Source organism: Nitrosococcus watsonii C-113 (assembly GCF_000143085.1).
Taxonomy (GTDB): domain Bacteria; phylum Pseudomonadota; class Gammaproteobacteria; order Nitrosococcales; family Nitrosococcaceae; genus Nitrosococcus; species Nitrosococcus watsonii.
In genome coordinates, this window is the sequence record NC_014315.1 from 631,803 (window position 1) to 800,000 (window position 168,198).

The following is a 168,198-nucleotide window of genomic DNA, read 5'->3' on the forward strand; positions in this document are numbered from 1 at the left end:
GACTCCTCGGTCCACTGTTATTCACTTAAAACAAATTACTGCTGAGCCTGATCTGCGGCAGGCAGAAACTATGCTCCGCCGTTTAGCTGAATATCTGGGGGCATTGTATGCACAGGATCTCGCCCGGGCCGAGCAGAACAGCCGGCGGACTACTGCCAGCCCTAGCCGTATCCATATGCTGGATGGGGGCACGGCTATGGAGATGGCTGAAGACTTCTCGCGCGCTTGGCGCCAGGTGGGGTTGGTGCTTGATCAAAAAGGGTTCTCCGTAGAAGACCGAAATCGCTCCCGAGGCGTTTACTATATTCGCTATAAAGATCCTTTTACGCAGCCGCAAGAAGCGGATTCAGGCTGGTTTTCCAAGCTGGCCTTTTGGGAGGATGATGAAGAAGATGAAGATGAGCAAAGTCGTTACCAGATAAAGTTAATCTCGGACGGTGCGGCAACTCGGGTAGTTATCCTTGATACTGAGGGGCGGCGCGATGAGTCAGCTACCGCGAAACGCTTATTATCCTTGCTAGGTGAGCAATTGACTGAGTAGAGAGAAGGAAGTATATGTCGATAAAAAAACAATCTGAGCTTTATTCTGGTAAAGCCAAGACCGTTTACACAACGGATGATCCTACCCTGCTAATTCTGCATTTCCGTGACGATACTTCTGCCTTTGATGGGAAGAAAATTGAGCAGCTCAGTCGTAAGGGAGAAATCAATAATAAATTTAACGCCTTCATTATGGAAAAACTGGCGGCAGCAGGTATTCCAACTCATTTCGAGCGACTGCTGAGTGGACAAGAATCTCTCGTTAAGCGCTTGGAGATGTTTCCCATCGAGTGTGTGGTGCGTAATATTGCGACTGGTAGCTTGTGCCGGCGATTAGGCGTGCAAGATGGCCTTGATTTAGTCCCTCCCGTGTTTGAGTTCTTCCTTAAGGATGATGCCCGCCATGATCCCATGATTAACGAGTACCATATCCGCACTTTTGGTTGGGCAAATTTGGAACAAGTTGAGCGAATGAAGGAATATACTTTTAAGATTAATGATATCTTAAAAGTATTATTCTTGGAGGCAGAGTTGTTGCTAGTGGATTATAAGCTAGAATTCGGTGATGCTCGAGGCCAGGTTTTGTTAGGCGATGAATTCACCCCTGATGGTTGCCGTCTTTGGGATGTGGAAACCCGTGAAAAATTGGATAAGGATCGGTTCCGTCATGGGCTAGGGGGGGTTACGGAAGCCTATGAGGAGGTAGCTCGGCGCTTAGGTATGTCGTTATAGGCATGCTTTTCAGGTATTTGTAGCACAACGGCATGGTTATCTACTCAGCAAGGCGCCAGGCAACCATTGTTCCCCCACGCAGGGGTATTAACGTATCATCCCCATAAGGCAAGCTATCCGGTACTTGCCATGGAATTTTGGTGAGCGTCACCGTGTCTTGGTTGCGGGGCAAACCATAAAAACCAGGCCCATGAAAGCTGGCGAATCCCTCTAGCTTTTCCAGAGCACCTGCTTCTTCGAAAGCCTCGGCATAAAGTTCCAAGGCGGCATGGCTGTTGTAGATTCCGGCGCAGCCGCAGGCTGTTTCCTTAGCGGTTTTGGCATGGGGTGCGCTATCTGTTCCCAGAAAAAATTTGGGGTTGCCGCTAGTAGCCGCAGCTACCAGGGCTTGGCGATGGGTTTCCCGTTTGAGTACCGGTAGGCAGTAATAATGGGGTTGAATGCCACCTGCTAGCAGGGCATTACGGTTAAGCAACAGGTGGTGCGGGGTGATGGTGGCGGCAATATTGTGTGCTCCTGCCTTGATAAATTCTACTGCCTCTTGGGTGGTGATATGCTCTAGCACTACCCGTAAGGCTGGGAAATCATGGAGCAGCGGGCTGAGGTGGCGGTCAATAAAAACCCGTTCTCGATCAAAGATATCGACCGTAGGATCGGTTACTTCGCCATGGACTAACAATGGCAATTGCTGCTGTTGCAAGGCTTCTAGTACGGGATAAAGTTTGCCCAAGTGGTTAACGCCGAAATCGGCGTTGGTGGTTGCCCCTGCGGGATATAATTTAACCGCATAGATATGCCCGCTGTTCCGAGCGCGAGTGATTTCTTCGGGTATGGTATTATCAGTAAGATAGAGGGTCATTAAGGGTTCAAAGCCTAAATTTTTAGGCTGGGCCGCAAGAATACGTTTCCGGTAAGCCAGTGCTTGCGCGGTAGTGGTAATAGGTGGCCGCAGATTAGGCATAATGATGGCTCGGGCGAAACGGCGGCCTGTGGCCGGAACAATGTCTGTGAGTATTTTTCCGTCCCGTAAGTGCAGGTGCCAATCGTCAGGGCGAGTCAGTTGTAGCGTTGTTACCATAGTTTGTAATCTACCATGGAAGTGCGTGATTGATAGTAGTAGTTTGAGGGAAGTTTTTATCTAGAATGCTAGGGGGGCTATCGGGGTGCGCTCAATATTTTTTTGATAACCTTTACTTTTAGTACCCCTGCAATAAGGACTTAGAGATAGGGATTCTATCTTGACCCAAAGTTAGGATCTAGTTAGTGTGTTTGAGTAACTATTTAAATATTACCAGCAGGTTCTGTTTGTGGGCGAATTAACTTTGATAAATTTAGAGAGGTTTCTGCCGTGGATCTCTTGAATGGTGCTGAGATCCTCGTCCGGTGTCTGCAAGACGAAGGTGTAGAATATATCTTTGGCTATCCGGGCGGTGCCGTATTGCATATTTACGATGCGCTCTATCAGCAGGAAGCAGTTAAGCATATCTTAGTACGCCATGAGCAGGGGGCGGCCCATGGTGCTGATGGCTATGCCCGTGCTACGGGTAAGCCTGGCGTGGTGCTGGTCACTTCCGGCCCTGGCGCTACCAATGCGGTTACCGGGATTGCCACAGCTTACATGGATTCCATTCCTATGGTGGTGATTACTGGCCAAGTGCCACGAGCGGCTATTGGGAGTGATGCTTTCCAAGAAGTGGATTCCGTAGGGATTACCCGCCCTTGCGTTAAGCATAATTTCTTGGTTAAAGACCTTAATGATCTGGCTTTAACGATTAGAAAAGCCTTTTACATTGCTACTACTGGCCGTCCAGGTCCTGTGGTGGTGGATATTCCCAAGGACGTCACCGCTCCTAATGTCAAGATCCCCTACCATTACCCTGAACAGCTTACCTTGCGCTCTTATCATCATCCGGTGACCGTGGAAACTCCCGAGCAAGTAAAAAGGGCCGTCGAGCTCATCTTGTCTGCCCGCCGCCCTATGATTTATACGGGTGGAGGGATAGTTCTCGGCAATGCGGCTCAGCCGTTAACTGAATTCGTTCGATGGCTTGGTTATCCTGTCACCAATACTTTAATGGGGCTGGGAGGGTATCCTGGCACTGATCCCCAGTTTGTAGGTATGCTAGGAATGCACGGGACCTATGAAGCCAATATGGGAATGCACGAGTGTGATGTGCTGATTGCTATTGGCGCCCGCTTTGATGATCGCGTGACGGGTAATTTAGAGCAGTTTTGCCCTTATGCCAAAATTATTCATGTGGATATTGACCCTTCCAGTATTTCTAAAAATGTACAAGTCGACGTCCCTATCGTGGGGGATGTGGGTTTGGTGCTGAAGGAGATGATCACGGCCTTAAAAAGCGCGGACAAGAAGCCTGATGGGGAGGCATTGAACAAGTGGTGGTCTCAAATTGAGGAATGGCGGGGGCGTCGTTGTTTGCGTTACCAGCAAGATGGCGAGCTTATTAAGCCGCAGTATATTATCGAAAGGCTTTATGCGATCACGAAGGGAGAGGCTTATATTACTTCCGATGTCGGGCAGCACCAGATGTGGACAGCCCAGTTCTATAAGTTTGACAAGCCGAGACGGTGGATCAATTCGGGGGGGCTGGGAACCATGGGATTTGGCTTGCCAGCGGCGATGGGTGTGCAATTGGCTTATCTTGACGCACCGGTGGTTTGTGTGACCGGCGAGGCCAGTATCCAGATGTGTATCCAGGAGCTATCCACCTGTATGCAGTACTCTTTGCCCATCAAAATCGTGAATCTTAATAACCGCTATATGGGAATGGTGCGCCAATGGCAGGAATTTTTCTATGACCGGCGCTACTCTCATTCCTACATGGATGCTTTACCTGATTTTGTGAAGCTGGCTGAGGCTTATGGTCATGTAGGCATGCAGATAGAAAAGCCGGGAGATGTAGACGCCGCCTTGAAAGAGGCTTTCGCGCTCAAGGACCGGCTGGTATTTTTAGATTTTATTACTGATCAGGCGGAGAATGTGTATCCGATGATTGCTCAAGGTAAGGGGCATCATGAGATGCACTTGGCCCCTGAATGTAAGGTGCCCCAATCCCTGGAAAGAGAATGGGCCTGACATGCGTCATATCATTTCTTTACTCATGGAAAATGAATCCGGGGCTTTATCTCGGGTTGCAGGTTTGTTTTCCGCGCGAGGCTATAATATTGAGTCCCTGACCGTAGCACCTACGGAAGATCCCTCCTTGTCCCGTATGACTTTGGTGACCACTGGTTCGGATGAGATCATCGAGCAAATCTTGAAGCAGCTCAACAAACTGGTTGATGTGGTTAAGTTGGAGGATCTTACCGAGGGAGCGCATATTGAGCGGGAGTTAATGCTGATCAAAGTGGCGGCTACCTCGGCGGCTGAAAGGGATGAGGTTAAACGTTTAAGCGATATTTTCCGTGGCCGCATCATTGATGTTGCCGATAATACTTATACTATAGAACTTACGGGTAGTGGTAATAAACAGGACGCTTTTATTCAGGTGCTTAAGGAATTCCAAATTTTGGAAACTGTCCGCTCTGGAGCGATGGGAATTGCCCGTGGTGTAAAAGGGTTGCAACTCTAGGTGAATTGTAGTCAGAGATTAGTTGTGGCGCCAAAAGATAAATGGCCGCTGTTTTTTTACGGTTTTCTCCTTGCCTTTGCTTCTGAAGCTACGATAAAGATTTCGATCCCTGCCTAGTTACAAAGGCCGAAAGGAGTTCGCTAAAAGCAAGCATTAACCGCTATTTGATGGGGCGGTTTTGTCGTTTTAATTGTTATCCAGCGATCTCGAACTTTATACACTTTTAAAAATTAACGTTGCGATGAGGAAGCAATGAATATCTATTATGATAAAGATTGTGATCTATCCTTGATCCAAGGTATGCGGGTTGCCATTATCGGTTATGGTTCCCAAGGGCATGCTCACGCGAATAATCTTAAGGACTCGGGTGTGGAGGTGGTGGTCGGTTTGCGCTCCGGTTCGGCTTCTGTGGCCAAAGCCGAGAATGCGGGTTTGACCGTTTTGCCTATTGAGGCAGCGATTAAGGAAGCGGATCTGGCGATGATCTTAGCGCCGGATGAACATCAGTCAAAGCTTTATCAGGAAGATATCGAACCTCACCTAAAGCAAAATGCTACCTTAGCATTTGCCCACGGTTTTAATATTCATTTTAAGCAAATTGAGCCGCGCGCTGATCTCGATGTCATTATGGTGGCTCCCAAGGGGCCTGGGCATTTGGTGCGATCCACTTATACCCAAGGAGGGGGGGTGCCCTCTTTGATCGCTGTGCATCAAGATTTTTCTACTAAGGCGAAAGAGGTCGCTTTATCTTACGCTGCGGCAAATGGAGGCGGACGAGCGGGGATCATCGAGACGGCTTTTAGAGAAGAGACAGAAACGGACCTGTTTGGGGAGCAGGTTGTTCTTTGTGGGGGGGTGACAGCGCTGGTACAGGCGGGCTTCGAAACACTGGTGGAAGCAGGATATGCGCCCGAAATGGCCTATTTTGAATGTTTGCACGAGCTTAAGCTCATTGTCGATCTCATGTACGAAGGTGGTATCGCTAATATGCGTTATTCCATCTCTAATACCGCTGAATATGGTGATTTTACTCGTGGCCCACGCATTATCGATGATAAAACTAAAATGGAGATGCGCCGTATTCTTAGCGAGATCCAAAGTGGTGAGTTTGCCCGCGAGTTTATTCTGGAAAACCAAGCAGGAGCCCCTACTCTTAAGGCAAAACGTCGCTTAGGACAAGAGCATCTAATTGAACAAGTTGGGGAAAGATTGCGATCAATGATGCCGTGGATTGGGAAAAGTCGTATTGTGGATAAAAGTAAAAACTAGTGACGGTAAATTTGGATAAGAAGCGTCCAATTGCTGAGCGGGGGGGTAATGGTCGGCGCCGCAGAGGAATCTACCTTCTTCCCAACCTGCTGACCACGGCAGGCCTGTTTGCGGGTTTTTATGCCATTGTAGCAGCCATGAATGGCCATTTTGACGCAGCGGCCGAGGCTATCTTTATAGCGATGTTAATGGATGGAGTGGATGGGAGAATTGCTCGTTTGACCAATACTCAAAGTGCTTTTGGCGCGGAGTATGATAGTTTGGCGGATATGGCCTCTTTCGGGCTAGTACCGGCACTGGTCATTTATGAATGGACGCTCTATGGGTTGGGAAAATTGGGCTGGTTAGCCGCTTTCCTCTACGCGGCTTGCGCTGCTCTAAGGTTGGCCCGTTTTAACACGCAGGTAGGAATCGCCGATAAACGTTATTTCCAGGGTTTGGCAAGTCCTTCCGCAGCTGCTTGTTTAGCAGGATTGGTGTGGTTTGCCACGGATGCCGGTATAGCTGGGGATAATCTCATGATTCCGGCTTTCATCCTTACCGTTGCAACAGCCGTTTTTATGGTCAGCAATATTCGTTACTATAGTTTTAGAGGTTTAGGGAATGGGGATAAGGTCCCTTTTGTGACTATTTTGGCGGTCGTATTGGTGTTTGTCTTAATATCAGCCGATCCGCCCAAGGTATTATTCATCGCTTTTCTGCTTTATGCTTTATCAGGGCCAGTAGTGACCTTGGTGCGGCTGCACCAACATCGAGCACAATCTCGAGTGCAGCGCCGGGCTGCCAAACTACCGGACGGCAATGAGAAATAGAGGCATTGGCATTTACCAATAACCGCGATATAGTAGTTGTTATGTCTGGATTAATACCCTTTATTTACCCTTTCAATGGCTCTATTCTAGAGCTTTGTGGCCTTTATGTGGCTGCCCTACTCTTGCTGCTGCCCTGCTAAGGGGCAAAAAATAATCAATCCAATTATTCAATCAGCAGTTGCGCCAGCAAGTCCACAAGACTTGGCGGTGCATTAATTTCGTTGTACATCTAACGGTGTATAAAGAGTAGGTTAGCCAATAATGAAAGATAATTTAATTGTTTTCGATACGACTTTACGGGATGGTGAACAAAGTCCTGGTGCTTCCATGACTCGGGAAGAGAAAGTGCGGATTGCCAAAGCCTTGGAACGTATGAGAGTCGATGTTATTGAGGCGGGTTTTCCAGTAGCTAGCCAAGGTGATTTTGAAGCGGTGCAAGCGGTGGCTAGGAGTGTGCGGGAGAGCACGGTGTGTGGTTTAGCCCGGGCGCTCGGGGCGGATATTGATCGTGCTGGCGAAGCTTTGGCGGAGGCCAAGTCTGCGCGCATTCATACTTTTATTGCGACTTCGCCTATTCATATGAAAAGGAAGCTCCGGATGGAGCCGGATCAAGTCTTAGAACATGCCGTTAAAGCCGTGAAGCGGGCGAGAGAATATACTGATGATGTGGAATTTTCCCCGGAAGATGCAGGCCGTTCAGAGATCGAGTTTCTATGCCGTATTCTGGAAGCCGTTATTGCTGCCGGTGCTCGGACTGTTAATATTCCTGACACTGTGGGCTACAATCTCCCGGACCAGTTCGCTCAACTTATCCGTACGCTGCGTGAGCGGGTGCCGAACTCGGATAAAGCCGTTTTCTCAGTCCATTGCCACAATGATTTAGGCATGGCGGTAGCCAATTCTTTGGCTGCCGTAATGAGTGGCGCTCGCCAGGTAGAATGTACCATTAATGGCTTGGGGGAGCGGGCTGGCAATGCTGCCCTTGAGGAGGTAGTCATGGCGGTCCGGACTCGCCAAGATTTCTTTCCTTGCGACACTAATATCGATATTAGTCAAATCGTTCCTACTTCTCGTTTAGTCTCGGGAATTACCGGTTTTCCTGTACAGCCGAATAAAGCCATCGTGGGCGCCAATGCCTTTGCCCATGCATCAGGCATTCATCAGGATGGTGTGCTCAAGGAACGCCAAACCTATGAGATTATGAATGCAGAAGATGTGGGCTGGCATGCTAGCCGGATGATCCTTGGCAAGCATTCGGGGCGCAACGCGTTCCGGGCCCGTTTAAGGGAATTGGGTATTGAGCTCGAGACCGAGGAAGAGTTAAATACTACTTTTCAGCGTTTCAAGGAGCTAGCGGACAAAAAACACGAAATATATGATGAAGATCTTCAGGCGCTGGTAACCGATGCTAATTTGGCCGCTGAAAATGAGCGCTTCAAACTCTCATGGCTTAAGGTGGTTTCAGAAACGGGAGAAACCGCAATAGCGTCTGTCACCCTAAATGTGGATAGTATAGAGCGGCAGGCATCCGCTCCTGGAGGCGGGCCGGTGGACGCTGCTTATAAGGCTATTGATTCTATTCTTCAGAGTAACACGGAGTTATTGCTTTATTCGGTCAATAGTATTACCAGTGGTACGGATGCTCAGGGAGAGGTAACGGTTCGGCTGAAGAAAAATGGGCGTATTGTAAACGGCCAGGGCGCGGATACCGATATCGTGATGGCCTCGGCCAAGGCTTACGTCAACGCTCTAAACAAGATTTTATACCCAGTAGAGCGTGCCTACCCTCAGGTTTGAGGTAAATGTATGGATTCCCGCCAGCGATACTATTTAGAGAAGATGGGAATCCAGGTTTGGCAACAGCGCCAGCCTACAAGCACTGGGAAAACGCCGCTGGTGGAAACGGGCGAAGAACCTATTCCAGTAGCCCCATCTGCCGGGGTGATGTCGGAATGGGAGGAGCTTGCTGTCCAGGTGGCCGGTTGCAAGGCTTGCTCGTTGCATCGTAGCCGTACGCAAACCGTATTTGGGGTAGGAGATCAAGCGGCAAAATGGCTGATTGTTGGGGAGGCGCCGGGGGCTGAGGAAGATCGCCAAGGCGAGCCCTTTGTGGGCCGGGCAGGACAGCTGCTCAATGCAATGCTAGAGGCAGTAGGATTGCAGCGAGGACAGGTCTATATTGCGAATATCCTCAAATGCCGCCCCCCCAACAATCGGGATCCACTACCTGAAGAGGTGGCCCATTGTGAATCTTACCTTCGCCGTCAAATTGCCTTGCTGCGGCCTCGCATTATCCTAGCGGTAGGGCGGGTAGCAGGGCAAAATCTTCTCAAGTCCTCGCTCCCCTTGGGGCGCTTGCGCGGCAGCGTACATCAATACCCAGAGACGGCTATTCCTTTAGTCGTAACCTATCATCCAGCCTACCTATTGCGTGCACCGCGGGAGAAACGTCGAGCATGGCAGGATTTGCGGTTAGCACTCAAGGTATATCGGGAATTTTGAGAATGCCTGCGGTATTATCAAAAGTGTTGTCCTGAGTGCTTAAGAATATATTTTCTGGCAAAGATAGCAAACTGTTCCGTTGGTAGGAAAGGGTGACGAAATTGTTTCCAAAGTTACTGCGCAGGCTGCGGCTTTTTTCTCCCCGGCCTATGAGAGAGGCCGACTTGAAAGTGGTCGGAGCGATTGAGCGGGCAGCCTGCGCTTTTCCCTGGACTGAGGGTACCTTTGCTGATTGCTTACAGGCTGGCTATGATGCCTGGGTCTATGAGCGAGGAGGCAAGATTTATGGCTACGGGATGGTAGCGGTAAAGGCCGGCGAAGCTCATGTACTTAATATTTGTGTTCACCCGGACTACCATCACCAAGGCTGTGGAGGATATATCGTCCGCCATCTTTTAAAGATTTCTGGTAAGCGAGGCGCCAATACTGTTTTTCTTGAGGTACGTCCTTCTAATAGCCCGGCGATTCGTCTCTACCATAAATTTGGTTTTAATGAAATTGGAACCCGTAAAGGTTATTACCCGGCCCACAAAGGCCGTGAAGATGCTTTGTTGCTAGCCTTACACTTAGCCGATTAATTTATAATTGCCTGTAATCCTTGGGAAGTAAGCTTATGGCGCTCCTTGAACAACTGGGGCTAGCGCTTGTGCTAGGGTTGCTAGTGGGTTTGGAACGGGGGTGGCAAGAACGCGATGCGGAAGAAGGTGCCCGTATCGCTGGCTTGCGTACCTTTGGGTTGATTAGCCTGTTGGGGGGGTTGTGGGCCCTGTTGTCCAAGCAGTTTGGAGCGGTTCTCCTGGGGTTTGCTTTTTTAACTTTTGTTTTATTGGTGCTGATTTCTCATTTTGATAGCGTAAGACGGAGCGGAGCCCGCGGATTGACCACGGTAGTTGCTACTTTGGTGACTTTTACCTTGGGCGCGTTGGCTGTTGTGGGTTACGAGGCAGTCGCTTCGGCAGCGGCGGTTGTGGTGACCGTCTTATTGGGCCTTAAACCTGTTTTGCATGCCTGGGTGGCGCGGCTGCGCCAGGAAGAACTCTACGCTGTTTACAAACTTCTGCTTATTTCTGTAGTGTTGTTGCCTGTGTTGCCTAACCAAGGTTTTGGCCCGTGGCAAATTCTCAACCCCTATGAGATTTGGTGGATGGTGGTCTTGATTGCAGGGGTGTCTTTCATGGGCTATTTTGCAGTCCGTATTGTGGGGGCGGGACGGGGAATATTGTTGACCGCACTGTCCGCCGGGCTGGTTTCTTCGACGGCTTTGACCCTGCATTTTTCTCGCATTGCCCATGCCAATCCTCAGGGCCAGCGTTTACTTAGCGCGGGAATCGCATTTGCTGCCGCTACCATGTTTGTGCGGCTCTTATTGGTGGTGGGCATTATCTATCCTTCCCTGGCGCTTTATTTGCTTTTCCCCGCTGGTTTGATGAGTATTAGCATCTATGGAGGAGGGTACTGGCTCTGGTGGGGCGCTAAACGCCAATCTACCCCCCATCTGGTGCTGGATAATCCTTGTGATCTGGGGATGGCGGTAAAATTTGGTGGCTTGCTGGCACTAGTGCTCTTAACTTCGCATGCGCTAAAAGAGTGGTTTGGAGAGATTGGGTTGTATGTGGTTGCGGGAATTTCGGGTATCAGCGATATCAATGCAATCTCCCTCGTCTTAGCCCGTATGGCCCAGGAGGATAGTCAAGTTTTGACGGTTGCCGCTATGGGGATTTTCCTGGCCGCCATGGTCAATACGTTGGTTAAAGGGGGATTAGCCTGGGGGATAGGTGGAACCCGTTTTGGGTTACCTCTTCTGGGAGTTTTTTTATTTTCGATTGTGATGGGAGGGGGCAGTTTATTGATGAGGAAGGGTAATTTCCTCGGCCTGGGGTTGGCCTAAGATAGCTGCAGCTCGGAATAGGATAACTAACGTTTTAGCATCCTTGATTTTTCCGTTATAAGCCCATTCAAAGGCTTTGGTAAGGGGAAACCAATAGCTTTCCAGATATTCCTCAGGCTGAGGAGCGCGAGAGGTAGAAGTTAAATTTCGAGCGAGATAAAGGTGCAAAATTTCATCGCAAAAACCCGGGGTGCTATAAATAGCGCCCAGTTCGGTCCAATGGCTGGCGCAAACACCGGCTTCTTCCGCAAGTTCTCGCTGAGCGGTGGCAAGTGGAGACTCGCCAGGGTCCAATTTACCTGCGGGGACTTCCCAGATAAAACCGCCAGCCGCATGCCGGTATTGATGAAGTAGGCAAATTTGCTGTTTATCATCGACAGCCGCGATTACCGCACCACCCGGGTGGCGGACAATCTCCAAATTTATCTGTTGGCCATTGGGCAATGAAGTCTGTTCGAGACCAAGATCGATGATTTGGCCACGATAGAGTAGTATACGTTGGTTTGGCATGGGATTAAATTCTCCAAGGCCAAGATAGACTAAATATTAACCTGATTATCCATTAACCGACAAATGGCTGACGTGATAGCTTATCTGGCTTTGGGAGCCCTTGTTGGCACTTTGGCTGGTTTGCTTGGAATCGGGGGAGGGCTCGTGATTGTCGCGGTCCTAGTGCATTTGTTCTCAGCCCAGGGGATCGGCAATGGACTGACTATGCACATGGCGATCGGTACCTCCCAGGCTACTATTGTCATGACGTCTATAGCCGCTATTTGGGCGCATCACCGACAAAGAGGGGTGTTATGGCCAATTATGGCTGCAATGGCATCAGGAATTGTACTTGGTGCATTGCTAGGAGCGGTCATTGCCGAGGCTCTTTCCGGACAGGTCCTCAAAGGATTATTTGGCAGTTTTGCTTTACTGATTGCATGGCGGATGGGGGTCGATATTCATCCGGCAGCAGTCCATTCTCTCCCGCGGCGTTGGATATTGGCACTAATGGGTGCCCTGATCGGGACGGTTTCCGCGCTCTTTGGAATCGGAGGAGGAAGCCTTACCGTACCTTATCTTGTTTGGCATAGTATTCCCATGCGGAATGCGGTAGGGACAGCAAGCGCCTGTGGTTTTCCACTTGCGGTCAGCGGCACCTGTGGGTTTGTTTGGATGGGTTGGGATAAGCTGGGATTACCTGCCTGGAGTAGTGGTTATGTATATTGGCCCGCCGCTGTGAGTATTGTAGCCACCAGTATGCTATTTGCCCCGCTAGGGGCAAGACTCGCCCATAGGTTGGCTTCAATAACTTTAAAGAGGATATTTGCTATTTTCCTTGGTGGCTTAGGGTTGGAGATGTTACTGGAGCTGACGGGAGCCGCTTCTTTTTTATTTAGTGGAAGATAAAGCGAGATGTCCTGTCTTATCTGGATTGTCCCGTATTTGCTTACGATGGGTATCCGTGCAGAAATATTTACTGGTTAGAAATATAAATTTTGCTCCTAAATTTAGTGGGGTGCTATACGGCCCGAAGCAGTTAATTTTGGTGGATTTTCTTGCGATTACCTCTGATGAGAGGACTTTCTCCCCCTTACTAAAGAGATCTCCTTGGCTCTAAAATTATGGTTTGGTAGATTATATTGATGAGGGTATCGAGTGTTCTTTTTGGTTTAAAGCGTATTTAAGCAGGATCTTACAAGAGATAAACTCAACTAACGATGTCCTGTGCAGATGATTACAGGCAGCATTCGTTGCAGAATCAGGTTTATGAGTATCTTATGAGCGTAAATGATACAGATAAGTGCATGGGACTGTCGTTACTTTTGATTAGTCGGGTGCAATATGCGTGCTAGCGCCTTTTAGGCAACGCACGATTATTTTCCTTCTCCTCTTTAGATTTTTTAGGGGCTATACTGAAGGTACGGACTCCCGTGTTTGGGCAGGCCTATTCTGTGCGGCTGCCAATGTTTTGAAAATTAATTTGGGGCAATGGCCGTGTCTCATAAGTTCAAAAAACTTCTTAAATTTATTGGGTTATTTAGCATTTTTTATAAGCAAAGGGTTGGAACTCCAAAGGGGTCTGTTGTGTCTTTACTGTAGCGGGTGTTGTAGCGTCCTAATTGGTATTTTCGGTGAGGAGGTGGAGTGTGGCTGATACAAGAAATGGATTTACTGAAATTATTCAAAAGGACCGGGCGAGGCGAGAGCGCCAAGAATGGCGGGGAACGTTCATTGATTACTTGGAAAAAGTCAAAAAGGAGCCCCTAGTTGCTAAATTAGCCCATTCCCGAGTTTACGATATGGTTATGCGAAAAGGGGCCGAAGACATCAATGCCGCAGATGATCCTCATGTCAAGCGTCTCTACGGGGATGAGCTGCTTAAAGTATATCCTTTTTTTAAGGATGAATTCTTTGGTATTGAGCGGACTCTGGCTCAATTGGTGCGTTATTTTCATTCCGCATCCCTGCATGGGGAGGAAAGTCGACAAGTTCTCTACCTGATGGGGCCCGTGGGGGCCGGTAAGAGTTCTCTTATCGAACATTTGCATCGGGGTTTGGAGAATGTTGAGCCTATTTATGCCATTGAAGGCTGCCCCATGCGCGAAGAACCCTTGCATCTTCTACCGCGCCACTTACGTAGGGAGTTTGAAAAGATGTTGGATGTGCATATTGAGGGTGATCTGTGCCCGGTATGCCGTTTTCGTCTCAAAGAAGAGTTTGATGGCCGTTATGAAGATGTGCCTGTTATCACGGTAGATTTTTCCAAGCGGGATCGCCGGGGTATTGGTGTTGTACCGCCGGTAGACCCTAATAACCAGGATACCTCAGTATTAATTGGATCAGAGGATATCTCCAAATTAGACCTGTATTCCGAAGGGGATCCCCGGGTTTTGGATCTAAATGGCGCTTTCAACGTGGGCAATCGGGGCGTGGTGGAATTTATTGAGGTCTTTAAGAACGAGACAGAATATCTCCATTCCATGATTACCGCAACCCAGGAGAAATTTGTCCCCGCTCCCGGCCGCCACGGTACTGTCTATGTGGATACCTGTATCGTCGCCCATTCTAATGAAGCTGAATGGCAGAAATTTAAAGCTGACCATACCAACGAGGCTATTCTCGATCGGATTGTCGTGGTTAAAGTGCCCTACAATTTACGTTTATCAGAGGAAATCAAGATCTACGGGAAGCTTTTACATCACTCTGATTTTCGGGCGCATATTGCGCCTCACACTCTTGAAATGGCTTCTATGTTTGCGATTCTGTCCCGCTTAGAGCCTACCCCTAAATGCGACTTAATAACCAAACTACGGCTTTATAATGGCGAGGAAGTGGTAGAGAAAGGGTCGACGCTCAAGATTAATGCCAAAGAGCTCCAGGAGACGGCTTCACGGGAAGGGATGTTTGGCATTTCGACCCGCTTTATTATGAAGGCCCTAGACAATGCCTTGGCGGATAGCGAAGAGGGGATTAATCCTATCAATGTCCGCGAAGCCTTGATTGTGATGGTCAAACAATCGGAGCTAGCGGACGATACCCGGAAGCACTATTTGGAGTTGCTCCAAGATACCTTGCACAAGGTCTATCTTGAGATTCTAGAAAAAGAAATTACCAAAGCTTTTGTCTATTCCTATGAACAACAGGCGGAAACCTTATTTCAAAATTATCTAGATCATGCTGAAGCTTATGTGAACAAGAGTCGGGTTAAAGATTGGGATACGCGGGAGGAATTACAGCCTGATGAGAATTTTCTGAAGTCAGTCGAAGAGCAAATCGCTATTGTCGGCAGTGCTGCTGATGGTTTCCGGCAGGAAGTGATCGCCTTTCTTTGGGCAGCTACCCGCCGTGGCGAGAAGGTAAGCTATCAATCCTATGAACCTCTAAAGGAAGCGATAGAGAAAAAATTGACCAGTTCGGTCCGGGATTTAAGCCGTATTATTACTAAATCGCGTACCCGGGACGAGGAGCAGGCCAAGAAGTACGATGATTTGGTTAAAAATCTCCTTGAGCGGGGCTATAACGAGCACTCGGCGGAGGTGGTATTGAAATATGCTGCCAATAATCTTTGGAAGGATTAGGGATAATGGGGAAGGCACCTTGCCTGCACCGGGCTTGGAGCAGAAGTGTCCTCGAAAGATAAAAAAGCTATGACGACAGTATTTCGTGCTTATTCTCAATCCGATGCTTTGCGCTCTGATCGCAGCGCGAGGGATCGGTTGCGGCATCGACAGAAGGTTCGCAAAGCCATCCGTGATAATGTAGCTGACATTGTTGCTGAGGAGTCGATTATTGGCCGAAGCCGTGATCGTATTGTTAAAGTTCCCATTCGAGGTATTCGGGAATATCGTTTTGTTTATGGACAGAATACGCCAGGGGTAGGCACAGGCCAAGGGGATTCGGAGCCAGGCCAAACCGTTGGCCAGGCCCCTCAAGGAGATGGCGGCCCGGGTCATGCGGGTGGTCGTCCCGGCATGGATTATTATGAGACGGAAATCACCCTGGAAGAGCTGATCGAGATCATGCTCGAAGACCTGGAGCTGCCAGATATGGAACGTAAACGTTTCCGTGAAGTGTTATCGGAGCGTACCAGTAAACGAAAGGGTTTTCGCCGGGTTGGCGTGCGAGTCCATATGGATAAGCGACGCACGGCTAAATCTCGTATTCGACGGCGCTTAGCAAGCGATAAAGCCACGGGAGATAATGAGGCGAAGCACCGTTTCCCCTTCCATCGGGACGATATGCGCTATCATCGGCTGCGGGAGGATCTGCGTCCTCAGTCGAATGCGGTAGTGTTTTGTATTATGGATACTTCTGGCTCTATGGATACGTTAAAGAAGTACCTAGCGCGGAGCTTTTTCTTTTTGCTCTACCAGTTTGTCCGTTCCCGTTACGCTAATGTAGATGTGGTTTTTATTGCCCATCATACTAAAGCCCGGGAGGTGACGGAGGAAGAGTTTTTTCATAAAGGCGAATCGGGAGGCACCTTTATTTCTTCAGGTTATAGCAAGGCTTTAGAAGTCATTCAAAATCGTTACCACCCCTCATTGTGGAATATTTACGCTTTTCACTGCTCCGATGGTGACAACTTTGATAGCGATAATGCTGCTACCTTAAAAGCTGCCGAGGAATTATGCCAAGTCTGTAATTTATTTGGTTATGGCGAAATTAAACCGCGGCCCTCGGGCTTCTATGAAGGGACCATGCTAGATTTGTTCCGTAATGTACGAGTGGATAATTTTCAATCGGTGTTAATCCAACGTAAGGAAGATATCTGGCCTAGTTTTAGGCAGCTGCTGTCCAGAGAGTCGGAGAGCAGCCAATATGATAAGTGAATTTGGTTGAAGTGAAAGGCTGGGATAAAAGGTATGGCCAGTCATTGGACAATTGAGGATCTTAAATATTGGGATGACAAGATTCGTGAAAAAGCCGATGAATTTGGCCTTTCTTGTTTTCCCCAGGAGTTTGAGATTTGCGACCATACCCAAATGCTAGGCTATATGGCCTACTCGGGTATGCCAGCCCATTATCCTCACTGGTCTTATGGTAAAGCCTACGAGAAGCTCCAAACTCTTTACGAGCATGGGATGAGCGGGCTGCCCTATGAAATGGTGATTAATTCAAATCCTGCTTTGGCCTATTTAGTGCGGGAGAATTCTTTGTGTTTACAAATTCTGACTATTGCTCATGTCTATGGGCATAATGATTTTTTCAAAAATAATTTTACCTTTCGCGATACTCAACCTGAATTAACGCTTTCTAACTTTAAACTTCGCGCTGATCGAGTACGGGACTATATTGAAGATCCCTCTATCGGACTTCATAAAACAGAAAGGCTGCTTGATGCGGCCCATGCTTTATCTTTGCAGTGCTGCAGGAATCAAGCAATACGTAAACTGAGTGCTGACGAACAGAAAGAGCAGGTTGTGGCCGCCGCTCATCCTGCTCACGATCCCTACCAAGGATTGCATAAGCAGCGTGAGTATGTAGAGCCTGATTTGAATCGTTTTCCTTTGTTTCCTGAAGAGGATATTCTGCTGTTTATACGGGATAATAACCTTTATCTTGCCGATTGGGAGCGGGATTTGCTCACCATTGTGCATGAACAGGCACGCTATTTTATTCCTCAGATTGAAACCAAGATTATGAACGAGGGTTGGGCCAGCTATTGGCATCATAAGATCATGAATAGCATAGATTTACCTCAGGATCTCTATCTTGAATTTCTCGTTCATCACAACCAGGTGGTACGCCCCCACCCTGGCGATATTAATCCATACTATTTAGGTTTTAAACTTTGGCATGATATCTCCCGTCGTTACCAGGAGATCTTTTCAGAAAAGGAGGGCGGCAGTAAGCTACAGAGGGAGGGACATGAAAAAATTTTCCAGGTTCGCGAGGTTGATCGGGATACTTCTTTTTTGCGCCGTTTTCTGACCGAAGAACTGATGCGCGAGATGGATATGTTTGAGTATCAGCCTAAAGGAGAAGACTTGGTTATTAGCAAGGTCTCTGATGAAGAACATTGGCATGAGATCAAAACAACCTTGCTAAAAAATGTAGGCATGGGGGGTATCCCTGTCATCCGGATTGAAGATGCTGATTATGGGCGCAATCGGCAGCTCTACCTTAAGCATGATCATGATGGTCGAGATCTCCAGACGGAATACGCCGAGAAAACCCTTACCTACCTTTACCAGCTTTGGGGCAGAAGTGTATGGCTAGAAACCCGGATTAATGACAGAAGAGTGTGCCTAGGTTATGGGGAAGATGGATTTGTGCAAAAAACGCTAGGCCGTTTTCGTTGACCATAAATGATGGGCTTGTCAGGAAGTATGATCGTTACTATACTACGGCACTTTAGTCGCTATCTGGGCTAAATTGTCTCAATATAAAATCATCAAAATGTAAGGAGATTATAGAATGGGAGCAATCCTCGAATTAGTCGATAAAATGTTCACCCCCATTGGATTTGTCGTGACTATAGGAATAATCGCCGGCATTTACTATTTTGTCCGTTGGCTTATGAAGGATTAGGATAAAAAGCCAGCATGCATAAGAGGGGGATAGAAAATAGCCGTTTTTTGCCGAATTCTGACTATGTTCCCATTGAAATGCATATTGTTTAGAGTGGGATTGAATTCTAGGAGTGGAGTCTCCTTAGCAAGTTAAGAAAGTAAGCATCCCACATCTAATCTATTGTAAGAAGACGCAGGGGCACAAAAGCGTTGATGGAGATTTAGGTTAATTCAGCGTGTCTCTGCGCCTTCTAACCATTCACTCAAAGCAGAAACCTTCCCATGCTTTTTTAGCTATTATGGTTTCCGCTTATCCTGCGTTTTCCTCTTTACTAACAGCAGACTTGAAATAGAAAATTCTTTAAATTTGCCATCAAGGAACTAAGCAGCGGTAAAGAGAACTAACATTACTAATTTTTAGCTAAAAAGCAAGTCTGGATAGGGAGTTCGGGCTGCCGCTAAATACCTAGTTGAATTCTTGATAAGGTTGTATGTGTATGCAAATGATGAATATACGTCAAGCCTTCTTTGCCGTTGTGATAGGGTTAGGGAGTCTTGTTCTCCTGTTCCCTTCCATAGTGCGGTCGGCTCCCTACCAAAAGCCCCCAGCAGCTGAGAGCTTCAATCTTGCTGAGCTGGAGATCGAGCCGATGTGCCCCGATGTGGATCCAGTTTGGCGAGAACGTCAGGTGATTGAGGGAATAACGGTGGAGGCATCGCCTCTTTGCGATCCGGATAATCCAGCAGATATCGCCACCTTCGTCAAAGGCGCGAATAATGTTTCCCATGACACCATCATGGAGACCCAGCTTGCGATGGATGTGGTCACCAAAGGCGAGGATCGGGATGGGGATGGGGATCCAGATGTCATCCATGTTCGATTAGAAGTGGCCGAGTTGAACGGATTCTCGCCAGATACTCCGGAGCCCATTCCTGCTTATTCGATTGCTCCGGGTGTTCAGCCTGGGTTCTGGGTTTTCGCCCCCAAGACTCAAGGCATGTCCACTCTTAACTTCGAGAGTTTACAAGCTAATGCTTATCTGCGAGCGCCTTCCCCCGTGATCCGCGTTGAGCAGGGAGATACCATAAAGATTACTCTCGAGAACACCCATTATCTTCCCCATACGATCCATTTCCATGGAGTTGACCACCCTTTTGTGACTGCAGCGGGCGAAGGGAACGACGGGGTTCCCCAAACCAGCGAGCTGCCCTTGATGCCGGGAGAGAGCCGTACTTACGAGATGACTCCCCGGCATGCGGGGACCATGCTTTACCACTGTCATGTTCAGCCCCATGCCCATATTGGAATGGGGTTGGTAGGGTTGATGGTGGTGGAAGAAAATCGTCCCAATAACTGGGTCCAGACCCTGAATGTAGGGGGAGGGCATGTACGTTATCCCTCAGTAGCGGTGAAAGAGACCTATGATCGAGAATATGACCTTCTTTATCAGAGCGTTGACAAGACCTTGGCGGATAAAATTAAGATAGCCAATGATGCGCGGTTAATCGCTAAAGGAATTAACCGTGATTATAATATTACCGAGAATCCATCTAATTATTTTTTGCTTAATGGTCGTTCTTTTCCCTATACCCTACGGGAATCGCTGATAGTGGTAAAACCCAACGAGTTAGTAAAGATTCGGATGGGGAACGCGGGTCAAGATCCTGCCTACATCCACAGTCATGGCCATAAGATGACGATTACCGCCTATGATGGAGCTCCTCATAACCCAGAAGCTTGGATCACGCGGGATGTTTATGAGCTGGGTCCCGCCCAGCGTATTGATCTTGCTTTGAATACCACTATTGACGGTTTGCATAGTTATGGAGAAGGAATCTGGCTTTTTCATGACCATACGGAGCGGGCTGTTACCACTGATGGGATGAATCCTGGCGGAGACGTGAGCAGCATTGTTTATGAGTCATTTCTTGGCGAAGAGGGTATGCCCCTCGGTAGGGGGGTTGATTTAAAACCCTATTTTAGTAAGGAGTTTTACCAAAAGGAAGTGCCGGTATGGGCAAATTTTGATCAAGAAAATCTGTTTGGCGAGATTAGCAAAGTACCAGCTCAACTTTCCATTCAGCCTGCTTTGCTGGCTTTTGGTGTGGGATTATTGCTTGGGGGTATCGTTATTGGGATTCGCTCAATCATGATCTTGAAGCGGCGCTCCAAGGAGGTATAAATAGAACATGACGGGTTATCAATTATTCATAGTCAGCGCGGCGCTTATGTTGTCGTTAAGCGCCGCCGCCGTGGAATCAGCTGACGGCTCAAAGCAGAATAAGTCGCCGTCGGAGGCTGCCGCGCCGGAGCATCACCATGAGCATCCTAATGGCTCGGAATCTCAGAAAAAGTCACAGCTTGAGGCTGCGCCGGAAGAAAAAACTTCTACCCAGGTTCCGGCAACAGATGCCTCGACCGGAAGAGAAACAGTGGGAACTGAAGGGGAACCGGAGCATCACCACCATCATGAACATGGTGCAAAGACAACAGATGTTAAGGTGACTTCCCCTCCTCAGAAAGAAGAGGGCCATATTCATCATGAATTTAAGCATGAGCACCATATGATGGATATGGATGCTGAGGGTATGGTCATGAATGAGAACACGGATAATTTGCCCCGCGATTGCCCCAAACTTGCAGGTGATGTGGCAATTACGGTGCGAGCGGGAACTAAGTATGCTAAAGATTTTCCGGGAACGGTATTTGGCTATGATCAGCATGAGTGGAAGGTCAAGCCTTGTACCCGAATCACGGTCACTTTTATCAATGAGGATGATATTCGCCACCAGTGGATGGTTCACATGCTGCCCGCGTATCTTTATCCTCAGGGAATGTTCCACCTTGAACTAGCTGGCCCTGGCCGCCGCACGGGAACTTTTATCGTACCGAGCGTGGAGAAAACTTATTTTGTCCATTGCGATATCGCTCAGCATACGGAAAAAGGAATGAAGGCTCAATTGAAAGTAGGCGGTGGGGATCAGGATTTTCCTAGCATTCCTGGGTTAACCGCGCCGAATTATCCGGACTCGTATCAACAAGGAATAAGTTGGAGCGCCATAGGTTCTTTTTTGGGCGCAGGGATAGCGGGTCTAGTTCTGGCGATGGTTGGCCTTGGTCGGCTTAGCAAAAAGGGTAAGGAATCACGGGAGCAAGTGCAGCAGGATCTCGAGTCAGAAACCAAACAGCGCAAACGGTGGTTCCTGTAATCAAATAGCCGACTATTATTACTGGGGAGTCATTAGGGTAAGGTCGCCCAAGATAAATAACAGAACAGTTAAGTAGCAAAATGCTTACCTGTGTTTGCGGACAGGGGACGTAAGTAAATACAGGTAAGCGCGAAAGACCGTCACAAGGAAGCCCTCATATTCAACCCCACGGCGCATTCTACTGCTTAAACGCCAAGTTTATTTATTTCGTGCCGTATCTCTAATTTGCAAAATTTTGGCTGAAGGATTGTTAAATCCTTACTTGCAGCACCAGGGTAGGGGTATAAGAAGGCATTATTCCAGGATAGCTGTGCTCATAGATAAAAATGGCAAAACTCCATCTAGGCCGCTATGATTAAGAGTTATGCGGGCTGCTGCCTGTACTTTTGGTTTAGCATGGTAAGCTATGCTAAGTCCCGCAACCTTCAACATCTCCAAATCATTAGCCCCATCACCGATAGCGATTGTTTGCCAGGGTTTGATGGCTAATTTTTCGCATAGCATAAGTAAAAATTTGGCCTTAGCACTGGCTCCTACAATCTGGCCTGCAAGGGCACCGGTAAGCTGATTATTCCTAACTTCCAGCTGATTGGCCAACGTATAATCCAAATTGTATTCTTGCTTCAAACGCTCGGTAAAATAGGTAAAACCGCCAGAAACCAAGGCGATCTTAATATCGCGTTGTTTGAGTGCGGCGAGCAAGGCTTTCCCGCCCGGATTGAGGGTTAGATTCTTCTCATAGATTTCGGCGAGGGCATGGGCAGAAACACCTGCCAATAGCTTGACTCGTTGGATGAGCGAAGTTTCAAAATTGATTTCACCCTGCATAGCGGTGGTGGTGATTGCGCTGACCCGTGCTTCTTTGCCGGTAAAGGCGGCAATTTCATTAATACATTCAATGTTAATAAAAGTGGAATCCATGTCGGTGATAAAAAGGCGTATTTGCTCAGGGTAGTAGTCCTCGGGAAAAAGGTTAATATCAAGATTGTTATGGGTTGAGTGTAGTATCGCTAAGGTTTGGGGGGAGAATGGCTGTTTGCTATAAAGCCGATAATAAGATTCGTGTGAGCGAATCTCGGCATTCGTTTGTTGGGCAATCTTATTTGCGAGATCCCGAGTTAATTGGGACCCTTGAAGAATAAGCGTAGGCATAAATAAGAATTTTCGCTGAAATTCATAGAGAACCTAAATTGTAACATTTCAAGAAAAGCATTGAATTGAGAATATAGAGGCACCAAAGGAAGTAAAAAGACAAGCTATATCTTTAAATTAGCCAACGGATTAATGGTGCTCCAAGCTCGTGAGTGTTATTAGCTATCATAGTACCTCTATACTGTACGAGTTATTGAGTTCTTCCGAAAGTAAATACTAAAAAAGTATTAAAAATTCGTATTTATTATGGCTTGACAGGCTTTACATGAGTGCTACACTTAGTTGCTAAAGGACTTACATAGTTTGAGAAAGGATTTAGTTATCCCTCAAAGTAATAAGCTTAAAACGAGGGAAGCATATAGGAAGTGAGGGCCTTAAGGGCTGGCAGTTTCATGGCTGGCCAAGTGCCATCACTATTACAATGGTTTCAGTCAAATAGGAGGCTATCAATATGGCTGCAACTAGTAGAGCTGTAGCGCAAGGAGTAGCCGAGAAAGAAACTGCTGATCTCTTTGCCTGGCGTGGCATGTGGTTAGCGGTCGCGGCCTTTTTCTTGTTTTACATTGGTGTGCGTTGGTATGAAGGTGTTTACGGCTGGAAGTATGGTTTAGACGCCTTTTCACCAGAATTCCAAACATACTGGATGAATCTGCTGTATATTGAACTCGTTGTTGAGGCGCTGGCAACGGCGGCCCTGGTTTCTTACCTGATTAAGACCCGGGATCGCAATATGGAAGCCATGACTCCCCGCGAGGAGTTGCGCCGTTACTGTACCCTTTACATGTGGTGGGTTGTTTATGGCGTTGGGTTATTCTGGGGCGCAAGTTTCTTTACCGAGCAGGATGGTGCCTGGCATCAGACTGTGGTTCGCGACACCGATTTCACCCCAAGCCATATTATTGAGTTCTACATGAGCTACCCAATCTACGTAATGGTGGGTTTAGGTTCGTTCACGTATGCTAAGACCCGTATTCCTTATTTTGCAAAGGGCTGGTCTGTACCCTACCTCATGTTGGTGTTTGGACCCTTTATGATCTTCCCGAATGTGGGGCTGAATGAATGGGGTCACACCTTCTGGTTTATGGAAGAGCTATTTGTAGCACCTCTGCATTGGGGTTTTGTGTTCTTTGCCTGGTTTATCCTTGCGGTATTCGGCGTATTCTTGCAGGTGCAAGGTCGCATGAAGGAATTGCTCGGCAGGGAGCTTCAGCAGAGTGAAGATTATGCCCGTAGCTGAGATATTTAAATTTAATTTCCAGCTGATTTAAAGGGTTGAGTAAAAGGGCGGTCGCAATCTCCAGAATAGTTAATGAGATGGCGACCGCCTCTTTGTATAAATAGATTTATTATTAAGGATACGCTTACCTGTTCAGGTTGAAAGGAATGGAAGCAAGCAAGCTAATAAGTAAATAGGTAGCAGGAAGCATGCCTTTAGAATTCATGGATCTTTTGAGATCCCATGAATAAATAATCATAAATTAGTTTAAATAGAACCCTTAATATTTTTTAGGAGGGCAGGTTTAATGAGTGCACTTACGTCTGCGGTTCGTACACCGGAGGAAGCTGCTAAAGTCTCTAGAACGCTAGATTTTTTAGCCTTAGGGGCTTTCTTTGGTATTTTATTGGCTTCCCATCATGTTCATGTCATGCTTTTAATGGGTGACTGGGATTTCTGGGTTGATTGGAAAGACCGGCGCTTTTGGGTCACCGTGGTTCCCATCGTATCGGTAGCTTATCCTGCTGCCGCACAGGCGTTTTTCTGGGAGAAGTTCCGCCTTCCCTTTGGCGCTACCCTGGTAACGCTAGGAGTGTTAGCGGGTGAGTGGGCTAACCGCTACTTTAATTTCGTAGGGTTCACCTATTTCCCCATTAACTTCGTATGGCCAACCATCCTGCTGCCCATGGCGTTGTTCTTGGATGCCATGCTTGCGATCTCCAAGAGCTACGGCTTGACAGCGGTAGTGGGTGGGCTGATGTACGGCTTGTTGATGTACCCTGCTAACTGGCCGCTGCTTTCAGCATTCCATGTGCCGGCTGAGTACAATGGAGTAGTCATGTCCTTGGCCGATGTCGCGGGGTATCAATACGTCCGGACCGGCACCCCCGAGTATATTCGGATGGTTGAGAAGGGTACCTTGAGAACGTTTGGTAAAGACGTGGTCCCGGTGTCAGCCTTTTTTGCGGGTTTTGTTGCTATGGTCATGTATTTCGTGTGGCACTTTGTCGGCCGCTGGTTCTCCAAGGATTACAGTGTCGACCAAGTGTAGATATCGTGTGCGATAAGAGGATAACAACTCTAAAAATTCTAAAACATAATAGAGAGATGGAGAACATGAAAGGTACCCATATAACAAATCGAGCCAAAAAATGGCTAGCCATTGGGTTTACTGCGGTGATAGCCTCAAGCGTTTTCTATATTCCGACAGTGGCCGCCCATGGTGAGAAGGCGCAGGCAGCCTTCCTGCGCATGCGGACAATTCATTGGTATGACATGGTATGGTCCAAGGATACCATTGCGGTTAATGAGACCTATACCATAAGCGGCAAGTTCCGGGTTTTTGAGGATTGGCCGGAAGCAGTCGAAGTACCCCATGTGTCCTTTTTAAATGCGGGTCAACCCGGACCAGTCACAACCCGGCTCACTTCTTATATCAATGGTATGTTCGTCCCTCGGTCGATAGGCCTTGAATTAGGCGGCGATTACGAGTTTGAGATGACGATGCAAGGGCGCCGTCCTGGCACCTGGCATGTGCATACTCTGCTAAATGTCCAAGGTGGGGGACCGCTCATCGGTCCAGGTAAATACATCACCATTACTGGAGATATGGCAGACTTTGAGAACAAAGTCACAGATCTAACCGGTAATACGGTCAACCTGGAAACCATGGCCACGGGTACGGTTATTGGCTGGCATCTATTCTGGTACGTACTTGGTATCGCCTGGATCGTGTGGTGGGCCCGTCGCCCCATGTTCTTGCCCCGCTACATGAGAGTAGAGGCGGGAGAGGCTAATGATCTAGTGACCGCCCAAGACAAAAAAGTGACTATCGGTGTTCTTGTGGGCGTCCTGCTCATTGTTTTGTTCGGCTATAAGAGTGCTGAGGAAAAATTCCCAGTCACTATTCCTTTGCAAGCTGGGCTGCTGGGCACTATTGAGCCGTTGCCGGTAGATTATAATTCGATGGTAAGCGCTAAAGTGCTTAAGGCTAACTATCGGGTGCCGGGGCGGACTATCACCATGACGGTTGAGCTCACTAATCATACTGATCAGGTGCTTTCTATCGGTGAGTTCAATACGGGAGGCATCCGCTTCATGAATGCCAATGTGCGGAGCGATGATACAGGTTATCCTGAGGAGTTGCTGGCGCCGGAAGGGCTGGAAATGAGCCAGCAGGATATCGCTCCGGGTGAAACTGTGGTTGTTGATATTTCCGCCACCGATGCTGCTTGGGAAGTGCAGCGTATGGCTGACGTTATTTACGATCCAGACAGCCGCTTTGCGGGATTGATATTCTTTATTGATCCAGAGGGGAATGAGATTCCGATACCTGTCGGTGGTCCATTAGTTCCTACGTTTGTCTAGGGGCAGTATTTTAAACTATCCTATATTGTGTGTGGTGTGTATGTGCTGCATAGATATAAGTAGGTTGAATTGCTCGCATTGACTTAAAAAGGCTGGCCCTTCGTCCTATCGCTGGACGAAGGGCCGGTTGTTTGTTGGTCGTCCTTTCCATTTCTTTTTTTACCTTGTGGCTCAGTCTTTTCAGGCTCTGGAGCTGCGTTTTAATCAACTCCTCAGGGCAAAAAGGTATTGGCTTATGAAAAAAATACTACTTAGCTGCCTTCTATCGTTAGGATTGCTGTTGCTAAATACCTCCGCCATGGCTCATGGGGGAGGAGGAATTGAAGTAGATACGTGTGTTGTTAATATCGGTAGTTACCGGATGCATTTTTCTGCTTACCAACCAGAAACCTCTGGTGGTGAAGAGTTGTGCTGGGATTTGCCGATGACGGGAAGCACTATTTTAGTGTTTGATTTAGTGGATAGAATATTGCGTGATCGGCCGGTTGAAGTTCGGATTGTTGAAGAACGGAAAACGGCTGCTGGTCCAGCGAATTATAAAACTATAGTAGAGCGGCCCGCTCAAAAATATCCAAAGGGAACCATTGAGCTTGATACCGAGTTTACTAAGGCAGGAGCGTATACTGCGGTAGTTATTGTTGGTGGTGAGCAGGCGTTGGTCTTCAAAACCCCTATCCGAGTGGGGCTTGGGGGAGGTCAAGATTTGCAATGGATTGCCTCGATCGCTGGTGGTGCCCTTATTCTGGGGCTTGCTTTTTGGTATAGCCGCCGCCGCGGAAAGGAAGCAAAAGCAACCTAGTTTCAAGCTAATTGGAATTAGATACTTTAAAAAATTCACGGCATTCAATTATTGAAATAATTGAATGCCGGTGAGTTCCAGTTGTCTGCTACCCTACGTAGCATGCTAAATTGGATAATCTATGCAGAAGTTGATAATCTAATGCTTGTTATGTTGGTATAACCGAATACCTTGGGTAATAAAAATTCATGCTAGCGGCCTGTTTGTCCTAATGGGCTATCTCATTACTAGTCGATAGAATAAGGAGCTTAGATGAAACGGTTTCTCTTGATGTTATGTGCAGCTATTCTTGCTTTAGGGTTGGCGGCTTGCCAATCAGGTGGTCCAAGCGTGGAGGATTTTGGGCTCGCGGGAACCTGGATGACAAAGTTTGAACCTGAGCAGGAAAATGGTGGAACCTTGGAAACTAAAGGAGAAATTAACTTCTCCGGCAATACTTACAAATACTCTTGGTTTAAAAAACTTATCGCTGAAGATGGTTCTATAGTTTATGATTGGTCGGAGACTGCAAGAGAAACTGGAAGCGTTTCTGTATCCTCTGACTATATGGAGTGGACGGCTAATTCTTACGGTACCGCAGAATATAATAAAGGGACCAAAAGTTGGAGTCCAGTTAACATGAAGTCTACTACTAATGATTATGCCATCTACTATACCCTTGAGGGTGATAAGCTTACCATAAAGGAGGATTACAACCTAGATGGTGATTTTGATGACGTAATTGGAGGCCTACCTGAAACTGCTGTTTATACTAAAGAGAAATAATTTCCTATGGAGAGGCATAGGTATGCCTCTCCTAAGCCAAACGTTTAATTTTTGGCTTTTAAGGTATTTTTTATAATGAATGAAACCCGAACTCGTCTAGAGCAGCGTCATCCCATAACGATTTTTCTATCTATTTTTCTTGCCATTGCCTCTGGTATCGCCTTAATAGGCTATCTTTTTACCATTACAGGAGCTAAAAGGCTTTCTCTTGAGCAACAATTGATGATCGACACTCTGGCGTGGCCGGAGATAGGATTAACCTTATTAATTAATGCCACAATTTTTATTGCGGCACTAGCTCTTTATCTTCACCGTCGGTTTGCCCTTTATTTTTTTGCTGCTGCTATAGTAGCTGATCTTGGGAAGCTTTTATTTATAGCTTTTAAAAAGGGTTCCTTGGCTGCGGTTTTTTCAGCGGGGGTAGGTGGAGAGGGATTACTCTTAGTGTTGGGAATATTGCTTGCTACTTGTGCCTATACTTGGCGCCTTTACCGCATTGGAATGCTAGATTAGAAAGGATAAGCTCTTCCTTGAGTATCACCTTCGTACTTCAGAGCAATGCCGTAAGTTTAGCTATGGGATCTTCCGCTTTCATGAAGGCTTCTCCGATAAGAAAGGCGTTAACCCCATTTTTTTTCATCTTTCTTACATCTGCGGGACTATGAATCCCACTTTCTGTGACTACTAAACGCTCAGGAGGTATCTGGGGGAGTAAGTCAAAAGTAGTTTCTAGCCTTGTTTCAAAGCTTCTTAAATCACGGTTATTAATGCCGATAAGTGGTGTGTCGAGAACTAGCGCCCGCTCTAGCTCTTCGGAATTATGCACTTCTATAAGTACATCCATATTTAAGTGCTCGGCGAGTTGAGCCAGCTCGAGCATAAGGGCATCACCCAAGGCTGCTACAATAAGTAGAATGCAGTCGGCGCCTATTACCCGTGATTCATAGACCTGATAGGGATCGATAATAAAGTCTTTTCGCAAAACAGGCAGATTACAGGAGCTGCGGGCCTTCTGTAGATCCCCCTCACTACCTCTAAAAAAATCCTGGTCGGTGAGTACGGAAAGGCAAGCTGCCCCTCCTTTTTCGTAGCTTTGGGCAATCGCTTCCGGATGGAAGGATTTACATAAAAGCCCCTTGCTAGGGGAAGCTTTTTTAATTTCAGCGATGACAGCAGATTGCTGCTCGCTTATCTTTTTGGTCAGGGCTTTAAAAAATCCGCGTACTGGGGGCGATTCTTCCACTTGTTGGCTAAGTTCTTGGATTGAAAGTTTCTGGGCACGTTCGCTGATTTCCTCGGCTTTCCGCTGCAGAATCTTCTTCAACAGATTGGGTATCTCGCTCATATCACGGGTACCTTCCATACTATTATTAGTTGGCTAACAGCCCTGAGTAAATGTAATTAAAGCGGTTAATTTCTCTTGGGCTTTGCCTTCGGAGAGAACTTTTAATGCTTTATTTACGCCTCTTTCTAGCGTTGGGGTTAGATTGGCTGCATAGATAGCTGCCCCTGCATTCAAAGCGACGATATCACGGGCTGGGCCAGGCTGGTTTGCCAGAACAGAGCGTAAAACATCGAGGCTTTCTTGCGTGCTGTTAACAGCCAGAGATTTCACGGGGGCCCGCTTGATGCCAAATTGCTCGGGTGTGATGAAATAGCTTGTAACAGTCCCATCTCTTAATTCAGCAATCTGAGTTTCTGCTCCAATACTAATTTCATCCAAGCCGTCTTTAGCATGGACAACAAGCACATGCTGGCAGTCTAAACGGTGCAGAACCCAAGCAAACGGCTCCAGCCATTCTTCACTAAAGACCCCTGCTACTTGATTAGGAATATGGGCTGGGTTGGTTAGAGGCCCTAAGAGGTTAAATAAAGTGCGAATTCCCATTTCCCGTCGTGGAGCTATCGTGAATTTTATGGCGCCATGATGGCAAGGGGCGAACAGGAATCCCACGCCAAGTTCCTCAATACAGTAGGCAATCTGTTCGGGGGTAAGTTCGAGTTTAATACCAGCCGCTTCAAGTACATCAGCACTGCCGCACTGGCTGGAGACAGAACGGTTGCCATGCTTGGCGACTCTGCCTCCTGCCGCGGCAACAACAAAAGCGCTGGCCGTCGAAATATTGAAAGTATTAGCGCCGTCCCCACCAGTACCACAGGTATCGACAAGGTGGGGGCCCGTTACCGTCACCTTAGTCGCTAGCTCCCGCATCACCTTGGCAGCAGCGGCGATTTCCTCCACCGTTTCTCCTTTCATCCGAAGCCCAATGAGCAAGCCGCCAATCTGCGCGGGGGTTGCTTGGCCACTCATGATGAGGTGCATGACCGATGTCATTTCCTCGCTGGTGAGGTTGCGCCCCGTGGTAACGGCACGAAGGGCGGTCTGAATATCCATCGCGTTTATGTAAAATCTTTAGAAATAATGCTCAGGTTCGTTTAAGAAAATTGAGAAGTAAACGGTGTCCTTGCTGGGTAAGAATTGACTCAGGATGAAATTGCACGCCTTCGATTGCTAGCTCTTTATGGTAAATGCCCATGATCTCATCTAGCTCCCCCGTATCGGTTTTAGTCCAAGCGGTGATTTCTAAACATGGCGGAAGGCTCGCCTGATCAATAACTAAAGAATGGTAACGAGCTGCCTCAAAGGGATCATCAAGACCTTGAAATATGCCTTGGTGATTGTGATGCACTTGTGAGGTTTTACCATGCATAATTGCCTTGGCATGCACTATTCGGCCACCAAAAGCTTGGCCAATACACTGGTGGCCAAGGCATACTCCCAATAGAGGGATCTTACCGGCAAAATGGCGAATAATGTCAAGAGAAATACCGGCTTCGTTGGGAGTGCAAGGGCCTGGGGAAATAACTAGACCTTTTGGACGCAGCCTCTCTATTTCTGCCGTATTGATTTGATCATTGCGAAAGACGCAAACTTCTTCGCCCAACTCACCTAAATACTGGACAAGGTTGTAGGTAAATGAATCATAATTGTCGAGCATAAGCAACATATTCAGCTCCCTTAGCGGAAGGAACCAGTTAGGCCGGCCTCGGCCAAGGCTACTGCTCGAAAGATGGCTCGCCCCTTATTCAAGGTTTCTTCCCACTCGCTCTGAGGTACCGAGTCATAGACGATTCCCGCGCCTGCTTGAATATGAAGAATCTGATCTTTAATGATTGCGGTACGAATAGCAATTGCTGTATCCACGTTGCCTGACCAAGCAAGATAGCCCACGGCGCCGGCATAGATTCCCCGCTGAATAGGTTCTAATTCATCAATGATTTCCATCGCTCGTATTTTGGGAGCGCCAGAGACCGTACCTGCAGGAAAAGTTGCGCGTAAGACATCCATGGCTGAGAACTCCGGTTTAAGTTGGCCGGTTACATTAGAGACGATATGCATAACATGAGAATAGCGTTCGATAAGCATTTTTTCGGTTACGCTGACACTGCCAATGGTGGCTATCCGGCCAACATCATTTCGGCCAAGATCAATGAGCATCCGGTGTTCTGCCAGTTCCTTAGGGTCAGCGAGCAACTCTTGTTCCAGCGCTCGATCTTCTTCTTCGCTCCTACCACGACGCCGGGTGCCAGCGATGGGGCGTACGGTAACCGCACTATCCTCTAGGCGTACTAGGATCTCAGGAGATGAGCCCACCACATGGAAGTCTTCTAGGTTCAAATAGAACATGTAGGGAGAAGGGTTGAGGCAACGTAGTGCCCGGTATAGGTTTAAGGGAGAGGCGGAAAAAGGCACCGAGAGTCGTTGGGAGAGCACTACTTGCATCACATCACCGTTAGTAATGTATTGACGCGCCTTATCGACTGCCGCCTTAAAGGCTTGCTCTGTAAACTCAGAGATAAAATCATCTTCTAGGACTATGCGGGAGGGAGCCATAGTATGGCGGGTAGGGACGCTTGCCCGTAGACGATTTTCTAGGATATCCAAGCGTTGTTGGCCTTTTGTGTAGTCTTCGGGGCCACAGTGAATAATAAGGTAGAGCTTACCACTCAGATTGTCAAAAACAACAATTTCGTTAGAAACAAGTAGCAGTATATCTGGCGTTTCCAAGGAGTCGGACTTTTTCCAATGGGCAAGCTTAGGCTCGATATAGCGGATCGTATCATAGCCAAAATACCCTACGAGGCCGCCTGTAAAGCGAGGCAAAGAGTCAATGGCCGGGATTTTAAAGCGTTGCTTAAAAGTTTCTACCCAGGCCAGTGGATCATGGGTATGATAAGTTTCTTCAATGCGGTGATCGGTTTCAACAACTATTTCATATTTCTGCACCTTAACTACCGTGCGGCACGGCAGGCCGATAAATGAATACCGGCCCCATTTTTCGCCGCCATGGACGGATTCTAGTAAATAGGAGTAAGGGCCATCAGCCAGTTTGAGATAAGTGCTAAGCGGGGTATCTAGATCAGCTAAAACCTCCCGTACAAGGGGAATATGATTATAACCTTGAGCAGCAAGCTGTTTGAATTGTTCGACTTTCATGGTTGTGGCTTCCAGCGTTCAGCGTTAAAAAATAACTTTGGCAGATTTAGTAGGAGATTAGTCCCACCATCGTTTTATTTTCCGCCATAAACTGTTCGTCTGGAAGTCAATAACCATGTTATGTTTCTAAGCCGCTTGGCTCAATAAGTTTTTGATCTCAGCTAAAGAATCGATGACACTATCCGGCTGGCTATCGCGGATATCCACGCCATGATTATAGCCATAACTGAGGCAGACAATCTGGAAATTAGCCGCCCTTGCTGCTTTTACATCACTAATGGAATCCCCAATCATCAGCGCCTTCTCAGGGGCGATACCGAAGTGGTTAGCCGCATGGAGCAAGGGGGCAGGATGAGGTTTTTTCTCCGGCAATGTATCGCCGCTAATGACTATCTCAAAATAGTCAATTATTCCTAGCTCTGTAAGTAGAGGATAGGTAAACTGGGACGCCTTATTAGTAACACAGCCTACACGATACCCTTGGGATTTTAACCAGGCTAATCCCTCGTTCACCCCCGGATAGAGATGACTACGCTTGCTTGTGTTATCTGCGTAGAGAGCCAGAAAAATGGTTTCAGCCTTTTGATACAAATCTTCTTCCGGTTCTCCCTCCATATTATCGACCAAGGCCCGCTTAATGAGCCGTTCTACGCCGTTACCTACCCATTGTCGGACTTTATTTTCTCCCCGCGGGGGCAGACCTAACTGCTCCATCATGGTATCGGTACAAAAGGTTAGATCCGGTACGCTGTCTACCAAAGTACCGTCCACGTCAATAAGAATCATTTCAGGTTGTTTCAGCATTTTCGCTATTTATTTTGTCTTCTGAAAATTTATATATTGTTCGTTTATTATCCTACCTTGGCCAGCTCAGCGCGCATCTCGCCAATGGTGGTCTTATAATTCTCACTTTGGAAAATTGCGGAACCCGCTACAAAGGTATCGGCGCCTGCCATTGCAACTTGCTGGATATTATCTATCTTGATACCGCCATCAATTTCAAGGCGAATAGGGTAGCCGCTGGCATCAATAATCCGCCGTGCCTCGCGCAATTTGTCGAGTGCCGTGGGGATGAATTTTTGCCCACCAAAACCTGGATTCACCGACATGATAAGTACCATATCCACTTTATCTATGACATATTTGAGATAATCGAGGGAAGTGGCTGGATTAAATACCAAGCCGGATTTGCAACCCTCGTCTCGAATTAGCTGCAGAGTCCGGTCAATATGTTCGGAAGCTTCCGGATGAAAAGTAATATAATTTGCCCCTGCTTTGGCAAAATCAGGGGCGATTCGATCCACGGGCTTTACCATGAGATGAACGTCGATGTCAGCGGTGATGCCGTGTTTGCGTAGGGCTTCGCAGACGAGAGGACCGATAGTTAGATTGGGGACATAATGGTTATCCATAACGTCAAAATGCACGATATCGGCACCCGCTTCTAATACTGCGGTCACTTCTTCCCCCAAGCGGGCGAAATCGGCTGATAGGATAGAGGGGGCAATTTTATAATCGGCCATATTTACTATACCTCTTTACAGAATATATTGGCTTTTGGAGTTGGGTAGTTTTCGGCTCAGTAAATTTGCGCACTTTACCCTATTATCGGTCATTTTTCAGCTTTACTCTGAAAAAAGCGGAAATTTACCCAGCAAAATTGAAAATCTTAAATTGACGCTTATCAGGAAATACTTTACTAAATTGCTTGGTTTTGAACTTAATTAGGACTATAATAGTCCTACATTAGGACCGGAGGCTCCTATGCTCCGCATGAGTAAAATGACCGATTACGCTATTGTGTTGATGACACGTTTGGCGATGGATCCGAAGGGCCAGCATGCCGCAACGGATTTATCCGCTCAAGTAGAAATGCCCTTGCCGACAGTGAGCAAAATCCTTAAACAATTGGCTCGGGCAGGATTATTAGTGTCGTCCCGGGGTGCCCAAGGCGGTTACAGTTTAGGAAAGTCGCCCGAGGCAATCTCAGTAGCCGAAATTATTACGATCCTAGAGGGACCTATTGGTTTAACGGAGTGCGTCAGCACACCGGGAGAGTGTGGACAGGAAGCCCATTGTGCCACCCGTGCTCACTGGGAACAGATTAACCAAGCGGTCTACGGAGCATTAAATGAGATTAAATTGTCTGATATGGTTCAACCGATGGGAGCATATCCTATCCGATTTCGCCAGCTTACCAGACATTCAAGACCGTTACCTACAGATAATACGACGAGATAACTGCGGGAGTAGGCTATGACTAATTCGACCCTTAAGGTTGAAAATCTTGTTCAAAAAGAATATCGAGCTGGTTTTATCACCGATATTGAGGCGGATTCTATTCCACCAGGACTCAACGAGAACGTTATTCGTCTCATCTCTAGCAAGAAGAATGAGCCAGAATTTATGTTGGAATGGCGCCTCAAAGCCTACCGTCATTGGTTGGAGATGAAAACGCCGGAGTGGGCGCATGTGCATTATCCACCCGTTGATTATCAATCCATTATTTATTATTCCGCGCCCAAGTCCAAAAAAGATGGTCCTAAAAGTTTGGATGAAGTTGATCCAAAACTACTTGAAACCTATGAGAAACTGGGGGTGCCGCTGCATGAACGGGCGCGGCTTGCGGGAGTTGCCGTGGACGCGGTCTTTGATAGTGTTTCGGTAGCAACGACTTTCAAGGAGAAGCTATCTGAAGCAGGCGTAATTTTTTGCCCCTTTTCCGAGGCGGTACGGGACCATCCCGAGCTGGTGGAAAAATATCTTGGCACAGTGGTACCCTGCCGGGATAATTTTTATGCTGCTTTAAATTCAGCCGTTTTTAGCGATGGCTCTTTCGTTTATGTGCCTAAGGGGGTTCGCTGTCCTTTAGAGCTGTCCACCTATTTCCGCATCAACGCTGCCCAAACGGGTCAATTTGAGCGCACGCTTATCATTGCCGATGAAGGCGCTCATGTTAGTTATCTCGAAGGTTGTACCGCTCCGATGCGTGATGAGAACCAGCTTCACGCCGCAGTGGTAGAGCTTGTAGCCTTAGGCAATGCCGAGATTAAATACTCCACGGTACAAAATTGGTATCCCGGCGATGAAGAAGGCCGGGGTGGAATTTACAATTTTGTGACTAAACGAGGGGCGTGCCGGGGAGCAAATGCTAAGATTTCCTGGACTCAGGTAGAAACCGGCTCAGCCATCACCTGGAAATACCCGAGCGTTATTCTGCAAGGAGATAACTCGGTGGGGGAATTCTATTCGGTTGCCCTTACCAATAATTTTCAGCAAGCAGATACCGGCACCAAAATGATTCATATGGGACGCAATACCCGTAGCACTATTATTTCTAAAGGAATTTCCGCTGGGCGAGGACAAAATGCTTATCGGGGATTGGTGCGGGTAACCCCCACTGCCGTGGGCGCGCGTAATTATACTCAGTGCGATTCTTTGCTTTTAGGAGATCGGTGCGGCGCCCATACCTTCCCCTACATTGAGGTGAAACATCCTTCGGCGCAGGTGGAGCATGAAGCATCGACCTCTAAGATTAGCGAGGATCAGCTATTTTACTGTAAGCAGCGGGGAATCTCCGCCGAGGATGCCATTTCCATGATTGTGAATGGCTTTTGTAAAGAAGTGTTCAAGGAATTGCCCATGGAGTTTGCGGTAGAAGCCCGAAACCTATTGAGCGTGAGTCTGGAAGGAGCAGTAGGCTAATAGTAAGAGTAAGAGGTTTTCTTAAATGCTAACTATCAGAAACTTACATACCCAGGTGGATGATAAACCCATCTTGCGGGGTATTGATTTGCAAGTGAATCCCGGTGAGGTGCATGCCATTATGGGACCCAATGGCTCGGGCAAGAGTACCTTGGCCAATGTCCTGGCGGGGCGTGAGGGTTACGAAGTAACCGCGGGGGAGGTGCTTTATCAAGGTCAGAGCTTATTGGACTTGGCCCCGGAAGAGCGCGCTTGCGCGGGAATTTTCCTGGCATTCCAATATCCCGTGGAAATTCCTGGCGTAAGCAATGTCTATTTATTGAAAACAGCTTTGAATGCTGTGCGCAAGCATCGCGGACTCCCTGAGCTTGATGCCATAGATTTTCTGGCTCTAGTGCGAGAAAAAATGAAGCTGGTGAAAATGGATGAAAGTTTCCTGCAGCGAGCGGTTAATGAAGGCTTCTCGGGAGGTGAAAAAAAACGTAACGAAATTCTGCAGATGGCGATTTTGGAGCCCGCATTGGCGATTTTGGATGAGACTGATTCCGGGTTGGATATCGACGCCCTCAAGATTGTTGCCGATGGAGTCAATGCCCTGCGGAGCCCGGAGCGGGGGCTTATCCTTGTGACTCATTACCAGCGCCTCCTAGATTACATTGTGCCAGATTATGTCCATGTACTTTCCCAGGGCCGTATCGTGAAATCCGGAGATAAAACGTTAGCTTTGGAACTGGAGAAGGAAGGTTACGGTTGGATTGAGCAAGGTGAAGGTGCCACTACGGCGGGGGCTACCGTATTATGAAAGGGATCAGTGAGGCTTGGCAGCCCTATGTGGATTCCTATGCCCGCCTGGAACCGGATCTAGCGGGGTCAAATCTACCCTGGCTGCGAGAATTACGCCAGCAGGCATTAGCGCGTTTTATCTCCCTCGGTTTTCCTGGTCCCAAGCATGAGGACTGGAAATATACGCGAGTCCGTACGCTGGCCGAGACTGCCTTTACCTCGGCGGTTTCTTCATCGATAGCGGTCAGTCTAGAACAATGTCAGCGGTATTTTTTAGCAGAGACGCCCTGTTTCCGGTTGGTATTTGTTGATGGTGGCTTTGCCCCCGGGTTATCGGAGGTTGCAGATCTCCCGGCTGGCGCAGTGGTGGGCAATTTAGCCAGCTGTTTCAAACAGCAGGCGGAAAGCCTGCGTGGGGTATTGGCCAGTTATGCGGACTATCAAAATCAGCCTTTCACCGCGCTTAATACCGCCTTCATGGCCGATGGCGCTTATCTTTATTTACCCCCCAGAACCGTGTTGACCAAGCCGGTACATCTGATATTTCTGACCACGGGTCGTAGTAAGGCCGTTGTGACTCACCCCCGTAATTTGATAGTTCTTGAACCAGAGAGTGAACTGACGGTTATTGAGCACCATGCTGGGTTAAATGATGCCGTGTATTTCACAAATACGGTCACCGAAATAGTCGTGGGAAAGGGTGCTAGCGTTGAGCATATCAAACTGCAAGAAGAATCAGCTAAAAGCTTTCATATTGCTACGGTACAGGTCCAGCAGGAACAAGATGCGCAGTTTCTTTCCCGTAATCTGGCCTTGGGGGGCCGGCTAGCTCGTAACGATATCAATAGCGTATTGGCGGGAGAGGGCGCCGGGTGCATTTTAGAGGGACTCTATGCTTTAGATGGTGTACGTCATGTGGATAACCATACGAGAGTTGACCATCAACAGCCCCATACCACTAGCCAGGAATTCTACAAAGGAATTTTAGAGGGTAAATCGCGAGCGGTCTTTAATGGCAAAGTAATTGTTCATCCTCATGCGCAAAAAGCGGATGCCTGCCAGGCCAACCGCAATTTGCTGCTGTCGGAAGGGGCTGAAGTCGATACCAAACCAGAACTGGAAATCTACGCTGACGATGTTAAGTGTGCTCATGGGGCCACGGTCGGGCAATTGGATAAAGATCAAATTTTCTATCTTCGCTCCCGCGGGATGAAAGAGGACGCGGCGCGTCAGCTCTTGACCTATGCTTTTGTCGAAGAGATTGCTAGGCGTATCAAACTACGCCCTATTCGCACCCGTATCGAACATAGATTAAGCGCGCAATTTTCTGAACAACAGCGCAAGGAGGTGGGTTGATGACAATTGCTAACATGGCGGCTGAAGCACCTATAGTCAGCGTCCCTTTTGAGATTGAGCGAGTCCGCGCCGATTTCCCTGTTTTGCGGCAGGAAGTACATGGGAAGCCTCTAGTTTACCTAGATAATGCGGCGACGATGCAAAAACCTAGGCAAGTTACTGAGGCGATTGATCACTATTACCGTTGGGATAATGCTAATATCCACCGTGCTGTGCATCAGCTTAGCGAACGGGCGACCCAGGCATACGAGGCAGCGAGGAATAAAGTGCAGCACTTTATTAACGCTGCTCAGCGGGAAGAAATCGTGTTTGTGCGGGGTACTACCGAGGCCATCAATTTAGTTGCCCAAAGTTTCGGCCGGAGCAGGCTGCAGGCAGGTGATGAAATTCTTCTCTCCCATATGGAGCATCACTCTAACATTGTGCCGTGGCAGCTCCTATGCGAGCAGACGGGGGCAGTACTTAAAGTCGTTCCTATTGATGATAGCGGGGAGCTGCTTTTAGATGAGTACGAGAGATATTTGTCACCCCGCACTCGGTTGGTAGCCATGGTACATGCCTCTAATGTTTTGGGAACTATCAACCCAGCACAAAAAATCATTGAGTTAGCCCATGCTCGAGGGATTCCTGTGTTACTAGACGGAGCCCAGACCGTTCCCCATATGCCCGTGGATGTCCAGGAGCTGGGCTGTGATTTTTATGTTTTTTCAGCCCATAAAATGGTAGGACCCACAGGTATCGGTGCGCTCTATGGCAGGCGCGAATGGCTAGAAGCCATGCCTCCTTATCAGGGCGGCGGAGACATGATCCTCTCGGTGAGCTTTGATAAAACGCTTTATAGCGATCTCCCCTATAAGTTCGAGGCGGGAACCCCCCATATCGCTGGAGCCATTGGTTTGGGTGCGGCGGTAGACTACCTAGAGGCTTTAGGAATGGGAAACGTTGCGGCCTATGAGCAGGAATTGCTTAACTATGGGATAGAGATCCTAGCCCAGATTCCCGGATTGCGCTTTATTGGCACGGCCCAAGAAAAAGTAGGGGTATTATCTTTTGTCTTGGAGGGGGTGCATCCCCATGATATCGGCACCATTCTTGATCATGAAGGTATTGCCATTCGCACAGGGCATCATTGTGCCCAACCGGTTATGGAACGTTTTAATATTCCCGCAACGGCAAGAGCCTCCTTGGCATTCTACAATACTAAGGCTGAAATAGATGTTTTGGCGGCTGGCATTAAGCGGGTAGGAGAGTTATTGGGATAATGAGCGAACTACTAGATTTATATCAAGAGGTCATCCTGGATCATAGAAAGAGGCCGCGGAATTTTCGCTCCATGGAAAATGCGGATTTTCAGGCTGATGGCCATAATCCCTTATGCGGAGATCGGGTAACTGTCTTTCTGAAAGTGCATAATGGAATTATTGAGGATGTGAGTTTTCAGGGTGAGGGCTGCGCCATTTCTATAGCTTCGGCATCGCTCATGACTGAATCTCTTAAAGGCAAGAGTTCCCAGGAAGCCGAAGGCTTGTTTGGTAAATTTCACGACTTGGTGACGGATGAGTCAACTCATGGAGAAGAAGGACTCTCCTTGGGAAAACTAGGGGTACTCGCTGGTGTTAAAGCGTTTCCCATGCGCGTGAAGTGTGCAACGCTTGCATGGCATACTTTGCATGCCGCCCTGGCACATGAAAATAAGATGGCGACGACGGAGTAGTCCTCTTCAAGGGAGTAATCGATATGTATAATCGTGAGCCTATTGTCCTGAACCGTGATTGCGAGGCCGTACTGGTACCGATGGCTGATAAGGTCATTATCCCTAAAGATACGGAGGTGGTGATTGCCCAGGATTTGGGAGGAAGCTATACCGTTTATGTGAGTGGAAATTTGGCCCGGATAGAAGGTAAAGATGCTGATGCCTTGGGCTTGGAACCGGTTGCGCCTCCCGAATTACCAGAGAATGCCTCTGAGGAAGATCTTGAAAAGCTAGCCTGGGAGCAGATGAAAACTTGTTTTGATCCTGAGATTCCCATTAATATCGTAGATCTAGGCTTGGTTTATGAGTGCTCTATTTCTTCCTTGCCCGAGGGGCAAAAGGAAGTAGATATCAAGATGACTTTAACTGCTCCCGGCTGTGGAATGGGTGAGGTTCTAGTACAGGATGTAAAGGAAAAAGTCGAGGCTATTCCCGCTGTTAAGGTGGCTAATGTGGAATTGGTTTTCGATCCGCCGTGGAATTACGGCATGATGTCTGAGGCTGCTAAGATCCAGACCGGTATGTATTAGTCAGGGTTCCAAGCGTTTCAGCCAATTTTCGTTTACTTCGGTTTTAATTTGCTTACCCATAATTTCCAGCAGAATATGAGCTCGTTCTTTTCCGTTGGAAGTAAGCCAGATGCCTTCATGTCCTGCGAGTAACCCTTCTTCAACTAAGACTTGTTGTCCTTTCTGAAACCCGGGTCTTGCTAAATTCTGAATGCCATCGGGGGCATCATGGGCTTGCAATTCGCTGATTAGCGTATCTGGCACTTGGGCTGGTTGGGCGCCAAATCGGACTAGAGAGATGACTCCAATCGTAGAACGTATTGAGCCCCAATCGTCCTTTTCAGCATCTAGGTGAACGAATAAGTAACGGGGAAAAAGGGGCTCAACCGTTGCTATACGCCGGTATGCACGGCGCCGCATCTGTCGTACAAGGGGAAGATAGGTTTCAAAGCTTTGGCGCTCGAGATTTTCCTGAGCCAAACGTTCTTGCCGCGGCTTACAATAAATGAGATACCAAAATTTTTTAGAAGAAGGTGAAGATTCCATTTCTGAATTATTCGCTTAATTAGTGCGGCCTATAATCTATGGATATCGTCCCCGAGAGTGATTTTAAAAGGGCTCTTTAGTGTCGGTGCATTACCTATGGAGTCCGTGTGCTGCGTTTTTCAAACCTGTTTTTTTAAAAGCGCTTACCTGAAGGTGTATTACCCGACTCGGCCATAATGGTCTTCGAAACGCACAATATCGTCTTCTCCTAAATAACTCCCTGACTGGACTTCGATAATTTCTAAAGGCAGCTTGCCAGGGTTTTCCAGACGATGTTTGACGCCTAGCGGGATATAGGTCGATTGGTTTTCAGAAAGCAGGGTAATCTCATCATCCCGAATAATTCGTGCCGTTCCCTTGACGACGATCCAATGTTCGGCCCGATGGTGATGCATTTGTAAAGAAAGGGAAGCGCCAGGATTTACCGTGATCCGCTTAACCTGGAACCGGGTACCGTAATCGATACTTTCATAGCAGCCCCACGGACGATACACTTTTCGGTGCTTAATGTGTTCCTCTCGCCCTGCCTTTTTAAGCTGAGATACTACATTTTTGACGCACTGGGCATGTTCCTTATGAACGATGAGCACCGCATCCGAGGTCTCGATAACCATGAGATCTTTAAGGCCAATACCGGCAACCATACGATGTTCCGCCAGAAGCAAGGTATTTTGAGTATTTTCGAGATAAACGTCACCCCGGACCATATTACCGTCTTGGTCTCGCGGGCTAGCTTCTAGCAGACTAGGCCATGCTCCTACATCAGACCAGCCGGCATCCAAGGAAACCACAACAGAAGGGTGATTTTCCTTCTCTGTGGTAAGTTTCTCCATCACCGCATAATCAATGGAATTGCTGGGGCAAGCGTCAAAAGCAGCATGTTTAATTCGGAAAAAGTCGCCATCTTGGCTTCCCTCTGCTATAGCCTGATGACAAGCTTGTTCGATCTCGGAGGCATGGGTTGCAATTTTTTCTATCCAGATGGAGGCCCGTAGCATGAACATGCCGCTATTCCACAAATGGTTAGCCGATTGGAAGTAGCTCTGTGCGGTTTCCTGATCCGGTTTCTCCACAAAAGCCTTTATCCTAAAGGCTTTTGGTATAGATGCTGAGTCAATCGCCATGATTGGCAGTGGTTGACCCATTTCAATATAACCATACCCTGTCTCAGCACGAGTGGGAACAATGCCAAAGGTTACTACATGATCATTTTGGGCTAACTGATATCCTGCTTGAACGGCGGCTTGAAATGCTGGAATGTCAGCGATAATGTGATCTGCTGGCATTACCAATAAAACACAATCCTCATCCGCTTCCAAAGCGGAAAACGCAGCCAAGGTAAGGGCGGGCGCAGTATTGCGGCCAAAGGGTTCTAGGATAAGCTGGCGGGGAATCACCCCGATTTGCCGCATTTGTTCAGCAACCAAGAAACGATGTTCTTCATTACACACGACCAGCGGAGAGAGCAATGGAAACTTGAAGGAACTATCGTTAAGCCGAGTGACAGTGTTTTGGAGCATAGTACGGCTTCCCACTAAGGGCAAGAGCTGTTTAGGAAAGTGCTCCCTGGAGAGCGGCCAAAGACGTGTTCCAGAACCGCCCGAAAGTACCACGGGTTGCAGACGCATAATATTATCCTTAAATTGCATCAATCAAGTTACCGTCATATTATCGCATCATGGCTTATAAATTTGGATTTTAATGTCTATTATGGGGCAAACCTTCTTGATTTACCGGCAGATATTATCGTATCTCCTTCTGACTTGAAAGTTTAATGCTTCCAGCTTTAAAAGTATTAATAAATGGGTTGACAATACCAAGGTTGGTTAATACTGTTCCTGCCATCTACCTTCATAGGGAAGGGATATTCGATCATAAATTTTACGGAAGAGAAAATCATGCCTTCGAGTAATACAGTATGGCATAAGCCTATTGTTAGGCGCACAGATCGAGAACGGCTAAATGCTCACAAGAGTGCGATTTTATGGTTTACCGGCCTCTCTGGTGCGGGTAAATCTACGCTAGCGCATGCGGTTGAGGCACGGCTTTTCCAAATGGGGTGCCAGACTTTTGTCTTCGATGGTGATAACGTGCGTCATGGGCTATGTACCGACTTGGGTTTTTCTGAAGAGGATCGGGCCGAGAATATCCGCCGTATCGGAGCAATGTGCAAGCTTTTTGTGGATGCAGGGGTTATTGCTCTGACAGCATTTATTTCTCCATTCCGGCGAGATCGCCAGGGGGTACGGGACTTAGTAGCCGAAGGCGATTTTTTGGAAGTTTACTGTCGGGCTCCTCTTGCCATCTGCGAGCAGCGGGATGTGAAGGGTCTTTATCGGCGAGCCCGTGCCGGAGAAATTTCTGAATTTACCGGAATTTCCTCCCCCTATGAAGAGCCGGAAAGGCCAGAGCTAGTGGTTGATACAGGTTCCCAAGCCGTGGAAGAAAATGTAGAGATGGTTATCCATTTGCTAAAATGCCGAGGTATCATCCCTGAGGGAGCGATTAGGCCTATAGTTTAACCGTGCATAGAGCCTAGCCCAAGCATCATAGAACCGTTGCAGAGGTGTGAGGGGCTCCCGCCATGAACTTTCTTTATTTATTGATTTTTATCGCCCGGTGCCCATCGCCTATGGCTTTTCCAAGGGGTTAAGACTTTATCTGAAAGAGATTCTAATGAAGCTTTAGGGGTTGTCATTAGTGTCATGATTTATTAGCCTCTCAAGTGTAAGCAGAATAGCTTGAAGCGGCTTATTTTAGCGTATCTTATCTAGGCCAGAGCCACTTGAAGTTAGGGGGTGAGTTTCTCCTATGCTGCTACGACATAGCGCCTTATACACCCTTGCCCGTGGCTTGCCTGGGCTGATTAATTTTGCTGCGCTAGCAGTGTACACACGCTTGCTTGCTCCTGATGAATATGGTCGTTATGCCCTTGTCATTGCCGCAGTAGGTCTTGCCAATGCAGTCCTGTTTCAATGGTTAAACTTAGGGCTTTTGCGATATTTAGCGAGATATCGAGATTGTAAACCGCAATTTCTCTCCACTTTAGCGGCCGGTTATTTAGTGGTTGTATTGCTCAGCGCAATAGTAGGATTAGTTTTGTGGGGTATTTGGCCAGAGCCCAAGATGCGATCGCTGATTGGTTTAGGGATCCTTTTTTTGTGGGCCCAGGCTCTTTTTGACGCTAATCTACAGATGACTGCCTCCCAGTTGACTCCCCAGCGTTATGGATTGCTGGCTATCACTAAAGCGCTGACTTCGCTTACCTTAGGCGGCATGCTTGCTTGGTGGGGATTGGGTGCGGCCGGTGTTCTCTGGGGACTTACCGGGGGACTTATCTTTGCCGTCGTGCTCTGGGCGCGACAGGAGTGGCGCCATCTTAGCCCTTATTATGTTGATAAAAAATTAATGAGGCAGCTGCTTTCTTATGGCCTCCCCCTCACTGCCACTTTGGCCCTGACTTTTGTCGTGAGCAGCTCAGACCGTTTGCTATTGGGATGGTTGCAGGGATCTCATTCGGCAGGGCTATATGCAGTGGGGTATGACCTGCCTCATCAGATCCTGGGAGTATTGATGATGGTCGTTCATTTGGCCGCTTATCCCCTTGCCGTTCATGCACTAGAACAGGAAGGCTGGGGGACTGCGCAAGTACAGCTGAAAAAAAATGCTATTGGCCTTTTGTGTATCGCTTTACCTGCTACCGTTGGCTTGATCCTTCTGGCGCCTAATATTGCTCAGGTGGTGCTTGGCATTGAATTCAGGAAAGCTGCGGTAGCGCTTAGCTTCTGGATTACGATGGCCTCATTTCTGGCCGGTATCAAGGCTTATTATTTCGATTTAGCTTTCCAGCTTGGTCAACGTACCTTGGTGCAGGTTTGGATTGCATTGGTAGCGGCTACCATCAACTTAATCTTAAATTTTTGGCTGATTCCTAAGCTTGGCATCATGGGAGCTGCTTATGGCACGGTTTGCGCCTATTTGTCGGCATTAGTGCTGAGTATGATCTTGGGAAAACGCTATTTTAAATTGCCTATTCCAGGATACGAGAGCCTGAAAATTTTTGCTGCCACGCTTGTCATGGGGCTCGCCCTTTGGCCGTTACTCTCTCTCAAAGGATTTATGGGGCTTGGCGTTCAGGTTTTTGTCGGTATGGTTAGTTATGGGCTTTTTGTGTTGGTATTTAATATTGCCGGTGGCCGCACGTTGCTGTTCAATCGCTTCTTTCTTGAGCGGCGCATTATATGAAAAAAAACAAGCGCCTCGCTTTATTTCTGCCTTCCCTCCATGGCGGTGGCGCGGAGCGGATAATGTTGACTTTGGCAGGAGGATTTACCGAGCGTGGTTTGCGTGTGGATTTAATCCTGGCCAACGCAGAGGGGCCTTATCTTAGCCAGGTTCCTGAAGCAGTTCGCGTAGTAAACTTGGAGGCCTCACGCGTGATAAAAAGCTTGTCGGGTTTGATGCGCTATTTACGGCGGGAGCGGCCCCATGCCTTGCTGTCAGCTTTAGACCACGCCAATCTTATCGCTTTATTGGCCAAGTGGCTGGCATCCTCCAAGGCCAGTTGCGTAGTCAGTGTGCATAGTACGCTTTCCATCGAACAACGCCATGCCAGAGCCTGGCGCGCCCGCCTTATTCCTTGGCTCATCAGTCGTTGCTATCCAAGGACTAATAAGGTTGTAGCTGTCTCCCGGGGGGTAGCTGAAGACTTGCTCCACATGACAGGTTTGGCCCCGGAGAAAGTTCAAGTTATTCATAATCCCGTGGTGACTCCTGATTTGTTAGTCCAGGCTCAAGCTCCTATCCCACATGTCTGGTTGGGAGCTGAGCAGCCGCCGGTGATACTCGGGGTAGGGCGGTTGACCGGGGCGAAGGACTTTCCGACCCTGATCCGGGCTTTTGCTCAGGTTCGGGAGCAGCGTCTGGCGCGGCTGATTATCCTGGGGGAAGGGGAAGAACGTCCAAAATTAGAGGCCCTGATCAGGACGTTGAATCTCCAGGATGAGGTGGCCTTACCTGGTTTTGTCCAAAACCCTTACGCTTACATGAGCCGGGCGGCGGTGTTTGTGTTGTCCTCGGCCTGGGAAGGCTTTGGAAACGTGTTGGTTGAAGCCATGGCAGTGGGCACACCGGTGATTGCCACCAATTGCCCCAGTGGACCCAATGAGATTCTTTGTGGTGAAACCTATGGACCCCTGGCTCAAGTGGGAGATGATGCTTCCATGGCAGAGGCAATTGCGCATATTTTAGCGGGGCGAAGGCTTCCAGCCTCGGTATTAAAGGCGCGGGCCGCCGATTTCGGCCTAGAGCGGGCCTTAATTGCCTATCTTGAAGCTCTCAATCTTTAAAAATGTTTCCCTTCTGGAATAAGTGGTATTACATGATAAACGTGGTTCATGTCATCACTGGATTAAATGTGGGAGGGGCGGAGAGAGCCTTACTTAGATTGTTAGCTAATCGAACCGCATCGCACTTTAATCCTAGTGTGATTTCCCTCCTGGATAAAGGAATTATAGGCCCCCAGATCCAATCCCTGGGGGTACCAGTATATCCCCTGGGGATGACGCGAGGTGTTCCAGGACCTAGGGCTTTAATCGATTTGCGCCGCCTTCTCAAAAAACTCGACCCTGATGTAATTCAAGGTTGGATGTACCATGGTAATCTAGCAGCGACTATAGCGGCTCCATTCCTGGGGCGGCGAGTTTCGGTGTTGTGGAATGTCCGGCAGTCCCTCTATGGGTTGGCAAAAGAACGATGGCTTACCCGGCAGGTAATTTGTGGGAGTGCATGGCTTTCCAGATCGCCGAAAATTATTCTTTACAATAGTAAAATCAGCGCTTTGCAGCATGAGGCGATGGGATTTAAGGTAGAGAAAACCCGGGTTATCCCCAATGGCTTTGATTGTCATGAATATTATCCTGATAAGGGAGCGAGAGAGCAGGTAAGAAAAGAGTTCAACATTCCACCCAATACCGTCTTGGTTGGGCTGCTTGCCCGCTATCATCCCATGAAGGATCACGCCAATTTTCTGCAGGCAGCCGCCAGGCTTATGAAGGAGGAGGCGGGAATAAATGTTGCTTTTTTGCTAGCCGGGCGGGGTATCGACCCATCCAATGGGCTCTTGATCGGGCTTATTTGCCGGCTAGGTTTAAGCTCAAAGGTCATTTTACTGGGGGAACGACAGGATGTACCTAGCCTTATAACGGCCTTGGATATTGCCACGGTGTCATCAGCGTGGGGAGAGGGTTTTCCTAACGTGTTAGGGGAGGCAATGGCCTGTGGCATACCCTGCGTCGCTACGGATGTAGGAGATTCAGCCTATCTCATTGCGGATACAGGCAAAATTGTGTCACCTAGAGATCCTCAGGCCCTAGCCGCTGCCTGGCAAGTGTTAATCGGGGCAGGAGTCAAGGGTCGTAAACGATTAGGCGAGAAAGCGCGCAGGCGTATTGCCGAGCATTTTAATCTCCCGGAAATCGTGCGTCAGTATGAGCAATTGTACCTGGAAGTGACCTCTTAATGTGCGGCTTTGCAGGGTTTTATGATTCTTCGTTACCGACGGATCAGGCGGAAAAAATTCTCACTAAAATGGCTTCGCGCCTGGTTCATCGAGGACCAGACGATCGAGGGATTTGGCTAGAACGGGAGACGGGCGTTCATCTCGCTCATAGGCGCTTAGCGGTGGTGGATCTTTCCGCCAGCGGTCATCAGCCCATGCTGTCTGCTAGTGGCCGTTACGTGATTGTCTTTAATGGGGAAATTTATAATTATAAAGCTCTGAGGACAGAGCTAGAAGGAAGAGAAACCCCGTGGTATGGCCATTCGGATACCGAGGTTTTGTTGGCGGGGATTGAGGTGTGGGGACTAAGCGAAACTCTGCGGCGTTGTGTGGGTATGTTTGCCCTGGCCCTCTGGGATAGAAAGGCGCGGGTGCTTTATCTTGCTCGAGACCGGCTGGGAGAAAAACCCTTATATTACGGCTGGATGAAGGGAGCTTTTTTGTTTGGTTCCGAACTCAAGGCGTTCCACATCCATCCAGCTTGGCAGGGGGAAATAGATCGGAAAGCGGTGACGCTTCTGATGCGCCATAATTATATTCCTAGCCCTTTTTCTATTTACCAAGGAATCTATAAACTTCCGCCGGGATGTTTTTTAGCGTTAAGTTGGGAAAGTTTAAGGGCAAATAAGGCACTTGTCCCCTTTCCACACGAGGGAGACCGGAGCGCGCCGCAACCTTATTGGTCCGCCTGGAAGGCGGTGGAAAACGGGGCGGCAGTCCCTTTTAGGGGCAGTGATGAAGAGGCCATCGCTGAACTGGAGAGGCGGCTACGGGTAACCGTAGCCGGTAAGATGGCCGCTGATGTCCCTCTCGGCGCCTTTCTCTCCGGGGGGATCGACTCCTCTATGGTGGTTGCCCTGATGCAAGCCCAAAGCAGCCAGCCCATTCGAACTTTCTCTATTGGTTTCCACGAGGAGGGCTATAATGAAGCGGTTCATGCTGCTCAAGTGGCCCATCATTTAGGCACCGATCATACTGAACTCTATGTCAGTCCGGAGGAAGCCATGGCCGTGATCCCCCGGCTTCCCAGCATTTACGATGAACCTTTTGCTGATTCTTCTCAAATTCCCACTTTTCTGGTGTCCCAACTGGCACGGCGGTATGTTACCGTGGCCCTGTCTGGAGATGGAGGCGATGAGCTGCTAGGGGGCTATAATCGCTATTTCTGGTGCCAGCAGATTTGGGGTAAGCTAGGCAAATTTCCTCGCCTCGGGCGTCAGTTGGCTGCCCAAATGCCGCGGATCCTTCCCCCTTTAGTTTGGGATAAGATTTTTGCAGGTCTGGACCCCCTCTTGCCAACCCGATTCCGGCAAGCCCATCCGGGTGATAAACTGCATAAGCTAGCGGCCATTTTGGCGTCGGACTCTCCAGCGGTTATTTATGAGCAGCTCATTTCCCAGTGGCAGAATCCTGACAGCATTGTTATCAATGGTTTCGAGCCTTCGGGTTTGGCTAATAAGGTTTGGTCCTATCCCGTACTGACTAATCTTACCGAACGGATGATGTTTTTGGATCTGATGACCTATCTTCCCGATGATATCCTGACTAAGGTGGATCGGGCGAGTATGGCGGTAAGTTTGGAGACCCGTGTTCCGCTGCTTGATCATCGCTTGGTGGAGTTTGTCTGGCGCTTGCCGCTTGGGTTGAAGGTCCGGGGGGGGACAGGCAAGTGGATATTGCGTCAGGTTTTATATCGTTATGTTCCTGAGACGTTGGTAGAACGCCCAAAGATGGGTTTTGGGGTTCCTATTGACCTGTGGTTACGTGGTCCGCTGCGCCACTGGGCGGAAGATTTACTTGATGTCAGCAAACTTAGGAGAGAAGGATATTTCTACCCTGAGCCTATCCGTAGAAAGTGGGAGGAGCATCTCAGCGGGCGGCGTAACTGGCAATATCCCCTGTGGTGCGTTTTGATGTTTCAAGCTTGGTTAGACGCTCAGTAATTCTGTGTATCGACTTCTTTTTGTCGTTAATGAAGCCGCCTTTTTTCTTTCTCATCGCTTGCCCCTTGCCCAGGCGGCAAGACAAAAGGGGTACGAGATCCATGTTGCCACCCCAAAGTCAACCGCAGTGAAGAGAATTCGGCAGGAGGGCTTTTCTTACCATTCTATTCCTCTGAACCGGCAAGGCCGCAATCCATGGAAGGAGATTGAAGGGATGATGGCTCTTTATTTTCTTTATCGCCGGTTAAGGCCGGATTTAGTCCACCACGTTACCCTTAAACCGGTGCTCTATGGGGGGATAGCGGCACGTTTGGCCTGCGTGCCCGCAGTGGTTAATGCGCTTACCGGCTTAGGCTTTGTCTTTACCGCCCAGGGGATGGGCGCGGAGACGCTGCGTTATTTTCTTAATAAGATATTCCGACTGGCGATGGGGCATTGTAATAGCTACGTTCTTTTTCAGAATCCGGATGATAGATTGCTCTTTATTGAGGCTGGTACGGTGCCCAAAGAAAAAACTATCTTAATAAAGGGTTCTGGAGTAGATATACAGACCTATTCACCTCAGCCAGAGCCAGTAGTAGATGTGCCTGTGGTAGTCCTGGCTTCACGTATGTTATGGGATAAAGGCGTTGGTGAATTTGTTGAGGCAGCACGGATACTCCAGACAGCAGGGGTGAAAGCGCGTTTTGTGCTAGTAGGGGATACTGATCCAGGGAATCCTGCTGCGGTGCCCCAAAGCATGCTCAAAGAATGGCGAGATCAGGGAACTGTCGAGTGGTGGGGATATTGTGACAATATGCCAGCAATTCTGGCAGGGGCAAATATAATTTGTTTGCCTTCTTACCGTGAAGGTTTGCCTAAAGTCTTAATTGAAGCAGCAGCCTGTGGGCGGCCCATTGTGACTACCGATATGCCAGGTTGCCGTGAGATCGTTCGCCATGGCAAAAATGGTTTGCTAGTTTCTGTGAGAGATAGCAAGGAATTAGCCCAGGCATTGCGGACCTTGATTAAGGACTCCGAGATGCGCCAGCGTATGGGCCAGGAGGGAAGAGCATTGGTGGTTGCAGAGCACTCTGTAGACTTGATCAACATGCAAACAATTAATCTCTATGAAAAATTGCTGCCTAAATCTTTGCGCTAATTTTACCAGTTAACTTAATTTTGGCTGCCTATTTTTATTTATTGCTGCCTGCTTTTTTTCTAGCCGCTTTAGGTTTGGTCGGCTGTTTTCGGCGTTACGCTTTGAGTAAGGGTCTCATGGATACTCCGAACGCGCGCTCTTCCCATCAAAGCCCCACTCCTCGGGGAGGAGGGATAGTGTTCGTAGGATTATGGCTGGGAGTAACTTTATTGGTTTGGAGTAGAGGTGCAATATCTTCCGAAGCCGCATTTCTTTTATTGCCAGGAGCGTTCCTGGTGGCAGGAATTGGCTACGGGGATGATCTTTATGATGTGAGTCCTCTGTGGCGGGTGGTTATGCATGTTATCGCCGCTTTAATGACAGTTTATTTTTTGTTGGCGACGGATATCCGTCAATATGGTTGGGGGATATTTTCCTGGCCAGGATTAGGGGTAATAGTGGGCATCCTTTTTGCTCTGGTTTGGTCTATTAATCTTTTTAACTTTATGGATGGTATTGATGGACTTGCGGGGATGGAGGCTTGTTTTGTTTTCAGCGTTGGAGGGTGGTGGTTATGGGAGGCAGAGGCCTATGGCTATGCTTATCTGGCTTGGGTGTTAGTAGCTGTAGTTGCTGGTTTTCTGGTGTGGAATTGGCCCTCCGCTAGAATTTTTATGGGGGATGGAGGAAGTGGTTTTCTAGGGTTTTTGATTGCTGCCTTTGCGTTTGCTGGGCACGTTTGGTGGGATGTTCCGGTTTTGCTGTGGATAATAGTCTACAGTGTGTTTTGGTTTGACGCCACGGTGACTTTATTGCGCCGAATTCTAGCTGGCGAGCGCTGGTATAGCGCCCATCGCTCCCATGCCTATCAGCGATTATGCCAGGCTGGGTGGTCCCATCATAAAGTGCTTTTGGCCGTAAGCGGAGTCAACCTAGGGCTAGTCGCCGCAGCCCTCTGGGCCAGTAGAAACGAGGGAACCATACCCTGGGTATTGCTTGTAACGATCGCGATTCTCGGCTGGCTTTATCGGAAGGTGGAGCGATTACAGCCTATGTACCCAAAAGAGTAATCAAAAAACAAGAAAGCACTATACCAGGATAATATTTCTTACTCTCCTTTTTTTGAGATCAATATCACGTCCTTTTGGTTAAGCCATGGATACTATCCAAGTGACGATTTATCGAACTAGGGATTGAGTTTGGTAAAACGGCGATACCACTAATGTTTATAAGACAGGGTTTTGATTCAAAAGGAGATAAAATGAAAAAGTTCTTCTTAACACTTACTTTGATGGCAGTTTCTCTTTCGGTATATGGGGTGGGAGATAAGGAGTTAGCGGGGCGTATTGCAGCGCAGACAGGGATGGAAACGGATCAGGTTGAGGTGGTGCTGGCTGCCTTTAAGAAGCAGGTGATTGCTGATCTGACTTCTGGACAGGAAGTGCGGCTTAGCCATTTTGGCAAATTTTATGCACGGCACATGGAGGCTCGAGAGGCGCGTAATCCCAGGACGGGGGAAGCCATTCAAGTTCCTCCCCGTAGTTACTTACGGTTTAAGGCATTTGACTCCGGGCATGGGCGTCTTAATTGACCCCTGGGCGGGCGCGAAGAGCGTCACAGGACGCGCCCGCAGCCTCCTTGGTTTCATTTTTCTAATCCATAGAGAAGCTCGCGAATTGTAAGCCTTGGATTATTCTCACCTTCTAGTACAATATTTCCTTTCTCAAGTCGGGCAAGCTGTAAAACGACTAGGCTATCGTAGCCCCCTTCCGGTGCCGGCTGGGCAGTCACGATTTCACCGATTACTTGCTTTGCCTCGTCATTAGCTAGATAGATCGGATCGCCAGGCTGGGGCTGTTGATCCGTGCCGGTATGGGCAAGAAACATCCGGCGGCTAGGTTTGCCTCGATAATGCATTCGAGCAATCACTTCCTGTCCAGGGTAGCAACCTTTAGTAAAACTTATCCCTTCTTTAAGCTCTAGATTCACCTGTTGGGGGATAAATGATGCTTGGGTTTCGGGGTAAATAGTGGCAACACCCGCCCGAATCGTAGCTAGCTCCCAAAAATGAGTACCTGCTGGGGTAGCGGTTTTACTAAGCTCGTCCCAGAGCTTTTGGAGGGTATCAAACTCTCCCACCACTTCGAATCGGGATGGCTTGCCAGGTACTCGGAGAACGCAGCAGTCAGGTGTTTGCTGCACTTCATTGACGGCCATTGGTACCCTGCCCAGATAGCGTTTGAGCTCGTCCCTGGCCTTTGAACCAACTAGCCCAAAACGGCAAAAGTGATCGCTAACATCTGCTAAGGAAACTTGGGCTCTTAAGACATACATGCTGAGTCTTTTCAGCACCGCTTCTAAGAGGCTATGGGGAAGTCTGAGGTAAAGGTTGGCATTCCATTGAAAAAGCCGGAAAATAGCCAGTAGTCGACCCTTAGGGTTGCAAAGCCCAGTGAGCTGGCTATGTTGCGAGTTCACTTCTTTGACATCGTTGGTAAGAAGGTTTTGGAGAAAATCGCTAGCATCTTCTCCGCTAACAGTAATTAAACCGAGGTGGGATAAATCACTAATAAAGGTAGCTGAGTTCACCGCTACCCGTTCATCCGGGGGGTATCCGAAATGGAGAACTTTCTCACCGTCAAAGACGGCGCCTGCTTGAATTAGAAAAGTTTTCCATTCCTGCTGCATCAGTGTAGCTCTCCTCTTACATCTAGGCTAGGATTATGAGTAGATAATTTGCTTAATCTTATTTTAATCTGCGACTATCCTTGGCAAGTAGATTAGAAAGTCTAATTTAAGCATAGATGCGGGATATAAGTAAGGAAAGAGAATGCCAGGATATGGATGAATTACAGAAACTCGCCTGTTTCAGGAGGACCGATGGCCAACAATAATCCGCGCCCTATTTTTTTCAATTTGGCCTTGATCCGCTTTCCGGCAAATGCAGTCGTCTCAGTGTTGCATCGTATTTCGGGAGTTATCCTTTTATTTTTTATTCCTGTGGTAGTTTATTTGCTAGATCTTTCATTGCGGGACGAGGAAGGCTTTGTTTGGGTAACCCAATTTTTTAGCAGCCTGCCAGTACGGTTAATGGGCATAATAGCGCTTTGGGCATTGCTTCATCATATTTTTGCGGGAATTCGTTTTTTATTATTTGATATTCATGTAGGTAAAATAGTAAAGGATTATCGGCCCAGTTGGAGTGCTCGTATTGCGAGTATTCTGGCATTAGTCGTGACGCTGTTAATTGCAGGAGTATTGTGGTGAAAGGAGTAATGAGCGGACTGCGCGCTTGGCTGGCGCAGCGTGGGACAGCTGTCACCATGCTGGTGTTGTTGCTACTTTTTCTTGCCCGCCTGATGCAGGACTCCTTTCCGACCTATGAGGCTTGGCGGGCATGGATTAACGATCCCCTGGTGAGTATTATGGTGGCGCTTTTTTTTGGTGCTCTGCTGTTGCACTCCTGGATAGGGTTGCGGAATATTATTTTAGACTATGTGGATCCTACGCCATTGCGCTTGCTTGCCCATTTCTTGGTTGTGGTAGTGTATAGCGCAATAGGTTTTTGGGTTATTAGGATATTGTTGAGATGAATTTACCGCGGCGACGTTTTGATACGCTGGTCATTGGAGCTGGTGGTGGAGGACTCCGGGCAGCCCTACAACTGGCTGAGGCGGAAGCGAATGTGGCTGTGGTTTCCAAAGTCTTTCCTACCCGTTCCCACACTGTGGCCGCTCAAGGAGGAATGAACGCTGCGCTTGCCAATGTATCGCCAGATAACTGGCTCTGGCATATGTACGATACGGTCAAGGGAAGCGATTACCTGGGCGATCAGGATGCTATCGAATATATGTGTCGGGCTGCCGCTCATTTAGTGATTGATCTGGAACATGCGGGGGTCCCATTCTCCCGTTTAGAGAACGGAAAAATCTATCAACGGGCTTTTGGGGGTCAAAGCCAGAATTTTGGGGGTGAGCAAGCGGCTCGAACCTGTGCCGCGGCCGATCGCACTGGCCATGCCATTCTTCATAGTCTCTATCAGCAAAATATCAAGTCTAAGACTCATTTCTTTGATGAATTTTTTGCCCTTGATCTGATTAAAGATGCCGAGGGTTATATTTTGGGCGCCGTGGTCCTAGAGATCGAAACGGGCCAACCCTGGATTATTGAAGCTAAATGTACCTTACTAGCCACCGGGGGAGCAGGGCGACTTTTCCGCACTAATACAAATGCTCGCATCAATACTGGCGATGGTATGGCGATGGCTTTGCGTGCCGGGATTCCGCTGCAGGATATGGAGTTTATTCAATTTCATCCCACCGGTATCGCGGGCAAGGGAATGCTTATCACGGAAGGAGTACGGGGAGAAGGTGGTTATCTGGTTAACCGCGAAGGGGAGCGTTTCATGGAGCGTTATGCTCCCCATGTCAAGGATCTCGCGAGCCGAGATGTGGTTAGCCGCGCTATTTATACTGAAGTAAAGGAGGGGCGTGGATGTGGCCCCGAGGGTGATTATGTCTTGCTCAAACTAGAGCATTTAGGGGCAAATATTATCAAGGAACGTTTACCGGGCATCCGGCAAACTGTTTTGACTTTTTTGCATTTCGATCCTATCGAACAGCCTATTCCAGTCTATCCTACCTGCCATTATGTGATGGGGGGTATTCCTACTAACCGTTTTGGGCAGGTAGTAGCTCCCTATAATGAGGGCGCCGAAGAGGCTATTCCTGGATTATATGCGGTAGGGGAATGTGCCTGTGTTTCTGTCCATGGGGCTAATCGTCTGGGGGGGAATTCGTTACTGGATATCGTGGTATTCGGGCGCGCCGCAGGTAATCATATTATTGAGCACCTGGAAGCCCATCGCTATCACCGGGCGTTGGCCGCCGAGAGTGTGGAGCAGGCTTTGGCGCGTTTAGCCCGCTGGGAGCGTCCTGGCGATGGGGAAAGCGTGGAGGGATTACGCGCTGATCTGCAAAAAGTTATGGAACAAAATTGCGGTGTATTCCGCAATGAAGCAGTGCTTAAAGAGGCTGTTCATAAGGTGGCGGAGATTGAGGAACGGTTGCAGTATGCGCGTTTAAAGGATCAGAGTAAAATTTTTAATACTGCCCGGCTGGATGCTTTAGAACTGGAGAATTTAGTGGGACTAGCACAAGCGGTGGTCCGTTGCGCCCTTGCGCGACAGGAGAGCCGGGGCGCCCATTATCGGGTAGATCACCCGGAACGGGATGATATCCGCTGGCTTAAACACTCCTTGTATTTCCAGGGGCAAGGGCATGTGGAATACAAGCCGGTACGATTAAAGCCTTTGACCGTGGATACCTTTCCCCCCAAAGAAAGAGTTTATTAAACATGTTAGGAGAGGGTCAGATATCATGCGCTTTCGTATTTATCGTTATAACCCGGAAACCGATACTAAGCCTTATATGCAAGATTACGAGCTGATCAAAATTCAGCCAGATATGATGTTATTGGATGCGCTGGAGAAAATCCAGGCGCAGGATGAAAGCCTTGCCTTCCGCCGTTCCTGCGGCGAGGGGGTATGTGGCTCCGATGGGATGAATATTAATGGCCGCAATGGTTTGGCCTGTATTACTCCATTGGCGAGCCTCAAGGAGCCCGTAGCGTTACATCCTTTACCTGGCAGGCCGGTCATCCGCGATCTGGTGGTAGATTTGAGCCAATTTTACCAGCAATACCGGGCCGTCAAGCCTTGGTTGATCCGGAAAGATCCGATGCCGGAAGTTGAATTTCTGCAATCTCCAGAGGAGCGAAAGCAGCTGGATGGTCTCTATGAATGTATTCTTTGCGCCTGTTGCTCCACTGCTTGCCCCTCTTGGTGGTGGAATCCTGAAAAATTCCGGGGACCAGCCGCCTTGCTATGGGCTAACCGTTTTATAGCCGATAATCGTGATCAAGCGACTGAAGAGCGTTTATCGGAATTGGATGACGCCTATAAGCTGTTTCGCTGCCATACTATTATGAATTGCACTGATGTTTGTCCAAAAAACCTTCATCCTGCGGAAGCCATTAGCCTTATCAAACACCAGATGATGAAGGATTCTATTTGAGCGTTGGGCCATGCCAAAGCATTCCCTTCATCGTTTGCGTTGGCGCTGTCGACGCGGGCTGCTGGAATTGGATCTCCTGCTGGGTAATTTTTTGGAGGCTTTTTATGAAAGCATCCCTGATGAAGAGAAGCGAGCGTTTGAGACACTTTTGTACTCTTCAGATCCAGATTTATGGCGGTATTGCCTAGGTGAAGAACCTCATCCCGATCCTGTGACGGCCCATGTCATCGCCAAAATACGCCACGCCGCTTTATCTTAAACGCTACCCCTCGCGTACTTTGGTTGTCTACCTGGTTGCTGTCCACGGTGGGGTGTTGGCGCTTCTTCCTAGGTTGGCACTTTCTTGGGAGCTGAGTATGCTTTTGAGTGGCGCGGTTGTTGCTAGTTTTTACCTAAGCTTACGTGGCCAGGCTCTGTTACTAAGTTCGAAGGCTGTTGTCCAGATTTCCTGGGATAGCGATAACGTTTGGCATTTACGTCGGCGCAATGGTAGGGAGTGTATAGGTAAGCTATTACCGGGTTGCTTCGTGGGATCTCGCCTCGTGGTGCTGAACTTTGTGCTTGGGGCTTGGTGGCAACGGGCAAGCGTTGTTTTATTACCAGATAATGTCGATCCGGAATCTTTGCGGCGGCTGCGGGTACGTTTACGGATCTTTTACTCTTAAATTGTAACTGCCTATTAGCTAAGGTTAGACCTTGCTGGAGGGGTTAAAATGGTGTTTCTCGCCACGGATTTTTTTTGCGGGTAATCCAAGATATAGTGTAATCCTCGACTCTCTTGGCGCTCTGAAGCTGAGCGGATAATAAGATCGGCAACCACTACCAGGTTGCGTAGCTCGATAAGATCATTGGTAATTCGGAAGTTTCCATAATATTCAGCAATTTCTTGGAGCAATAAATCGATCCGGTGCTGAGCCCTTTGCAAACGTTTTACCGTCCGCACGATACCCACGTAATCCCACATAAAGCGCCGCAATTCATCCCAGTTATGGGCAACGACGATTTCTTCCTCAGAATCAACTACCTGGCTCTCGTCCCAAGGGGGTAAAGATTCGGGTTGTGAAATTTCCGCCAGCCGGGCGTTAATATTCTGGGCAGCAGCCCGGGCAAAAACTAGGCATTCCAGCAAGGAATTACTGGCCATGCGGTTAGCTCCATGGAGTCCAGTATGAGCCGTTTCACCGATTGCATAGAGGTTTTCAAGATCGGTTTGTCCGTGTAAATCCGTGACTATGCCACCACAGGTATAATGGGCGGCGGGAACCACTGGAATAGGCTCTTGCGTAATATTGATGCCAAATTCTAAGCAGTGAGCATAGACGTTAGGAAAGTGTTGGCGGATAAATGCTGCTGGTTTATGGCTGATATCCAAGTATACGCAATCAATGCCCAAACGTTTCATTTCATGATCGATAGCTCGGGCCACGATGTCACGAGGGGCGAGTTCTCCGCGCCGGTCGAAACGGTGCATGAAGGGGGCGCCATTAGGCAGCAGCAACCGTCCCCCTTCTCCGCGCAGTGCTTCCGTAATTAAGAAAGATTTGGCGTGGGGATGATAGAGACAGGTTGGGTGGAATTGAATAAATTCCATGTTGGCTACTCGGCAGCCAGCACGCCAGCCCATGGCGATCCCGTCGCCTGTGCAAACATCTGGATTGCTCGTATACAGATAAACTTTGCCGGTGCCGCCGGTGGCAAGAATTACGCAGCGAGCGCTAAAGGTATCTACCCGGCCCTGGGCTCGGTTTAGGGCATAGGCCCCCAAGCATTGGTTACTGTCTCGGCCTAGTTTATGATTAGTAATCAGTTCAATAGCTACGTAGTTTTCAAATATTTCAATGTTAGATTGTGCTTTAGCGAGCTGAACCAGTTTAGTTTCTACTACCCGGCCGGTGGCGTCAGCCGCATGAATGATTCGGCGGTGACTGTGGCCGCCTTCCCGGGTAAGATGGTAGCCAGGTCCTCCGTTGCTATCACGGGTGAAGGCAGTTCCTTGCGCAATCAACCAATGTATGGCTTCGTGGGCCTGTTCAACCGTAAAGCGGACAGCTGTTTCGTTGCATAGGCCAGCCCCCACCCGTAAGGTATCCTCGATATGGGATTGGGTGGAATCATTCTTATCGAGGACAACGGAGATACCGCCTTGGGCATAGAGGCTAGCCCCTTCCTCTAGGGTGCGTTTGGAGAGGATAGCGATTCGAGTTTTAGGAGCTAGGTGTAAGGCCAATGTTAGGCCTGCGGAGCCGCTACCGATGATCAGCACATCATAATGATGAACCATAGAATTAGAAGCGCTCATGGGGAAGTTTTTGCTTGTTCTCTAGCACGTAGATACAAAACAGGTCAGAATAATAAATTACTCAACAGTTTAATCGGCGAATTATGGGATACGAACTACTCGATAACGTAGCTGTCTATGATGTTGACAGCTTAAGCCGCTTTCCAGTGGGATAGGCGGGCTGGAATGAGCGACAAGCAGGTTGATGGCGAATTGGTGCGGCGCGTGCAGCGCGGAGACAAAAAAGCATTTGATATGCTAGTTCTCAAGTATCAACGGAAAATTTTAAGGCTTATTTCTCGTTATATTCACGATCCGGGGGAAGCCTTAGATGTGGCCCAGGAAGCTTTCATTAAAGCCTACCGGGCTTTACCCCGCTTCCGGGGGGAAAGTGCATTTTATACCTGGTTATATCGTATTGCCATCAATACATCCAAGAATTACCTCGTAGCTCAAAGCCGTCGCCCTCCTGAGAATGACATTGATGCAAAAGATGCGGAACAGTATGCAGCAGAAACGATACTAAAAGAGTATGCCACACCCGAAAGCTTGCTGCTACGTGATGAAATTGAGAAGACAATTAACGAGACCATCGAGGAACTACCGAATGAGTTACGGATGGCGATTATTTTGCGCGAATTTGAAGCCATGAGCTACGCGGAAATTGCGGAAGCGATGGATTGTCCTATTGGGACCGTGCGTTCGCGCATTTTCCGAGCGCGAGAAGCTATCGACGAAAAAATTAAACCTCTTTTAGCTTATTAATTACTCCAAAGGTATTTAGGTCTTAATATTTAGTGGATTATGGATGGTTGGAATCGTAATGAATGATGAACTTAATGAACAACTCTCGGCTTTAATGGATGGAGAGCTTCCGCCTGAAGAGATAAAATCCGTGCTCCAGGGATTTGAGACCCAAGAAGAGGTGCGTAGGCGCTGGGAAAACTATCACTTAGTCCGAGACTCCCTGCAAGGTCATCTGCCAGAGGCTTGTCGTTATGACTTAGCCAGGCAAGTTTCCCAGCTGCTAGATAATGAGCCTCCCCTGCTGGCAGAAAAACACCGCCGGACCGATATTTCCAGGCAGCTACGACAAAAGTGGCGGTATGGCGCCGGTCTTGCGCTAGCGGCGTCGCTAAGCGCGGTTGCTGTATTAGGCATACAGTCGCTAGCCAGTAAGCCATTAATACCGCAATCTCAAATCGCTACTACGTTGTCAGTTCCCGTTAGTTCAAATCCCGCAATCGCGCCTATTCAGGAAAACAGCCGCCATTGGGCGGTTCTTGAGCCTGACGTCAAAGAGCGTCTGAATACTTATTTGGTCAATCATACTGAATATGTTGATATGCCGGGTATGCTTCGCTATGGACGTATCGTATCCTATGAAAGCTCCCGCTAAGCACTGCCAGAAATTTGCCTGCAATCTCCTCTTAACGATTTTGGCCGCGTCGTTTCCATCTGCTTCCATAGGGAGAAGTTCCGATACTGCGTTACAACTCATTGATAGAATGGGGAAGGCGGCAGAATCACTTAACTACCGGGGTGTTTTCGTTTATTTGCGGAATAGCCAGCTCAAAGCGGTCCAAGTGATCCATAAAGTAGACGAATATGGGGAGCACGAGCGTTTAGTTTCTTTAAATGGTATGCCTCGGGAGATTATTCGCAATAATGAGCTCGTTACTTGTATTCTCCCTGAGGATAAGGCTGTATTGGTGGATGAGCATCGCTACCCAGATAAAGCAGTTGTTGCCAGGAGCAAGAGTTTTCGCGGTAACAATGGTCTTTCCAGGCGATTACCTGCTAGGCTGAAGGCCATGCGGGAGCATTACCAGCTCTCCCTCGGAAAGCCGGATCGAATTGCGGGAAGAGAAACGCAGCAGGTCGTCATTATTCCCAGAGATCAGTACCGCTATGGCTATCACTTATGGATAGATAGCGAAACAGGGCTATTGCTGAAAACTATTATGACTGAAAATGAGGGGCAGATTCTCGAGCAGATGATGTTTACTTCGCTTTTGCTGTCAGCGAAAATTCCCGATACTGAACTGGTGCCGACGGTAGCGGGAAGAGAGTTTTCATGGCGGGAAGGTGAACCTCTGAGCATGGACCCGGATAATCATAAGAGTAAGTGGGAAATTGGCTGGCTTCCTGCGGGATTTGCTCTCGTGGCCCATAGCAAAGACTTATTGCCCAATAGCCAAATACCTGTAGAACATATGGTTTATTCGGATGGGCTAAGTTCAGTGTCCTTATTTATTGAGCGTGTAAGGCATACTAAGCGGAGCCATTTAAGTGGATTTTCAAGCATGGGAGCAGTCAATGCCTATGGTACTATTCAAGCACTCCATTACCTAACGTTGGTGGGGGAGGTTCCCCATGTAACCGTGAAGCGGATGGGTAAATCTATTCACTATCTAAGCTCCAATACTGATTAAGCCTTGAGCCGCCATGGTCAAAGCAAGTGCGCAAGTGATCATAAAAAGCGGAACCTATGCCTGGGTAGAAGCGGAACGCCGTACTAGCTGTCATAGCTGTACCTTGAGTCGAGGATGTGGCACGGGATCTATTGCCAAGTATCTGATGATGAAACCCATAATAGTAAAGGCTTCTAATCCGGTAAGGGCAGAGGTAGGGGATAGGGTGATTGTAGGCCTTCCCGAGAAAGCCTTTCTTCAAGGTTCTTTCGTGCTCTACATGGTACCCTTGTTAGCAATGTTTTTGGGTGCGGGGCTAGGTGGAACTTTGGCACCACATTTACATTTTGGGGGCAATGAAAGTTTAGGGATACTGTTGGGACTTGGGGGATTGGCAGGAGGGTTGTTCGGGGTGAGGCATATGCGAGTGGCACCTAGCTTTGAACCTAAAATCTTGTGTACCGTATATAAACAAAGGTAGCATAAAAATCAGATCCTAGGGATAGGATGGGGTAGTAAAAAGTTAGATTAAGCTCAATCCGCAAGGTTCTTTAACTTTTGGCTAAGTTTCAGCCCCCCATCATTTTTTCTTCGTCTAATCATGCCCTTTATACTTAATGCGGCAAATACTGGGAGCTAGCATGAAGCGTTTTTTGAAAAAACAATGGGCCTTCTTGGCGATATTGCTACTGATTGCCGTGACTGGGCAGGCAGCAGGGTTGCCTGATTTTACTGAATTGGTGAAAAATAATAGTCCTGCAGTGGTTAATATCAGCACTACCCAGAAAATCACTCAGAGCGGCTCCCGCTTACCACACGGATTACATCAATTACCAGAGGGCGGTCCCTTTGAGGATTTTTTTCGCCGCTTTTTTGATGAGGAAGATGGGGAACCTCGGAGCTTTGAAACTCATTCTTTAGGATCAGGATTTGTTATTTCATCGGATGGATACATTATCACCAACAATCACGTCATCCGCGATGCAGATGAGGTGATTGTGCGCTTTAGCGACCGAAGAGAGCTGGAAGCCGAGGTTGTGGGGAGCGATGAGCGTAGTGATCTTGCCCTTCTAAAGGTAGAGGCGAAGAATCTACCTACTCTGAAACAAAGCAGTGCCAGTCAGCTTAAGGTTGGCGAATGGGTGCTTGCCATAGGGTCGCCCTTTGGTTTCGAGCATTCGGCCACAGCGGGTATTGTTAGTGCGTTGGGAAGGAGTTTGCCGGAAGAGAGCTATGTTCCGTTTATCCAAACCGATGTGGCTATTAACCCAGGAAACTCAGGCGGCCCTCTCTTTAACTTAACGGGGGAGGTGGTCGGTATCAACTCTCAGATCTACAGCCGTACAGGTGGTTTCATGGGTCTTTCTTTTGCCATACCCATTGATGTGGCCATGGAGGTCGTGGAGCAGCTCAAGGAAAAAGGACAAGTAGCCCGGGGATGGCTTGGGGTTGTGATTCAGGATGTTACCCGTGAGTTGGCACAATCATTTGGGCTTGGTAAACCTCAGGGGGCTCTGGTGGCTAGGGTCTTAGCGGATAGCCCAGCCGCTAAGGGAGGGATCCAAGTGGGCGATATCATCCTGGATTTTAATGGAAAACCAGTGCCCCGATCAGCGGCTTTACCGCCGCTGGTGGGGCGGGCCGAGATCGGTGAGATGGTTGGCGTCCAAATTTTACGTGCCGGTGATGAAAAAACACTTAAAATTAAAATTGGCGAGCTGCCAGAAAAAGAAGCACCGCAGAAAACAAGAAAGAAACCGGAGCATTTATTTGAGAAGCGACTTGCGCTTGAGGTAGCTGATTTGAGTAAAAAGGAGCGCGCGCAGCTTGATGTGGTCTCTGGTGTACGAGTGACGAAGGTGGAAGAAGGGCCTGCCTTCGAAGCGGGGATTCAGCATGGAGATATTATCCTTAGTCTTAATCATACAGAGATAAAGGATATTACCGAGTTCAAGGAGCTTGCTAAAAAATTGCCTGTGGGTAAGCCGGTACCGCTCTTATTACAACGAGGGCAGACGGCCTCTTTTATCACTATTACCCTTCCCGAGGGGAGCTGAGTAGCTCCTCTGCTGTTTGGATAATGTAAGCAGCTTTTCGGGAAAGGGTTCTCGGTTGGTATTCTATTTTATAGCCAGCGGGCCTATCTATTAGCCACAGCATGAAGAATATTCGAAATTTTTCTATTATTGCCCATATTGATCATGGCAAGTCGACAATCGCTGACCGTTTCATCCAGATATGCGGTGGCCTGAGCAAACGTGAGATGGCTCAGCAAGTGTTGGATTCTATGGACCTTGAGCGTGAGCGGGGTATTACTATCAAAGCCCAGAGCGTTTCCTTGAACTACCGCGGGCGGAATGGAGAAGTTTATCACCTCAATCTTATTGATACACCGGGGCATGTGGATTTTTCCTATGAAGTGTCTCGTTCGCTGGCTGCCTGCGAGGGGGCCTTGCTGGTAGTGGATGCTTCTCAAGGGGTTGAGGCCCAGAGTGTTGCCAATTGCTATACAGCGATTGAGCAGGGCTTAGAGGTGGTACCCGTTCTTAATAAAATCGATCTCCCTTCGGCAGAGCCAGAGCGGGTATGTCAAGAAATTGAAGAAATTATTGGATTGGATACCAGTGATGCTCTGCAGGTAAGCGCCAAAACGGGACAGGGGATCGAAGAGCTTCTAGCAGCTTTAGTTGCTCGTGTTCCTCCGCCCCAGGGCGATCCAGCATCGCCTTTGCGAGCGCTTATTATCGATTCCTGGTTTGATAATTATTTGGGAGTCATTTCTCTGGTGCGGGTGGTAGATGGCTGCCTTAAACCTAAAGATAAAATTAAGATTATGTCTACCGGTCAGCACTATCGGGTAGAAAAGGTAGGGTTATTTACGCCTAAACGCAGGGAGGTGGAACAGCTCCCCGCAGGTAGTGTAGGTTATGTGATTGCAGGGATCAAAGATGTGGATGGGGCACCGGTGGGGGATACGATGACTCATGCTGAGCGGCTTGCCACTAAAGCATTGCCAGGATTTAAGGACGTGAAGCCTCAAGTTTTTGCGGGTCTATTTCCTGTCGATTCAGATGATTATGAGGATCTTCGAGAGGCGCTTGCTAAACTTCGTCTTAATGATGCTGCTTTATTTTATGAACCAGAGACATCCCAAGCTTTAGGGTTTGGTTTCCGTTGCGGCTTCCTAGGTATGCTTCATATGGAGATTATACAAGAGCGGTTGGAGCGGGAATATAGCCTAAATTTGATCACCACGGCACCTACCGTAGTATACCAAGTATTGACTTCTAAGGGTGAGGTTTTACGCATAGATAATCCCTCAATTTTGCCTGAGCCGGGACAGGTTGCCGAGGTTCGCGAACCTATTATCCAAGCGGATATTCTGGTGCCTCAGCAGCATGTGGGGGCAGTCATTGGCTTGTGTGAAGAGAAGCGCGGGACGCAAAAACAGCTCCAATATTTGGGGAATCAGGTTTTATTGAATTATGAATTGCCACTTAGTGAAGTGGTGTTGGATTTCTTTGAACGCCTCAAGTCAGTGAGTCGTGGTTACGCTTCCCTAGATTACCATTTTTCACGCTTCCAGGTTGCGGATTTGGTTAAATTGGATTTGTTGATCAATGGCGAGCGGGTAGATGCGCTCTCACTGATTGTCCATCGGAATCAGGCGCACCATCGGGGGCGGGAATTAGCTGAGAAGATGAGAGAGCTGATCCCCCGACAGTTATTTGATGTAGCCATTCAGGCGGCAATTGGGGCCCATATTGTGGCACGCACTACCGTTAAAGCTTTGCGTAAAAACGTGACAGCGAAATGTTATGGTGGCGATATTACCCGTAAACGCAAGCTATTAGAAAAGCAAAAAGCAGGTAAAAAGCGCATGAAACAAGTGGGATCGGTAGAAATCCCTCAGGCTGCGTTTCTAGCTGTGCTGAAAGTGGGCAAAAAACCTTGAATATATACCCTAAAGACAAGGTCAAGTTTCGTTGTAAAGGTTCTCTGAACCGTAATTCCGTTAATTTAAGGTAAGTGTTTCCGATGAATGTGGATTTTCCTACAATAATGCTGGTTGCCGCCGTAATCACAGGCACGATTTGGGGGTTGGATGCTTGGCTGTGGGCGCCAGCCCGGCGTGAAGCAGCAACTAGGAAAGGAGGAGCTGGCCAGGCTGGCTTAAAAGAGGCCGGTAAGGAGCCGGTGCTGGTGGAATATGCGCGTTCCTTTTTCCCTATCATTGTCATTGTTTTAGTGCTGCGCTCATTTTTGGTAGAGCCTTTCCGCATTCCCTCGGGATCTATGATTCCAACCCTTCGAGTAGGAGATTTTATCCTAGTTAATAAATTTATTTATGGAATCCGCTTACCCGTTATTAATAAGAAGATTATTGATATGGGGGAGCCTCAGCGGGGCGATGTTGTTGTTTTTCGCTACCCAAAGGATCCTAGCGTTGATTATATTAAGCGGGTAATTGGGCTGCCCGGGGATCGCATCGGTTACTTTAATAAAACCGTTTATATTAATGGTGAACTCATGCCGCAGGAGAGCGTCGGGCCTTACTACCAGGAGGATTCTTCTTATAATCACTCCGCGGTTCTTAGGATCGAACATTTGGGGAATAAGGAGCACCAAATTGTAGTGGAACCTGGAATAAGCCTGGTGGAAGGTGAGTATATTATTCCTGAAGGGCACTATTTTATGATGGGAGATAATCGGGATCGCAGTAATGATAGCCGTTTTTGGGGGGTCGTGCCTGAAGAAAATCTGGTAGGTAAGGCCTTTATGGTTTGGATGAGCTGGCAGTGGGATCAGGGTGGAGTTGTTTGGAACCGTATCGGAGAGTCCATTCAATAATAAATTAAAGGGGCGGGAGGGATGCATTATAGAAAACGACAGGGGGGCATGAGCTTTTTAGGATGGATTTTGGTGCTCGCTTTATTGGCTTTGGTTGGCCTAGGAATGGTGCGGCTTTTCCCCTCCTATATGGAATATTTTAGCGTGAAAACATCGTTAGAATCTCTAGCTAACCAGCCTGATTTGCATGCAATGGGTAAAAGCAATATCCGTAATGCCTTACTGCGGCGTCTGGATATCAATGATGTTACTCATGTTTCCAAGGACAATATTGAAATTACTAAAACCCGCCGTACGTTAACGATAGCTGTCGATTATGAAGTACGTACCCCTTTTCTGGGTAATATTGACCTGATTGCCCATTTTAATCCTCTCATCGAGGTTCCTTCGCCTTGACCGACGATCTGGGTCGGCTATGCCAAAAACTAGGCTACCAGTTTGCGGAACCAGCCCTATTACGCCATGCGATAACTCACCGTAGCGCTGCTAAGGAAAATAATGAGCGCCTGGAATTCCTAGGGGATTCTATTCTGAATTTTCTCATCGCTGACTTCCTTTATAGTGGTTTTCCTAAGGCCCAGGAGGGGAAATTAAGCCGACTTCGGGCTACTTTAGTTAAAGGGGAAACTTTGGCGGAATTAGCCCGGGAGCTTGAAATTGGAGACCATTTGATTCTTGGTTTAGGTGAATTAAAAAGCGGTGGTTATCGTCGTACCTCCATACTTGCAGACGCCTTTGAGGCAGTGATAGGCGCTGTTTACCTAGATGGGGGGTTAGAGGCTTGCCGTCAATTGGTGAGCTCTCTTTATCGGGATCGCCTAGAGACACTCACCGATGAGGTTCTCCTTAATCTTAAGGATCCTAAGACCCGTCTCCAAGAGTATCTGCAGGCCCGGCAGTTTCCCCTGCCCGATTATCGGGTAAGTGCTGTGAACGGGGAAGCCCATGATCAAGTTTTCCAGGTTGAATGCACTCTCAATAATACCTTTCCTTCAGTTATAGGTATTGGCCGCAGTCGCCGTAAGGCTGAACAGGATGCAGCAACTCGGGCTTTGGCACTGTTGCTAGCGGAAAATGAGGATATGAATGCCTGAGATGTTAACCCAAGAGGGTACGCAAGAAAGCATTCGTTGTGGTTATATTGCTATTATTGGCCGCCCTAATGTGGGCAAATCCAGCTTGCTCAATCGTATCCTAGATCAAAAAATCAGTATCACTTCACGCCGCCCTCAGACCACCCGTCACCGGATTTTAGGGATCAAGACTTTACCTGGCATCCAGGCAATTTATGTGGACACGCCTGGTTTTCAGGACAAAGAGCGTCGGCTCATGAATCGTTACCTAAATCGGGCTATAGACTCTACCCTCGAGGAAGTTGATCTGATCCTATTTGTCATCGAAGCGTTCCAGTTCTCTAAGGATGACGAATGGATCTTGCAGCGATTACGTAGGTGTGCAGCTCCTATTGTCCTTGTTCTTAATAAAGTGGACCGGATTATCGACAAAAAATCCTTACTGCCAGTGATAGCCACGCTCTCTAAAAAAATAGAATTTGCTGCCATTATTCCTGTATCGGCCTGGAAAGGGGATAATGTAGCGGTGCTGGAGAGTAAAGTTGCTGAATTGCTGCCGGCGGGACCGATGGCTTATCCTGAGGATCAGGTCACGGATCGTAGTGAACGTTTCCTAGCTGCGGAACTTATCCGTGAGAAACTAACCCGTTATTTAGGGCAAGAATTACCCTATGCGCTTACAGTATTTGTGGAATCCCTTGAGGAAGAAAAAAACCTTTATCGGATTGCCGCGACGATTTACGTCGAGCGCCCGGGGCAGAAAGCTATTGTGGTTGGGAAGAAGGGGAAAGGGCTCAAACGAGTTGGTTACGAGGCTCGTCTTGATATGGAACGGATGTTTGGAAGCAAAGTTTATTTGGAGTTATGGGTTAAGGTTCGTGAAGGGTGGTCGGATAACGAACGTCTGCTGCGTCATTTGGGCTATGCGGATGCCTAGCAACTCTAAAAAGTGTTTTTTAATTTCCAACAGGGAGTACTTCTTAGGTAGCAAGCATTGTTCTAATTTCATGGACCTCAGTTTCGTCTCCTTCTAGATCAATCACGCTAATATCCGTGTTGAAGCCTAGTTTGGCAAATGCGGGTATAGTGTGCCAGTCTTTATAAGATTCGATGGTACCAAGTTTATTTTGCAGCTTCGCTACAATAACTACATCCACTAGGTCCGGTTCTGGTTTTGGATTTCGCCGCAGATCGTTATGCTCGGCGGTAACGGCTATAAGCTCTGGTGGAAAGCGCCAGCTTTCTAGGATGGATTTACCAAGAGGGCTAGAAAGTTGCGCCATAATTTCATCTAATGCCGCTTCGTTCTCTAGCAATTCTGGCATATCTTCAGCACGCAGGAGAATAGGGAGTAGGCCGACTTGATGAATAAGTCCTGCAAGCAATGCTTCGTCAGGTTTAAACTTATGTCTCTGGCCGGCGAGTACATAGGCGATCGCAGCTATTTGGGTACTTTGTTCCCAAAGCTTGCGCATGCGCCAATCCAAGGATTCGGAAGTTGCTTGGAATATTTGCTCCATCACCAGGCTGGTAACGAGATTACGCACCAAAGCGGTGCCTAGGCGAGCCAAGGCTGTTTGGACGTTGTTAATGGGATGGCGGCCGCGATAGAGAGGACTGTTAGCGATTTTAATCAGACGCACGGAGAGAGCGGTATCGGTGACAATAATTTTTGCCACATCGGCTGCCGACGTGTTCGGATCATCGACGACTTCTCGAACCTTGAGTGCAACCTCAGGCAAGGTAGGTAACACCAATCGATTATTGGTCAAATCTTCAAGGATTTCGGTGCAGAACTGCTCCATTTGTACCACCTTGTTTTCCTCCGAGCGCTGATAGCGGATTAGTTACTTTTTACCTAACGGCAATAATAAGAATTAGTTTAAGCTTTCGAAACAGCAATGCTCCAATGCTTACGCTAATGTGTTAGTGACGGATTGCAAAAATACTTGACACTCTTTTTTACCATTCGGTATTTTCAGTTGCTTGTTTTTCATCTATTTGTTCCGGGCGATATTTACAAAACCAGGCCACTTGGCTAGTAGGTAACTCATTTGATTAAGGAATTTCCACGTATTCAACGTCTCCCCCCTTATGTCTTTAATATTGTCAATGAGCTAAAGGCGAAGGCTCGAGCGCGGGGGGAAGATATTATTGATTTTGGGATGGGTAATCCCGATCAGCCCACGCCAAAGCATATTGTGGATAAATTAGTGGAGGCTGCACAGCGCCCGGATACCCATCGTTATTCCGTCTCGCGAGGAATTCCGCGGTTGCGTCGAGCTATCTGCCAATGGTATCGGGAACGCTATAATCTAGCGTTAGATCCTGAAAGCGAAGCCATTGTGACGATTGGCTCTAAGGAGGGGCTAGCACACCTGGCACTCGCTACCTTAGGACCAGGCGATGCCGTATTAGTACCTAATCCAGCCTATCCTATCCATCCTTATGGCGTTGTGATTGCTGGGGCCGATATACGCCATGTCCCGTTGGTATCAGGCGTGGATTTCTTCGCTGAGTTAGAAAAAGCCATCAAGGATACTTGGCCTCGCCCTAAAATGCTGGTGCTCAATTTTCCTGCTAATCCTACTGGCCAGTGTGTTGATCTTTCTTTCTTTGAACAGGTCATTGGGATTGCTCGCGAGCATAAGATTTGGGTGGTGCATGATCTTGCGTATGCCGAGATCGTGTTTGATGATTACGTCGCACCCTCAATTTTGCAAGTGCCTGGAGCCAAGGATATTGCCGTAGAGTTTTATTCTTTGTCCAAAACTTATAGCATGCCAGGTTGGCGGGTGGGATTTATGTGCGGTAATCCGGCGCTAATTGCTGCCCTTACCCGGATGAAATCCTATTTAGACTATGGCATGTTTACGCCTATTCAAGTGGCGGCCATCACCGCCTTGGAAAGCTCTCAGGATTGTGTAAAAGTGATTCGCGAAGCTTACCGAAGACGCCGTGACGTTTTGTGCCAGGGCCTTGCGGCTACGGGCTGGCAGGTAGAATTGCCTAAGGCTACTATGTTTGTTTGGGCACCTATTCCAGAACCGTTTCGCCATTTGGGGTCTTTAGAATTTTCTAAAAAGCTGCTGAACGAGGCTAAAGTAGCGGTGTCGCCCGGGATCGGTTTTGGTACCTATGGTGACGATTATGTTCGTTTCAGTTTAATTGAGAATGAACACCGTACCCGCCAAGCTATCCGTGGGATACGGCAAATGTTCAGGCAGGCCCAGTAAGTATTTTATCATGTTAATTAAGGAGAAGCCTGTTGGAGCCGGTTAAGGTAGGTTTGCTTGGTTTGGGTACGGTGGGTGGCGGTACAGTCAATGTTCTCTCGGGTAATGCCGAGGAAATTACCCGTCGCGCCGGGCGTGGTATTCAGGTCTACTGTGCTGCGACCCGCGACTCCCGTAAGGCCCGCAGTTGCAATACGGAAGGTATCTGGTTAACGACCAATCCCCATGAAGTCGTGGTTGATCCCCAGATCGAGATCGTCGTTGAACTCATAGGGGGAACTGATTTAGCCCGTACCTTAGTGCTGAAGGCGATCGCCCAGGGTAAGCATGTGGTGACAGCTAACAAAGCGCTGATTGCTCTTTATGGCAACGAGATTTTTGAGGCGGCTCAAAAAGCGGGCGTAATGGTTGCTTTTGAGGCGGCAGTAGGAGGAGGTATTCCCATTATCAAGGCTCTGCGCGAAGGTCTTGCGGGTAATCATATCGAATGGTTAGCCGGGATTATCAATGGCACGAGTAACTTTATCCTCACCGAGATGCGGGATAAAGGGTGTGATTTTGCTGAAGCGCTAGTGGATGCCCAGCACCGAGGCTACGCCGAGGCAAATCCTACTTTTGACGTGGAAGGCATTGATGCTGCCCATAAACTGACGATTTTAGCTTCTATTGCTTTCGGTATTCCATTACAGTTTGAGCAAGTCTATACAGAGGGAATTGGTGCCATTACCCGTGAGGATATTGATTACGCGGAACAATTGGGCTACCGGATCAAACATTTGGGTATTGCGCGTCGCTTGGTAGAAGGGGTTGAACTGAGAGTACACCCCACGCTCATTCCCTACCGCCGCTTGATCGCCAATGTAGAAGGAGTCATGAATGCGATCCTGGTAAAGGGAGATGCGGTCGGCTCGACTCTTTACTATGGCCCCGGTGCAGGCGCTGATCCCACAGCCTCCGCGGTGGTTGCTGATCTGGTGGATGTGGTTCGGGCATTAACTTCTGACCCGGAAAACCGGGTACCGCATCTTGCTTTTCAGCCCGATGCCTTGGTAGAGCTCCCCATTCTTTCGATGGAAGAGGTGAAAACCGCCTATTATCTGCGGATGCGGGCGCTGGATCAACCGGGCGTATTAGCCGAGGTCACGCGGGTATTTGGGGAGCAAAACATCAGTATTGAGGCCATCATTCAGAAGGAACCCGTGGCCGAGGAGAACCATGTTCCCATCATTATGTTGACCCAGCCAGTATTGGAACGGAATATGAACGAAGCTATTCGTCGTATTGAAGACCTAGCCCCCATTAAGGGGCCGGTGACTCGGATTCGCCTAGAAACGTTAGGTTAAGGAGTGTTCTCAAAAAATTTATTCCTTAATCGTAGCTTATCGTTCCCCTATCAATTAAGTCAGGATTTTTTATTATGCCATTTCGATCTCGTTATACGGGCCTTATTGATAAATATCGGGACCGTTTACCGGTCCATGACGATACCCGGGTAATAAGCCTAGGAGAGGGAAATACGCCCCTTATTAGGCTGAATAATATTCCGCGAATGTTGGGCCAGGAGGTTGATATTTATATTAAGTATGAAGGACTCAACCCGACGGGTTCTTTTAAAGACCGTGGAATGACCATGGCTGTTACGAAGGCTGTCGAGGAGGGCAGCCGCGCTATTATTTGCGCTTCCACGGGTAATACCTCAGCCTCGGCGGCCGCCTATGCGGCCCGAGCGGGAATTATCGCCTTTGTTCTTATCCCGGAGGGTAAAATTGCCCATGGCAAGCTTGCTCAGGCCATGATGCATGGAGCGATCGTGATCCAAATCAAGGGTAACTTTGATAAGGGGATGCAATTAGTCAAGGAAGTGGCGGGTAAGGCGCCCGTGACTATTGTGAATTCTATTAATCCTTACCGGATTCAGGGGCAAAAAACGGCGGCTTTCGAGATCATTGAAGAATTGGAATGCGCTCCTGATTTTCACTGTTTGCCAGTGGGCAACGCGGGCAATATTACCGCCCATTGGCTAGGTTATAGTGAATATCACGCCCATGGAATTGTCAATACCCGGCCCCGCATGTGCGGCTATCAGGCCAGCGGGGCAGCGCCCTTTCTTGAGGGTAAAATGGTGGACCAACCGGAAACGGTTGCGACCGCTATCCGTATTGGCCATCCTCAAAGCTGGGATAAAGCATGGAAAGCACAGGAAGAATCCCAGGGTTGGTTTAGCGCCTGTACGGATGAAGAGATCTTGGCGGCTCAAAAATTGCTTGCGGAAAGGGAAGGCGTATTTTGCGAACCTGCTTCAGCCGCTGGATTAGCTGGAGCGATGCGGGATATCGAAGCAGGTAAAATACCCAGTGATAGTAAAATCGTTTGCACCCTCACTGGCCATGGTTTAAAAGATCCGGATACCGCCATCGCTCAGAGCAAAGCGCCCCTAGTAGCGGTTGAAGCGCGCCTAGAGTCGGTTCAGAAGGCTATTTTAGATAATTTGAAAGGGGCTGACACCTAAGTATCTTTAATATAGAGATATCATGAGGTAACAGGAAGAGTAAAGTGAAAAGTAGCGCCGCCGCCAGGTGTCGTAGAGACCCATAAATCCCCACGGTGAGTTTTGATGATTGAATGGCTAATGGCCAGTCCTAAGCCCATTCCAGCTTTTTTTGTGGAAAAGCGCCGTTTGAAAATTTTATCCTGGTATAGGGAGTCTACACCTGGGCCCATGTCTTGAACCTGGACTTCAACGGTATGATTTTGGGTTGAAGCCGTCTTAATAGTAAGCGATTTTTCACCTGCCCCTGCAAGTGCTTCCACTGCATTGCGAACGAGATTAAATACAACTTGCTGAATCTGGATTTTATTAATGTAAAGCGGGGGTAGCCGGGGGCTAAGCTCGAAATTAACCACGATATCACCGTCAACTGCTTCCCCTAAAGCTAATTGGCTAGCATCGTAAACGGTGGTGTTGAGGTTTTCATAGCCACGGACCGTCTCTCCAGTCTGGGCGGATTCCCGAAGGTGGTGAATAATTGAAGCGGCCCGCTCCGCTTCACCGACACCCTTATCCATGAGCTCCAAAATAGTTTGGAGGGTCGGTTCTTTTGCTGACATAATTATTTGCTGGCAAGCTCGGAGGTAATTAATAATGGCGGTAATAGGCTGGTTGACTTCATGGGCAAGCACAGCGCCGAATTCATCAAGTGTGCTGAATTGGTTGGCTTGAAGTAAATCGTTTTGCAGCCTGCGCATTCGTGCTGCTGTCCTCTTGCCCTCAAGGGTGACTGCCAAGGTGTTTGCCACCGACTGTAGAAAGCTAATATCGTTGTTGTTCGGCAGCCAGGGTTGCTCCGAGCAGGCCAACAAAATACCTAGGCAATCCTCCCGGCTAGAGAGAGGGAGGCCAATGCCACTAATATATCCATACCGTTCAAATAGAAGCGACGATCCTCCGAACCGCTTATCGGTGCGTAAATCTTCGACAAAAACTACTTCGTCCGAGGCCAAAACATGGCGGATCAGGGGATCTTGATCAGCAACAGCAATGGTTTGGCCAACTAGAGAACTCCATCTGCCCGTGCCAGCCCGCAGCAGCAAGGTTTTATGATCGGGAAGCAACTCTAGAACCTTGGCCCCTTTGATGATCTTGAGGGTACGGGCGGTTAGGCTGACGGCTTCTCTCATCAGCGCCTTTACTTCCCTTCCGGAGAGTATCTGGTGGCTGATATGGGATAGCGTCATGAGCTGCTTGGCCTGGGTTCTCAGTTCTTTCTCGGCCCGTTTGCGTTCGGACATTTCATGCCATTGCCGTAGGGCGCGTTCAACCACATGGGATATGTCGTTGAAAGCGGCTTCGGATTTTACAACATAGTCCAGTGCTCCCGCTTTCATGGCTTTTACCGCTATTTTCTCATCCCCGTGACTGGTCATCGCGATGATAGGAAAAGAGGGAGTGCCGGTTTCTGCTGTCAGAAGCTCAATGCCGCTGCCATCCGGTAAGTGGATATCGATAATGGCAAGATCGGGGACAGCCGTGCGGAGGTGCTCACGAGCTTCCTGGAGGCTGCCTGCAATTGTTACATGAAAGGGCTGCCTGCTTGGGTGTTTCTGTAGCACCCGTTGGATAAGTACCGCGTGGCTCTCCTCGTCTTCGACTAGCAGAAGGTGAATGGGATTTAGAGAGGAAGATTTTTCTTTTGGACTGCTCAAGTCGCGCACTATTCAGACCAGGGATAATGATTCCAAGCTAACCAATAGAATCCCAAATCTTCCATCATCCGATTGAAGCCTTCAAAATCAACAGGTTTGACTAGATAACTATTAATATGTTTGCTATAAGCCTTGGCCACATCCTGTTCCGCCTTAGAAGTGGTCAGTACCACAACGGGAATATTTTTAATCTCGGGAGAAGAGCGGATAATTTCTAGTATTTCCAGACCATCGATGCGGGGCAGGCGCAGGTCTAGCAGGATAACATGGGGGCGGGGGCTCGCTCTTGGATCGCTATAGATATCTTGCCGAAACAGGTATTGGAGGGCTTCTTCTCCATGGATGACGTGATGGATACAATTTGCGACGCGATGCGCTTGGAAGCTGCGCATCACAAGCTCTGCATGATCCGGATTATCTTCAACCAGCAGGATATTTAAAATTTCTCCTTTCATATTTAATCTGGGGCTCTTGGAAGAGAAAAATAAAATGTGCTTCCCTGGCCAATCGCGCCTGCTGATTGAACCCAGACATGGCCTTCATGGATTTCAATAATGCGCTTAACAATAGTTAGCCCAATACCTGTTCCTTCTACGTTTTGATGAAGGCTGTCAAATAAATTAAAGATTTTCTCATGATAGCGGGGGTCGATCCCCATGCCATTGTCCCGCACATAGCATAGCAATTTCCCTTCTTCTTCGTAGGCATTGATTTCAATCCACGGGGCTTTCTGATCGCCCATGAACTTGACGGCATTTTCAATGAGATTCTGCATAACTTCCAGGAGCCGCCTGCGATCGCCAAACAGATGAGGCAAAGTTGGGGCAACCTTGATTTGAACGCCCCGCTTGGTAATAGCACTCTGAACTAATTCAGTAGCTTCACGGGTGAGATCGCTTAGGGAAAATTTTTCGGGCCTATTAGGCAAACGTCCAATACGGGAAAGTTCCAACAAGTCATCAAGTAATAGTTGCATTTTAGCCGCTGCTGCCTGAATACGCCCAATGTCTTCTAGTATTTGTTCTTGGTTATGCTGGGTAAAACTTTGCTTCAGCATTCCTGCAAAGCCGTGAATAGTGATTAAGGGACTACGAAGATCATGGGAGACCGTGTAAATAAAGCGTTCCAGTTCGGCGTTTTTCTCCTCTAATTCCTTGAAGTGGTGGCGTTCGGTAATGTCGCGGACTATCCCCGTAAACAAGCGGCGCTCTCCCAAGCGCATCTCGGAAATGGAGATGTCAATGGGAAAAGTGGAGCCATTTTTTCGCATTCCAGTAGTTTCGCGGCTGGCGCCTATAAATTCTCCTTGACCCGTTTGGAGGTATCTCTCGATGTATCCGGTATCCTGTTCCCGATGGGGAGAGGGCATGAGAATAAGGATATTTTGGCCAATCGCTTCTGCCGCCTCGTACCCGAATAGCCGCTCTGCCCCTGGATTGAATGTTTCAATGAGGCCGTTTTCATCAATGATGATGATGCCATCGGTAGCTGTATTCAAGATAGCTTGTAAGCGGGCCTTACTTTCCCAGGCCAGTGCCTCGTATTGGGACGGGGTTTCTTCAGCCGGTCTCTGCGGGGTAGTATCCCGAACGATAGAAAGTACATAGAGGCCCGTTGAGGTTTCCAAGGGAATAAGACTAATTTCTAGTGGAAATTCAGTGCCATTTTTATGTAGCCCCAGGGGCTTTAAGGCATCGTTTAACTCTTGATGGGTGCCGTGAAGGTGGGGAGAGGCAATATAGTCAGCGTGATATGTTTTATGCTGTTGTCGAAAACGCTTGGGGATAAGATCCTCAATAGTAAGCCCGAGCAGCTCTTTGCCAGTATAGCCAAAGCATTTCTCCAGCGCAGTATTGGAAAAAACGATCTGGCCTTGGTGATCCGAAATCAGTAAAGCGTTAGAGGCAGATTCCAATAGGTGTTTAAAGCTTTCTACTCTCAATAACCGGCTTAACATAGTTCGGTGAGATAATGACTTATAAGGCTGTTTGCGAAATTTACCACGCTTATGACAATTATAGTAGCGGGATTTATTGAGCAAAGCAGTCTAGTCTCGATTATGAAAGGAAAAAGCGTTATCGAGACTAGGTTGTAGAATCTATAATTTGTTAGTCAAGATAACGTTTGGTGAGGGGTCCATAGGCGTCAATCCGGCGATCTCGCAGGTAGGGCCAGATTCGGCGTAGGGTTTCGGTGCGTTGGAAGTCGATTTCTGCCACTAATACTGCCGCCTCATCCCTTGGCCCCACGGCGAGCAACTCGCCTTGAGGTCCGGCGATAAAACTGCTGCCCCAGAACTGGATGCCTGGCGTCTGTTGGCTGGGGTCAGGCTCCAGGCCAATTCGGTTGCTGGCGAGAAGAGGCAAGCTATTAGCAATGGCATGGCCCCGTTGTATCGTGATCCAGGCTTCCTGCTGGCGGGATTTTTCTGCTTCATCATCGTGCGAGTCCCAGCCAATAGCACTGGGGTAAAGCAGTAATTCCGCCCCAGCTAAGGCCATTAGCCGGGCCGCCTCGGGATACCATTGATCCCAGCAGACTAAGACCCCAAGGCGTCCGACGGACGTATCAATGGGGGTAAAGCCTAGATCGCCGGGGGTAAAATAAAATTTTTCGTAAAAGCCGGGATCGTCAGGAATATGCATCTTGCGGTAACGCCCCGCCATGCGGCCATCGGCCTCCAAAATCACCGCTGTGTTGTGGTAGATTCCCGGTGCCCGGTGCTCGAACAAGGAAATCACAATGACTACCTCAAGCTCCGCTGCTAGGGTTCCAAAAACTTCTGTTGAGGGGCCAGGAATAGGCTCCGCTAGGTCAAAATACTGAGTATTCTCAATCTGGCAAAAGTAAGGACCGGTATGCAATTCTGGCAAGAGAACCAGCTTTGCACCTTGTGCCGCCGCTTCTCGAATCCCTAGGATGCTATGATCGATATTTGCTTGACGCTGCTGGCTACAAACTTGTTGGACAATAGCGACTTTCACTGGCATCTATCCGATAGCGATAAAGAACTAGATTTCGAGAGAGCATCTAGGGTCCTGGGTTATAAGCTACCCGCAGGTAGCTGCATGGTAATGCAGTGGAGGCTACCATATTGCTGAATAAGCGGAAGACAGTCAATGCCAACCACTTGCCGATCCGGGAAACAGCCCTGGAGAATAGAAAGCGCTTGGGTATCGGCGGGGTCTCGGTAGGTTGGCGCCAATATCGCTCCATTAATAATAAGAAAATTGGCATAGCTTGCCGGCAGCCGCTGACCTTCGGCGCTAAATTTAGGATCTGGCCAGGGTAAAGGTACTAACCGGTAGGGGATGCCTTGAATAGTTTGTAGTGCCCGCAATTCTTCCGCCATGGTTTGAAGTTCTTGGTAATGCTCGTCCTTGGGATCGTCACAGGCCACATGGCATATTGTTTGGGGGTTGCAAAAACGGGCCAAGGTATCAATATGGCCATCGGTGTCATCCCCCCTGAGTTGGCCATGGCGCAGCCATAGTATTCGTTTAACCCCTAGCCACTGCTTAAGTTGCGTTTCCATGGTTGCTTGGCCAAGGCCGCGGTTTCGGGTCCCGGATAACAAACAGCGTGTAGTGGTAAGCAGGCTGCCCGCGCCATCAACTTCGAGGCTGCCTCCTTCAAGGGTGAGCGGTAACCGTTTTAAGGGAACAGTACCAAAAACACCCTGCCCATGTAGCCGTACGGTCACCTCATTATCTAGACTAGCCTCATATTTACCGCCCCAGCCATTGAATACAAAATCGAGCAGTTGGAGTTGCCTTTCTGGGCCCAGGCAACCTAGGGGGCCATAGTCCCGGACCCAGGTATCATTGAATGGGACCACATGCAGCGATAGGGAAGCCGGATTTATGTTGTGCCGTGCTAACTGATTTTTTACCTGGGCTAAGTGATTCGGGCAGTGGCAAACAACAAGCAATTTTTCCCGGTGGGCGATCTCTCGGGCAATGTGTAGGTACACCGTTTCGACTTCCTTAAGCCAAGGTCCCCAATCGCTTTCCGCGGTAGGCCAGGCAAGCATAACCCCGCTTTGGGGCGCCCATTCCGGAAGTAAGGTATATCCTTTTTCCGCTAATAGGGGAGGGTGTTTGCTAGCTGCTGCCATGGTCTAGGGTAAAGGGGAGGGAAAGAGAACGGGTACCCACCAATAACTAACCCCGGTAATAATTATCATACTCGCTAAGTTAAGATAAAACCCTGCCCGCGCCATTTGGGGGATGCTCACCAGGTCGGTACTAAAGACAATGGCATTGGGGGGAGTGGCGACGGGCATCATAAAGGCGCAGCTAACCGCCAGGGTAACGGGGATTAAAAGCTGTAGTGGCGGCTGGCCCAGGCTTAAGGCAACGGAACCAAGGATAGGGAGGAATATGGAAGTTGTGGCTGTATTGCTGGTCAGTTCCGTGAGGAATATTACGACTGCCACGATACCCAGTAGTATTAGCCAGGCGGGTAGGCCAGAGAGCAGGGTAAAATTCTCCCCAAGCCAGCTAGCAAGACCTGTATGGTTGATGCCAGCAGCTAGACTCAGTCCTCCTCCGAATAGCAACAATGTCCCCCAGGGCAATTGTTCCGCCGTGGCCCAATCCATGAGAAAACACCCCCGCCGCCAATCGAGGGGAATAAGAAACAGGAGCATGGCGCCAAAAAGAGCAATTCCCGGATCATTGAGCGTCACGCTGGGTACGAGGGTTTCCATGAGGGGGCGCAGCAACCAAAGTATAGCAACTAAAGCAAAAACCATGCTGACTCTTCGTTCAGCCCGGGATACAGGACCCAGTTGCTGCAGCGCTTGGCGCATCGGAGCTCGTTGATCGCTGTGTTCCCTGTGAAAACTAGAAAAGGCCACTCGGGTAAGGATAAGCCAGGCAAAGGCGAGAAGGATCAGCAGAAAGGGTGCGGCGAGCAGCATCCATTCCGCAAATCCTAATTCAAAGCCGTAGGTTTCCAAGACAAAGCCTGCTAATAACGCGTTAGGTGCTGTGCCTACCAGCGTTCCCAAGCCTCCTATGCTGGCGCTGTAGGCAATGCCCAGCAGTAGGGCTACCGCAAAGGGAGAGGGGGGGAGGGAAGCGGCTGTTTTTGCTACCCGAAGTCCTTCGATCACGGAGCAGGCGATGGGTAGCATGAGCATGGTGGTGGCGGTATTGCTAAGCCAGAGGCTGAGAAAAGCGCTGACTGCCATGAAGCCGCCCAGGGTAGCTGCGGGTGAGATCCCTATATGGCTGAGGATGAAATACGCAAGTCGTTGGTGTAGGCCGCAGCGCTGTATCGCCAAGGCAATCATGAATCCCCCCATAAACAAAAAGATCAATGGATTGGCATAGGGGAGGGCTGTTTCCTGGATATCGGCGATGCCGAGCAGAGGAAAAAGAACCAGAGGAAGGAGGGCGGTAATGGGAATAGGTATGGCTTCTGTTATCCACCAGATAGCCATTAGCAAAGTGATGGCGGCGGTGTGCCAAGCGGCGGTATCTAAGCCAATGGGCGGTGATAGCGTTAGGAGAAAAATCATCCCTAAGGGGCCAAGGAACAATCCAAGGTATTGGCGGCGATGGAGAGGAGAGGTAGAGGCGGTTTCAGGCATTCAATCAAGACAATCAGGTTAGACTTATTTTTATTTTAACTAGCGCCTATCAATGGGCGCTAGTCTTGACTAAGTGTATCTTTTTGGTTGAATATTGTCTTTCTAATTCAAAAAACCAATATCTGCCTTACCATGGGTTTTTGTGGGCCTTGCTGCGGTAGAGGTAATAATGAGCAGATTATCGTCGAATTGAGCTGCTTGCTTGCCCGTTTACCCATATCCATGCCCCACCGTTAAGCAGGTAAGTTCTTATGGAGAAAGCAATTCCTCAAGCCACTGTCTTTATTGTTGATGATGATGAGGCAGTGCGGGATTCTCTGTGCTGGGTTATTAAATCGGCAGAATTTAAGGTCAAAGCTTATGCTTCGGCAGAGGAGTTTTTGGAGCAATGGGAATCCAGCCAGCCAGGCTGCCTGGTGCTTGATGTCCAGATGCCTGAGATGAGCGGATTACAGTTGCAAAAATTACTTGCAAAAAAGGACAATCTACTGCCTATTATTTTTGTTTCTGCCCATGGGCGTGTACCAGATGCGGTGAGCGCGCTGCGGGAAGGAGCCGTCGATTTCCTGACGAAACCGTTTGATCATCAGACCCTGATGGAGCGAATCCAAAATAGCCTCGAGCTGGATCGAAGAAGGCGTGAAAGGAGGCAAGAGCAAGAGGAGATTGCTCAACGGATGGCCCAGCTGACTGCTCGCGAGCGCCAGGTAATGGAGCTTATTGGGATGGGAAAAGCGAATAAAGTAGTGGCCATAGAGCTAGGCATTAGCACTAAAACCGTTGAGATTCATCGTGCCCGGGTGATGGAGAAATTAGAGGTTAGAAACCTAGCGGCTCTGATCCATTTAATCCGTTTTTGGCGGAATGGAGACGACTAAGCCACCTTATGGTAAAAACAGTTGTAATAGCTCGTTAAGCAACGAGAAGCCTTTTTCCGTCGGGCGGATATGCCGGAAATCCCACTCGATCAGTTCCAACGCCTCTGCTTGATATAATGTTTTTTCTACCACGCTAAGGGGCAGCCCCGCCCGTTCTTGGAATAAGCGGCTGGGAAATCCTTCCTTTAGGCGCAGGGCGTTAAGCATAAATTCGAAGGCTGCCTCTTGGGGAGAAGGATTCGTCTCTCCTCCTATGCCTTCCGGAGTGCCTGCTTTAGCTAGGTAGCTTGTAGGATGTTTTATTTTCCATAGACGGGTAATGCGGTTTTCCATGGCATCGGAAATTTTTCCATGGGCGCCAGCGCCGATCCCAAGATAATCCCCAAATCGCCAATAATTCAAGTTATGCTGGCATTGCTGATCGCTTTTGGCGAAAGCAGACACCTCATAGCGGTGATATCCCGCCTGGGCTAAGTGGGCCTGGCAATCTGTTTGCCAGGTATTAATTGCTTCTTCATGGGGCAGGGATGGAGGATAGCGATAAAAGTAGGTATGAGGCTCAAGGGTAAGCTGATAATAGGAAATATGGTGGGGGGCGAGACTAACGGCCATGGCTACATCAGCAAGGGCCTGGGTTTCAGTTTGCCCAGGAAGGCCGAACATAAGATCCAAGTTAATATTATCAAACCCGGCGGTATGGGCCGCTGCTACCGCTTGACAGGATTCCTGGGAAGAGTGGATTCGTCCCAGGTGCTTAAGCGCTTTATCGTTAAAACTTTGGACACCCAGGGAGAGGCGGTTGATGCCGATATGATGGAACTCGGTGAAACGCCCCTGTTCTACAGTTCCAGGGTTGGCTTCCAAGGTAATCTCTATTTGGGGGGACCAGGGGAGGCGGGCGCGTACAGCGGAGAGTAGCCGATCAAGGCTTTCCGCAGAAAAAAGGCTAGGCGTTCCGCCGCCCATAAAGATACTGTGGATGCGACGGCCCCAGACTCTAGGCAAATCCTGTTCCAGATCCCGAACCAGAGCGTCGATATAGGCGGTTTCCGGCAGCTCTTTTGGCAAGGCATGGGAATTGAAATCGCAGTAGGGACACTTGCGGACACACCAGGGAAAATGGATATATAGCGCAAGCGGGGGTAAAGCATGGAATTGAAACATGGTTAGGGGGTTTGCTTAGGCAGTGGTGAAAGAAAGTGGTGGCGTTTAGTTCTCCTCACGGAGGACATCGAGGAGTGCTCTTAAGGCTTTACCCCGGTGACTTAGGCGGTTCTTTTCCGGGGGCGACAGTTCCGCTGCGGTACAATGGTGTTGCGGTAGATAAAAAATCGGGTCATATCCAAACCCGCCATTGCCCTGGGGGGCAAGCAGGATCTGTCCTTCCCATGTTCCTTGGCAGATGAGTGGCGTAGGGTCTTGCCAGTGGCGCATATAGACGATGACGCACTGATAACGGGCATGAAAGGGTTGTTCTGGCACTTCTTTCAGGTTTTTTAGTAGTTTTTCCAGATTTTTTTGATCAGTAGCCTTTGGACCCGCGTAGCGGGCCGAATGAATTCCTGGTTGCCCACCCAGGGCATCAACTTCTAGGCCAGAATCGTCAGCAATAGCCGCCAACCCGGTATGCTGAGTCGCAGTGCGTGCCTTGAGAAGAGCATTTTCGACAAAACTGAGACCGCTTTCCACAGCCTCAGGGACACTGAATGCAGACTGGGAGATGGCTTCCATTCCAAGCTCATTCAAAACTTCACCTATTTCCCGTAACTTACCCGGATTGTGACTGGCCAAAACGATTTTTGCTGAGGACATGACGTTAATTCCTGGCCAAAACTTCCGTTTGTTGAGCAAGTAAAGTGGTAATGCCGTTTTTCGCTAACTCCAACATGGCTTGCAGTTCGTTCATCCGGAAAGCATGGCCTTCAGCAGTTCCCTGTATTTCGATAAATGCCCCTGCTTCATTCATGACCACGTTCATGTCGGTTTCTGCGGTGGAATCTTCGCGATAATCCAGATCTAGCACGGGTGTTCCTTCGTAAATGCCTACGGATACCGATGCAATCTGGCCATGAATAGGACTATGGGCAATGGCTCTTTTTTTAAGGCGGTTGTGAATTGCATCTACCAGGGCTACATAGCTGCCCGTAATGGCGGCGGTCCGGGTGCCGCCATCCGCTTGAATGACATCGCAGTCGAGGGTAACAGTGACCTCGCCCAGCGCAGCCAGATCGACAACTGCTCGCAAAGCGCGTCCAATAAGGCGCTGGATTTCCAGGGTACGCCCCCCTTGGCGTCCCTGGGCTGCTTCCCGTCCCATTCGGTTATGAGTGGAGCGAGGTAGCATCCCATATTCAGCAGTAATCCAGCCTCGCCCCGTGCCTTTTAGAAAGCGGGGAATCCGATCCTCGACCGAGGCGTTACAGATCACCCGGGTATTGCCAAATTCCACCAATACTGAACCTTCGGCATACTGGGTGTAGTGGCGGGTAAAATGGATAGGACGTAATTCGTGTGGAGCGCGGCCGCTTGGTCTCATGATCGATTTCCTTTCCGGATTTTAAAAACCCATCTCGCTATGACTCCTAGCAATAGTCATGGCAGTTTCAAAAACGCCTATTATTATAACGGGTAGAATTCCATAATGGAGAAATACGCTTTTTATAAATGTTAATTATTATTATTAATGTTTGCGTTATAGCGTATATTAACTATTATTAATCAGACAAAAAGGTAGAGCCTAAGGAGAGCAAAGATGCCTAACTCGATGCCTGATGAAATGTCCTTGAAAAAAGCAATCCATCCCCAGGTTGCTTTTTATGGATTGGAAACCACGGTTTGTTATTTGATGACTCGATTCATGACCCATCCCTGCCCGCGCATTGGTCGTGCGATTGTGCATCATTTGCAGTTACTCGCGGAACACCCGGACGTTCAAGATGAAGCCGAAAGTAATGAGGTGTATGAAGTCCTTCTAGAAGAATGGCAGGCCATTACCTCAAGATTAAGCCGGCAGCCCAATTTTCACCCCAGGGATGGATTGTCGTCCAGACGAGAGGAGGTAAAGGGTTTTTAGGATATTCAACGCGCTCCCAAAGGATAAAGGGGAAATTCTGTTCCTTGGTTTGGTAGGCAGAGACACCATAACGCCAATTTGCCGCTGGAAAAGCATGTGGTTGGTGCTTGTGTTTTAGTGTGTCGCTCTATTTACGATTCGGCTTGGAGGGCATCCTCATGCGTCCCTGCGCTCTTTATAAGGCGTTGTTTGCATTGGCGCCTCTTCGTATAATGGTCTGGGATATAGGGCTGCAGGAAGTAGGTTTGCCATTACTATAAAATTCGACGAGTGAATTTTCTTGTTTAGCGTAAATGTTGGAAACCATGTTTAATGAAGGTTTTAACAAAGCAATGAGTAAGCGATCAATTTGAATGGATGAAGAGGACGCTTGTTTCCAACGAGCCGTTGTCCAATTAGCAAGGGTTGGCCATTTCTTTTTTGAGCGGGGCTGGGTGCCTGCCACCAGCGGCAATTTCTCCGTGCGCCTTGACTCCGAATATATGGCGATTACCGTATCCGGTTGGCCCAAAGGCCAACTAAGCCAAGACGGGATATTGCTGGCAAGCCTGGAGGGTTATCCCTTAACGGCGAATAAGCGTCCCTCTGCCGAGACTTTGCTACATGCGGCTTTATACCGGCGTACCCTTGAGATCAATGCCATTCTCCATACCCACTCGGTTTATGCTACTGTGCTGTCCCGGCTACTAGTGGATGAATTGGTGTTAAGTGATTATGAAGTGCTGAAAGCTTTTTCTGGAATAAAAACTCACCAAACCACGGTGCGGATTCCTATTTTTCCCAATGATCAAAATATGGAGCGCCTAGCCTCTACCGTGGATGCTTATTGGGCGCGGAATCCTGGCGCTCCAGGGTATCTTATCGCCGGGCATGGCTTGTATACTTGGGGGCCTACCGTGGAGGATGCTTGCCGTCACGTGGAGGCCCTTGAATTTTTACTTGAATGCGAGGTACTCAGACAGAAGTTATAAAGCCCATGAGTATATTGAAAATCTACCATGAAAATGACCCTTCCGAGGCTCAAATTTATAAAGAATTTGATGAGATAACTCAATTCATGGAGGGGATTGGAGTGTGTTTTCAACGATGGGAAGCGCAAAAGCCTTTATCCTCGGAAGCTCCCCAAGAGGAAATTCTGTCCGCCTATCGAACTCCCGTGGATCAGCTCTGCCAAGAATATGGATTTAAGTCAGTAGATATCATTAGCGTTAAGCCCGATCATCCGGAAAAGCAAGCGCTGCGGGAAAAATTCCTAAGCGAGCACACTCACAGCGATTTTGAGGTACGTTTCTTTGTGGAAGGAAAAGGGCAATTTTATCTTCATGCTCAGGGCAAGGTGTATGCCTTGCTATGTGAGCAAGGGGATTTCCTGAGCGTGCCCGCGGGTTTGCCTCACTGGTTTGATATGGGGGAGAATCCAAACCTGACATGTATTCGTCTCTTTACCACGCCAGAGGGGTGGGTTGCCAATTTTACCGGCAATGATATTGCTGACCATTTTCCCCGCCTAACCCAGTAAATCATGATCCAAGCGGTTATTACCGATATTGAGGGAACCACTACTTCTCTATCTTTTGTAAAGGATGTTCTATTCCCCTATGCGCGGGAGCGGATGGCCGATTTCGTAAGACAACGGGCAGAAGATCCGATAGTAGCCTCCTTGCTTAGGGAAGTGCAGGCAGCGGCTCCGGATAAGACGCTGGATCAAGCGGGGATTATTCGTCAACTGCTTGCCTGGATGGATGTGGATGCCAAGGTGACGGCGTTGAAATCCCTGCAAGGGTTGTTGTGGGAGGCAGGTTACCGGCGTGGCGATTTTACTGGCCATATTTACCCGGATGTTGAACCCAACTTGCGGGCCTGGCGGAAGTTAGGCATTAGCCTCTATGTCTTCTCTTCGGGTTCTGTGCAGGCTCAGAAGCTTTTATTTGCCCATGCACCTGGGTGTGATCTAACCTCGCTTTTTGATGGGTATTTTGATACGCGTATTGGCTCCAAGCGAGAACCGAATTCCTACCAGCGTATTGCCGACGCTATTGACGTTCCATCCGAAGACATTCTTTTTCTATCTGATACGGAGGAAGAACTGGATGCGGCAGCTGCGGTGGGGATGAATACAATATGGTTGGTTCGGAACGAAAAACTAAATCCCGGTGCATCCCATCCTCAGGTGCCAAATTTTAATTCTATTCGAGTTTGAAAAACCGGGCGAGCGATCCAAGTGTAGATTCCCAAGTTACTCTGCCAGCTTTTCATCCCGCTACATTCTTCCTTGTTTTTCCGCGGAATCTATACTATCTATATAGATTAATAGCTTAGTGCACGTTATTAACCAGGAGGATTGGTCGGCTACCGCTAATTTATTTTTGGGTTGAAGATACGCGTTTCAATCATTCTCCCTCATTTTAAAAATCTGTCACTTTTGGGACGTATTATGGTCATTTAAAGTGACTTACCGTTGCTTAAAGGCACTGCCATGATCAGAAAACAGACTCGGTTCCGCTGTGTTGCGCAAAGAGGATGGTATTTCCTTACCCGTGAAGGCCAGATGGGTCCTTTTGATACGCGGCGCGAAGCTGAAGTGATGTGTCAGCACTATATTCATAAGATAAGGAACTCTCACCAGGAGGGAAAAGCCAGGCGGGAAACGAGAAAATTAGCTTATTTCTCTAAATAAGGGAAAGGGATTGCGAAAATTTAGCGGGGGGAGAAGGGCGATGTATTTATCGTAAGCTGTGACACCGCCCTCGGCGTAGGCTTTAGTTCTTAATATGAACAGTGCTTGCCTGGGGGCCTAAATCTCCCTCTTCTTCAATAAAATGCACTTCATTGCCAACTTTGAGTTCCTTGAATCCTCCATTCAGGATGCTATTTCTGTGGAAATAAATTTCTCGGCCGTCAATAGTTTCGATTTTACCGTAGTCTTGTTCAGGGACAAGTACTGATATACGGCCAGAGGGTGGCGGCTCATGATATTTAACATGGCCCCGTTGCCGCTGGATGTGGCTTTCAAGCTGGCGCTGTGCAGCATTAAAGGCGTCTCGGATGGCAACATATACATCTTGATGGGCTTGCTTCCCATGATGTTCGCGACTGACTACTAGTTCCCCTCCCGGCACCGTCAGATCAATACGAACATGGTAAAGTTTGCCTTGGTGGTGATGTTGGTGGGGAGCTTCGACTACTACTCGGCAGCCCATGATCCGATCGTGAAATTGCTCTAATTTAGCGGCTTTTTTGCGAATTTTGTCCTCTACGGCTAGGGACGGCTCCATATGGCGAAAGCTAATTTGTATAGGTAATTGCATACGGGTGCCTCTCCGACAAAGTTGGCTTTAATGAAGTGGTTGAGATGGATAGACTATCCAGCTGTACTGGCCTGGATTGCTTGGTTTATAGCCCATTGGGTACATAATAAAGAAAGAATGTACAAGCGAAGTATAGTTTATGGGGGTTGCTCAGGATTCTTCTCCCGTGCTTTTGGCAGGGGGATAGCGGAATTCTTTGGGATATTGCTTAGTTGTTGTCATCCTTAGGGGTAATTCCTCGGGAACTGCGGTTCCAACTCTCCGTCCCTATAGCTTTCAGCATTTCCAGGAGAGGGGTTCCGTCTTCTAATTAGAACTACTTATACAATATATATTATTGTCATGCCAGTAGTGTAGATAGGGATGGTCCAGGCTAATTTAAGTATAGGGGTCGAAGTTTTATCTGGCCATTGGTAAGAAGTTTCCTATCGTTTTTTCTTGCTAGAAGGACAGTAAAATTATCAGAATTGATTATTGGTTAGTGCTGGATTACGGGTTGTTTTAACATCCGGCGTGAAGAGAGTTGCTTTTCAGAAGGAAAAGCATGCGAAACTTATAGCATGGAGCGATGGTAAATGAAGAATATTCTGCTGTCCCTGATTGTTTTTTACCGCTATGCTCTTAGCCCTTTTATGGGTAATCATTGCCGCTATTATCCTTCCTGCTCAGCCTATACTCAAGAGGCCATCCAGCGTTATGGTGGATTTCGAGGTGGTTGGTTAGGGCTGAGGCGCCTTTTACGTTGCCATCCCTTTTGCCCTGGCGGTATTGATCTAGTACCCGAAATACCCGAATGGCGATCTAAATCCTGAAAAGCGGAAATAGACCCATAGTAAAACAAGGGAGAAATAGGCTGATGATACGTGGGCTGATGGGATGGTTAGGATTTGGGTGGTTATTCCTGTGTCCAGCATGGGGGGCGGAACCGATGCTGGAACTCAATGGGGTTTTGCAACAAGGGAGCTTAGTTATTGGGCGAACGGAACCAGGAACGCAGGTATTCCTGGATGGACGTTGGGTACGAGTCTCCAAAGGAGGGAGCTTTTTAATCGGTTTTGGCCGTGATGCCAAGCCTAAGTCCATTCTTAAGCTCGTTACCTCCGATGGCGCTTATAAAACCCGAGAACTTAAGATTGCCCAACGCCAATATCAAATCCAGCGTATTGAAGGGCTACCCTCCCGTAAAGTAACTCCTCGCACTGAGGATTTGGCGCGTATTCGTAAAGAGGCTGCTCTGGTCAGGAAAGCGCGGGAGATGGATGACTCGCGCACCGATTTTCTTAGTGGATTTATCTGGCCTGTGCATGGCGCTATTTCTGGTGTTTATGGGAGTCAGCGAATATTAAATGGGCAGCCTCGGCGACCCCATTATGGAATTGATATCGCAGCGCCTACCGGAACGCCCGTGCGGGCCCCAGCGGATGGACTGGTTACCCTGGTTCATCCTGGTATGTTTTTTTCGGGAGGAACGCTAATCCTCGATCATGGACATGGGCTTTCATCGGCATTTTTGCATTTGCACCGAATCCTGGTAAAAGAAGGCGAACAGATAACCCAAGGAGAAATCATTGCCGAAGTTGGGGCTACGGGTCGGGTTACCGGCGCTCATCTGGATTGGCGGATCAATCTTTTTCAAACCCGGCTTGATCCCCAGCTCTTGGTTGCGCCGATGCCGGCTGGGGGTATGCAGTAATTGGGTTAAATCGCTACATCTCCTTTGCTGAGAAAAAGGGCAAGAAAAATTAATGGAGCACTGCGATAGCAAAAACCTCTAATAGCCGCATTGATCGGGGGTGACTACGACTTCACCGATAGGCTGATGGTTCTTGTCACGGAAAGAGTAGCGGGCGTTAACTCCATGTGCTAGAAAGATATTGAGATCAGGGCTATTACAAGCCAAATCAAGTGCTTTCTGTCTCATTTTCTCTACAAATTCTTGGCTATCGAATTGATCCGAGGAAGCATGTATTTTGATATATTGATACACTAATTCCCCCTCTCGCCCCTCTACGTTGTGAAGCTCCGTGTTTTGATCAACTTTTCTAGGGAGAGACTTATTGGTCTGGGCGGCAATAATACCAAGAACGGCTTGCGTGGGTAACTCTTCCGGGCTGACTTTCTCTCCATTGGGAAGGATAATTTCGTTTGAATTTAACCATTGATTGCTTGCCACGACGATACCCACTGCCAGAATAGGAAGGAAAATCCAAACATATCTCAGAGTTTTTTTCATCTTTCTGTCCTCTATATAACCATTAGCTATTACTAGGGTGATTGCTAAGTATCTAAAAATATTAAAAGCATTATAGGCCAAACAGGGTTTGGTATTATGATACCAACTTTAACGTTATTATTGCTCAGGCTCAGTCTGAAGTATGCTGGAATAATTGAGATAACACTGGAATTTCCTCTTTTCAAAGTAAGTACTGAAAATGGTGAAGTCGAGTCGCTGTCGGCTCAGTCCCCATGATTTAAAAAATGAGTGATGTGCTGCGAGATACTGAAATTTCGCCATGGGCAGTATGGAAAATCTTGGCATTTATGCCTCTATTGCTTCTTTAGAGAAAAAGAAGACGCTGCCCTTTGTTATTGGATAAAATGACTATGTTCCAAGTCCGCCATGGCGTGAACTTGGAGGAAAACTTAGCCTTACTCCAGCCAGTCATTATGGTACGAGGGCCTATTATTTCGGTATAGGAGAATTAGAAAAATAAGTTTTATAATATTAATGGGAAGCTGTAAATGAAAAAAATTAAGCGACGGTTGGCCAGAAATGAACTGGCTCGGGGAAAATTGCAAGCCCAGAAAGCAAGAGAAACGCTGGATTCTAAAGCAGATGATTTTTTTAAAAATGCTTATAAAAAATTCTCTTCGGCTGCTTTGCTGGATTCCGAGGATGGAGGAATTTTTCATTATTGGGGCTTAGTGCTGTATGACCAGGCCCAGCGCAAACAGGGTAAGGAAGCTAAGGAGCTCTATCAGGCGGCAGGGGAAAAATTTGAAAAGGCGCTTAATCTTGAACCGGATAACGCTAAAATCATGAACGATTGGGGGGCGGCTTTAATTGAGCAGGCTAGAAATAAACCCGATAAGCGTGCCGAAAGTTTTTATGAAAAAGCGAAAGAAAAAATTACTGCCGCCGATGCGTTGGAACCAGGGTTGGGCGCCTATAATTTAGCTTGTATTCATAGTTTGCGTAGAGAACAAAAGGCATGCCAAAAATATTTAGAGCAAGCTCATCTAGCGGGTAATCTTCCTTCAGTAAAATATCTTAAAGTAGATCAGGATCTAGATAATGTTAAAAATGAGAAATGGTTTCAAGATTTTCTTGGAAAAATCTCTGAGGAGGCAGAGAAAAATCTAAAAATAGAGGAGAGGGAGGTAGAAATAGAAGTACCGCCAGAAGGTAAGCAGAAAAATATTTCTAATTCTTGGTGGCGCAAACTAAGGCGATCCTAAGATTTATTTGGGAGTCTGTATTAATGGATAGGCACGGGCACCCCGCATCACGGTGCGCCCATGCTTGTTTAAAGAGAAGTAGATGAGAAGTTAGGCTATGGCTAGACTCATTAGAGTGATAATTAGCGTGATGTAAAAGACTAAGAACAAGGAATTAAGAGCTGATTCTCTAGTTTTATGCTTTTTGTGAGCGCATGATTTAGATTGCTGATTTAAGCCGGTCTTTGTATATGGGAAGGTGTTGTTGGGCTCATTTCTCATGGCTATTTACTCCTTATCGTTTCAACTTGATATCAGGATAACCATTGAAGCTGAATAGAAGATGAAAAATGAGGTTAATTACCTGTGAATAGAGAGGGGGTTAGGGAATGTATCTTCCCTCTAATACCACCCAACAGGTGGATATAAGGAGGAAATAATGGATGCTATTGGTGGGCGATACTGGGATTGAACCAGTGACCCCTGCCGTGTGAAGGCAGTGCTCTCCCGCTGAGCTAATCGCCCTACATCAATTCTGAATTTTACGGCTAGACCCTGTTAGGGTCAATAACTACTTTAAGTTTAAAGAGGGAAGAAGTGTCCGATCCACGTTTCGATACCTTACAGCAATGGTTGGAACGGGGGCTTGGTTTAATAAATTACCGCCTGGCGCCGGCCTCGGAGGATGCTAGTTTTCGGCGCTATTTTCGGGTGTATTACCATGGGATGAGTCTAATCGTTATGGATGCTCCGCCGGAGCAGGAGGATTGCCGGTCGTTTATCCATATTGCCAAAGAATTTCGTGGCTTAGGACTCAATGTGCCCGAAGTGTTGGAACAAAATTTAGAACAAGGTCTTTTGCTGCTTACCGATCTGGGGGAGTATCCATATCTAAGAGTCTTGAACTCCCATAATGCCTCAACGTTCTATGGGGATGCTTTAGTGGCTCTGCGGTTGCTTCAGGGAGGGGAGAGTGATTTACCCTCCTATGACCAGGATTTGCTGCTGAAAGAGATGAGGTTATTCCAGGAATGGTATTTGGAAGGGCACTTAGGAATCGAGGTAGGGACGTCTTTAGATAAGGTATTCGAGCGGCTTGCAGCCTCAGCCTTAGAGCAGCCGCGGGTGCTCGTACATCGAGATTACCATTCTCGCAACCTGATGGTGACAGAGCAAGCTAATCCGGGGATTTTAGATTTCCAGGATGCGGTGAAGGGTCCGGTAACCTACGATTTAGTATCTTTATTGCGGGACTGCTATATTGCCTGGCCCCGGGATTGGGTTCTCGTTTGGCTCTATGATTACCGGCGTCAAGCTGCTCGGGCAGGCATTCCAGTAGGCGCTAGCGAAGCGGAGTTTCTGCGTTGGTTCGACTGGATGGGGGTGCAGCGTCATTTGAAGGCAATCGGGATCTTTGCCCGTTTGAATGCCCGGGATGGAAAGTCAGGTTATCTTAAGGATATTCCCCGGACTTTGGATTATCTTCGCACTGTAGTCCGCCAATATGGGGAACTCGCGGACTTGGACCGGGTGCTAAGGGATTTCTCGAACCAATGAAGTGAGCTCGCTATGAAGGCCATGATTCTAGCCGCTGGTCGCGGGGAGCGAATGCGGCCGTTGACCGATAATACCCCTAAACCCTTGCTTTGGGCCGGTTCCAAACGCCTAATCGAATATCTCATTGAGTCCTTAGCAGCGGCTGGATTTATCGATCTTGTGATTAATCATGCCTATTTTGGTGGGCAGATAGAGCAAGCGTTGGGGAATGGCGAGCGCTACGGTGTTCAAATTTGTTATTCCCCCGAGGGGGGTGAGGGATTAGAGACGGGAGGTGGTATTTTTCAGGCGATTCCCTTGCTTGGGAAGGAGCCTTTTCTAGCTGTCAATGGCGATATTTGGACGGATTATCCTTTCACTAGAGTGCAGCAGGTACCAATAGGACTGGCCCACCTAATTTTGGTAGATAACCCCCCTTACTCTCCCCACGGGGATTTTGCCTTGCAGGGGGAACGAATAGCCGCTATGGGCGCCAATAAGCTAACGTTTAGCGGTATGGGGATTTATCGCCCGGAGCTATTCGCCCAATGCAATCCTGGCCGGTTTCCCTTGGCCCCTTTACTGCGGGAAGCGATGGCCCAGGGTCGGGTGACGGGAGAGCATTATCGAGGGCAGTGGCGTGATATCGGTACTCCATCCCGTTTACAGCAATTGACTCATTGGCTGCGGAGCCATAAATAGCCAATTCTTGTGAGTCCTGCATACAAGAAGGATTTTGTTGAAGGATTAAGTATTCTGGAGAAAGTTCCGGGGGTTGGTTTTTTGGGTCTTTTTACCTCAGCCCCTATGCGTAAGCACTAATTACTGCCTTATAGGAGCGATTAAGCAGCACAAAACTGGCTATATTTTCTCAGAGTTTTTGCCGAGATACTTATAATGGCCCGCCTACGAGTAGTTTTTCCAATAAAGCCTTTTGGGCATGGAGACGGTTTTCAGCTTCATCCCAGACTACGCTTTGGGAACTATCCATGACTTCCGCACTGACCTCCTCGCCCCGGTGAGCGGGAAGACAGTGCATGAAAAGCGCATCCCGTTTGGCCAGGGACATGAGCTCGCTATTGACTTGGTAGTCAGCAAGATCTTGAAGTCGGCGGTGTTTTTCTTGTTCTTGCCCCATGCTGGTCCAAACATCGGTAACGATTAGATCAGCTCCTCTAACTGCTTCCTGCGGTTCTGCCATGATTTGTACTCGCTCCCTAGCTATTTGTAAAATAGCGGGGTCAGGTCCGTAGCCTGTTGGCGTGGCAATATGTAGCTGAAAATCGAATTGGCAGGCCGCATTAATATAGGATTGGCACATATTATTGCCGTCTCCTATCCAAGCTACGGTCCGACCCTGAATATCTCCCCGGTGTTCGAAGTAGGTTTGGATATCTGCCAACAATTGACAGGGGTGATAACTGTCCGTTAGGGCATTGATGACGGGTACTTGAGAGTAGGCGGCGAAATGTTCCAGCATGGAGTGGGAAAAGGTGCGGACCATTAGACAGTTTACCATCCGGGAGAGAACCCGGGCAGTATCCTCTAACGGTTCTCCCCGTCCTAATTGGGTATCTCGGGGTGAAAGGAAAACCGCATTGCCGCCTAGTTGAATCATGCCCACTTCGAAGGAAACACGGGTGCGGGTAGAGGATTTCTCAAATAACATTCCCAATACTTGGTTTTTTAGGGGCTCATAGATTTTTCCTTGCCGCTGCAATGCCTTGAGTTCAATAGCCCGGCGCACTAATTGCTTGATTTCATCGGCTGGTAGGTCGAATAAGGTCAAAAAATGTGGTACCGCCATTGCTATCTTCCCGACTATCCGTTTTTAAGAAACGCTCTGATCAGTTTGTCGACTTTCATGATAATGATATCGGCTTCTTTATCGCTAATAATTAAAGGGGGAAGCAAACGGATGACGTTGCCCGCCGTGACATTAATCAGCAGCCTTTCCGCTAAGGCTGCTTGCATTAGCTGACCGCAGGGCCGATCGAGCATAATGCCTAACATTAAACCTTTCCCTCGAATAGCTTGAATCTCTGGTAAATCATGGAGCGTTTCCCGGAACGCTCCCAGTATTCTCTGGCCTAATTGCTCTGCTCGGGCGGATAGATCCTGCTGCGCAAGCGTTTCTAACACCGTCAAGGCGGTCCTACAGGCTAAGGGGTTACCACCACAGGTGGAGCCATGGCTGCCGGGTTGTATGACCTGGGCGGCTTCGCCCCGGGCAAGACAAACGCCAATGGGAATACCATTACCTAGGCTCTTGGCCAGAGTCATGACGTCTGGCTGTGACTGGCTGTGCTGGAAAGCGAACCAACGGCCGGTACGGCAAAGCCCGGTTTGGACTTCATCAAGCATCAGCAGCCACTCCTGGGTATCACAGATTGCCCGGATCTGATCGAGGTAGGTGTCATCTGGAATCACGATGCCTCCTTCCCCTTGAATGGGTTCCAGCAGGACGGCAGCAACGTCTTGGCGGAGCTGCCCGGGGAGTCGCTCCAGGGCGGACGCATCGTTATAAGGGACCCGGATAAAATTCTGAACTAGGGGCTCAAAGCCAGCGTGAATCTTGCTATTTCCGGTGGCGCTCAAAGTTGCGAGAGTACGCCCATGAAAGCTGCCCGTCATCACGATAATCTTTGGAGAGTCAATGCCTCGCCCGTGCCCATAACGGCGCGCTATTTTGAGGGCGGCTTCATTGGCTTCAGCGCCGGAGTTGGCAAAAAAGGCCCGTTCCATGCCGGCTAGAGTATTCAGCCGGGTGGCCAAGTCTTCCTGCCAGGGAATACGGTACAGGTTAGAAGTATGCAGTAAAAGCCCCGCTTGTTCTCTTATTGTCTGGGTAATGGCGGGGTGGGCATGACCTAGGCCGCAAACCGCAACGCCAGCTAAGGCATCCAGGTATTCATTGCCAGCAGTATCCCACAAGCGAGCACCCTCTCCCCGTTCAAAGGCTATCGGCAGACGGGCATAGGCAGACATTAACGGCTCGTTCATTACAGCAGCGCGATATAATTTGGATTATGAATGAAAAAGGCAGCCCCTTTTCGGGGCTGCCAGCGATTAAAAAGAGATTTTATTCCTAAGAGACTAAAAAAGTCCATCCCTAGACCAGGCTGAACAATGGAGTGAAGGGTGTTGAAGGAGCGTTTACTCCGTTAGGTGAGTAGCTCTCTTAGCAGGTTAGTTCGCCAGATTCTTGGCAACAAAATCCCAGTTAGCCAGCTTCCAGAAAGCCTCTAGGTATTTGGGTCGGGCGTTACGATAGTCAATATAGTAGGCATGCTCCCAGACATCGCAGGTGAGTAAAGGGGTTTTACCTTCGGTTAGAGGGTTACCTGCGTTGCTGGTACCTACAATGTCTAAGGAACCATCGGAATTTTTGACTAGCCAGGCCCAGCCCGAACCAAAAAGAGTGGTGGCCGATTGGCTAAATTTTTCTTTAAAATCGCTAAACGAACCAAAGTTTTTTTCTATTGCCTCCAATAAGGTGCCACTGGGCTCACCTCCTCCCTGGGGCGCTAGACAATTCCAATAAAAGGTGTGATTCCATACTTGCGCGCCATTATTGAAAAGAGTACCGGAAGCCTTGGTAATGATCTCTTCGAGGGAGGCATTTTCAAATTCCGTTCCAGGGACAAGCCCATTGAGTTTATCAACATAGGTTTGGTGATGCTTGCCATAATGGTATTCGAGCGTCTCCTGGGAAATATGGGGCTCCAGGGCGTTCAGGGCGTAAGGGAGTTCTGGTAAGCGATGAGTCATGCTTAATCTCCTTTGTCATATTGTTGGTTAGATATGATATAAAATATTAATAGTAGTCTAAGTGGGCCTAAGCAGCGATTGCAAGGATAGTAGCTAACGCGATTTAGGTTTTATATAGTCTCTTGGTCTGAATGCCGGTGAGATTTTATAAGATTGATATTGAGTTAGCAGGCAAAGCGTTGCAGCTCGGCTTCTTCCTAAGTAGGCTAGAGGGAAAGGAACCTTTATCCTATGATTAAGGTTAGTCCAACTTAATTTAGAATGCATGATATTTTGGAGAGATGCGTTATGGATACCATGGAACAGATTAAGCAAGCTGTTGAATCTAATTCGATAATTTTATTTATGAAAGGCTCGCCTCAATTTCCTCAATGTGGCTTTTCTGGCCGGACGGTTCAGGCGCTACAGGCTTGCGGCACGGAATTTGCCTATATAGATGTGCTAGCCAATCCAGAAGTCCGTGCCCTGCTGCCTCAATATTCAAATTGGCCGACCTTTCCTCAGCTATATATCAATGGTGAGTTAGTAGGAGGGTGTGACATTATCATGGAATTGTTTGAAAGCGGAGAATTGCAAACAAAGGTGCAGGAGGCTGTCCCTCATACTTCCGAGGAGGGGTAGTTGTTTGTTAGTCATCGAGGGGCGGTAGTGCATGGAGAGCTTCGGTAAGCAGCGCTGACACGTTTTTTTCCTTGAAATTGGCGCAATTGCCTCCTTATTATACAAATAGGATCTATAATTATTGCAGTACCGGTTTTCTCTTTAATCGAGAAAGAAGGTTAGGAGAAATCGGGTTTACTTTATGGGTAAGATAAATCCGGATGAAGAGAATGAGGGCGGCTTTGTCGTAGATACGGCGAAGCCAAAGCTCAAGCGGCCACCGCTGTATAAAGTGGTGATGCTCAATGATGATTACACGCCAATGGAGTTTGTTGTTAAGGTGTTACAAACTTTCTTCGCTATGGATAGAGGAAAGGCCACGCGTGTTATGTGGCAGGTTCATACCGAGGGGAGGGGAATCTGTGGTGTTTTTACCTATGAGATTGCGGAAACAAAGGCATCCCAGGTAAACGAGTATTCTATGAATCACCAACATCCGCTAAAGTGTGTTTTAGAAAGGGCGTAAATAGAAATGATAGCGCCTAATTTATAGGCGGGGTATTGCGGCTCGCAGTGGTTTGCGGTAGCGTCCTATATGCGGTAGCGTCCTATAATTGAAGATATAGGGTTTTTGATGATTTTTTTATTTGTCGGTATAGCTCACCTGAAGAGAGGTGATTGGCCATGTTAAGCAGGGATCTGGAAACAAGCCTGAACCATGCCTTTAAAAATGCACGGGAGAAAATGCATGAATTTCTCACGGTAGAGCACCTCTTATTTGCCATGCTGGACAATCCGGCAGCGGCTACCGTATTACGTGCCTGTGGTGCCAATCTGGAACAATTAAAACAAGAAATCACGGTTTTTCTAAATGAAACTACACCACTCTTATCGGCCGAGGATGGCCGAGATACCCAGCCAACCCTTGGTTTTCAAAGGGTATTACAACGGGCGGTGCTTCAGGTTCAGTCCTCGGGGCAAAAGGAAGTTACCGGCGCTAATGTTTTGGTTGCTATTTATGGGGAGCAGCAGTCCCAAGCGGTTTATTTTCTAAAACGCCAGCATATGACTCGCTTGGATGTCGTCAATTATATTTCCCATGGTATTAGTAAGGTTGATCCCCAGGGCAGCGACGGGGATTCGGCTGGCGCTTCGGAAGAAGCGGAGACCGCCGGTGCTGAAACCTCTGGGCAAAACCCGCTAGAGACCTATGCCACCAACCTTAACCGGCTGGCGGCGCAGGGAAGAATTGATCCTTTGATTGGCCGTAGCCTGGAATTGGAGCGGACAATCCAGATTTTGTGCCGTCGGCGCAAGAACAACCCCTTGTTTGTCGGTGAGGCTGGAGTAGGTAAAACGGCCTTGGCCGAGGGACTAGCGTGGAAAATTTCCGAAGGGAATATTCCCGATGTTTTACAGGACTGCACCATTTATAGTTTGGATATGGGGACTTTGCTGGCTGGCACTAAGTACCGGGGGGATTTTGAAAAGCGCTTAAAAGGCATTCTGTCCCAGCTCAAAAAAGAAAAAGCCGCTATCCTCTTTATTGATGAGATTCATACCGTGATTGGGGCAGGCTCGGCTTCTGGCGGGGTGATGGATGCTTCTAATCTTATCAAGCCCGCGTTAGCCTCCGGTGAGCTGAAATGTATTGGTTCCACTACTTATCAGGAATACCGGAATATTTTTGAGAAGGATCGGGCTTTGGCACGCCGGTTTCAGAAAATTGATATCCCCGAGCCTTCGGTAGAGGAGACGGTGCAGATTCTGCATGGATTGAAACCCCGCTTGGAAGCGCACCATAAACTACGTTTTTCCCAGACCGCATTGCGGACGGCCGCTGAGCTTTCAGCCCGTTATATTAATGATCGCCACCTTCCGGACAAGGCCATTGATGTACTTGATGAATGTGGTGCCAGCCAGCAGTTACTTGCGCCTTCCAAACGCAAAAAGGTCATTGGGGTGCAGGATGTGCAAACGATAGTCGCTAAGATGGCCCGTATTCCACCTAAACACATTTCCGCTTCTGACAAGGAAAGTCTGGCCAAGCTGGAAACTAATCTTAAGCGCGTCATATTTGGGCAGGATAAAGCTATTGAAGCGCTGAGTGCGGCTATCAAAATGTCCCGTTCTGGGTTAGGGGATACTGACCGGCCGGTAGGATCTTTCTTGTTTTCCGGTCCGACCGGTGTTGGCAAGACGGAAGTGACCCGCCAACTCGCCCATATTCTGAGTATTGAGCTTATCCGTTTTGATATGTCCGAATATATGGAGCGTCATACGGTATCTCGCCTTATTGGGGCGCCGCCGGGCTATGTAGGTTACGATCAAGGGGGGTTACTGACCGAGGCTATTTGCAAGAATCCTCATGCGGTTTTGTTGCTTGATGAAATCGAAAAAGCACATCCAGATGTGTTTAATTTGCTGCTGCAAGTGATGGACCATGGCACATTGACGGATAATAACGGGCGCAAGGCGGACTTTCGCAATGTTATTCTAGTTATGACCTCCAATGCAGGGGCGCAAGAGATTAGCCGGACTTCCATAGGTTTTACGCTGCAAGACCATTCTAGTGATGCAATGGAAGTGATCCGGCGGACATTTAGCCCCGAGTTTCGCAACCGGCTGGATGACATTATCCAGTTTCAGTCCCTGGATGCACCTGCTATTAGCAGCGTTGTAGATAAGTTTATATTTGAGTTGGAATTTCTCCTACAAGATAAAAATGTAACCCTTGAGGTAAGCGAAACGGCGCGGGCTTGGCTTGCCAAACATGGCTATGATGAGAAAATGGGTGCCCGCCCTATGGCCCGTCTTATACAGGAAAGGATTAAAAGACCGTTAGCAGAAGAATTATTATTTGGTAAATTGGCCAAGGAGGGTCATGTGGCGGTCGAGGTGGTTGGAGGCGAGCTTAGGCTGACTTGCCACAGTGGCAGCAGCTAGCCCCTGGAGTTGAGCTATTTTTAGAGACAGCCTTGGGTGCTGCGGTGCCCGTTGATTTCTGTCTTCCTTTCTGCGCGCATTTTCCCTAACTCTAAAAATTATGTTATAAAGTTACGTTGCTAGGCGTAATCGGGGTTTTCAATGTCTAATATTCTAGTCCCCTTTAAGGGACCTAGCCACGATCACTGGTGTTGCATCCGGAATGCGCTGGCCGTAGCGGAAAAAACCTGCGCTAGCCGAGGATTGCGGCTGACTAAGTTACGGCGCCGGGTTTTAGAATTAATATGGGATCGCCACGAACCAGCTAAGGCGTACGATATTCTTGATCAGCTGCGTCAGGAGCACCAGGCTGCTGCTCCTCCTACGGTGTATCGAGCCCTGGATTTTCTGCTCCAGACAGGTTTGATTCACCGGGTGGAAACCCTCAATGCTTATGTAGGCTGCGGCGATCCGGATCGGCTTCACATTGGACAATTTTTGTTATGTCGACGGTGCGGTACCGTAGCTGAATTGGATGCGCCTGAGATTACCGGGATTATTACTAGGGAAGCGAAATATTTAGGTTTTCAAGTGGATCGTCAGACTGTAGAAATTAGGGGATTATGCCCTCAGTGTAGTGGGGATTAGAAGCCCGGCAGGGCGAGAGGGTGATGAAATTCGGTAACGGGATCGCTCGGTCTTATCTTGCGAGTTTACTGGCAGCCTGGATAGGATGCTGGAGTCCTTATGCTTATACTGCGGACCCTCTTCCTGTCTTTGTTAGTATTTTGCCGCAAAAGTATTTTGTAGAGCGAATTGGTGGTCAGCGGGTACAGGTTTCGGTAATGGTGAGGCAAGGCCAGAGCCCTGAGACTTACGAACCTACTCCCCGGCAGATGGCAAAACTAGCTCAAGCTAAGCTTTATTTTCGTATTGGCATCCCCTTTGAGAATATCTGGCTGGAGCGAATGATTGCTGCTAATCCAAAGATGGAGGTAGTGGATTGCCGACAGGGCATCTCCTTATTGCCGGTGATGCAGAACCATTCCATCTTGGAGGCAGGAGATCATCATGGAATGGCTGATCCCCATATTTGGACGAGTCCCCCTTTAGTAAAAATTATGGCGGCCCATATTCGAAATGCGCTGATTGCCGTAAAGCCAGTGTTTAGTAGCCAATTTGAGAAAAACTATCAGGCATTTATTCAGGATCTTAACCAGCTTGATCAATATATCCGTCAAACCCTGGCTGGGATTACTCATCGCCACTTTATGGTCTTCCATCCGGCTTGGAGTTATTTTGCCCGTACGTATGGGTTGGAAGAAATTCCTATCGAACAGGCAGGCAAGGAACCTGGCGCCAAATCTTTAGCTGCGCTGATTGAGCGGGGTCGCCAGGAAGGGTTTCGAGCTATTTTTGTACAGAAGCAGTCTAGTCGAAGCAATGCGGAGCTGGTTGCCCGCGCTATTGGCGCCAAGGTTATCGTGCTCGATCCCTTAGCAGAAGATTATGGGCGCAATCTGCGTCATGTGGCCAGTGTGTTGGCAAAGGTACTCCGGTGATGAAACAGGAGTTAGCCATTTCGATTAAAGATGTTTGCTTTTCTTATTCTGGTCCTAGAGTACTGGAACATATTAATCTTGAGGTGTATCGGGGCGAATTCTTAGGACTGGTAGGCCCTAATGGAGGGGGGAAGAGTACCCTACTTAAGATAATTCTAGGATTATTGAGGCCCCTATCCGGCCAAGTCTCCGTGTTAGGTTTGTCGCCTAAGCGAGGACGGGCAGCAATAGGTTATGTACCCCAACATACCGTTTTTCCTGAAGATTTTCCGATTTCAGTAGAAGCGGCTGTCCTTCAGGGACGGTTAGGTAAAACCCGGCTTATTGGTGGCTATACGCGGGAGGATCGAGCCTTTGCCCGACGTGCCATGGAGCAGGTGGAAATTTTGGAGCTTAGCGCCTGTCCTTTAGCCGCTCTTTCTGGGGGGCAGTGCCAGCGGGTACTGATTGCGCGGGCTTTGGCTATGGAACCTGAAATTTTGATCCTGGATGAGCCGACTGCCCATGTAGATCTGCGCTTAGAAGAGAATTTTTTTCACTTGCTTAGACAGCTTAACCAACAGATGACCATTATTGTTGTTTCCCATGATGTTGGTTTTATTTCCCATTATGTCAACCGGGTTGCTTGTCTCAACCAGACCTTGATTTGCCATGAAACGGCGGCTGTCAGCGGAGAAATCATTAAGCAGCTCTATGGTGCTAGTGTGCGTATGATTGACCATACTCATTAATCTCTATGGATTTTTGGGAGGCATTTGGCCATGTCGCTTTTCTGCAAAATGCCCTAATCGCTGGAATTCTAGCGGGTTTGGGGTGTGGTGTCGTTGGCAGCTTTGTAGTGGTTAAGCGGATTGGCTTCCTGGCGGGAGGTATCGCTCATACGGTTTTGGGAGGTATGGGGGTAGCCTATTATCTAGGTAAAAGCCCTTTGTCAGGGGCTTTAGTTGCCGCTTTGCTAGCAGCCTTGCTTATTGGCTGGGTAAGCCTGCGATGGCGGGAACGGGAAGATACTTTAATTAGCGCATTTTGGTCCATGGGGATGGCGGTAGGGATGATTTTTATCTCCCGCACGCCGGGTTATAATGTTGATCTGATGGGCTATCTATTTGGCAATATCCTGATGGTATCGCAGGCGCAACTTTACCTGATGGCTGCCGTGGATGGAGTGATTATTCTTACTGTGGTGTTGTTCTATAAGCAGTTTCTTGCCCTTAGCTTTGATGAGGAATTTGCCCGCCTCAGGGGCGTTCCGGTCACTTTTTTCTACTTGCTGCTGCTTTGCATGGTAGCGCTCACGGTAGTTCTTTTAATTCAAGTGGTCGGTTTAATTCTGGTGATTGCTTTGTTAATGCTGCCTGCGGCCATTGCTGGTCAATATATGGGGTCTTTGGTCGGTATGATGTTGCTAGCATCTTTCTTAGGGATGTTGTTTGCTAGCACCGGTTTGGCCATTGCTTATGAGCCGGATTTACCAGCGGGCTCCACGATTGTGTTGGTGACAGGAGGCGCTTATTTATTCTCTACGGTAGGCACGGGACTGCGGCCACGCTGGCGAGCACAGCGCTAAATTTGGGTGTGGTGAGAGTGATTTTAGAAACATTTATCTTTCAATTGAAGGGTTTTGTGATGCTCTATTCATCCTTAGAATCGCGGTGTCGTCTTTAGCTTATCTCCCGGAGATAGTGTAGGGCGGGAAAGCGAACGCGCATCCCGCCTTTTAGGGGTTGTTTAATATAGCCCCTTAGGCCATCTTGTTGTGAGCTTCCCCAGAGTGGATAAGCGTGGCGCATTCACTACTCCCGGGATGAAGATGACTTTGATAGGTATGTGGATTACATCCATTAAAACTTGCTTAAGCAACGGTGGTTACTTTATTTATTTTAATGGAAGGGCCAGAAATGTTTTGTTGGTTGCTTTTGACCAGTGCCTGATGCCATCGTATCCGGTGAAGTGCTGATCATATTAACCGTTGATCCACTGATGGTGTAAGCGAGTGACCTTTCCGAATCAGTATAAAGCACCGTGCCTTCAGCTACTAGATTAGCGTTAGAGGTTTTGATGATTGTCCCAGTCGCTAAGAAGTTTATGGTGCCGGTGCATGTATTAGTGGAGTCTCGTATGACTACACCGCTAGATTGTATTTCACGAAGAAGAAGCCATAATGGTTGTCCGCTATCACCAAAATTTGAGAATATAGAGATTTAACTTGCCTCCCCCAGTGTGAAATTCCCATCATTATCAACCGCGAAGAATCCCGTTTCTGTTAAAGGAACGGGGCCACTACTGGTATAGCTTGTTCCATTGTACAGATAACCATATGATCCAAGCAGGCGACATGATCTATTCGGATCGGCAAAAGCCGCGCAAGAGTAGAAAAAGATTACTGTTATAATCAAATTTACTGCTTTTGCTCTATTAATATCCATGGATTCCCTCTTGACATGATGGGTTATCGTTTTTTCGCATAATATCAGCGTTATTTCCCATTATGCTAGCCGGCTTGCTTGACTTAACCAAGCTTTAAGGTGCCATGAGATGATGATCATTAGCGAAGCAATCATCTAGTAGATCCATGGTGAGAATGCACCTATGACTAGATCATACCCGCTAATTTCTATGAATTTTTGGGAGGCACTTTAGCTAGCGTATTTTTTGCAAAATCTCCTGATAGCGGGAATTTTAGCAAGTTTGGGGTACGGCGTTGTCGGATTTAATGCTAGGTCGCGGTATTTTCTTAAAAAATCATTTTCCTATTGAATTGAGTGTGGCCAATAAAGAACCCATCAAGCCGCAAATCGTTGCTACGAAAACGGTCGCCAGGACGAGGTTGTTCCGGATAGAGACCGTCGATTTGTGTTTTGCCAACGGTGTTGAAACTCGCTATGAGCGCCTTAGAAGCGGAAGGCATGGTGCGGTTTTAATTGTGCCCTTGCTAGACCGGGAGACCGTGTTGCTTATTCGGGAATATGCGGTCGGTACCGAGCGCTATGAGCTGGCCTTGCCTAAGGGACGGGTTGAGACGGGAGAAACGCTATTCGCAGCGGCTAATCGGGAATTAATGGAAGAAGTGGGATATGGGGCTAGTCGCCTTACTTATCTCACTTCCTTGACGGTAGCGCCCGGTTATATAGAACATACCACTCATATAATCGTGGCGGAAAAACTTTATGAAGAACGCCGCCCAGGGGATGAACCCGAGGAGATCGGGGTGATGCCATGGCGTTTGGCGGAATTACCGGCGTTACTAGCTCGGGAGGATTGTACCGAAGCCCGCAGCATTGCCGCTTTGTTTATGGTAAAAGAAAAATTGAGCTTATGAGTGAAATATCGATGCTTTTAGAAGAAAGCGATCCAACCCCACTGCTTGATTCTATCCTAGCGATTGCAGTAGAAGCAGGGGAGAAGATTTTAGCTATTTATAATACTAACTTTACGGTAGCCCATAAGGAAGACCACTCGCCCTTAACAGAAGCGGATCTTCTCTCTCATAAGACTATTGTTCAGGGACTAAAAAAATTAACGCCGGGGGTACCGATACTGTCGGAAGAGTCCGGAGAAATATCTTTTCTGGAGCGTCGGGATTGGCGCCGTTACTGGCTAGTTGATCCCTTGGACGGAACCCGGGAATTTGTCAAGCGTAATGGGGAATTTACGGTTAACATCGCATTGATTGAGGATCATCGATCTATTTTGGGGGTGGTTTATGCGCCCGTGATGAACGCATTATATTACGCTTCCAAGGGCCAAGGCGCTTATCAAAAAGGAATGGATGGGGGCGTTACCAGACTCAAGGTACGCCCTTGGAAAGGGGAAACTGCTTTGGTAGCCGGGAGTCGTTCCCATGCAGGCGAATATCTTAAAACTTTTCTGGATAAGGTGGGGAACTATGAATTAGTTTCCATGGGGAGTTCCTTAAAATTTTGCTTGGTTGCCGAGGGGAAGGCCGATATTTATCCCCGCTTTGGGCTGACTTCGGAATGGGATACGGCAGCAGCCCAGTGCGTGGTGGAAGAAGCCGGCGGGATTCTTGTCGACTTAAATAAAATGCCCCTTCGCTATAATGCAAAGGAATCTTTGCTCAATCCCTCTTTTCTGGTGATTGCCGATTCTGCGGGTCAGTGGGAGCGGTTTATTCCAGAAGCGGCAAAATTGTAGTGGAGAGTAGTAAATTGATAAGCACGGAATCGGAGAAAGCATGATTTTAGAAGCGCTAACGAATCCGCATGCGAGAATTTCTCGCGTTGGGCGTTGCTCTTACCAGTCGATTTGTGCGCGGAATTCTAGGATACTTGGATTAAGCCCGTTAAATTTAGCGATTGCTGGATTCGCTGCGCGGGTATTTATATCGACTACATATCCATAGTTAGCCATGAAACGAACGTGGGGATTTACATACCAATTCAATGCTATAGTAGCGGTTTGGATATTTCCGCCATTGACATTATCGGTATTCATGTCTAGTTGATCCCAACGCACTGCTACCTCCCAGGCGCCCCAACCATTACCGAGATCGAAATTACGTTTTGGTTTTAGTCGGCCGAACGCCCCCCGTTTATTCTCATAAACCCGCGATTCTCCGGTCAGAAAATAGCTAATAAAGGCATAATAGCCATCTAGCACATCATCTCCCGAATAGCCAATGCCAGACAAATTAACACGAGTATATTCGCTTTGGAACGAGAAGGGTCCATACACGCCCGCTAATTCAGCGCCGAACCGGCCGACCCTATCAAGTCTTTTATGATCGGGTCCTAATTTAGTAGTTAAAGGGCCCGTTGTTACCCAGGGCGTACGATCAACGTTAGTATATGGTTGCGAGGCAAAGATCAGAGGACTGTTTTTTAGCTCACCGGCGGCTGAGTCGAATGTATTGTTGACCCATGTATAAGCGCCTGATGCGCCTAGATGAAGTATCTGGGTTGGGCCGTTGTAGATAGGGAGAAAGGTGGTGCGACCAACTGCCTCATAACTCGTATCGCTAATGGAAGTATTACGCCCACTATTTTCGGTTTGGAAGGCAGTACGCACGGTCCATCTAGTGCCGTAGGATTCCGCGCTAATGCCCAGTTTATAGGGGTTGGGAAATTCCACAAACGCATTGTTGAGCAGGGGACGTTCAATGAATGTTATAAAGCGGTTGCTAGTAACGCTTGCCAAGCTAAATGGTTCTTTGAATTGTCCCATTGTAATACTGAAAGGCTTGAAATGGGCGTATTGGAGCCAGGCGTCGGTGATCCCGGTGGCGGTAGGTCTGTTGCCCGCACGAGTAAAATCATATTCAAATTTATAGTTGAAATCTTTATACAAGGTACCGCCTACATGAATACGGGCACGGCGAATACTCGTCCCATTATAAAGGTGTGTATTAAGTGGGCCACTCTCATCGTTAAAGTTAGCCTGTGCATCTACCTGCAACCGGCCACCGATTTCCGCCTTAAAGTTGCCGTTGCGAGATTCTATTTCTAAACCATTTTCACCTAGTGTGATACTAGCACTTTCTTTCTTACTGTTTTTTTCCTTAGAGTTGGTAGTTGTTACAGTTGCTTGCTTAGTTTTTCTTTCTCCTTGCTCTCGTTTGGAGACTTTTTTCTCCTTATCGTCCTTGGCAGCATGCCGTAGTGCCTCAAATTCATTTTGACTAATGGTGCCTCGGTCTCGGAGAACCTTAAGCAGCTCCAGTAGCGCCTCGGTGCCTGCATCGGAGGGGGAAGCCAACATGCTGGCACAGCCTAAAACCGCCCCATGAACAAGCGGCTGCTTAATTTTACATTTCACCCTCGTATCCCCTTTATATAAAGTTGCTGGAATAGTTATTTGCAACTTGATTTCTGCTTCTTCCTAGAAAGGGAAGACTCTACTGGGGCCTTATGACGAAAGTGTGAAAGTAAATTTACAAAACCGTTACAGGGAGGGAAGAGCTTGGCTTAATCACAAGAATTGGCTGCTTAAGAGAGAAAACCCATTTATTCTGCGGCAACTATTAGGCCAACTAGAATATCCTGGAAGCGCCGGGTGGACGTCGTGGGTTAGAGGCTATGCAGTACAAGTTAAGGACAATGTTTAACCTTCGTATTAAGTTTTCTTTCTAACCCCGTAAATATTGTTTTCCCTGATGTAGAATAGCGCGGAGGATTTAGAATGCGATTTGGCCTCGTAAAGTATAAATGTCGAGTCCTCCCTCTATGCCTTCCAGTCTAGTCGCTTTGTCGATGAAATCAGTGCCAGCATGAATATAGTTGGCGCGGAATAAAATGCTAGGGGTCGCGTACCAGTTGAGTCCCACCGTGAAGTTATTTTCTACTCCGCCTAAGATCCCGTTATCGGTGAGGTCAAGGGTGCTATAGCGGAAAGCGAGTTCCCAGGCTCCCCAGCCGCCTTTGCCGACAATTCCGCTAGGATGAATCCGATTGTAGCGGCCTTTTGTAGGGTCGTAACTGCGGGACTCTCCGGTGAGAAAATACCCGGCTTGAGCATACCAGCCGTTAAAATCAGGGTCGGGCAGGCCCTTTTTGCGGCCTACCTTGACATGGAGATATTCGCCCTGGGCGTGGAAGGGACCCCAAACGCCAGAAAGCTCCCCCCCCAACAATAAGATGTCCTCGGTTCCTGAAATCACACCGGTACTAATAAGGGGGGGTACTAGGTGAGCTTCAGGATGGGCCGTGAAAACTAATTCTGGCTCCTGTACGTAATTGCGATAATAGGCTGAAGCCCCAAAATGTAGCACCTGGGTCGCCTCAGCGATAGGGGCAAAAGTGACTCGCCCCATGGGTGCCCAGCTTTCTCTAAACCGACTCATACGCCCGACGCTTTCACTAAATATACCGGCATTTGCTGTCCAGTAGCGTCCATAGGTGCTTGCCCTGAAACCCAGACCGCGGCGCCCGATAACCTCATTTTGGATGAAACTGTTAAGCAGTGCCCGCTCCTGAAAGACCTGCCAGTTATTGCTGGTCCATGACTGAAGGGTAAAGGGTAATTTTTGCTGGCCCAGGATAAAGCTAACTGGTTTGAATCCTGTGTATTCAATATAAGCGTTTTTTATCGCCGTCGTATAGTTTCCCGCAAAGTCCGCTTGCAATCGATAGCCCCAAATTTTCCACATGCTGCCTTGGACGTTGATGCGGGCACGGCGGATTTCTGTACCGCTTCTTCGCGGCGTTCTACCTTCGCCAGCAAAATTGGCATCCATTTGAAGTCGACCGCCTATACCGAATTTAAAGTCACCGTCGGCGGTTTCTACTGTCAACCCTTTGTAATTGGTTTTAACTTTTATGGAATCTTGTTCTAGGGAGTTAGGGTGGACTTTCGCTACTTCCTCTGTGGGCTTCTTCTTTTGCTCGGCAACTTCGGGGTTTCCATTATGGGGTTGCCTCGGTTCAGAAGCTTCCTCCTCCTCAGCTTTGGCGGCATTGCGGAGCATTTCAAATTCATCTTGGCTGAGGGTGCCCCGATCTCGTAATATCTTGAGTAGCTCAAGCATCGCCTTAGTACCCCCATGGGCTGGGGCAATGAATAAATTGATACAACAGATCAGAATAACGCCATAAAGAAGGCAATCTTTGGTTTGAAATTTCAAAATTCCATTCTCTCGTTCAAAAATAACTAGCGCTATCGGCTAATAATCAAAAGGCGAAACCGTAACGGGAGTTTATGATGTTAATATGAAGTTAAACTTAATGAGATTCGCTCGAAATGCAAACTTGTGGGCGTTGAACAATCAGTAGATTAGCGGCATGCTGGTAGTGTTGTTAACACCTATTATTCAATTGGATCAATCGCGTCCTAACAAATCCTGCTAGACGGCACTACGAGTTGACCATCATCTTTATAATGCTTGGGGGATGGTATGGAGGCACGGCTAAGGATGTGAAACGTCGATGGACTAGAAACGATTTGGATGGTTTGAACATCAGGAATATCATACTAATGTCATAATTCGAGTACCATAATTTTATATTTAGCTTGTGCTCTCTAGCTAGGATTTCTCTGGGGATGAAGATGGCCGCAACCATATTAATCGTTGATGATGAAGCCGCAATTCGCGAAATGCTGGGATTTGCCCTTACCCAGGAGGGGTATCATTATCAGGTGGCTGCCGATGGGGAGCAGGCATGGCAGCAGATCAACGAGTTCCGCCCGGATCTTATTTTGTTGGATTGGATGTTGCCGGGGATTAGCGGCGTGGATTTGGCCCGCCGCCTTAAGCGGGAACCCAGTACGCGAGAGCTCCCTGTGATCATGCTAACTGCCCGCGATGAAGAGGAAGATAAGGTTCGGGGCCTCAATGTGGGCGCCGATGATTATATTACCAAGCCCTTTTCACCAATGGAACTGATAGCCCGAATAAAAGCGGTGCTGCGGCGGAGTGCGCCATTGCTTAGCGGAGAGGTAATTGAAGTCAATGGGCTGAAGTTAGATCCAGACAGCCATCGCCTTAGTGTGGGAGGCGCACCCCTAGAGATGGGGCCTACGGAATTTCGCCTGCTCCACTTTTTCCTTACTCACCTAGAGCGGGTCTATAGTCGGGGGCAGCTGATTGATTACGTTTGGGGAAACAATGTGTATGTCGAGGAACGCACAGTGGATGTCCATATCCGCCGTTTGCGCAAATCCTTAGAGCCGAGCGGTCATGATGGGCTTATCCAAACCGTGCGGGGCGTAGGGTACCGTTTTTCTACTCGTTCCTAATTCCATGCGCGGAGATCTTTGGCGTTTGGGAGGAGGACTGCTACTAGCCTTGTTGCTGGGGCTCATTCTGGGGCAGGTCTTTTTTTGGCTGTTTCTCTTTACCCTGGGTTATGTGCTGTGGCAGCAGCGCCAGCTTTATTATCTTTATCGTTGGCTGCAAAAACCAAAACAGAGAAGATCCCCTGCTGAGGTAGGGATCATGGAAGAGGTTGTCCGTCAAATTGATTTTATGCGTCAGCGTCATCGCTCCCGTAAGGACAAGCTTTCCCAATATCTCAAACGTTTTCAAAAGGCTACAGCGGCATTGCCCGATGCCACCGTGGTGCTTAATCAATATGATGAAATTGAATGGGCTAACGAGGCTAGTCGGCGGCTCCTGGGGCTAAAATCTCCATGGGATATTGGCCAGCGCATCAGTAATCTGATTCGTTACCCAGATTTTGTTGAACTAATGGCGCTTGACCGTAAGGTTTCCGGCATGGTCGAATTGCCATCGCCTATTAATCCGGCGCTGCATTTAAATATCCGCATTTTCCCCTACGGTGAGGGGCAACGTTTGTTAGTCGTACAAGATGTTACTCGGCTCCATCAGTTAGAACGGATGCGGCGTGACTTTATAGCTAGTGTGTCCCATGAGCTGCGGACGCCTTTAACGGTCCTCCGAGGTTATTTGGAGGTGCTGGAGAAGAGAAAAAATGTCGGCTCGGAGAGCTGGAACCGCTCTTTTAAAACCATGGGAGAGCAGGTGGGGCGGATGCAGCATCTTGTCGAAGATCTCCTCATGCTCTCCCGTTTGGAGAGCCGGGATAAAAAACCAGCGGAAACCCCTGTGGCGGTTCCGAAAATGCTAGCGGAAATTTGCCAAGAAGCCCGAATACTTAGCGGTGACCGCCAGCACCACATTCACCTTGAGGCGGATGCTGGGTTATGGCTGCGAGGAAATGAGCAAGAATTGCATAGTGCTTTTTCTAACCTGGTCGTGAATGCTATTCGCTATACTCCAGCCCAAGGGAATATTACCCTCCATTGGTTCAAGCAGCAGGCAGGACGGCCTTGCTTGGAAGTGAGGGATACCGGCGAGGGGATCGCCGCCGAACATCTTCCTCGGGTGACAGAACGTTTCTACCGGATTGATAAGGACCGTTCCCGGAAGAGGGGAGGAACTGGTTTAGGGCTTGCTATTGTCAAGCATGTTTTAAGCCATCACGAAGCCCATTTAGAGATCGAAAGTGAGTTGGGCAAAGGCAGCGTTTTTCGCTGCCTTTTTTCTAGCGGGCGGGGGCAGCCATCAAAAGTGCATCTCTCTAAAACAGGTTAGCAGGTGGTATCGCCTAGCCGTCATACAAATGTCATATTATCGGCCCATACTGCTCGTATAATATGGTTCTCGCTGTTGCATATTAATAATATAGCCCTAGACGTATTCTAGGCTAAGGAGAATTGACTAAATGCAGATTAGAACGCTGATTGGAGTTCTAGGGCCTGTTTTGGGTGTACTGCTTGCCGGCAACGGCATGGCTGCTAATTCGCTGGACCCCAACCTTACGGAATACAACAAAGCCAGCGGTGTGGCTGGTACCCTATCCAGTGTTGGCTCCGATACGTTGGCTAATCTAATGACTCTGTGGGCGGAAGAGTTTAAAAAACTTTATCCGAGTGTGAATATTCAAGTTCAGGCTGCTGGCTCTTCAACAGCTCCCCCCGCACTGACTGAAAATACTGCCAATATTGGTCCCATGAGTCGGAAAATGAAGGGTAATGAGGTAGAAGCCTTCGAAAACAAATATGGTTATAAGCCGACCCCCATCCGGGTAGCTATTGATGCCTTGGCCGTTTATGTTAACAAGGATAATCCCATCGAGAAAATCACCCTGCCCCAGGTAGATGCGATTTTTTCCGCTACTCGCAAATGTGGTTACCCGGAAGATATCAAGGTTTGGGGAGATTTGGGTTTAGGGGGCGAGTGGCTTCATCGCCGCATCCAACTTTTTGGCCGCAATTCGGTTTCAGGCACTTATGGCTACTTTAAGAAAGCTGCCCTCTGCAAAGGTGATTTCAAGAATACGGTCAACGAGCAGCCAGGTTCTGCCTCGGTGGTTCAGGGGGTGACCAAATCGATTAATGGGATTGGCTACTCTGGTATCGGTTATCAGACTTCTGGGGTACGTGCGCTTCCCCTTGCGACCAAGACGGGCGCGCCCTCCGTGGAGGCAACCGCGGAAAACGCAGTGAAGGGACAGTATCCCCTGACGCGCTTTCTTTACGTCTATGTCAACAAGCATCCCAATGAACCTTTGTTGCCGCTAGAGCAGGAGTTTATCAAAATGGTACTCTCCAAAGTGGGTCAAAGAGTGGTGATTAAAGATGGTTATATTCCGTTGACCGCCCCGATTGCGGCTAAGGATCTCGCTAAAATTGGAGTAAAGGGGTTAGGAACTGCTAATTAACGCGAGAAATCTCTATTCACTAGAAGCGCCTTGGGAAACGAGGCGCTTTTCTTTCTGTATTTTTTGTTATTGTGTCTTAGACTAAAATGGTTGCTAAAGCTTCAGAGACGGAAGAGCAGGTGGTTCCTTCCCCCCATTCGCCGGTGGCCATACGCCGCCGTCGCTGGCGTAACATCAAGGATCACTTAGCACGCTATTGCATTGCTGCCGGTGGTGTTAGCGTTATTATTGCCATCGTACTGATTTTCTTTTACCTCTTGTACGTGGTGATCCCCCTGTTTCGTCCTGCTCAGCTAGAGCCCGCTGCCCAGTATCCAGCCCCTGGGGACAATGGGGCGAATACGCTTCACTTAGCCTTGAATGAATATAACGATATGGGCTTACGCTTGACTGAGCAAGGGCAAGCGGTCTTCTTCTCTACTGAGGAGGGCAAGGTGGTTTTAGAAACCCCATTGCCCTTTCCCAATCCCAAGGAGGCAGCCGTGACTAGCTTTGCCGCCGGCGATCCGGCCGGCAAGGTAATCGTCTATGGTCTATCCAATGGCCACGCCCTGCTGGCGCGCCATGCCTACCGCGTCTCCTATCCTGACAATGTACGCACTATTACGCCCCGATTAGAATACCCCCTTGATAAAGCCCTGTTGGCGGTGGACCCTAAGGGGCAGCCCTTGCGCCTTATTAGTGCTCAATCGGATGAGGATCAGACTACCATCGCCGCAGTGACCACAGATGGACGCTTGGTTTTAGTCAGTTTTACCGCACAGCAGTCCTTTCTCGATGATGAAATTACCGTTGAACAGACGACTGCCTCGCTAGATCTGTCTCCGCTGCAAGCGACGCATTTAGTGCTGGATGAGCAGCAAGAGGAATTATATGTGGCGGACTCGGAGGGTTATATTAATTACTATCAGCTCCGTGACAAGGAAACGCCGCACCTAGTGCAGCGGGTAAAGGCGGTTTCAGAAGAAGTTCGGATAACCGCCTTGTCTTTTCTTGCGGGCGGTATTTCTCTCCTGGTAGGGGATTCTTCCGGCCAGATTGCCCAATGGTTCCCGGTGCGCAATGAAGGCAATCATTATACTTTGGAACAAATCCGCACCTTCAATACTCAACAGGCACCCATTATGGCCATTGCCTCCGAGCATGCCCGGAAAGGTTTCTTGGCGGTGGATTCTTCTGGTCAGGTGGGTGTTTATCATACTACGGCTCACCAAACGCTGCGGGTTGCAAACATCAGCAAGGCCCCGCTGGTAACAGTAGCTATTGCGCCCCGGGCCGATGGGATGCTAGCCAGCGACTCTCAGGGCAAGATTTATTTCTTGAAGATAGAGAATCCGCATCCTGAGGTCTCTTGGCAAGCGCTATGGGGGAAAGTCTGGTATGAAAGCCGGGATAAGCCTGAGTTTCTCTGGCAATCCTCATCTGCGAGCGATGATTTCGAGCCAAAATTTAGCCTGACACCACTCACGTTTGGTACCTTCAAGGCTGCTTTTTATGCCATGTTATTCGCTGTTCCACTGGCCATTTTAGGGGCGCTTTATACCGCTTATTTTATGAGCGCCAAGATGCGCGGGCTGGTCAAGCCCACCATCGAAATCATGGAGGCCCTTCCCACGGTTATTCTCGGTTTTTTAGCGGGTCTTTGGCTGGCGCCTTTGGTCGAGGATAATCTCCCAGGGGTCTTTGCTTTCTTGTTGCTATTGCCCGTGGGAGTCTTTATGGCTGCTTATTTATGGCGCTGCTTGCCTAGCTGGGTGCGCCAATGGGTTCCCGAGGGTTGGGAAGCCGCCTTGCTTCTTCCCGTGGTAGTGGGGCTAGGGATTCTTGCCGCGGCGCTAAGCCAGCCGCTGGAAGTGGCTTTGTTTAATGGCAATATGCCCCAGTGGCTCAGCACCCACCTGGGGATTGCTTATGATCAGCGTAATTCCCTCGTGGTCGGGTTTGCCATGGGATTTGCCGTCATACCGACGATTTTTTCCATCTCCGAAGATGCTATTTTCAGTGTCCCCAAGCAGCTCACTTTTGGTTCCTTGGCGCTGGGTGCTACTCCTTGGCAGACTCTGGTGAGGGTGGTGCTTTTGACCGCAAGTCCCGGTATTTTCTCTGCGGTAATGATTGGTCTTGGCAGGGCAGTAGGCGAGACCATGATCGTCTTAATGGCGACGGGCAATACTCCTATTATGGATTTTAATCCTTTCCAAGGCTTCCGCGCCTTGTCCGCGAATATTGCGGTGGAGATGCCTGAGTCCGAGGTTGATAGTACCCACTACCGTATTTTGTTTCTTGCCGCGTTAGTATTATTTATGGTGACTTTCGTTTTTAATACGCTCGCTGAGATCGTGCGCCAGCGGCTACGAAAAAAATACAGCAGCTTGTAGTCGTTAAAGGGGAGAAAGGTTTAAATGAAAGCGTGGTTTAAGTCAGGTGCGCCGTGGGTGTGGTTGACCGCGGGTACAGTCAGTATCAGTCTCATGATGGTCGTGGGTTTGTTGATATTGATTGCGGTCAAAGGATTGGCGCATTTTTGGCCAGCCCAAGTAGCGGAAATTCATTATACCCAGCAGGATGGGGAGAGAGTGCGTTTGATGGGTGAAGTCGTCAGCCAAGAGCGGGTTCCCCGTCAGCGTTTACTGGATAGAGGTTATACGCTGCCAGAGGGAGCTCCGCTGGTTACCCGCAGCTTGTTCAAAGTCGGTAACCGGGATTTTTTGGGTGCTGATTTTTTATGGATCGTGGCGCCATTGATTCACGATACCCATTATCCGCGAGCATTAATGGTCATTGAACGCCGAGAATGGGGCGATTTTTATGGTTACCTGAAATCTGTCAAGGAGCAAGATAGGGTTGTTGCCGTAGGTAAAAATGCTTGGGAAGCATTGCAGCAACGGATGGCTAGAGCTAATGAACTGTACGCCCGAATTAAGACGATTGAAGAAGGTGATATTGGGGCCATCAATTATAAATTAGAACAGCTACGTTTGCGCCGCCGAGCGTTGGAACTGGAAGAAGAGCCTGCCCCGCAAGCTTATGCCCAAATCAAAGCGAGGGAAGCAGAGCTTCAAGGAACCTATGCCACGATTCAGAAAGAACTCAATGGACTTTACCAGCAAATCAGGCGAGATAGTTTAACGGCTGAGATTGCGGATGGCCAGGTAGTGGAAATCCCGTTAGAGAAGGTGGTACGGGCCTACCGCCCTAATGGGATGGGGATAGGAGAAAAGATCCGTTTTTACGTCACAAAGCTCATTGAATTTGTGACGGAGGATCCCCGTGAGGCCAACACGGAAGGAGGAATCTTTCCCGCCATTTTTGGGACGGTGATGATGGTCCTTATCATGTCGGTCATCGTCACTCCTTTTGGGGTAGTGGCCGCGGTTTATTTACGGGAATATGCGCAACAAGGATTGTTGATACGTATTATCCGGATCGCGGTCAATAATCTAGCCGGTGTGCCTTCTATCGTTTATGGCGTATTTGGCCTGGGATTTTTTGTTTATTTCTTGGGAGGTAATGTGGATCGTTGGTTTTTCCCGGAAGCATTACCGGCGCCGACCTTCGGTACTCCAGGTTTACTTTGGGCCTCCCTGACCTTGGCTATTCTGACGATGCCCGTGGTTATCGTGGCAACGGAGGAGGGATTATCGCGTATTCCACGCTCCATTCGGGAGGGGAGCCTAGCATTGGGGGCCACCCGGGCAGAAACCTTATGGCGTACCGTATTGCCCATGGCCGTTCCCGCCATGATGACGGGGCTTATTTTGGCGGTGGCGCGGGCCGCCGGTGAAGTAGCGCCCCTGATGATGGTGGGGGTAGTCAAGCTGGCTCCTTCCTTGCCTCTGGATGGGAATTTTCCATTCTTGCATCTGGATCGTAAATTCATGCACTTAGGCTTTCATATCTATGATGTGGGCTTCCAAAGTCCGAATGTGGAAGCTGCCCGCCCTTTAGTATATGCAACGGCTTTGTTGCTGATTCTGATTATCGTGGCCCTCAACCTCGCCGCGATTATGATTCGTAACCGACTCCGGGAAAAATACCGTGCCGCAGAGACTTAAAAAAAAGACGAAAACCATGAACCAGGAGACTCATGATAAAACACCGCGAACCCATGGGATGGATATTTCTTTAATCGAGCGCGGCGTTAAAAAACTTAAGCTAAAAGATGAAACTTGCTGTTTGCAGGTCAAACAATTCAATTTCTATTACAACCAGCATACTCAGGCGCTTAAAAGCATTAATCTCATTATTCCGGAACGCCGGGTGACTGCATTTATCGGTCCGAGCGGATGCGGCAAATCCACCCTGCTGCGTTGCTTTAACCGCATGAACGATCTGATTGATGGAGCCCGTATCGAAGGAGAAATGTTGCTTAACAAGCAAGATATTTATGGCAAAAATGTTAATGTGCCTGATCTGCGACGCCGGGTTGGCATGGTGTTTCAAAAACCTAATCCTTTCCCCAAGTCCATTTACGAGAATGTCGCTTACGGGCTGCGTTTACAGGGAGTCAAGAACCGCCGTACCCTGGATAAGGTCGTGGAAAAATCCCTTAGAAGTGCCGCTTTATGGGATGAGGTTAAAGATCGTCTGGACGATAATGCGGTGGGTCTTTCCGGCGGCCAGCAGCAGCGGTTGGTCATTGCCAGGGCCATTGCCATTGAACCGGAGGTCTTGCTACTGGATGAGCCTGCTTCAGCCCTGGACCCTATCTCCACCCTTAAAATCGAAGAATTGATCTATGATTTGAAGGATAAATATACGATTGTGATTGTTACCCATAATATGCAGCAAGCAGCGCGGGTTTCTGACTATACAGCGTTTATGTATTTAGGCGAATTGATTGAGTTTGGCGACACCGGTACATTATTTACTAATCCGAAAAAGAAACAGACCGAGGATTACATTACCGGTCGCTATGGCTGATGGTTTTTGGTAATTTTAAGACACAAGGAGTGGATAATGGCCCATAGCACGACCCCCCATACTTACCGGCAGTATGATAAGGAATTAGAGGATATTCGGACTCGCGTTCTGGCCATGGGCGGACTGGTGGAACGGCAGATCGCCGAGGCCGTGGATGCCTTGGTGAGTGGAGACGTGGAAAAGGCCGAAGCGGTGATCAGCCAGGATTACCGGGTCAATGCCATGGATGTTTCCATTGACGAGGAATGCACCCAGATTTTAGCCCGCCGCCAACCGACGGCGGGTGATTTGCGGTTGGTAATGGCGGTGATTAAAACCATTGCCGATCTGGAACGGATTGGGGATGGGGCTGAACGCATAGGCCGCACGACGGTTCGCCTATCGGAACGGGAGAAGCCGGCGAATATTTTTGATTCCATAAGTTCCCTCTCTAGTCACGCCTTAGGAATACTCCGGGATTCCCTGGATGCCTTTGCCCGTATGGATGCTGAGGCGGCTCTTGCCGTAGCGGCGAGAGATACTCAGGTGGACGCCCGGTACGAGAGTATTTTGCGTCAACTGATTACCTACATGATGGAGGACCCCCGCAATATTTCCTGGGCGGTAGAACTGATTTGGGTAGCCCGGGCCCTGGAACGAATTGGCGATCATGCTTGTAATATCTGCGAGTACGTTATTTATTTAGTCAAAGGCAAGGATGTGCGCCATACCAGCTTGGAAGGGATGGAGCAGATCGTTCGCGAAAAATAATTTTTTCCTCCTCCTCTCGCCTAGACGCCGCTTAAGGGGTTGGTGGCTCATCTGGAGTTACCGGACAATAGCGTGATTACGGTAAAAACGGAGTTTAATGAATGTTAAGCCAGCGGCACCCTGATACCTTGGCTGCCATCGATCTGGGCTCCAATAGCTTTCATATGATCATTGCCCGCGTAGTCAGGGAAGGCCAGCTACAGGTTTTGGACCGTTTGCGGGAGATGGTTCAATTGGCCGCTGGCCTGGATGAGGCAGGATGCCTGAGTGAAACAGCCCAGGAGCGCGCCCTGAATTGCCTGGCGCGATTTGGTCAGCGGTTGCGGCACCTTCCTCCCTGGGCTATTCGGGCCGTGGGCACCAATACCCTGCGGCAGGCAAAAAATGCAGATGAATTCTTAAAGCGGGCCTCCGCTGCCTTGGATCATCCCATTGAAGTGATTGCCGGAGATGAGGAGGCCCGCTTGATTTATTTAGGCGTTTCCCATGCCCTGGATTTTGATAATGTCCGGCGGTTAGTGGTGGATATTGGGGGGGGAAGCACGGAATTCATTATTGGTGAGGGCGCTGAGGAAGGTCGTTACCGGCAAAGCATTGAAATGGGTTGCGTTCGCTATAGCCGCCGCTTTTTCCCTCAGGGGGAGCTGAATAAAGCCGCGATGAGGCAAGCCGAAATTGCCGCCCGTACAATGTTGCAAGACTTTGAGCAGTCTTTTCGCCATCTGGGATGGGAGGAGGCTATCGGGGCTTCAGGGACAATCCGGACGGTGGCCCGGGTGGTCGCTGCCCAGGGTTGGTGTGGGAGTGGCACGATCACGGCCGCCTCCCTGAAAGCCCTGGCTGATCTTATGGTGGATGCGGGACAGGTCAAACGCCTTAAGCTTGAAGGGCTCAGTGCTGAGCGGGGACCCGTATTTCCGGGAGGTGTAGCAGTGCTCAAAGGGGCTTTTGAAAGCTTGGGAATTAAACGCATGACGGTTTCGGATGGTGCCTTGCGGGAGGGACTGCTCTACGATCTCATTGGCCGGATTCGCCATGAAGATGTGCGTGACCGTACGGTCGCTGATTTAGCCCAGCGCTATCATGTGGATGAGTCCCATGCTTCTCGTGTTAAAGATACCGCCTTGGTATTGCTGGAAACGGTGGCTTCCACATGGAAGTTCGAGGAAGAGCATTTTTTGCTTTTAAAGTGGGCAGCAATATTGCATGAGGTGGGCCTTGCCCTCTCCCATAGTCAGTACCATAAGCATGGCGCCTATCTGCTAGCCTATAGTGATCTGCCCGGCTTTTCCCAACAAGAGCAGCAAGTCCTGGCATTTTTGGTACGGGGGCATCGCCGCAAGCTGTCGGCTGCCAAATTGGATTTGCTGCCCGAAGATCTCCGCCAGCCTACGCTGCGTCTTTGCCTGCTGTTGCGGCTGGCGGTTGTACTTAACCGTAATCGTTCACCGGCGGCGCTGCCTTGCCTGCTATTCAAGGTAGATAAAAATATTTTAAAGCTCAAGTTCCCTGACGGATGGTTGCTCCAGCATCCGTTGACCGAAGCTGATCTAGCGCAAGAGACCGCCTATATTAAGGTTGCCGGTTACCGCCTAAAGGCCAAATAAGTGCCAACAGAAAGCGAAATCAAGTTGCGGTTGTCTCTAGGGCAACTTTCCAAATTCAGCGCCCACCTCTGGGTGAAAGAGCATGGGAAACAGGGTCCAACGCGTAAGCATTTACACAGCACCTATTTTGATACGCCTGATTTGCGCCTTCTGGACCAAGGGGTAGGACTTCGGGTGCGGCGAATGGACCATCGCTGGGTTCAGACACTCAAGGGAGATAATTCTGGGAAGGCAGGCCTCCAGCGGCGCCAGGAATGGGAAGGTGAAGTAGAACATAATGCCCCCGATCTGGAGCGGCTAGCGGCAGAAGCCAAAATCGGAGTGCTTAAGGAGTCAGATCTCGCGTCCCGTTTAATCCCGGTGTTTGAAACAGATTTTTCTCGCACCATCTGGCTTTTGTGGCTAGGGGATGCGGTGGCTGAATTGGCCTTGGACGAAGGGCATATTCGTGCTCATGGCCGCACTGAGCCCTTATCTGAGTTGGAACTGGAGCTGAAACAGGGGGCCGAAAAAGATCTCTATTCAGCCGCTTTACATCTAACCGAGATTTTTCCCCTTGCCGTGGAACATGCCAGCAAGGCTGAGCGGGGTTACCGGCTTTACACTCAGCAATTTTCTCCTCTCTCTGCGCCAGGGTTTGTACCTGTTGAGGCTGTTTCCGATGTCCAGTCGTTAAGCTATTGGTTGGCCCACTTGCAATACGGTGAGCGGTTACTGCTCGAGCGATGCGATTCCCAAGGGAGCAGTCACCTGCGGGCAGCAGCTGAAGGTTTGCGTGGGGTGATAATAGCGGCGGGACAGAAAGTAGAAATCTCCCTGCAAGAGGATTTGGATTGGCTGACCAAGGGGCTGCAGGCAAGCAAAGACTTTTCTGAAATCAGTACCCTGGTGGCTGCTCCCCACTATAGCCGATTATTATTGCGCTTGGGGAAGTATTTAGCGGAGTTGGAAGAAAAGCAGTAATTTTTTTGCTAGCCTAACCTGTATCCTCTTACGATAAAGGAGGCGTCTATGATGAATTACGGAATTTCGATAGCGTTGATAGTTGGTTTCGCTTTTGCCGGCGGCGCCATGGCGGCAGGTGGCTCCCAGCAAAAGTTGGCGATTCAAAGCGCTGGGCAAATACACCCGGTGCCACAAGCCGCTTATCAGCCGGACCGGAAGGCCACCTACAAGGTAGTGTTCGATCTGACCCAGGCCGCCGCCAAGCCCAACCAGTTAAGTCCCGCCCTAGAGCGCGTGGCGCGCACGGTGAATTTGTACGCCAGCGCTGGCGTGCCGCTGGAGCACTTAAAATTTGTTGCGGTTGCCCACGGTCCTGCCACTTCCATCGCTTTGGACGAGGTCCACTACCGGGAGCAATATGGTACCGCCAATCCCAATTTGCTGGTGATTGAGGAGCTGCGTAAGGCGGGGGTGGATATTGCCGTATGCGGCCAAGCGGTGGTGGAACATCATTACGCTTATGAATGGGTTGATCCCCGCGTTACCTTGGCCTTGTCTGCTTTGACGACCATTATGGATTTACAGCAACAGGGCTACGCTCTCATGCCTCTCTAGTGTATTCATGAAAAGGAGAATGCACCATGCCCCCTTTTATTTTGCCACGGCTGTTGCTGGTAATCCTCCTTGTGGTGAGTTCTGCCAGCACTTCCCTTCTGGCGGCGGAGAAGGCCGACGACTATCTGCCGCCTTGGAATCCGCCGCCGCCAGGAGGAGTATCCTTCGCTGTGCCGCCCGTGAATGCGATTGCCGATTTGCATGGGGATATTATTGATCCACAGCTGGTGGTGTTCTTTGCCGGTAACCAATTCATGGTGGTTCATGATTTGATGGTGGCCTTCAAGCAGGCTCATCCCCAGTACCAGCGGGTGTTCGTGGAAACGCTACCGCCAGGCATTGAAGCCAAGCAGATCGAAACCGGTTCCCTGGTGATGGGTAACTTGCGCATCACGCTGAAACCCGATGTCTATACGGCTGGCAAGGGCGCCATTGCTGAGCTTCAGCAACAGCATGGCTGGTTCGCGGAAACCTATGATTACGCCCGCAATCCGCTTGCGATCATGGTGGCCAAGGGCAACCCTAAGCATATTAAAAGCCTAGCCGATCTGGGCCGTCCCGACGTGCGGGTCGCCATGCCCAACCCTAAATGGGAGGGTATCGGAAAGCAGATCATCGCCAGCTATCGTAAGGCTGGCGGCGAGGCGCTTGAGCGTGCCATCATGGAAACCAAGGTAGCGGACGGTAGCACCTATCTGACTTATATGCATCACCGCCAATCACCGTTGCGCGTGCTCCAGGGCCAATCCGATGCGGCGCCGGTGTGGTCGACCGAGCCGTATTTCCAACAGCAGATCCTGCGACACCCCGTGGAAACGGTACCGATACCACCGGAACAGAATACCATCGCCACCTATACCGCCGCCCGCCTCAAGGATGCTCCCCACGAGCAGGCTGCGTGGGATTTTTTCGCTTTTATGAAGAGCCCCGCAGCCCAGGCCGTCTATAAGAAATACGGCTTCCAGCCACCGCGCTCCGGGGAGTCGCCATGAAGTTTTTATCGTTGATCGTGATGTGGGCACTGGCTTTCAGCGCCCATGGAGTTGACTTATACGTATATGGTCCTGGCGGCCCGGCTCCGGCGATGAAGGCCGCAGCGGCTGCTTTTGAAAAGGCTTCCGGAACGAAAGTGGTGGTTACGGCTGGTCCCACCCCAACTTGGATTGAGGCCGCGCGGGGCAATGCCGATCTGCTCTATAGCGGCTCGGAGCACATGATGTCGGACTTTCTCGTTATGCTGGGATCGATGCTGGCAGCAGATACGGTGCGGCCGATGTATTTACGGCCAGCGGCGATCCTGGTGCGGCCGGGCAATCCCGCCGGCATCGGCGGTTTGGTGGATCTTCTCAAACCTGGCCACCGCATACTGGTGGTCCATGGCGCGGGCCAAGTTGGCTTGTGGGAAGATATTGTGGGCCGCGACGGCGACATCACCACTTTACGGGCGCTGCGCAGCAATATCGTGCACTACGCCACAAACACAGGCGCAGCTAAGGAGCGCTGGCTGACGGACCCAAAAATCGATGCCTGGATTGTTTATAATATTTGGGCTATCGCCAATCCTGGCATTGCCGACGTGGTTCCCTTGGAGCCCCACTATCGCATCTACCGTGATTGTGGAATAGTGCTTACCGAGCGCTCCCGCGCCAAACCGGAGGCACAAGCCTTTACTCGCTTTCTCGAAAGCGACCAGGGCCGCGCGATCTTTGAGCGGTTTGGCTGGGTGAGGCGCGATGCCGAGGCTGCTGCAGCCAAGGAGGGGTTCTGATGCCTGCCATATTGATATCTTTACGCTGGCTTACGGTTTTGCCGCTTTTGCTCGGGTTACCGTGGGCTGCTGTCCAGGCGCTTGATGCCGCTACTATCGCCGCCCAGGGCAATGGCCGGGGCGCCGCGCCTTGCGTTACTTGTCATGGCGTTGATGGCGTGGGCCAGGCTGCTATGAGTTCTCCGCGGTTGGCTGGTCTTAATGCCGCCTATCTTTTGAAGCAGCTCGATGATTTTGCCAGTGGCGCGCGCGACAATCCCATCATGACCCCCCTGGCAACGGCTCTTGGTACCGATGAGCGGCAAGCCCTGGCGGAATATTACAGCCAACTGCCCCTGCCAGAAGCGTTGAGAGCTTCCAACAACATTACCCAAGCGTCTATTGATAGCGTTGGCGCGATTCTGGCTACACGGGGGCGCTGGTCGGATAGCATTCCTGCCTGCGAGCAGTGTCATGGTCCACGGGGTATCGGCGTGGGCGCGCATTTTCCGCCCCTGGCGGGGCAGCCGTCCAGCTACCTTGCCTCCCAACTCCGTGCCTGGAAGGAGGGGCAGCGGCGTAATGATCCCTTGGGGCTAATGGGGCATATTGCCGAGAAGCTTAGTGACTCCGATATTGATGCCGTGGCTAACTGGTTCGCCTTCGTTACCCGACCTATTGGCGACAAGGAGGAAACGCCATGATCCCACTACCTCGTTCGTTCCGTGTTCTATTTACTCCCGTATTCACGCTGTTGGTGCTTGCCAGTGGCCTTTCCCTGGGGCAGGAAAATGCCGCGGGGACGGAACCCAGCTTTGCGCCGCCGTCTGAAACGGCGATTCCCGACAATGAATTTGGCGCCATGGTGCGGCGAGGCCGGGATATTTTCCTCCATACCCGCCAAAAGGCCAGGGCCTATGTGGGTAATGGTCTTAGCTGCGTCAATTGCCATCTGGACGCCGGTCGGCTTGAGGATTCAGCGCCCCTTTGGGGAGCCTATGGCCGGTATCCCCAGTTCCGCTCCAAAAACGATCACGTCAACAATTTCACCGAGCGGCTGCAAGGCTGCTTTATGTACAGCATGAACGGCAAAGCGCCACCCGCCGGCAGCGAGGTGCTGATAGCTCTGGAAACCTACGCTTACTGGCTGGCCAGCGGCGCGCCCATTGGTGTTACCTTGCAGGGTGCTGGTTTCCCGAAGCATTTCAAGCCGCCGCAGCCTCCTGATTATGCCCGCGGCCAGCAAGTTTTCAACGCCCAATGCGCCCTCTGTCACGGTAGTGATGGACAAGGCCAGAAAGCGGCCGGCGAATACGTTTTTCCACCCCTGTGGGGTAACGATTCCTATAACTGGGGAGCCGGCATGCACCAGCTTGATAATGCCGCCGGTTTTATTAAGGCGAATATGCCCCTGGGATTAGGGAATAGTCTGAGCGATCAGGAAGCGTGGGATGTGGCCCTATTTATCAACGCCCACGAGCGGCCGCAAGATCCCCGCTATACGGGCGATTTGGCGGAAACCCGCAAGCTGTACCATGATACGCCAAACTCTTTGTATGGCCTTGAGATAAAGGGTCGGTTGCTGGGGTTCGCGCCAGGGAAATAGATCGAAAAGTCCTATTTTTATTGATTAGACTATAACTCTTTGCGATCTTTGCTACTTTGTCGTTCTCAGCCTGATTGCTTCGGCCTGAATGTGCGTATATGCGTATTGGCTGCGCCCCTGGTTGATAAACGTTTGCTCACTGTGTGACTTTAGCCGCCATGGAGCGGATGCCAAGTTGTATTTTTAACGGTGGTCATTGGTTTTTCCGGGTAAAACGAATAATTTGGCGGCGATCCCGTTTAGAGGGACGGCCTTGGGCAGTGGGTTCCTGGTATTCACGTGCCTCTCTTAATTGCGTAGCCAGGGCTTGCCGCTTTGCTTCACTGGCTTCGCTTTCCTGGTAAAGCAGCGAGGCTTCGGTTGCGGGGCGGCGTTGTTTGGATAACTTATCAATGGTGACTTCATATTCGAAGTGACCACGGCGAATGATTAAACTATCACCAACGGCAACCCGTTGACCTGCTTTAACCCGGCGGCCATTAAGGTGAACTTTACCGCCATTGATTGCTTCCACCGCGAGACTGCGGGTTTTGAAAAAGCGGGCGGCCCAGAGCCATTTATCGAGGCGGATTTTTTCGACTTCGGAGGTCATGGCTGCCCATCGGCTTGCTTTTGGGCTGCTGCCAGCATGGTATCAATTTGCGTCTCCGCCTGGAGCCAATCTTTCTCCGGACTGCCATTTTGTAGCCTCCGTTTTTCAGCAATATAATAAGCCGCTTCCGCGATCATCTTCCAGCGTTCTTCAGGGCTAACAGGACGTGGTCCAGGTTTCGCCAAGCTGGTTTTATCGGGATCGGCGGCAGCTTTTTGAGGCGTTTCCGGCGTCTTGGTTCCCCCCGTAGGCGCAGGAGGGGGATGTGTATCTGAAGCGGAGTTCTCTAAACTTATTTCCTCTAGCTTAGCGAGAATCCGGTTGAGTTGTTGAGCGGCCGTTTTTGACAGTTTAGCGGCTACCGTTGCGATGATATCTTTGAATGTTTGACTCATAGCAATAATCCTTGTCGCCATTAGACGAAGCGAGTTGCTGATTGACTAAGTAAGGATGCAGAAACGAGCCGCGTGTTACTCATTACCCACTGGCCAGGGCTGCTGTCCCCGGAATTTCAGTCTCTAAATATAGACTAAGAAACTCTGGAATTCTTTCCTCCAACCAATACTGGGGGCGCCACGGCCAGGGACCGCCAATAAATCCCACGTGCCCCCCTCGCGTGCTGAGTTCCAGTTGGACGCAGCGGGAGAGATCCGAGGCCGAAGGAATGGCATCCTGGGGCAAAAAGGGATCGTCCACGCTGTGTAGAAGCAGCGTGGGAATTTGGATTTTGCGCAGAAAGGGGCGGCAACTGGAGCGCCGCCAATAGTCATCGGCATCAGCAAATCCATTGAGGGGAGCGGTCACTAAATTATCGAATTCCTTAAACGTCCGCACTTCTTTTAGGGATTTAAGATCGAAGGGGCAGTCTGGGTGGTGAAGTTTATATCGCACGGAGCGTTGCAGCGCCTTCACCAAAGACCACTGGTAGGCGCGGGAGAGCCCCTGTTCTAGCTGCCAGGCCGCCCGGGCCAGATCAAAGGGAACGGAAACCCCAACTGCGGCTCTGAGATTGGCCTGGGAGCCGGTTTCTCCAAGCCATTTGAGCAGAATATTACCCCCCAGGGAATAGCCGACCGCTGCTAAAGGGGTAGCGGGTTCCCGCTGGCGCAGACTGGTAAGCAGCGTTTGAAAATCCCCCGTATCGCCGGAGTGGTAGCTGCGGGTTAGCCGGTTGGGTTCGCCGCTGCAACCGCGCAGGTGCAGCAGCACCCCGCGCCAGCCCCGCCGGGCAATAGCTTTGAGAATGCCAGAAGCGTAACGGGAGCGATAGGACCCTTCAAGTCCGTGAATGACAATGACGATAGGACCTTTTCCCTTACCGCTCCAAGCGAGATCTACAAAATCCCCATCTGGCAATTCTAGCCGTTCCCACAAAACCTCTATCCGGGAAGGGGGGCGAAAACGCGACCCCCATACCGTTTGAATATGGGGGCCAGGCAGCCACCAGGCGGGTTGGAACTCGCTGGGGACGATCATAGTCGCGCTACGCTTTGCCCTGAAGCTGAGCGAGAATCGCTTCGCTTTCCAGGGTCGAGGTATCCTGAGTAATGGTTTCACCCCGGGCGATAGTTCGAAGCAAGCGGCGCATAATTTTGCCGGAGCGGGTTTTCGGCAGGCCATCTACAAACCGGATTTCGTCCGGTTTAGCGATAGGGCCAATTTGTTCGGCTACCCAAGCCCGCAGTTCTTCAGCTAAGGGGGCGCCTCCGTTTCCATCTTTGGCGGGGCGATTGCCTTTCAGAATGACATAGGCCAGGATAGATTCTCCCTTGATATCGTCAGGGCGGCCCACCACGGCTGCTTCCGCCACCTTGGGGTGGGCTACCAAGGCGGATTCGATTTCCATGGTCCCCAGGCGGTGTCCCGAGACATTCAAGACATCGTCCGTTCGTCCCATGATCCAGAAATAGCCATCTTCATCCCGGCGGGCGCTATCGCCGGCCACATAGTATTTGCCGCCGAATTGGCGCCAATAGGTTTCGTAGTAGCGCTGATCATCCCCCCAAATGGTGCGAAGCATGGCAGGCCAAGGCCGGGTAATGACCAAGTACCCGCCCCGATCGGCGGTGGTAATGGGCTCTCCTTGTTCATCCACCACTGCGGCGCTCACGCCTGGCAGAGGGAGTGTGCAGGAGCCGGGTTTAGTGGGAATGGCGCCAGGAACCGGGGAGATCATGTGAACACCCGTCTCTGTTTGCCACCAGGTATCTACAATGGGGCAACGCTCGTTGCCGATAATGCGGTGATACCACATCCAGGCTTCCGGATTAATAGGTTCCCCGACGGTGCCTAGCAATCTTAGCTGGGATAAGTCATAGCCGGCGGGGATATCATCTCCCCATTTCATCAAGGCGCGGATCGCCGTGGGGGCAGTGTAGAAAATGGTCACCTTATGATCTTGGCAGAGCTTCCAAAAGCGGCCAGCATCGGGAAAAGTGGGGACTCCTTCATACATAACCAGGGTAGCGCCTACCGCAAGCGGTCCATAGGTCGTATAACTGTGGCCCGTCACCCAGCCTACATCGGCGGTGCACCAAAAGATATCGTCGTCGCGAATATCAAAGACCCACTTCATAGTGGTAGCGGTACCAAGTAGATAACCGGCGCTGGCATGTTGAATGCCCTTGGGTTTACCCGTAGAGCCGGAAGTGTACAGCAGGAATAGAGGATGCTCGGCGTTTACCCATACTGGTTCACAATGGCTATCCGCCTTGGCCTCCATTTCATGCCACCATAGATCCCGTCCGCTGGTCATGGCGATCTCGTGGCCCGTGCGTTGTAGGACAATAACGCGCTGAATGCTTGCACAGCCTTCCTGTAAGGCGCGATCAGCAGCGGCTTTGAGTGCTACGGTACGTCCTCCTCGATGGCCGCCATCGGCGGTAATAAGCAGTTTTGCTTCTGCATCCTCGATGCGGCCTTTTAGGGATTCAGCGGAGAAGCCGCCGAATACCACTGAATGAATAGCGCCAATACGGGCGCAAGCCTGCATGGCAATGACCGCTTCGGGGACCATGGGCAGATAGATAACGACCCGGTCACCTGGAACAATACCCTGTCCTTTAAGGACATTAGCGAAGCGGCAAACCCGCTGGTGCAATTGGCGATAGGTTAGGGTTGTTACCTCCCCCGGCTCTCCCTCAAAAATAATGGCCGTCTTATTGCCCTTGTCTTCCAAATGCCGGTCTAGGCAGTTGAAGGAGACATTCAGCTCACCTTCGGTAAACCACCGATAGTAAGGCGGGTTGGTAGCGTCCAGGACGGTTTCGAAGGGCTTATGCCAGGTAAGTTCCGCCTTTGCCTGAACTGCCCAAAAACCTTCGAAATTCTCGTTGGCGGCTTGCACCAGGGAATCGAAGGCGGCCCTATCGGGAATGCGGGCTTTGGCGGAAAATTCAGCCGAAGGGGGGGAAAAGGCGTTCTTCACATAAAGTGGACCGAATATTTTTTTCATTCATAAACTTCTCCTGGCGCAGGGACTCCTTGATTTATGGGAGAAGGAGCGCCTCTTAGTAAAATAAATTTTCTGCCAAAGCGCAAGGTGTTTGCCGAGTAGATTGTTTTGGCGCGGCTTTGATCTGTCCTTAATCTCCGGTACAGAAAATATCAGAGAATTATAGATGCAAGCCTTGGACTTTAGAGAGAATTCCCTTGTGTTTCCTTTTTCATTCTACCAAGGATGAGAAGTTTAGATGGGAGATCGCCTAACGCTTACGCAAGCGTAACTGTGCCAAATTTACGTCCCGATGGAAGTAGGTGCTTAGGACGGTTGCGCAAGCATGAGTTGGGGTAAGCTAAAATGGGCGAGGCGTACTGCGGGGATACAGCGCTATTAAGGTGGCGGCAGAACAGAAGGCTGCCGCAAAGGCGGGGTGTTGGTAAAATTCCGTCGGCAGGCTTTGCAGAGGTAACGTTGATGTCCTTGTACTTTCCATTTCTAGCGCAAGAAGCAGGCTGGCAGGGTTTGCCGCCAAATCACCCGCGGCTAACCTTCCGATGAAACTATAATCCGCATAGTGTCTTATCCTTCAATTTATCTTAAATTAACGCTTTCCGTATCATAGGCACTGTTCTCGGCGTAGGCGATTGAGCGTTTGCCTATCCTCCGGGGATATATATAAATGCCCATGATGGGGCTGTTGCCGATGGCAGGCCGCGCACAGCGCCATGAGGTTGCTCTCTTGGTTTTGACTCTTGACGCCATTGCGGTGATGACTGTGGAGAAGCCGCTTGTGGGTATTTAAGTCGAGCTGGCAGCGTTCACAAGTATAGTTTTTGCTAGCTCTGTATTGCCTGCTAGCCTCATCCCAATCAGCAGTGTAATCTTCTTGGTTTCCTTGGCCCGCCTGGCGCTGTGGCAGGTGGCTGAAGAAAGAACTGTAAGTCGAGAAAAATTCTTGGATATCGAAAGTTTGGACGATCTCATGTGCTCGTCCGTGCCGCGCGCCCTTGTAATTCAGAGTTTCAAGGCAGTTCTGGCAAACCTGAAGCTGGGCACGCCCCTCTATTTTCTGCCTAGTGTACCGGTCTTTTCCAAACACATAAAATTTACCTTCGAGGCTATTGGTGACTACGTACCGTTCAAACCTGCCTTTTGTTTTCATGTTTTTGAGCGTCTTGCAGTCGGCGACATGGAATTTGTTCCCTTTCGAGCCTTCCTCTAGTAGCTTTTTTATCCGATTACCGTGGTCCTGGATATAGAGCAGTACCTGCCGTCCCTGGTAGCTAAGCAGGCCATTATGGATCTCGACCTCATTGAGGGGTAACGCAATGCCCTCTTCCAGCTTTATATCAATCGAATCCAGAGGTTTGGCTTGACGCTCCAGTGAAAATGCTACAGGTTCCGCGCCCATGCGCCGGACGGCGGCGTGCAGGGCGCTCAGGTCAGCATTCAACTTCATTACAATGGCTCCTCGATGATCTTGCGGATTTGCATCTCGGCATTGGTGATTACCCGGAAGCTGACGCGCCGGGAGCGGGCGCGATCTTCATTGCCTTGGGCATCCAGCACCAGTCGCGAGGAGGAAAAGCCCACGGCTGCAAAATGCCGCTTGACCCAGTCCCGATCTCTTTCCACCGCCGGCAGTTCATACACGTAATGGAGCACCGAGCGGGTCCTGCCCTGGGACAGCAACATATTAAGAAAATAAGCTTTAGTCTCGCTGACCCGGTTATTCCAGATGCTACTGGTATGGCCTTCGATACGGATCTCGTCGATGGAATCTTTATAGTGCTTTAAAATCACCAGATAGCGGGGAAAAAAGTCTGAAAGAATCTCTTTGAAGCGCTGCCGTATTTCCGTTGAGCCCGTGGCGAAAAGCACCTCCGGGGACAGGAACTCGAAAGCCAGGGTATCGGGATCAACTCTGGCGTCCCAGCGTTTAAGGTCCTTCTCGAACTCCTTCATCAGCGACTCATAAATAGCGACCTGATTTTCCTGATAGGCCACCGCGATTTCCTTGATCCGGTCGCGCTCCATAAAGGCGTCTCGCATCAGGGCAATAGCAATGAACATGAACACTATCATGAGCCCGGCCATCAGATCCGAGACCGAGAGCCAGTGGGCGCCTTCGCCCTCGCCGCCGGTGCGTGATTTGCCGAATATCGTTTCCATGGCTTGCCTCAGTTACTTGCTCTTCGCCGACTGTCGAAGCCCCGCGCTTGGGAAACCACATGGGCCATTTGCTCGGTGAGCTGGGAGTAGTCGTCCACGAAACGCCCGCTTATCGCGGCTAAAGCGCGGCCCATTTCGTTCATGACCCGCTCCACCTCTTGTTGCATAGTTCTATCGATGGCCTCGAGCTGTTTGTTGACGGCCTCCCCGGTGGTATTTACGGATTTGCGAAGTTCGTCCTCTACGGCCTGGAAGGAGCGGGCAATCGCTCGGGTTTGGGCTTGGAAGACCTCTTCCAGCGCGCCCTCCAGACGTTTTTGCATCGTTTCCATGGAGTCGGTGACCTGAAATTGCGCCTCCTTGAGGTGGGTCTCCAGCACCTTGTGGGCGTTTACCAGGGTATCGCCCACCGTCTTGGTGTTTTCTGCCACGCCCGTCGCCATGTTCCGGACCTGATCGTTGATTTCCTTGACTGTGTCTTCCATCTGCTCGCGGATGCGCACGCTGTTATTGGCGAGTTGGTCCGAGGCGTTTGCTAAATTTTCGTTAGTTCGGTGCACCCGATCTTCGAATTACTTGGCTCCTTCTACGATAGTTTGATTAACGACTTAGCTGGCGGTCACAATTTGCTCACCGGCGCCCTTGACCGCCGAGGAAACCTCATTGACCATGGTGTCCATCTGCTCACGGATTTGGGGGACCGCCTCTACCGCCCGGTCGCGCATATCGCGGAAACCCCCCAGGTGACGTTCAAGCTCCGCAAGCTGATGTTGAGTGGTGCTAAGCACGGTTCTCAGCTCGCCCATGGTCATTGGAATTTGCTTGGACTCCTCGCTGATATGCGCCACGGCCGCCTCAGTTTGGGTGATGGCCTGCACGCCCTGGGCGTACTGGCCAATCATCTGGCCAATTTGCTCCCGGTAATTCTCCTGCCACTGGACCAGCTTCTCCACGGCGGCGTTCAGGGCCTTGAAGTTATCGCCGAACTGCTCGGTAAGATTTTGGTTGAAGTCGGCGATGACCTCCTGTAGGGCATTGATGACCTGCTCGGTGGCTGACTTGGAGAGCATCTCCGCGAACTCATCCAGCTTTTTCCACAAATCGGTGCTGAACTGATCGAATTGTTGGCGCTGAAAAACTAATGTGCCGTAAATTTGCCCCTGGCATTCAGTAAAATTCAGCAGGCCAATGACAATGCCTGCGAAGGTGCCGAATATACCGAGCGACGTGAGAAGATTTGGCGTGTAATGCACAAACCCAAGGCCCCAAGCTCTAACCCTAAATCGGTTAGCAATTAAAATGATCAGGGCGACTATAAATATAGCGATCAGGCAAATGAGAATACCATTGGTCACCGAAACTGCAGGCCACTGATACAATTGCCCCTCGATTATCCCACCCAAGTTATACATACATGCTCCTCAAAAAATCCCCAGACTGTCCTTCAAAAAAATTTAGGCAAAGCAATTTCTTTGCCCGGGCAGCAGAGAAAGGCGTGCGGTATTTAAAGGATCTCTCTAAGAACACCGGGCGAGATATCGTCTATAAACACCTTGCTAACGGTTTTTTCTGGAGGATCTTTAAGATGTCTTCTCAGCGAGGGGGAAGGCGATTTTAGCCCGGTTGGAGTCGTATTAGCCCGGCGTAGTCCGTTAAACGAAAAAACGGTTATGAGCTTGATTAGGCAGGAGTGCGTGAAGAGAGTTGATTAAGAGTTGATGAAATGGACGCAGCCGTAAGGGTCCGTATTTTTGCGTTGATGCGGCCCTACCTCTAAATTAAGTTGATTTATTGGCGCCCCGGATACGATTCGAACGTATGACCTTCCCCTTAGGAGGGGGATGCTCTATCCAGCTGAGCTACCGGGGCAGAGATAATGCAGAGATAATATTGTTGGGAGCTAAGTAGGGTTTGGTGGGCTCTGCCATTTTCATGGGTGAATAAAACCCCGTTTAACATATTCCCGCTCTCTCTCGCGGAAGGGTAAATTTGACTATACATTTGGCGAATAGTAACCCACATTTTACCCTATGAGACTTGGGGAGTGAAGAGGGTTAGATTTATATTTAAGTGTGTTTACCCCGTTATCCATGTAGGAGGAGGGGCAAGTTTTCGCAAAGCGGTGGATGTATCTAAGCCCCGGCGGATTACTCTAGCCAATACACGCCCTTTTTATACGTGCATTTATAAGAGCGGTTGAACCGTATAATTAGGACTTTCTTCCCGGTAAAATCCTTATGGAGATGATTATGAGTATAATGGCAGGTATCGTGCTGAGATCAAAACCTATTCGGGATGGGGGGGTAGATGCCAAAGATTTATAAATCCCTTGACATTTGTAAGTATTTGGGTGCTTACTATAGGCATTACTTGGAATGGAGATGGAAAAAAACGGGAAGACCCCATACATTATGTCCTTAAGCTGATGAGGCTTCCCGCGTCTGCGATATAAAAATAAAAATAAGAGGCTTTGCTTGTAGGTGTTGGTTTTGAAAACGCCTTCAGAACCAGCCCTTGGGTTAAGCGAAAGCCTTTACTAAATCATATAGACCACGCTCTTAGGGCGTGGTTCCTTTTTTTGCGAAAAATAAACTCTTACCAGAGTACATGTTAAGCCTCGCCCAAATCAAATGCAGCCGGGGAGTGCTAGTTTGGCCGCAGCATAAAATAAAATATTGCTTGTAATTGCCATATCCTTGGCTAGGGGCGACGAACTCATCCTTGTAGTTTATAGCGTCAAACGGAATAATTTGGGGTGCACCTGAAGGTGGGTGGCCTGCATAAAGCAGGGAAACCCATTCCCCTAACTACAAATATCAGGGGAATAGGTTAACATCTAGGTTTTCGAATCCTTAGCAGGGAAATTTAGATATTTTCCCAGTAAATTGCATGTTGATAATCTATCAAAAGGAGAACATTTTGTGAGCATATTGGTTACACAAGTTGCCCCTGATTTTTCTGCTCCCGCCGTGATGGCTGATGGCACCATTAAAGAAAATTTCCGCCTTTCTGATATGCGCGGCAAATATGTCGTTCTGTTTTTCTATCCTCTGGATTTTACTTTTGTGTGTCCTTCGGAAATCCTGGCCCATAACAATCGTTTGGAGGACTTCAAAGAGCGCGGTGTAGAGGTCATTGGTGTTTCTGTTGACTCTCAATATAGCCATTATGCCTGGCGTAATACGCCAGTGGCGAATGGCGGGATCGGTGCCATTGGGTTCCCGTTGGTGGCCGATTTAAACCATGATATTACCCGTGCTTATGGGGTTGAACATCCTGATGGTGTAGCCCTGCGCGCCTCCTTTCTTATTGATAAAAATGGCGTGGTCCAGCATCAGGTTGTTAACAACCTTCCCCTTGGCCGTGCTGTAGAAGAAATGCTGCGCGTAGTAGATGCTTTACAATTTACGGAAGAGCATGGCGAAGTATGTCCAGCAGGGTGGCGCAAGGGAGAAGAGGCAATCCGTCCTGACGCCGAGGGTGTAGCCGAATATTTGAGTAAACATGCAAGCGCCCTATAGTGGTCGCCATAGAAATAGAGCAATCTGTATTTTATTTTGCTTACTGGCCGAAACTCTGTGAATTTTTGCCTAGGCAGGTACTGGGAGGTTTTTGTGCCCCGCCCAAAGGGACGGGGCACGGCTTTTTAATCAGGCCCGTTGTTTCTCTTTGATTTCGTCTAGGGTTTTGCAATCAATACAGAGGGTGGCCGTGGGACGGGCCTCAAGGCGCCGAATGCCAATTTCGGCCCCACAGCCATCGCAGTATCCGTAATCGCCTATATCAAGGCTCCGCAGGCGTTCATTGATCTTTCCGATAAGCTTACGTTCCCGATCTCTGGCCCGTAGCGCTAACGTAAATTCTTCTTCCTGTGAGGCACGATCACTGGGATCGGGGAAGTTTGCAGCTTCATCCTGCATCTGGTGAACAGTCCGATCAACCTCTTCCATGAGCCGCTGCCTCCAGTTCAGCAAGAGTTCTTGAAAATGTTCAATCTGCGGTTCGCTCATGTATTCTTCCCCCTTTTTTTGTTGATAGGGAGTAAATTCTTGGACAGATTGCACCTGATTCCTGTCATTAATGGCCATATTTTGGCTCCTCAAGTACGACAAAAAATAGTCGCGGATATATACCAGAACCTTTTTGAAAGCACAATAAACGCTTGTCCCTATTGACAACTACTGGGTTTTTAGGATTAAGAATCCGCCTGATTTTATCATAATAAAAAATTATATGTTCACGCTTTTAATGAGCCTGATCCATCTCTAGGGAAATAAGTTTAATATTATTTGTTGGGAATGAGTGATGAAACTTAAAGCATTAATTTTTGATCTTGACGGAACCCTTGCCGAGACGGAGCGGGATGGGCATCGGGTGGCGTTTAACCGAGCCTTTGACGAAGCGGGGATAGGGTGGCATTGGGACGGGGTTCTTTATGGCCAATTGTTAACGGTGACGGGTGGTAAGGAGCGCATTCGTTATTACTTAGAACAGTATCAGCAGGACTTCTGTCCTCCAGAGGCATTAGATGAATTTATTGCTAAGCTGCATCAGGCTAAAACCCAGCATTATATAGAATTATTGAAAAAGCGGGGAGTTCCCCTCCGTCCAGGGATATTGCGGCTTTTCCATACGGCTCGGGAGCAGGGCTTACGGCTGGCCATTGCCACTACCACTACGCCAGAAAACGTAACTGCTTTGCTGAGTACCAGTATCGGCCGCCATGCGCTCGATTGGTTTGATTGTATTGCCGCGGGAGATGTGGTGAAGGCCAAGAAACCGGCGCCGGATATTTATAGTTACTGTTTGGAGCAGTTACAACTCGAAGCTAGCGAATGTCTTGCTTTTGAGGATTCAGCTAACGGTGTTCGCGCGGCGGTAGAGGCGGGGGTCAAAGTCGTAGTTACCGTTAACGACTATACTCGTGACGAAGATTTTACGGGGGCGGCGTTGATATTGAATCACCTTGGAGAACCGGACCAACCTTGCCAGATATTAAATGGAAAGTTAAATGGTTTTGCCTACGTGACTGTGGAATTCTTGCGGCGCTTATCCGGGGAGACTGAGCAGTGAGCGATGGAATAGCGCGGCGGATGGAAGATATTAAGCCATTCCAGGTAATGGCGTTATTAGCGCGGGCAAGGGAACTAGAGGCTCAGGGGCGCAGTATTGTCCATCTGGAAATCGGCGAGCCTGATTTCAATACACCCCAGCCTATCGTGGAGGCTGGAATTGCGGCTTTGCGTGCAGGGCAAGTTCACTATACTCCGGCGGTTGGGTTAGCTGCCTTGCGAGAAGCGATTGCAAATTGGTATAGCAAGGGCGCTGGGATTACGGTATCGCCGGAGCGCATTATTGTGACGCCAGGTGCTTCCGGAGCTTTGTTGCTGGCTATGGCGGTCTTGCTCAATCCGGGAGAGGCAGTGCTTATGGCTGATCCGGGTTATCCGTGCAATCGCTACTTTGCTCGGCTTTTAGAGGGGAAAACTATAGGTATCCCGGTAACGGAAGCAAGCGATTATCAGCTTAGTTCGAACCATATGGATTCCTATTGGACTCCGGAAACGCGAGTTGCGCTGGTTGCCTCACCGGCTAACCCGACGGGGACTCTCCTTTCTCAAGCGGGACTAGCAGCCCTAATCAAAAGCGTTGAATCCCGGAAGGGGACTCTTATCGTTGATGAAATTTATCATGGCTTGGTTTATGAAGGCAGAGCAGCTACTGCCCTCGGGCTTTCGGACCATGTATTGGTAATCAACAGCTTCTCAAAATACTTCGGGATGACGGGATGGCGATTAGGATGGTTAGTCGTGCCCAACAACTTTATTGAGGCCGCTGAGAAATTAGCCCAGAATCTATTTCTCGCTGCTTCTACGCCAGCTCAATACGCCGCCCTTGCCGCTTTTAAGCCTGAGACGTTGGAAATTTTAGAGGCGCGCCGGGTGGAATTTCAGCAACGGCGGGATTTCCTTTTGCCTGGTTTGAGGAGCCTTGGTTTCTATGTTCCGGTAACTCCGCAAGGAGCGTTTTATATTTATGCGAATTGCTCTCGATTTTCGACAGACAGTTTCGCGTTTGCCCAGGAGCTGCTGGAGAAAACCGGAGTTGCCGTTACTCCAGGTATAGATTTTGGTTGCAATGCTCCGCAGCAGCATCTGCGCTTTGCTTATACCACCTCAACAGAGCAATTGCAGGAAGGGCTCAAACGTCTCCAGGCTTATTTAAACTAAGTTCCTTCATTGCTAGTGCCCGTGCTCTTACTATCTCCATGGTCCTCATGTCCATGTTTGGCAGCGGAGGCATGAGGGTCAACAGATTCGGTGTGTCCATGTTCGTGGTGGTGATGTTTGTCCGTTTCTATCTCTTTTTCCGCAGCAGGTGTTAAAGTAGGAAGAAACCGCAATAGGGCCCATATTTCTTTATCCGTCAAAATTGCATCGAAGTTAGGCATGGTTGATCCTGGAATACCATGTTTAATGACCCAGAAAATTTCTCCTTGGCTATGGTGTAGCCAGGTGGGGTGTTCCTGAAAGTTGCGCGGGGGAGGATTTAAGCCCGCGGCCATGGGTCCATCGCCGCCGCCGGTTGAACCGTGGCAGTTAGCGCACCCACCTTTTCCGGCATAAATTTCCGCGCCCTTTGCTACGGTTTCGGGTGAGTTGGGCAAAGGGTTTTCTAAGGCGCGTATTTCCTCAACTTTATCGCTGGAAAGGTCTCCAAGGAGGCTGCGGTGGGCATTTTGAGGGTGTTGATGCTGCTCTGCGAATAAAAGGGGAGCGGTAGAGAATGCAATCACTATCGTTGATATTAGTAAAAGACGTTTTGATTTCAGCACCATACGGAATCTCCTCATCGCAAGGCCATTGGGGTGTATGCAGTATGTAAATAGGTAAAATATGCTTGATAACTATAGTTTGCAGATGTTAAGGCAGTTGAGGTACAGCGGTCAATTCTGAAGTAGGGAACAAGGAAATCTCAGGATTTAATTGGAACTTTGTTTCCAGTTTAGGGAAGCTATTTATAATAAGCGCTTGTGGTAAATGGCGCTCCCAAGGGGAATCGAACCCCTGTTACCGCCTTGAGAGGGCGGTGTCCTGACCGCTAGACGATGGGAGCTAGTGACGATAAACGCCAAGAATAACAACCTGATATTATACACATTCTCACTGCTTGCTCAAGCAGAGGCCGCCCTTGGGGTGAGGCGTTACTCTACCTAAAATGCCCAAGCATATTCAAAATATAATGATAGTATAAGGGGGCGTGAAGAGATATTTAGGAGTTTATTAAAACAGGGGTAAGGGTATTATACAGCCTCTAAAGCGTTTAGTTTATTTTTAACAGAGGTTATACGAGTTATAGCTACCAATCCGCCTACAATCATTCCTCGTTCTGAGCATATAATTTCACGTGCCAATATCAGTGAGCCCGCTCTTAATGTGTTATATCGCTTAAAGAAAGCAGGCTTTAGCGCCTACTTGGTAGGAGGTTGTGTGCGCGATTTGCTATTGGGTCGTGAGCCCAAGGATTTTGACGTAACGACAGACGCGAGGCCAGAGCAAATTCGAGATTTATTTCGTAGTTGTCGATTAGTGGGACGCCGATTTCGTTTGGCTCATTTGCGTTTCGGACGGGAAATCATTGAAACAGCGACCTTTCGCGGTCCTCCGGAAGAGGGATTGAGCGAAAATGGACGTATTGTGAGTGATAATGTGTATGGAACTCTGGAACAGGACGCCTGGCGGCGGGATTTCTCGGTTAATGCTTTATATTACGACATCAGGGATTTCTCCGTTGTGGATTATACGGGGGGCATGGAAGATCTTGAGGCTGGCCGACTTCGCTTGATTGGTGATCCGGTAACCCGCTACCGGGAAGATCCGGTGCGGATGTTGCGGGCGGTTCGATTTGCCGCAAAGCTAGGGTTTACCCTTCATGCTGACAGTGAAGCGCCGATTTGGGAGCTTGCCTCTTCCCTGCAAGAGATACCTTCGGCAAGACTATTTGAAGAAATACTAAAGCTGTTCCTTGGCGGTTGTGCTGTACAGACCTTCGAGTTACTTCGCCGTTTTAATCTATTCCAATGGCTATTTCCACAAACCGAATCTTGTTTGGAAGAGGAAGAGCAGGGATTTCCCCGGATCTTTTTAGCCCAGGCACTAAGCAATACGGATGCCCGGATTGCAGCGGGTAAGCCGGTAACACCGGCGTTTCTTTTTGCCGCTTTGCTATGGGAGCCTGTCCGAAAGCTTAGCGAGCGTTATCGGCAAGAAGGGATTCCAGAATTCCAGGCGATACGGGAGGCGGCAGAAACTGTACTAGTTAATCAGTCTAGTCATGTGGCCTTACCTCGGCGGTTCTCGTTGCCTATGCGTGAGATTTGGTATTTACAGCCACGTTTTGCTTATCGTCGGGGTAAGCGTCCTCTGCGTTTGCTTCAGCACCCTCGCTTTCGGGCTGCTTATGATTTCCTATTGCTACGGGTACAAGCTGGTGAGGATCAGGAAGAGCTTTGCCAATGGTGGACTGAATTTCAGGAGGTAGGAGAAAAAGAACGTTTACGCCGTGTCAGAGTCTCGACCAAATCCCGCCGCCGAAAGCCTAGGAAGCGGGCGAATAAGCCAGCAGCGCCAACGGAGGTTTAGAAGCATGATCCGGGCTTACATTGGGTTGGGAAGCAATCTTAATCAGCCCCGTCGGCAAGTAGGTCAAGCTCTGACTGAACTTGCTGCTTTGCCCCAAACCAAGTGTGTAGGACACTCTAAATTTTACCGAAGTGCTCCCCTAGGCCCCCAAGATCAGCCCGATTATATTAATGCCGTTGCAGCCTTGGATACTGTACTGGAACCCTATGATTTGCTTGCTAGGCTACAAACTATAGAGCAAAGTCATCATCGTGTCCGGAAGCGCCATTGGGGAGAGCGCACCTTAGATCTTGATTTGCTCTTGTATGGCGATTTAGAAATTGCTACGGAGAGATTGACGATACCTCATGCCAGCTTGCATGAGCGGGCATTTGTACTTTATCCGCTAGCGGAAATCGCCCCTCATACGGTGGTACCAGGAAGAGGAAGGGTCGTTGCGCTTGCCCATTGCTGTTCCCCTGGGGGGCTGCAGTGCTTGGAAAATGATGGCATTTAAACTTTATGGTTGGAAAGGGCCAATTTGATGGGGCGTTTGACTCTTACTAAATTGCGGAAAATGAAGCGGCAGGGTGAGAAAATTGCCATGCTGACGGCTTATGACGCCAGCTTTGCCGCCCTGTTAGAAGCTGCCGGAGTGGAGGTATTGCTGGTAGGAGATTCCTTGGGCATGGTGCTCCAGGGGCAAGAGAGCACCTTACCGGTCACCATGGACGATATGGTTTACCATTGCCGGAACGTGGCCCGGGGAAGTCAGCGTGCTTTTATGCTGGCGGATATGCCATTTATGAGTTACGCCACCCCCATCCAGGCAGCGGATAATGCTGCTCGGCTCATGCGTGAGGGGGGTGTGCAAATGGTAAAATTCGAAGGGGGACGTTTATTGGCTGAGACTGTGGAGTATCTGACGGCGCGCGGTATTCCTGTGTGCGCTCATTTAGGACTGTTGCCGCAATCAGTCCATCGGATGGGTGGTTATCGGGTACAAGGGCGGGGCGAAACCTCAGCACAACAGATTCACGACGATGCTATGATTTTGCAGGAGGCAGGAGCGGATATGCTGATTTTAGAGTGCGTACCCGCCCGCCTTGGTAACGAGATCACGGATGTCTTAAAGATTCCTGTTATTAGTTGTGGTGCTGGCCCTTATTGTGATGGCCAGGTGCTAGTGCTTTACGATATGTTGGGCATCAGTCGTGGAAAGCCACCAAGCTTTAGCCACAATTTTCTCGAGGGAACAAACAATATTCCAGACGCGATCCAAGCTTATGTCAGCGCTGTGAAAAAAAAAGAATTTCCTCCTCTTGAGCTAAGCTACTAATGCGAGTCTTGCGGACTGTTGCCGCAGTGCGTACTACAGTGGAAGACTGGCGAGCCTCCCGGGAAAGAGTTGCGCTAGTGCCAACCATGGGTAATCTTCATAAAGGTCATCTAGCTTTGGTTGAGCGGGCTGCTCAATTGGCGGATCGCGTGATCGTCAGCATCTTTGTCAATCCGCTCCAGTTTAATGACCAGGATGATTATTCGCGTTATCCTCGGACCTTTAAGAAAGATCAGCAATACTTAGCCGAGTATGGGGTAGCGATGGTTTTTGCTCCATCGCTGGAAGATATCTATCCGCAGCGATTGGAAAGCGTAACTCAGGTTGAGGTACCTGGACTTTCAGATATTTTAGAAGGAGCTTCCCGGTTAGGACATTTCAGAGGGGTGACCACGGTTGTGGCGGCATTATTTAATATTATACAGCCCCAGGTTGCGGTATTTGGAGAAAAAGATTATCAGCAGCTGCTTATTATTCGGCGTATGGTCGCAGATCTCGTCATGCCTGTAGAGGTTGAGAGCATAGCTACGGTGCGAGATAAGGATGGTTTGGCATTGAGCTCGCGTAATAATTATCTTACTCAAGAGGAGCGGACGAGGGCTCCGATACTTTTTGGTGCCCTTAGACATGCTGCGGAAGCCATTGAAAAGGGACGGCGTAATTTCCCGATTTTAGAAGAAGAAGGCCGCCAAAGGTTGGTGGAAGCTGGTTTTCGTCCTGATTATTTTTATATTCGAAGGGCTGAAGATTTAGCTGAACCAGGGGAAGGCAAAAATAATATAGCGATTTTGGCGGCTGCTTATTTAGGGAGAGCCCGCCTTATCGATAACGTGCTGGTTCAGTTAAAGTAAGCCGATTAAAGCGTCATAATTAATAAAAATATTATTGAGTACTTAAGGGTTGTTCAGTTTATCAGGATAATCGAAATGCTATCCTCCATACGAGGAATACCACTTCAGTTCAAGCTGCTTGAAAGCTGTTTCAGCTCCTTAATATTTTTGTTTGAAAATCTTGTTTTAGATTTCTGCTAGTAGAAAGATATAAGAGTAGGGGGCAGAGGTGGTTGTTGCGTGTGTACGATGCCTAATTGCTGGTCGAGTTCAAGGAGTAGGGTTTCGTGCTTCTACCCGGGAGAAAGCAATGGAGTTGGGTGTCCGGGGGTGGGTGCGTAATTTACCTGATGGTAGGGTAGAAGCCTTGCTGCAAGGGGAAGTTGGGGCGGTTGGAGCGCTTAAAGAGTGGTTATGGCAGGGTCCGCCTTTAGCACAGGTGACTGATGTGCAATCTGAGATGGTAGAAATTCCAGAAATTCAGATGTTTGAGGTGCGTTAGATTGCTGCTGTTATGTGGTAAAGGGCTAGAAGTTCTCTGCGCTTTTTGAAGAAAGTCATAGGTAAGCAGAAAATTTATTTTTTTACTTGACATTTTTTTATTTGGGTATACAATTAACTCATAAGATGTATTTTATATACCTTTTCATGTCATGGGAAATGCATATTGAATACGTCTTTCTCTTTACCCTAAAAGAGGCAAATAAAATACCTTTTTTGGTAAGTAAATTTTCTTAATGTTATAGGTTTTTAAAGTAACGATTTTTTATACAAATTTTTGCGTCTTATAGAATGAAAGCATTTGTAATGAAAGCATAATGGAGATAATCAAATGAAACTTCTCAATACTATATGGAATAATGTTCGACAACCTGGAGGCCAATTTTTGAGTGGGTCTATTTTAATTTTACTGGGGATGTTTTTATCCACTCAACAAACTTGGGCAAAAGAGTGGGTGTTTACCGTTCCCATTGGTGAGATAAGCGTGCTTTCTTCCGGTAAGCAGAGTGAGAGCGCCGTCGTTCATGTTAATAAAGGTGATAATGTTGTTATTCACGTAAAAAACAATACCCCTGTTGATCACACCGTTCGTTGGCATGGTGTTCATGAGATGAATCACGAGCACAAGGATGGAGCGTTGGAAAAGTCGAAAAGGTTTTTATCTATACAAGAAGCTGTTGAAGCTGGCGGGAATTTTACTTACCGTTGGAAAGCAGAAAAAACAGGTGCCTTTTGGTATCACTGCCATATTAATGCCAATGAGCAGGTGGCGAGGATAGACATGTAACGATAAATGATTTTATAACTATAATGTAGACAAAAAGAGGGGGTATTTAAATACCCCCTCTTTTTGTTTTGTTGACTCCTTACTTTTGCCTACTATTTATTAGGCTTTGCGGCTTGAAGGACCGGGTAATATTGAGTAAAAACCCAATCGTCTTCGGCATTGTTTTGGTGACATGCATTGCATTCAGCAGTAGGTTTGGCTGTAGCTTTACGCGGCAGGGGGTATTTCATGCCATACATAAAATAGGCCCAGTTGCCTGGCTCGTCGGGAAATCGTTTGGAGTTTTTTACGGCCGCCTCTAAACCGGTAAACTCCCCCATGAAGTAACCATTACCCGTCAACGCCTTTTTGGCGCCTACGCTGAGAAGTTCTTTCACTACCATGGTCCCGTCTCGAAATTGGCCAGTTTTTTTCCAGTGGGTAAAGCTTTTCGGATCGATATAAATATTATGAAATTCGGGAACTTCGGCTTTGCCATTGTTCATATCATCGGGTGTTACCGTGGTGCCGACATAAACCCACTCTCTATAACCTTCTGGCTGGAGAAGCTCGTTATTAACGTTAAAAAGTGCTGGAGACGAATCCGCCGCGTGCGTCATTGGGCTGAAGGCTGTATAACTAATCAAGGCGAAGCTAGCAATTTTCCATAAGCAGTGGATTTTATGGTAGATGGAATTAGGTTGATTCATGGGTACCTCTTAGTGATAAAAATTGATCTTATAGATTTTGTAGAGATGGCTTCAATTAGTTTGAGAAGCCAGTTTGGGTTTTGTTGAGGGGTGGCCTAGCTCCTTTAAAAATGCCGCTGCTACTTTGGCGATTCCCGCACAAATTTGGGCTTCGGCAAGAGAGGAATAACCAAGGAGGAGGATACGTTCACTATATTCTTTATGGCCATAATCATAGGCACCTCCGCTCTCTAAGGCATAAATCCCGACTCCTGCTTTCCGAGCAATTGCTTGCATTTCGATAGCTGTAGGAAAATTGGGGGGCAGGTGCCAAACAAGATGCATTCCTCCCTCTAACCCCGATAGCTTAACCTCTCCGAAATGGGATTTTAAGGCGGCTATTAGGCAGTCACGGCGCCGGAGATACATTCGCCGTATTTGCCGCAAGTGCTTGGCGTAGCCACCGTCGGAGATAAAATCAGCCAGGATTGCCTGATCGAGCCAGGGATTACCGTTATCTAGTAAGGCCTTGACTGTCTTTGCCGGTTCCATTAACTCTCCCGGAAATAAAACATAGCCAAGACGAAGTCCAGCACCAATTGATTTTGACACCGTTCCCATATAAATCACGCAGTCATAAGGATCCAACCCTGCTAAAGCCGTCAATGGGGAGCCATTATGCCGGAAGTCGCTATCGTAATCATCTTCAATCAAGTACGCACCGACTTGCCCAGCCCAGTCCAATAATTGAACCCGGCGTTTTAGGGAAAGGGTTGATCCCATGGGATATTGGTGGGAAGGGGTGACATAAGCCAAACTCGCGGGCGCAAGGGGAAGTTTTGAAACCTGTAGTCCATATTGATCTACCGGCACAGGGTGGAGTTGGGCGCCATAGCTCTCAAATACATAAGCAGCTCCCTGGTAGCAGGGGCATTCTGTGACCACACGGGTTCCTTGAGCTATCAATAAACGAGCGACAATGTTTAGGGCTTGCTGGCTGCCGCTGACAACAATAATTTGTTCTGGGGTAACGGCAATACCTCTAGCAGGTCCTAGGTGGTTAGCTACCGCTTCTCGCAGGGCCACAATCCCAATGGGGTTACGATACTCTGTTAGATTGGACCCACTCGCGTTCAGATGGCGTAAAATTAAGCGACGCCAAGTTTTAGTGGGAAAAGAGTGAGGATCCAGACGTCCTACTCGAAAATCTATGGCAAGACCGCTCCGCTGAGAGTTGGCTACTCTTTGAGCCCGGCCTTGAAACAACACGGGATGCCGTTTTGACTGGGGCTTTTCAGGAAGCATGAGCGGTTGCGTGGGAGCCTTGAGGACAAGAGAGTCTGATGGTAAGTAGGAGTTGACATAGGTTCCCACTGCTTCTTGCGTTTGAAGGTAATCCTCGGCAATGAGGCGATCATACGCCAAAAGTACCGTATTACGGGAAACTCCTAGTTGCTCGCTTAAAGATCGGGTGGCGGGCATGAGCGTACCGGGCTTTAGTTTACCACTTAAAATCAGGCTACGAATCTGTTCGAAAAGCTGGTTTTGTAAGGTCTGTTTGCTCTGGCGTTCTAGCTTTAGCGGTAATTGCATAAGCTTTAAGTTAGTACTTGGTTTTTCATAGAATATATTTGGATCTATTCTAAATTGATTTCCTGCGATCACAAATAGGGCCAATTGTAAGTATCTTTAGATTGGCGCCATTTTAAACATAGACTCTTGTATTGCATGGTTACGGTATTTGGATGGTTCGTCGCAAAACATCTCTACCATGGCTTTGTTGCAATGAACTATTTTGTTGTTATACTCAACGCTAGTTGCAGCGTGTGGTAGTGGAGCTTTGCTGATCTAGGCTATACTTTAATAAGCTTAAGTCGTCATGATTATTTAGTTAGAGAATTTGTAGTTCTGCTACATTATCAATAATTTAATTAACTTTGCTCGCAGCTATGCCCAGTATTTTAGAAACAATAATTGGTACCATGCTGCAATATTAAACTGGCTCTATTGGTCTCCTTGTTTTTCATGTAAGTGGTACTTTTCATTGAGGCCAGTAAACCATATAACCACAAAAAACATAGCATTTATGCTTTAGGACTCCAGGTGCGAAGGAGGTCAATATGAGTGACAGTGCAATTAGAGGTCAATTATGAGTGACAGTATAATTAAAAGGCTCTTGCGAGCCATTGCTGCGGTTTTTAGCGTAAGCTTGTTATTCGTGGGCAATGCAAGTGCTGATATCCCGGATGAGCTTTATGAAGCTCTCGGCGTGGATAAATATAAAGCTTCGCCCAAAGAGTTGTACGAGGCAATAACAGAACGTTATTACGATCCAGCCCAAGGGCATGGGGAGGGTAAGTATGCTGAATATTGGGAGCCTCTTCCCTTTAGCCAGTATTTGGACCCTTATACTTATTATTCGCCGCCCGCTCAACCAGCTAAGGTGGCCACCCGTGAGGAATGTATAGAATGCCACGAAGATGAAACTCGGGGGTGGGTTCATGCCTGGAGAAAGAGTGTCCACGCGAATTTAGACGAAATCCGTAATTTACCTAAAGACGATTCCCGTTACTATAAGAAAAAACTTATAAAAGAGGTGGAAGATAACCTCCGCTCAATGGGTAAGCTGGAAAAGAACGAGAATCTGAAAGAAGTGAGCTGTATCGATTGCCATGTTGGTGTTGGTGCTGAAAAAGGCCACCATAATCAGGATCTTCGTCTTCCCGATGCTGCCGTTTGTGGAACTTGCCACTTGCAACAGTTTGCCGAACGGGAATCGGAGCGTGATACCATCGTCTGGCCAGACACGGATGTAAAAGGTAATAAAATTGATCCGGTTTGGCCGCCGGGACGCCCCTCTCACGCGCTTGATTATCAAGCTAATGTGGATCTTGCCACCTGGGCGGCAATGGAAGATCGGGAAGTTGCGGATGGCTGCACCATGTGCCATATCAACCAAAATCGCTGCGACACTTGTCATACCCGCCACCAGTTCTCAGCAGTGGAAGCCCGTAAGCCCGATGCCTGTGGTAATTGCCATAATGGGGCGGATCACAACGAGTATGAAAACTACTTAATGTCTAAGCACGGCACTACCTACCTGATGCTAGGAGATACCTGGGATTGGGAGGTGCCGCTTAAGGATGCTATTGCGGAAAATGAGCAAACCGCACCAACCTGTGCTTTCTGCCATATGGAGTACAAAGGCAGATTTGGCCACAATGTGGTGCGTAAGGTACGGTGGGCCTTCAATCCCCAAGAGAAAATCGCCAATAATCTCGAGCATGAGTGGTATGAGAAGCGTAACGAGGCGTGGATAGAAACTTGTACTAATTGCCATTCCGCTACTTTTGCTGAATCTTACCTTGAGTTTGTGGATAATGGCATTATCTCGGGACTTAAAAAGCAGCTGGAGGCGAAACAAATCGTTGAGGCGTTATATGAGGATGGCTTGCTGCCTGGTCAGAAAACTAACCGTCCTGCTCCACCTAAGCCTGAGCATGATGCCCCCGGGGAGTTCTTCCAACTATTTATTGCAAAGGGAAACAACCCCACTACCGTAGAGTTGCAATATTCAAAAATGTGGGAGCAGGATCTGCTCAAGCATTATAAGGCGCTGGCCCACGTAAACCCGGGTTTTTGGACTTACACAGAAGGCTGGGGACCATTACTGGAGCGCTATACCAATATCCAAGATGCAAATACCCAGCTCAGGGCGTTTGCTAAGCTAAAAAGCCAGGTTGCTATGCTGGAAGGTGATATAAAAGCGGCAAAGCTATTAAATCTGGATAGCCAGGTAGAACGAGCCGTCGTGGGTGGTCTAGGTGGCGGTATGGTACTTGCCGGTGTGGGTTTGGTAGCCTGGCGGCGCAAGCAAAAAACGGAGGGTTAAGCGCCTGTGTCTGTGGCTGAAAATACTATGCCACCTTCCTCAAAAGAAGGAACGAATAAAGCTCTCCCGCTTATTGGCATAATGCTGATAGCGGGGGGGCTTCTCCTCTTGGGCTGGCTTGCCTGGGCATTACTGAGTCCAGCTGGCGGTGAGAAAGCGCCATACCAATATAAAAAGGTGGCAGAAGGCAAAGTGGAAGTATTTCCCGAGCTAGGGCTTGATGCTTACGAGGGAATAACCGTCCGTAAATATGAATTACTTGCCGAGGAAGTGCAAAAGGAACCTTTAGTAGAGCTATATACAGGTTCTAAGGGCAATCGGGCTCCAGTGTTGCTGGAGTGGAAGAATAACCTTATTGAACCCCTGCTAGCGATTAGTAGCACTATTGAAGATCTAACTAAATTGGCTCGAGGAATCGCTACACATGTACCCTCTGAAGCTATGGTACTAAGTTGGTGGGATACCTCTCGCCGGCTTGAATTACTTACCGGGGTAAATACTCTATTCAATGGAAATCTAGCAGAACCGCTATTAATCCCGGCTCCTTGGGCTGATCAGCGAAAGGCGATTGAAAGTTTAGAGCATGAGTTTTGGCAAGTAACCAATTCAAGCGAGGCGAAGACTCGCCAAAAGCGTGTTGCAGAAGCCTTATTAGCCAGTGAAACTGAGGGTGCATCGATACTAAGGGAATTGTCAGGGGGGCAGGAGGCCTATGTTGTTGTGCACTGGTCGGATGCCTATAAATTAGGCGCGATGGAGCCTAAGCGTTTCGGCATTGGTTATAAGGATTTTCCCGGTGGCAGACAAATTCATGGATTAATTCCCCACGTTAAGGACTGGATAACGGAAAATGGCTATGAGTCATATTTAGTGCATCGTTCAGATGAGGACACGATCCGCACCTATTTTTTGACTGGCGGTACTGATAAGAATGCTCTAATAGTCAAGTTGCTACCGTTTAGTACCTCAAACCCAATGGAGCTTGAAGTGCTCAAGTTGGTCGCTCAGTATGGCAGTTATTGGGTTTATTCGTTGCCGCCTGCTAATGATGCTGGTTAATTAGTGTTTTCCTCTAAAGGAGAAAAGTTATGAACCAGATAATTAGATATATATTTTTTTATGCTCTGTTGGCGATCGCTATGGGAACAGCGTGGGCCCAGGGGGAACCACCCTACGATGGCCTTAAGAAATGTAAGAGTTGCCATGAGTCTCAGTATCATTCATGGCTTGAGACGGATCATGGACAGGCGATGAAGTCTTTAGAGCCTGGCGAAGAAGTAGAAGCCAAGGAAAAAGCAGGACTGGACCCTGATGAGGATTATACTGAAGATCCTGATTGCGTCGGTTGCCATGTGACGGGGTTTAGGAAAGATGGGGGCTACGAAATCGATCTCTCCAAACGCTTGAAAAAGTATTTACAGGGCGTTGGCTGCGAATCCTGCCATGGTCCTGGGTCTAGGTATAAGCATATCCATAAGGATGCAGCCGAGAAGTTTGAGGAATCCCAGGAAACGACTCCTCGGCAGGAACTTGCAGTAGCTGGGCAGGTTTTTACTGATAAGGCATTTGAAGAGCGCTGCAATGCTTGTCACCTTAACTACGAGGGTTCTCCTTGGCCTCATGCTAAAGAGCCCTATACTCCCTTTACCCCTGAAGTAGATCCGAAATATGAGTTCAATTTTGAGGAAGCGGTGCATAATGATGAAGCGATGCACAAGCATTATAAGCTAGAGGGTGTTTTTTCTGGTGATCCGGTCGCATCGTTCCATGAAGAATTCCAAAAGCATGCTGCGCCACCGCAGAAAAAATAAATGGTAGGAGTAAAATAATATGCTATCTAAATTAAAACAATGGTGGCAAGCCATTGTTGAGTATTTTAAAGTTCATTGGCGCCCGGTTGCGGTCGGAGCGGGGGGGCTATTTGGTCTCATTGTTATCGTTTTTGGAGGCGAGGCGGCGTTATCAACGACCACCTTTTGCACTAGTTGTCATTCTATGTCTTATCCGTATGAAGAATTGCAGGAGTCTGCTCATTATGGCAGATTTGGCTTTGAGCCCCAATGTAAGGATTGCCATATTCCTCAGGGGTTAGGGAACTTTCATAAAGCGGTCTACACTCATGTGGTGGATGGGGCACGAGAACTTTATTTAGAACTTGTTAACGATTATTCCACGCTTGAAAAATTTAATGAGCGCCGGCAAGAAATGGCCCATCATGCCCGAATGAATCTAAAGGGATGGGATAGCGTGACTTGCCGAGATTGCCACCAGGATCCACAACCGGCAGCTAAATCCGGCCAGCGAGCTCACAAAAAGCTTGATGAAGGTTGGACCTGCATTGATTGTCATCAAAATCTTGTGCATGCTCCTGTGGAGCATACTGATCTTGATGCAAGTGAACGGCGCGGCGAGATGGTTATTATGGAAGAGATAGATTGGACAGACCGTAATCCGTTGGCCGGAGTGGAGACTCGTTCGGTAAGAAATTAAATATAAACGCGATTGCAGTATTTTTTTGTGTTAGATTTTATAAAAGCCCCAGCTAAAACTGGGGCTTTTTTGAACCGACGAGCGGGAAAATACCTATTACTGCCAATGGTGGAGGGCTTTATAGACCCGGTCTGGATACCATGCTTTTCCGATACTGCCATTATAGCGGGCTAGAGCGCGGGTAAGATCACCTTTTTCACGGTTAATGTAGCGCCGAAGAATAGTGCAACCAAAACGCAGATTGGTTGCAATGTCCATAAGGTTATCTTCTTTATGGCCAATTTCTTTGAGCCAAAAAGGCATGATTTGCATAAGGCCGCGGGCACCCGCTTCAGAAATAGCAAAGCGGTTAAAGTTACTTTCTACCTCAATAACGGCGAGTACAAGTTCAGGAGCTAGCTTTGCCTGGATCGCTTCACGGTGGGCTAAACGTAGGAGCGTCAAGCGCTCTTTTATCTGAGGAATGCGGATTTTAAGACGGCGTTCCATATCCAATAACCAGACTTGGGCATGAAACGTGTCTTTAAACCCATCCTTCTTTCCGATGGCGGAGATAAGCTGTTGCCGCATCTGTTTATTATTGGATGGCTCAATAGAAGTAGTACCCAGCAGGATAGGAAAAGAGACTAAAATAAATAATCGAATATAATATAGGAGTTTCATTACCTCCTAGGTATCGGAGTTTTTAATTGGTCCTTGAGTCCGGAAATAAAGTTATCTAACTGAATAACACAAGTTTTTCCATCCTGACGCCGCTTATATTCGACAGTACTATTTTCTAATCCCCGCTCACTGATCACTAAACGATGGGGAATACCGATTAGATCCATATCAGCGAATATTACGCCAGGGCGTAATTGTCGGTCATCGAGCAGTACCTCAAATCCTGCTGCTTGTAGCTCGGTATAGAGCTGGTCACTCATTTCCTTTACCCGCACTGATTTATGTGCATTAATAGGAACGAGCGCTAATTGGAAGGGAGCAATGGGCGCAGGCCAGATAATACCGTGCTCATCATGATTTTGCTCAATAGCGGCAGCTACCACGCGAGAAACGCCAATACCATAACAGCCCATTGCCAAGTTGATAGCTCGACCTGCTTCATCTAACACAGTAGCATTCATGGCCTGGCTATATTTTTTGCCAAGCTGAAAAATATGGCCTACTTCGATACCCCGAGCAATGGATAAGGTTCCCTCTCCATCAGGGCTTGGATCTCCATCGACTACATTGCGAATATCCGCTGTGGTGGGCTCTGGTAAATCCCGCCCCCAATTAACTCCGGTGAAGTGTTTACCCTCCATATTAGCACCGCAGACAAAATCCGCTAACTGAGCCGCGCTGTGATCCACAATAAGGGAGATCTCAAGACCCTTGGGGCCTATGGAACCGATAGAGGCATTGCAAGTTTCCCATACCTGTTCGGGTGTGGCAAATTGAAGAGGGTTGGCTACTTGAGGAAGTTTTTGCGCTTTCACCGCATTGAGTTCATGGTCACCCCGTAGTGCGAGAGCTACTAACTCTCCCTCGCTGCCTTGCACTAACAGGGTTTTGATGCAGCGCGAGGATGGAATGTTAAGGAATTGGCTGATTTCTCTAATAGTGCACTGCCCTGGTGTTTCTATTAAAGAAAGTGTTTCTTTTGGCGTGGCTGGTTTATCGGTAGGGGGGAGGGCAACCGCTAATTCTACATTGGCGGCATAGGCACTTTTATCCGAGAAGGCAATGGCATCTTCACCAGAGGTAGCCAGCACATGAAACTCATGGGATGTTTTGCCGCCAATCATTCCAGTATCAGCTTGTACCGCTCGGAAGGTTAATCCGATTCGATCAAAGATACAAGAATAGGTTTCATACATTTGGTGATAGGTTTGACCTAATGATGTTTGGTCTGTATGGAAAGAATAGGCGTCCTTCATTAAAAATTCCCGTGATCGCATGACCCCAAATCGAGGTCGGATTTCATCTCTGAATTTCAACTGTATTTGGTAAAAATTGGCAGGCAGCTGTTTATAACTCTGTATCTCACGGCGGATGAGATCAGTAATGACTTCCTCGTGAGTAGGGCCAAAGCAGAAAAATCGTTGATGACGATCAGTAAAACGCAATAACTCTGACCCATATTGCTCCCAGCGTCCTGTTTCTCGCCATAGCTCAGCAGGCTGTACTGCTGGCATTAATACTTCCTGGGCACCAGCTTTATCCATTTCTTCACGGATAATATTTTCAACCTTGCGCAGTACGCGTAAGCCCAGGGGGAGCCAGGTATAGAGGCCTGCTGCAAGTCGGCGGATAAAACTTCCCCTAAGCATCAACTGATGGCTGATTATCTCGGCGTCAGCTGGGGTTTCGCGGGTGGTAGTAAGCAAATATTGAGAGGTACGCATATCTATTAACGGAGTATTATTAGCCTCAATTAAATCATAGAGGCTGTTTATGGTAATAATTGTGCGCTATCTAAAAGCTATTTTAAGATTGTCTTTTATTGTGGGTGCCCTTAATTTTATGGTGTTTTTAGATATTCTTCGCTAGACTTGTAGCGCCCAAAAATCATTTTTAAAATTTTTCAATCCTGAAGCGCTGGCATTCAATCACAATTTTCCTCAATTTGTTGTTTTGCTTCGGTAATATGGGCGTGCCGTTCCTTCTCGTTTAAACGGGTATAGTTGCCACTGCTGTCACCAATGCGCAAACGAGGATTTCCCTTGTATAATGTTAAATTTTTGCGAGCTGCTTCGCAGTTGTGCTTACGGGCAGCCTGCTGCTTTTCCTCTTGCGCTTGTTGCTTTGCTGCCCTTTCTCGTGCAGCCTGTTCTTGCTCCAAGCGTTCAAGGCGCATATTTAAAGATTCGGCAGGCATTTTTAGCTTATCTGGAGCAGGTGGCGAAGCCATCTTTTTAGTTTCCCGATCAGGTGGCGGCCGTTGAGAGTAGTGAGTAACTCCCTTCTCATCCACCCATTTGTAGGCGCTATCTGCTGCTATAGGGACTGCTAAGCTCATAAAAAGCATGGCGATGAATGTTAACAGAAGGAATATCGGCATTTTTGGAGCCATATTGGTATTGGGTATGTTATTTTATTACACTCAGAATTATAATTTGGAATTATGAAAAGCGTTTGCTATTAAAGGTAAAGACTTCAAATATCTATGAAGTTTATATTGTTCTGGGCATAAGCGCTGGCTAAGATGATATAATTTATTTCCAGGGAATTCTTTACTTTTATTGAAATTCTTTGCCTTCCAAAGGAGCATAGTATAAATGGCGATTGAGCGCACCCTCTCCATTATTAAGCCAGATGCGGTTGCCAAGAATATCATCGGGGAGATTTATACCCGCTTTGAAAAAGCGGGTCTACGGATTGTAGCGGCTCGCATGTTCCACTTGTCAAAGGAGCAAGCCCAGGGGTTTTATGCGGTCCATAAGGAGCGGCCTTTTTATAATGATTTGGTTGGGTTTATGACCTCGGGTCCAGTCATGGTGCAGGTTTTAGAGGGAGAGAATGCTATTGCTAAAAATAGGGAGATAATGGGGGCAACCAACCCTAAAGAAGCCGATCCAGGCACAATACGCGCCGATTTTGCGGAAAATATTGATGCTAACGCGGTTCACGGCTCTGATGGATCAGGGACGGCTGAGCAGGAAATCAATTTTTTCTTCAAACCAGAAGAAATTTGTCCGCGGATCATTGGCTAAAGGGCAAAGCTTCTTACGATCATGACCGACTCCAGAACTAATCTGCTTAATCTGGATCGAGCTGGGTTGGAAGCCTTTTTTACCTGCCTCGGTGAAAAACCGTTTCGTGCCCGCCAGGTGCTTCGTTGGATCTATCAGCGGTTTGTCACTGATTTTAGCGCCATGACTGATCTTAACAAGTCGCTACGGAAACGTTTGGCGGAGAGTGCGGTGATATCTCTTCCGGAGATAGTTCAGCAGCATCGCTCGGCTGATGGAACCCGTAAATGGTTGTTACGCATACATGGGAACAACTGTATTGAAACGGTGTTCATCCCTGAAGAAGATCGGGGTACATTATGTATTTCATCCCAGGTAGGCTGTATTCTGGATTGTTCTTTTTGTGCTACGGGAAAGCAAGGATTTAACCGTAATTTAGCAATCTCTGAAATTATTGGCCAGCTGTGGCTAGCGAATAAAATCTTAGGACGAACTCCCAAAGGTGAGCGCATCATCACTAATGTGGTGATGATGGGTATGGGAGAGCCTCTTGCTAATTTCAATAATGTTGTTGCCGCCATGAATTTAATGCTAGATGATTTTTCTTACGGATTATCGTGGCGTCGTGTAACTCTTAGCACTGCGGGGATGGTTCCCGCAATAGATCGGCTACGAGCTGTTTGCCCGGTTAGCCTTGCGGTTTCTCTTCATGCGCCTACCGATAAGCTGCGCGATGAACTTGTTCCCTTAAATAAAAAATATCCTTTGGAGGATTTGCTATCAGCATGTCGGCGCTATGTTGCTGGGGATAGAAGGCGCGCCGTGACCTTCGAGTATGTCATGTTGGCTGATGTGAATGATTCCTTTTCGCATGCCCGTGCTTTGCTGCGGTTATTACAAGGTTTGCCTGCCAAGGTTAATCTCATCCCTTTCAATCCTTTTCCGGGTAGTGTTTATCGTCGTTCTGATGCCGAGACTATTGACCGCTTTCGAGAAAAATTGTTACGGGGAGGAATTATGACTGTTACCCGTAAAACTCGCGGTGATGATATTGCAGCTGCCTGTGGTCAGCTGGCAGGCCAGGTTCAAGATCGTACCCGCCGCACCATGGATAGGCAGCGTTTGGTGGGTGCCTTACCCCGGTCTTCATTAGTGTTATGAAGCTCGGAATGATCGGTGTATTTACTATTACACTACTTGCCCTCGCAGGCTGTGCCTCAATCTTCTCCTCTCAAGAGCAGGTTACACCCTCGATTGACAAGGAGAAAGCAGCCAAGATTAATGTTCAGTTGGGAGTAGAGTATTTTAAGCAAGGCGAGTTGGAGCAGGCGTTGAAAAAGCTAGAGCGCGCTATCCAGCAAGATCCGGACATTCCTAGTGCCTACAATGCTATGGCTCTTCTCAAGCAACGCTTAGGCCAGACAGAGGAGGCAGAAAAATATTTTCAGCGGGCTATAAAGTTGGATCCGGCGTACTCGGAAGCTCAAAACAACTATGGAGTTTTTCTTTATAATCAGGGGCATTATGGAGATGCGGAGGCGCGCTTTTTAGAAGCCGTTAAGAATCCTTTATATGGCACACCGGAACTAGCCTACGAGAATGCAGGGATGGCCGCCCAAAAACTAGCGGAATTTGATAAAGCAGAGAGATATTATCGCAAAGCCTTGCAGCTTGAGCCAAGATTACCCAAGTCTTTATACCATATGGCTGAAATAAATTTTGAGAAAGGCCATTACCAACGAGCGCAGGAATATTTGCAACGTTATCGGGTGGGAGCTCGGCATACCCCCAAATCCTTATGGCTTGGCATCAAAATTGAGCGTGAACTGGGCAATGAGGATGCAGTGTCTAGCTATGCTTTATTGTTGAGGCGGAATTTTCCCGATTCCCCGGAAACTAAGCTACTGCAAAAAAGCTTAGATAGGCAGTAGGGGATTGTGATAGATGGCGTTGCTACTAGCATTCCATGCATGCTGAAACTCGCGCGGATACCTTTCTGTCAGAGGACGCAAAAGCGCTCTCATAGCCAAACTTGTGGCTGCCTGGGGATTTTTCCTCTAAATAAGGTTTAGGTGTAGTGAAAAAGATACAAGCTATCCGGGGGATGAATGATCTCCTTCCAGATCAAACTCCCCATTGGCAACGGGTAGAAGATGTCTTATCTAGAGTGCTGGCTAGCTATGGCTATCAAGAAATCCGCCTGCCCCTATTAGAGTCTACGGAGTTATTTCGGCGTTCCATTGGTGAAGTTACCGACATTGTTGAAAAGGAGATGTATACCTTTATTGACCGTAATGGAGATAGTTTAACTCTGCGGCCAGAAGGTACGGCAGGCTGCGTTCGGTCTATCTTGCAACATGGCTTGCTTACCCAAGGTTCCTTGCGCCTTTGGTACTATGGACCCATGTTTCGCCATGAGAGGCCGCAAAAGGGTCGTTACCGCCAATTTTATCAAATTGGGGTAGAGGTTTTGGGTACCGAGGGGCCTGATGTGGATGCCGAGCTTATTCTGATGACAGCTCGTTTCTGGCGACAGTTAGGGCTGCAGGATCTGCACTTACAAATTAACTCCCTTGGCTCCCCCGCGGCACGGATTGCCTATCGGGAACGTTTAGTAGATTTTTTTACGGCGCACGAGGATGTTTTAGATGAAGACAGCCGTCGTCGACTTCATAGTAATCCTTTACGTATTTTGGATAGTAAGAATCCTGCATTACACGAAATCATTGCGCGGGCGCCCCGACTTTTAGATTATTTGGATGATGATTCGTGTGCTCATTTTGAGGCTCTGCAGCACACGCTTGATAGTGCCGGTATTGCCTATAAGATTAACCCGCGACTGGTTCGAGGCCTAGATTACTATACGCGAACAGTTTTTGAGTGGGTAAGCGATCAGCTAGGCTCTCAGGGGACGGTTTGTGCGGGTGGCCGCTATGATGGTTTGGTAGAACAGCTAGGGGGGCAATCTATACCTGCAGTTGGTTTTGCTCTGGGTTTGGAACGCTTAGTCGCACTGCTAGGCGAGCAAGGTCGCTTGCAAGCACCACTTCCTGCCGATCTCTATTTAGTTGCCGTGGGTTCGCAGGCGGAGCAGGAGTCGCTATTGTTTGCCGAGCAGTTGCGAGAGGCTATTCCAGCTGCGCGGCTACAGGTAAATCATGGTGGTGGAAGTTTTAAAAGCCAATTGAAGCGAGCTGATCGCAGTGGTGCCCGGTGGGCGCTCATTCTGGGTGAAGATGAAATTCTCCAGGGGACGGTCAGTGTCAAAGATCTGCGTCAGAGGAAGCCGCAGGAATTGGTGCCTCAAGACAAATTATCTGCTTATATTAAGCAGCAACTCCAAAGTTAAAATTTGGAAAATTGATGAAATCTTCTCTAGCGCAGGCTCACTCCTGGGTTTCCCTTCTCCAGCATTATGACTGCATAAAAAAGCAGCATATGCGGGATTTATTTGTAACCGATCCTAAACGGTTTGATAAGTTTTCTCTTATTTTCAGTAACATATTATTTGATTTTTCTAAGAATCGGCTCACGGAAGAAACGCTGAAACTTCTACTCGACTTAGCCCACGAGCGAGAATTGCAGCAAGGGATTAGCCGCATGTTTGCCGGCGAGCCGATTAATAATACAGAGAATCGCCCCGTTTTGCATGTTGCATTACGCAACCGTGCTAATCGCTCCATTATGGTAAAAGGCAAGGATGTGATGCCCCAGGTGAACGCTGTTTTGGAGCGTATGAGGAAATTTTGCGATAAAGTGCATGGTGGTCAGTGGCGAGGGTTTAGTGGGGAGCGCTTAACAGATATTGTCAATATCGGGATTGGTGGTTCTGATTTGGGTCCCGCCATGGTTACCGAAGCCCTGCAGCCCTATGCTAAATCTGGTTTCCGGGTCCATTTTGTTTCTAATGTCGATGGAACCCAATTAGCCGAAACTCTCAAAACCATTCGACCCGAGACCGCCTTGTTCGTAATTTCTTCAAAGACCTTTACGACTCAGGAGACTTTAACTAATGCTCATAGCGCACGGAATTGGTTTCTTCGTGCAGCACCTGACGATAAGGCGATAGCTAAGCATTTTGTTGCGGTCTCTACTAACCGGTCTGAGGTAGAAAGATTTGGCATTGATCCCTGCAATATGTTTGAGTTTTGGGATTGGGTTGGTGGTCGTTATTCTCTTTGGAGTGCTATTGGGTTATCCATAGCTCTTTACCTTGGTATGGAGAATTTCGAACAATTGCTTGAAGGTGCCTACGAGATGGATAATCATTTTCGGGAGACACCTCTCAGGCAAAACATACCGGTAATCGCCGCCTTAGTGGGCATCTGGAATATTAATTTTTTAGGGGCTCAAAGCCATGCTGTTTTGCCTTACGATCAGTATTTAGAACGGTTTCCTGCCTATTTACAGCAATTGGAGATGGAAAGTAATGGCAAACATGTGACCCGCGGTGGAGCATCCGTGAATTATGCTACAGGTAATGTCATCTGGGGGGCGCCTGGCACTAATGGTCAGCATGCTTTTTTCCAGCTCTTGCATCAAGGGACACCGTTAATAACGGCGGATTTCTTAGCGCCTATTGAATCCCACAATCCTATGGGAGAGCATCACCAGATATTATTATCCAATTTCTTTGCTCAGACCGAAGCCCTGATGAAAGGAAAATCCGAGGCTGAAGTGAGAACAGAGCTAGAAAAAGCGAATCTTGCCGAGGGGGAGGTAGAGTTGCTTATCCCTCACAAGCTTTTTGAAGGCAATCGCCCCAGCAATTCTTTCCTCTTCTCTAAGTTGACACCTTGGACACTGGGCGCATTGATTGCCTTTTATGAGCATAAAGTGTTTACCCAGGGTCTTATTTGGGATATTAATTCGTTCGACCAATGGGGGGTAGAATTAGGTAAGCAGCTGGCCAAAAAAATTTTACCAGAACTACAGGATACCGAGGAGGTGAATAGTCACGATTCCTCTACCAACGGCCTGATAAATTATTATAAGTACATCCATCCGTCCCCACCCATAAAATGAGCGCCTTATTTTCCTGGGTTAAGGAGAGTTAGTAGTGGGCATTTTGTTTGTCAGCGGCTTTAACTGCAGCACGATTCCTGCCAACGGAGGCACCGTAATATTGATGGAATAGGGCTGTCCCATCCAGGTCATATCATCAGTCTGGATGGTTTGGCTATTACCCATATTACTGCCACCATAGTAAGTAGAGTCCGAGTTGAAGCACTCTAAATAAATCCCAGCTTTTGGAACCCCAAGGCGGTAATTAGTGCGAGGCACCGGGGTAAAATTTAATACCACAATCACAAAATCCCCATCCTTTAGACGTAGATAACTTAATACCGATTGAGCAGAATCATGGCAGTCAATCCACTCAAAACCTTCTCCAGCGAAATCATAGTAATGAAGGGCAGAGAGACTGCGGTAGAGGTGATTAAGATCCTTGATAGCTGTTTGTACCCCTTGATGAACAGGATAATCCAGCAAGTACCAATCTAGGGCTCGGGATTCGTTCCATTCTTCTCCCTGTCCGAATTCACAGCCCATGAATAACAGCTTTTTGCCGGGATAGGTAAACATCATAGTATAAAGTAGGCGAAGATTGGCAAATCGCTGCCATTCATCTCCAGGCATTTTGTAGAGTAAAGATTGCTTACCATGGACCACTTCGTCATGAGATAAAGGTAGCATGAAGTTTTCGTTAAAGGCATACAGCAGCCCAAAGGTAAGGGCATCGTGATGGTAATGGCGGTAAATAGGATCTTGGCTCATGTAAGAAAGAGTGTCATTCATCCAGCCCATATTCCATTTCATGGAGAAGCCTAGACCTCCAAGATAGATTGGGCGGGAAACCATAGGCCAGGAAGTTGATTCTTCTGCGATGACCAGAACCCCCGGATGTTGTGCATGAAGCACTTTATTCAGTTCCCGTAGAAAGTCGATGGCTTCAAGATTCTCGCGGCCTCCATATTTGTTAGGTATCCAATCCCCTTCTTGACGGGAATAATCTAGATATAACATCGAAGCTACTGCATCTACCCGTAGACCGTCGATATGGAATTCTTCGAGCCAATAGAGGGCGGAAGAAAGCAGGAAATTTTTTACTTCATGGCGGCCGTAGTTAAAAATAAGTGTTCCCCAGTCCCGATGTTCTCCTAAGCGGGGATCTTCGTGCTCGTATAGGGCGCTGCCATCAAATCGGGCTAAACCATGGGCGTCTTTTGGAAAATGCCCCGGCACCCAATCCATAAGTACGCCAATGCCATGGAGGTGACAGTAATCTACAAAGTAGCGGAACTCATCAGGTTTGCCGAAGCGGCTCGTAGGCGCGAAATAGCCGGTTGTCTGGTAGCCCCAGGAGGCATCCAAGGGGTGCTCGGTGACTGGTAGAAGTTCAATGTGGGTAAACCCTGTTTTTAGGACATAATCTACAAGTTGTCGGGCTAGTTGGCGATAGTTAAGGAAAGTACCATTTTCGTCCCGTTGCCAGGATCCTAGGTGAACCTCATAGACTGAAATTGGCTGATGTAGCCAATCGAACTGCTTGCGTTGGTGCATCCATTTCTTATCTTGCCATAGGTAGTTATTTTTGGCGGCTACAATAGAGGCCGTGTGAGGGCGCTGTTCGAATCGTTGCCCGTAAGGATCAGATTTGAGATGAATTGATTTATGGTTGCGATTACGAAGTTCATACTTATAGAGAGTTCCCGGTTTCAAACCAGGAATGAAGAGCTCCCAGACTCCGGTCAAACCTCGAAGTCGCATGGGGTGGCAGCGGCCATCCCAGCGATTGAAGTCTCCTACTACGCTTACTCGCTCAGCCTCGGGCGCCCATGTGGCAAATAAAATACCACTGATTCCATCCACGCTTACAGGATGAGCGCCGAGAATACGGTAGACATGCCAGTGTTTCCCTTCTCCAAAAAGATGAAGATCGTAGTCGGAAAGCTGTGGCGGGAAGCAGTAGGGATCGTATTCATGGTGGGTAAATCCCATCTTGTCCTCCCATAAAATTTGATAGGGCAAGGGGAGATTCTTAGGGTTTCCATGCCATTCGAATAAATGTAGTACCGAGGAGCGCGCCATTTCCTGGGGAGGCTCGCTTCCAACCCATGCCCGGATCGCGTGGGGGAGATAGGCCCGCACAACGATACCTTTTCTATAGGGGTGAGGTCCTAGTACCCTAAAAGGATCTGAATAGCAAGCATTTACGAGTTTCTCGATTGCTTCTGAAAATTCCGGAGCTATGGGTTGCGTGGAATACTGGGAATCGTTCATGATGCACTTATATTTTGAAGGTTATACGCTATACTATATTTTAAAAGGTAGGGGATAAAGGTTTAAGGGATAAGGATGCCCCGCTAAGGTTTTTAACTAATGACAAAAAATTATAGCGCACGTTTTGTTAGTCGGCTTACACGTGATACTTTGGCGCTAATTCTCGCTGGAGGGCGAGGTTCTCGGTTAAAGCATTTGACGGCATGGCGAGCTAAGCCCGCGGTACCTATCGGAGGAAAATTCCGCATTATCGATTTTCCTCTTTCTAACTGCGTTAACTCCGGCGTCCGCCGTATTGGCGTATTAACACAATATAAAGCCCATTCGCTGGTTCGCCATATTCAGCAAGGTTGGGGATTTATGCGGGGTTACCTAGGCGAGTTTGTGGAATTAATGCCGGCCTCGCAACGAATTGAAGATTCCTGGTATGCAGGCACTGCTGATGCAGTATACCAAAATCTCGATATTGTTCGCTCCCATAACCCGGAATATGTACTCATTCTAGCAGGCGATCATGTCTACAAGATGGATTATGGAGATATGCTAGCTTACCATGTGGAGCGCGAAGCCGATATGACCGTTGGTTGTATCCATGTCCCACTTAAGGAGGCTAAGGCTTTTGGCGTTATGAGTGTAGACGAGGATTTTCGAGTAACGGAGTTTATGGAGAAGCCAGAGCACCCCCAGCCCTCACCAGGGCGATCTGACGAAACCTTGGCCTCTATGGGTATTTACGTTTTTAATGCCGCTTTTCTTTATGAGCAGCTGATTAAAAATGCAGATACTTCTAGTTCCTCTCATGACTTTGGTAAGGATATTATTCCATCCATTCTGCGTAGCCACTATCGAGTAATTGCTTTTCCTTTCAGCGATGTCCAGGGAGGGGATCCTGGCTATTGGCGCGACGTGGGGACAGTGGATGCCTTTTGGAACGCTAATCTTGAGTTGATTGGAGTCAGTCCGGAATTGAACCTCTATGATGAGGATTGGCCGATATGGACCTACCAGGCTCAGCTGCCTCCCGCAAAATTTATTTTTGATAACGAAGATCGGCGAGGAATGGCTGTAGATTCTATGGTTTCGGGGGGGTGCATTATCGCTGGCGCGCGGATAGGTCATTCATTATTATTCTCCAATGTATGCGTCCAATCTCATACGGAGGTAGTTAGCAGTGTAATATTGCCGGATGTGAAGATAGGTAAGCATTGCCATATTAGGAAGGTGATCTTGGATAAGGGATGTAACGTACCTGATGGTACGGTGATTGGTGAAGATCTGGAAGAAGATAAAAGACGTTTCTATGTTACGGAGGAAGGGGTGGTCTTAGTAACCCCGGAGATGCTGGGTCAAAAATACCGCTATATCCGTTGACGGTGGATAAAAGACTGTTTATCCTGCATCACTAATTTTGATGCCAGAATCTAGGAAAGGCATTTTATCGCTAGTGTTTCTCTACTCATAAATCCTCAAATTAATAGCCCATAGTGGATAGCTTTGCCCGCTTCGATGGGCGTTTGTAGTTTGCCGGCATAAATGGGAACTAAGCTAGCGCGAATTTAATGATTAATAATCTTTTTGCTTCTCCATGGGTAGGGGTTTTCTTACCTTCCGCTACCCATGAAAATCATAGATGCGGGCAATTCTTGTTGAGGGGATGAGGGGGGTGAAAGCTAGGCCATTTCAACGGCGGCATGGGGGGGTTTTACTTCATGTCACGTCTTTGCCAGGCAGCAATCTAGGTATAGACGCTTACCGTTTTGTGGATTTTCTAGTGGAAGCCGGGATTACTGTTTGGCAGATTCTTCCACTAGGGCCAACCCACGAGGATCTATCTCCCTATCAATGTCTCTCGGTTCATGCCGGTAATCCAAAATTGATCTCTTTGCGATGCTTGGTTGAGGAGCCTTGGTTTGGTATCTGTGATATCGATTTGAACGATTGTGGGGCTGCGCTATGGCAAGGTTATCGCCGCTTCACTCTCTATGCTAGCCAGGCGATGCAGGCTGAATTTGCTGCTTTTTGTCGTGAGCAAGCTTTTTGGCTAGAGGATTACGTTTTATTTCAAGCCTTGCGGGAGACTCAGGATAATGCTCCTTGGTTTGAATGGCCTCAAAAGCTGCACGGACATGCGTTCAAGGAGCTTGGAGTGGTGGGGAAGGAGCTAGAGACTCTGATGGATCGTAACCGCTTCGAGCAATTCATTTTCTTTCGACAATGGTCAAGGCTTAAAAATTACGCTAACGGGCATGGGGTATTTATCTTTGGTGATATGCCTATTTTTGTTGCTCACGATAGTGCTGATGTTTGGGCTCAACCAGAATATTTCACCGTGGATAAGGGGGGTCAGTTAACGGTAATGGCGGGAGTGCCCCCCGATTATTTTTCAGCAACTGGCCAGTGCTGGGGTAACCCTTTATACCAATGGGATCGTCTTGAGGATGACGGCTTTGGTTGGTGGTTAGAACGGGTGCGCACCCAGTTAAGGTTGTGCGATATTATTCGTATTGACCATTTTCGTGGCCTTGAGTCCTACTGGGAAATCCCGGCTAGTAGCAAAACAGCGGTTAAGGGGCGTTGGGTAAAAGCGCCTGGCGAAGCCCTGTTTCGCGCCCTAGAGGATTCTTATGGATCTTTGCCATTGGTAGCTGAAGATTTAGGGATTATTACCCCAGCGGTAGATGCATTACGGGATCAGTTTCATTTACCTGGAATGAAAGTTTTACAATTTGCTTTTGAGGGCGGATCGGATAATCCTTACCTTCCTGAGAACTATTTGGAAAATTGCGTAGTGTATACAGGCACTCATGATAACGATACTACCTTGGGCTGGTTCAACAAGCTCTCTGAAGATAAGCGCCACTATATTTATGAATACCTAGGATTTCCATCTGAGCCTATGCCGTGGGCGCTAATTGAATGTGCTTTCCAGTCAATAGCTAAGCATGCGGTAGTGCCAATGCAAGATCTTTTGGAGTTGGGCAGCGAGGGGCGCATGAATTTACCTGGAATGATCGACAATAATAATTGGCGCTGGCATTTTAATTGGCCACAGGTAAAACCCGATCTAGCAGCACGCATACGATATTTGGTTAGGCATTATGACCGGCTATAAGTAAGATAATAATTGAAATTAGGAGAGAGTTATGAGCGAGATTCCCGCAGAGTTAAAATATACCAAGTCTCATGAGTGGATTCGGCAAGAAGGGCAGGGTGACTTGACGGTAGGTATTACAGATCAGGCCCAAGAGATGCTAGGTGATATAGTTTACGTTGAACTACCGGAAGTCGGTACTACTGTCCGTGCTGGCGTGGAGTGCATGGTCATTGAATCGGTGAAAGCGGCATCTGATGTCTATGCCCCAGTGGAAGGAGAAGTTATTGAAGTGAATACTTCGCTTACGGATCAGCCGGAACTCATTAATCAGAAATCCTACGATGAGGGGTGGTTATTTCGGTTGCGTCCAAGTAATACCGCGGATTTGGATCGGTTACTCGATGCCAAAGGCTATGCTGATATGATTGCTGCCGAGGGTTAATGCCGTATTAGGAGATCTATGTTATGCCATTTATTCCCCATACTGATGAAGATATCCGCGCTATGCTGGCAACCGCAGGAGCGCCTGATATTGAGACCCTCTTCGATGAAATTCCCGCCGATTTGAGAACCACCAACTTTGATGCTGTCCCTCCTGGTTTGAATGAGATGGAAGTAAGCCGGCTATTGCAAGGACGAGCGGCGCAGAACCGTCCAGCGATTTGTTTTGCTGGCGGGGGTGCTTATCAGCATCATATTCCAGCAGCGGTTTGGGAAATTACCTCACGGGGCGAATATTATAGTGCTTATACGCCCTATCAAGCGGAAGCGAGCCAAGGCACACTCCAGGTTATTTATGAATATCAAAGCATGATGACGGCGCTGACGGGTATGGAGGTAAGCAATGCTTCTATCTATGATGGCGCTTCTGCCTTGGGCGAGGCCGTGCTCATGGCGGTCCGCCTGAGCCGCCGGGGTAAATCGACCTGTGTGCTTCTGCCTGCAACGGTTCATCCTGTCTACCGCCAGGTGGTGGCTACCTTAGTGGAGGATCAAGGGATTTCCTTGCAAGAAATCCCTTATGATTTCGGTAGTGGCGTTATAGAATCGGAAGCTTTGGAATCCATCCCAAAGGATTTTGCCGCTTTAGTCATCCCGCAACCCAACTATTTTGGCTGTTTGGAAGAAGTAGATACCCTAACCAATTGGGCTCATGAGCAAGGAGCACTCGTCATTGGCGTTGTTAATCCTACTTCGCTGGCTTTATTGAAACCACCCGGTGAATGGGGTGAAGTGGGTGCTGATATCGTCTGCGGCGAGGGCCAGCCTTTAGGAATACCTCTTGCTAGCGGTGGACCCTATTTTGGATTCATGGCTTGTAAGCAGGCCCATGTTCGTCAGTTACCGGGGCGGATTGTTGGCCGAACCGTAGACTTAGCGAGTAAGTCAGGATATACCCTCACGTTGCAGGCCCGAGAGCAGCATATTCGCCGTTCTAAAGCTACCTCGAATATTTGTACCAACCAAGGTTTGATGGTGACGGCGGCTACTTTATATATGGCATTGCTAGGTCCCCAAGGGTTAGCCCAAGTTGCCGCTGCTTGTCACGCTAATACTATAGCTCTAGTCAAGCGGTTAACGGCGCTTCCCGGAGTGGAGCAGGTGTTTGAAAAGCCTTTTTTCCATGATGCAGTGTTACGCTTCCCCATTTCCGCCTCTCAAGTGTTGTCTGACGTAGGGCAAGGAGGAGTTTTAGCCGGAATAAAGCTAGAACAAGCCTATCCGGAATTAAGCGATACCCTCTTAGTATGTGCTACTGAACTCCGGACTGAAGAAGATATTGAGTTTTATGCTCGGGAGCTAGCTGCTATATTGCCGGGATAAATAGCGCCAAGAATAACGGGATGTCTAGCCCCGGTTACTTCAGGTAAGTTCCCGGGGCGGTCTTCCAAGGTTTGCTTTGCTAGCCAGGCAAAGACGCAGGCTTCTACCCACTGGGGATGAATCCCATAAGTTTCGGTTGTGGCGACCCGACAGGACACTAACTGCTTCTGTAATCCCTCCATTAAAGCCTTGTTGTTAGCGCCTCCACCGCAAACCAAAAGTTCTTCCGTTTGGGGGCTAAATTTTTGAATCGCAAGTTCTATGCTAGTGATAGTAAGAGCACATAAAGTTGCTTGGACATCTGGGGAAGAAAGTTTCATTCCTGTTCTGATAAGCGCACGATCCAGCCAGACTAGATTGAAGTATTCCCGGCCCGTACTTTTGGGGGGAGAAAGGGAAAAATAGGGATCGGCCAGTAGGTAGCGTAATAGCGTTTTGTTGACTCGCCCCGAGGCTGCCCAGCAACCCTCTCGGTCCATGGATTGATTTAAATGGCGGTTTATCCAACCATCCATCAAGGCATTGCCTGGGCCTGTGTCAAATCCCCATATCGGTGTTCTTCGGGCAGTAGGCAAAAAGCTAATATTTGCCATACCACCGATATTTAGCACTGCCCGATGATGATGGGAGGATCTTAAAAAAGCAGCATGAAAAGCGGGGGCTAGAGGAGCTCCTTGTCCTCCCGCTGCAAGATCGCGGCGGCGGAAATCGGCTATTGTGGTGATACCCGTTATTTCTGCGATAGTGTTAGGATCGGCCAACTGTAAGGTAAAAGGATCTGGACCACGGGCCCAGTGGTAGATGGTTTGCCCATGGCTCCCTATGGCTTGGACGTCAGTAGCGGAGCATTTTGCCTTGGCTAATAGTTCAAGAGCAGTTTCTGCGAAAAGGCGCCCAAGGCGAATGTCTAAAGTCCCTAATTCTTCTAGGGAGGTTGTACTGCGCTCAATGACAGCAAATAGTTGCTGCCGCAGTGCTAGCGGTATAGGAATGCTATGGGTGGTTAGAATCCGAAATGGTTCTAATTCTACTAAGGCGGTGTCGATGGCATCCATGCTAGTGCCGGACAGCAAACCAATGTAACGTTGAGCCATGCTGCCTTTAACCTAGTTTGGTTGATGTTTGACTGACTGGTTTAGGACGATAGCGGTATCGGCGGCATCCAATTGCGCATCTAATTTGGCCGCATGTTTTTGGAAATCTTGTTTGAGTTGATGGGGGATAGGCGCGGCTTGGGGTAATTTTACCGTAAGTGGGTTGCGGTGGACGCCGTTGACCAAAAATTCATAGTGTAAATGAGGACCCGTGGCAAGACCCGTTTGGCCTACATAGCCGATAGTTGCGCCTTGCTTGACTTTGTTTCCCGCCTTTAACCCGCGTTTGAAACGAGATAGATGTCCGTAGAGAGTGCTGTACTTAGCGCCATGCTGCAGTACGATGGCTTTGCCGTACCCTCCTTTACGGCCTACGAATAGAACTTTGCCGTTACCAGCGGCTTTAACTGGAGTTCCAATGGGGGCTGCGTAGTCAACTCCTTTATGGGCACGGATTCGGTTGAGAACGGGATGCTTACGCCGGAGATTGAAATGGGAGCTAATACGCGCGTAATTAACGGGTGTACGTAAGAATGCCTTACGCATACTTAGCCCTGCGGGAGTATAGTAGCCAGTGTGGCCGCTGGCATCAGTGTAACGAATGGCCTGGAAGGTTTTGCCATGATTGGTGAATTCGGCGGCGAGAATAGGCCCATTTTGCAATTTTTTATTTTGAAAATAATGTTCTTCGAAGAGTACTTTGAAATTATCTCCAGGTCTTAGATCTAGTGCAAAATCGATATCCCAACCAAAAATTTGAGTTAGCTCTATGACTTGCTTATTGGTAAGCCCGGCTTGAAGGCCATCTTCAGAAAGAGAGCTTTTAATGGATCCCGCGATGGTTTCAATGCGAGTTTCGATATTTCGGCTAATCTGTTTAGCTTTGAATTTATCCTCTTCAGCCAGGACTTCGAGGTACTTAATAGGGCTAAAATTAAGGCGTAAGGCTGTTAATCGTCGGCTACCGTTATCTTTTTTAAGCTTTATTTGTAGCAATTGTCCTGGGCGCAGACGAGCCAGGGAACGTACGGGATTTCCTAGAGACATTACCTCATGGACTTGGCGGGCGCTTAAGCCTAATCGTGCAAAAATACGGGAGAGATTATCCCCTTCCTTGATGGTA

The 168,198-nt window shown here is 48.6% G+C and carries 160 protein-coding genes, 3 tRNA genes and 2 pseudogenes (2 of these 165 running past the window's edge); 112 read left to right on the top strand and 53 right to left on the bottom strand.

Annotation, left to right across the window (positions count from 1 at the left end; translation table 11 throughout):
* A protein-coding gene (bamC, locus tag NWAT_RS02990) for an outer membrane protein assembly factor BamC (RefSeq protein ID WP_232420189.1) crosses the window boundary here: on the top strand, positions 1-541 show its 3' portion. Its footprint begins 386 nt before the window's first position; only the last 541 of its 927 coding nucleotides appear in the window; its start codon lies beyond the left edge, outside the window; it ends in the stop codon at positions 539-541.
* Positions 542-555: 14 nt separating this feature from the next.
* Positions 556-1,272, top strand: coding sequence for a phosphoribosylaminoimidazolesuccinocarboxamide synthase (purC, locus tag NWAT_RS02995; RefSeq protein WP_013219674.1), 717 nt, complete (start codon positions 556-558; stop codon positions 1,270-1,272).
* A gap of 40 nt (positions 1,273-1,312) precedes the next feature.
* Here purC and pyrC read toward each other — a convergent pair whose 3' ends face one another.
* Positions 1,313-2,350, bottom strand: coding sequence for a dihydroorotase (pyrC, locus tag NWAT_RS03000; protein WP_013219675.1), 1,038 nt, complete (start codon positions 2,348-2,350; stop codon positions 1,313-1,315).
* Between the two features lie 270 nt (positions 2,351-2,620).
* Here pyrC and NWAT_RS03005 point away from each other — a divergent pair, with 270 nt between their 5' ends.
* The 8 genes from NWAT_RS03005 to NWAT_RS03040 all read left to right on the top strand — a co-directional run bounded on the left by NWAT_RS03005 (position 2,621) and on the right by NWAT_RS03040 (position 11,336).
* The gene (locus tag NWAT_RS03005; RefSeq protein WP_013219676.1) at positions 2,621-4,369 is read left to right on the top strand and encodes an acetolactate synthase 3 large subunit; all 1,749 of its coding nucleotides are present in this window, start codon (positions 2,621-2,623) and stop codon (positions 4,367-4,369) included.
* Between the two features lies 1 nt (position 4,370).
* A complete protein-coding gene (gene ilvN, locus NWAT_RS03010; RefSeq protein WP_013219677.1) occupies positions 4,371-4,865 on the top strand; it encodes an acetolactate synthase small subunit in 495 nt (164 codons plus the stop codon).
* Between the two features lie 252 nt (positions 4,866-5,117).
* Positions 5,118-6,134 carry a ketol-acid reductoisomerase gene (gene ilvC / locus NWAT_RS03015; protein WP_013219678.1) on the top strand — a complete coding sequence of 339 codons (1,017 nt, stop codon included), beginning with the start codon at positions 5,118-5,120 and terminating at the stop codon, positions 6,132-6,134.
* On the top strand, positions 6,134-6,946 hold the full coding sequence (gene pssA / locus NWAT_RS03020) for a CDP-diacylglycerol--serine O-phosphatidyltransferase (RefSeq protein ID WP_013219679.1): 813 nt from the start codon (positions 6,134-6,136) through the stop codon (positions 6,944-6,946). Before ilvC ends, pssA begins: the two co-directional genes overlap by 1 nt.
* 261 nt (positions 6,947-7,207) lie before the next feature.
* Complete coding sequence (locus NWAT_RS03025; protein ID WP_013219680.1) at positions 7,208-8,743, top strand: 2-isopropylmalate synthase; 1,536 nt, start codon at positions 7,208-7,210, stop codon at positions 8,741-8,743.
* A gap of 9 nt (positions 8,744-8,752) precedes the next feature.
* A complete protein-coding gene (locus NWAT_RS03030; RefSeq protein WP_013219681.1) occupies positions 8,753-9,448 on the top strand; it encodes a uracil-DNA glycosylase in 696 nt (231 codons plus the stop codon).
* Positions 9,449-9,540: 92 nt separating this feature from the next.
* On the top strand, positions 9,541-10,026 hold the full coding sequence (gene rimI, locus NWAT_RS03035; protein WP_013219682.1) for a ribosomal protein S18-alanine N-acetyltransferase: 486 nt from the start codon (positions 9,541-9,543) through the stop codon (positions 10,024-10,026).
* 35 nt (positions 10,027-10,061) lie between these two features.
* Positions 10,062-11,336 carry an MgtC/SapB family protein gene (locus tag NWAT_RS03040; protein ID WP_013219683.1) on the top strand — a complete coding sequence of 425 codons (1,275 nt, stop codon included), beginning with the start codon at positions 10,062-10,064 and terminating at the stop codon, positions 11,334-11,336.
* Here NWAT_RS03040 and NWAT_RS03045 read toward each other — a convergent pair.
* Complete coding sequence (locus NWAT_RS03045) at positions 11,292-11,846, bottom strand: NUDIX hydrolase (RefSeq protein WP_013219684.1); 555 nt, start codon at positions 11,844-11,846, stop codon at positions 11,292-11,294. The two genes, NWAT_RS03040 and NWAT_RS03045, sit on opposite strands and share 45 nt — an antisense overlap.
* 63 nt (positions 11,847-11,909) lie before the next feature.
* Here NWAT_RS03045 and NWAT_RS03050 point away from each other — a divergent pair, with 63 nt between their 5' ends.
* The 6 genes from NWAT_RS03050 (at position 11,910) to NWAT_RS03075 (ending at position 21,553) form a co-directional block, all read left to right on the top strand.
* Complete coding sequence (locus NWAT_RS03050; RefSeq protein ID WP_013219685.1) at positions 11,910-12,734, top strand: sulfite exporter TauE/SafE family protein; 825 nt, start codon at positions 11,910-11,912, stop codon at positions 12,732-12,734.
* A gap of 740 nt (positions 12,735-13,474) precedes the next feature.
* On the top strand, positions 13,475-15,406 hold the full coding sequence (locus NWAT_RS03055) for a serine protein kinase (RefSeq protein WP_013219686.1): 1,932 nt from the start codon (positions 13,475-13,477) through the stop codon (positions 15,404-15,406).
* 69 nt (positions 15,407-15,475) lie between these two features.
* Entirely contained in the window at positions 15,476-16,660 is a 1,185-nt protein-coding gene (locus tag NWAT_RS03060) for a YeaH/YhbH family protein (RefSeq protein ID WP_041350429.1), read from the top strand.
* A gap of 33 nt (positions 16,661-16,693) precedes the next feature.
* A complete protein-coding gene (locus NWAT_RS03065) occupies positions 16,694-18,133 on the top strand; it encodes a SpoVR family protein (RefSeq protein ID WP_013219688.1) in 1,440 nt (479 codons plus the stop codon).
* A 713-nt stretch (positions 18,134-18,846) separates the two neighbouring features.
* Positions 18,847-20,526 (top strand): multicopper oxidase domain-containing protein, encoded by a 1,680-nt coding sequence (locus NWAT_RS03070; RefSeq protein WP_232420190.1) that lies wholly within the window; start codon positions 18,847-18,849, stop codon positions 20,524-20,526.
* Positions 20,527-20,533: 7 nt separating this feature from the next.
* Positions 20,534-21,553 carry a cupredoxin domain-containing protein gene (locus NWAT_RS03075; protein ID WP_013219690.1) on the top strand — a complete coding sequence of 340 codons (1,020 nt, stop codon included), beginning with the start codon at positions 20,534-20,536 and terminating at the stop codon, positions 21,551-21,553.
* A gap of 294 nt (positions 21,554-21,847) precedes the next feature.
* Here NWAT_RS03075 and serB read toward each other — a convergent pair whose 3' ends face one another.
* A complete protein-coding gene (gene serB / locus NWAT_RS03080; protein ID WP_013219691.1) occupies positions 21,848-22,705 on the bottom strand; it encodes a phosphoserine phosphatase SerB in 858 nt (285 codons plus the stop codon).
* A gap of 451 nt (positions 22,706-23,156) precedes the next feature.
* Here serB and NWAT_RS03085 point away from each other — a divergent pair, with 451 nt between their 5' ends.
* From NWAT_RS03085 to NWAT_RS03110, 6 genes are all read left to right on the top strand, one after another.
* Complete coding sequence (locus tag NWAT_RS03085; RefSeq protein ID WP_013219692.1) at positions 23,157-23,942, top strand: methane monooxygenase/ammonia monooxygenase subunit C; 786 nt, start codon at positions 23,157-23,159, stop codon at positions 23,940-23,942.
* A 286-nt stretch (positions 23,943-24,228) separates the two neighbouring features.
* On the top strand, positions 24,229-24,972 hold the full coding sequence (locus NWAT_RS03090; RefSeq protein ID WP_013219693.1) for a methane monooxygenase/ammonia monooxygenase subunit A: 744 nt from the start codon (positions 24,229-24,231) through the stop codon (positions 24,970-24,972).
* Positions 24,973-25,037: 65 nt separating this feature from the next.
* The gene (locus NWAT_RS03095) at positions 25,038-26,288 is read left to right on the top strand and encodes a methane monooxygenase/ammonia monooxygenase subunit B (RefSeq protein ID WP_013219694.1); all 1,251 of its coding nucleotides are present in this window, start codon (positions 25,038-25,040) and stop codon (positions 26,286-26,288) included.
* 235 nt (positions 26,289-26,523) lie between these two features.
* Positions 26,524-27,087, top strand: a complete 564-nt coding sequence (locus NWAT_RS03100; protein ID WP_013219695.1) for a hypothetical protein — start codon at positions 26,524-26,526, stop codon at positions 27,085-27,087.
* A 252-nt stretch (positions 27,088-27,339) separates the two neighbouring features.
* Positions 27,340-27,852 (top strand): hypothetical protein, encoded by a 513-nt coding sequence (locus tag NWAT_RS03105; protein ID WP_013219696.1) that lies wholly within the window; start codon positions 27,340-27,342, stop codon positions 27,850-27,852.
* A 75-nt stretch (positions 27,853-27,927) separates the two neighbouring features.
* Entirely contained in the window at positions 27,928-28,365 is a 438-nt protein-coding gene (locus tag NWAT_RS03110; protein ID WP_013219697.1) for a hypothetical protein, read from the top strand.
* 37 nt (positions 28,366-28,402) lie between these two features.
* On the opposite strand, the gene trpC is transcribed toward NWAT_RS03110, so the two are convergent.
* From trpC to rpe, 6 genes are all read right to left on the bottom strand, one after another.
* Entirely contained in the window at positions 28,403-29,197 is a 795-nt protein-coding gene (gene trpC, locus NWAT_RS03115) for an indole-3-glycerol phosphate synthase TrpC (protein WP_041350857.1), read from the bottom strand.
* Positions 29,198-29,230: 33 nt separating this feature from the next.
* Entirely contained in the window at positions 29,231-30,247 is a 1,017-nt protein-coding gene (gene trpD, locus NWAT_RS03120; RefSeq protein ID WP_013219699.1) for an anthranilate phosphoribosyltransferase, read from the bottom strand.
* Between the two features lie 31 nt (positions 30,248-30,278).
* Positions 30,279-30,860, bottom strand: coding sequence for an anthranilate synthase component II (locus NWAT_RS03125; protein WP_013219700.1), 582 nt, complete (start codon positions 30,858-30,860; stop codon positions 30,279-30,281).
* An 11-nt stretch (positions 30,861-30,871) separates the two neighbouring features.
* Entirely contained in the window at positions 30,872-32,350 is a 1,479-nt protein-coding gene (gene trpE / locus NWAT_RS03130) for an anthranilate synthase component I (RefSeq protein WP_013219701.1), read from the bottom strand.
* A gap of 126 nt (positions 32,351-32,476) precedes the next feature.
* Complete coding sequence (locus tag NWAT_RS03135) at positions 32,477-33,154, bottom strand: phosphoglycolate phosphatase (RefSeq protein WP_013219702.1); 678 nt, start codon at positions 33,152-33,154, stop codon at positions 32,477-32,479.
* Between the two features lie 47 nt (positions 33,155-33,201).
* Positions 33,202-33,873, bottom strand: coding sequence for a ribulose-phosphate 3-epimerase (gene rpe, locus NWAT_RS03140; protein WP_013219703.1), 672 nt, complete (start codon positions 33,871-33,873; stop codon positions 33,202-33,204).
* 250 nt (positions 33,874-34,123) lie between these two features.
* On the opposite strand from rpe, the gene NWAT_RS03145 reads away from it, so the two are divergent.
* Genes NWAT_RS03145 through sufT form a run of 7 tightly spaced genes read left to right on the top strand, consistent with a single transcriptional unit; the run spans position 34,124 to position 40,477 of the window.
* Positions 34,124-34,591 (top strand): SUF system Fe-S cluster assembly regulator, encoded by a 468-nt coding sequence (locus tag NWAT_RS03145; RefSeq protein WP_232420191.1) that lies wholly within the window; start codon positions 34,124-34,126, stop codon positions 34,589-34,591.
* A 15-nt stretch (positions 34,592-34,606) separates the two neighbouring features.
* Positions 34,607-36,055 carry a Fe-S cluster assembly protein SufB gene (gene sufB / locus NWAT_RS03150; RefSeq protein ID WP_013219705.1) on the top strand — a complete coding sequence of 483 codons (1,449 nt, stop codon included), beginning with the start codon at positions 34,607-34,609 and terminating at the stop codon, positions 36,053-36,055.
* A gap of 25 nt (positions 36,056-36,080) precedes the next feature.
* A complete protein-coding gene (gene sufC / locus NWAT_RS03155) occupies positions 36,081-36,857 on the top strand; it encodes a Fe-S cluster assembly ATPase SufC (RefSeq protein ID WP_013219706.1) in 777 nt (258 codons plus the stop codon).
* Positions 36,854-38,194 carry a Fe-S cluster assembly protein SufD gene (sufD, locus tag NWAT_RS03160; RefSeq protein ID WP_013219707.1) on the top strand — a complete coding sequence of 447 codons (1,341 nt, stop codon included), beginning with the start codon at positions 36,854-36,856 and terminating at the stop codon, positions 38,192-38,194. The genes sufC and sufD overlap by 4 nt, the downstream gene beginning before the upstream one ends.
* Positions 38,194-39,456, top strand: a complete 1,263-nt coding sequence (locus tag NWAT_RS03165; protein ID WP_013219708.1) for a cysteine desulfurase — start codon at positions 38,194-38,196, stop codon at positions 39,454-39,456. The genes sufD and NWAT_RS03165 overlap by 1 nt, the downstream gene beginning before the upstream one ends.
* Positions 39,456-39,908 (top strand): Fe-S cluster assembly sulfur transfer protein SufU, encoded by a 453-nt coding sequence (gene sufU, locus NWAT_RS03170; RefSeq protein WP_013219709.1) that lies wholly within the window; start codon positions 39,456-39,458, stop codon positions 39,906-39,908. The genes NWAT_RS03165 and sufU overlap by 1 nt, the downstream gene beginning before the upstream one ends.
* 23 nt (positions 39,909-39,931) lie before the next feature.
* Positions 39,932-40,477, top strand: a complete 546-nt coding sequence (gene sufT, locus NWAT_RS03175) for a putative Fe-S cluster assembly protein SufT (RefSeq protein WP_013219710.1) — start codon at positions 39,932-39,934, stop codon at positions 40,475-40,477.
* On the opposite strand, the gene rfaH is transcribed toward sufT, so the two are convergent.
* Both rfaH and NWAT_RS03185 read right to left on the bottom strand, forming a co-directional pair.
* Positions 40,478-41,002: a transcription/translation regulatory transformer protein RfaH gene (rfaH, locus tag NWAT_RS03180; RefSeq protein WP_013219711.1), complete on the bottom strand. Its 525-nt coding sequence runs from the start codon at positions 41,000-41,002 to the stop codon at positions 40,478-40,480.
* A gap of 158 nt (positions 41,003-41,160) precedes the next feature.
* Entirely contained in the window at positions 41,161-42,630 is a 1,470-nt protein-coding gene (locus NWAT_RS03185) for a mannose-1-phosphate guanylyltransferase/mannose-6-phosphate isomerase (RefSeq protein WP_013219712.1), read from the bottom strand.
* 270 nt (positions 42,631-42,900) lie between these two features.
* On the opposite strand from NWAT_RS03185, the gene cysC reads away from it, so the two are divergent.
* The 8 genes from cysC (at position 42,901) to NWAT_RS03225 (ending at position 52,215) form a co-directional block, all read left to right on the top strand.
* A complete protein-coding gene (gene cysC, locus NWAT_RS03190) occupies positions 42,901-43,524 on the top strand; it encodes an adenylyl-sulfate kinase (protein ID WP_013219713.1) in 624 nt (207 codons plus the stop codon).
* A gap of 289 nt (positions 43,525-43,813) precedes the next feature.
* Complete coding sequence (locus tag NWAT_RS03195) at positions 43,814-45,247, top strand: oligosaccharide flippase family protein (protein WP_013219714.1); 1,434 nt, start codon at positions 43,814-43,816, stop codon at positions 45,245-45,247.
* Positions 45,244-46,350: a glycosyltransferase gene (locus NWAT_RS03200; RefSeq protein ID WP_013219715.1), complete on the top strand. Its 1,107-nt coding sequence runs from the start codon at positions 45,244-45,246 to the stop codon at positions 46,348-46,350. The genes NWAT_RS03195 and NWAT_RS03200 overlap by 4 nt, the downstream gene beginning before the upstream one ends.
* Before the next feature lie 32 nt (positions 46,351-46,382).
* Positions 46,383-47,522 carry a glycosyltransferase family 4 protein gene (locus NWAT_RS03205; RefSeq protein ID WP_013219716.1) on the top strand — a complete coding sequence of 380 codons (1,140 nt, stop codon included), beginning with the start codon at positions 46,383-46,385 and terminating at the stop codon, positions 47,520-47,522.
* Entirely contained in the window at positions 47,522-49,504 is a 1,983-nt protein-coding gene (asnB, locus tag NWAT_RS03210) for an asparagine synthase (glutamine-hydrolyzing) (protein WP_013219717.1), read from the top strand. Before NWAT_RS03205 ends, asnB begins: the two co-directional genes overlap by 1 nt.
* A 4-nt stretch (positions 49,505-49,508) precedes the next feature.
* Positions 49,509-50,645, top strand: a complete 1,137-nt coding sequence (locus NWAT_RS03215; RefSeq protein WP_013219718.1) for a glycosyltransferase family 4 protein — start codon at positions 49,509-49,511, stop codon at positions 50,643-50,645.
* A 116-nt stretch (positions 50,646-50,761) separates the two neighbouring features.
* Entirely contained in the window at positions 50,762-51,694 is a 933-nt protein-coding gene (locus NWAT_RS03220; RefSeq protein ID WP_232420192.1) for an MraY family glycosyltransferase, read from the top strand.
* Positions 51,695-51,885: 191 nt separating this feature from the next.
* The gene (locus NWAT_RS03225; protein ID WP_013219720.1) at positions 51,886-52,215 is read left to right on the top strand and encodes an HU family DNA-binding protein; all 330 of its coding nucleotides are present in this window, start codon (positions 51,886-51,888) and stop codon (positions 52,213-52,215) included.
* Positions 52,216-52,268: 53 nt separating this feature from the next.
* Here the strand turns inward: NWAT_RS03225 and ygfZ are convergent, their stop codons facing one another.
* Positions 52,269-53,312 carry a CAF17-like 4Fe-4S cluster assembly/insertion protein YgfZ gene (gene ygfZ / locus NWAT_RS03230; protein WP_013219721.1) on the bottom strand — a complete coding sequence of 348 codons (1,044 nt, stop codon included), beginning with the start codon at positions 53,310-53,312 and terminating at the stop codon, positions 52,269-52,271.
* A 192-nt stretch (positions 53,313-53,504) separates the two neighbouring features.
* Between ygfZ and sdhC the strand changes: the two genes are divergently transcribed.
* The 6 genes from sdhC to NWAT_RS03260 are packed head-to-tail and all read left to right on the top strand — an operon-like array spanning position 53,505 to position 57,363.
* On the top strand, positions 53,505-53,891 hold the full coding sequence (sdhC, locus tag NWAT_RS03235) for a succinate dehydrogenase, cytochrome b556 subunit (protein WP_013219722.1): 387 nt from the start codon (positions 53,505-53,507) through the stop codon (positions 53,889-53,891).
* Positions 53,888-54,217 (top strand): succinate dehydrogenase, hydrophobic membrane anchor protein, encoded by a 330-nt coding sequence (gene sdhD, locus NWAT_RS03240; protein WP_013219723.1) that lies wholly within the window; start codon positions 53,888-53,890, stop codon positions 54,215-54,217. The genes sdhC and sdhD overlap by 4 nt, the downstream gene beginning before the upstream one ends.
* Positions 54,214-55,977 carry a succinate dehydrogenase flavoprotein subunit gene (gene sdhA / locus NWAT_RS03245; RefSeq protein WP_013219724.1) on the top strand — a complete coding sequence of 588 codons (1,764 nt, stop codon included), beginning with the start codon at positions 54,214-54,216 and terminating at the stop codon, positions 55,975-55,977. The genes sdhD and sdhA overlap by 4 nt, the downstream gene beginning before the upstream one ends.
* Positions 55,978-56,002: 25 nt before the next feature.
* Positions 56,003-56,698 (top strand): succinate dehydrogenase iron-sulfur subunit, encoded by a 696-nt coding sequence (locus tag NWAT_RS03250; RefSeq protein WP_013219725.1) that lies wholly within the window; start codon positions 56,003-56,005, stop codon positions 56,696-56,698.
* 10 nt (positions 56,699-56,708) lie between these two features.
* Entirely contained in the window at positions 56,709-56,957 is a 249-nt protein-coding gene (locus tag NWAT_RS03255; RefSeq protein WP_013219726.1) for an FAD assembly factor SdhE, read from the top strand.
* Entirely contained in the window at positions 56,920-57,363 is a 444-nt protein-coding gene (locus NWAT_RS03260; RefSeq protein ID WP_013219727.1) for a protein YgfX, read from the top strand. The genes NWAT_RS03255 and NWAT_RS03260 overlap by 38 nt, the downstream gene beginning before the upstream one ends.
* 14 nt (positions 57,364-57,377) lie before the next feature.
* Here NWAT_RS03260 and nadB read toward each other — a convergent pair whose 3' ends face one another.
* A complete protein-coding gene (gene nadB / locus NWAT_RS03265; protein WP_013219728.1) occupies positions 57,378-58,997 on the bottom strand; it encodes an L-aspartate oxidase in 1,620 nt (539 codons plus the stop codon).
* Positions 58,998-59,162: 165 nt separating this feature from the next.
* Here nadB and rpoE point away from each other — a divergent pair, with 165 nt between their 5' ends.
* The 10 genes from rpoE (at position 59,163) to era (ending at position 68,251) form a co-directional block, all read left to right on the top strand.
* Entirely contained in the window at positions 59,163-59,741 is a 579-nt protein-coding gene (gene rpoE, locus NWAT_RS03270) for an RNA polymerase sigma factor RpoE (protein ID WP_013219729.1), read from the top strand.
* A 58-nt stretch (positions 59,742-59,799) separates the two neighbouring features.
* Positions 59,800-60,375, top strand: coding sequence for a sigma-E factor negative regulatory protein (locus NWAT_RS03275; protein ID WP_232420193.1), 576 nt, complete (start codon positions 59,800-59,802; stop codon positions 60,373-60,375).
* Positions 60,359-61,411, top strand: coding sequence for a MucB/RseB C-terminal domain-containing protein (locus NWAT_RS03280; protein WP_013219731.1), 1,053 nt, complete (start codon positions 60,359-60,361; stop codon positions 61,409-61,411). Before NWAT_RS03275 ends, NWAT_RS03280 begins: the two co-directional genes overlap by 17 nt.
* Positions 61,412-61,445: 34 nt before the next feature.
* Positions 61,446-61,871, top strand: coding sequence for a SoxR reducing system RseC family protein (locus NWAT_RS03285; protein WP_232420194.1), 426 nt, complete (start codon positions 61,446-61,448; stop codon positions 61,869-61,871).
* A 160-nt stretch (positions 61,872-62,031) separates the two neighbouring features.
* Positions 62,032-63,447: a DegQ family serine endoprotease gene (locus NWAT_RS03290; RefSeq protein ID WP_013219733.1), complete on the top strand. Its 1,416-nt coding sequence runs from the start codon at positions 62,032-62,034 to the stop codon at positions 63,445-63,447.
* A 101-nt stretch (positions 63,448-63,548) separates the two neighbouring features.
* Entirely contained in the window at positions 63,549-65,345 is a 1,797-nt protein-coding gene (gene lepA / locus NWAT_RS03295) for a translation elongation factor 4 (protein ID WP_013219734.1), read from the top strand.
* 83 nt (positions 65,346-65,428) lie between these two features.
* A complete protein-coding gene (lepB, locus tag NWAT_RS03300; RefSeq protein ID WP_013219735.1) occupies positions 65,429-66,241 on the top strand; it encodes a signal peptidase I in 813 nt (270 codons plus the stop codon).
* Between the two features lie 21 nt (positions 66,242-66,262).
* Entirely contained in the window at positions 66,263-66,637 is a 375-nt protein-coding gene (locus tag NWAT_RS03305; protein ID WP_013219736.1) for a DUF4845 domain-containing protein, read from the top strand.
* A complete protein-coding gene (rnc, locus tag NWAT_RS03310) occupies positions 66,634-67,335 on the top strand; it encodes a ribonuclease III (protein WP_013219737.1) in 702 nt (233 codons plus the stop codon). Before NWAT_RS03305 ends, rnc begins: the two co-directional genes overlap by 4 nt.
* Positions 67,328-68,251, top strand: a complete 924-nt coding sequence (gene era, locus NWAT_RS03315) for a GTPase Era (RefSeq protein WP_013219738.1) — start codon at positions 67,328-67,330, stop codon at positions 68,249-68,251. Before rnc ends, era begins: the two co-directional genes overlap by 8 nt.
* Positions 68,252-68,294: 43 nt before the next feature.
* Here era and NWAT_RS03320 read toward each other — a convergent pair whose 3' ends face one another.
* Positions 68,295-69,119 carry an HDOD domain-containing protein gene (locus NWAT_RS03320; RefSeq protein ID WP_013219739.1) on the bottom strand — a complete coding sequence of 275 codons (825 nt, stop codon included), beginning with the start codon at positions 69,117-69,119 and terminating at the stop codon, positions 68,295-68,297.
* Positions 69,120-69,368: 249 nt separating this feature from the next.
* Between NWAT_RS03320 and alaC the strand changes: the two genes are divergently transcribed.
* The 3 genes from alaC to thrC all read left to right on the top strand — a co-directional run bounded on the left by alaC (position 69,369) and on the right by thrC (position 73,059).
* Positions 69,369-70,550 carry an alanine transaminase gene (alaC, locus tag NWAT_RS03325; RefSeq protein WP_013219740.1) on the top strand — a complete coding sequence of 394 codons (1,182 nt, stop codon included), beginning with the start codon at positions 69,369-69,371 and terminating at the stop codon, positions 70,548-70,550.
* A gap of 32 nt (positions 70,551-70,582) precedes the next feature.
* Positions 70,583-71,893 (top strand): homoserine dehydrogenase, encoded by a 1,311-nt coding sequence (locus NWAT_RS03330; RefSeq protein WP_013219741.1) that lies wholly within the window; start codon positions 70,583-70,585, stop codon positions 71,891-71,893.
* A gap of 74 nt (positions 71,894-71,967) precedes the next feature.
* Positions 71,968-73,059, top strand: coding sequence for a threonine synthase (gene thrC, locus NWAT_RS03335; protein ID WP_013219742.1), 1,092 nt, complete (start codon positions 71,968-71,970; stop codon positions 73,057-73,059).
* A 20-nt stretch (positions 73,060-73,079) separates the two neighbouring features.
* Here the strand turns inward: thrC and NWAT_RS03340 are convergent, their stop codons facing one another.
* The 6 genes from NWAT_RS03340 to NWAT_RS03365 form a co-directional block, all read right to left on the bottom strand.
* Positions 73,080-74,762 carry an ATP-binding protein gene (locus NWAT_RS03340; RefSeq protein WP_013219743.1) on the bottom strand — a complete coding sequence of 561 codons (1,683 nt, stop codon included), beginning with the start codon at positions 74,760-74,762 and terminating at the stop codon, positions 73,080-73,082.
* Positions 74,762-75,208: a response regulator gene (locus NWAT_RS03345; RefSeq protein ID WP_013219744.1), complete on the bottom strand. Its 447-nt coding sequence runs from the start codon at positions 75,206-75,208 to the stop codon at positions 74,762-74,764. Before NWAT_RS03345 ends, NWAT_RS03340 begins: the two co-directional genes overlap by 1 nt.
* 2 nt (positions 75,209-75,210) lie before the next feature.
* Positions 75,211-76,710 carry a sensor histidine kinase gene (locus tag NWAT_RS03350; RefSeq protein ID WP_013219745.1) on the bottom strand — a complete coding sequence of 500 codons (1,500 nt, stop codon included), beginning with the start codon at positions 76,708-76,710 and terminating at the stop codon, positions 75,211-75,213.
* 151 nt (positions 76,711-76,861) lie between these two features.
* Complete coding sequence (locus NWAT_RS03355; RefSeq protein WP_013219746.1) at positions 76,862-77,743, bottom strand: carbon-nitrogen hydrolase; 882 nt, start codon at positions 77,741-77,743, stop codon at positions 76,862-76,864.
* Between the two features lie 53 nt (positions 77,744-77,796).
* Positions 77,797-78,870 (bottom strand): agmatine deiminase family protein, encoded by a 1,074-nt coding sequence (locus NWAT_RS03360; RefSeq protein WP_013219747.1) that lies wholly within the window; start codon positions 78,868-78,870, stop codon positions 77,797-77,799.
* Positions 78,871-78,873: 3 nt separating this feature from the next.
* A complete protein-coding gene (locus NWAT_RS03365) occupies positions 78,874-80,352 on the bottom strand; it encodes an SLC13 family permease (RefSeq protein WP_013219748.1) in 1,479 nt (492 codons plus the stop codon).
* A gap of 251 nt (positions 80,353-80,603) precedes the next feature.
* On the opposite strand from NWAT_RS03365, the gene NWAT_RS03370 reads away from it, so the two are divergent.
* Positions 80,604-81,230 (top strand): response regulator transcription factor, encoded by a 627-nt coding sequence (locus NWAT_RS03370; protein WP_013219749.1) that lies wholly within the window; start codon positions 80,604-80,606, stop codon positions 81,228-81,230.
* Positions 81,231-81,236: 6 nt separating this feature from the next.
* Here the strand turns inward: NWAT_RS03370 and hemW are convergent, their stop codons facing one another.
* Genes hemW through rph form a run of 3 tightly spaced genes read right to left on the bottom strand, consistent with a single transcriptional unit; the run spans position 81,237 to position 83,766 of the window.
* Entirely contained in the window at positions 81,237-82,394 is a 1,158-nt protein-coding gene (gene hemW, locus NWAT_RS03375) for a radical SAM family heme chaperone HemW (protein WP_013219750.1), read from the bottom strand.
* 45 nt (positions 82,395-82,439) lie between these two features.
* On the bottom strand, positions 82,440-83,042 hold the full coding sequence (gene rdgB, locus NWAT_RS03380) for an RdgB/HAM1 family non-canonical purine NTP pyrophosphatase (protein WP_013219751.1): 603 nt from the start codon (positions 83,040-83,042) through the stop codon (positions 82,440-82,442).
* A gap of 4 nt (positions 83,043-83,046) precedes the next feature.
* The gene (gene rph / locus NWAT_RS03385) at positions 83,047-83,766 is read right to left on the bottom strand and encodes a ribonuclease PH (protein ID WP_013219752.1); all 720 of its coding nucleotides are present in this window, start codon (positions 83,764-83,766) and stop codon (positions 83,047-83,049) included.
* 216 nt (positions 83,767-83,982) lie between these two features.
* Between rph and NWAT_RS03390 the strand changes: the two genes are divergently transcribed.
* The 5 genes from NWAT_RS03390 to NWAT_RS17955 all read left to right on the top strand — a co-directional run bounded on the left by NWAT_RS03390 (position 83,983) and on the right by NWAT_RS17955 (position 86,980).
* Positions 83,983-84,303: a hypothetical protein gene (locus NWAT_RS03390; protein ID WP_013219753.1), complete on the top strand. Its 321-nt coding sequence runs from the start codon at positions 83,983-83,985 to the stop codon at positions 84,301-84,303.
* A gap of 353 nt (positions 84,304-84,656) precedes the next feature.
* On the top strand, positions 84,657-85,274 hold the full coding sequence (locus tag NWAT_RS03395; RefSeq protein WP_013219755.1) for a methylthioribulose 1-phosphate dehydratase: 618 nt from the start codon (positions 84,657-84,659) through the stop codon (positions 85,272-85,274).
* Positions 85,275-85,279: 5 nt separating this feature from the next.
* Positions 85,280-85,822, top strand: coding sequence for a 1,2-dihydroxy-3-keto-5-methylthiopentene dioxygenase (locus NWAT_RS03400; protein ID WP_013219756.1), 543 nt, complete (start codon positions 85,280-85,282; stop codon positions 85,820-85,822).
* A gap of 3 nt (positions 85,823-85,825) precedes the next feature.
* Entirely contained in the window at positions 85,826-86,503 is a 678-nt protein-coding gene (gene mtnC, locus NWAT_RS03405; protein WP_013219757.1) for an acireductone synthase, read from the top strand.
* A gap of 348 nt (positions 86,504-86,851) precedes the next feature.
* Positions 86,852-86,980, top strand: coding sequence for a DUF1816 domain-containing protein (locus NWAT_RS17955; RefSeq protein WP_232420241.1), 129 nt, complete (start codon positions 86,852-86,854; stop codon positions 86,978-86,980).
* Positions 86,981-87,062: 82 nt separating this feature from the next.
* Here the strand turns inward: NWAT_RS17955 and NWAT_RS03410 are convergent, their stop codons facing one another.
* Positions 87,063-87,611 (bottom strand): HPF/RaiA family ribosome-associated protein, encoded by a 549-nt coding sequence (locus tag NWAT_RS03410; RefSeq protein ID WP_013219759.1) that lies wholly within the window; start codon positions 87,609-87,611, stop codon positions 87,063-87,065.
* Positions 87,612-88,186: 575 nt separating this feature from the next.
* Between NWAT_RS03410 and yidD the strand changes: the two genes are divergently transcribed.
* Both yidD and NWAT_RS03420 read left to right on the top strand, forming a co-directional pair.
* Positions 88,187-88,423, top strand: a complete 237-nt coding sequence (gene yidD, locus NWAT_RS03415) for a membrane protein insertion efficiency factor YidD (protein WP_013219760.1) — start codon at positions 88,187-88,189, stop codon at positions 88,421-88,423.
* Positions 88,424-88,467: 44 nt separating this feature from the next.
* A complete protein-coding gene (locus NWAT_RS03420) occupies positions 88,468-89,304 on the top strand; it encodes a M23 family metallopeptidase (protein WP_013219761.1) in 837 nt (278 codons plus the stop codon).
* 78 nt (positions 89,305-89,382) lie between these two features.
* Here the strand turns inward: NWAT_RS03420 and NWAT_RS03425 are convergent, their stop codons facing one another.
* Positions 89,383-89,844: a hypothetical protein gene (locus NWAT_RS03425; RefSeq protein WP_013219762.1), complete on the bottom strand. Its 462-nt coding sequence runs from the start codon at positions 89,842-89,844 to the stop codon at positions 89,383-89,385.
* Positions 89,845-90,404: 560 nt separating this feature from the next.
* Between NWAT_RS03425 and NWAT_RS03430 the strand changes: the two genes are divergently transcribed.
* Complete coding sequence (locus NWAT_RS03430) at positions 90,405-91,070, top strand: TPR end-of-group domain-containing protein (protein WP_232420196.1); 666 nt, start codon at positions 90,405-90,407, stop codon at positions 91,068-91,070.
* Between the two features lie 429 nt (positions 91,071-91,499).
* Here the strand turns inward: NWAT_RS03430 and NWAT_RS03435 are convergent.
* A tRNA-Val gene (locus NWAT_RS03435) sits at positions 91,500-91,574 on the bottom strand.
* A gap of 72 nt (positions 91,575-91,646) precedes the next feature.
* Here NWAT_RS03435 and NWAT_RS03440 point away from each other — a divergent pair.
* The gene (locus NWAT_RS03440) at positions 91,647-92,606 is read left to right on the top strand and encodes an aminoglycoside phosphotransferase family protein (protein WP_013219766.1); all 960 of its coding nucleotides are present in this window, start codon (positions 91,647-91,649) and stop codon (positions 92,604-92,606) included.
* 12 nt (positions 92,607-92,618) lie between these two features.
* Positions 92,619-93,287, top strand: coding sequence for an N-acetylmuramate alpha-1-phosphate uridylyltransferase MurU (gene murU / locus NWAT_RS03445; RefSeq protein ID WP_013219767.1), 669 nt, complete (start codon positions 92,619-92,621; stop codon positions 93,285-93,287).
* A gap of 190 nt (positions 93,288-93,477) precedes the next feature.
* Here murU and argF read toward each other — a convergent pair whose 3' ends face one another.
* The 3 genes from argF to NWAT_RS03460 all read right to left on the bottom strand — a co-directional run bounded on the left by argF (position 93,478) and on the right by NWAT_RS03460 (position 96,356).
* Positions 93,478-94,392 (bottom strand): ornithine carbamoyltransferase, encoded by a 915-nt coding sequence (gene argF / locus NWAT_RS03450; protein WP_013219768.1) that lies wholly within the window; start codon positions 94,390-94,392, stop codon positions 93,478-93,480.
* Between the two features lie 14 nt (positions 94,393-94,406).
* Positions 94,407-95,588 carry an aspartate aminotransferase family protein gene (locus NWAT_RS03455; RefSeq protein ID WP_198342176.1) on the bottom strand — a complete coding sequence of 394 codons (1,182 nt, stop codon included), beginning with the start codon at positions 95,586-95,588 and terminating at the stop codon, positions 94,407-94,409.
* Positions 95,589-95,774: 186 nt separating this feature from the next.
* On the bottom strand, positions 95,775-96,356 hold the full coding sequence (locus NWAT_RS03460; RefSeq protein ID WP_013219770.1) for a superoxide dismutase: 582 nt from the start codon (positions 96,354-96,356) through the stop codon (positions 95,775-95,777).
* A gap of 288 nt (positions 96,357-96,644) precedes the next feature.
* Between NWAT_RS03460 and grxD the strand changes: the two genes are divergently transcribed.
* The 7 genes from grxD to NWAT_RS03495 all read left to right on the top strand — a co-directional run bounded on the left by grxD (position 96,645) and on the right by NWAT_RS03495 (position 103,010).
* Complete coding sequence (gene grxD / locus NWAT_RS03465) at positions 96,645-96,977, top strand: Grx4 family monothiol glutaredoxin (RefSeq protein WP_013219771.1); 333 nt, start codon at positions 96,645-96,647, stop codon at positions 96,975-96,977.
* A gap of 181 nt (positions 96,978-97,158) precedes the next feature.
* Positions 97,159-97,482: an ATP-dependent Clp protease adapter ClpS gene (gene clpS / locus NWAT_RS03470; RefSeq protein ID WP_013219772.1), complete on the top strand. Its 324-nt coding sequence runs from the start codon at positions 97,159-97,161 to the stop codon at positions 97,480-97,482.
* Between the two features lie 158 nt (positions 97,483-97,640).
* Positions 97,641-99,902 (top strand): ATP-dependent Clp protease ATP-binding subunit ClpA, encoded by a 2,262-nt coding sequence (gene clpA, locus NWAT_RS03475; protein ID WP_013219773.1) that lies wholly within the window; start codon positions 97,641-97,643, stop codon positions 99,900-99,902.
* A gap of 141 nt (positions 99,903-100,043) precedes the next feature.
* The gene (locus NWAT_RS03480; protein ID WP_013219774.1) at positions 100,044-100,529 is read left to right on the top strand and encodes a Fur family transcriptional regulator; all 486 of its coding nucleotides are present in this window, start codon (positions 100,044-100,046) and stop codon (positions 100,527-100,529) included.
* Between the two features lie 23 nt (positions 100,530-100,552).
* Positions 100,553-101,443: a metal ABC transporter solute-binding protein, Zn/Mn family gene (locus NWAT_RS03485; protein ID WP_013219775.1), complete on the top strand. Its 891-nt coding sequence runs from the start codon at positions 100,553-100,555 to the stop codon at positions 101,441-101,443.
* Positions 101,443-102,174 carry a metal ABC transporter ATP-binding protein gene (locus tag NWAT_RS03490; protein ID WP_013219776.1) on the top strand — a complete coding sequence of 244 codons (732 nt, stop codon included), beginning with the start codon at positions 101,443-101,445 and terminating at the stop codon, positions 102,172-102,174. Before NWAT_RS03485 ends, NWAT_RS03490 begins: the two co-directional genes overlap by 1 nt.
* Before the next feature lie 5 nt (positions 102,175-102,179).
* Positions 102,180-103,010: a metal ABC transporter permease gene (locus NWAT_RS03495; RefSeq protein WP_013219777.1), complete on the top strand. Its 831-nt coding sequence runs from the start codon at positions 102,180-102,182 to the stop codon at positions 103,008-103,010.
* A 634-nt stretch (positions 103,011-103,644) separates the two neighbouring features.
* Here NWAT_RS03495 and NWAT_RS16595 read toward each other — a convergent pair.
* On the bottom strand, positions 103,645-103,869 hold the full coding sequence (locus tag NWAT_RS16595) for a hypothetical protein (protein ID WP_013219779.1): 225 nt from the start codon (positions 103,867-103,869) through the stop codon (positions 103,645-103,647).
* Between the two features lie 338 nt (positions 103,870-104,207).
* Between NWAT_RS16595 and nudE the strand changes: the two genes are divergently transcribed.
* A complete protein-coding gene (gene nudE / locus NWAT_RS03500; protein ID WP_041350861.1) occupies positions 104,208-104,762 on the top strand; it encodes an ADP compounds hydrolase NudE in 555 nt (184 codons plus the stop codon).
* A complete protein-coding gene (gene cysQ / locus NWAT_RS03505) occupies positions 104,759-105,598 on the top strand; it encodes a 3'(2'),5'-bisphosphate nucleotidase CysQ (protein WP_157679788.1) in 840 nt (279 codons plus the stop codon). Before nudE ends, cysQ begins: the two co-directional genes overlap by 4 nt.
* Positions 105,599-105,697: 99 nt before the next feature.
* Here the strand turns inward: cysQ and NWAT_RS03510 are convergent, their stop codons facing one another.
* Positions 105,698-107,161: a porin gene (locus tag NWAT_RS03510; RefSeq protein ID WP_013219782.1), complete on the bottom strand. Its 1,464-nt coding sequence runs from the start codon at positions 107,159-107,161 to the stop codon at positions 105,698-105,700.
* Between the two features lie 415 nt (positions 107,162-107,576).
* On the bottom strand, positions 107,577-109,022 hold the full coding sequence (locus NWAT_RS03515) for an OprO/OprP family phosphate-selective porin (protein WP_013219783.1): 1,446 nt from the start codon (positions 109,020-109,022) through the stop codon (positions 107,577-107,579).
* Positions 109,023-109,444: 422 nt separating this feature from the next.
* On the opposite strand from NWAT_RS03515, the gene phoB reads away from it, so the two are divergent.
* The 14 genes from phoB to NWAT_RS03585 all read left to right on the top strand — a co-directional run bounded on the left by phoB (position 109,445) and on the right by NWAT_RS03585 (position 124,774).
* The gene (phoB, locus tag NWAT_RS03520; RefSeq protein ID WP_041350863.1) at positions 109,445-110,134 is read left to right on the top strand and encodes a phosphate regulon transcriptional regulator PhoB; all 690 of its coding nucleotides are present in this window, start codon (positions 109,445-109,447) and stop codon (positions 110,132-110,134) included.
* 4 nt (positions 110,135-110,138) lie between these two features.
* Positions 110,139-111,452: a phosphate regulon sensor histidine kinase PhoR gene (gene phoR / locus NWAT_RS03525; protein WP_013219785.1), complete on the top strand. Its 1,314-nt coding sequence runs from the start codon at positions 110,139-110,141 to the stop codon at positions 111,450-111,452.
* Between the two features lie 130 nt (positions 111,453-111,582).
* Positions 111,583-112,581: a PstS family phosphate ABC transporter substrate-binding protein gene (locus NWAT_RS03530; RefSeq protein ID WP_013219786.1), complete on the top strand. Its 999-nt coding sequence runs from the start codon at positions 111,583-111,585 to the stop codon at positions 112,579-112,581.
* A gap of 86 nt (positions 112,582-112,667) precedes the next feature.
* On the top strand, positions 112,668-114,959 hold the full coding sequence (locus NWAT_RS03535) for an ABC transporter permease subunit (protein ID WP_013219787.1): 2,292 nt from the start codon (positions 112,668-112,670) through the stop codon (positions 114,957-114,959).
* A 24-nt stretch (positions 114,960-114,983) separates the two neighbouring features.
* Positions 114,984-116,636 carry a phosphate ABC transporter permease PstA gene (gene pstA, locus NWAT_RS03540; RefSeq protein WP_013219788.1) on the top strand — a complete coding sequence of 551 codons (1,653 nt, stop codon included), beginning with the start codon at positions 114,984-114,986 and terminating at the stop codon, positions 116,634-116,636.
* 16 nt (positions 116,637-116,652) lie between these two features.
* Positions 116,653-117,504, top strand: coding sequence for a phosphate ABC transporter ATP-binding protein PstB (pstB, locus tag NWAT_RS03545; RefSeq protein WP_013219789.1), 852 nt, complete (start codon positions 116,653-116,655; stop codon positions 117,502-117,504).
* A gap of 36 nt (positions 117,505-117,540) precedes the next feature.
* Complete coding sequence (phoU, locus tag NWAT_RS03550) at positions 117,541-118,254, top strand: phosphate signaling complex protein PhoU (RefSeq protein ID WP_013219790.1); 714 nt, start codon at positions 117,541-117,543, stop codon at positions 118,252-118,254.
* 101 nt (positions 118,255-118,355) lie between these two features.
* The gene (ppx, locus tag NWAT_RS03555) at positions 118,356-119,861 is read left to right on the top strand and encodes an exopolyphosphatase (protein ID WP_013219791.1); all 1,506 of its coding nucleotides are present in this window, start codon (positions 118,356-118,358) and stop codon (positions 119,859-119,861) included.
* Entirely contained in the window at positions 119,862-120,824 is a 963-nt protein-coding gene (locus NWAT_RS03560; protein WP_013219792.1) for a CYTH domain-containing protein, read from the top strand. It abuts the gene before it with no gap.
* 48 nt (positions 120,825-120,872) lie between these two features.
* Positions 120,873-121,421: a DsrE family protein gene (locus NWAT_RS03565; RefSeq protein ID WP_013219793.1), complete on the top strand. Its 549-nt coding sequence runs from the start codon at positions 120,873-120,875 to the stop codon at positions 121,419-121,421.
* A gap of 26 nt (positions 121,422-121,447) precedes the next feature.
* Entirely contained in the window at positions 121,448-122,413 is a 966-nt protein-coding gene (locus tag NWAT_RS03570) for a molybdate ABC transporter substrate-binding protein (protein WP_013219794.1), read from the top strand.
* Positions 122,410-123,189: a substrate-binding domain-containing protein gene (locus NWAT_RS03575; RefSeq protein ID WP_013219795.1), complete on the top strand. Its 780-nt coding sequence runs from the start codon at positions 122,410-122,412 to the stop codon at positions 123,187-123,189. The genes NWAT_RS03570 and NWAT_RS03575 overlap by 4 nt, the downstream gene beginning before the upstream one ends.
* Positions 123,189-123,872 carry a c-type cytochrome gene (locus tag NWAT_RS03580; RefSeq protein WP_013219796.1) on the top strand — a complete coding sequence of 228 codons (684 nt, stop codon included), beginning with the start codon at positions 123,189-123,191 and terminating at the stop codon, positions 123,870-123,872. Before NWAT_RS03575 ends, NWAT_RS03580 begins: the two co-directional genes overlap by 1 nt.
* The gene (locus NWAT_RS03585) at positions 123,869-124,774 is read left to right on the top strand and encodes a c-type cytochrome (RefSeq protein WP_013219797.1); all 906 of its coding nucleotides are present in this window, start codon (positions 123,869-123,871) and stop codon (positions 124,772-124,774) included. The genes NWAT_RS03580 and NWAT_RS03585 overlap by 4 nt, the downstream gene beginning before the upstream one ends.
* 193 nt (positions 124,775-124,967) lie before the next feature.
* Here the strand turns inward: NWAT_RS03585 and NWAT_RS03590 are convergent, their stop codons facing one another.
* The 10 genes and pseudogenes from NWAT_RS03590 to NWAT_RS03625 form a co-directional block, all read right to left on the bottom strand.
* On the bottom strand, positions 124,968-125,366 hold the full coding sequence (locus tag NWAT_RS03590) for an RNA-binding S4 domain-containing protein (RefSeq protein ID WP_013219798.1): 399 nt from the start codon (positions 125,364-125,366) through the stop codon (positions 124,968-124,970).
* Complete coding sequence (locus NWAT_RS03595; RefSeq protein WP_013219799.1) at positions 125,363-125,761, bottom strand: DUF2934 domain-containing protein; 399 nt, start codon at positions 125,759-125,761, stop codon at positions 125,363-125,365. The genes NWAT_RS03590 and NWAT_RS03595 overlap by 4 nt, the downstream gene beginning before the upstream one ends.
* A gap of 82 nt (positions 125,762-125,843) precedes the next feature.
* Entirely contained in the window at positions 125,844-126,842 is a 999-nt protein-coding gene (locus NWAT_RS03600) for a hydrolase (protein WP_013219800.1), read from the bottom strand.
* A 7-nt stretch (positions 126,843-126,849) separates the two neighbouring features.
* Positions 126,850-128,824: pseudogene (acs, locus tag NWAT_RS03605) on the bottom strand (acetate--CoA ligase).
* 374 nt (positions 128,825-129,198) lie between these two features.
* Positions 129,199-129,294 (bottom strand): annotated as a pseudogene (locus tag NWAT_RS18160) (IS1/IS1595 family N-terminal zinc-binding domain-containing protein); the annotation flags it as partial.
* Between the two features lie 130 nt (positions 129,295-129,424).
* Positions 129,425-130,267, bottom strand: a complete 843-nt coding sequence (locus NWAT_RS03610; protein WP_013219802.1) for an HNH endonuclease — start codon at positions 130,265-130,267, stop codon at positions 129,425-129,427.
* Entirely contained in the window at positions 130,267-130,980 is a 714-nt protein-coding gene (locus NWAT_RS03615) for an OmpA/MotB family protein (protein ID WP_013219803.1), read from the bottom strand. Before NWAT_RS03615 ends, NWAT_RS03610 begins: the two co-directional genes overlap by 1 nt.
* Before the next feature lie 8 nt (positions 130,981-130,988).
* Entirely contained in the window at positions 130,989-131,540 is a 552-nt protein-coding gene (locus tag NWAT_RS17255; protein ID WP_049772912.1) for a hypothetical protein, read from the bottom strand.
* Positions 131,541-131,588: 48 nt separating this feature from the next.
* Entirely contained in the window at positions 131,589-132,392 is an 804-nt protein-coding gene (locus NWAT_RS17260) for a hypothetical protein (protein ID WP_049772914.1), read from the bottom strand.
* Between the two features lie 380 nt (positions 132,393-132,772).
* Positions 132,773-132,849: transfer RNA gene (locus NWAT_RS03625), tRNA-Arg, on the bottom strand.
* Positions 132,850-133,901: 1,052 nt separating this feature from the next.
* On the opposite strand from NWAT_RS03625, the gene NWAT_RS03630 reads away from it, so the two are divergent.
* Positions 133,902-134,501, top strand: a complete 600-nt coding sequence (locus tag NWAT_RS03630) for a peroxiredoxin (protein ID WP_013219804.1) — start codon at positions 133,902-133,904, stop codon at positions 134,499-134,501.
* A 129-nt stretch (positions 134,502-134,630) separates the two neighbouring features.
* Here NWAT_RS03630 and dksA read toward each other — a convergent pair whose 3' ends face one another.
* On the bottom strand, positions 134,631-135,068 hold the full coding sequence (gene dksA, locus NWAT_RS03635; protein WP_013219805.1) for an RNA polymerase-binding protein DksA: 438 nt from the start codon (positions 135,066-135,068) through the stop codon (positions 134,631-134,633).
* Between the two features lie 217 nt (positions 135,069-135,285).
* On the opposite strand from dksA, the gene NWAT_RS03640 reads away from it, so the two are divergent.
* Both NWAT_RS03640 and NWAT_RS03645 read left to right on the top strand, forming a co-directional pair.
* Complete coding sequence (locus NWAT_RS03640) at positions 135,286-136,053, top strand: HAD family hydrolase (RefSeq protein ID WP_013219806.1); 768 nt, start codon at positions 135,286-135,288, stop codon at positions 136,051-136,053.
* Positions 136,050-137,210, top strand: a complete 1,161-nt coding sequence (locus NWAT_RS03645; protein ID WP_013219807.1) for a pyridoxal phosphate-dependent aminotransferase — start codon at positions 136,050-136,052, stop codon at positions 137,208-137,210. The genes NWAT_RS03640 and NWAT_RS03645 overlap by 4 nt, the downstream gene beginning before the upstream one ends.
* Here NWAT_RS03645 and NWAT_RS03650 read toward each other — a convergent pair.
* On the bottom strand, positions 137,207-137,818 hold the full coding sequence (locus NWAT_RS03650) for a c-type cytochrome (RefSeq protein WP_013219808.1): 612 nt from the start codon (positions 137,816-137,818) through the stop codon (positions 137,207-137,209). The two genes, NWAT_RS03645 and NWAT_RS03650, sit on opposite strands and share 4 nt — an antisense overlap.
* A 203-nt stretch (positions 137,819-138,021) precedes the next feature.
* Positions 138,022-138,096 (bottom strand) — tRNA-Glu (locus NWAT_RS03655).
* A gap of 239 nt (positions 138,097-138,335) precedes the next feature.
* On the opposite strand from NWAT_RS03655, the gene pcnB reads away from it, so the two are divergent.
* The 6 genes from pcnB (at position 138,336) to NWAT_RS03685 (ending at position 143,058) form a co-directional block, all read left to right on the top strand.
* The gene (gene pcnB / locus NWAT_RS03660) at positions 138,336-139,622 is read left to right on the top strand and encodes a polynucleotide adenylyltransferase PcnB (RefSeq protein WP_013219809.1); all 1,287 of its coding nucleotides are present in this window, start codon (positions 138,336-138,338) and stop codon (positions 139,620-139,622) included.
* A gap of 4 nt (positions 139,623-139,626) precedes the next feature.
* Complete coding sequence (gene folK, locus NWAT_RS03665; RefSeq protein ID WP_013219810.1) at positions 139,627-140,118, top strand: 2-amino-4-hydroxy-6-hydroxymethyldihydropteridine diphosphokinase; 492 nt, start codon at positions 139,627-139,629, stop codon at positions 140,116-140,118.
* A 27-nt stretch (positions 140,119-140,145) separates the two neighbouring features.
* The gene (panB, locus tag NWAT_RS03670) at positions 140,146-140,940 is read left to right on the top strand and encodes a 3-methyl-2-oxobutanoate hydroxymethyltransferase (RefSeq protein ID WP_013219811.1); all 795 of its coding nucleotides are present in this window, start codon (positions 140,146-140,148) and stop codon (positions 140,938-140,940) included.
* On the top strand, positions 140,940-141,791 hold the full coding sequence (gene panC / locus NWAT_RS03675) for a pantoate--beta-alanine ligase (protein WP_013219812.1): 852 nt from the start codon (positions 140,940-140,942) through the stop codon (positions 141,789-141,791). The genes panB and panC overlap by 1 nt, the downstream gene beginning before the upstream one ends.
* Before the next feature lie 208 nt (positions 141,792-141,999).
* Positions 142,000-142,272 (top strand): acylphosphatase, encoded by a 273-nt coding sequence (locus NWAT_RS03680; RefSeq protein ID WP_013219813.1) that lies wholly within the window; start codon positions 142,000-142,002, stop codon positions 142,270-142,272.
* Between the two features lie 330 nt (positions 142,273-142,602).
* The gene (locus tag NWAT_RS03685; RefSeq protein ID WP_013219814.1) at positions 142,603-143,058 is read left to right on the top strand and encodes a multicopper oxidase domain-containing protein; all 456 of its coding nucleotides are present in this window, start codon (positions 142,603-142,605) and stop codon (positions 143,056-143,058) included.
* 92 nt (positions 143,059-143,150) lie between these two features.
* On the opposite strand, the gene NWAT_RS03690 is transcribed toward NWAT_RS03685, so the two are convergent.
* Both NWAT_RS03690 and pdxR read right to left on the bottom strand, forming a co-directional pair.
* Positions 143,151-143,747: a cytochrome P460 family protein gene (locus tag NWAT_RS03690; protein ID WP_013219815.1), complete on the bottom strand. Its 597-nt coding sequence runs from the start codon at positions 143,745-143,747 to the stop codon at positions 143,151-143,153.
* Positions 143,748-143,798: 51 nt separating this feature from the next.
* Complete coding sequence (gene pdxR / locus NWAT_RS03695) at positions 143,799-145,319, bottom strand: MocR-like pyridoxine biosynthesis transcription factor PdxR (RefSeq protein ID WP_013219816.1); 1,521 nt, start codon at positions 145,317-145,319, stop codon at positions 143,799-143,801.
* A 556-nt stretch (positions 145,320-145,875) separates the two neighbouring features.
* Here pdxR and NWAT_RS03700 point away from each other — a divergent pair.
* The 4 genes from NWAT_RS03700 to NWAT_RS03715 are packed head-to-tail and all read left to right on the top strand — an operon-like array spanning position 145,876 to position 150,108.
* A complete protein-coding gene (locus tag NWAT_RS03700; RefSeq protein ID WP_013219817.1) occupies positions 145,876-147,618 on the top strand; it encodes a multiheme c-type cytochrome in 1,743 nt (580 codons plus the stop codon).
* 12 nt (positions 147,619-147,630) lie between these two features.
* A complete protein-coding gene (gene haoB, locus NWAT_RS03705) occupies positions 147,631-148,677 on the top strand; it encodes a hydroxylamine oxidation protein HaoB (protein WP_232420197.1) in 1,047 nt (348 codons plus the stop codon).
* Positions 148,678-148,706: 29 nt separating this feature from the next.
* Complete coding sequence (locus NWAT_RS03710; RefSeq protein ID WP_013219819.1) at positions 148,707-149,429, top strand: cytochrome c family protein; 723 nt, start codon at positions 148,707-148,709, stop codon at positions 149,427-149,429.
* A gap of 19 nt (positions 149,430-149,448) precedes the next feature.
* Positions 149,449-150,108, top strand: coding sequence for a NapC/NirT family cytochrome c (locus NWAT_RS03715; protein WP_013219820.1), 660 nt, complete (start codon positions 149,449-149,451; stop codon positions 150,106-150,108).
* 96 nt (positions 150,109-150,204) lie between these two features.
* On the opposite strand, the gene NWAT_RS03720 is transcribed toward NWAT_RS03715, so the two are convergent.
* From NWAT_RS03720 to NWAT_RS03730, 3 genes are all read right to left on the bottom strand, one after another.
* Entirely contained in the window at positions 150,205-150,771 is a 567-nt protein-coding gene (locus tag NWAT_RS03720; RefSeq protein ID WP_013219821.1) for a lytic transglycosylase domain-containing protein, read from the bottom strand.
* Positions 150,771-152,495, bottom strand: a complete 1,725-nt coding sequence (locus NWAT_RS03725) for a proline--tRNA ligase (RefSeq protein ID WP_013219822.1) — start codon at positions 152,493-152,495, stop codon at positions 150,771-150,773. Before NWAT_RS03725 ends, NWAT_RS03720 begins: the two co-directional genes overlap by 1 nt.
* A 200-nt stretch (positions 152,496-152,695) precedes the next feature.
* Positions 152,696-153,151 (bottom strand): DUF4124 domain-containing protein, encoded by a 456-nt coding sequence (locus tag NWAT_RS03730; protein ID WP_232420198.1) that lies wholly within the window; start codon positions 153,149-153,151, stop codon positions 152,696-152,698.
* 217 nt (positions 153,152-153,368) lie between these two features.
* On the opposite strand from NWAT_RS03730, the gene ndk reads away from it, so the two are divergent.
* The 5 genes from ndk to pgi all read left to right on the top strand — a co-directional run bounded on the left by ndk (position 153,369) and on the right by pgi (position 158,807).
* Positions 153,369-153,803, top strand: coding sequence for a nucleoside-diphosphate kinase (ndk, locus tag NWAT_RS03735; protein ID WP_013219825.1), 435 nt, complete (start codon positions 153,369-153,371; stop codon positions 153,801-153,803).
* A 21-nt stretch (positions 153,804-153,824) separates the two neighbouring features.
* Positions 153,825-154,943 carry a bifunctional tRNA (adenosine(37)-C2)-methyltransferase TrmG/ribosomal RNA large subunit methyltransferase RlmN gene (locus NWAT_RS03740; protein ID WP_013219826.1) on the top strand — a complete coding sequence of 373 codons (1,119 nt, stop codon included), beginning with the start codon at positions 153,825-153,827 and terminating at the stop codon, positions 154,941-154,943.
* Between the two features lie 8 nt (positions 154,944-154,951).
* The gene (gene pilW, locus NWAT_RS03745) at positions 154,952-155,713 is read left to right on the top strand and encodes a type IV pilus biogenesis/stability protein PilW (RefSeq protein WP_041350445.1); all 762 of its coding nucleotides are present in this window, start codon (positions 154,952-154,954) and stop codon (positions 155,711-155,713) included.
* A gap of 146 nt (positions 155,714-155,859) precedes the next feature.
* Positions 155,860-157,131: a histidine--tRNA ligase gene (gene hisS / locus NWAT_RS03750; RefSeq protein WP_013219828.1), complete on the top strand. Its 1,272-nt coding sequence runs from the start codon at positions 155,860-155,862 to the stop codon at positions 157,129-157,131.
* A 14-nt stretch (positions 157,132-157,145) separates the two neighbouring features.
* The gene (gene pgi, locus NWAT_RS03755; RefSeq protein WP_013219829.1) at positions 157,146-158,807 is read left to right on the top strand and encodes a glucose-6-phosphate isomerase; all 1,662 of its coding nucleotides are present in this window, start codon (positions 157,146-157,148) and stop codon (positions 158,805-158,807) included.
* A gap of 18 nt (positions 158,808-158,825) precedes the next feature.
* On the opposite strand, the gene glgB is transcribed toward pgi, so the two are convergent.
* On the bottom strand, positions 158,826-161,063 hold the full coding sequence (glgB, locus tag NWAT_RS03760) for a 1,4-alpha-glucan branching protein GlgB (RefSeq protein ID WP_013219830.1): 2,238 nt from the start codon (positions 161,061-161,063) through the stop codon (positions 158,826-158,828).
* A gap of 99 nt (positions 161,064-161,162) precedes the next feature.
* Between glgB and glgC the strand changes: the two genes are divergently transcribed.
* The 4 genes from glgC (at position 161,163) to gcvPA (ending at position 165,981) form a co-directional block, all read left to right on the top strand.
* Positions 161,163-162,434: a glucose-1-phosphate adenylyltransferase gene (gene glgC, locus NWAT_RS03765; RefSeq protein WP_013219831.1), complete on the top strand. Its 1,272-nt coding sequence runs from the start codon at positions 161,163-161,165 to the stop codon at positions 162,432-162,434.
* Positions 162,435-162,693: 259 nt separating this feature from the next.
* Positions 162,694-164,175, top strand: a complete 1,482-nt coding sequence (malQ, locus tag NWAT_RS03770; RefSeq protein ID WP_013219832.1) for a 4-alpha-glucanotransferase — start codon at positions 162,694-162,696, stop codon at positions 164,173-164,175.
* A 31-nt stretch (positions 164,176-164,206) separates the two neighbouring features.
* Positions 164,207-164,599: a glycine cleavage system protein GcvH gene (gene gcvH / locus NWAT_RS03775; RefSeq protein WP_013219833.1), complete on the top strand. Its 393-nt coding sequence runs from the start codon at positions 164,207-164,209 to the stop codon at positions 164,597-164,599.
* A gap of 23 nt (positions 164,600-164,622) precedes the next feature.
* The gene (gene gcvPA / locus NWAT_RS03780; protein WP_013219834.1) at positions 164,623-165,981 is read left to right on the top strand and encodes an aminomethyl-transferring glycine dehydrogenase subunit GcvPA; all 1,359 of its coding nucleotides are present in this window, start codon (positions 164,623-164,625) and stop codon (positions 165,979-165,981) included.
* On the opposite strand, the gene NWAT_RS03785 is transcribed toward gcvPA, so the two are convergent.
* Both NWAT_RS03785 and NWAT_RS03790 read right to left on the bottom strand, forming a co-directional pair.
* On the bottom strand, positions 165,945-167,075 hold the full coding sequence (locus tag NWAT_RS03785) for an anhydro-N-acetylmuramic acid kinase (RefSeq protein ID WP_013219835.1): 1,131 nt from the start codon (positions 167,073-167,075) through the stop codon (positions 165,945-165,947). The genes gcvPA and NWAT_RS03785 overlap by 37 nt on opposite strands.
* A gap of 12 nt (positions 167,076-167,087) precedes the next feature.
* Positions 167,088-168,198, bottom strand: the 3' portion of a protein-coding gene (locus NWAT_RS03790) for an OapA family protein (RefSeq protein ID WP_013219836.1). 329 nt of this gene lie beyond the right edge of the window; the window shows 1,111 of its 1,440 coding nt (coding positions 330-1,440); its start codon lies off the right edge, out of view — the gene reads right to left on this strand; its stop codon occupies positions 167,088-167,090.

Coding starts and splice junctions, on each gene's coding strand:
- NWAT_RS03595 (WP_013219799.1), bottom strand. CDS start 125,761: ATGAGTCAAACATTCAAAGATATCATCGCAACGGTAGCCGCTAAACTG.
- NWAT_RS03145 (WP_232420191.1), top strand. CDS start 34,124: ATGAGTAAAATGACCGATTACGCTATTGTGTTGATGACACGTTTGGCG.
- NWAT_RS03395 (WP_013219755.1), top strand. CDS start 84,657: ATGGATGAAGAGGACGCTTGTTTCCAACGAGCCGTTGTCCAATTAGCA.
- NWAT_RS03225 (WP_013219720.1), top strand. CDS start 51,886: ATGAAAAAGTTCTTCTTAACACTTACTTTGATGGCAGTTTCTCTTTCG.
- hemW (WP_013219750.1), bottom strand. CDS start 82,394: ATGTTTCAATTCCATGCTTTACCCCCGCTTGCGCTATATATCCATTTT.
- NWAT_RS03050 (WP_013219685.1), top strand. CDS start 11,910: ATGGCTGACGTGATAGCTTATCTGGCTTTGGGAGCCCTTGTTGGCACT.
- NWAT_RS03495 (WP_013219777.1), top strand. CDS start 102,180: ATGGATTTTTGGGAGGCATTTGGCCATGTCGCTTTTCTGCAAAATGCC.
- NWAT_RS03700 (WP_013219817.1), top strand. CDS start 145,876: ATGAGTGACAGTATAATTAAAAGGCTCTTGCGAGCCATTGCTGCGGTT.
- NWAT_RS03370 (WP_013219749.1), top strand. CDS start 80,604: ATGGAGAAAGCAATTCCTCAAGCCACTGTCTTTATTGTTGATGATGAT.
- pilW (WP_041350445.1), top strand. CDS start 154,952: ATGATCGGTGTATTTACTATTACACTACTTGCCCTCGCAGGCTGTGCC.
- NWAT_RS03200 (WP_013219715.1), top strand. CDS start 45,244: ATGAAAAAAAACAAGCGCCTCGCTTTATTTCTGCCTTCCCTCCATGGC.
- asnB (WP_013219717.1), top strand. CDS start 47,522: ATGTGCGGCTTTGCAGGGTTTTATGATTCTTCGTTACCGACGGATCAG.
- NWAT_RS03565 (WP_013219793.1), top strand. CDS start 120,873: ATGATGAATTACGGAATTTCGATAGCGTTGATAGTTGGTTTCGCTTTT.
- ndk (WP_013219825.1), top strand. CDS start 153,369: ATGGCGATTGAGCGCACCCTCTCCATTATTAAGCCAGATGCGGTTGCC.
- murU (WP_013219767.1), top strand. CDS start 92,619: ATGAAGGCCATGATTCTAGCCGCTGGTCGCGGGGAGCGAATGCGGCCG.
- NWAT_RS03570 (WP_013219794.1), top strand. CDS start 121,448: ATGCCCCCTTTTATTTTGCCACGGCTGTTGCTGGTAATCCTCCTTGTG.
- rph (WP_013219752.1), bottom strand. CDS start 83,766: ATGAGACCAAGCGGCCGCGCTCCACACGAATTACGTCCTATCCATTTT.
- NWAT_RS03060 (WP_041350429.1), top strand. CDS start 15,476: ATGACGACAGTATTTCGTGCTTATTCTCAATCCGATGCTTTGCGCTCT.
- grxD (WP_013219771.1), top strand. CDS start 96,645: ATGGATACCATGGAACAGATTAAGCAAGCTGTTGAATCTAATTCGATA.
- purC (WP_013219674.1), top strand. CDS start 556: ATGTCGATAAAAAAACAATCTGAGCTTTATTCTGGTAAAGCCAAGACC.
- ilvC (WP_013219678.1), top strand. CDS start 5,118: ATGAATATCTATTATGATAAAGATTGTGATCTATCCTTGATCCAAGGT.
- NWAT_RS03785 (WP_013219835.1), bottom strand. CDS start 167,075: ATGGCTCAACGTTACATTGGTTTGCTGTCCGGCACTAGCATGGATGCC.
- sufT (WP_013219710.1), top strand. CDS start 39,932: ATGTATAATCGTGAGCCTATTGTCCTGAACCGTGATTGCGAGGCCGTA.
- sdhA (WP_013219724.1), top strand. CDS start 54,214: ATGAATTTACCGCGGCGACGTTTTGATACGCTGGTCATTGGAGCTGGT.
- NWAT_RS03710 (WP_013219819.1), top strand. CDS start 148,707: ATGAACCAGATAATTAGATATATATTTTTTTATGCTCTGTTGGCGATC.
- pdxR (WP_013219816.1), bottom strand. CDS start 145,319: ATGCAATTACCGCTAAAGCTAGAACGCCAGAGCAAACAGACCTTACAA.
- NWAT_RS03135 (WP_013219702.1), bottom strand. CDS start 33,154: ATGCTGAAACAACCTGAAATGATTCTTATTGACGTGGACGGTACTTTG.
- pgi (WP_013219829.1), top strand. CDS start 157,146: ATGAAATCTTCTCTAGCGCAGGCTCACTCCTGGGTTTCCCTTCTCCAG.
- NWAT_RS03070 (WP_232420190.1), top strand. CDS start 18,847: ATGATGAATATACGTCAAGCCTTCTTTGCCGTTGTGATAGGGTTAGGG.
- NWAT_RS03065 (WP_013219688.1), top strand. CDS start 16,694: ATGGCCAGTCATTGGACAATTGAGGATCTTAAATATTGGGATGACAAG.
- thrC (WP_013219742.1), top strand. CDS start 71,968: ATGCCATTTCGATCTCGTTATACGGGCCTTATTGATAAATATCGGGAC.
- NWAT_RS03400 (WP_013219756.1), top strand. CDS start 85,280: ATGAGTATATTGAAAATCTACCATGAAAATGACCCTTCCGAGGCTCAA.
- sufC (WP_013219706.1), top strand. CDS start 36,081: ATGCTAACTATCAGAAACTTACATACCCAGGTGGATGATAAACCCATC.
- sdhC (WP_013219722.1), top strand. CDS start 53,505: ATGGCCAACAATAATCCGCGCCCTATTTTTTTCAATTTGGCCTTGATC.
- NWAT_RS03725 (WP_013219822.1), bottom strand. CDS start 152,495: ATGCGTACCTCTCAATATTTGCTTACTACCACCCGCGAAACCCCAGCT.
- rdgB (WP_013219751.1), bottom strand. CDS start 83,042: ATGTCCTCAGCAAAAATCGTTTTGGCCAGTCACAATCCGGGTAAGTTA.
- NWAT_RS03320 (WP_013219739.1), bottom strand. CDS start 69,119: ATGGAGCAGTTCTGCACCGAAATCCTTGAAGATTTGACCAATAATCGA.
- NWAT_RS03250 (WP_013219725.1), top strand. CDS start 56,003: ATGCGCTTTCGTATTTATCGTTATAACCCGGAAACCGATACTAAGCCT.
- gcvH (WP_013219833.1), top strand. CDS start 164,207: ATGAGCGAGATTCCCGCAGAGTTAAAATATACCAAGTCTCATGAGTGG.
- rpe (WP_013219703.1), bottom strand. CDS start 33,873: ATGGCCGATTATAAAATTGCCCCCTCTATCCTATCAGCCGATTTCGCC.
- sufD (WP_013219707.1), top strand. CDS start 36,854: ATGAAAGGGATCAGTGAGGCTTGGCAGCCCTATGTGGATTCCTATGCC.
- trpE (WP_013219701.1), bottom strand. CDS start 32,350: ATGAAAGTCGAACAATTCAAACAGCTTGCTGCTCAAGGTTATAATCAT.
- phoB (WP_041350863.1), top strand. CDS start 109,445: ATGGCCGCAACCATATTAATCGTTGATGATGAAGCCGCAATTCGCGAA.
- NWAT_RS03290 (WP_013219733.1), top strand. CDS start 62,032: ATGAAGCGTTTTTTGAAAAAACAATGGGCCTTCTTGGCGATATTGCTA.
- NWAT_RS03220 (WP_232420192.1), top strand. CDS start 50,762: ATGGATACTCCGAACGCGCGCTCTTCCCATCAAAGCCCCACTCCTCGG.
- NWAT_RS03390 (WP_013219753.1), top strand. CDS start 83,983: ATGCCTAACTCGATGCCTGATGAAATGTCCTTGAAAAAAGCAATCCAT.
- NWAT_RS17260 (WP_049772914.1), bottom strand. CDS start 132,392: ATGTATAACTTGGGTGGGATAATCGAGGGGCAATTGTATCAGTGGCCT.
- NWAT_RS03510 (WP_013219782.1), bottom strand. CDS start 107,161: ATGTTGGCTTCCCCCTCCGATGCAGGCACCGAGGCGCTACTGGAGCTG.
- NWAT_RS03090 (WP_013219693.1), top strand. CDS start 24,229: ATGAGTGCACTTACGTCTGCGGTTCGTACACCGGAGGAAGCTGCTAAA.
- argF (WP_013219768.1), bottom strand. CDS start 94,392: ATGGCGGTACCACATTTTTTGACCTTATTCGACCTACCAGCCGATGAA.
- NWAT_RS03105 (WP_013219696.1), top strand. CDS start 27,340: ATGAAACGGTTTCTCTTGATGTTATGTGCAGCTATTCTTGCTTTAGGG.
- NWAT_RS03650 (WP_013219808.1), bottom strand. CDS start 137,818: ATGGTGCTGAAATCAAAACGTCTTTTACTAATATCAACGATAGTGATT.
- NWAT_RS03205 (WP_013219716.1), top strand. CDS start 46,383: ATGATAAACGTGGTTCATGTCATCACTGGATTAAATGTGGGAGGGGCG.
- NWAT_RS03420 (WP_013219761.1), top strand. CDS start 88,468: ATGATACGTGGGCTGATGGGATGGTTAGGATTTGGGTGGTTATTCCTG.
- NWAT_RS03030 (WP_013219681.1), top strand. CDS start 8,753: ATGGATTCCCGCCAGCGATACTATTTAGAGAAGATGGGAATCCAGGTT.
- NWAT_RS03685 (WP_013219814.1), top strand. CDS start 142,603: ATGAAACTTCTCAATACTATATGGAATAATGTTCGACAACCTGGAGGC.
- NWAT_RS03365 (WP_013219748.1), bottom strand. CDS start 80,352: ATGCCTGAAACCGCCTCTACCTCTCCTCTCCATCGCCGCCAATACCTT.
- NWAT_RS03280 (WP_013219731.1), top strand. CDS start 60,359: ATGAAAGCTCCCGCTAAGCACTGCCAGAAATTTGCCTGCAATCTCCTC.
- serB (WP_013219691.1), bottom strand. CDS start 22,705: ATGCCTACGCTTATTCTTCAAGGGTCCCAATTAACTCGGGATCTCGCA.
- yidD (WP_013219760.1), top strand. CDS start 88,187: ATGAAGAATATTCTGCTGTCCCTGATTGTTTTTTACCGCTATGCTCTT.
- NWAT_RS03100 (WP_013219695.1), top strand. CDS start 26,524: ATGAAAAAAATACTACTTAGCTGCCTTCTATCGTTAGGATTGCTGTTG.
- NWAT_RS03585 (WP_013219797.1), top strand. CDS start 123,869: ATGATCCCACTACCTCGTTCGTTCCGTGTTCTATTTACTCCCGTATTC.
- NWAT_RS03045 (WP_013219684.1), bottom strand. CDS start 11,846: ATGCCAAACCAACGTATACTACTCTATCGTGGCCAAATCATCGATCTT.
- mtnC (WP_013219757.1), top strand. CDS start 85,826: ATGATCCAAGCGGTTATTACCGATATTGAGGGAACCACTACTTCTCTA.
- NWAT_RS03025 (WP_013219680.1), top strand. CDS start 7,208: ATGAAAGATAATTTAATTGTTTTCGATACGACTTTACGGGATGGTGAA.
- NWAT_RS17955 (WP_232420241.1), top strand. CDS start 86,852: ATGGGTCCTTTTGATACGCGGCGCGAAGCTGAAGTGATGTGTCAGCAC.
- lepB (WP_013219735.1), top strand. CDS start 65,429: ATGAATGTGGATTTTCCTACAATAATGCTGGTTGCCGCCGTAATCACA.
- phoR (WP_013219785.1), top strand. CDS start 110,139: ATGCGCGGAGATCTTTGGCGTTTGGGAGGAGGACTGCTACTAGCCTTG.
- cysC (WP_013219713.1), top strand. CDS start 42,901: ATGCCTTCGAGTAATACAGTATGGCATAAGCCTATTGTTAGGCGCACA.
- NWAT_RS03185 (WP_013219712.1), bottom strand. CDS start 42,630: ATGCGTCTGCAACCCGTGGTACTTTCGGGCGGTTCTGGAACACGTCTT.
- NWAT_RS03165 (WP_013219708.1), top strand. CDS start 38,194: ATGACAATTGCTAACATGGCGGCTGAAGCACCTATAGTCAGCGTCCCT.
- NWAT_RS03610 (WP_013219802.1), bottom strand. CDS start 130,267: ATGAAGTTGAATGCTGACCTGAGCGCCCTGCACGCCGCCGTCCGGCGC.
- NWAT_RS03530 (WP_013219786.1), top strand. CDS start 111,583: ATGCAGATTAGAACGCTGATTGGAGTTCTAGGGCCTGTTTTGGGTGTA.
- NWAT_RS03480 (WP_013219774.1), top strand. CDS start 100,044: ATGTCTAATATTCTAGTCCCCTTTAAGGGACCTAGCCACGATCACTGG.
- NWAT_RS03125 (WP_013219700.1), bottom strand. CDS start 30,860: ATGTTGCTTATGCTCGACAATTATGATTCATTTACCTACAACCTTGTC.
- NWAT_RS03740 (WP_013219826.1), top strand. CDS start 153,825: ATGACCGACTCCAGAACTAATCTGCTTAATCTGGATCGAGCTGGGTTG.
- ygfZ (WP_013219721.1), bottom strand. CDS start 53,312: ATGCAGCAGGAATGGAAAACTTTTCTAATTCAAGCAGGCGCCGTCTTT.
- NWAT_RS03195 (WP_013219714.1), top strand. CDS start 43,814: ATGCTGCTACGACATAGCGCCTTATACACCCTTGCCCGTGGCTTGCCT.
- NWAT_RS03095 (WP_013219694.1), top strand. CDS start 25,038: ATGAAAGGTACCCATATAACAAATCGAGCCAAAAAATGGCTAGCCATT.
- glgC (WP_013219831.1), top strand. CDS start 161,163: ATGACAAAAAATTATAGCGCACGTTTTGTTAGTCGGCTTACACGTGAT.
- NWAT_RS03640 (WP_013219806.1), top strand. CDS start 135,286: ATGAAACTTAAAGCATTAATTTTTGATCTTGACGGAACCCTTGCCGAG.
- NWAT_RS03580 (WP_013219796.1), top strand. CDS start 123,189: ATGCCTGCCATATTGATATCTTTACGCTGGCTTACGGTTTTGCCGCTT.
- sufU (WP_013219709.1), top strand. CDS start 39,456: ATGAGCGAACTACTAGATTTATATCAAGAGGTCATCCTGGATCATAGA.
- NWAT_RS03275 (WP_232420193.1), top strand. CDS start 59,800: ATGAATGATGAACTTAATGAACAACTCTCGGCTTTAATGGATGGAGAG.
- NWAT_RS03075 (WP_013219690.1), top strand. CDS start 20,534: ATGACGGGTTATCAATTATTCATAGTCAGCGCGGCGCTTATGTTGTCG.
- lepA (WP_013219734.1), top strand. CDS start 63,549: ATGAAGAATATTCGAAATTTTTCTATTATTGCCCATATTGATCATGGC.
- NWAT_RS03360 (WP_013219747.1), bottom strand. CDS start 78,870: ATGGCAGCAGCTAGCAAACACCCTCCCCTATTAGCGGAAAAAGGATAT.
- clpS (WP_013219772.1), top strand. CDS start 97,159: ATGGGTAAGATAAATCCGGATGAAGAGAATGAGGGCGGCTTTGTCGTA.
- NWAT_RS03350 (WP_013219745.1), bottom strand. CDS start 76,710: ATGTTAAGCCGGTTATTGAGAGTAGAAAGCTTTAAACACCTATTGGAA.
- NWAT_RS03575 (WP_013219795.1), top strand. CDS start 122,410: ATGAAGTTTTTATCGTTGATCGTGATGTGGGCACTGGCTTTCAGCGCC.
- sufB (WP_013219705.1), top strand. CDS start 34,607: ATGACTAATTCGACCCTTAAGGTTGAAAATCTTGTTCAAAAAGAATAT.
- NWAT_RS03305 (WP_013219736.1), top strand. CDS start 66,263: ATGCATTATAGAAAACGACAGGGGGGCATGAGCTTTTTAGGATGGATT.
- NWAT_RS03600 (WP_013219800.1), bottom strand. CDS start 126,842: ATGATCGTCCCCAGCGAGTTCCAACCCGCCTGGTGGCTGCCTGGCCCC.
- NWAT_RS03485 (WP_013219775.1), top strand. CDS start 100,553: ATGAAATTCGGTAACGGGATCGCTCGGTCTTATCTTGCGAGTTTACTG.
- NWAT_RS03260 (WP_013219727.1), top strand. CDS start 56,920: ATGTCATCGCCAAAATACGCCACGCCGCTTTATCTTAAACGCTACCCC.
- phoU (WP_013219790.1), top strand. CDS start 117,541: ATGGCCCATAGCACGACCCCCCATACTTACCGGCAGTATGATAAGGAA.
- cysQ (WP_157679788.1), top strand. CDS start 104,759: ATGAGTGAAATATCGATGCTTTTAGAAGAAAGCGATCCAACCCCACTG.
- era (WP_013219738.1), top strand. CDS start 67,328: ATGCCTGAGATGTTAACCCAAGAGGGTACGCAAGAAAGCATTCGTTGT.
- malQ (WP_013219832.1), top strand. CDS start 162,694: ATGCGGGCAATTCTTGTTGAGGGGATGAGGGGGGTGAAAGCTAGGCCA.
- NWAT_RS03490 (WP_013219776.1), top strand. CDS start 101,443: ATGAAACAGGAGTTAGCCATTTCGATTAAAGATGTTTGCTTTTCTTAT.
- NWAT_RS03085 (WP_013219692.1), top strand. CDS start 23,157: ATGGCTGCAACTAGTAGAGCTGTAGCGCAAGGAGTAGCCGAGAAAGAA.
- clpA (WP_013219773.1), top strand. CDS start 97,641: ATGTTAAGCAGGGATCTGGAAACAAGCCTGAACCATGCCTTTAAAAAT.
- nadB (WP_013219728.1), bottom strand. CDS start 58,997: ATGAGCGCTTCTAATTCTATGGTTCATCATTATGATGTGCTGATCATC.
- NWAT_RS03590 (WP_013219798.1), bottom strand. CDS start 125,366: ATGACCTCCGAAGTCGAAAAAATCCGCCTCGATAAATGGCTCTGGGCC.
- rpoE (WP_013219729.1), top strand. CDS start 59,163: ATGAGCGACAAGCAGGTTGATGGCGAATTGGTGCGGCGCGTGCAGCGC.
- NWAT_RS03410 (WP_013219759.1), bottom strand. CDS start 87,611: ATGCAATTACCTATACAAATTAGCTTTCGCCATATGGAGCCGTCCCTA.
- NWAT_RS03455 (WP_198342176.1), bottom strand. CDS start 95,588: ATGAACGAGCCGTTAATGTCTGCCTATGCCCGTCTGCCGATAGCCTTT.
- panC (WP_013219812.1), top strand. CDS start 140,940: ATGCGAGTCTTGCGGACTGTTGCCGCAGTGCGTACTACAGTGGAAGAC.
- NWAT_RS03345 (WP_013219744.1), bottom strand. CDS start 75,208: ATGAAAGGAGAAATTTTAAATATCCTGCTGGTTGAAGATAATCCGGAT.
- pyrC (WP_013219675.1), bottom strand. CDS start 2,350: ATGGTAACAACGCTACAACTGACTCGCCCTGACGATTGGCACCTGCAC.
- NWAT_RS03425 (WP_013219762.1), bottom strand. CDS start 89,844: ATGAAAAAAACTCTGAGATATGTTTGGATTTTCCTTCCTATTCTGGCA.
- NWAT_RS03715 (WP_013219820.1), top strand. CDS start 149,449: ATGCTATCTAAATTAAAACAATGGTGGCAAGCCATTGTTGAGTATTTT.
- ilvN (WP_013219677.1), top strand. CDS start 4,371: ATGCGTCATATCATTTCTTTACTCATGGAAAATGAATCCGGGGCTTTA.
- NWAT_RS03255 (WP_013219726.1), top strand. CDS start 56,709: ATGCCAAAGCATTCCCTTCATCGTTTGCGTTGGCGCTGTCGACGCGGG.
- dksA (WP_013219805.1), bottom strand. CDS start 135,068: ATGGCCATTAATGACAGGAATCAGGTGCAATCTGTCCAAGAATTTACT.
- ppx (WP_013219791.1), top strand. CDS start 118,356: ATGTTAAGCCAGCGGCACCCTGATACCTTGGCTGCCATCGATCTGGGC.
- trpC (WP_041350857.1), bottom strand. CDS start 29,197: ATGAGCGAGATACCCAATCTGTTGAAGAAGATTCTGCAGCGGAAAGCC.
- rfaH (WP_013219711.1), bottom strand. CDS start 41,002: ATGGAATCTTCACCTTCTTCTAAAAAATTTTGGTATCTCATTTATTGT.
- glgB (WP_013219830.1), bottom strand. CDS start 161,063: ATGAACGATTCCCAGTATTCCACGCAACCCATAGCTCCGGAATTTTCA.
- NWAT_RS03730 (WP_232420198.1), bottom strand. CDS start 153,151: ATGCCGATATTCCTTCTGTTAACATTCATCGCCATGCTTTTTATGAGC.
- NWAT_RS03110 (WP_013219697.1), top strand. CDS start 27,928: ATGAATGAAACCCGAACTCGTCTAGAGCAGCGTCATCCCATAACGATT.
- panB (WP_013219811.1), top strand. CDS start 140,146: ATGGGGCGTTTGACTCTTACTAAATTGCGGAAAATGAAGCGGCAGGGT.
- NWAT_RS03040 (WP_013219683.1), top strand. CDS start 10,062: ATGGCGCTCCTTGAACAACTGGGGCTAGCGCTTGTGCTAGGGTTGCTA.
- NWAT_RS03615 (WP_013219803.1), bottom strand. CDS start 130,980: ATGGAAACGATATTCGGCAAATCACGCACCGGCGGCGAGGGCGAAGGC.
- NWAT_RS03690 (WP_013219815.1), bottom strand. CDS start 143,747: ATGAATCAACCTAATTCCATCTACCATAAAATCCACTGCTTATGGAAA.
- folK (WP_013219810.1), top strand. CDS start 139,627: ATGATCCGGGCTTACATTGGGTTGGGAAGCAATCTTAATCAGCCCCGT.
- NWAT_RS03720 (WP_013219821.1), bottom strand. CDS start 150,771: ATGAAACTCCTATATTATATTCGATTATTTATTTTAGTCTCTTTTCCT.
- trpD (WP_013219699.1), bottom strand. CDS start 30,247: ATGGATATTCAGACCGCCCTTCGTGCCGTTACCACGGGGCGCAACCTC.
- NWAT_RS03355 (WP_013219746.1), bottom strand. CDS start 77,743: ATGCCAGTGAAAGTCGCTATTGTCCAACAAGTTTGTAGCCAGCAGCGT.
- pstA (WP_013219788.1), top strand. CDS start 114,984: ATGAAAGCGTGGTTTAAGTCAGGTGCGCCGTGGGTGTGGTTGACCGCG.
- pstB (WP_013219789.1), top strand. CDS start 116,653: ATGAACCAGGAGACTCATGATAAAACACCGCGAACCCATGGGATGGAT.
- NWAT_RS03535 (WP_013219787.1), top strand. CDS start 112,668: ATGGTTGCTAAAGCTTCAGAGACGGAAGAGCAGGTGGTTCCTTCCCCC.
- gcvPA (WP_013219834.1), top strand. CDS start 164,623: ATGCCATTTATTCCCCATACTGATGAAGATATCCGCGCTATGCTGGCA.
- NWAT_RS03460 (WP_013219770.1), bottom strand. CDS start 96,356: ATGACTCATCGCTTACCAGAACTCCCTTACGCCCTGAACGCCCTGGAG.
- NWAT_RS16595 (WP_013219779.1), bottom strand. CDS start 103,869: ATGGATATTAATAGAGCAAAAGCAGTAAATTTGATTATAACAGTAATC.